Origin of the sequence: Curvibacter microcysteis (assembly GCF_028649455.1) — a bacterium.
Lineage (GTDB): Bacteria > Pseudomonadota > Gammaproteobacteria > Burkholderiales > Burkholderiaceae_C > Curvibacter > Curvibacter microcysteis.
On sequence record NZ_JAQSIO010000004.1, the window covers coordinates 115,107 to 343,830 of the forward strand.

A 228,724-nucleotide genomic window follows, 5' to 3' on the forward strand; every position below is an offset into this window, starting at 1 on the left:
GCTCATCTCGGCACTTTGGTCCGAAACGAGGTGGGCAGAGGACACAATCAGTTGCCGATCGGTGTCGGCCGATGTGGGGGGCTGCGACTTGGCGTTCATCGTTCTCCTGCCTGCTGGCATTGATGTTGCATGTGTCAGATTGTAGGCAGCACAATAACGATTTGCCAACAATTTGTTGACATTAAGTAGAAACCCCCATGAAGCCGCCTGCTGTGAGGCTTACATTCACGTCACACTTTTTTAGCCGGAGTCCCCATGAAGCGTCGTTCTCTCTCCTTTGCCGCAGCCGCCCTGGCCTTGGTGTCGACGGGCACCTTCGCCCAAACCAAGTGGGATCTGCCCACCGCCTACCCGGCGACCAACTTCCACACGGAAAACTTGACGCAGTTCGCGCAGGACGTGGACAAGGCCAGCGCGGGCAAGCTCAAGATCACGGTGCACGCCAACGCCTCCCTGTTCAAGGCCAATGAGATCAAGCGCGCGGTGCAAGGCGGTCAAGCCCAGATTGGCGAGCTGCTGCTGGCCAACTTCGAAAACGAGAACCCGATTTACGGCACCGACGGCATCCCTTTCCTGGCCTCGTCCTACGCCGAGTCCAAGCGCCTGTATGACGCCCAGAAGCCAGTGCTGGAAAAGCTGCTCAACGCCCAAGGCATGAAGCTGCTCTACACGGTGCCATGGCCGCCCCAAGGTGTCTACACCAAGAAGGAAATTGCCTCGGTGGCGGACCTGCGCGGCATCAAGTGGCGCGCATACAGCCCCGCCACGGCCAAGATTGCCGAGTTGATCGGTGCCCAGCCCGTGACCATCCAGGCCGCTGAACTGTCGCAAGCCCTGGCCACCGGCGTGATCGAGAGCTACATGAGCTCGGGCTCCACCGGCTACGACTCCAAGACCTACGAAAGCCTGAAGTACTGGTACGACACCCAAGCCTGGCTGCCCAAGGACGCGGTGATCGTCAACAAGAAGTCGTTTGACGCCCTGGACCCCGCGCTGCAAACCGCGGTGACCAAGGCCGCTGCCGACGCTGAAACCCGCGGCTGGGCCCTGAGCGCCGAAAAGAACGAGTGGTACAAGAAGGCGCTGACCGAGAAGGGCATGAAGATCATGCAACCCTCGGCCAAGCTGAACGCCGACCTGCGCCAAGTGGGCGACATCATGCTGGCCGACTGGCTCAAGAAGGCCGGCCCGGATGGTGAAGCCATCATTGCCGCCTACAAGAAGTCGGCCCCTGCGGCGAAGAAGTGATGCGTCGCTTTCTAGACCGCCTCTACCTGGGCATGGGCGCCTTGGGCGCCGCCTTCATCGCGCTGATCTGCGTGCTGATGGTGGCCCAGAGCGTGCTGCGTGAGTTCGGGGTGCGCACCGGCGCCCTGAACGACGTGGTGGCTTGGTGCTGCGCCGCAGCGGCCTTCTTTGCCATGCCGCACGCCTTCAAGCACGGTGACTTTGTGCGCGTGACCCTGCTGCTGGAAAAAGTCTCCAGCGGCACGCGCCGTGCGCTCGAAATCATCTCGCTGCTGATCGGCACCTTGGCCACAGGCTACCTGGCCTGGTCAGCCTGCCAGTTCACGTACGAGAGCTGGGAATTCAACGACATCGCCCAAGGCCTGCTGCCCATCCCGATGTGGATTCCGCAGATGAGCTTTGCGATCGGCTCGGTCCTGTTGGTGATCGCCTTGCTGGATGAATTGATCATCGTGCTGCGCGGCGGCGTGCCCACTTTTGTGCGCGAAGTCGAAGAGCGCCATGCCCGTGGCGACTTCTCCTCCGACGTTTGACGTCATCCACTCCAGAGAAAGAACAACATGGATGTCTTGATGGTGGGCGGCATTTTGCTGCTGCTCATGATGGTGCTTTTGTCCGGCGGGGTGTGGATTGCCATGACGCTGGCCATTTGCGGCTGGGTCGGTCAGGCCTTCTTCACCAGCACAGCGCCGGGGAAGAACCTCTTCTCCGCCTTCTGGGAAAGCAATGCCAGCTGGGAGCTGGCGGCGCTGCCCCTGTTCATCTGGATGGGTGAAATCCTGTTCCGGACCAAGCTCAGCGAAGAGATGTTCGAGGGCCTGCGCCCTTGGCTCAACCGCGTGCCGGGCCGGCTGATGCACACCACCATCCTGGGATGCGGCATTTTTGGCTCGGTGTCTGGCTCGTCGGCCGCGACCTGCGCCACCATCTCCAAGGTGGCCCTGCCCGAGTTGATGAAGCGCGGCTACGACGAAAAGCTGGCCCTGGGCTCGCTGGCCACGGCCGGCACCCTGGGCATTCTGATCCCGCCCTCGATCACCATGGTGGTCTACGCGGTGGCCGCTGATGCCTCGATCATCCGCATCTTCCTGGCGGGCTTTTTGCCGGGCTTCTTGCTGATGGCGCTGTTCTCTGGCTACATCGGCTGGTGGAGCCTGCGCAACCCAGAAAAAGTACCTGCGGCCGACCCGCCCAGCAGCTTCTTGCAGAAGATCAAACAGTCGGGCAACCTGATCCCCTGTGCGGCCCTGATCGTCTTCATCTGCTGGGTGCTGATCGCCGGTTATGCCACCGCCACCGAGTGCGCGGCCTACGGCGTGGTGGGTTCGTTGGGCCTGGCCCTGTGGAGCCGCTCGCTGACCTGGCAGAACTTCAAAGAAGGCCTGATGGGCACGACGCGCACCAGCTGCATGATCATGTTCATCCTGGCGGGCGCTGCCTTCCTCACCAAGACCATGGCCTTCACCGGCATCCCGCGTGAGCTGGCCGAGTGGGTGGACGCCATGCACCTGTCCCCCCTGGCCTTGATCAGCGTGCTGGTCGTCGTCTACCTGATCCTGGGCACCGCGCTCGACGGCATCAGCATGATCGTGCTGACCAGCGCCGTGGTGCTGCCCATGATCCAGAAGGCGGGCTTTGACCTGGTGTGGTTTGGCATCTTCATCGTGCTGCTGGTGGAAATTGCCGAGGTCACGCCGCCCGTGGGCTTCAACCTGTTCGTGCTGCAAAACATGACCGGCAAGGACAGCAACCTGATCGCCAAGGCGGCCCTGCCCTTCTTTGGCTGCCTGGTGGTCTGCATCTTGCTGATCACGGTGTTCCCGAACATCGTGACCTTCCTGCCTGACCTGGTGATGGGCGTGGACAAGTAAGGGCTGGTCTGGGTGCAGGCGCTTGGGATACGCCGCCCGCACCCAGCCACATCCCAGGTCACGGGCCGGCGCCCACGTCGCGCCTTTTTTTCACAGCCTACTGGCACCGCATGCTCCAACTCACGCACTCTGCGAACCCCACCTCTTCCACCCGGCCCATGCCGAGCGCTGGCCCCCATTTGACGCTGGGCCAAAAGCTCGGCCTGGGCTTTGGTCTGTTGGGACTGGCCGTGGCCTTGCTCGGGGCCACCACCTGGTGGACCGGCCAGGCCACCACGGCCCAGGCCCAGCGACTGGCCCAGGAGCGACTGCCCCTGGAGCGCGCAGTGCGCGACTGGAAGGCCCAGTCCATCAAGATCGGCGAGCTGGCCCTGCGCGCCACGGGCTCGACGGACGTGTTCCCAGTGGCCAATGAGATGCGCACCCAGGCCCAGCAAGACGAGACGCAGGTCAAGAACATCCAGCAATTGATGGCGGCGCAGAGCCAGGTGGACCCGGCGGCCACCCAAGCCTTGGACAGCGCCTTGCAGCAGCGCAGCCGCTACGTGCAGCTGCGCCAGCAGTTGGTGCAAAACGCGCTGGAATCCAAGATCATCAGCCAAAAGGAATTGTCCGAACACGCCAGCGCCCTGCAGCGCTACCTGGCCAGCCTGGACAGCGTGCTGGCCCAGTCCGAAAGCACCGCACAGGAAGACGCCAGCGCCATGATCGCCAACGCCCAGCGCGCCCAGTGGGTCAGCGCCATGGCGGTGGCCTTGGTCGTGGGCCTGGCGGCCTTGTTTGGCTGGCTGCTGCGCCGCTCCATCGTGCACCCGCTGGCCCAGGCCTCCGAAGCCGCCGCGCGGGTGGCCTCGGGGGATTTGACGGTGCACGTGGACAACCAACGCCAGGACGAAATCGGCACCTTGCTGCAGTCGCTCAACCAGATGGTGTCCTCACTGAACCAGGTGGTGGTTGAGGTGCGCGATGCCGGTGAAGCCATCCACACCGCCAGCTCGGAGGTGGCCCTGGGCAACCAGGACCTGAGCCAACGCACCGAACTCACCGCGAGCCGCCTGCAGCAGACCGCCAACAGCATGGACCAGCTGACCGGCATGGTCGCCACCAACGCCAGCAACACCCGCCAAGCCACGCAGCTGGTGCAACAGGCCAGCGAAGTGGCCGAACGCGGCGGCGCCGTGGTGCAGGGCGTGGTCGACACCATGAACGAGATCCAAAGCAGCAGCCAGAAGATTGGTGAGATCGTGGGCCTGATCGATGGCATTGCCTTCCAGACCAACATCCTGGCCTTGAACGCGGCCGTCGAAGCGGCCCGCGCCGGCGAACAAGGCCGCGGCTTTGCGGTGGTGGCCGGTGAGGTGCGCTCGCTGGCCCAACGCAGCGCTGCCGCCGCGCATGAAATCAAACACCTGATTGGCGCCAGCGTCGAGAAGGTGCGTGACGGCACCCAGCGCGTGGATTCGGCCGGTCACACCATGGGCGAGATCGTGCACAGCGTGCAGCAGATCCGAACCATCATGGCCGAGATCAGCGCCGCCACCGAAGAGCAAAGCCAGGAGATCGGCCAGGTCAGCCAGGCCATCTCGGAGCTCGACCAAATGACCCAGCAAAACGCCGCCTTGGTGGAGCAAGGCGCTGCCGCCGCGCAAAGCCTGCAAGACCAGGCCACGCGGCTGAGCTCGACCATGGGCTCTTTTGAGTTGACGCGCCAGGGCTGAGGCCAGGTCCCAGCCTGGGCCCCGCTCACGGTGGCGCCTGTGTGGGGCTGCCGTGCTGGCCCCGGAAGGCCACTCAGAGCGGCCGGGTCAGGTACACCGCCTCGCGCCCGACGATGGGCGCGCGGGTGGGCATCATCACCGTGCAGTCATCGCACAAGGCCCGAATTTCATGCGGGCCGTCCTGGGCAATCAACTCACCTTGGGCAAAGCGCTCAAAACCGACCACAGGCCGGGTGAAGCGGAACTCCGAGGTTTGCACCATCAGCGTGGCCAGCAATTCGAAGCGCCGCTGCGGCACCGGGGGCGTGCGCACTTCCGGTGCCTCAATCAAGCCGTAATGCGCCAGGAAGCCCAGTGCGGCGGCGGTCGCCACATCGGCCGAGGATTGGTGAAAGTGCTGACCGCACTCCACCACCAAGGCCGCACCAGCCGCACTGGCACCATCGCCATGCGCGCCATGCTGGATCAGCGGTACGCCCGAGCCCAAGCCATTGGGCATGACCATGTGCACCGAAGGCTGGCCCAGCGCCAGGGCCACCGAGGCGTTGCGCGCAAAGGCCGGGTAGACCCAAAAGGGCTCCACGTCCTGGCTGGTCGAATGGATGTCGAGGATGTGGTCCGCTGCAGCCACCACCGGGCGCAGGTCGCGGGCGCGGCGCAGCTCGGGGCTGTCTTCGCTGCTGTCGAGCAGCTCGGGGTCCCAGACACGGTTCAGGTTGTGCACCAGCTGCCGGCTCTCAAAGGGCTGGTGGATGTCAAAAGACTCGTAGGCCGCCACATTGGCAAAGGACACGGTCAAGGTACCCTTGAGCGGGCGCACGCCCTGGTCCAGCAAATGGGTGGCGGCCACCATGCCGCAGAGCTCGTTGCCGTGGGTCAGGGCGTTGATCAGCACATGGGGGCCGGGCCGACCGGACTCAAAGCGGTGCACGTAATCGATGCCGACATTGCCTTGCCGGTAAGCGCTCAGGTCACGCGGCAGCACTTCAAAAACAGGTGTGGACGAACTCATGGCTCTGGGGCCTCCCTCAAATGAAAAAGCGGTGCTTGCGCACCGCCCTGCATTCAAGCACTTTTTACAGATCCTTGCATGTGATCCCGGCTCGCCAAGGCCGGAAAGGCTTTGACCCACAGGGCCGCCACCAGCACGGTGCCCACCCCGCCCAGCACCACCGAGCCAATCGGCCCCAGCAAGGCCGCCGTGGCCCCCGACTCAAACTCGCCCAGTTGGTTGCTGGCCCCGATGAAGACCGAGTTGACCGCGCTGACGCGGCCGCGCATGGCGTCCGGCGTCTCCAGCTGCACCAGGGTCTGGCGCACCACCACGCTGACCATGTCGGCCGCACCCGACACCGCCAGCGCGGCCAGCGACAACCACAGGCTGGTCGACACGCCAAACACCAGCGTGGCCAAACCGAACACCGCCACCGCCCACAGCAGCTTGCGCCCGACGTGACGCTCCAGCGGCCAACGGGTGAGCCACACCGACATCAGCAGCGCCCCGGCGGCGGGCGCAGCGCGCAGCAGGCCCAGGCCCCAGGGGCCGACGTGCAGCACATCCTTGGCGTAGATCGGCAGCAAGGCCACCGCCCCGCCCAGCAACACGGCAAACAGGTCCAGCGAGACCGCGCCCAGCACCACTTTGCGGTCCCAGATGAAACGCACGCCCGCCATCAAAGTACCGATGGAGACCGGCTCGCGCGGGGCCGGCTCGTGCGCGTAGTGCACCCCCAGGATCAAACCGATGCCCAAGGCAAACAAGACCGCGCTGGTCGCATAGACCGCGGTGGCCCCCGCGACAAAAATCACCCCGCCCAAAGCCGGCCCGCCAATGATGGCGGCCTGCATGCCCGCCGACGCGAAGGCCATGGCCCGCGGCAGCATGGCGGGCGGCACGAGCACCGGCGTCAGGGCCTGCTGGGCGGGCATCTGAAACGCCCGCGCCGCGCCCAAGACCACCGACAGCCAGAGCAGCCAATCGCGGCTGACCCAGGCCCCTTCCGTGCCCAACACCAAGGTCAGGGCCACCAAGGCCTGGGCCGCCACACAGGCCGCCACGATGCGCGCGCGGTGCACGCGGTCGGCCACATGGCCGGCCACCAAGGTCAGCAGGAGCGCAGGTAAAAATTGGTAAAGACCCACCAAGCCCAGGTCCCAGGCGCTGCCGGTCAGGTCGTACATCTGCCAGCCCACGGCCACCATCAGCATTTGGCTGCCGGTGGTGGCGGCCAGCCGGGTGAACCAGAAACGCATGAAAGCGCGCTGCTGCAAGAGCGCAGCAAAGCCGGGCGCCGCGTGTTCGGACGCCCCAGGAACCGATTGAGTCATGTGACTCAGCATACCAGCCCATGCCGGTGTGGCGCCTACGCAAAAACCGCTGCTGTTCACCTGAAAAGCGAATAAGCAGCGGCACAATGAATCCATGGAAAGCAACACCCAACTCAATGACCGCCGCCTGGCCGATGCCTGGGCTGAACTGCAGGCCCACGCCAATGGCGGGGCCACGCTGGATGCCGACGCTTACCGACTGGCCTTTGCCGATCCCGAATTTTTGATGCGCCGTGAAACGCGTGGCATCCGCTTTCAGCTGGAGATGCTCAAGCCCGACCTGGCCCAGGCCGAGCAAGGCATCGACAACACCGTGGTGGTGTTTGGCAGCGCGCGCTACCTGGCGCCGGAAGACGCCGCCACCGCGCTCAGCCAGGCCCAGGCGGGCACAGACGCCGCCGCCCTGGCCAAGGCCCAGCAGGCTGTGCGCAACGCGCGTTACTACGACCTGGCGCGCCAGTTTGCCCGGCTGGTGGCCACCGAGAGCGAAAAGCGCCCCGTCAACGAACGCCTGTACATCTGCACCGGCGGCGGCCCCGGCATCATGGAGGCGGCCAACCGGGGCGCCCATGAGGTGGGCGCGCTCAATGTGGGCCTGAACATCGCCCTGCCCCACGAGCAAAGCGGCAACCGCTACATCTCGCCCAGCCTGTGCTTCAAGTTCCACTACTTCGCGCTGCGCAAGATGCACTTCATGATGCGTGCCAAAGCGCTGGTGGCCTTCCCCGGGGGCTTCGGCACGCTGGATGAGTTGTTCGAGGTCATGACCCTGGTGCAGACCGGCAAGGCCAAGGCCGTGCCCATCGTGCTGTTTGGTACCGACTACTGGAAGCGGCTGATCAACTTTGACCTGATGGTCGAAGAAGGCACCATCTCGCCGCAAGACCTCAAGCTGTTCCACTTCGCCGACGACCCGACCACGGCCTGGCAGCAGATCCAGGCGTTCTACAGCCTGTGAGGTCCACCCCGCCGCTGGCGCCCCTCAATCCAGGGGCGGGCGCGGCGGGTGGCTGCCAGTGGCCTGGTGCCGCATGCCCCAGGCCAGGCGCGAGCCCAGCCCCACCAGGGCGCCCGAGGCCCAGAACACCGAGCCAATCCCGACCAAGGCGCCCGCCGAGCCAAACAGCATGGGCATGGCCACGCTCGACGCGTTGATGGTCATCAAGCGCAGGCCCAGGGCCTCGCCATGGCGGTCGTGCGGGGTGATCTGGTGCAGGGTGCTCATGATCATGGGCTGCACCGAGCCCAGCGCAAACCCCGCGAGCACCGAGCACAGGCCCATGGCCCAAGGCCCTTGCAGCAGCGGGTAGATGCCAAACAACAAGGCCGTGGCCAGCATGGCGGTCATGATCACGGCCCACTCGCGCACGCGCTCGGCAAACAGGGGCAGCAGCAAGCGCACGCCCGAGGCGGACACCGCAAACGCGCCCAACAGGGTGCCGATGACCGACGCGCTCAGGCCGCGCTCATGGCCCAGGATGGGCACGACAAAAGTGTGCACGTCCCAGCACGAAGACAGGAACCAGTTCAGCAGCAACAAGCGCCGAAAGCCCTCGTCGCGCAGCAGCGACCAGGCTGGGCGGCGCTGGTGCTGCGGCGGCAACTCGACCGCAGGCAAGGCCCGCACCGAGCGCGACCACCACCACGACAGCAGCGGCAACAAGGCCATCAGGGCAAAGGCCGCGCGAAAGCCCACATGGTCGATCATGAGGCCCGCGAAAAACGGCCCCACAAAGTTCGACACCGCGGGGCCCAGCGACAACCAGCTGAACACGCGCTTGAGCTCGGTCGGCCCCTCGGCCAGCCGCCCCACATGGCGCTGCAGCGCAATCACCGCCGCGCCCGCCGCGCCGCCCGTGCACAGCGCGGCCACGCACAAGGTGGCGTAGTGCGGCACCAGCACCGCCAGGCAGCAGCCCGAGCAAGACACCGCCACGCACCAGGCCAGCGGCTTGTGCAGGCCGTGGCGGTCGGCAAACCGGCCCGCCGGCAGCGCCAGAAACACCTGGGTCAGGGCAAACAAAGCCAGCAGCACACCCACCGCCGCCGCGCTGTAGCCCTGCTGCAAAGCCAGCAAAGGCGCGGCCATGCGCATGCCGGCCATGGCGGCGTGGATGCAGACCTGGGCCGTGACCAGGCGCACCAGCTCGGCGTTGAGGTTGCGTGTCATGCAGCGGGGCTCATGTGGCGTCCACGTCACTGTCCGGGGCGTCTGCGAGGCCCGCCACACGGCGCGGCGCGGTCAGTTCGGGGAGCAGGCGCTCGGCCTCGGGGCCTGGCAAGGCCTCGACCTGCTTGAGCGCCCGGTGCATGACGTTGCTGCGCGTCTGCGCCTTGTCCAGGGTGTTGAGCACGGTCTGGGTCTGCTCTTTGACCTTGGCCAGCACCTCGCCAAACTTATTGAACTCGGTCTTGACCGCGCCCAGCACCTGCCAGACCTCGCTGGAGCGGCGCTCCAGGGCCAGGGTGCGAAAGCCCATGTGCAAGGCGTTGAGCATGGCCATCAGCGTGGTCGGGCCAGCCAGGGTGACGCGGTGCTCGCCTTGCAGCAGCTCGATCAGGCCAGGGCGTCGCAGCACCTCGGCGTACAGCCCCTCGGTGGGCAGGAACAGGATGGCGAAGTCGGTGGTGAACGGGGGCTCCACGTACTTCTCGGCAATCGACTTGGCCTCGGCGCGGATGCGCATTTCCAGCGCCTTGCCTGCCAACTCGGCAGCCCCGGCGTCGGCGCGCTGCTGGGCCTCGAGCAGTCGTTCGTAATCTTCGTTCGGGAACTTGGCGTCGATGGGCAGCCACAGCGGACGCCCGTCTTCGGACTTGCCGGGCAGGCGGATGGCGAAGTCGACCGGGTTCTTGCTGCCGGGGCGGGTCACCACCTGCTCGGCGTATTGGTCGGGCGCCAGCACCTGTTCCAGCAAGGCACTCAGTTGCGCCTCGCCGAACATGCCCCGGGTCTTGACGTTGCTCAGCAGGTGCTTCAGGTCGCCCACGCCCTGGGCCAGGGTCTGCATCTCGCCCAGGCCTTTGTGCACCTGGTCCAGCCGGTCGGCCACTTGCTTGAAGCTCTCACCCAAGCGCGTTTCCAGCGTGGCCTGGAGCTTCTCGTCCACGGTCTGGCGCATCTCATCGAGCTTGCTGGCGTTGTTTTGCTGCAGCTGCGCCAGTTGGGCTTCGAGGGTGGCGCGCACCTCGCCCAGGCGGCGCGCATTGGATTCGCTCAGGCCCTGGATTTGCACCGACAAGGTGTCATTGAGGCTTTTCTGCAGCAGGCTCAGCTGCTGGCCAAAGGCGTCGATCTGGCTGTTCTGGGTGCGCGTGGCCTCGGCGCTTTGCAGCACCAGGGTTTGCTGGAAGGTGGCCAGCACCTGGGTCAGCTCCTGGCGCGTGGCGCGGGCCGATTCGGCCAGCTCACGGCGCAGTTCGCGCTCGCTGCGCTCAACCGCCGCCGTCAGCGCGGCCGTGGCGGCCTCTGCCTTGGCAGAAGGCCGGCGCAGCACCAGCACCAGCACCAGCAGCAAAACCAAGAGGAGCGCATACAAGCCGCCCCAAAGCAAGGTGTCCCAAGCTGGCATGCGGGGCTCAGGCCGAGGCCAGGACGGCGGGGTTCAGCGGCGTCACGGGCTGGCCTTGGGTCAGGTAGCCGATCAGGTTGTCGGCCGCCAGTTGGGCCATGGCGCGGCGGGTGCTGAGGGTGGCGCTGGCGATGTGGGGGGTCAGCACCACATTGGGCACGGTCAGCAGGTCGGGGTGGACCGAGGGCTCGCCCTCGAACACGTCCAGACCGGCAGCGGCAATGCGGCGTTCGCGCAAGGCCTGGGCCAGCGCAGCGTCGTCCACGATGCCCCCCCGGGCGATGTTGATCAGCGTCGCGGTCGGCTTCATCATGGCCAGCTCGGCCGCGCCGATGGTGTGGTGCGAGGCGGCGCTGTACGGCACCACCAGCAGCACGTGGTCAGCACTGCGCAGCAGCTCTTCCTTGCCCACGTACTGGGCCTGGCACTGGGCTTCCAATTCGGGCGAGAGGCGCGAGCGGTTGTGGTAGATCACCTTCATGCCAAAGCCCAGGGCACCTCTGCGGGCAATGCCCTGGCCAATGCGGCCCATGCCGATGATGCCCAGGGTGGAGCCGTGCACCTCGGTGCCGGCGAACAGGTCATAGCGCCACTGCGTCCATTCGCCACGGCGCAGGTAGTGCTCGCTCTCGGTCATGCGGCGGGCCGTGGCCATCAGCAGGGCAAAGCCGAAGTCGGCGGTGGTCTCGGTCAACACGTCGGGCGCGTTGGTGGCCAGCACACCGCGGGCGGTCATGGCGTCCACATCAAAGTTGTTGTAGCCCACGGCCATGTTGGCGCAGATTTTGAGCTGCGGGCAAGCCGCCAGCAGCTCGGCGTCGATGCGCTCGCTGCCGGTGGTGAACGCACCTTGCTTGTCGGCCAGGCGGCGCGCCAACTCGGCTTTGGACCACAGCACATCGTCCTGGTTGGACTCGACCTCGAAGTGCTCGCTGAGCAGGGCCAGGGTTTCAGGGAAAACAGCGCGTGCTACCAGGATTTTGGGCTTGGTCATGGGTCAGGCTAGGGGCTAGGGTTCAACAAACAGCGCCGCCCAGCGCAGGCCGGGGCAGGCTCGGACACATCAGGGCGAGGCGATTTCGAACACCTGGCGCAGGTAGGCCAGGTACTTTTCGTCCTCGCACATGTTTTTGCTGGGCGAGTCCGACAGCTTGGCCACCGGCTGGCCATTGCAGCGGGTCATCTTGATGACGATTTGCAGCGGCTCGTAGCCCAGGTCATTGGTCAGGTTGGTGCCAATGCCAAAAGCCAGCAGACAGCGACCTCGGAACTGCTGGTACAGCTCGATGGTGCGTGGAATGGTCAGGCCGTCGCTGAAGATCAAAGTCTTGGTGCGCGGGTCGACGCGGTTGGCGCGGTAGTGCTCAATCAGGCGCTCGCCCCAGGCAAAGGGGTCGCCGCTGTCGTGGCGCGCGCCGTCGAACAGCTTGCAGAAGTACAGGTCAAAGTCGCGCAAGAAGGCGTTGATGCCATAGACATCGCTGAGCGCAATGCCCAGGTCACCCCGGTATTCCTTGGCCCAGGACTCAAAGCCAAACACCTGGCTGTCGCGCAGACGCGGGCCCAGGGCCTGGCAGGCCTGAAGGTACTCGTGGGCCATGGTGCCCAGCGGGGTCAGGCCCAGGCGCATGGCGGCCAGCACATTGCTGGTGCCGGCAAACTGGTCGCCTTGGCCCTTGCCCAGGCGGTTGTTCAGCACACGCAGCACCTCTTCGTGCCAGGCGCGCGAGAAGCGGCGCCGCGTGCCGTAGTCGGCAATCTTGAGGTTGGACAGGCCTTCGCCCTGCAACTGCGCGATCTTCACGTCCAGGCGGCGCCGGCCTTCCGGGAAGTCGGGCACCGACTGGGTGTTGCGGAAGTAGACCTCGTTGACGATGGCCAGCACCGGAATCTCAAACAGAATCGTGTGCAGCCAGGGCCCGCGGATGGTGATGTCGATCTCGTCGCTGGGCAGCGGGGTGATGGTGATGTACTTCTCGTTGAGCCGGAACAGGCCCAGAAAGTCCACAAAGTCGCTCTTGATGAAGCGCATGGAGCGCAGGTAGGCCAGCTCAGCGTCCTGAAAATGCAGGCTGCACAGCGAGCGCACCTCATCACGGATCTCATTGGCATAGGCCGCCAGGTTGACCCCCGGGTTGCGGCAGCGGAAACGGTATTCCACTTGGGCCCCAGGGAACTGGTGCAGCACCACCTGCATCATGGTGAACTTGTACAGGTCGGTGTCGAGAAGGCTGGTAATGATCATGGTGGGCTGCGGCTCAAACGTCCGCGCTGTCGACTGTCGGGGTCGGTGCAGTGTCGGGTCAGAAGCGAACCCAACACCGGCATACCAAAGAAGAACCTGGCCGGTATTGTGGCACCGCCACCCGACCGCATTCGCCAAGCACCTCGGTGACGCCCGCTTGCGCTACGCGATGGATGTGACCCTGTCATGATTGTGCGCCGCCCCAGCCCGGTGCACGGTGCGCACAAACCACATGGGGCACACACCATTGACGAGCCAGGCCATCGCCAAGCCCGAGGGCGGGGCGCCACCCCGCCCTGGTGTCGCCCCACCGAAACCACGGACTTCAGCGCGCCAGGCCTTCCAGCACCGCCCGCAGAGGCGGCGGCACCGGCACCGGCCGGCGGGTTTCGCGGTCCACATAGACGTGCACGAAATGCCCCTTGGCCGCCGTCAGGGGCTCGCCTTCGGCAAACAAGCCCACTTCATAGCGCACGCTGCTGTTGCCCAAACGCGCCACGCGGATGCCGGCCTCGATATTCTGCGGGAACGCCAACGGGGCAAAATAATTGCATTTGGTTTCAATCACCAAACCGATGGTGGCACCCTGATGAATATCCAAAACCCCTTGCTCAATCAAATAAGCATTGACCGCGGTATCGAACCAGCTGTAATAAACGACGTTATTCACATGCCCATAAACATCGTTGTCCATCCAGCGGGTGGTGATGAGGCGAAACGCCGGGTAGGCTCCACGTTCTTCTGGGCCTTGGCGAGAGTGGTCGCTCACCTTGGGGGATTCATTCTGCATTGGAAGAGGCTCCTATCATGAACTCATTCAAAATAAATCGGGCTCATTCAACCCAGCCCTGCCAACGGTTTTGAATTCATCGCCAAACAGGATTCCGGATCTGCCTGGGGTGATCACAATCAAAATCCCCAGCCGGCGCCCAGGTCGGCCACCGGCGGTGCTTCGGATAATATACGCGGCCGTCGCGCCAGCCCTGGACCCAGCGTCACCCGCCGGACAGCGGGCCGTCCGGGCGCGAAACCGGGACCCGTCAGCCACAAGGCGGGCCCGCCCCAGCGCCAGCGCTGGGGCGCATGCCATCCGATCCAGATCAGGGAGTGTTCACCATGAATTTCAAACTCAAAGCGCTGGCTTGGCTCGCGCCGGCCCTCTGCGCCTGCCTGCTGCCCCCGGCCAGCCTGGCCCAGAGCCCAGCCCCCTACCCCAGCCAGCCCATCCACATCGTGGTGGGCTTCCCGCCCGGGGGCGTACCCGACACCCTGGCGCGCATCCTGGCGGAAAAAACCAAGCTGGACCAGCCCATCGTGGTGGACAACAAGCCCGGCGCTGGTGGCAATCTGGGCGGCGAAACCGTGTCCCGGGCCAAACCCGATGGCTACACCGTGATGATGGGCGGCATCGCCACCCACTCCATCAACGGTTCGATCTACCCGAACCTGCCCTTCGACATGGTGAAGGACTTCAGCCCCATCTTGCTGGTGGCCTCGACCCCCAATGTGCTGGTGGTGCACCCGTCGGTGCCCGCCCACAACCTGGCCGAGTTGATCGCCCTGGCCAAAGCCCAACCTGGTCAACTGACCTATGGCACGCCGGGCATTGGCACCTCGCCCCATGTGGCCGGTGAAATGTTCAACAGCCTGGCCGGGGTTCAGCTGCGCCATGTGCCTTACCGAGGCCGCGCCTTGGCCGTGCCGGACCTGCTGGGTGGGCACATCGCCACCATGTTCGACAACCTGCCCTCGGCCCTGCCGGCCATCCGCGAAGGCAAGGTGCGGGCCCTGGGCATCACCAGCCTGAAGCGCTCCGCATCGGCACCCGACATCCCAACCTTGGCCGAGCAAGGCCTGAGCGGCTTCGAGGCCGACTCCTGGCTGGCCATTTTTGGCCCCGGCAAGCTGCCGCCAGAGATCCAAAACAAGCTGGCGGCCGAGGCCCAGCGGGTGTTCAGCCTGCCCGAGGTGCAAACCCGCATGAAGGCGCTGGGCATGGACCCCATCGTGCTCGGCCCCAACGCACTGGCAGCCCACCAGCGCAGTGAGATCGCCAAATGGGCCAAGGTGATCCGCGAGGCAGGCATCAAGGCGGAGTGAAGCCCAGCCCCAGCCACTGGCGCAGCCCGAGGCACCGACCCAGGCGGACTGGCGCACGCCGATAATGGACAAACCCAAAGCCAGGGGCTCGCATTGGCCGGATCCGAAAACGGTCCGGAGCACCTGGGGATCCACCTTCGCTTGACTGATTGACTGCCCATGAGTGCCGCGCCCCGCTCTGACGCCCGATCGACCGAACCTTCGTCCGCAGCCACAGCCGCCCTCGGCGCCGGCCTGGCCTTGCACCGCCAAGGTCGCCTGGACGAAGCCCGCGCCCATTACCACCAGGCCCTGCAAGCCGAGCCCGGGCAGGTTCAGGCGCTTCATTTTTTGGGTGTTTCCTACGCCCAGGCCCAACAGGCCGAACAGGCCCTGCCCTGGCTGCAACAGGCCGTCGCCCTGGCCCCGCAAGACCCGGCACTGCACTACAGCCTGGGCAATGTGCTGAGCGATTTGCGCCAGCATGAGGCCGCCGCACAGGCCTACCAACAAGCCACCACCCTCAAGCCCGACTGGGTGGCGGCCCACAACAACCGGGGCTTGGCCCTGCGCGAGTTGCGCCGCTGGGACGAGGCCTTGCAGGCCTTCGACACCGCCCTGCAGGCGCAGCCCGACTACGCCGTGGGCCACAACAACAAGGGCGTGACCCTGGTGGCCCAAGGCCGTTTGGAACAGGCTTTGAGCAGCTACCAGCAGGCCCTGTCCCTGAACCCCGGCTACCTGGACGCCCACAAGAACTTGGCCAGTGCGCTGGACCAGCAGAACCAGCACGAAGCCGCTCAATCACACTGGCGGCAAGCCGTGCATCTCAAGCCCGAGGACCCTGCCGCTCTGTTGGGCTGGGCCCGCAACAGCCTGGCTAGACGCCAGGCGGCTGAGGCGGTGCAGGCCCTGCAGCGCCTGCTGGGCTTGCAGCCCGAGGACCTGCAGGCACGCCACCTGTTGGGCATGGCCTGGTTGGAGCAAGGCGACTACCCAGCGGCCATCCGCGAATTGGAGACCGTGCGCCAAGCCGACCCGAGCCGTCCCTTCCTGCTGGGCGAGTTGGCCCACGCGCGGCTGCAGGCCGCCGACTGGCAGGGGCTGGATGACTTGCGCCAGCAAATCCGTGCAGGCCTGATGGCGCGCCAGCCCGTGGTGCTGCCCTTCACCGCCCTGGGCCTGTTCGACGACCCCGCCGCCCAGCGCCTGGCCGCCGAGGTGTTTTTGGACCATGAGCACCCAACGCTGGCCAGGAGGGTGGTGCCGCGCCCCAGCCCCCGGGTCAGGTCCCGCCAAGACAAGGTCCGCCTGGCCTACCTGTCGGCCGACTTCCACCAGCACGCCACCACGCACCTGATCGCCGAATTGTTTGAGTTGCACGACCGGCAACGTTTTGAGTTGGTCGCGCTGTCCTATGGCCCCGCCTGGACCGACCCCGCGCGGCGGCGCGTGCAGGCGGCCTTCGACCACTTTGAGGAGGTCGGGGCCCTGAGCGACGCCCAGATCGCCCAGCGCGCACGCGCGCTGGGGGTGGACATCGCCATCGACCTCAAAGGCTTCACCACCTGGGGCCGACCCGGGGTGTTTCTGCACCGCGCCGCGCCCCTGCAAGTGAGCTACCTGGGCTACCCCGGCACCTGGGGCCACCCGGCCATGGACTACCTGATCGCCGACCGCCTGGTCATTCCACCGGAGGCGCAAACGCATTACAGCGAGCAACAGGTCACCCTGCCACACAGCTACCAGGTCAACGACCGCCAGCGTGAGGTGTCGACCCGCTGCTACCAACGCGCCGACTGCCAGTTGCCCGCGCAGGGCGTGGTGTTTTGCTGCTTCAACAACACCTACAAGATCAACCCGGAGACCTTCGCGCTGTGGCTGCGCATCCTGCAACGCTGCCCAGGCAGCGTGCTTTGGTTGCTGGAAGACCCCGGCCCCGCCCCCCAGCAATTGCGCGCAGCAGCCCAGGCCCAGGGCGTGGACCCCTCGCGCCTGGTCTTTGCGCCACGTTGCGCGTCGCCAGAACACCTGGCACGCCACGCCCTGGCCGACTTGGTGCTGGACACCCTGACCTACAACGCCCACACCACGGCCAGCGACGCCCTGCGCAGCGGGGTGCCGGTGCTGACTTGCCCGGGGGCCAGCTTTGCCAGCCGGGTCGCGGCCAGCCTCAACGCGGCGGTGGGGCTGAGTGCCCTCAACATGGCCTCCGCAGAGGCCTATGAGGCCGAGGCGGTGGCCCTGGCCCAGGACCCGCAGCGCCTGCAGGCCTACAAAAACCAATTGCGCCGCCAAGGCCTGGAGGCACCGCTGTTCGACACCCCCCGCTTCACCCGTGATCTCGAAGCCGCTTACCTGGCCATGCTGGCCCGGCAAGCCCAAGGACTGCCCCCGGGCCCCATCGACCTGACGCTGCCCGCATCGCCTTGATCGAACCGCCACGGCGTCCCACAGAGCCGTCTTTTTCAACCGCTAGAATTGAAACCACAGCAATCTGCAGCGCCCGCGCATGGCTCGGTTCTCCAGCGCTGTGCGCTGGCACAGTGCCCCGAACCCCAATCAGGCGCTCAGGCGCACGGACGACTCGTTGAGCTGCGCCGCCCCCCAGACTTTCACCCTCACGCCTCAGCAAGGTAAGCCCCCTCATGAAAATCGCGATCGCCGGAACCGGGTATGTCGGTTTGTCCAACGCCGTGCTGCTGGCGCAGCAGCACGAGGTGGTGGCGCTGGACATCGTGGCCGAGAAAGTGGCACTGATCAACAGCCGCCGCAGCCCGATTGTGGATGTGGAAATCGAAGACTTCCTGGCCCACAAGCCGCTGAACCTGCGCGCCACACAGGACAAACATGACGCCTACCTGGGCGCCGACTATGTGGTGGTGGCCACGCCCACCGACTACGACGTGGACACCAACCGCTTCAACACCCTGTCGGTGGAAGCGGTGATCCGCGACGTCATGGCCATCAACCCGCAAGCGGTGATCGTGATCAAGTCCACCGTGCCGGTGGGCTACACCGCCAAGACGCGGGCCGAACTGAACTGCCCGAACCTGATTTTCTCGCCCGAGTTTCTGCGAGAAGGCCGCGCCCTGCACGACAACCTGCACCCCTCGCGCATTGTGGTGGGCGAGCGCTCGGAACGGGCCCGCATCTTTGCCCACCTGCTCAAGGACTGCGCGGTCAAGAAAGACATCGAGGTGCTGCTGACCGACTCCACCGAGGCGGAGGCGATCAAGCTGTTCTCCAACACCTACCTGGCCATGCGCGTGGCCTACTTCAACGAGCTCGACACCTACGCCGCCACGCATGGCCTGGACTCACGCCAGATCATCGAAGGCGTGGGCCTGGACCCGCGCATTGGCAAGCACTACAACAACCCGTCCTTCGGCTATGGCGGCTATTGCCTGCCCAAGGACACCAAGCAGTTGCTGGCCAATTACAACCAGGTGCCGCAAAACCTGATCCACGCCATCGTGGAGTCCAACACCACGCGCAAGGACTTCATTGCCAACGCCATCCTGGCGAAAAAGCCCAAGGTGGTGGGCGTGTACCGGCTGATCATGAAGGCGGGCTCGGACAACTTCCGCGCCTCCAGCATCCAGGGCATCATGAAGCGCATCAAGGCCAAGGGCATTGAAGTGATCGTGCACGAGCCCGCGATGAAGGAAGACCGCTTCTTCAACTCCCGCGTGGTCAATGACCTGGAGGCTTTCAAGCGCGAGGCGGATGTGATTGTGTCGAACCGCATGACGGATTCTTTGTCGGACGTGCAAGGCAAAGTATTCACACGAGATCTCTTTGGGAGCGATTAATTGAAAGTTCTGGTTACTGGGTGCGCAGGCTTCATTGGCATGCACGTCGCACAACAATTGCTCGCCCGAGGCGACACCGTGGTCGGCATCGACAATCTGAACGACTACTACGATCCGGCGCTCAAGGACGCACGCTTGGCGTTGCTCCAACCGCAGGCTGGCTTTCGTTTTCAGCGCCTTGACATCGCAGACCGCCCTGCGATGGAGGCATTTTTTGCGAAAGAAAGCTTCGACCGGGTCGTGCACCTGGCGGCACAGGCCGGTGTTCGTTATTCCATTCAAAATCCCCATGCCTACGCGGACAGCAATCTGATCGGTTTTGTCAATGTGCTGGAGGGTTGCCGCCAAAACCAAGTACAACATTTGGTTTATGCCAGCAGCTCGAGTATCTACGGCAGTAATACGAAGATGCCGTTTTCAGAAAGCGACCCCATCGCTCACCCAGTCAGCCTTTACGGTGCGACCAAGAAGGCCAATGAGTTGATGGCCCACGCATACAGTCATCTGTATGGCCTGCCCACCACGGGCTTGCGCTTTTTCACCGTATACGGTCCCTGGGGTCGTCCGGACATGGCTTACTTCTTGTTCGTCAAAGCCATCTTGGAAGGACGCCCGATTGATGTCTTCAACGAAGGGCGCATGCAGCGTGATTTCACCTACATCGACGACATCACCGAAGGCATCGTGCGGGTGCTGGACAAACCCGCCAGCGCCAATCCCCACTTCGACCCTGCGCTGCCAGACCCCAGCTCCAGCTACGCGCCCTACCGGCTCTACAACATCGGCAACCACCAACCAGTGGAACTGTTGGAGTTCATCTCAATCATTGAGAAACGCCTGGGCAAGCGTGCTGTCTTGAAGCTCCTTCCGATGAAATCAGGGGACGTTGTCGCCACCTTCGCCAGCACCGAGCAATTACAAAAAGAGATCAATTTCAGTCCAGCCACCCCCTTGGAGAAGGGCATTCACCAATTTGTTGACTGGTTTGTTCGATACCACGCGCATGAGTCAGCGTAACCGCTGGCGTCGCCTGCTTGGGGAAGGAAGCTGGGTTGTGGCGGGGCAGGCAGCCAGCGTTCTGGGCTCGCTGGTGATGATCCGCGTGCTGACTGAACTGCTCAGCCCCAGTGCCTACGGCGAATTGACTTTAGGCCTGACCGTAGCAGCGCTTGCGAATCAAATCATTTTCGGGCCCCTCGCGGGTGGCGTGACACGCTTTTACGCGCCAGCTGCCGAAAAGGCTGCGCTGAGAACCTTTCTGCACAGCAGCCAAGCTCTTTTGCTGCAAGCGACGGGTATGGTGCTGCTGCTTGCGATGGTGACTTGGGCTGTAGCCTGGGCCATTGGACAGGTGCACCTGATGCCGCTGTTGAGTCTGGCCATGATGCTGTCGATTCTGGCGGGCATCAATGCTGTTCTCGGTGGTCTGCAAAGTGCAGCCAGGCAGCGCTTTGTTGTTGCGCTGAGCCAGGGTTTTGAGCCGTGGCTGCGCATCGCTGCCATCAGCGTTCTGGCGGGTGTACTGGGCAGCAGCAGCGAAACAGCCCTGCTCGGCTACGTCCTGTCCATGATGTTCATTGTGCTGTACCAAGGACATTTGCTGCACCGCCTGCGGGAATCAACGATCCGCCCTCCAGTAGAGGCGCAGAATACCTGGCGGCGCGACATTCTCAGCGTGACATTACCCACCAGCCTGTACGGCTTTTTCACCTGGCTCCAGCTCTCGTCAGACCGATGGGCGCTGCAATGGTTCAGTTCGACGGCTGATGTGGGCCTCTACGCCGTGGTGTACCAATTGGGTTATTACCCCATCACCCTGCTGGGTGGCATGCTCGTGCAATTTTTGATGCCCATTGCCTTCCAGCGCGTAGGGGATGCCAGCGATCCGCAGCGCCGACGCGCCATGGAACGCTTGGCTTGGCGAGCCGGCGTGCTCGTCATGCTGCTGACGGCATTGGGTTTTGGAGCCAGCCACTGGTTGCATGCCGAGATTTTGGGGCTTTTTGCACAACGTGATTATGGAAGCGTGTCCTACCTATTGCCTTGGATGGTGATGTCCGGCGGCCTGCTGGCCACCGGACAAACCCTTGCACTGATTCTGCAGTCCAACCTGCGCACAGCTGAGTTAAGTCGAGCGAAAATTGGCAGCTCTATCATCGGTATCGTCGCGAATTTGCTCGCAGCTCACTGGTTTGGGCTGGCTGGCATCGTGGGGGCGGGGGTCTTGTCTGCTGGGCTCTATGCCGGCTGGATGATGCTATTGACCCGCGCCTCCTCCGTCCATCATTCCCAATGACCATGAGCCCTCAGATACCAAAAAACCGCTCAGTCTTGGCATGCACCTTCTGTATCTGCCGCCATCGCGAGCCCGGAGCGATCCATTGAATCCCAAACTGAAATCCAGCCTCGTACGCCTGCAATGGTTCCTCACCGCCCAATTGGGCGTCGATGTGACGAAATTCGCAAAGGCATGGAAAGGTCTGCCTCGTTTTCTCCGTGATTACCGCCAACTCAAACGCCAATACACGGGGGCTCTGGAGCTGGTTCCGTGCCTGCATGACTGGTACGAAGAAGGCGGCTCGACCAAGAACGAGTATTTTTGGCAAGACCTGTTGGTCGCTCGCAAAATTCACCAGGCCCAACCCTCGCGGCATGTGGACATCGGTTCTCGCGTGGACGGCTTCGTCGCCCACGTCGCCAGCTTCCGAACCATCGAAGTGTTTGACATTCGTCCCATCAGCACCCAGATCCCTGGCATCGTTTTTCGCCAAGGTAACCTGATGAGTGACACGCCCCCGGCCGAGAACTACTGTGACTCCATCTCCTGCCTGCACGCCTTAGAGCATTTTGGCTTAGGTCGATATGGTGACCCCGTACAACCCCTGGGTTATCGGGATGGCATCCGCAACCTGTCTCGCATGCTCAAAACAGACGGTGTACTGTATTTGGCGACTCCCATGGGCCAGCCCAGGATCGAGTTCAATGCTCAAAATGTGTTCTCGCCAGCCATGATTTTGGCGGCGGCTGCCACGTACCACCTGCACCCCCTGGAATGGCTGGTGATCCGCAATGGTCACGAGGTCAGCACCCTGGCCATCACCGAAGCCAACTTGGCTCAGGTGGCATCAGAGCGCTATGCACTGGGCTTATTCACCTTCAAGAAGCTCGCACAACCACGCGAGGACCTCGCATGAAAGCAAAAGTGCGTGCCCTGACCACTCGAACGCTACAGCAAGCAGCCGACAGCATCGGGGCAGTCCTGCAGTCGAAGAAGGCGCATGCGGCCTTGGATATACAGCGTCTGCGTGCCGTGCGCGAGTTGGCGACTCTAGAAGACAACCAACTGCATGACGGCTTGACGGGCATCGTATTCAGCAAAGACCGAGCACTTCAATTGCATGCCTTGCTGCACTCATGCGCCGAACTGGCGCAGCACATTCCTGCGCTTCACATCATCTACCGTGCCAGCAGCCCAGCCCACGCCCAATCCTACCTAGAAGCTCAAGAAGAAATTGTTCGTTTTTTGCCCCAGGTCCAGTTCACGGAAGAATCCCAGAAATTCAAACCGGTGCTGCTGGGCGTCCTGAGCCAGATCAAGACCCGCCAGGTATTTTTTCTGGTGGACGACATCGTCTTCATCAAACCCATCGATTTTGACGTTTGCGTCGGCATCAACCCGCAACAGGAGGTGCTGAGCCTGCGCCTCAGCCCACATCTGCGCCGCAGCTATACGGCTCACATGAGCCAAATGCCTGCCGCCCTGCGGCCCAGCGCCCACCATACCGAGCTACTCCGATTTTCTTGGTTCGAGCAAGGCAATGAGTGGTCCTATCCTTGGTCGGTCGACGGCCACATCCTGCCCACCGCAGAAGTCAAAGTCATGACCCGTTTGGGAGACTTCAACGCGCCCAACACCTACGAAGGCATGTTGACCACCTTCAATGGCCTTTGCGCCGAACGCGGAGGCCTGTGCTTTGAAGAGAGCAAGATCCTCAACATTCCCTTCAACCGGGTGCAGACTGAAGTTCATAACCTCAGTGGCGATGTTTCTCCGGAGTTTCTTCTCACTCAATGGCAGCAAGGTCAGATGATTGACACCCGAGGCTGGCGGCAGCACCAGCCACGGTCGCCCCATGAAGAACATGCCGTGTCGTTCATACCCCGCGCACTGCCCAAGAGACCTCGGCCTAGCACCCCCAAGAGCAAAGCCTGAACCATGTGTGGCATTTACGGCAATGTTTCCTTCCACGGCGCGGTGGACCCAGAGCGACTCGTGCGGCAGCGTGATCGGCTGCGCCATCGAGGCCCGGACGACAGCGGGACCTGGTTCAGTACCGACCAGCGCGTCGGCCTGGCCCAACGTCGCCTGGCCATCATTGACTTGACCGCCGGAGGGCACCAGCCCTTCCTCAGCCAGGATGAGCGCTGCGCCATCGTCTTCAATGGAGAAATCTACAACTACCTCTCCCTGCGCGAAGAACTCCAGGACTTGGGACACCGCTTTCGCAGTGACAGCGACACTGAGGTCCTGCTCGCCAGCTACCTCGCTTGGGGCGAGGGCTGCCTGCTGCGACTCAACGGTATGTTCAGCTTCGTTATCTACGACGGACGCTCAGGCTCCGAGGCGGCACGTCTGTTTTTGGCGCGCGACCGGGCTGGAGAGAAGCCCTTGTATTACCGACACGACCGCCATGGCTTTGAATTCGGATCAGAGCTGAAGTCATTGGATCACAGCCGCGAGATCGACCCCCAAGGCCTGAACTTTTACCTCTCGCTAGGCTACGTGCCCAGCGACCTCTGCCTGTTCCGAGGCGTACACAAGCTGCCGCCCGCCCACTGCGGCTGGCTCACAATCAGCTCGGGTGAGTTGAGTCTGCGCCCCTACTGGCAACTGCCCTCCTACCAAGGGGGCATCGCGCCAGAAGACCCCAGTACTCTGTTGGAGCAAGCAGGCCGTTTGCTGGAAGACTCGGTACGCCTGCGCCTGATGGCCGATGTGCCCGTCGGCGTTTTGCTCTCCGGAGGCCTGGACTCCAGCCTGATCACGGCTGCCGCCGCCCGAGTGAGCAGCGGACCGGTGGAGACATTCACCATCGCCTTGCCGGGCTCGTCACTGGACGAAGCGCAGCATGCGCAAAAAGTAGCCAGCCACTTCGGCACACGCCACCATGTCTTGCCCTTGGAGCGTCCCAGTCTGAGCCTGCTCGATGGCCTGGCTCCCTTCATTGATGAACCCATTGCCGACTCCTCCATTTTGCCAGCTTGGCTGGTATTTGGCCTGGCACGCCAACAAGTGACCGTGGCACTTGGCGGGGACGGGGGCGACGAGCTGTTTGGGGGTTACACCGACTACACCACCAGCATGGCCGATGCGCAGCGCTGGGGCTGGGTTCCGAGTGCAGTGCTGAGCCCACTGGCGCAGTTGGCCTCTTACTTGCCCGCCGGAGTGCGAGGTCGCAACCGGCTGGCCTCGCTGCGCCACGGCCCCTACCAACAATTGATATGGGGTCGACCTTATTTTGACTGCCGCCTGCGGCAACGACTGCTCAACCCGGCTCTGTTGCGCGAACTCGGTGCTGATTTGGAGGCCCCAGAGCGCTTTCTGCTGGCGCGATTTGCCGCCGGATCAGGCCCACTGGACAGCATGACGCGGACGCATTTCGGCAGCATATTGCCCGATGATTTTCTCGTCAAAGTGGACCGCGCCAGCATGGCCCACAGCCTGGAAGTCCGAGCTCCCTTTCTGGATCACCGTCTGATCGAGTTCGCCTTTGGCCAGTTGCCAGCCGATTGGAAGGTAAAAGGCGGAGAGTCACGCCGACTACAACGCCGACTGGGCCAACAATGGCTACCTGCTGACTTAGACACCCAACGCAAGCAAGGCTTCTCGATCCCGCTCAACGAATGGCTGCGTCAAGAAGGCGAGTCAGGCCTTTTTGCGAAAATGGAGGGCTTGCCCGACATAATCGACCTCGATGCAGTCAAGGGATTGATACGCGGCCAGATGGCCGGCCGTGCCAACGGTGGGCGTCTTTTTGCCCTGATGATGCTCGCCCTGGCGATGCGCAACGCTGCTTCATGAACACTAGACCTCTTTTCACCGTCTGTATCCCAGCCTACAACCGAGCTTCTTTGCTGCCGGCCCTGCTGGACTCGATCCTGAGTCAGGACTGCAACGACTACGACATCCTGATCTGCGAAGACGGTTCGCCCGAGCGGATCAAGATCACCGAGGTGGTGCAGCGATACCAAGCAAAGCATGCAGGACGCATCCACTGCGAGCTCAACCCTAAAAACCTGGGCTACGACGGCAACATCCGACGCTTGGTCGAGCTTTCTCAGGGGCGCTACTGCCTGTTCATGGGCAATGACGACCTGCTGTGCCCTGGGGCGCTGAAGGCCATTGCAGACGCCATTGCGCGCACCCATGACTGCGGCGTAGTGGTGCGCAGCTACGCCTCCTTCGACACCAGCCCAGAGACCCCGAAGCAGGTGTTTCGCTACTTCCCTCAGGAGCGGGTGATCGCAGGCGGCGCGACGGCGGTCTTCACGGCCTACCGCAGATCGGTGGTTATTTCGGGCATGGTGATCCAGCGAGACGCTGCGCACGCAGTCAGCACCATGGCCTTTGATGGCACCTTGCTGTACCAGCTCTACTTGGTGGGAATGATTCTGGCGCGCCAAAGCGTGGTCTTTGTGCCCGACATCATTGCGCTGCGCCGCGATGGCACGCCGCCTGATTTCGGCAACAGTGATTCCGAGCGCGGCAAGTTCGTCCCCCACGACCAAACCCCTGAATCGTCGATCCACTTCATGCGGGGCATGTTGCAAATCGCACGCCATGTCGAGACGACCCAACAACTGCCGGTGTTCGCCCACATCCGCGCCGACATCGGGCACTATGCCTACCCAATCTTGTCGATTCAGGCCAAGCGTCCGTTCCGGGTGTTTTTGCGCTACGGCCTGAACCTGGGCGGCCTGGGGCTTTGGCGTTCACCCTTGTTTCACCTCTATTTCATCAGCCTGCTGTTACTGGGTGAGGCGCGCTCTGATGCCATCATCCAATTCATCAAGCAGCGGTTGGGGCACACCCCACGCTTTGGCGCCGCCCGTGGAGACCAGGCATGAAAGTGCTGATCGCCGGGGACTGGCACTCCGACCTGCACGAGCAGGAGGTGATGCTCGCCTTGCGCCGTTTGGGCCATGAGGTGGCGGGCTTCAAGTGGCATCACTATTACGCAGGCACTGGTACAGGCTGGCGCTCCGTGTGGCTGCGTGCCCAGAACAAATACGTCATGGGCCCCACCCTGTGGCGCATCAACCGCGACTTCGTGCGACAGGCCTTGGCCGAGCGCCCTGACATGATTTTTGTCTACCGGGGCACGCACATCACAGCGCAGTCATTGCAGCGGGTGCGCCAAGCCCTGCCCGCCTGCGTGCTGGTGGGCTACAACAACGACGATCCGTTCGCCCCCACTCAACCCAAGCCGCTGTGGCGCCACTTCCTGGCGGCGACTGCGCACTACGACTTGATGCTGGCCTACCGACATGCCAATTTGGCGGACTTCCGGGCTGCTGGAGCTAAGCGCGTCGAACTGATGCGATCTTGGTATGTGCCACAGCGCAACCACCCAGTGTCCCTGAACGAAGCGCAAAACCTCGAATACGAGACCGATGTGGTCTTTATTGGCCACTTCGAACCAGATCAGCGCTTGAAGCACCTCGAAGAGATCGTGCGCCAAGGCGTGAGGCTGCGTCTTTTTGGGCCTGACAAATACTGGTCTGGGCCGCTGGCGCGCTCGGCCACTCTGAAGCCATTTGCGCCGACCCGTTTGGTCTGGGGTGAGGACTACAACCGCGCCTTATGCGGAGCCAAAATTGCGCTCTGCTTTCTATCCAAACTGAACCGTGACACCTACACCCGGCGCTGCTTTGAAATACCCGCCACGGGCACCTTGATGCTGTCGGAGTACTCGGACGACCTAGCCTCGATCTTCCAGGAGGGTTCCGAAGTCGAGTTCTTCCGGGACCTCGATGAAATGATGCACAAGATCAAGCTCTATTTGAGCGATGCCCCGCGCCGCGAGCGGGTCGCCGCCGCAGGGAGAGCGCGCGTGGTCCAAGACGGCCATGACATCGACTCCCGAATGGGGGCTTTGCTCAAGACCATCGAAGGTATTCAACGATCAAGCTCAACAACATGAATTTTCCAAGTCAATCCAAGGCGATGACTTTGTTGCGCCGACTGGGGCTGGATCCGCTGGCTTGGGCCCTGCGTCGCTTTCACACGCCAGTTCCCGCCTCGGCCCTGGTGCTTGAGGTAGGCTCGGGGGGCAACCCCTATCCCCGCGCTAACGTGCTGTTGGATGCCTACGAAAACACGCGTGAACGCCACTGGGCGCCGCTGGCGTCCGACCGCCCGACCGTGCTGGGTTTTGTCGAAAACCTGCCCTTCAAGGACCACGCCTTCGATTTCGTCATTGCGGCGCATGTCCTCGAACACTCGAGCGCCCCAGCCCAGTTCCTGTCGGAGCTGCAGCGTGTGGCCAAGGCCGGGTACATCGAGGTTCCGGACGCTCTGATGGAGCGACTGAACCCCTACCGCGACCATCGACTCGAAATCACCTGCCGCGACCAAACCCTGCTCATCCGCAAGAAAGCAGGCTGGCAGCACGACGTGGAAGTCGTCGAGTTGTACGAAGACCGCGTCAAACGGGTCATGACCCAAGACCTCATTCCCCGCCACCCCTTTGAGTTTCACGTCCGCTACTACTGGGACCAACACATCAGTTTCAGCGTACTCAATCCGGAAGTCGATGCGAGCTGGCCAGCCCCGGCCAGCGCTCCGTCCAGGTCACCGCGTGGGCTGGCGGCCCAGTTGAGACCCCTGCTGCGCGACACCTTGCGCGACCTGCTGTCCCAAAAAAGCCGCAATGTGCAAATCGATCTGCTCTCCTTGCTGCGATGCACGCACTGCCACGGGGTGAAACTGCAGGCCCACAACACGCAGGTGGAATGCCAGGACTGTGGTCACCAATTCCCGGTGCGTCAAAAGCTGATTGCGATGAACGAGGGCGTATCGCGCCACACCGCCCCTGCGCAACACGGAGACTGAAGTGCACCTCGGCATCGACGCCTCCAATATCCGCCAAGGAGGTGGGGTCACCCACCTTTCCCAGCTGCTGCAAGCCGGCGACCCCACGGCGCAAGGCATTGAGCGCGTGACCATCTGGGTCGGTGCGGGCACGGCCGCCAAGCTGCCCAATACGCCCTGGCTGCACAAGCGCAGTGCTCCTTGGATGGAGGCCCCACTGCCCCAACGGCTGCTGGGGCAGCAACTGAGCTTGCCAGGCGAATTACGCGCCCAAGGCTGCGACCTGTTGTTTTCGCCCGGCGGCACGCTACCGGCCTGGAGCCCCGTGCCCACGGTGACCATGTCGCAGAACATGTTGCCCTTCGAACCTTTGGAGGCTGCGCGCTTTGGACGCTTCAGCGCCATGCGCCTGAAGATGCGGCTGCTGCGGCAATCCCAGAGCCGCTCCTTCCGGGCCGCCGATGGCCTGATCTTCCTCACCGAGTACGCCCAACAGGCCATCACCCAAGCCTTGGGGCCGCTGCCGGCGGACACCGCCTTGATTCCACATGGCATCGAGCCCCGATTTCTGCAGGCACCGCGCCCAGCACGCCCCCTGAGTGCATGCACGGCGCAGGATCCGTTTCGCTTTCTCTACGTTTCCATCCTGATGCCTTACAAGCACCAGATCCAGGTGGCCTGCGCGGTAAGCCAGCTGCGCGCCCAAGGCTGGCCGGTGGAGATCCGCTTCATCGGCGCGTCCTGGGGACATTACGGCCCACGCTTTCGCGCAGTGCTCGAGGAACTCGACCCGGGTCGATCCTTCCTGCACTGGTCTGGAGCAGAGCCTTTTGAGGCCTTGCACGCGTCTTACCGGGCGTCAGACGCCTTCGTCTTCGCATCCAGCTGCGAGAATCTTCCCAATATCCTGATCGAGGCCATGGCGGCGGGCCTGCCCATTGCCAGCGCCGACCGAGGCCCCATGCCCGAAGCCCTGGGGAACGCGGGGGTGTATTTCGACCCGGAGTCGTTGGAGTCGATCACCAACGCCTTGCAACAACTGGCACAAGACAAGGGCTTGCGCCAGCATCTGGCCCACTTGGGCTGGCAACGCGCGCAACGCTATTCTTGGGTGCGTTGCGCCCAGGAAACCTTTGCCTTCCTAGCCCAGGTCGCCCAACGCCAGCCTCGTACTCGGCGGGTGCCAGCGCCGCTGGGGCGCGAAGAAAGAAAAGACTGATGTTCAAAGACAGAATCCTGCTCATCACCGGCGGCACCGGCTCCTTCGGCAACGCCGTCCTGCGCCGCTTCCTGAACTCCGACCTGCGCGAGATCCGCATCCTCAGCCGCGACGAGAAAAAGCAGGACGACATGCGCAAGCGCTACAACAGCCCCAAGCTGAAGTTCTACATCGGCGATGTGCGCGACCCGCAGTCCGTGCTCAACGCCGTGCGCGGCAGTGACTTCATCTACCATGCGGCCGCCCTCAAGCAGGTGCCCTCGTGCGAGTTCCATCCACTCGAAGCCGTCAAGACCAACATCCTGGGCACGGAGAACGTGCTCGAAGCCGCCATCTCCTGCGGCGTCAAGCGCGTGGTCTGCCTGAGCACCGACAAGGCGGTCTACCCCATCAACGCCATGGGCATCTCCAAGGCCATGATGGAGAAGGTGATCGTCGCCAAGTCGCGTGGCCAGGAGGCCACCGTGATCTGCGCCACCCGCTATGGCAATGTGATGGCCTCGCGCGGCTCGGTGATCCCGCTGTTCGTGGACCAGATCCGCAGCGGCCGCCCCATCACCATCACCGACCCGCACATGACCCGCTTCATGATGACGCTCGACGATGCGGTGGACCTGGTGCTGTTCGCCTTCGAGCATGGCCGCCCCGGCGAGATCTACGTGCAAAAAGCGCCCGCCGCCACCATCGACACCCTGGCACGCGCCCTCACCACCCTCATGCAAGTGCCGGATCACCCGATCCAGGTGATGGGCACGCGCCACGGCGAAAAGCTGTTCGAGGCCCTGCTCAGCCGCGAAGAAATGGCCTGCGCGCAGGACCTGGGCGACTACTACTGCGTGCCGCCCGACCTGCGCGACCTCAACTACGGCAAGTACGTCGAGCAAGGCGAGCCGCGCATCTCCGAAGCGGTGGAATACACCTCGCACAACACCACCCGCCTTGACCAGGCCGGCATGCAGGCGCTGCTGCTCAAGCTCAGCTTCATGCAGGCCACCGTGCGCGGCGAACTGGCCCAGCCGGAGGAATAAGCCATGCGTGTTCTGGTCACCGGCTCGCAAGGCTTCATTGGCAAAAACCTCACGCTGCGGCTGCAAGAGCAGCCCGGCCATGAGGTGCTGCGCTTCGACCGTGGCGACAGCCTGCAAGACCTGGCCGAGCGCGTCGCCCAGTGCGATGCCGTGGTCCACCTGGCCGGTGAAAACCGCCCAGCCGATCCTGCCGAGTTCATGCGCGTCAACGCCGGCCTCACCGAAGCGCTGTGCAGCGCCCTGGCCCAGGCCGGCCGCCCCATCCCGCTGCTGCTGGCCTCGTCCAGCCAAGCCGAGCTGGACAACCCCTACGGCCACAGCAAGCGCGTGGCCGAAGAGGCCGTCACCACCCTCAGCCAGACCCAGGGCATGCCGGTGCGCATCTACCGCTTGCCAGGCGTGTTCGGCAAATGGTGCCGCCCCAGCTACAACTCGGTGGTGGCCACCTTTGCCCACCGCATCGCCCGCGACGAGCCGGTGCAGATCAACGACCCCAGCACGGTGCTGCGCCTGGTCTACATCGACGACTTGGTCAGTGAGTTCCTGCGCGCCCTGGCCCAGCCCGAGCCCGGCCTGCACTGGGGCACCGTGGCGCCCGAGTACCGCATCAGCCTGGGCGAGCTGGCCGCACAGCTGGATGCCTTCAAGAACGTGCGCAGCAGCCTGGTCAGTGAACGCGTGGGCACCGGCCTGACGCGTGCGCTCTACGCCACCTACGTCAGCTACCTGCCCCCCGATCGCTTTGCCTACGACCTGCCGCGCCACGGCGACGCGCGCGGCGTGTTTGTCGAAATGCTCAAGACCCCCGACGCGGGCCAGTTCTCCTACTTCACCGCCCACCCGGGGGTGACCCGCGGCGGCCACTACCACCACAGCAAGACCGAGAAGTTTCTGGTCATCAAGGGCCAGGCCCGCTTTGGCTTTCGCCACATGCTGACGCAGGAAAGGTACGAAATCATCACCTCGGGCGAGCAGCCCCAGGTGGTCGAAACCGTGCCCGGCTGGACCCACGACATCACCAACATCGGCGACACCGAGCTGCTGGTCATGCTGTGGGCCAACGAGATTTTTGACCGCCAACGCCCCGACACCCTGGCCCAGCCGGTCTGAGCCCCCTGCCTTGAATGAACGCCCCCATGAAGAAACTCAAAGTCATGACCGTGGTCGGCACCCGGCCCGAAATCATCCGCCTGGCGCGGGTGATGGCGCGCCTGGACCAGTACTGCGAACACATCCTGGTGCACACCGGCCAGAACTACGACTACGAACTCAACCAGGTCTTTTTTGACGACCTGGGCATCCGCGCGCCCGACCACTTCCTGAACGCGGCAGGCGCCACCGGCGCCGAGACCATTGGCCGCGTGATCATCGCGGTCGACACCGTGCTGGCCGAGGTGCAGCCCGACGCGCTCCTGGTGCTGGGCGACACCAACAGCTGCATGGCGGTGCTGCCCGCCAAGCGCCGCAAGATCCCCACTTTCCACATGGAGGCAGGCAACCGCTGCTTTGACATGCGGGTGCCCGAGGAGATCAACCGCCGCATCGTCGACCACACCGCCGACATCAACATGCCCTACAGCAGCATCGGCCGCGACTACCTGCTGCGCGAAGGCCTGCCACCCGACATGGTGATCAAGACCGGCAGCCCCATTCACGAGGTGCTCACCCACTACGCCCCGGGCATCGCCGCCTCGCGCGTGCACCAGGCCCTGGGCCTGCAAGTGGGCCAGTACTTTGTGGTCAGCGCGCACCGCGAAGAGAACGTGGACTCGCCCGACCACCTGCGCCGCCTGTTCGACATCCTCAACGCCGTGGCCGAAACGCATGTCCTGCCCATCATCGTCTCGACCCACCCGCGCACCCGCAAGCGCATGGAAGAAGCCGGCCTGCAAGCCCATGCCTTGGTGCAGTTCTGCAAGCCCTTTGGCTACTTCGACTACGTGCGCCTGCAGCAGGACGCGCGCTGCGTGCTGTCCGACAGCGGCACCATCACCGAAGAGTCCTCGCTGCTCAACTTCCCGGCGCTCAACCTGCGCGAAGCACACGAGCGCCCTGAAGGTTTTGAAGAGGCCTCGGTCATGATGGTCGGCCTGAGCGTGGAGCGCGTGCTGCAAGGCCTGCACATCCTGCAAGACCAGCCGCGCGGCGCGCAGCGCCTGCTGCACCCGGTGGCCGATTACCGGGTGGACAACGTCTCAGACAAGGTGCTGCGCATCGTCCAGAGCTACACCGACTTCGTGAACCGCAAGGTCTGGCGCAAGCCTGGCGCCTGAGCCCCATCGGCCCCGCCCGCGACATGCGCCTTTTGATCGTCAGCCAGTACTTCTGGCCAGAGAACTTCCGCATCAACGACCTGTGCGCCGAGCTAGTCGCGCGCGGCCACCAGGTCACGGTGCTGACCGGCTGGCCCAACTACCCTGACGGCCAGGTCTTTGAAGCCTACCGCCAGCAGCCGCAGGACTTCCAGCACTACGCCGGCGCCGAGCTGGTGCGCGTGCCCCTGCTGCCGCGCGGTCGGGGTGGGCCGCGCCTGTTCCTCAACTTCATCAGCTTTGCGCTGTCGGCCTCGCTGGTCGGCGCCTGGAAGCTGCGCGGTCGCCATTTTGACGCCCAGCTGGTGTTCGAGCCCTCGCCCGTCACCGTGGGCCTGCCCGCCGTGCTGCAGCGCGCCCTCAAGAAAACACCGCTGGCCTTCTGGGTGCTGGACCTGTGGCCCGAAACCCTGGCGGCCGTGGGCGTGCTGCGCTCGCCCACCCTGCTGCGCGGCGTGGGCCAGTTGGTGCGCTTCATCTACCGGCGTTGTGACCTGCTGCTGGCGTCGTCGCAAAGCTTCATCCCCTCGATCCGGCAGTACACCCGGCCCGAACAGGACGTCCGCTACTTCCCCAACTGGTCCGATCCCTGGCCCAGCGAAGCCGATCTGGTGCCCGCGCCCGAACTGCCCGCGGCGCCCGGCGTCTTCACCGTGCTGTTTGCCGGCAACCTGGGCGAGGCGCAGGACTTCCCTGCCGTGCTGGCCGCCGCCCAGCAAGCGCGCCAGGCCGGCGCGGCCATCCGCTGGGTCATCCTGGGCGACGGCCGCATGGGCGGCTGGATCCGTGACGAGGTCCAACGCCTGGGTTTGAACGACTGCGTGCAGATGCTGGGACGCTTCCCATCCGAGCGCATGCCGTCCTTCTTCATGCAGGCCGACGCCCTGCTGGTCAGCCTCAAGCGCGACCCGATTTTTGCCATGACCGTGCCCGCCAAGCTGCAGGCCTACCTGGCCGCGGGCCGGCCCGTGCTGGCCATGCTGGACGGCGAAGGCGCCGAGCTGGTGCGCAGCACCGGCGTGGGCCTGGCCTGCGCCGCCGGTGACGCCGCGGGCCTGGCCGCCGCCGCCCAACAGCTGGCCGCCCTGCCCTTGGCGCAGCGCCAGGCCATGGGCCAGGCCGGTCAGCGCTTGACCGCCGAGCGCTTTGACCGCGTCAAACTCATCGACCAACTGGAGCAAGCGCTCCAAACCCTGGCTGGGCCCACCGCCCGAGCCCCCTCACCATGATCTTGCTCACCGGTGCCACTGGCTTTGTGGGCCAGGCCCTGCTCGCCCGCCTGGCCCAAGACGGCCGCGCCGTGCGCGCCGTGTCGCGCCGACGCCCCCCAACACCCGCCGGCCCCACCGACTGGGTCGCCATGCCCGACCTGGGCCCGGACAATGACTGGCGCACTGCCCTGGCCGGCGTCGAACAAGTGGTTCACACCGCCGCCCGCGTGCATGTGATGCACGACACCGCAGCCGACCCCTTGGCCGAGTTCCGCCGCGCCAATGTCGAAGGCACCCTGGCCCTGGCCCGACAAGCTGCCGCCGCCGGGGTGCGTCGCTTTGTGTTTGTCAGCTCGGTCAAGGTGCATGGCGAAGCCACCGCGCCCGGCCAGCCCTTCCGCGCCAGCGACACGCCCGCGCCCCAAGACGCCTACGGCCTGTCCAAATGGGAGGCCGAACAAGGCCTGCACGCCATCGCCCAGGCCACCGGCATGGCCGTGGTCATCGTGCGCCCGCCCCTGGTCTATGGCCCGGGGGTGCAGGCCAACTTTGCGGCGCTGATGCGCTGGCTGGCACGAGGCCGCCCCCTGCCGCTGGGCCGGGTGCGCGACAACCGGCGCAGCCTGGTGGCCCTGGGTAACTTGGTCGACCTGCTCTGCGTCTGCCTGGACCACCCCGCCGCCGCCGGCCAGACCTTTTTGGTCAGCGATGGCGAAGACCTCAGCACCCAGGACTTGCTACGCCGCCTGGGCCAGGCCCTGGGCCGCCCAGCTCAGCTCTGGCCCGTGCCGGTGCTTTGGCTGAGACTGGCCGCCGCGGGGCTGGGCCGCGGGGCCGCCATGCAGCGCCTGAGCGGCTCGCTGCAACTCGACATCACACCCACCTGCCAGCGCCTGGGCTGGCGCCCGCCCGTGTCGGTGGACCAAGGCCTGCGCCTGGCGGCCGAGGCCCTGCGCCAGCGGACCCGATCATGATGGCCTGCCGTGGCCCTGCCCCTGTTCCAAAGTTGTTCTATGAAGCGCTTGTTTGACCTGACCCTGGCCCTGATCGCCCTGGCCCTGCTGCTGCTGCCCATCGCCCTGGTGGCCTTGGCCGTGCGACTGAGCTCGGCGGGCCCGGCACTGTACTGGTCCGACCGCGTGGGCCGGCACCAGCGCATCTTCCGCATGCCCAAATTCCGCAGCATGCGCGTGGGCACGCCCGCCGTGGCCACCCATTTGCTGAGCAACCCCGACAGCCATCTGACCCCGATTGGCTCCTTTTTGCGCCGCTCCAGCCTGGACGAGATGCCCCAGCTCTGGAGCATCCTCAAAGGCGACATGAGCCTGGTCGGCCCACGCCCCGCCCTGTTCAACCAACAAGACCTGATCGCCCTGCGCGAGCAGCACGGCGTCAACGACCTGCTGCCAGGCCTCACCGGCTGGGCCCAGGTCAATGGGCGAGACGAGCTGGCCATCGCGCAAAAAGTGGCATTTGACGTCGAATACCTGCAGCGCCAGTCGCTGGCGTTTGACATCCGGATCCTGTGGCTCACCGTGATCAAGGTGCTGCGCCGCGAAGGCGTCACCCACTGAACACCGTCCGCTGACCTGGGGCCACCCCGGCGGCCCCGAGCGCTGGGAGCCACTGGGCGGCCTGTTCAGGCCGGCCGGCTCGTTGCAAGCCCTATGATGGCGGGTTACGCCCCCAGTCCCCCCGACATGCTCAAGGCCTTCACTGAACTGCTGATCGACCTGCCACGCCCGGCCAAGCGGGTGCTGGCCCTGACCGTGGACGCACTGCTGTGCGCCCTCACGGTGTGGATCGCCATGAGCCTGCGCTACGAGACCTGGATCAACCCGCGCGAAGGCCAATGGCTGGCCATCGGCCTGTCGCCCGCGCTGGCCCTGCCGATTTTTGTGGTCAACGGCCTGTACCGCGCCATCTTCCGCTATGCCGGTTGGTCGGCCTTGATGACGGTGATCCGCGCGGTGGCCATTTACGGCCTGCTCTACGCCATGGCCTTCACCCTCATCAGCGTGCCCGGCGTGCCGCGCACCGTGGGCCTGTTGCAGCCCATGCTGCTGCTGCTGGCGGTGGGGGGCTCGCGCCTGGTGGCGCGCTACTGGCTCAGCGGCCTGTACCAAAGCAAATTGCAACGCGCCCAGCTGCCGCGCGTGCTGATCTACGGCGCGGGCGCCGCCGGCCGACAACTGGCCGACGCGCTGACCAGCAGCCATGAAATGCAGGCGGTGGGCTTCCTGGACGACGACGCCCGGCTGCACGGCCAGACCTTGAGCGGCTTGCCCATCCACGACCCCCATCAGCTGGAAAGCTGTGTCCAGAAGCTGCGCATCCACACCATCTTGTTGGCCGTGCCCTCGGCCACCCGGCAGCGGCGCAACGACATCTTGCTACGCGCCAGCCGGGCCCAGGTCTCGGTGCGCACCCTGCCCAACCTGCTGGACCTGGCCCAGGGCCGGGTGCAGGTCAGCGACCTGCGCGAGTTGGACATCGAAGACCTGCTGGGCCGCGACCCCGTGGCACCAGACACCGAACTGCTGCACCGCCATGTGCGCGCCAAGGTGGTGCTGGTCACCGGTGCCGGCGGCTCCATTGGCAGCGAGCTGTGCCGCCAGATCCTGCAAGGCCAGCCCCGCGTGCTGCTGTTGCTGGACCTGAACGAATTTGCGCTCTACCAGATCCACCAAGAGCTACAAGGCTGGCAACAGCTGCAAGCAGGCGGCCCGGAGGCCAGCCCCACCCAGTTGCTGCCCCTGCTGGCCTCGGTGCAGGACGCCGACCGCCTCGGCGAGATCATGGCCACCTGGCGGCCCCACACCATCTACCACGCAGCCGCTTACAAGCATGTGCCCCTGGTCGAGCACAACCCGGCCGAAGGCCTGAAGAACAATGTCTGGGGCACCTGGACTTGCGCGCGCGTGGCACAGCAGCACGGCGTGGAGCGCTTTGTGCTGATCAGCACCGACAAAGCCGTGCGCCCGACCAACATCATGGGCGCCAGCAAGCGGCTGGCCGAAATGGTCTTGCAAGGCCTGGCGGCGGACCTGCCCGAAGCTGCACCGGGCAGCACGCGCAGGGGGGCCCAAGCCGGCCGCACCTGTTTCAGCATGGTGCGCTTTGGCAATGTGCTGGGCTCTTCGGGCTCGGTGGTGCCGCTGTTTCGGCGCCAGATCAAGTCCGGGGGCCCCATCACGCTGACCCACCCCGACATCACGCGCTACTTCATGACCATCCCCGAAGCGGCGCAACTGGTCATCCAGGCCGGTGCCATGGCGCGCGGTGGCGATGTGTTTTTGCTCGACATGGGCCAACCGGTGCGCATCCAGGACCTGGCGCGCAAGATGGTGGAACTGTCCGGTTTGACGATCCGCGACGAACGCACGCCCGACGGCGACATCGAGATCGAAATCACCGGCCTGCGCCCCGGCGAAAAGCTGTACGAAGAACTGCTGATCGGCGAACACCCTGAACCCACCCAGCACCCGCGCATCATGAAGGCGCGTGAAGACTTCCTGCCCTGGCCCGAGCTGCAGCACCGTCTGGCCAGCCTGCGCGAGGCGCTGAACCGCCACGACGCCCTGGCCATCCGCACCCAGATGGTGGCCCTGGTCACCGGCTACGAGCCCAGCGACCCCGTGGTCGACTGGACCCACCTGGCACAGCGGGGGGCGGCCACCCAGCCCGTGACCCGCGCATCACAGGCCTGAACACCCCCGGGCTGTCGCGGGCGCTGAAGCCGTGTCAGCAAAACAAGAACGCGAGGCTGGCGGCGTCTTCGCCCAGGTGCAACAGTGCCCAGCCCGCGAGGCGGTAGCTCCAATACAGCGCGGGCGAAAACGCCGCGTCGACGCCCCACTCATCGCGCCCCGCAGCGTCCCAGGACTCAAGCAAAACGCAGCCCTGGAGCAGCGCCGTTCGCCAGGGCCTGCAGGTCCCCGATCACACGGGCCTGGGCGAACCCATCGTCATGGAAGGCCGCCAGCACCGCAGGGGCCGACTCGGCGGTGCAGCTGACCAGCAGGCCGCCGCTGGTTTGGGGATCCGACACCAAGGCCTGCTGCCACGGCGCAGCCCCGTCCGGCCACACCACGTCCGAGCCATAGGATGCCCAGTTGCGGGCGGACGCCCCAGTGACCACGCCCTGCCGGGCCCAATGGGCCGCGGCCTCAATCACGGGCAGATCCGCCAGCGTGACCTGGGCCGACAGACCCGACCCCCGGCAAACCTCCAGCAGGTGGCCGGTCAGGCCAAAGCCGGTCACATCGGTCATGGCATGCACCCCGGCCAGGCCCCCCAGGCGGCTCCCCACGCGGTTGAGCTGGGTGGTGTGGGCCAGCATCTCAGCGTAGCCCGCAGCGTCCAGCACGCCCTTCTTGAGAGCAGCCGACAGAATGCCGACCCCCAGGGGCTTGCCCAGGATCAGCACGTCGTTGGGCTGGGCGTCCGCGTTGCGGCGCACCCGCTCAGGGTGCACCAGGCCCAGGGCCACCAGGCCGTAGATGGGCTCCAGCAGGTCAATCGAATGGCCGCCCGCGATGGGGATGCCCGCGGCCCGGCAGACCTCGGCACCGCCAGCCAGGACTTCGCCAATGGTCTCGGCCGACAACTTGGCGATCGGCATGCCGACCAGGGCCAGCGCCAAAATCGGTGTGCCGCCCATGGCGTAGATGTCCGACAGGGCGTTGGTGGCCGCGATGCGCCCAAAGTCGCGCGGGTCGTCCACGATGGGGGTGAAAAAATCGGTGGTGGCCACCAGGGCCTGCTCGTCGTTGAGGCGGTAGACCGCCGCGTCATCGCTGGTCTCCAGGCCCACCATGAGCTCGGCAGGCATCAGGCCGCGCGGCGCGCGTGACAAAATCTCACTCAGCAAACCCGGCGCGATCTTGCAACCGCAACCGCCGCCGTGGGAAAACTGGGTCAATGCAGGGAAAGAGGTGCTCATGGCTTATTTTGGCGTCAATTTGAAGCGGCCGGTCCCATGAACCCTTGGCGTGGACCGGTGCCTGTCACCGAACGGCAGCAATTCGACACCTTGATCGACGCGCGCTCGCCTGCCGAGTTCGCCCTCGACCACATCCCCGGCGCCATCAACTGCCCGGCACTGGATGACGAAGAGCGTCGCATCGTCGGCACGATGTACAAACAACAAGGGGCTTTTGAAGCCCGCCGGGTGGGTGGGGCCATGGTGGCCGCCAACCTGGCGCGCCACCTGCGCGATCACTTTGCCGACCGGCCGCCCCACTGGAAGCCGCTGGTGTACTGCTGGCGCGGGGGGCTGCGCAGCGGCTCCATGGTCACCTGGCTGCGCTTGGTGGGTTGGGACGCCCAGCAGGTCGCTGGCGGCTACAAACGCTGGCGCCAACACGTCATCGACACGCTGGCTGAACGCAGCCCAGGTCTGCAGTGGCAGGTGCTGGCCGGCGCCACGGGCAGCGCCAAGACCCGGCTGTTGCAGGCCCTGGCCCGCGAAGGCGCGCAGGTGCTGGACCTGGAACAGCTGGCGCGCCACAAGGGCTCGCTGCTGGGCGCCTGGCCCGGTCAAGCCCAGCCGTCCCAGAAGGCGTTCGAAACCGCTCTGGCCGTCGCCCTGGAGGGCTTTGACCCCGCGCGGCCCGTGTGGGTGGAGGCCGAAAGTCACAGGATTGGCCAGCTCTCAGTGCCCAGCCCCATCCTGGCCAGCCTGCGCTCGGCGCCCTGCCTGGAAATCAGCGCCCCCCGGGACGCACGCCTGGCGTTTTTGCTGGAGGACTACGCCTACCTGGCCGATCAGCCCGACGCCCTGGCTCGCCAACTGGAGCCGCTGCGCGGCCTGCACGGCCACGAGGCCCTCAATCAGTGGCAAGACTGGGCACGCCAAGCCCAGCTACCGCCCTTGTTCGAGCAGCTCATCACCCGCCACTACGACCCCCAATACGCACGCTCCCAAGCCGCCCACCTGTTCCGCTGGGCGCAGCGTCAGACCCTGGTGCTGGAGCAGCTGGACGCGAAGACCCTGGCCGAGCAAGCCCACCACATCAAAGACTGGGTGCTCAGCAAGCCAACAGCCCCCTCAGATGAACGGTAGGGCGTTATCCTGTCGTCTCTTTTTGGCGCATTGCACAAAACTCCCCTCATGGCTGACCGTTCGCCCTATGACATCGCCAAGGAAACGCTCAAGCAGCTTTCCCTGCGCAAGCTGATCCCTTCGCCTGACAACTACCAGGCCCTGTTCCACGAAGTGGCAGGCACCCGCCACGTGGTGAACTTCCCGGAAGAAGCCCTGCGCGGCATCGGCCGGGTGCTGCCTGGCCAGACCCCGGCCCAGCAGCGCCTGCTGGCCCAGTTCGATACTGCCGTCACCCAGCGCAGCTGGGTGGGCGTGCAAGCCGCCTTGGTCGGCCTGGCGACCCAACCCCTGGTCGCCACACCGGCCCACATTCAAGACAAAACCGCCATCAGTGAAGACCTGATGGCCGAGCTGCGCGAGCAAATTGCCCGCCTGGTGGAAAACATCCTGCCCATGGTGGGTGCCGACGACCCCCGCCTGCAGCAACAGGCCGAGCAGCTGATGCACTACGCGCGCCAGCCCGCAGCCGAAGCCGCCACCCTGAAGCTGATGCTGGGCAACCTGAGCTTTCGCCTGTCTTTTGCCTCGGAAGACCAGCTCGCCATCAAGAGCACGCTGCTGGCCTTGCTGCACCTGCTGTTCACCAACATCGGTGAACTGGCGGTGGACGACCGCTGGCTCAAGGGCCAGATCGACGCCCTGGTCAGCGCCAGCACCCCGCCGCTGACCTTGCGCCGCCTGGATGATGTGCAGGCGCGTCTCAAGGACGTGATCTTCAAGCAGTCCGAAGCCAAAGCCCGCGCCATGGAAGCGCAGGACGAGATGAAGCAGATGCTGGCGGCCTTCATCGACAGGCTGTCCACCATGACCGAGCACAGCGGCAGCTACCAGGGCACCATCGAGCACTGCGCGCGCCAACTGGAAAGCGCCGAAACCCTGGCCGACATCACCCCGGTGCTGCAAGAAGCCATCCAGGCCACGCGCTCCATGTCGATCGACACCCTGCACATGCGCGACGAGCTGCGCGAAATGCGCGAACGCACCGAGCAGGCCGACGCTGCCTTGCGTCGCATGCAAGAAGAGCTGGACCGCGCCAGCTCCCAAGCCCGCCACGACCCGCTGACCGGCGCCCTCAACCGCAAGGGCCTAGACGAAACCCTGAAGCGCGAGATCGCTCGCGCCCGGCGCCAGGACACGCCAATGTGCGTGGCCTTGCTGGACCTGGACAACTTCAAAAAGCTCAACGACACCCTGGGCCACGACACCGGCGACGCCGCGCTGCTGCACCTGGTGCAGGTCGCGCGCAGCGCCATCCGCCCGCAAGACAGCCTGGCCCGCTACGGCGGCGAGGAGTTTTTGGTGGTGCTGCCCGACACCGACCAGGACAAGGGTGTGGAGGTGATGAAGCGCCTGCAGCGCGAGTTGACCAAGAAGTACTTCCTCAAAGACAACGAAAAAGTGCTGATCACCTTCAGCGCCGGGGTCGCCCAGGTCGGGGCCGAGGAAGACACGGCCGAAGCCATCAAACGCGCCGACCAGGCCATGTACCTGGCCAAGCGCTCGGGCAAGAACCGTGTCGTGGCGGCCTGACCCAGCCCACCGCCTGAGCCGGCGCCATTGGCTGCAGGCCTTGCTGGCCAGCGCCTCTTTGCAAGCCTGGCAAGCCGGGGCCCACCCGCGCAGCGCACCAGGCCTGGCCGACCTGCCCTTTGCCTTGGGCGTGGCCAGTGGCACGCCCAGCCACCAGGGCGTGGTGCTTTGGACCCGGCTGGCCGTGGTCGACCCGCTGGACCCGCGCGTGCACACCGTGCGCTGGGAGCTGGCCGAGGACGAGGGCTTTCAACGCATCGTGCAGCGCGGCCAGACCGAGACCCAGCAGGCCCTTGGCCACGCAGTGCATGTCGAGTTGCAAGGCCTGCCCGCCGACCGCTGGTTCCACTACCGCTTCATGGTGGGCGATGCCGTCAGCCCCGTGGGCCGCACCCGCACCCTGCCCGCGCCCGACAGCCCGGCGGGTCGGCTGCGCCTGGCCTTCGCCTCCTGCCAGCGCTGGGAGCACGGCTACTACGCGGCCTGGCGCCATGCCGCCGCCCAGTCGCTGGACCTGGTGGTCTTTTTAGGCGATTACATCTACGAATACGCCTCGCCGCGCAGCGGCCTGGCGCCCCAGGCCGCCACGCCCATCCACCGCGTGCATGAGCTGCGCCGCGCCGTCAGCCTGGCCGACTACCGCGACCGCTACGCCCTGCACAAAAGCGACCCCGACCTGCAAGCCGCCCACGCCGCCTGCCCCTGGCTGCTGACCTGGGACGACCACGAGGTCGAGAACGACTACGCCGGCCTGCAAGGCCGCGAGGGCGCCAGCGCCGAATTTATGGCCCAGCGCGCCGCCGCCTACCAAGCGTTTTACGAGAACATGCCCCTGCCCGCCTCGGTGCTGGTGCAGGGCCTGCAAGGCCTGAACCAGGCCGATGCGCTGCGCCTGTACCAGCGCCACGCGTTTGGCCGCCTGGCGCGCTTTCATGTGCTGGACGACCGCCAGTACCGCGCCGTGCAGGCCTGCCGCAACCCCAGCGAGAGCAGCGCCGGCACGGTGCGCCCCAGCCGCTGCGCCGAGCTGCGCGACCCCAGCCGCAGCCTGCTGGGCGCGGCCCAGGAACAATGGCTGGCCCAGGGCCTGGCGCAAGACAGCCGCCCCGGCGGCCCGCGCTGGACCGTGCTGGCCCAGCAAACCCTTTTTTCACCGCGCCACTATGGTGGCGCCAGCGCGGCGGCCCAGGCCGACGAACCCACGCCCACCGACCCCTGGGACGGCTACCCCGGCGCGCGCCAGCGCCTGCTGCACAGCCTGCAGGCCACGCCACCGCGCAACACGGTGTTGATTGGCGGCGACATCCACCAGAACTACGTCTGCCGCGTGCACGCCGACCCGGACCGCCCCGACAGCCCGGTGCTGGCCAGCGAGTTCTGCGGCACCTCGATCAGCTCGCACTCCGGCGCCACCTTGGAGCGGGCCCAGGCCTTGCAAAAGAACAACCCCCATGTGCTGCTGGCCAACCCCGAGCAGCGCGGCTACGCCCTGGTCGAGCTGAACCCGCAGCGCTGGCAGACCACGCTGATGGCGGTGGACCAGCCTGGCCGCGCCGACAGCGCGCTGCGCCCGCTGGCCCGCTTTGTCGTGGAAGACGGGCGCGCCGGCCCGCAGCGCGAGAGCTGAGCCCCCTCAGACGTTGATGGCCGTGGCCGAGCCGGCCTGGCGGCGCAGCTCAAACTTCTGGATCTTGCCGGTGCTGGTCTTGGGCAGCTCGCCAAACACCACGGCGCGCGGCACCTTGAAGCCGGCCAGGTGCTTCTTGCAATGCGCCACGATGTCCTCGGGTGTGGTCTGGGCGCCGGCCTTGAGCTCGACAAAGGCGCAAGGGGTCTCGCCCCAGCGCGCATCGGGCTTGGCCACCACGGCGGCCGCCAGCACGTCGGGGTGGCGGTAGAGCACGTCCTCCACCTCGATGGAGGAGATGTTCTCGCCGCCCGAGATGATGATGTCCTTGCTGCGGTCCTTGATCTTGATGTAGCCGTCCGGGTACTGCACGGCCAAGTCCCCGCTGTGGAACCAGCCGCCGGCAAAGGCCTCGGCCGTGGCCTGGGGGTTCTTCAGGTAGCCCTTCATGGCGATGTTGCCGCGGAACATGATCTCGCCCATGGTCTCGCCATCGTGCGGCACCGGCGTCATCGTGTCCTGGTTGAGCACCTGAACCTCGCGCTGCAGGTGGTAGCGCACGCCCTGGCGCGCGTTGAGCCGGGCCCGCTCACCGATGTCCAGCGCGTCCCAGGCCTCGTCCTTGGCACACACCGTGGCAGGACCATAGACCTCGGTCAGACCGTAGACGTGGGTCAGGTCAAAGCCCAGGGCCTCCATGCCTTCGATCATCGAGGCCGGCGGCGCTGCGCCCGCCACCATGGCCTTGACGCCACTGGGCAGGCCTTCTTTCAGCGCCGCCGGCGCGTTGACCAGCAGGCCGTGCACGATGGGCGCGCCGCAGTAATGGGTCACGCCGTGCTCGCGCATCATGCCGAAAATGGCCTCGGGATCAACCCGGCGCAGGCACACGTTGACGCCCGCCCGCGCGGCCACCGTCCACGGAAAGCACCACCCATTGCAATGGAACATGGGCAGGGTCCACAGGTAGACGGCGTGCTTGGGCATGTCCCACTCCAGCACATTGGAGATGGCGTTCACCGCCGCGCCCCGGTGGTGGTAGACCACGCCCTTGGGGTTGCCGGTGGTGCCGCTGGTGTAGTTCAGGGCGATGGCGTCCCACTCGTCCGCCGGTCCTTCCCAGGCGAAATCGGGGTCGCCACCGGCCAGAAAGTCTTCGTAGGTCAGCGTCCCCAGGCGCACAGGAGCCGGGCCGTACAAGTCGTCCTCGACCTCGATGAGCTGCAGCGGCTGGGGCGACTGGCGCAGCGCCAGCGCCTTTTGCATGACCAGGGCGAACTCGGGGTCGACGATCACGGCCTTGGCTTCGCCGTGGTCCAGCATGAAGGCGATGGTTTCCGCGTCCAGGCGGGTGTTCAGCGCGTTCAGCACCGCACCCGCCATGGGGATGCCAAAGTGCGCTTCGACCATGGGCGGGGTGTTGGGCAGCATGACGGCCACGGTGTCGTTCTTGCCAATGCCGGCCTGGCGCAGGGCGCTGGCGAGTTGGCGGCAACGCGCATAGGTCTGGGCCCAGGTGCGGCGCAGGGCCTGCTCGCCCCGGCCATGCACCACGGCCAGTCGATTCGGGTAGACCTGGGCCGCCCGCTCGATGAAGCCTAAGGGCGACAGCGGGGCGAAGTTGGCATCGTTGCGGGGCAAGTCCTGGTCGTAGATCGAGCTCATGGTGTCTCCTGTCTGAGGGTTCTGAAGCGAGCCTGCCATTGTGCGGACACGGGCTTACAAGGGCATTGCAGGCCCGCACCGGCGACAGAACCCACGCACGGCGCACGCCCCCCCACTCACCTGGGCTCGGTGCCTCAGGAGAAGGAGTAGGTGTTGCGGCCGTTTTGTTTGGCGCGGTACATGCCCACGTCGGCGCGCGCCAGCAGGGCCCGCACCTCGGTGCCGTCGCGCGGGGCCATGGCAATGCCGATGCTGGCCTGCACCTGCACGGGCATGCCCTCGACCAACACGGGCTGCTCAAACTGGGCCTTGAGCTTCAAGGCCAGCTGGGTCGCGTCGTCCTCGCCCGCCAGGTCTTGGCACACGACGACAAACTCATCACCGCCCAGGCGCCCCACCGTGTCGCCCGCCCGCAAGGTTTGACCCAGGCGTTGCGCCACCCCGCGCAGCACGGCGTCGCCCACATCGTGGCCCAGGCCGTCGTTGATGTTCTTGAAGTGGTCCAGGTCGACAAACAGCACGGCACAGGGACGCTGGCTTTGCGCGGTGCGATGCAGGGCCTGCTCCAGACGGGCCTCCACCATGCGGCGGTTGGGCAAGCCGGTGAGGGGGTCGTGGTGGGCCAGGTGGTCCATCGCGTGGTGGCTGGTGCGCAGCTGGGTCATTTGCTGCCAGACCTGCTCTTCCATCAAGCGGAAGCTGCGCGCCAGCTCGCCGATTTCGTCGGTGCGTTCGGTCGGCAGGGTCTGCACCCGCTGCCCCGTGCCCAGCACCCGCGTGGCCTGGGCCAGGGCCTTGAGGGGTTCCGTCACCACGCGCGACACCAGCACGGCCAGCACGAGGGCCGCCACACACAGCAGCAGGAGCACCTGAACAATGCTGCGACCCAGCACCGAAGCCTCCCCCTCGATGGCGCTCAGCGGCTGGGCCAGGCCGAGAATCCAAAAACGGGGCTCCTGCTCGCTCCCAATCGGCAAGCGCACAAAAGCAGCCACCACCGACTCCCCCGTGCCGTCGCGGACCGACGTCACCAACTGCTGGGCTTGGCCCGACAGCAGCCGCGCTGCGTCGGGGAAGCTGTCCTGGATGTAGACCCGCTGGCCACGGTCAAAGCCGAAGGTCTGACTGGCGTCGGGGTGGACCAACCAGTCGCCCCAGCGGTTGCTCATGTAGAGCTGAAAGCCGTCGGGCAAGTCGGCCGACACCCCATGCAAAAATGCTCTCGCTGCCACTTGGACCACCAACACGCCTTGCACACCCCCCGCCGTCACCACCGGCGCGGACAGGGTGTAGCTGGGCATGGCGCTGCCCCCGATCAGGGCATCGTCGCGGCTGGCCGCCAGCTCCGACATGTAGACCTGGCCCGCGGGCAGCGGCAGCGCCTCATAAACGTAAGGGAAGTGGCCTTTTTCCTGCAGATCATCGTCCGCCACCCGCAGCAAACCAGTGGGCTGGCGCTGCACACGCACCCGCTCCAGGCCGTGTGCGCTGGCGCCAATCAGGCGGATTTGCAGGTAATCGGGGTGGGACTCCATCTCGGCCATGAAGGCTTGAGCCAGGGCCTGGCGTGCCGGGGCGGCAGCGGCCCCGGGCTCCAGGGCCCCCTGGGCAGCGGCCAAAGCGGCCAAGGCCACGGTGTCGCGCGAGACCGATTGCAGACTGGCCTGCAAGTGCCGGCCCAGCACTTCGGTGGTCGTCATCAGGTAGTGCTCGGCGCGCTCACGCAACAGACCGCGGCTGGTGACAAAGGTGTAGTGGCTGGCCAAGGCCGCCGCAAACACACTGAAGGCCGCCAACAACAAACTGAGTCGAAAGGCAATGCTGCCTGGCTTCATGCGGCCAGCCTTTCAGGGCGCTCTCCGGCCACGATGCGCTGCCACAAGCGCTCCCGGCGCGATTCGTTCTCCACCGGTTCCAGCCAGACCAGGCGACCCGACGGGGGCACGCCCGGCTGTTCCTCCAAGGTATTGGCCAGGCCATGCCGGCGCGTCAGCAAACGGCTCATGTCCAGCGACAGCAAGTGGTTGACCCAGCGCGCAGCCAGGTCCGGGTTGCGCGCCTGGCGCGTGACGGCCCAGCAATCCAGCCAAGCCAGTGCGCCCTCGCGCGGCAAGGCATAGCCCACGTCCAGCCCCTGGTCCTGCAGCAGCTTGAGTTGCTGGCGACCGTAGTTGGCGAACATCACGGCCACGCGGTGGCGGCGGAACATCTCAGCCGACTCTTCCGGCAAGCTGTAAAAGCCCCGCAAATTGCGCCGCAAATCGACCAAGCGCTGCGTCATCGAGCCCCATTGGGGAGCGCCGATCTGAAATGGGGACAGGCCATGGGCCATCGCCGCCAAGGAAAAACCATGGGTCCCGCTGTCAAACGCCAAGACGCGGCCTTGCAAGGCGGGGTCCCACAGCACGGTCAGCGACTGGGGTGGCGTGCTCAGTTGACGGCGGTCAAAAATCAAACCCATCTCAGCGTAGGTGTAGGGCATGGCATACAAGCGCCCGCCCTCGGTGATGCCGGGAATCGCCTCGCGGCGCAAGAAACGGGGCAACTGAGCCGCCGCATTCGGCAGGCTGTTCAGCGGCAGCGGCGCCAGCATCTGCAGCTCGCGCAGGCGCTGGAGTTCCACCGTGTTGGCCGCCAGCACATCGAACAGCGGCCCGCCCGTCACGGGGTCGACCAAGGCCATGCGCTGGCGCAGCGACTCGTCCGAGCCGACGATGCTCAACTCCACCCGGGCGCCTTCACGGTCTTCAAAGGCTTTGACCACATCCGGGTCGGCGTAGCCTGGCCAGGCCAAAACACGCAAGGTCTTGGCGGGGTCTGTGGTCCGGTGCAGGGCTTGGGCCGACGCGGGCCCCCAGGCCAACAGGCCCCCTGCACAGGCTTGGGCCAGGCCCGCTTGCCAGAGTGATCGCCGCGTTGCGTTGATTGGCATGCCTAGCCGCCCTTCCCAGGCCTGAGTCCTGATTCACCGATTTGAATGTAAATGTAACTAAGAGTTTAAGGGGACAATAGGGCGTGTGACGATTCCCCAGTCTTTTATCCAGGAGCTTCTGGCCCGCGCCGACGTGGTCGACATCGTCGGCCGGTATGTGCCGCTCAAAAAAGCAGGCGCCAACTTCATGGGCCTGTGCCCCTTCCACGGGGAAAAATCGCCCTCGTTCTCGGTCAGCCCCACCAAACAGTTCTACCACTGCTTTGGCTGTGGCAAGAACGGCAATGCCATCGGCTTCTTGATGGACCACGGCGGCATGAGCTTCCTCGAAGCGGTGGACGACCTGGCCCAGCAGTACGGCCTGCAGGTGCCGCAAGACGACCTGTCGCCCCAAGAAAAAGCCCGTGCAGCAGAGCAGCGCCAGCGCCAGTTGAGCCTCAGCGACGTGCTGGAGAAAGCCGGCGAGTCCTACCGCAAACACCTCAAGGTCTCCCCCAAAGCCGTGGCCTACCTCAAGGGCCGGGGCCTGTCGGGCGAAATCGCCAAGCGCTTTGGCCTGGGTTACGCGCCCGAGGGCTGGCGCAGCCTGGCCAGTGTCTTCCCGGAGTACGACAGCCCGCTGTTGGCCGAGTGCGGCTTGGTGATCGTCAACGAGGAAGACGCCAAACGCTACGACCGCTTTCGCGACCGCATCATGTTCCCCATCCGCAACGTCAAAGGCGAGTGCATCGGCTTTGGCGGGCGCGTGCTGGGCGACGAGAAGCCCAAATACCTGAACTCCCCGGAAACCCCGGTGTTCAGCAAGGGGCGTGAGCTGTACGGCCTGTTTGAAGCCCGCACCGCCTTGCGCGAACAAGGCTATGCCCTGGTCACCGAGGGCTACATGGACGTGGTGGCCCTGGCCCAGCTGGGCTTTCCCAACGCCGTGGCCACCTTGGGCACGGCCTGCACCACCGAGCATGTGCACAAGCTGTTCCGCTTCACCGATTCGGTGGTGTTCAGCTTTGACGGCGACTCGGCGGGCCGGCGCGCCGCGCGCAAGGCGCTGGACGGCGCCCTGCCCTACGCCACCGACACGCGCACGGTCAAGTTCCTGTTCCTGCCCGCCGAGCACGACCCCGACAGCTTCATCCGCGAATACGGCGCCGAAGCTTTTTCGCGCCATGTGGCCGAGGCCTTGCCGCTGAGCCGCTTCCTGATCGAGGCCGCACGCGAACAATGCGACCTGGGCACCGCCGAAGGCCGCGCCCACATGGCGGCCAATGCGCGCCCCCTGTGGAGCGCCCTGCCCGAAGGGGTGCTCAAGCGCCAGCTGCTCAGCGAACTGGCCGAGCTGGCCCAGCTGCCCGCCGCCGACCTGGCCGCGCTGTGGCAGCAGGCGGCCGCCACCAGTCCAGGCCGCACGGGCCAACGCGCGGCCCCCGGCGCCGACGAGGCCCCCGACTGGCACAGCGGCCAGCATGGCCATGGCGCGCCCCACGCAGGCGGCTGGCAAGACGGCGGCCCCCCACGCCAGGGCGGCCATGGCCCGGGTGGCGGCCCCGGCGGCGGCTTCAAGCGCTTTGAAAAAGGCAGCTTCAAGGGCGGCGAAGGCGGCTTCAAAGGCAAAGGTGGCGACCGCGACAACTGGCGCGGGGGTAAATGGGGCCAAAAACCCGAAGAAAACGACGACGGCCCGCGCACCCCGCCCGTGACCCGGGCCGACCACGCCGCGCGCCTGTTGCTGTCGCACATGGGGGCGCTCGACCACCTGACGCACGAAGACCACCAGATGCTGTGCGAGCTGCCGCCGCCGCACGGCGCGCTCTTCGTCTGGCTGGAAAGCCAATACCACGAGCATGGCCCGGTGGCCTGGGCGGTGCTGCGCGAAAGCCTGCGCCAGCAGCCCTTTGACGCGCTGGCCACGCGCCTGATGACCGGCTCACACGCCCAGACCGAGGGTGAAATCAAAGAGCTGCGTGCCGAGCTGCGGGGCGTGCTCAACCGCATGCTGGTCGACCGCCTCAAGCAGTTGGAGAACGAGGCCATCGCCGCCGCCCGCAGCGACCCGCTGGCCTTGCAGCGCTACCGCGAGCTGCAAGACCGCCGCAAAACCCTGGAAAAAGAACTGCTGAGCGCCTCTGTGGAGTGAGCCGGGCCTGGGCGCCCCCCGCCCTCGCGCAGGCGTCTGGGGCCACCTTCACCTGGACCCCTAAACCAAGAAACAACAGCGCCCAAGCACAGCAGCCCTTGAAAAGCAAGGCTTTCGGTATAATGTAGGGTTGACATCGGCAAGAGCGACAGCAGCACCTCCGGTCCGGGCCCGCACCGACCCCTCCAACGGGGCACGCGCCCAACATCCGCAAGGACTGCACACCAAATGTTCGCCCAGACATCTTGCCCCTGAGAAACGTGCGGCCTCACCCCTGGTAGGCCACCGATTTCTCGACAGCGAAGTCGCCTTCGGGCCCCTCTTCGCTGAGCCACCCGCGCCGGGAGCCATGGCGCTTGCGTTTTCTTTGTGTCCCATTTTGATTCTGAGGTTGTTTCATGCCCGCTCAAAAGTCCGCGAAGTCTGCTCCGTCAAGCGCCAAATCCGACGCCAAGGCTGCCCCCAAAGCCGCTGCCAAAGCTGCCGCCGCCACGTCCAGCGTGAGCCCATCAGCCAAAGCGACGACCCCGTCTGCCAAGAAAGCCACCACAGTGCCCGCATCGAAATCCAAAGCTGAAGCCACCCCCGAAGAACTGAAGAAGACCGCCAGCGAAGACGCCCCGGTCAAGAAGAAGCCGGGCCGTCCGCCCAAGGCTGCCGCTGACAAAGACGCGGCCCCCAAGGCCCCGGGCGCCAAGCGCGGCCGCAAGCCCAAGGCCGATGCGGCCAAAGACAGCGGTGGGGATGATGACCTGGACCTGTCGGACATCGAAGCCGACCTCGAAGGTGAAGTCGAAGCCACGCCTGCGGCCACGACCGAAAAGGTCAAGCCCCTGCGCATGAAGATCAGCAAGGCCAAAGAGCGCGCGCTGATGAAGGAATTCGGCCTGGACGAAACCGTCCTGTCCGAAGAAGACATGGCCAAGCGCCGCTCGCGCCTGAAGACCCTGATCACCCTGGGCAAGACGCGCGGCTACCTGACCCAGGTCGAAATCTCCGACCACTTGCCCGACAAGCTGGTCGACGCCGAGACCATGGAAGTCGTGGTCACCATGCTCAACGACATGGGCGTGGCGGTGTACGAGCAAACGCCCGACGCCGAAACCCTGTTCCAGAACAACGTGACGCCCACGGCGGCCACGGTCGAGGAAGCCGAAGAAGAAGCCGAAGCCGCCCTGTCCACCGTGGACAGCGAATTCGGCCGCACCACCGACCCGGTCCGCATGTACATGCGCGAAATGGGCACGGTCGAGCTGCTGACCCGCGAAGGCGAAATCGAAATCGCCAAGCGCATCGAAGGCGGTTTGATGGCCATGATGGAGGCCATCTCGGCCTCGCCGGCCACCATCGCCGAGATCCTCAACATGGGTGAGGAAATCCGCGAAGGCAAAATCGTCATCTCCACCATCGTGGACGGCTTCTCCAACGCCAACGAGGCCGACGACTATGTGGCCGAAGAAGACTTCGACGAATTCGACGAAGCCGACGACGACGACGGCAAGGGCGGCTCCAAGGCCCTGACCAAGAAGCTCGAAGAACTCAAGCGTGAAGCCCTGTCGCGTTTCGACAAGCTGCGCGAGCTGTTCGAGAAGATGCACAAGATCTACGACAAGGAAGGCTATGGCGGCGCGGTCTACATGAAGACCCAGCAGCAACTGTCGGCCGAGTTGATGACCATCCGCTTCACCGCCAAGACCATCGAAAAGCTGTGCGATCTGGTGCGCAGCCAGGTGGACGACGTGCGCAAGAAGGAACGCGAACTGCGCCGCATCATCGTCGACAAGTGCGGCATGCCGCAGGAAACCTTCGTCAAGGAGTTCCCGCCCAACCTGCTGAACCTGAAGTGGGTCGAAAAGCAAGCTGCCGCCGGCAAGCCGTGGTCGACCGTGATGGCGCGCAACATCCCGCCGATCCAGGAACTGCAGCAAAAGCTGATGGACCTGCAATCGCGCGTGGTCGTGCCGCTGCCGGGCCTGAAGGACATCAACAAGCGCATGAACGAAGGCGAAGCCGCCTCGCGCGATGCCAAGAAGGAAATGATCGAGGCCAACCTGCGCCTGGTGATCTCGATCGCGAAGAAGTACACCAACCGCGGCCTGCAATTCCTGGACTTGATCCAGGAAGGCAACATCGGCCTGATGAAGGCGGTGGACAAGTTCGAATACCGCCGTGGCTACAAGTTCTCGACCTACGCCACCTGGTGGATTCGCCAGGCCATCACGCGCTCGATCGCCGACCAGGCCCGCACCATCCGCATCCCGGTGCACATGATCGAAACCATCAACAAGATGAACCGCATCAGCCGCCAGCACTTGCAAGAGTTTGGTTTTGAGCCCGATGCGTCCATCCTGGCGGCCAAGATGGAGATCCCGGAAGACAAGATCCGCAAGATCATGAAGATTGCCAAGGAGCCGATCTCGATGGAAACCCCCATCGGTGACGACGACGACAGCCACCTGGGCGACTTCATCGAGGACGGCTCCAACACCGCCCCGATCGACGCCGCCATGCAGGCCGGCCTGCGCGACGTGGTCAAGGACATCCTCGATGGCCTGACCCCGCGCGAAGCCAAGGTGCTGCGCATGCGCTTCGGCATTGAAATGTCCACCGACCACACGCTGGAAGAAGTGGGCAAGCAGTTCGACGTGACCCGCGAGCGCATTCGCCAGATCGAAGCCAAGGCCTTGCGCAAGCTCAAGCACCCGAGTCGCAGCGACAAGCTGCGCAGCTTCATCGACTCGCTGTAAAGCCCTGGCCCTGCCGGGCCTGGCGCGCGCTGAACCTCTCAGCAGCCCCCAACCAAAGCTCCTGCACTTCACGGTGCAGGGGCTTTTTTCATGCGCTCAGCGTGAAAAAGGGTGTGGCGCCAATGGACGCCATGCTCCTCAGGGTGCGCCCACCACCGGTGCAGTCTTGAGCAAGGCCTCGACCGCGCCCTTCCAACGCCGGGCCTGGGCCAGGGTGCCGTGGCCCGAGGTGTCGGGACCGCCAGGCACCAGCAGCAGCTGGCCGTGGGGGATGCGGCGCAGCTCACGCTCCATCAAGCCCAACTCGGGCGGGTTGCGCTCGTCGTCGGCCGAGTTGATGGCCAGCAGGCGGGCGCGGATGCGCTCCAGGCCGGGCGACGGGTCAAAGTCGCCCGAAGCCTCCCACTGGTAGAGGTGGTCGTTGGCGTCGCCCCTGAACGGCGCTTGCAAGCGCTGGTTGAGCAACTGGTCAGCCTTCTCGCGCGTGGGCGCGAGTTGGTACAGGCCCTGGTTGCCCCCATTGGTGGCCAGGTTGAAGTAGACCGAAGCAAAGGCCAGGCTGGGCGGCTGCTGGGTGTACTGGCCGCCTTGCCAGGCCGGATCATTGCGGATGGAGTCGATGACCAGGCGGCGCAGCATCCAGTTGCGCCCGGACATGGGCACGGGCAATGAGGCCATGGGCACGGCGATGTCCATGAAGTCGGGGTACTGCTGGGCCCACAACCAGGTGTGCATGCCGCCCATCGAGTAGCCCAACACCATGCGCAGGTGGCGCACGCCCAGGTGTTGCGTCAACAACTGGTGCTGGGCACGCACCATGTCCTCGTAGTTGTAGCGCGGGAAGCGCGTGCGCAAGCCCTCGGAGGGGCGCGAGGACTGGCCCGTGCCAATGCCGTCGGGCAGGATGATGAAGTAGCGGCTGGCGTCCAGCGGCTGGCCGGGGCCGAACAGCTCGCCGCCAAAGGCCGGGTTCAGCAGCGCCGCCCCCGAGCCATTGGTGCCGTGCAGGATCAGCACGGCCGGCTTGTCGGGCGAACCCAGCGTGGTGTAGTGCAGGCGCAGCTCGGGCAGCACCTCACCGGTGTGGAAGCGGAAGTCGCGCAGCACGGCCTGGCCGTGCTGGGCTGCAGGCGCCTGGGCCTGGGCAGGTGCCTGGGCCTGGGCAGGCGTCTGGGTCTGGGTTGGGGTCTGGGCCAAAGCGTCGGGGACGCTGGCCAGGGTGGCGGCGAGGGTCAGGGCCATGGTCGGCAGCAGTTGGAACAGGCGAAACACGGAAGGCCGCGCGGGCGCGGCCGATGAAAGCAACATGGGGAGGTCTCCAAGGAGGGCGCCCCGCGCGTCGGCGCGGGTTCACCAGAGCCACAAAATTTACACCCCGAGCGCGCCCCCGCCCGCCCAGCCCAGGGTAATCCCGATGGGCACATACCCGCAGCGACGCCGGGCCCTCAGTGGAAGTTGCGGCTGCGCGGCGCCAAGGCGCCCAGCTCGGCGTGCAGCAGCGGGCTCAGGTTTTTCAGGCGGCGCGCGATCAGGTGGCCGACCTCACCCTCGCGCTGCCACTGGCCGTCCACCGCCAGCAGGGTGGATTCCAACAAGGCCGCGCGCTGCTGCTCGGCCACCCGGGGCCAGACGATCACGTTGATGCAGCCGGTCTCGTCCTCCAGCGTGACAAACACCGTACCCTTGGCCGTGCCGGGGCGCTGGCGCACGGTGACCAGGCCGCAGGCCTGCACGAGGTGGCCGCTGCGCACGCCTTGCAACTGGGCGGCGGTGAACAGGCGCTGGCGGTCCAGCCGCGGGCGCAGCAAGGCCAAGGGGTGGCGGCGCAGGCTCAGGCCGGTGGCGGCATAGTCAAACAACACGTCCTCGGCCTCGCCGGGCGCGGGCAAGGTCCATTCGGCCTCGTGCACCGGGGCCTCGCGCAACAAGGCCGGGGCGCGCTGCAAGGCGCTGCCCTCCCAGACCTGCTGACGGCGGTGGCCCGCCAGGCTGGCCAGGGCGTCGGCGCTGGCCAGGGCGGCCAGGTCCCCGGCGTCCAGGGCCGCGCCCAAAGCCAGGCCCTGCACGGTCAACGGTCGGCCCTGACGGCGCAGGCGCACGATGCGCCGTGCCACCTCTTCGCCCAGGCCCTTGACCCGGTGCAGCCCCAGGCGCACGGCGGGTGGGCCCAGTGGCGCGGGCCCTGGGGGTGCGGCCAGGTCCAGGGGCTCGAGCGTGCTCAGCCAGTCGCTGTGCAGCACGTCGACGGGCCGCACCGTCACACCGTGGCGCTGCGCGTCCTGCACCAACTGAGCCGGACCATAAAAGCCCATCGGTTGCGAGTTCAGCAAAGCGGCCAAAAAACAGGCCGGGTGGTGCTGCTTGACCCAGGCACTGGCATAGGCCAGCAAGGCAAAGCTGGCGGCGTGGCTCTCCGGAAAGCCGTACTCGCCAAAGCCCTCCATCTGGCGAAAAATGCCCGCCGCGAACTCGGCCGTGTAGCCGCGTGCGCTCATGCCTTGCAGCAGCCGGTCCTGAAAATGCTGCAAGCCCCCCTTGCGCTTCCAGGCTGCCATGCCACGGCGCAGTTGGTCGGCCTCGTCGGCGCTGAAGCCGGCCGCGTCCATGGCGATCTGCATCACCTGCTCCTGGAAGATCGGCACGCCCAGGGTGCGGCCCAGCGCGGCCTCCAGGCCGGGTGGGCAGTCGGCCACCTCCTGGCGCTGGCGGCGGCGCAGGTAGGGGTGGACCATGCCGCCCTGGATGGGCCCAGGCCGCACGATGGCGACCTGCACCACCAGGTCGTAAAAGCAGCGTGGGCGCAGGCGCGGCAACATGCTTTGCTGGGCCCGCGACTCGACCTGGAACACGCCCACGGTGTCGGCGCGGCACAGCATGTCGTAGGTGGGGTCATCGCCTTCGGGGATCTCGCTGAGCGCCATCGGCCGGCCGCGCCACTGGCCGATCAGCATGAAAGCGCGTTGCAAAGCGCTCAACATGCCCAGGGCCAGCACATCGACCTTGAGCAGGCCGACGGCGTCGATGTCGTCCTTGTCCCATTCAATGCAGGTGCGGCCTTCCATGCTGGCATGCACCACGGGGACGGTGGCGTCGAGCCGGTCGCCGGTCAGCACAAAGCCGCCCGGGTGCTGCGACAGGTGACGCGGAAAACCCAGCAACTGCCCGACCAACTCGCGCCACAACAACAGGCGGGGCGCGGCCTCGGGCCAGCCCAAGTCGCTCAAGCGCTGGCCCAGGGTGTCGGGCTCGGCCCACCAATGCGGGTGGGTGGCGGCGGCCTCCACCGCGGCCGGGGCCAGGCCCAGGGCAAAACCGACATCGCGGATGGCGCTGCGCAGCCGGTAGCGGATGACCACCGCCACCAGGGCGGCGCGGGCGCGGCCGTACCGGGTGTAGAGGTACTGGATCACCTCCTCGCGGCGCTGGTGCTCGAAGTCCACGTCGATGTCGGGTGGCTCGCGGCGCGCTCGGCTGATGAAGCGCTCAAACAGCAGGCTGCTGCGCGCCGGGTCGACCTCGGTGATGCCCAGGCAGTAGCAGACCGCTGAATTGGCGGCCGAGCCCCGGCCTTGGCACAGGATGTGGCGGCGACGCGCAAACCACACCACGTCGTAGACGGTCAAAAAATACTTCTCGAACTGCAGCTCGGCGATCAGCGCCAGTTCGTGCGCCAACTGGCGCTGCACCCCTTCGGGCGTGCCCTCGGGGTAGCGCCGCCGCTCGCCTTCGGCCACGCACTGGCGCAGGTAGGCTGTGGGGCTCAGCCCCGCGGGCACCACCTCTTGCGGGTATTCGTAACGCAGCTCGTCCAGGCTGAAGCGGCAGCGCTGCGCGACGCGCACGCTTTCTTCGAGCAGCTCGGCCGGCAGCAGGCGCGCCAGGCGGGCGCGTGAGCGCAGGTGGGCCTCGGCATTGGGCTGCAGGGCCAGGCCGCAGTCGGCCACCGGCCGGCGCAGGCGGATGCTGGTCAGCACGTCCTGCAAAGGCTTGCGCGAACGCCGGTGCATCAGCACATCACCACAGGCCACCAGGGGCAGACCGGCTTGGGCTGCGGCCTGACGCAAGGCGTCCAGCCAGCGCGCATCGTCCATGTGCAGGGTCTGGGTGACGGCCAGCCAGGCGCGCTGGGCAAAGGCCTGGTCCAGGCACTGGGCGGCCCGGGTCAGGGATGCCAGATCGGGGGCGCCCGCGCGCAGGGGGTTCCACAAGGCCAGGCAGCCGTCGAGCCGGCTGGGGTCGGCCAGCAAGTCGGCCCAGGCCAGCTGGTAAACGCCCTTGGGGTGGCCGGCGCGCACCCGGGTGATGAAGCTGCACAGCTGGGCATAGCCGCGCCGGTGCTGGGCCAGCAGCACCAGGCTGCCTGCCCCCACCTCGCCGGCCGCCGCCGCCCCGGCCAGGGTCTCGGCCGCCATGCGGAACTGGGCCCCGATCAGCAAGGGCAGGCCGCACTGGCGGGCCTGGGCATGGGCTTGCACCACGCCAGCCAGCGAGCACTCGTCGGTCACGGCCAGGGCGCTGTAGCCCAGGGCCTGGGCACGGTCCACCAGCTCGGCCGGGGTGGAGGCGCCGCGTAAAAAGCTGAAGTTGGAACAGGCCTGCAGCTCGGCATAAGCAGGCAGGCCCAGGGGCAGCGCCGGCCTCATCCAAACACCCCATGCAGGAACCAACGCGCGGCGCTGGGCTCCGCCGCCGTGCCCGTGCCGGTTCGCACGCGAAACACCCACAGCAGGCCGGCCTGAGCACTGCGCGCGATGAAGTAGTCGCGCAAGGTGAGGTCGGCGTCGGCCGTGGCGCTGGCGTCCCACCAGCCGGTTTCGATGCGCTCGGGCCCAGCCAACAAGGCCAGGGCGCCGTGGTAGTGCGGGCGCTCGCCCACGCAGCGCAAGGCCTGGGGTTGGGGCAGCAGCCAGGCCGGCTGGCCCCAGCCCAGCGCCTGGCCGAGTTCAGCACTGGGGGTCGGGGGCCGAGCGGCCGGCAGGGGCGTGGCCGCGGGCCACCAGCGCTGCCGGTGCTGAGGCCGGTGATCCGCCTGCAAGGCGCCTTGCAGCACGCGCTGCGGGCCCAAGCGGGCGGCCAGTCGCTCCAGGCACTGGGCCAAGGGTTCGCCCGCGTGCTGGTCTTGCGGCAGCAGGCTGTGGGTGTCGGGTGACCAGGCCTGCACGCCCAGGGCCCGCAGCGACAAGGCCTGCACCGGCGCCTCCCAGGCCACACGGGCCAGGTGCTCGCTCAGCAAGCGCAGCCAGTGGGCGCCGTCGCGGCTGGGCTGGGCGCTGTGCACGCTCAACTCGCCCCGGGGGGCGCAACCCCGGCGCGGGTCGTGCTGCCAACTCAGGCACACGCCGGTGGCACCGGCCTGGCGTACGGCCAGCCAGTCCTGCAGCTGCTGCAGCAAGCCCTGCAGCGGAGGCCCCAGGGCGGCGCTGTGGGCTTCGGGCTCGGGCAACTGGCAGCTGGGCTCGAACTGCTCAGGCAGGCTTTCCCAGGCGAACAACTCACTTTGCTGGCCATAGGCTTGGTCCAGTGCGCGCAGCAAACTGGCGCCAAAGCGCCGCGCCACTCCGCCCCGGGGCAGGGCCCGCAACTGGCCCAGGCTGCGGCAACCCAGGCGCGACAGCAGGGCCGCCTGGGCGCCCGCCTCGCTGAGGCAGTCCAGGGGCAAGGGGTCCAGGGTGGCCGCCAAGGTGTCTGTGCGGCAACGGCGTGCGCGCCGGCTGCCCACCGGCAGGGAGCGCGCCAGCGCCAGCGCCGCGCGCCCAGTGGGGGCCAGGCCCAGGCGGTCCACCCCCAAGGCCTGCAACTCGCCCAGGACCCGGCGCAGCAAGGCGCGGTCGCCGCCAAACAGGCGCAGGCTGGCCTGCAGCTCCATCAGCACGGCCCCGTCCACGCAGGCCACGCGCGGGGTGTAACGCAAGGCCCACCAGACGCGGCGGCGCTGGGCCTGCTCGGCGCTGAGCACGGACTCGCCGGGCGCCGCCCCTGCGTGGGGCGCCAGCCGCTCGGCAGCCAGCGGCACGGCCTCAGGCTGGGGGGCGGGCAAGAGCGCGATCCACCACATGGGCGACTCGATTCAAGGTGAGCCCTGGCGCAGAACGCCCCAAGGCAGGGGTCCGCCCAGGCGAGGACAAGACCCGGCCCAAGCCTGGTGCCACGGGCGTGACAGGGGGGGTCGGCAGACCTGGCCTCCCCACCGCCGGGCGCAGGGCCGGTGGCCGGGCCGCGGCCAAGCACAAGGGCTGGGTCAGCAACTGCCCGCGGCGCTTGAACACGCTCACGCTCAAGCCATCGGCGGCGCCCGCACTCAGGCCCAGGCGCAAGGGCGCGGGCGAAGACTGGTGCTGGGCGTTCCAGGGGCGCAGCGCCCACAGCGCGGGCGGCTGGGGCTGGGCCCCGGCCTGGGCGGCCAGGTGCAGGCGGCGCAGGCTGCTGGCCTGGCACTGGGGCAGCCAGACCAGCAAGGCCGCCAGGTCGCGGCAGCGCAAGGCCTGCTCGGCCGCCCACAGGCGCTCGGCCGGGGTCTGGGCCTGCACCCAACGCAGGGCTGACACGCGCAAACCCTGGCTGGCCAGGGCGGGCAAATAAGGGACCCAGGGCGGCCCCACCAGCAACACCGTGCCTTGCTGTGACAACGGCGCCAAGGCCGGGGCCAGCAAACGCCATTCACGCCAGCCGGCCTCGGGCTGCAACAGCTCGGTCAGCTGCCCGGCCGGCCAACCGCCCCCCGGCAGCTCGGCATCCAGCGCGGCAAAGCCCGTGCTGAACACCGGCGCCTGCGGCCCGCCCAGCTCGCTGGCGCGCCACAGGGCCGGGATGCTTTGCAGCAAGCGGTGGGAGGAAGAGGACGAAGAACTGGACACGGGCGGTTCCGGGCGAGGGGCGTTGGGATCTCTAGAAAACTGTTTATTTATACAGTATTTTGAAGCGACTCCGACCGCTTGTACAGCCCAAGCCCTGCGCTGACCCGGAGAATCTGTGACGCCCACCACGCGCAAATCAGGCGAGTCGCTGGAATCCCCCGGGTGACCGTGTTACAAACCGTTCATCCCGTCTTGACCCTCAGAAGGTCGGTCTCGCCCCCGGCGATGACCCCCAGCCACCGGCTGGGCGCGCCAGCCAACCCATATGCCCATGAAAAATTCGACCCGAAAATTGAGTCTGGCCCTCGCCTTGTGCAGCAGCGTGCTGCTGGCGTCCTGCGGCGGTGGTGGCGGAGGCGGCAGCAGCAGCAGCAGCAGCAGCAGCAGCAACACCGTCAGCACGGCCATGGTGGACAGCTACGGCATCGCCCAGCCCAGCAGCTTTGACGGCGGCCTGGCCAGTGCCGCAGGCATCAACGGCACGGCCGCAGACGGCGCCGTGCTGGCCAATGCAGCGGTCACGGTGATCGACAACGCAGGCCGCAGCGTGAGCACCCGCACCGACAGCCAAGGCATTTACCGCGCCCGCATCGACGGCTTTGTGCCCCCGCTGCTGGGCGTGGTCACCAAGCCCGATGGCTCGCGCTGGTGGGCGCCCTCGCTGAGCACACCGGTGGCGCGCGGCTTTGTGCTGCTCAACCTGACCGGCCTGACCGACAAGCTGGCCTCCGACGTGGCCAGCGCCGCCGGCAAGACCGGCTCGGCCCAACTCACCCCGGCCCTGCTGGCCGCCAACAGCGCCGCCCTGGCCACCGCCAAGACAGCCTTGAACAGCCAATTGAGCACCCAACTCAGCGCCGCCGGCCTGAGCGCCAGCAACTTTGACCCGGTGAGCACCTTGCTGACCAACAGCAACACCGGCCATGACCAGCTGCTCAATGGCCTGGCCATCAGCAACAGCGCCACCACCGCCACCGTGATCGGCACCCGCTACAGCCTGGGCGGCAGCGTCAACGGCCTGGGCAGTGCCACCGGCCTGAGCCTGCTCAACGGCAGCGAGACCCTGAGCATCGCAGGCGGCGCCAGCAGCTTCAGCTTCGTGCGCAAGATCGCCCCCGGCAGCGCCTACAACATCAGCGTGGCCAGCCAGCCCAGCGGCCTGACCTGCGCTGTCAACAACGGCAGCGGTGTGATGGGCAACGCCGCCCTGACCGATGTGGCCGTGGTCTGCAACACCAGCACCTTCAGCCTGGGCGGCAGCGTCAGCGGTCTGAGCAGCGCCGGCCTGGTGCTGGCCAACGGCAGCCAGACCCTGGCGGTGCCAGCCAACGCCAGCAGCTTCAGCTTTGCCAGCCCCCTGCCCCTGGGCGCCAGCTACTGGGTGACGGTGCAAAGCCAGCCCAGCGGCGCCACCTGCAGCGTGCAAAACGGCGGCGGCAGCATCGCCAGCGCGGTCAGCTCGGTCAAGGTGCTGTGCCTGGTCAACACCTACCCCCTGGGCGGCAGCGTCACGGGCTTGAGCAGCAACGGCCTGGTGCTGGGCATCACGGCCCAAAGCGTCAGCGTGCCGGCGGGTGCGGCCAGCTGGACTTTCCCGGCCGGCGTGGCCGTGGGCGTGAACTACAGCGTCAGCGTGCGCGCCCAGCCCGTGGGCGCCAACTGCAGCGTGAGCAATGGCAGCGGCACCATGGGGGCGGCCGCCGTCAACTCCGTGCAGGTCAGCTGCCAAACCGGCGGCTTCAGCCTGGGCGGCAACATCAGCGGCCTGAGCAGCGCCGGCCTGGTGCTCAGCGCGGCGGGCCAGACCCTCAGCGTGCCGGCCAACAGCAGCAGCTTCAGCTTCAGTGACTTGGTGAGCGCAGGCAGCAGCTACAACGTGCAGGTGAGCAGCCAACCCACGGGCCTGACCTGCAGCGTGAGCAATGGCAGCGGCAGCATGACGGCCGCCGTCAACTCGGTGGGCGTGACCTGCAGCAGCAGCGCCTCGACCCTGGGCGGCAGCATCACGGGCCTGACGGGCACCGGCCTGGTGCTGGCCAGCAACGGCCAGACCCTGAGCCTGAGCCCGCCGCTGAACAACTTCACCTTCCCGAGCGCCCTGGCCAACGGCACGCCTTACAACGTGACGGTGCAGACCCAGCCCACCCTGCAGTACTGCACCGTGGGCAACGGCAGCGGCACGGTGGGGGGCAAGGCCATCACCTCGGTGGCGATCAGCTGTGGCCAGAACACCTTCACCCTGAGCGGCACGGCCGTGGGCCTGACCGGGGCACTGACCCTGACCTCCACCACCGGCACCGACACGGTGGCGGTGAGCGCCGCCGCCCCGGGCTTCAGCTTCCCCACCCCGGTGGCCACGGGCACGGCCTACCGCGTCTACACGCCCTTCCCGGCCCTGCTGCCTTATGGCTGCAATGCCGCCTCGGGGGCCATGCCGCCTGGGGGCGTCAGCGTGCGCATGGCCTGCTTTGACCAGTACCCGCACACCCTCAGCACCACCGGTCTGGCCAGTGGCGAAAGCATGAACTTCACGCTGACCTACAGCTACCCCACAGGCCAGTCGCCCGACCTGACCGACACCGTCACGCGCACCGTCACCAGCCGGGGCGGCACGCTGAACTACTACCTGCCGGTGGGCGCCACCTACAGCTACACCGTCAGCAGCCAACCGGCCACGGGCAGCTGTGCGCTGGCCAACAACACCGGCCAGGGCAGCCAGACCACGGGGGGCAGCCGTGTCCAGTTTGTCTGCCAATGAGCGAGGTGCCCGCCGCGTGCGGGCCGCCCCTCAGTCCGTGGACTCGCCGGGGGCGGCTTGGCCGCCGTTTTGGCGCCGGATGTCGCGCAGCATGAACAGGTACAGGCTCTCCACCTTCTCGCGCGCCCAGGGCGTCTTGCGCAAGAACTTCAGGCTGGAGGCCACGCTGGGCTCGAACGTGAAGCAACGGATCGGGATGCGCTGGCCCAGCTCCTCCCAACCAAAATGGTCGGCCAGGGCGGTGACAATGCGCTCCAGCGTCAGGCCGTGCAGCGGGTTTCGGGCCTGTGAAGGCGGCGGGGGCGTGTTTTGCATGCCGCTATTTTCCCTGACCCTGCGAGCCCTGAGCCCCTGAGGCGCCCCCACCCATGTCGCTGTCTGCCATGCCCTCCACCCCAGCCCCGCTGACCCCGGCCCCCGCAAACGCCCCGGTGCGCCTGCTGGAAACCACCGAACTGGCCCAGGACTGGACCCGGCTGAGCAAGACCCGCTTCGAATTGCGCGCACGCGACCAGCGCCTGCTGGTCACCACGCGCGAGATCTACCACCTGGGTGACGGCGCCGCCGTGCTGCTCTACCACCCCCGCCGTGGCACCGTGCTGCTGACGCGCCAGTTCCGCCTGCCCGCCTTCCTGACCGGTTGCGCCGACGGCCTGCTGATCGAGACCTGCGCCGGCCTGCTCGACGGCGAAGACCCCGCCGACTGCGTGCGCCGCGAAGCCCAGGAAGAAGTCGGTCTGCGGGTGCAGCGCCCGCAGGCCGTGTTCCAGGCCTACATGAGCCCGGGCTCGGTCACCCAAAAGCTGCATTGCTTTTGCGCCGAATACGAGGACGGCCCCCTGCCCGTTGGGGGCGGCCTGGCCGACGAGGGCGAGGACATCGAGGTGTTGGAAATGCCCTTGAGCGAGGCCCTGGCCAGCGTCTACGACGGCCGCATCCAGGACGGCAAAACCATCATGCTGCTGCTGCATGCGGCCCTGGTCGGCCTGGAGGGCCTGAGCGCTCAGCGCCTGCCCTCGCTGGCCCACCCGGCACCAGCCGAGCCACCAGCCCCGGTGGGCTGAGTCCCCGCCCTGCCCCGCCCACGCCGACCATGCACAGCCCACCCGCCGCCGCCCAGCGCCCTCCACAGCGGGTCCCCGCCACCAGCAGCCGAGCCGCCTGGGTGATCGTGCTGCTAATCCTGGCCTTCACCAGCCTCTACACCTGGCACACCTGGCGTCAGGTGTACGACAACACCGTGGCCGAACTGGACACCGTGACCGAGCTGGGCGAAAAATCCATCGACCATTACCTGGGCCTGCTGCACACCAGCCTGCACGGGCTGGCCGAAGAACTGCAAGAGAACGCCCCCCGGGCCGACCGCTACGACCTGGGCAAGGTGCGCCGCTACGGCGTGCGCCACCCGGAGTTGGTGGACGTCAGCCTGATCGACCCCCAGGGTCACATCCTGGTGTCCAGCAGCGGCCCCGCTGCGGGCCCCCTGCCCACCGAGGGGCCATCCAGCAGCTTCACCGAAGCGCGTGACAGCATGACCTTGGGCCGCGATTTCGTGCTGGGCCGCCCGGTTCAAGGCCTGCGCAGCGGCCGCTGGGTGCTGCCGCTGCGCCATGCCGTGCGCGACCCGCAAGGCCGCTTGCAGGCCGTCGTCTCGGCCTACCTGCCGGTGGAGTTGATGCAGACCTTCTGGCAAGACGCCCCGATCATGAAACGCGCCGCCATCGGCCTGCTGGGCGACGACGGCTACCTGCGCAGCCGCTACCCGGTGCCCGACGACCAGACCCTGGGCATGGTCTACGCCGAGCCACGCCGGGGCGCGCTGTACCAACACCTGCAAACCCAGCACTTTCCCACACGGGGCAAGCTGGAAGGGCGCAACCAAATCGGCGGCAGCCAGAACCTGAATGTCTACCGGCGGCTGACCCATTACCCCATCACCTTGTTCGTCACCCTGCCCATGCAGGACCTGTACCGGCTCTGGTGGCATTCGGCGCGCACCTCGTACTTTTTGCTCGCCCTGCTGCTGGGCGGCCTGCTGCTGGTGCAGCGCATCACGCGGCGGCGCCAGCAGGAACTGCAGCTCCAGCAGCAACAGGCGCACCGCGCCCAGACCCGACTGGCCGCCATCGTGGAGTCCTCGGACGACGCCATCATCAGCCACAGCCTGGACGGACGCCTGCAGTCCTGGAACCCTGGCGCCAGCCGCCTGCTGGGCTTCACCGAGGCCCAGGCCCTGGGGCAGTTGCAAAGCCTGATCGTGCCCGCCGACCTGGCCGCCGATGAAGAACGCTACCTGAGCCGGGTGCGTCAAGGCGAGCGCGTGGAACGCATCGAAACCCAGCGCCTGCACCGCGATGGCCGGCGCATCGACGTGGAGCTGAGCATCTCACCGCTGAACGACGACAGCGGCCAGGTGCAAGGCATCTCCAACATCCTGCGGGACATCAGCGCGCGCAAGGCGGCCGAACAAGCCATCCATGTGCTGGCCTACTTCGACCCCCTGACCGGCCTGCCCAACCGCCGCCAACTGATGGACCGGCTCTCCCTGGCCCTGGCCGAAGCGCAGCGCGTGCAGGCCGTGGGGGCGCTGATGTTCATCGACCTGGACCACTTCAAGGACGTCAACGACGCGCGCGGTCACGCGGTGGGCGATGCCGTGCTGTGCCACGCCGCCAGCGTGCTCAGGCGGCTGCTGGGCGAAGGCCAGTCCGTGGCCCGGCTGGGCGGCGATGAGTTCGTGATCCTGGCCCCGTCGCTGGGCGCAGACCTGGCGCGTGGTGCCCACGCCGCACTGGACCTGGCCGAGCAGGTGCGCGCCCAGCTGGCCCAACCCTTTGAACTGGACGGCCTGCCCTATGCCCACAGCGGCAGCCTGGGCCTGAGCCTGTTCCCCTTTGGCCAACAAACCCCGGCCGACCTGCTGCGCGAAGCCGACACCGCCATGTACCGGGCCAAGTCCGCCGGGCGCAACCGCATCGCCTTCTTTGAAGTGGGCATGCAGGCCGACATCGAAGACCGACTGGCGCTGGAAAACGACCTGGCCCAGGCCATCCCCCAGCAGCAGCTGCAAATCCACCTGCAAGCCCAGTTCGATGCCCAGGGCCAACTCGATGGCGCCGAGCTGCTGCTGCGCTGGCAGCACCCCGAGCGCGGCCTGGTGCCGCCGGACCGCTTCATCCCGGTGGCCGAGAAAACCGGTCTGATCCTGGCGCTGGGCGACTGGGTGCTGGAGCAGGCCTGTGCCCTGCTGGTGGGCTTGCGCGCCAAAGGCCTGAACACGCCGCTGTCCGTCAACGTCAGCCCGCGCCAATTCCGCCAGCCCGATTTTGTGCAGCGCGTGCAGGCCCTGCTGGCCCAAACGGGGGCGCCGGCCAGCAGCCTGGTGTTTGAGGTGACCGAGGGCTTGCTGATCGACGACCTGCAAGAAACCGTGGCCCGCATGCACGCCCTGGCTCAGCTGGGCATCCGCTTCTCCATCGACGACTTCGGCACCGGCTATTCCAGCCTGGCCTACCTGAAGCGGCTGCCCTTGTACGAGCTGAAGATCGACCGCAGCTTTGTGCAAGACACGCCCAACGACCCCAATGGCACGGCCATCGTGCGCATGGTGCTGTCCATGGCCAAGCACCTGGGCCTGCGCGTGGTGGCCGAGGGGGTGGAGACCCAAGCCCAGGTGGACTTTCTGGTCAGCAGCGGCTGTGATGCCTTGCAAGGCTATCTGTACGCCCGGCCCACCCCGGCCTGGGCTTGGCTGGAAGCCCAGGGGGCGACCCAGCCGCTCAGTCCAGCTTCACACCCACTTGCTTGATGACGCGGCCCCATTTTTCGCGTTCGGCCTTGGCAAACGTGGCCATCTGAGCTGGCGTGCCCGGCAGGGGCTCCACGCCCAGGGCCTGCAAGCGGGCCTTCACACCCGTGGCGTTGAGCGCGCTTTGCAATGCCTTGCTCAGCTGCGTCACCACCTCGGGCGAGGTGCCGGTGGGCACCACCAGGCCCTGCCAGGCATAGCCTTCAAAGCCCTTCAGGCCTTGTTCATTGAGGGTGGGCACCTCGGGCTGGGTGGCCACGCGCTGCGGGCTGGCCACGCCCAGGGCCTTGACCTTGCCCGCATTCAGGAACGGGGCCACGGTGGCGCTGTCCACCCACATGGCGGGCACCTGGCCACCAATCACGTCCTGGATGGCGGGCGCGGCGCCCCGGTACGGCACATGGGTGAGCTTGAGGCCGCTTTGCTCGCGGAAGAGCTCGCCCACCAGGTGGTGCGGGCTGCCCGGGCCGGCGGAGGCCCAGTTCACGCCCTCAGGCTGGGCCTGAGCCCAGGCCACGAACTCCTTGTAGCTGCTGACCGGCACCTTGGTGGAGACCACCAGGAACATCGGAAAACGCACCAGCAGGCCCACGGGTTGAAAGTCTTTTTCGGCGTTGTAGCTGAGCTTGCTGAACAGGAAGGGATTGGCCGCCAGGGTGGCGAAGTCGGCCGAGAAGATCAGGTTGCCGAAGTCCTTGGAGCGGGCCACGTACTCGGCGGCGATGTTGGTGCCTGCGCCGGGCTTGTTGTTGATGATGAGGTTGCGGCCCAGGCTGCTGCCCATGGCCTCGGCGATGGTGCGGGCCACCACGTCAGAGCCGCCGCCGGCGGCGTAGCCGACCACCCACTCCAGGGGCTTGTCGTTGTTGGCCAGGGCCAGGGGGGCGGTGGCCGCCAATGCCAGGGCCGCGAGGGTGCTCAGGAAGGATTTGCGCAACATGGGAAAGGTCTCCGTTGTAGGGTCTGGTGGGTGGGTGTGAAATTCAGGGCGCAGGCCGCCCCCCACCGGGCACAGCCCGGTGTCAGGCGATCGGCGCGGGCGCGCCTGAGGGCGCTGCCGGAAGAGGCGCTCAGGCCTCGGCGTGGACCGGGGCCACCGGCGTGATGGCCGCGCGCTCGGCGGCCGTGGCCTCCGAGGCGGCTGGCGCCGAGCCGCGGGCCAGTTGCAAGGCCTGCTGCAGCACGGCGGTGTCGCCGATGTGGTTGGCCAGCAGCAGCACCAGGCGGGCGTTCATGGCATGGCTTTGCGCGGTGGACAGGCCATGGTGGGCCTGGATCAGGCTCTCGTAGAAGTCGTCACAAGCGATCAGGTTGGCTTGGGTGTTGAGCATGCTCTGGGTCTCCGGTTCAGGCCGCCACAGGGGCGTCTTGACGCGCCGTGGCGCGGGCCAGCGCGGCGAGCACGCTGGCTTCGGTGGGGTGGCGCCAGCGCGCGCACACATGTTGGTCGGGGCGGACCAGGTAGGCACTGCCGGGGCGGCCGTCCAGGCGCTGGGTGACCAGGCCTTGGGCGTCCACCAGCTCACCGCCCACCGACAGGGCCTGCACATGGGGCAGCCCTGCCGCCCAGGCGGGCACCGGGCCGAAGCACAACAGGGTGAAGTCAGGCCCCAGCTCGCGCAGCAGCCAGCCCGGCTGGCCGGCGCGCTGCACCGGGGCGTCGAGCAACACGGCCCCGGGCACCTGGCGCGGCGCGTCAAAGGCGTCCGTGCCGTGGTCGGCGTCGGGCGTGTTGAGCGCCGATTCATGCAAGGTGGCCGGCACCGACAGGCGCCCGCTGTTGACGATGCGGCGCGCAAAGTCGTGCTCGCGCGCCAGGTCCAGGGCGGCGTCGCGGAACAGGCGGCTGATCTCGCTCTTGGGCGTGATGAAGTCGGTGGCGCGGGTCGAGTTGCGGATGTTCTCGTCCGCCGCGTACTCGCGCTCCGGGCCGTAGCTGGCCAGCAGCTCGGCGCCGGCGCGGCCCTTGAGCACCCAGTCCAGCTTCCAGGCCAGGTTCTCGCTGTCTTGCACGCCGCTGTTGGCGCCGCGCGCACCGAACGGCGACACGCCGTGCGCGCTGTCGCCGGCAAACACCACGCGGCCGTGCACAAAGCGGTCCATGCGCAGGCAGGCGAAGGTGTAGACGCTGGCCCACTCCAACTCGAACTCGGCGTCATGCCCCAGCAAGGCCTTGACGCGGGGCAGGATGTTTTCAGGCCGCTTCTCGACCTCGGGGTCGGCGTCCCAGCCGAGCTGGAAGTCGATGCGCCAGACGTTGTCGGGCTGACGGTGCAGCAGCACGCTCTGGTTGGGGTGGAAGGGCGGATCGAACCAGAACCAGCGCTCGGTCGGGAAGTCGGCCTGCATCTTCACGTCGGCGATCAGGAAGCGGTCCTGGAAGATGCGGCCCTTGCTCTCCAGGCCCAGCATGGCGCGAACTGGCGAGCGCGAGCCGTCGCAGGCGATCAGCCAGTCCGCTTCCAGCGGGTAGGGGCCGTCGGGGGTGTCGACCTCGACCAGGGCGCCGTCGGCGCGCGGCGTGACGGCCTTGACCTGGCTGTGCCAGCGGATGTCGATCAGCGGCAGTTGCAGGGCGCGCTCAACCAAGTAGGCCTCGGCGTAGTACTGCTGCAGGTTGATGAAAGCCGGGCGCTCGTGCCCGTCCTCGGGCAGCAGGTTGAACTGGTAGACCTGCTGGTCATGGAAGAAGACCTTGCCCAGGTTCCAGGACACGCCCTTGTCCACCATGCGCTGGCCCACGCCCAGGCGGTCCCAGATCTCCAGGGTGCGCTTGGCAAAGCAGATGGCGCGCGAGCCGATGGACAAGCGGTAATCGTTGTCCAGCACCACCACGGGCTGGCCGCGCTGGGCCAGGTCGATGGCCAGGCTCAGACCTGCCGGGCCGGCGCCCACCACCACCACGGGGTGGCGCGCTGGCGTGGCCTGGTCCTGGTCGGCGCTGCGCCGGTAGGGGAACTGGATGGCCTGCACCTCAGGCCCGGTGCCGCGCAGGGCATCGAAGGGAATGTCTTGGGGTTTCATGGGGCGTGTCTCCTCACCTCGAACGGGCTCAGCCTTCCAGGGCCTTCCACATCTGGATGTCGCGCTCGGCGGTCCAGATGCGCGGGTCGGTGTATTGGGTGGCTTCGTCGTAGGCCCGCGTCACGTCAAAGGGCATGCAGTGGTTGAAGATGACCCAGTGACCGTACTTGGGGCTGAGCTTGGCAAAGGTCTCTTCATAGACCTTGCGCAGGTCCTGGCCTGCGGCGGCACCAGCCTTGACGCTTTCGTACACGTCGCTGATGAAGGCACGCGTGCCCGCCAGGCCGGCTTGCACCTGCTCCGGGGTTTGCAGGGCCGCGCCCCGGCCGGGCACCAGTTTTTCAGGCTTCAGGGCGGCCAGGTTGTCCAGGGTTTGCGGCCAGTCCTTGAAGTAGGCGTCGCCCGCATACGGGGTGGCGTCGAACTCGACCAGGTCGCCCGAGAACAGGATTTTTTCTTGCGGCAGCCAGGCGACGGTGTCGCCCTTGGTGTGGCCGCGGCCCAGTTGCAGGATCTGCACTTCGACACTGCCCAGCCACAGGGTCATCTTCTTGTTGAAGGTCATGGTGGGCCAGGTCAGGCCTTCGGGCACGCTCTCCACGTTCTGGAACAGGCGCGGGAAGCGGCCGATCTCGCTGTCCTTGTCGAACTGGCCGCGCTCCACGATCAGGTCGCGCGTGTCTTCGCTGGCGATGATGTGCTCAGCCCCGTAAGCGCTGGCGCCCAGCACGCGCACCGCGTGGTAGTGGCTCAGCAGCACGTACTTGATGGGCTTGTCGGTGACTTCGCGGATGCGGCGGATCACGTCCTGCGCCATCACCGGCGTGGCCTGGGTGTCGATGACCATCACCGCGTCGTCGCCAATGATGATGCCGGTGTTGGGGTCGCCCTCGGCGGTGTAGGCGTAGGCGTGCTCGGACAGCTTGTCGAAGCTGACTTTCTTGACTTCCAGGTCGGCGGCGGAGGCAAAGGTCTTGGTGCTCATGGTGGGCTCGCAGTGGGTTGGTTGTTCAACATAGGCGAATGAATTCACCTAAACGGAATTCTTTGATGTTAGGCAAAAAATTCGTCTATGTCGAACTCATTTGATTAGGTAAAAACCCTAAACCCACCCCCAGCCCGGCGCGCAGAGCAGGGACAATCGGGCCCATGAGCAAAGCAGAAGACAGCGCCGCGCGCGCCCCGCGCGGCATCCAGAGCGTGGAGGTGGGCGGCCAGTTGCTGAAGGCGCTGGCCCACACCGGCCGCCCCATGGCGCTGAAAGACCTGGCCCGCGAGGCTGACATGACGCCCGCCAAGGCCCACCCCTACCTGGTGAGCTTTGGCAAGCTGGGCCTGATCGAGCAAGACCCCGTCAGCGGCCACTACGGCCTGGGCCCGCTGGCCCTGCAGCTGGGCCTGATCAGCCTGCAGCAGGTGGACCCGGTGCGGCTGGCGATTGCCGAGTTGCCGGCCCTGGCCCTGCGCCTGGGCCACACCGTGTCGGCCTCGGTCTGGGGCACGCGCGGGCCGACCATCATCCGGGTCGAAGAAGCACCCACGCCCGTGCATGTGGCCATGCGCCACGGCACCACGGCCTCGGTGCGGCACACCGCCTCAGGCAAGGTGTTTGCGGCCTTTCACCCGGCCGAGCCGGTGGCCGAGGCCCTGCGCCTGGACGGCCACGCGGGGGCCTTGGAAGACCCGGTGTTCCAGGCCGAGTTGGCCGAAGTGAGGGCCCAGCAGTTGGCGGTGGTGGACCGGCAGTTGATTGAAGGCGTCAGCGCCCTGGCCGTGCCGGTGTTCGACGGCTTTGGCCAGTTGGTGCTGGCCCTGGCCGCCATCGGCCCCAGCGCCACCCTGGACCTGCGCCCGGACGGCCCCAGCGCCAGCCTGCTGCGCGACTGCGGCCGCCAGCTGTCCCAGCGCCTGGGGGCGCCGCGCGCCAAGACTCACCAATAACCCAGCACCTGCCCCGCTGTGGCGGCACTGGCAGAGTCTGCTGGGCGCGTGGGGGCCGTGCAGGGGCAAGGGCAGCGCCCCCGTGCGTCCCCCTCTCCCCCCCCTCACCCGCCCTCACGGACCCTCAAAGCCAGGGGCTGCGCACCTTGGAGAACCCACCCACCTGGTCATAGGCGTGGCCCAGCTGCAGCACAGCCAGGTCGGCCTGGGTGGGACCGATGAGTTGCAGCCCCACAGGCCAGCGGCCTTCGGGGCCGCCCAGACCGGCGGGCACGCTGAGCGCGGGCAGGCCCGCCAGGGTGGCGGCGATCACCACCTCCATCCAGCGGTGGTAGGTGTCCATGGCGCGCCCGCCCACCTCGGCCGGCCAGTGCTGCTCGGCCTCGAAGGGGAAGACCTGGGCCGTGGGCAGCACCAGGTAGTCGACCTGCTCGAACAGGCTGCGCAGCGCCTGGTACCAGTGGCTGCGCACGCTGGCAGCGCGGAACACGTCCTGGCCACTGAGGGCCAGGCCGCGCTCGATCTCCCACACCGCCTCGGGCTTGAGTTGGGCGCGGCGTGCCGGGTCGTGGTAGAGCACGGCGTAGTTGCCCGCCATCTGAAAGGCGCGCAGGTCCAGCCAGGCCATCCAGACGCGCTCCAGGTCGGCCTGTGGGCGCACCGCTTCGACCGTGCAGCCCAGGCTGTCAAAGTGGCGCAGCGCCTGCTCGCACAGCGGCAGCACGCCGGGCTCGGTGGCCAGGTGGCCACCCAAGTCGCCCAGCCAGCCGATGCGCGTGCCCTGGAAGTCGCGTCCCAAGGGGCCGGCGTAGACGCGGGGGTCTTGCTGGCGGGTCAGCGGCTGGCGCGCATCAAAGCCGGCTTGCACCGACAGCAAGAGGCCCAGGTCGGGCACGTTGCGGGCCATGGGCCCGCTGACGCCGAACTGCTGGAAAAACACTTCGTCGGCCGGGCCTTGCGGCACGCAGCCCACCGAGGGCCGAAACCCAAACACATGGTTGAACGCCGCGGGCGTGCGCAGCGAGCCCATCATGTCCGAGCCATCGGCCAGCGGCAGCATGTTCAAGGCCACGGCCACGCCGGCGCCGCCGCTGCTGCCCCCCGCCGAGCGGCTGGGGTCGAAGGCATTGCGGGTGATGCCGTAGACCGGGTTGTAGGTGTGGCCACCCAGGCCAAATTCGGGCGAGTTGCTGCGCCCAATGAACAAGGCGCCCGCAGCGCGCATGCGCTCGAACACCTGTGCGTCGAGGCGCGTGCGCTGGCCTTTGAACAGCGGCGAGCCACGCGTGGTGATCAGGCCCTCGACCGGGGCAATGTCCTTGGGCGCCTGCGGAAAGCCGTGCAGCACGCCCAGGCTCTGGCCGCGGGCCAGTTGGGCATCGCGCTCGCGCGCCAGGTCGCGCAGCGGCTCCGGGTCGGCCAGCGCCACCAAGGCGTTGACGCGGGGGTTGTGGTGTGCGATCTGAGCCTGAAAGGCGTCCAGCACCTCCAGGCATGAGACCTCACGCTGGTGAATGGCCCGCGACAGGGCGACAGCGTTGAGCTGCACCAGGTCATTGAGGGGGGAAGAAGCGGGGGATGGCGCCGACGCGGCGCGCTCAACAGGCGAAGAACTCATGGGGGCAGCTTAATCAAAGACCCAGGCCCGGGCAGCCGGGCCAACCCGGGGGCCAGGGCCGTGCCGCCCGGTCCGCGCAGCGCCATCGGACCCGCCGCACCGAGCGCCCCCCAAGCGGGGGAACCCAGGTGCCAGGCCCTGAGGCCCGGCCACCCTGGTTCAGCGCCCTCAGGCGGTTTCGGCCAGCGCGTCGCCCAGGGCGTTGATCAGGCGGTCGATCTCGGCAGGCTCGGAGATGAAGGGCGGCGCCAGCTGGATGGTGTCGCCACCGTAGCGCACGTAGAAGCCCTTCTTCCAGCACGCCATGGCCACTTCGTAGGGGCGCTTGGCGGGCTCGCCGGGCACGGGGGCCAGGGTGATGCCGGCGGCCAGGCCGTAGTTGCGGATGTCCAGCACATGCTTGGCGCCACGCAGGCTGTGCACGGCGGTCTCGAAGTACGGGGCCAGCGCGCGCACGCGGCCGATCATGTCTTCCTTTTGCAGCACATCGAGTGCAGCCAGGCCGGCGGCGCAAGCCACCGGGTGGGCCGAGTAGGTGTAGCCGTGCGGGAACTCCAGCATGTAGTCGGGACCGCCGACCGACATGAAGGTGTCGTAGATCTCTTTGCTGGCCAGCACCGCGCCCAAGGGCTGCACGCCGTTGGTGATTTGCTTGGCGCAGTTGAGGATGTCGGGCGTGACGCCAAAGGCCTCGGCGCCGGTGAAGGCCCCGGCACGGCCAAAGCCGGTGATGACCTCGTCAAAAATCAACAGGATGTTGTGCGCGGTGCAGATGTCACGCAGGCGCTTCAGGTAGCCCACGGGCGGGATCACCACGCCAGCCGAGCCCGAGAAGGGTTCGACGATGACGGCGGCGATGTTGGACGCGTCGTGCAGCGTGATCAGGTCCAGCAGGCGGTCGGCCAGTTCGGCGCCGGTCGGCGGCATGCCCTTGTAGAACGAGCCCGCCGGGGGCTGGGTGTGCGGCAGGTGGTCGGCTTCCACGCCTTGGCCAAACAACTTGCGGTTGGCGCCAATGCCGCCCACCGAGATGCCACCGAAGTTCACGCCGTGGTAGCCCTTTTCACGCCCGATCAGGCGCGTCTTGCTGGCCTGGCCCTTGGCACGCCAGTAGGCGCGCGCCATCTTCAGCGAGGTGTCGGCCGACTCGGAACCCGAACCCGTGAAGAACACGTAGTCCAGGCCGGCGGGGGTCAGCTCTTTGAGGCGGTTGGCCAGTGCGAAGCTGCCCGGGTGGCCGTGTTGGAAGGCCGGAGCGTAGTCGAGCTTGGCGATCTGGCGGCTGACCGCCTCGTTGATGGCGGGGTGGCTGTGGCCCAGGCCGGTGCACCACAGGCCCGACAGACCGTCAAAAATTTTGCGCCCATCGGCGTCGGTGAAGTAAGCCCCCTTGGCCTCCACGATCATGCGCGGGTTGGCCTTGAAGTTGCGGTTGCCGGTGTAAGGCATCCAGTGCGCGTCCAGCCAAGCGGCGTCGGTGCGCACCCCAGATTCAGAGGCCGGAGCCGGCGCGGCAGTGTCAGCGGTGAGGAGGGTCATGGCGGTCAGGCTGCGCGACAAACGCAGCGATCAGGTGAAAGAACTTGTTCATTCTTCATGCGCTGGTTATTCTTGAAAATAGCTCAATATCAATACTTACTTCGCACTTTATGCAAGTAACACCTTCCCCCACCCGCCCTGCCAAAAACCGCGCCATCCTGGGCCAACTCAGCGACATGGACATGCGCCTGCTGCAGGTCTTCAAGACCGTGGTGGAGTGCGGCGGCATGTCCGCTGCCGAGCTGGAGCTGAACATCGGCAGCTCCACCGTGAGCCGCCACGTCAAAGACCTGGAAACCCGCCTGGGCTTGGTGCTGTGCCGGCGCGGCCGGGCTGGTTTTGCGCTGACCGGCGAAGGCCAGCGCGTGTACGAAGAAACGCTGCGCCTGCTGGCCGCCGTGGACGGCTTTCGCGCCAGTGTGGACGACATCCACCAGCGCATGGGCGGCCAGTTGGAGCTGGCCTTGTTCGACAAAACCGCCAGCAACCCGCGCGCGCGCATCCACGAAGCGATTGCGCTGTTTGCCGAGCAAGCGCCCGAGGTCAAACTGGTGCTGCATGTGGCCTCGATCAACACGATTGAACGCGGCATCATCGACGGGCGCTGGCAGGTGGGCGTGATCCCGGCACACCGCAACTCACCCAGCCTGCTCTACGCCGACCTGTTTGGCGAAACCATGCAGCTCTACTGCGGCCAGCGCCACCCCTTGTTTGGCCAGCCACACCACGAACTGGACTGGGACGCGCTGCGCCAATGGCCGTTTGCCGGCCTGGGCTACCACTCGCCCAACATGGCACTGAGCCACCAGGCCCAGCTCACGCGCAGCGCCACCGGCTTTGACCAGGAGGCCATCGCCACCTTGATCCTGTCGGGCCGCTACCTGGGCTTTTTGCCCGACCACTACGCCGAGGCCTTCGAGCGGCGCGGCCTGATGCAGGCCCTGGCGCCCGAACGCCTGCAGTACAGCTGCCAGTTCGTCAGCCTGCTGCGGCGCTCGCCGCAACCGGGGCGGGCTGCGCAGTGTTTTTATGAGTGTCTGGTGAAGGCGCACCAAAGGGTGAGCTGACATCCCTGGGCCTCTCGGCGAGTCGCCTGAACACGGCCCTGCACGCCGCTGTGCCGCGAGGCTTGGCGCACGCCCATGGGTTGCGCCCACGGCCGCGCTTTGCCGCCCACCCACCGAGCCGGGCCAGTTAACCTCGCCAGCTCCGCCGCAGGTTGTGGACGCTGCGCCTGCACTGCTAAAAACGGCAACCCAACGGGTTTTCAACCCTTGTTTTGCGCCGTTTTCGAACAGGAGCCCGCATGCCCCGCAACCTCAGCTACTGGTCGGCCGTCTCCCTGAACCTCAAAGGCAGCCCCGCTTTCGAAGTCAAAAGCGTGCACGGCCACGAAGCCCTGGGCGAGCTCTTCCTCTACACCGTCACCCTCCAAACCCCCGACTCCCCCGACCTCACCGCCTTCGTCTCCGCCAACCTCCCCTACAAACAAATGGTCGGCAAAGAAGCCGGCCTCACCCTCGAAGTCGACGGTGGCGGCACCCGCCAGATCAACGCCCTCGTCACCAGCGCCCGCTTCCTGCACGCCGAAAACCGCCGCAGCCTCTACCAAGTCACCCTGCAGCCCTGGCTGGTCCTGGCCACCCGCACCAGCGACCACAAAATCTTCCAGCACAAAACCGTCGTCGACATCACCCAAGAAGTGTTGGCCGACTACCCCTACCTCCTGGAACTGCGCCTGAGCCAAAGCTACCCCCCGCGCACCTTCCAGGTCCAGTACGGCGAAACCGACTTCGCCTTCCTCAGCCGGCTCTGGCAGGAATGGGGCATTTACTACTTCTGGGAGCACGAAGGCGGCAAGCACAAACTCATCCTCGTGGACGACGCCGGCGCCCACCTGCCCTGCCCAGGCGTCTACGCCCACATCAACTACTACGGCCCCAGCGCCAAGATCGACGAAGAGTACTGCAGCCAGTTCCAAACCCACGAAGGCCTGCAAAGCGGTGTCTGGGTCACCGACGACTTTGACTTCGAGAAGCCCCGCGCTCGGCTGCAGCAAAAAATCAAAATGCCGCGCCAAACCGGCCACGAAGACTTGGAGCGCTACCACTGGCCCGGCGACTACGTGGTGGCCGACGAAGGCCGCGACCTGGCCCGCACCCGCCTGGAAGAAGCCGGCGCTCCCGGCCAACGCGCCAGCGGCATGGGCAACCTGCGCGGCGTCGCCTGCGGCCACACCTTCACCCTGGACAAGCACCCCCACCAGGCCGCCAACCAAAGCTACCTCGTCATCGCCAGCACCCTGTCGCTGCGCGAGAACAGCCACGCCGCCGGCGAAGAAGGCTGGAGCTGCCACTGCCAGTTCGAACTGCAACCCGCACGCAACACCTTCCGCAGCCCGCAAACCCAGCCCAAGCCCCTGACCACCGGCCCCCAGACGGCCATCGTCACCGGCCCCCCGGGTGAGGAAATCTTCACTGATCCATACAGTCGGGTGAAGCTGAGCTTCCACTGGAACCGCTACTGCAGCAAAGACCAAAACAGCTCCTGCTGGGTGCGGGTCTCCAGCCCCTGGGCGGGCAACCAGTTTGGCGGCATCGCCATCCCGCGCGTGGGCCAAGAGGTGATTGTGGACTTTGAGAACGGAGACCCCGACAAGCCCATCGTCACCGGGCGGGTCTACAACGCGCTGAACATGCCGCCGTGGGAGCTGCCGGCCAACATGACGCAAAGCGGCGTGAAGACCAAGAGCACCGTGGGCGGCACGCCGGGCCCAGGCCTCAAAGACGGCGTGGGCGAGTGCAACGTGCTGCGCTTTGAAGACAAGAAGGGCCAGGAACAACTGTGGGTGCACGCGCAAAAAGACCAACTCACCGAGGTTGAACACGACGAGGACAAGTGGGTGGGCAATGACCGGCGCAAAACAGTGGATGGCAACGAGACCAGCACCATCCACAAGAACCGCACCGAGACCGTTGACATCGACGAAACCATCACCGTGCACGGCAAGCGCACGGAGACCGTGGACCTGGACCAGAGCGAAACGGTGCACCAGAACGACACCCAAACCATCGATCTGGACCAAACCCTGACAGTTCACAAAAGCCGCACGCGCACCGTTGGCCTGAACGAAAGCGTGAGCATTGGCGTGAACCGCAGCAAGCAAGTGGGGGTGAATGAAAGCGACACCATCGGCGCCAACTGGAGCGTCACCACCGGCAAGATGAAAACCGAGAACGTGGGCCTGGGCTACACGCAGACCACGGGGGTGTGCAAGATGGTCAACATCGGTGTGGCCTACAACCTCAACGTGGGGGCCGTCATGATGAGCAACGTCGGCATGCTCCGCATGGACACCGTGGGCATGAACTGGACGCGCAACACCGGGGTCGACGAGACCACCCAAGTCGGAGCCAATCAAAGCGTCACGGTAGGGGCGGACCACAGCCTCAAAGTGGCCGCCAACAGCAAGACAGATGTAGGCACCAACGCCGAAACCAAGGCCGGGGCCAAGATCAAAGGCGAAGCGCCCGAGATCGAACTGGTCGCCGCAGGCACTTTAAAACTCACTTGCGGCGGCTCCACCATCGTCATGACGCCGGGCTCGATTGAGCTCAAGTCGCCCCTCATTCAGATCAACCCCTGATGGTGGCCGCCCATGAACACCGCACACCACCTGGCCCCCTTGCTCCCAACGAGTTGGTTGCAGCACTTGGGCCAACTCAGCACCGCAACGCAACTGAGCCAAGCACTGTGGCGCAGCGCGCCCAAGCTCTTCAGCCGTGACGCAAAGGACCTGCTCCAGCAAATGCAAAACGCCGCAGGTGATGAGCTCAGGCTCCATCCCCATGGGGCGCAACTGATCCTGCAAGCCCAGCGCCAAGACCATGTCGACAGCGCCGGCGTGCACAGCAGCCGCAAACACTGGGGCCTGCACGCCATCCACCTGATTGCCCAGCACCCATCCTCAGCGGTCTGGTGCGGTCCTTGGCCCGGCAAGGTGGCCCCGGCCCAGCTCACCCCAGAAAAGCTGCTGCTTGCGCTGGGCGCAGACACCAGCCAATCCATGCTGAGCCCCTGCATGGCCTGCTTCTCCCTGCAAGCCGACGCCCAGCAGCAATGGGGCGTCACAGGCGTGTTTGAGCAAGGCTTGCTCAGCCTGCACATCGTTCGCATTTCGCCTTGGCAGCACCTGCAAGCCACGCCGGCCTGAACCACGCCGGCACCCGTCGCCCACCAGCCCCAGCACCACACCCCGTCCACGCCAAGGAGCGCCCCCATGGCCCAACCCGCCGCCCGCCAAGGCGACATCGCCAAGCACAAGGGCGAGGCGCCCGCGCCCATCCTGGAGGGCAGCCCCAACGTGCTCATCAACGGCCTGCCGGCCGCGCGCATGGGCGACAAGTCCAAACACAGGAAGACCCCCGAGGCCATCATCGAAGGCTCTGGCTCCGTCAAGATCAACGGCCAAGCCGCCGCGCGCGTGGATGACAAAGTCGCTTGCGGCCAAGTCATCATCTCGGGCAGCGGCAACGTCTTCATTGGCGACGGCTCAGACGGCAAAGCCTGCTCGGTCTGCCCGGGGGGCGTGGCGGTGGGCAAGCCCGTCAACCCCTTGTTGGGGGCCAAAGTCTTGTTCGGCCCCGAGGACCTGGACTTTGCCCTGCCCGGTGCCCACAGCGTGGCCTGGCAACGGCACTACAGCTCCTACGTCGGCCCCGCAGGCCAGGTCGCGGGCCTCCTGGGCTACGGCTGGCGACTGCCCTTTGAGATGCACCTCACGCTGGACGCCCAGCACACGCGCCTGTTTGACAGCAAAAACCGCGTCATCACCTTTGCCGCACTGGCGCCTGGCGCGCAAATCCACTCGCTGAGTGAAGGCTTCACACTCATGCGCGGGGGGGGGCTGGTTGATGCTGCCACCACCACCACCACCACCACCACCCCCAAGCCGGGCAGCTCCGCCCAATCCCAAGCCAAGGCCAGCCCCCAAGCCAAGACCCAGCCCCTCCCTTGGGCCCAGCAAGACCAGTGGAGCCACATCCCAGCGCAGTGGAAAACCGACCCCCACTACCTGCTCGCTGCCACCGAAGACCGCACCGTCTTCCTCTTCGCCGCCTTGGACTTGGAGCCCCACGACAACACCGCCTGGCGGCTGATCGCCATCCGCGACATCTTGGGCCGCCAGCAGACCTACCACCGCTACATCCAACGCGTCTTCACCGACAAAAGCATCCCCAAAGACCTGCCCCACGGCAGCTTGCTGCGCATCGAAGACCCGCACGACCGCTGCTGCGAGTTGGTCTACACCCAGCTCCCCTGGCTCGCCAAAAAGCCCACCCCCGACGACAACTGCTGGCGGCTGAGCGCCGTCCAACTCAACGCCACCACCCTGGTCAGCTACCAATACCAAGGGGGAGACCTGTGCCAAGTCACCGACCGCCATGGCCGAAGCACCCGCACCTTTGAATACGACGCACAGCACCGCATCACCCGCCACCGCGTGCTGGGCGGGCCCTGGGCCCGCTACACCTATGCCAGTGCCGACCCGGCAGCCAAAGTGGTGCACCACGCCATCGAAGACGGCTTGAGCTTCCAGTTTGACTACCAAGCCAGCCAAACCGTGGTGACCGACAGCCTGGGGCGCCGCACCACCTACGGCTTCACCGGCAGCGGTGGACGCCAAAGACTGACCCACCTGATCGACGCACTGGGCCAGCGCACCGACTATGCCTACACGCTGGACGGGCACTTGGTGCAAGAGCGCAACCCCTTGGGCCAATACAGCCGCTACCAACGCGACGCCCAAGGCAAGGTCACCCAAGTCACGGCCCCGGACGGCAGCCAAACCCACATGCGCTGGCAAGGCAACAACTTGATCAGCCTGAGCGGCCCCGACGGGCAAACCACCCGCTTTGAATACGACCGCTACGGGCGCCAGACCCGCGTCACCGACCCCTTGGGCCACAGCACGACGTACAGCTACCCCGACCCCCGTGCCACGGACCCTCAGGCAAACCACCCGGCCAACCCACAGGCCCTGATCGCCGAACACCCCATCCGCATCACCGACGCCAAAGGCGGCGTCAAGACCCTGGCCTGGACCGCCTACGGGCAGCTGCAAAGTGACACCGACTGCTCCCGGCAAACCACCCGCTACGCCTACAACGCCTGGGGCGAAGTCACGGCCGTGACCAACGCTCTGGGCCAGACGCTGCGCTACACCCGAGATGCGCTGGGCCGGGTCACCACCATCACCTACCCCGACCACAGCCCTCCCCAGCGCGGCCAGCCCAGCCAACACAGCCAGGCCAACCAGCCCAGTCAGCCCACCCAGCTGCACTGTGGCTACAACGCCCAAGACCAGCTGTGCTGGATCAAAGACGCCCAGGGCCAAGTCACCGAGTTCGAGCGCGACCGCCATGGGCGCGTCACCCGCAGCACCACCCGAGGTGCCAGCGTGCAAAACGGCGTGCGCTTCACGCCGCCACCGCACACCCTGGGCTACCAATACGACGTGGCGGGGCGGCTGACCCAGCTCACCAACGAAAACGGTGCCCACACGCGCTTTGGCTACGACAAGCTGGACCGCCTGATCGAAGAAACAGGCTTTGACGGGCGCACCCAGCGCTACGAATACAACGCCATTGGCCTGCTGCTCCAAGCCCATGACAGCGCCAGCGCCCACCCAGACGCGCCCACCCTGAGCACCGAATACACCTACACCCCGGGCAACCGCCTGCACACCCGCACCGTGGCTGCCGTGCCCCTGGGCAAGCCGCCAGGCCGACAAGCCGCGCAGCTTGGCGGCACCGAAGCCAAGCACCTGTTTGAGCGCGTGCAACACCACTTTGCCTATGACGAGGCCGGCCAACTCATCGAAGCCAACACCCCCAGCGCCAGCGTCCGCCTCCAGCGCGACGCACTGGGCCGCATCACCGGTGAGAGCCTCCACATCGCAGGGCGAAGTGCGGACAGCCCTGCGCTGCACACCCACAGCGTGCAACACCGCTACGACGAACTGGGCCAGCGCAGCGCCAGCCACTACCCCTTGGCCGGGGAGGTGGACTACCTGAGCTACGGCAGCGGGCACGTGCACCAGATCCTGCTCAACAAAGAGCCCCTGATCGACATCGAGCGCAACGCCGTGCACCGGGAGATCAGCAGGAAACTCCTCAGCGCAGCCGGCCCAACCCAGGCCGTTCAGGTGCACCAACGCCACGACGCCATGGGCCGGCTGGTGCGTGCGGAAGTCTTTGGCGGGCCTGGTTCAAACCTGCACGGCAACCCCTCCCCCCACACCGCCGAACCCACCGGCGGCGGCCTGAGCCGGTCCTACGAATACGACGCCATCGGCCAGCTCAGCGCCATCGAACAACCCGGCCGACTCAAAACCCATTACACCTACGACCTGGCCCACCGCCTGGTGCATGCGCAAGACCGCCAGCACCGAGAAGCCCCCGGCCTTGAACTCTTTGGCATCCCACCCCACTCCAGCACCCCCGTGCCGGGCTCAGCGCAAGCGTGGCACTTTGATGCGGCAGGCAACCGACTGCCCGAGCCCCGCGTCAACACGCCAAGCGTGCCCAACAACCGCATCACCCGAGACGAACAAGGCCACTGCTACGAGTACGACGCCTGGGGCAACATGGCCCGCATCAGCCACGCCAACGGCCAAGAAACCCTGCTGCGCTACGACGGCCTGCACAAACTGCGCGCCAGCCGAAGCTACAACCCCCAAGCCCCCGAGCACGAGCAGTACACCGAGGTGTATTACGAATACGACGCCCTGGGCAGGCGCTACAACAAGCGCAGCGTGCGGCCAACGCCAGACGGGCCAAGCCAAATCTTGAAAGCCACCTGGTACGGCTGGGATGGGGACCGACTGGTCACGACCCAGTCAACGACCACCACCACGACCCAAACAAGCACCCAAACCGACGAACGGACCAGCAGCACGCTGTACGAGCCCGACAGCTTCGTGCCGATGATCAGAATCGACACCACCCACCAAAGAACCAGCAACGCAGACGGCAGCCAGCAGCAAAAGACCCACCAGGCCAAGGCCTTCTACCACTGCAACCACCTGGGCACGCCGCTGGCATTGATCGATGTCGAGACCGCCAAGATCATCTGGCATGCCGAGTTCGACCCCTGGGGTTTGATGAAGAGTGAATACAACCCGTACAACATCGACCAGCCCATCAGGATGCAAGGCCAGCAGCGGGATCAGGAGACGGGATTGTTTTACAACCGGTATCGGTATTACATACCTCGGGTGGGGAGGTATGTGACGCAGGATCCGGTGGGGCTTCAGGGCGGGGTGCATTTATACCAATATGCCTCAACCAATCCTTTGCAGTGGACAGATCCACTGGGACTAGATGCTGTGGGGAATGGAGCCGGAAATGCATTGGTTTATACCAACATGACTGACGGATACACGATCATGCTGGATTCGAATGGCCGATCAATTATTGAAATGGAAACGAGCAGTCTTGTGACAAAAAATGCAGCAAGTGGAGTTACGGGGCCATTTTCAGGGAGTTTCACATATTGCGAATATCCGAATTCCAATAAGGCATTTGGTCCAGCAAAATGGAGGACGACTGATGAAAGATCACGCTGGATTCATGGTGGGGGAACCGGTCTAAAGGATCCTTTTGCTGCCCGCCAAGGTTGGAATCCTACTCTTGGATGTACACGCGCTCAAAATGAAGATGTGATCAAACTGTGTGAGAAGTCTGAAGATTTTTTAAAATCAAACCCCAAAGCCAGCATTGGTTATATTAGAAATGGATCCATGCCAAATGGTGGGCGAACAGGGGCAATGAGGCAATAGGCTGGCATGTTGAATATTAAAATTAGAGCTTTGATTCAAGCATGCTTGATTGCGTGTGCAGACACCTTGTTTGCAAAATGTAGCCTTCCGGTCCCAGACATGGAGACGAAGGTTCCAAAAAGAAATGCAGCAGGGTACTTCCTTGAAGTAAAGAATAATAATTTATTTTTATACAACATAGATGAGCGCAAGATTGCAATTATTGATGTCGAGGGTGTTGAAGTTGCTTATTCCGCTGCCGGCGGAGATATAAGTATATTCACCCTCAGAAAGGGGGTTCAGTTGAGGATTTGGTACGTCGGATGTCGCGCCCCCAGGAATGGGCTTCCTAAAGCTGCATATGTTGAATTTTTTTCGAATGATCCATTTGATTATCCAGATAATATGTATTTAAAGAAGGGTGGGCGGTGACAACTTGGTGGGCCTGCTTTTTGAATCTCCTGTGCAAATTGTATTTTTGCTTTTATTGCCCTTGAAAATATCATGGATTCTTTCGAGGAATGGAGAACTACCCAAAGCTCAGGCCATGCCCAATCACAGAAGAAACGAAAGCTCATCGAGCAAGGCATTTTGGGGTCAAGGCAGTGGGTTTGATGCTTGAGGTGACGTGCAACGCGTGTGCCAAATGTTTGTGTTGACGATGGCGGCCTACCACTTGGTGCGCATGCGAACCTTGGGGCAAATCCGTCGGCAGGGGCGAATTAAACGAATGAGCATGAAAATGACGTGCCCCTCATAGCCGTACCAGCCAATTCGGATGCAAGGCCAGCAACGGGATCAGGAGACGGGCTTGTTTTACAACTAGTATCGGTATTACGTGCCGCAGGTGGGGAGGTATGTCCAATCCGATCCTATTGGACTCGCGGGAGGGGGCAATACATATGGCTACGTTGCTGGCAACCCGGTCAGCTTGACTGATCCAAGAGGCTTAGACAATCCTGGTAGGGGGTCCTATGGTCCATACTGGAGTCCACTCAGTATTAGACAAGACACACCTGCAGATTCGTGCAGCTGCAAGTTTGGAGGGGAAACATTTGCTGTTCCAAGAGGTACAGACTTCAACGCGATCAAAGCTGCTGGGGATGGTCATTGGCTTGACCCCACTGAAATAAACCGAAAAATTGGTCAAGGCGGCATATATGATTTGCAACGTGACGGTACACACAACCAATTCTTCACTGCATATACACCGGCGGCCAACTTTGCGGTAGGTGTATATATGCAAGGTGCTGGACATAGCCTTCCTGCCACATCCTTCCTTGGCGTTGTTTACGCGGCGATAAAGTCTAACAACTTTAGCGTAGCACAGACAGGGGTTTGGCTGAAGTGGTGGGGTATGGGATGGGCGTCTGCTGCGTATGGAGTAGTGCCAGCATGCAAATAAGGAGAAAGGGCCTTCGTCCAATCATAACTACTGCAATGGTTATTTGCATTGGCCTTATAATCTCACTTGCTTTCTCTATAAGTAATCTTCAAGGTGATGAGAATTCCGTCTGCATTTATGCTGACAAGTTCTTTAGCCCGGGCCCTGCGGGGATGAGTGCATCTGGGCATACAACCGTTTGCTCACCGCCAGCAGCCTCAATAGCCACATATATTTACGTGCATCCAACAGGGCTGTTGCCTGCGTCAAGAAATTTAGTTTTTCGTTATTCTCAAAGAGCGACAGCCAAAACTCCTAAGATTAGCTGGATAGATAATAAAAAAATACTGGTAGATGCGACATATGTGGAGTCCATTTCAAAGCAAGAGAAGAAATTCGACTCCGTATTAATCACGTACAAAATTAGCGCAGGATTTGAATAAACCCCACCGAGGCATTTCGGCAGCCAGCCCAGTAGGCTTCCGACTGACACGGCTCTGTTGCACAAATCAATTCGAGGACGGCATAACCCCTACCCCAGACGGATTTATGCCACGGCAGCTACCGGCACGGTTTGAGGGCGGCCGATCTGGCTGAAGCGATTGAGCAAGGCCACGCGCGCATGCAACTCCACAACCTGGCGCTCGAACGTGCGCGCAGTCACCCGTTCGCCCAACCGCTTGAAGCAGTGCATCTTCGTCTCCACAAGGCTGCGCCGGTGATAGCCGCTCCACTTCTTCCAGATGCTGAGCCCCAAGCGCTTGCACGCCCGAATGGCCTCGTTGCGCTGCGCCGAGCCTGGACTGGACTTCTTCCAGTGGCTGGCGTTCTTGCGCGGCGGGATCACCGCCGTCGCCTGGCGTTGGGCGATGGCGTCCAGGCAGCCTCGCGTGTCGTAGGCTCCATCAGCGCAGACGCTTTCAATGGGCTCGTCGAGCGGAATTTGGGCCAGCAGCTCGGGCAGCATCGGTGCATCTCCGATGGCGTTGGTGCTCACCTCGATGGCGCGTATTTCCAGCGTCTGCGCGTCGATGCCCAGATGGACCTTGCGCCCTTCACGCCGGTACTCGACTCCATGCTACTTGCGTTTCCACTCGCCTTCGCCCAGGAACTTGATGCCTGTGCTGTCCACCAGCAACTGCAACGGCGACTAGCTCGGTTTGTAGCTCAGCTCGACCTGCAAGGTCTTCTGGCGTCGGCAGACCGTGCTGAAGTCCGGTACCGGCCAGACCAGCTTGGCCAACTGCAGCAGGCTATGCACCATGCCCGGCGCTTGGCGCAAGGGCTGGCCGAACAGGCACTTGATGCTCAAGCAGAACTGGATGGCGGCGTCCGAGAAGGTTGGGCTGCGTCCGCGCTTGCCGCTCGGCGTGCCAAGCCACTGCATGCACTGATCTAACCACATCGTTAACGATCTTCGCGCCTTCAGCGCCGCGTTGGAGGCTTTCCAGTTCGTCGTGCGGTACTTGCTCCGCTGCCTGTTCTTCGTATCTGTCACGCCGTCAGTCTACGGGCGTCGGCGAGGCGATTTGTGCAACAAAGCCGATCCAGCCCAAACACGGCAGCGGCTGTGAAAACGCCGCCCCCTGGCCCAACGTAGCCCGCATCAGCCACGCCGTGCGTAATACCCCAGCAGCGCCTGGGTGCCCGGGATGCCAGCCTTCTGCGCCCATTCACGGCCAAAGCGTTCGCCGAGTTGGTCCAGGGTGCGGCGCAGCTCGGCGGTGGGCATCAGAACACGGATTTTTTGCTCGGTCAGCAGCTTCTTGGCGCCTTCATCGGCATCGCGGGCCATTTGCCAGCCTTGCAGTTCGGCCTGGTGCGCCGCCTGCAGCAGCTCTTTTTGCTGGCTGGGGCTGAAGCCCTGCCAAACCTTCTCACTGACGCAAACCATGTTCTTAGGGATCCAGGCGCGCAGGTCGACAAAGTACTTCATCGCCTTCCAGGCCTGGCTGTCCACCCCAGTGGTGCTCGAGGTCATCATGGCGTCGACCTGGCCGGCCTCCAGGGCCTTGGACAAGTCCTGGGCCGCGATGGTGGTGGGCACGGCGCCCGACAGCTCGGCCAGGCGCTTGGTGGTGTCGTTGTAGACCCGAAAGCGCAGGCCCTTGAGGTCGCTCAGCAAGGTCACCGGCGTGCGGCTGTACAGGCCCTGGCCAGGCCAGGGCACGGCGTAGAGCAGGCGCACGCCCCGGCTCAGCAAGTCGTCGCTGATGACCTGGCGCGAGCTTTCCCACATGTGGGATGCGTCTTCGAAACCGCGCACGATGAAGGGCAGCGAATCCATGGCCAGCAAGGGGTACTTGCTGCCGTAGGACGACATCAAGACCTCGCCAAAAGCCAGCTCACCGCTGGCCAGAGCGGGCAGCACCTCGGCCATGGGCTTGAGCTGGGCGTTGACCGACAGCTCGATGGGCCGCGCCAGCAGCTCGCTGGCACGGCGCGCAAACTGACGCAGGTTCTGGGTGTGGAACACCGCGTCACCGTACGCGCCCGAGAAGCGCAAAGCGGGCGCCTGAGCCCAAACAGGCCCTGCCGCGCTCAGCGCCAGCGCCCCCCAACCCAAAGAAGCGAGCGCCTGTCGGCGCGCAAGGCAATCAGACACGGGAAAACCCTTGGTTGTTGAAGCTGGCAAATGATAAGGACAGCCAGCCCGGCGCCCCCAAAGCACACACGCGATCAAGGTCAAAAAGATGACATTCGCACCCAAGTGTCAGCGCCGGGCCACACCCAGCAGCTGTTCCAGCCGCTCGGGCCGGGCGCGCAAGGTGTCGGCGCGCTCGCTGTGCACCACCCGCCCCTGGTCCAGCACGACGGCGGTGTCGGCAATGGCCAAGATGGCCTGCGGGTGTTGCTCAACCAGGATCGCACTCAGCCCCTCCTCGCGCGTCAGGCGGCGAATGGCGCGCAGCAACTCCTCCACGATGATGGGCGCCAGGCCCTCCAGCGGCTCGTCCAGCAGCAGCAAGCGCGGGTTTAGCACCAGGGCGCGCGCCATGGCCAGCATCTGCTGCTCGCCGCCCGACAACTGCGTGCCCAGGTTGCCCCGGCGCTCGGCCAGGCGCGGGAACAGCTGGTAAGCGCGCTCGGGCGTCCACGGGCCAGGCCGGGCCACCGCCGTGAGGTTTTCGTGCACGCTCAGTGACTTGAAGATGTTGCGCTCCTGCGGCACCCAGCCCAGGCCCAGCGCAGCCCGCTGGTGGGACGGCAGCCGGTCCAGCGCCTGGCCATCCAATTCAATGCGCCCGCCGTGCTGGCGCGTCGCCCCAACCAGCGTGTTGATCAAGGTGGTCTTGCCAGTGCCATTGCGGCCCAGCAAGGCCAGGGTCTGGCCAGCCTGCAGGGTCAGCGAGACCTCGTGCAACACCACCGCCTCGCCATAGCCCGCACTCAAGTGATCCAGTCGCAGCAGATCAGTCATGGCCTTCTCCGTGGCCCAGGTAGACCGCCTTGACCCGGGGGTCGCTGGCGATGGTGGCGGGGTCGCCGTCGGTGAGCACCGCCCCGTTGACCAGCACGGTCATGCGCTGGGCGAAGCGGAACACCAGGTCCATGTCGTGCTCGATCAGCAGCACGGTGACCTCGGCGGGCAGGTCGGCCACGGTTTGCAGCAGCTCGTCGCGCTCCCCGGCGGGCACGCCGGCCACGGGCTCGTCGAGCAGCAACACCCGCGGCTCGCAGGCCAGGGCGATGGCCATCTCCAGCAGGCGCCGCTTGCCATAGGCCAGCACGCGCGTGGGCTGCTCGGCCACGTCCAGCAGGTGGAACTGCGCCAGCAAGGCCTCGACCCGGGACAGCACCGCGCGGTCGCGGCCCAGCACCTGCCACCAGCGACCGCCTTGGCCGCGCTGCTGCGACACCACCAGGCTCAGGGTCTGCAGCGGGCTCATGCTGTCAAACAACTGGTTGATCTGGAAGGTGCGCACCAGGCCGCGCTGCACGCGCCGGTGCGGCGCCAGCTGGGTGATATCCTGGCCGTCCAGCCAGACGCTGCCCTCGGAGGGCGTCAACACCCCGGTGAGCAGGTTGATCAAGGTGGTCTTGCCCGCGCCGTTGGGGCCGATCAGCGCGTGGCGCTCGCCCTGGCGCAAGGCCAGCGAGACCTGCTGGGTGGCCAGCAAACCGCCAAAGCGCATCACCAGCGAGCGGGTTTCCAGCACCACGGGGGCCTGATCCCGGGTCGCCTCGGCGATGGCCTGGTCGTAGGCTGCCGTCATGGGCGCTCCTGCGCACCGGCGCGGCGAAACCAGGTCCAGGGGCGCAGCAAGCGCTCGCGCCCCACCAGCACCAGAAGCACCAGCAGCAAGCCGATCCAGAACATCCAATACTGCGGCGTGATGCTGGACAGGCTGTCTTGCAGCAGCTTGAAGACGATGGCCCCCACGATGCCGCCGTACAACCAGCCCACGCCGCCAATGACCAACATCAGCAGCACATCGGCCGAGCGCTCAAAGGCCAGCACGTCCAGCGACACAAAACCCGTGGTCTGAGCCAACAAAGCGCCCGCCGCACCAGCCACCCCGGCGGACAACGCATAGACCTGGACCACGCGCGCCCGCACCGGGATGCCGATGGCCATGGCGCGCAGGCGGTTGTCGCGGATCGCCATCAGCGTGGCCCCCCAGGGCGAATGCACCAGGCGGCGCAGCAGGACAAAAAACAGCAAGGCCACCCCCAGCGAGTACCAGGCGGCGACCTGGCCGGTCAAGTCAAACTCAAAGCGCCCCAGCAGCGGCCCCATGAGCACCCCCTGCAAACCGTCTGCTCCGCCGGTGAGCCAGTCCAGGCGGTTGGCCAGTTCCAGCAGGATCAGGGCCGTGCCCAGGGTCACCATCAGCCGGGTCAGGTCGCTGCCGCGCAACACGGTGAAGCTGCACAGCGCGCCCAGGGCCGTGCAGAGCACTGTGGCCACCAACAGGCCCACGACCGGGTCGGGCCAGGCCAGTTTGGCGACCAGCCCGGCGGCGTAGGCGCCAAAGCCGAAGAAGGCGGCATGGCCCAGCGAGACGATGCCGGTGTAGCCCAGCACCAGGTCCAGCGAGAGCGCGAACAGCGCCACGATGGCGATCTCATTGACCATCAGCGCGTGCGACGGCAGCAGCGCGGGCGACGCCAGGGCCAGGGCCCAGGCGGCGAACTCCCAGGCGCGTGGGCGGGCGCGCCGCAGCAAAGCGGTCTGCCAGACAGGCGGGCCAGGGGCGGTGGTCGAGCTGGGGCGAGGCAGGCTCATCCCCGGCCTCCGCGTCGCGTGAACAGGCCTTGCGGGCGCCACAGCAAAATCAGAATCATGAGCGTGTAGACGATGAACGCCCCCAGCTTGGGAATGAAGTATTTACCCGCCACATCGGCCACGCCCAACAGCAGCGCGGCCAGCAGCGGCCCGGTGATGGACGAGGTGCCCCCCACCGAGACCACGATCAAGAAGTAAATCATGTACTTGAGTGGGAAGGTGGGGTCCAAGCCCAGCACCTCGGCCCCCAGCGCTCCGCCCAAACCGGCCAGGCCCGAGCCCACTGAGAAAGTCAGCAAGAACACCGCGTTGACGTTGATGCCCAGGCCGGCGGCCACGCGCGGGTCGTCCACCGCGGCGCGCAACCGGCTGCCAAAGCGGGTGCGGGTCAGCACCGCCTGCAGCACCAGGGTCAACAGCCCACACACCGTGATGATGAACAGGCGGTAGTGACCCATCCCCAGTTGCCAGGCCCCCTCGCCCCACTCGCTGCGCCCGCGCAGCCAGGCCGGCAGCTGGATGTTTTGCTGACTGGAGCCCACAAAGTAGTCCACCCCGGCCACGGCCATGAAGACCAGGCCAATCGAGAACAGCACCTGGTCCAGGTGCGGCTTGTTGTACAGCGGGCGGTACAGCGTGCGCTCCAGCACAGCACCCAGCAGGGCCGCGCCGACAAAGGCCAGCGGCAGGCAGGCCAGGAACGGCAGGCCCAGGCGCTGCATGGCCAGCACGGTGATGTAGCCCCCGGCCATGGCAAACGCACCATGGGCCAGGTTGATGAAGTTCATCAGCCCCAGCGTCACGGCCAAACCCACGGCCAGCACAAACAGCAGCATGCCGTAGGCCAGACCATCAAACAGAATCGTCAACACGGTGTGCCAAGTGCCTCATGCAGAGAACCAAAAGACGCGCGGGGCCTGGCCCCTGAAGGTCAGCGCCGGCCGCGTCGGACGCGCCCTGGCAGCCAGGCCCGGGGCGGGACTCAGCGCTGCTTGCCCGGGTCCTTGACGTCCTTGAGCACGTCAAACTCCACGTTGTAGAGCTGCCCCTTCTTGCGCTCGACCTTGCGCAGGTAGACGTTTTGCACGATGTCACGGGTCTGGGCATCGATGAAGACCGGGCCGCGTGGGCTCTCGAAAATCTGGCCTTTCATGGCGGCCAGCAAGGCCGTGCCATCGCCCTTGCCCTGGGTGGCGCGCAGCGCTTCATAAATCACGCGCATGCCGTCGTAGCCCCCCACCGCCATGAAGTTGGGGCGCATGCTGGGGTTGGCTTTTTGGAAGGCCTCAACAAACTTTTGGTTGGCCGGCGAGTTGTGGTCGGCCGAATAGTGGTGCGAAGTGACCACGCCCAGGGCGCCATCACCCATGTCGTTGAGCTGGTCGTCATCGGTCACGTCGCCGGTGGCGATGAGGCGGATGCCCGCCTTGTCCAGACCTCGCTCGAGAAACTGCTTCATGACCGCTGCGCCTGCGCCCGAGGGCACGAAGACGAACAAGGCGTCGGGCTTCTCGTCACGCACTTTTTGCAGGAAGGGTGCAAAGTCGGGGTTGCGCAAGGGCACGCGCAAGGCGTCCACCACCTGGCCACCGTTGAAGCTGAAGCGCTCTTTGAAGAACTTCTCGGCGTCAATGCCCGGGCCGTAGTCGCTGACCAGGGTGACCACTTTCTTGATGCCGTTCTTGGGCGCCCAGTCGGCCATGGACACCGTGACCTGCGGCAGCGTGAAGCTGGAGCGCACGATGAAGGGCGAGGCCTGGGTGATGCTGGAGGTGGCCGCGGCCATCACCACCTGCGGGGTCTTGGACTGGGTGGCGATGGGCGCTGTGGCCAGGGCCAGCGGGGTCAACCCAAAGCCGGCGAGGACGCCCACCTTGTCATTGACCACCAGCTCTTGGGCCAGGCGCTTGGTGACATCGGGCAGGCCGGTGTCGTCCTTGACGATGAGCTCGATCTTGCGGCCGGCCACGGTGTCGCCGTTTTGCGCCATGTAGAGCCGCGCGGCGGCCTCGATCTGGCGCCCGGTGGAAGCGGACTGCCCGGTCATGGGCAAGATCAGGCCGATCTTGAACTTGTTGTCCTGGGCCTGGGCGGGGAGGATGGCCGACATCGCGGCCGAGCAGGCCACCAGATGGAGGAAATGGCGTTTCTTCAAGGGTGTGTCTCCTGTGCGCTGTACTGGCCCACACACCGTCCGCGCAGGCCGCCTTGATGCGCAGTCACCCGAGTCGTTGGCGGCAGGAGGCCGAGGCTTGTTGTGCCGCCAATGTAGCGAGAATCCCCCCAAAACCCCGTCGCTTTTGACTCAGATCAGGGTAAGTCCCTGAGGCGCAAGGGCAACAGCGCCCAAGGCCGCCCTCAAGCCCCACTCTGCCGCTTGGCCGCGCGTTCGGCGACAAAGCGAAAGCCGAAGGCCAGGGCCTCGTCCATGGCTTTTTCGATGCCGTGGCGCTCTTTTTCGGTCAGGTAAAACATCAGGTCCACGTCGTGGCGCACGTAGCGCGCGGGCAGGCGGTTCAGGGCCACGCAGGCCACATCGGCCAGCATGTCGTGGGTGAATTCGGGGTGGGCGTCGGCCCGGTGGCTGACTTCTTCAAACACCAGCCGTTCGTAAAAATTGTGGATTTGCTCGAAGTCGCTGATGGCCATGGGGTTTGCTCCTGAAGGGGGTGGCGGACCTCAGGCCCGCTTTGACACTTCTTGAAACCTTAACAGCCCGCCGGGCCGCGAGCAAGCGCCGGGCGGGCGGGCCGTGACGGGCTGGATCCGCCTGCTCAGGCCGCCGAGACCAGGGTCTGGTCGCGGAAGAAGCTCGCCAGGTTGGCCAGCACGCGGTCGGCCATGGCCTGGCGGGTTTCGTGGGTGGCGCTGGCCACATGGGGCAGCAGCACCACGTTGTCCAGCGCGCGCAGGGCCGCGGGGACATGGGGCTCATCCTCGAACACGTCCAGGCCCGCACCGGCAATGCTGCGGTGAGACAAGGCCTGGATCAGGGCGGCTTCATCGATGACGCTGCCACGGGCCACGTTGACGATGAAGCCCTGCGGGCCCAGGGCGCTCAAGACCTCGGCATTGACCAGGTGCTGGGTGCTCGGGCCGCCCGCAGCGGCGATGACCAAAAAGTCGCTCCAACGCGCCAACGCCAGCAGGGAAGGCTCAAAACCGTAGGCCACGCCCTCGACGGGTCGGCGGTTGGTGTAGCGCACGGTCATGTCAAAGCCCGAGGCGCGGCGCGCGATCGTGCTGCCGATGCGGCCCAAGCCAAAAATGCCCAGCTTCTTGCCGCTGACGCGGGTGCTCATGGGGAACTTGCTGCTTTCCCAATCGCCCCGGCGCACAAAGCGGTCGGCCGCGCTCAAGCCACGCGCGGCGTCGATCAGCAGGCCAAACGCCAGGTCGGCCACGCAGTCGGTCAGCACCTCGGGGGTGTAGCCCACGGCCACGCCCTGGGCCTTGGCGGCGGCCACGTCGATTTTGTCCAGGCCCACGCCAAAGCTGGAGATCACGCGCAGCCGGGGCAAGGCCTGCACCACGGCGTGCTCAACGCCGATGGCAGCCGACGTGACCAGGGCCTCGAACTCGGCGCCGTGGGCAGCCAAAAAGGCTTGGGGATCGGCCTCGTCAGCCAGGCGGTGCACCTGGTACTGCGCAGCCAGGGCCGCCTCCAAGGCGGGCATCTGGCGCCCAATTTGCAGCAGGCGAATGGGGGAAGAAGACATGGGTCAGAACCTTCAGGAATGAATCGATCGAACAGCCGTCATCCGATGGCGGGCGAGCGCGCGCGCTCAATCCACCTGGATGTTTTTCTCGGCAATGATTTGAGCGTAGCGCTTGCGGTCGCTGGCGATCAGCTTGGCAAACGCGTCGGGGGTGTTGCCCACGGGCAGCGCGCCCAGCTCGGCCAGGCGGGCCTTGACCTCGTCCTGGGCCAGCACCTGGCGCACATCGGCCGCGATCTTCTCCACCAGGTCCTTGGGCGTGCCGGCGGGGGCCAGCAGGCCAATCCAGGAGATGGAGTTGAAGTCAGGAATGGCGCTCTCCGCGAGCGTGGGCACGTTGGGCAAGGCCGGCACCCGGGTCTTGCCGGTGACGGCCAGGGCGCGCACCTTGCCCGACTTGAGGTGGCCGCTGGACTCCAGCACGGTGGCAAAACTCAGCTGCACATGGCCCGCCAGCAGGTCGCCCACGGCGGGGCCGCCACCGCGGTAAGGCACATGCAGCACCGAGGTACCAGTGCCGCTTTTGAACATCTCGGCGGCCAGGTGCATGGAGCTGCCCGCGCCCGAGGTGCTGTAGCTCATGCCGTCGGGCTTGGCCTTGGCCAGGGCGACAAACTCGTCCACCGTTTTCGCGGGGACATTGGCGTTGACCATCATCACCAGGGGCAGTTCGGCCACCAGCGTGATGGGCGCAAAAGCCGTGTCCGCGGCATAGGGCAGGTTTTTGTAGAGCGAGGGGTTGATGGCCTGGGTGCCGATGTTGCCGAACAGCAAGGTGTAGCCGTCGGCCTTGGCCTTGGCCACGAAGTCAGCGCCAATGGCACCGGCGGCACCGGCCTTGTTCTCGACGATCACCGACTTGCCCCATTTCTGGCCCAGCCGCTGGGCGATGAGGCGGGCCCCGGTGTCAGTGCCGCCACCAGGCGGAAAAGGCACGACCAGGGTGACGGGGCGTTCAGGGTAGCTGGCAGCGCCTTGGGCGCTGGCCAGGCCAGGCAGCAGGCACAGCGCAGCGGCAGCCGCACAGGCCAGGCGGCGCGCTGGGGTCCAGGCTGTGAAGGGGTGGCGGATGGGGGTCATGGATTCGTCTCCTGTGGTGGTCATCGCATGGGCCGCGCAGCCGGGGGGGCTGCGTGGCGCCCTCCCCTGGCCGCGCTGCTGGGGTGTCAGGCCAGGGTGTAGGCCGTCTTCACCGTGGTGTAGAACTCTTGCGCGTAGCGGCCTTGCTCGCGCGGGCCGTAGCTGGAGCCCTTGCGGCCACCAAACGGGACGTGGTAGTCGACCCCGGCGGTGGGCAGGTTGACCATCACCATGCCGGCCTGGGCGTGGCGCTTGAAGTGGGTGGCGTGCTTCAGGCTGGTGGTGGCGATGCCGGCCGACAGGCCGAACTCGGTGTCGTTGGCCACGGCCAGCGCTTCTTCGTAGTTCTTCACCCGGATCACGCTGGCCACGGGGCCGAACACTTCTTCGCGGTTGATGCGCTGCTCGGGCGTGGTGTCGGTGATCAAGGCCGGGGCCATGAAGAAGCCGTCATGGCCGCTGCCGGTGTGGCAGGCCACGCGTTGGCCGCCAGCGGCCACGGTGGCGCCTTGCGACTTGGCGATCTCGACATAGCTCAGGTCTTGCTCCAGCTGGGCTTGCGACACGACCGGGCCGATGTCGGTGCCGGCAGTCAGCGCGTCGCCAATCTTCAGGCCGGCCAGGCGGGCCGTGACGCCCGCGATGAACTGCTCGTAAATGCCTTCGGTGACGATCAGGCGGCTGCTGGCGGTGCAGCGCTGGCCGGTCGAGAAGAAGGCGGACTGCACGCTCAGCTCCACGGCCTGCTTGAGGTCGGCGTCGTCCAGGATGACTTGCGGGTTCTTGCCGCCCATTTCGAGCTGCACCTTCTTGCCGCTTTGCACGCAGGTCTCGGCAATGCGGCGGCCCACGCCCACCGAGCCGGTGAAGCTGATGGCATGGATGCCCGGGTGCTTGACCAGGGCGTCACCGATCACGCTGCCCCGACCCATGACCAGGTTGAACACACCAGCGGGGATGCCGCTGCGGCTGATGATCTCCGCCAGCGCCCAGGCGCTGCCCGGCACCAGGTCGGCGGGCTTGAGCACCACGCAGTTGCCAAAGGCCAGGGCCGGCGCGATCTTCCAGGCCGGGATGGCGATGGGGAAGTTCCAGGGGGTGATCAGGCCGACCACGCCCACGGGTTCGCGGGTGATCTCCACCCCAATGCCGGGGCGCACCGAGGGCAGGGTCTCGCCGCTCAAACGCAGGCATTCACCGGCGAAGAACTTGAAGATCTGGCCGGCACGGGTGGCCTCGCCAATGCCTTCCGCGCGGGTCTTGCCTTCTTCGCGCGACAGCAAGGTGCCCAGCTCTTCCCGGCGCGCCAAGATTTCGGTGCCGATCTTGTCCAGCGCGTCCGAGCGCGCTTGCACGCTGCCCGTGGACCAGGCCGGGAAGGCGGCGGTGGCGGCGGCCACGGCCAGGTCGACCTGGGCGGCGTCGCCCTGGGTGTACTCGCCGATCACGTCGGCCAGATTGGACGGGTTCAGGTTGGGGGCCAGGGTGTGGCCAGCCACCCATTCGCCATGGATAAGGTTCAGGTGTTGGGTCATGTCAGTGCTTTCAGGTCAGAAATGGAAGAAGCCGGCACAGGCCGGCTTGGGAGAAAAAGCGAACTCAATCGGCGGTGATCTTGCGCTCGTCGATCACCTTCTTCCAGCGCGCAAACTCGCGCGCCTGGAAGGCCGTGAACTGCTCGGGCGTGTTGGCCACGATGTCAAAGCCGATGTCGGTCAGGCGGGTCTTGACCTGGGGGTCGGCCAGCGCGAACACCAGGGCCTCGTGCAGGCGCTTCTTGACATCGGCCGGCAAGCCTTTGGGCGCGGCCACGCCTTGCCAGGAATAGACCTCCGCGTCCTTGACGCCAGACTCGGACAGGGTCGGGGTCTGCGGCAGCAAGGCCACGCGCTTGTCACCGGCCACGGCCAGCACGCGCAGCTTGTCGGCCTTGATGTGTGAGATCACATTGTTGATGTTCTGGAAGGACGCATCCACATTGCCCCCCAGCAAATCGGTGATGGCCGGGCCGCCGCCCTTGTAAGGCACATGCAGGCCGCTGGTGCCGGTTTGCTGCCAGAACAGCACGGCGCTCAAGTGGTCCGAGGAGCCATTGCCCGAGGAGGCAAAGGTCACGCGCTCCGGCGTCTTGCGTTGGGCGGCGATCAGGTCGGCCACCGTCTTGAAGGGCGAGTTGGCCGGCACCACCAGCACATTGGGCGACTGGGCCGCCACGGTGAGGTAGTCGAAGTCGCGGGTCGCGTCGTAGGACACGCCCTTGATCAGGTGCGGCACGATCACATACGGGCCCAAGGACGCCACCAGCAAGGTGTAGCCATCGGCCGGCGCCCGCTTCACAAAGGTCGCGCCAATGCTGCCGGTGGCACCGGCCTTGTTGTCGACGATGACGCTTTGGCCCAGCTTCTCGCCCATCTTGGTGGCCAACAAACGGGCCACCATGTCGGTCGAGCCGCCTGGGGGGAAGGGCACCACCATCGTGATGGTCTTGTCTGGGAAAGCGGCCCAGGCGGGCACGCTCAGGCAGGCCAGGGCGGCGCCCATCCAGGCGCGGCGGCCCAGCTTGGAAAGAAATGGCATGGCAGTGTTGTCTCGGTTCGAAGGAAAAGGCGCTGGCGCGCAAACGCCAGCGCTCGCGGGGTCAGCTGGGCACGCGCACGGCCTGGCGGGCCAGCAGCTTCCAGGCCCCACCCTGCTTTTGCCAAACCAGCAAAATCTTCAGGTCCACCTGGCCGGGCTTGCCCGCATCCAAGGTGCCGCCGGTGAGGCGATGCCGCACCACGGCCACATCGCCCGACAAGCGCACGGTCTGCTCGCTCAGCTCGATGTGGGTGAAATCGGAGCGCGCCGCCAGCAGGTCGGCAACAAAGCTCTCGCGGGTGTCCAGGCGGCCTGCCGAATGGCCATAGCTCAGCGAATCACTGAGCAAGGCCTCCAGGCGGTTGCGCTCGGGGTCGACCATCAGCACACGCAGTTGCTCGACGGCCTGGGCCACGGCTTGTTCGTCGGGGCTGATCTGGGTCCAGCCAGCGACGGGGGCCAGCAGCGCGGCCCCCCACAGGCCGAGGACGGCCACACGTTGACGGATGTTCATGAGAATCGTCTCCTGTCAGTGAAGGGGGGCCGGACCTGGGCCTCAGAGGGCTTGCGAGCCCAGCTTGCGGATCAGCACATCCAAGGCTTCCATTTCGTTGGCCTTGAGGTCGGTCAGGGGCGTGCGCACCGGGCCGGCGTCGTGGCCAACCAGCTTGGCGCCGGCCTTGACGATGCTGACGGCGTAGCCTTGGCCCCGGTTGCGCAGCTCCAGGTAAGGCAGGAAGAAGTCCTTCAGCAGACGGTGCTGGGTGGCGTGGTCGTCGGTGCGCACGGCTTCATAGAAGTCCATCGCCGTCTTGGGGATGAAGTTGAAGACAGCAGAGGAGTACACCGGTGTGCCCAGCGCCTTGTAGGCGGCGGCATAGACCTCAGCGGTCGGCAGGCCACCCAGGTAGGCAAATCGGTCACCCATGGTTTGGTAGATGGACATCATCAGTTCGATGTCGCCAATGCCGTCCTTGAAGCCCACCAGGTTGGGGCAACGGTCGGCCAGGATTTGCAGCGAGGCCGGGGTCAGCTTGGCTTGGCCACGGTTGTAGACGATGACGCCGAACTTCACGCTCTTGCACACCGCTTCGACGTGGGCGATCAGGCCTTCCTGGCCCGCTTCGGTCAGGTAGTGCGGCAGCAGCAGCACGCCGTGCGCGCCAGCCTTTTCAGCGGCTTGGGCGCACTGGATGGCAAAGCGGGTCGGGCCACCAGCGCCGGCGATGATGGGGACCACGCCACGGCAGGTGTCGACGGCGGTCTGGATGATGCCGGGGTACTCGTCCGCGGTCAGCGAGAAGAACTCACCCGTGCCGCCCGCCGCGAACAGGGCGCTGGCGCCGTAGGGGGCCAGCCACTCCAGGCGTTCGATGTATCCCTTTTGGTTGAAGTTGCCTTCCGCGTCGAAGTCGGTCAGCGGGAAAGACAGCAGGCCGGAGCCCATGATGGTCTTGAGTTCTTGAGGCGTCATGTGAGTGCTCTTCAGTGGGTTGAGATGAAAAAGAAAATGAAAGCGAAAAAAAGGGGACCGCGCGGCGGCTCAGTCGAGCTTGACGTTGGCGGCTTGCACCACCTTGGCCCAGCGCGCGCGCTCTTGGTTGAAGAACTGTTCTTCTTCGGTCGGCGTCATGGTCACGACCTCGGCGCCCTGGCCGGCCAGGCGCGAGCGGATCTCGGGGCTGCGGATGATGCGGATCAGCTCGGCGTTGAGCCGGGCCACCACGGCGTCCGGTGTGCCGCGTGCCATGCGCACGCCTTGCCAGGTGCCAGATTCAAAACCGGTCACGCCCTGCTCGGCCAGCGTGGGCACCTGGCCCACCAGGGGCATGCGCGTGCCCTTGGACACGGCCAGCAGCTTGAGCTTGCCGGCCTGCACCTGGGGCAGCGTGGCCAGCATGCCGTTCATGAGCACCTGGGTTTGACCCGCCACGGTGTCGCCAATGGCCTGCACGCCGCCCTTGTAAGGCACGTACTCCCAGCGCGCACCTGAGGCGCGCTGCACCGCCACGGCGGCCAAATGGGCGGCGCTGCCGGTGGCGGGGATGGCGAAGTTGAGGTCGCTCTTCTTGGACAAGGCCACCAGCTCGGCAAAGTTGTTGACCGGCAGCGAGGGGTGGACCACCAGCAGGTGCGGCGAATACGCCAGCATGGTCACGCCACGCAGGTCCTTGGAGGGGTCAAAAGCCAGCTTGGTGTAGACCGAGGGGCTGATGGCCAGCGCGCCCACATCGCACAGCAGCAGGGTGTAGCCGTCGGCCGCGCCGCGGGCCACCAATTCGGCACCCAGGTTGCCATTGGCGCCGGCCCGGTTTTCCACCACCACCGGCTGCTTCAGCGCCTCTGACAAAGGCTGGCTGATGGCGCGGGCAATGATGTCCGACGAACCGCCCGGCGGGTACGGCACCACGATGCGCAGGGGGCGCGTGGGCCAGCTGTCGGCCCAGGCCAGGCCGGACGTGGCCATCAAAGCGGCGGCGGCCAGCAGGCTGCTGCGTCGGGAAAAGGTCATGCTTGTCTCCTGGGCTGGGTCCGCCGCCGTCAACCAGGCTCAGAGGCCTCAGGTTGCGACTGAAAACGAACCTTGTTTTTCAATGTCGTCAGTCATCGTACAACTAAACTTTGAAAAAATCCAGCACGACGCTGGATTGACCTGACACCGCAGTCGAAAAAGCTCAGGCGGCCGGTGGCGAGGTGCCCTCGGCGGCGTCCGTGCCGGCAGCCTGTCCCGCTTGGGCCAGGGCCTGGGCTCGGCGCAGGCGCTCGCGGCTGTTGGTCAGGTGGATGCGCATGGCCGCCCGGGCGGACTCGGCATCCTGGCGCGCGATGGCATCAAAAATTTCTTCGTGCTCGCGGTTCACTTTTTGCAGGTACTGGGCCCGCAATTCAGGCGCCATGCGCATGGCCGAGGAGATGCGGGTGCGCGGGATGATGGTGGTGCCCAGGTGGCTCATGATGTCGCCAAAGTAGCGGTTGCCCGTGGCATGGGCGATCTCCAGGTGGAAGCGGAAATCCGGTGACACGGTGTCGCCGCCCTCCCCCACATTGGCCGCAAAGTCACGCAGGGCCTCGCGCATGGCCTGCAGTTGCGCGTCGGTGCGGCGCACGGCGGCCAGGCCAGCGGACTCGGTCTCCAGGCTGACACGCAACTCCAGCACCGCCAGCACGTCCACCGAGGTGGCCATGTCCGACGGGTCGATGCGGAACATGCCCGTGCTGCGCGCCTCCAGCACAAAGGTGCCAATGCCATGCCGGGTCTCGACCAGGCCACCGGCCTGCAAGCGCGACAAGGCCTCGCGCACCACGGTGCGGCTGACGCCAAAAGCCCGCATCAACTCCGACTCGGTGGGCAGCTTGTCCCCCGGGCGCAGCACTTGCGCCTGGATGCGGCTGCTGAAGTCGTCCACCAAATCATGGGCCAAACCCCGAGGGCGGCGTCGCGCGGGTGACGCGGCAAGCGGCATTTCGGCCTCCGACAGCGATGACTTGGGAAAACCCGGGGTGTGGACCGTTGACAACTTTGACATGGCCTGATGATAATCCGCCACCACGTTGTACGACAACCGATAACACACCTCATCAACCCGCCGTGTACGCCCCTGGGGCGACACGCTCACTGAGACAAACCATGCAAAAACTCTTGCTCACCGGCGCCGCTGGCGGCCTGGGTCAGGTGCTGCGCCAGACCCTCAAGCCCTTCACCCACACCTTGCGCCTGTCCGACATCGCCGCCTTGGCGCCTGCCGCCGACGCCAGCGAAGAAGTGCAGTGCTGCGACCTGTCCGACAAACAGGCGGTGGACGCCCTGGTGCAGGGCTGCGACGCCATCGTGCACCTGGGCGGGGTGTCGGTGGAGCGGCCGTTTGAAGAGATTCTGGAAGCCAACATCCGCGGTGTGTTCCACGTCTACGAGGCCGCACGCCGCCATGGCGTCCAGCGCGTGGTGTTTGCCAGCTCCAACCACGTGATTGGCTTTTACAAGCAGACCGAGACCCTGGACACCGCCGTCGAGCACCGCCCCGACGGCTACTACGGCCTGTCCAAGGCCTACGGCGAAGACCTGTCGCGCTTTTACTTTGACCGCTATGGCATCGAGACCGTGTGCATCCGCATCGGCTCGTCCTTCCCCGAGCCACGCGACCGCCGCATGATGTGCACCTGGCTGAGCTACCGCGACCTGACCGAGCTGATCCGCTGCAGCCTGTTCACCCCGGATGTGGGCCACCTGGTGGTCTATGGCGTGTCGGACAACGCCAAGGTCTGGTGGGACAACAGCGCCGCGGCCCGCCTGGGCTTTGTGCCGCAAGACAGCTCGGAGGTGTTCCGCGCCCAGATCGAACAGCAGCCCCTGCCCGCCGCGGACGCGCCGGTGTCGGTCTACCAAGGTGGCAACTTCTGCGTTGCCGGCCCTTTCGAAGGCTGATCCCCCATGGCAACCACCGCCGAACTGGTGCTGGACGCGCGTTGCGCCACCGGGGAAAGCCCGGTCTGGAGCGTGGCCGAGCAAGCGCTGTACTGGGCCGACATCCCGGCCGGCCGCCTGTACCGACTGAACCCCAGCACGGGCGCGCTGAAGCAATGGCAGGCGCCCCAAATGCTGGCCTGCCTGGCCTTGAACGCCCAAGGCGATGGCCTGGTGGCGGGGCTGGAAGATGGCCTGTACCACCTGCAACTGCCTCCCATGGGCGACACCCTGAGCGCCGAACGCCTGGCCAGCGTGGCGCATGCCGCCCCAGGCATGCGTTTCAACGACGGCCGTTGCGACCGCCAAGGCCGCTTCTGGGCGGGCACCATGGTGATGGACATGGCCGCCGGCGTGCCCGCCGGCGCCCTGTACCGCCACGACGCGCGCGATGCCATCACGGGCCAACTGCAAGCGCAGCTGAGCGGCCTGTTGGTGCCCAACGGCCTGGGCTTCAGCCCCGATGGCCGCACCCTCTACCTGTCGGACTCGCACCCCAGCAGCCAACGCATCTGGGCCTTTGACTACGACACCGACACCGGCACGCCCTCACGCCAGCGTCTGTTCGTGGACATGCAGTCCCTGCCAGGCCGCCCCGATGGCGCCGCCGTCGACGCCGACGGCGGCTACTGGATCTGTGCCAACGACGCCGGCCTGGTGCACCGCTTCACACCTGAGGGCCGGCTCGACCGCTCCTTGGCCGTGCCGGTCAAGAAGCCCGCCATGTGCGCGTTTGGCGGCGCCGACCTGCGCACCCTGTTTGTGACCAGCATCCGCCCCAGCGGCGTGGACCTGAGCGACCAGCCCCTGGCCGGCGGCGTGTTCGCGCTGCAGCCCGGCGTGGCAGGCCTGCCCGAGCCGGGCTTCCAGGGCTGAGCCCCTCCCTTTTTCACCCCATCCATCAAAACCACCAAGAGGACGACAAATGAGACTGAAAACCACCCTGCTGGCCCTGGCCACTGCCTTGAGCCTGAGCGCCCAGGCCACCGAGTTCCGCTCGGCCGACATCCACCCCGACGGCTACCCGACGGTGGACGCGGTCAAGTTCATGAGCGATCGCGTCAAGCAACTCACCAACGGCAAGCACAGCATCAAGGTGTTCAACAACAGCGCCCTGGGCAATGAAAAAGACACCATCGAGCAAACCAAGATCGGTGCCCTGGCCATGGTGCGCGTGAACATCGCGCCGATGAACAACATCTGCGCGGCCACCCAGGTGCCGACCATGCCCTTCCTGTTCCGCAGCAAGGAGCACATGCGCGCCGTGCTGGACGGCCCCATTGGCGAAGAGATCCTCAAGTCCTGCGAGCCGCAGGGCTTCATCGGCCTGGCCTATTACGACAGCGGCGCGCGCAGCCTCTACACCGCCAAGAAGCCGGTCCGCACCCTGGCCGACGCCAAGGGCCTGAAGATCCGCGTGCAGCAGTCGGACCTGTGGGTGTCTTTGCTGGAAGCCATGGGCGCCAATGCCACGCCCATGCCTTTTGGCGAGGTCTACACCGCGCTCAAGACCGGCCTGGTCGACGGCGCCGAGAACAACTACCCCTCGTTCGAGAGCTCGCGTCACTTTGAAGTGGCCAAGTACTTCTCGCTGACCGAGCACTCGATGGCGCCCGAAATGCTGCTGTTCTCCAAGCGCGTGTGGGACAAGCTCAGCGCTGAAGAACAAGCGGCGCTGCGCCAGGCTGCCAAAGAGTCCGTGCCCTACATGCGCCGCCTGTGGGACGAGCGCGAAGCCAAGTCCCTGGCCACGGTGAAGGCCGGTGGCGCCGAGATCATCACCGTGGACAAGGCCTCCTTCCAGGCGGCCATGAAGCCGGTGTATGACAAGTTCATCACCGACGCCAAGCTCAAGGACCTGGTCAAGCGGGTCCAGGACACCAAGTAAGGCCCCGCAGGCCCCCTGGCCTGCCCCTCCCCTGACAGACCGCCCTGCCCCGAAGCCCCGGCTTCAGGGGCCAGGGACTGGCTCGCCCTTTTTTCCCCTTCCAAGCGATTTTTCAACCATGTACTCCCAAATCTGTCGCAGGCTCGCCCGCGCCTGCATGTGGCTGGGCATTGCCGGCATCGTGGCCCTGATTGGCGCCGTGAGCTGGCAGGTCATCGGCCGCTATGTGCTCAACAACACCCCCACCTGGGCCGAAAGCCTGTCCCTGCTGCTGGTGCTTTACGTGACCATGCTGGGCACCGCCGTGGGCGTGCGCGACGCCGGCCACATCGGCCTGGAGTCCTTCCTGGTGCTGGCCCCTGAAAAAGTGCGCCTGAAGATGGAAATGCTGATCCATGTGCTGGTCGCCCTGTTTGGCGCGGCCATGGCCTGGAGCTGCGCCGAACTGGCCATCTCGGTGTGGGAGTACCGCCTGCCCACGCTGTGGATTTCCGAAGGCTGGAAGTACGTGCCCGCCACCGTGGCCGGCGCGCTCATCGTGCTGTTTTCCATTGAACACCTGATCGCCCTGGCCCAGGGGCGCGAACTCGAACCCTCCTGGGGCTGATCACCATGGCACTCACCATCCTGTGTATTTCTTTTGCGCTGTTCCTGCTGCTGGGCGTGCCCGTGGCCTTTTCGATCGGCCTGTCCGCCCTGGCCACCTTGCTGTATGAAGGCCTGCCGCTGGCGGTGGGCTTCCAGCAGATGACCTCGGGCATGAGCATCTTCTCTTTCCTGGCCATTCCGTTCTTCATCTTTGCCGGTGAGCTGATGCTGTACGGCGGCATTGCCGACCGCATCGTGGACCTGGCCCGCAACCTGGTCGGCCATGTGCGTGGCGGCCTGGGCATGTCCAACGTGGTGGCCTGCACCTTGTTCGGCGGCGTCTCGGGCTCGCCAGTTGCGGACGTGTCGGCCATGGGCGCCGTGATGATCCCCATGATGAAGAAAGAGGGTTACCACGCGGACTACGCTGTCAACGTGACCACCCACGCAGCCCTGGTGGGCGCGCTGATGCCCACCAGCCACAACCTGATCATTTACTCGCTGGCCGCCGGCGGCAAGGTGTCGATTGCCTCGCTGATCCTGGCCGCGCTGCTGCCCGCCGTGATCCTGACCCTGTGCAACCTGGCCGCCGCCTACCTGGTGGCCATCCGCCGCGGCTACCCGGCCGGCAGCTTCCCGGGTTGGGCCATCGTGGCGCGCTCGCTGGCAGCCGCCCTGCCGGGCCTGATGATCGTGGTGCTGATCCTGGGCGGCATTCTGTCGGGCGTCTTCACCGCCACCGAATCCGCTGCCGTGGCCGTGCTCTACGCGCTGGGCCTGACGGTGCTGGTGTACCGCTCGATCCAGCGCGAGCACTTCATCAAGGCCGCAGCCAAAGCCGTCAAGACCACGGGCGTGGTGCTGATGCTGATTGGCATCTCCAGCACCTTCGGCTACCTGATCAGCCTGTACAGCGTGGCCGAGCTGACCGGTGCCATGCTGTCGCAACTGACCACCCAGCCCTGGCTGATCTTCCTGCTGGTCAACGTGCTGCTGTTCGTGCTGGGCACCTTCCTGGACATGGCCGCCACGATCTTGCTGTGCACCCCGATCTTCTTGCCGATCTGCCAGCAGTACGGCATGAGCTCGGTGCAGTTCGGCATCATGCTGCTGATCAACTGCGCGCTGGGCCTGAACACCCCGCCCGTGGGCACCACCCAGTTCGTGGGCTGCGCCATCGGCGGCGTCTCCGTGGGCACGGTGATGCGCACCATCTGGCCCTTCTATGGCGCCCTGATCTTCGCCCTGCTGCTGGTCACCTATGTGCCCGGCTTCTCGATGTGGCTGCCCAGCCTGGTGACAGGCCGCCCCGTGCTCTGAGGCTGGCGCCCCACCCCTCTGATCTGCCCTCCTGGGCCCCCGATGGCGGGGGCCGTCCCCACCCACAGCACCGGCTGCGGGGCGGGCCGGCCTGCGCCTGATTCCCCCCCAACCACCACAACGGAGAACCTCGCTATGAAAAAATCCCTCGTCGCCCTGGCCGCCTTCAGCGCCTGCGGCCTGAGCCTGGCCCAGTCCTCGGTCACCCTCTTTGGCGTGCTCGACCTGGCCTATGAAAACGTCAAGACCAACACCGGCCGCATCTCCGGCGTCTCCCCCTCGGGCAACGCCGCCAGCCGGCTGGGCTTTCGCGGCGTGGAAGACCTGGGCGGTGGCCTGGCGGCCACCTTCTGGCTCGAAGCCGCCATCAACCCCGCCAGCGGCATCGGCAGCAGCGGCACCACCACCAACAACCAGCGCAGCGACGTGGCCGCCGGTGGCCTGACCTTCAACCGCCGCGCCACCGTCGGCCTGACGGGCGCCTTTGGCGAAGTGCGCCTGGGCCGCGACACCACCCCGAGCTGGCAGAACTACCTCAACGCCGACCCCTTTGCCGCCGCGGGCGTGGGCACGCTGATCCTGGACTACACCGGCTCGGCCGCGGCCAACACCTTTGTGCGCGCCTCCAATTCGGTGGGCTACATCCTGCCCTCGGGCCTGGGCGGTGTCTACGGTCAGGCCATGTACGCGTTTGGCAACCAGGCCAGCAACGCCACCATCAACAACATCAACACCGCCAGCAACGGCCGCTACGTGGGCGCGCGCCTGGGCTACAAGCAAGACGCGCTGGATGTGGCGGCGGCCTACACGCGCACCACCTTCGCTGGCCTGACCCAGAACCTGGGCAACGGTGGCCTGGCGGGCCCGGGCACCTCGGGGGCGGCAGCGCCTTTGGCTGGTGACATGGCCGACACCAGCGTCTACGGCTCGTACAACTTTGGCGTGGCCAAGGTGATGGGGATCGTGGCGCAGCAAAAGCTGTCGGACGTGAGCAAGCTGGGCAATGCACAAAGCACCAAGGGCTGGTCGCTGGGCGTGAACGCGCCGGTGGGCGCGGCCAATGTGTTGGCCTCGGTGGGCCAGGTGAAGCTGGGCAACGCGAAGGCGCAGAAGTTGGCGGTGGGCGGTGTGTACAACCTGTCCAAGCGCACGGCGCTGTACGGTACGCTGGCGCGGGTGAGCAACTCGGGTGGCGCGTCGATGGCGGCGGGCTCGTATGGTTCTGGCGCGCTGGGCCCGGTGGCGGGTGCGGCCAATGTGAACAGCAACTCCACGGGCATCGACTTCGGTGTGCGCGTGAGCTTCTGAACCCAACGCGCAAGGCCTCTTGTCAGCTCCGCTGGCTGATCCCCAGATGGCCTCAGCGCACCTCTGCCAGGGTGCGCGGGTGAGGTCGGGGCGTCCGTGGGCGAGCGGCTGAAGAGGGGCCTCGGTTTCGGTCCAAGGTTGGAGGGTGCTCGTTGAACCGAGCACCCTCTTTTTTTGGGGGGAGGGCTGGCGCAGCCACGCCCTCCAAGCGTGGCGCCGGGCCTGCGCAGGTGCGAGGCCTCAGGCGGGGTCGGTCTTGTCCAGCCCCAGCAGGCGCACCGCGTTGTCCTTCAAGATGCCCGGCATGACTTCAGGCTTGAAGCCGGCGACCTCAAAGTCCTTCATCCAGCGCTCGGGGGTGATCAGCGGGTAGTCGCTGCCGAACAGGATGCGGTCCTTGAGCAAGGTGTTGGCGTACTGGATGAGCTGCTTCGGGAAGTACTTCGGGCTCCAGCCCGACAGGTCGATCCAGACATTGGGCTTGTGCGTGGCCACCGACAAGGCCTCGTCCTGCCAGGGGAAGCTGGGGTGAGCCATGACGATTTGCATGTCCGGGAAGTCGATCGCCACATCATCCAGGTGCATGGGGTTGCTGTACTCCAGGCGCAGGCCGCCGCCGCAGCGCATGCCGCTGCCAATGCCGCTGTGGCCGGTGTGGAAGATGGCGGGCAGCTTATAGTGGTTGATCACCTCGTAGATGGGCCAGGCCATCTTGTCGTAGGGGTGGTAGCCCTGCACCGTGGGGTGGAACTTGAAGCCCCGCACGCCGTGCTCGGTGATCAGCTTCTCGGCCTCGCGCGCCCCCATCTTGCCCTTGTGCGGGTCGATGCTGCCGAAGGCCATCATCATGTCGCTGTTCTTCTTGGCGGCTTCCGCGATCTCTTCGTTCGGGATGCGGCGGCGGCCCAGCTTGGACTCGCTGTCCACGGTGAACATGATCAAACCGATCTTGCGCTCGCGGTAGTACGCCACCGTCTCGTCGATGGTGGGGCGCAGGTTGCTGCCGAAGTACTTGTCGGCGGCGCGGTCGTATTCCTCGCCGTAGCTGTCAAAAGGGTTCCAGCAACTCACTTCCGCATGGGTGTGGATGTCGATGGCAATGAGGTTCTTGTAGTCCATGAAGTCTCCTAGGGGTGGATCGGGGCCCGGGTAAATACTAGGTAAAAAACGCGCTGGCCTTGCTTGATTTGATTATGTTTCATAACCATAATCGATTCAACAACGGAACGCAATCATGAACCAGACACCAGCCAACCCCGATCTCAAAATTGAATTCCACGGCGCCTCCAATGAAGTAGCCGTGATCCGCCTGACCCGCCCGACCAAGCGCAACGCGCTCAGCGACGGCCTGATTCTGGCCATCCGCGACGCCTTTGAGAACCTGCCCGCCACCGTGCGCGCCGCCGTCATCGATGGCGAAGGCCCGCACTTCTGCGCTGGCCTGGACCTGAGCGAACTCAAAGAGCGCGACGCCGGCCAGGGCCTGTACCACTCGCGCATGTGGCATGCGGCCCTGGAGCGCGTCCAGCACGGCCCGGTGCCGGTGATTGCCGCGCTGCACGGCGCGGTGGTGGGCGGCGGCCTGGAGCTGGCCAGCGCCTGCCACATCCGGGTGGCAGACGAAACCACCTTCTACGCCCTGCCCGAAGGCTCGCGCGGCATCTTCGTGGGCGGTGGCGGCGCGGTGCGCATCCCGCGCCTGATCGGTGCTGCCCGCATGACCGACATGATGCTGACAGGCCGCGTCTACAACGCCGCCGACGGCGAACGCATCGGCATGGCCCAGTACCTGGTGCCCCAAGGCACGGCCTTTGACAAGGCCCTGGAGCTGGCCAAGCGCGTGGCTGAAAACGCCCCGCTGACCAATTACGCGCTGATGCACGCCCTGCCGCGCATTGCCGAGCAACCGGCTGACCAGGGCTTCTTCACCGAAGCGTTGATGGCCGCCATCGCCCAAAGCGCGCCCGACGCCAAGGAGCGCGTGCGCGCCTTCCTGGAAGGCCGCGCCGACAAGGTGCGCAAGGACTGATCGCACGGCGCCCTGCGGGGCGCCTGCGCCACGCGCGCCCGGTGTGCGCCCAGAACCCAACCCACAGCCCAGCAGAACAAACATGACAGAGACAACACAGCCCTCTGGCGCTCAAGCGCCGCGTTACCGCCCGCTGACTTTTGGCGTGACCCGCGTCGCGCTGCAAGATGGCGCTCCCGGCACCCGCTACCTGCGGGCAGACCAAGACCTGGCCGAGCATGCCCCCCGCATGACCGACCGCCTGCTGCACTGGGCCCGCACCGAACCCACCCGCACCTTTTTGGCCCAGCGCGAACGCCTGGCCGACGGCAGCACGGGCGACTGGCGCCGCATCAGCTACGCCCAGGCACTGGCCACAGCACGGCGCATCGCCCAGGCCTTGATCGACCGCGGCCTGAACACCGAGCGCCCGGTGGTGATCCTGAGTGAAAACGGACTGGAGCACGCCCTGCTGGCCCTGGGCTGCCTGCTGGCGGGCGTCCCGCACTGCCCGGCCTCACCGGCCTATTCCACCATCAGCCAGGACTACGACAAGCTGCGCCATGTGCTCAACACCTTGACGCCGGGCCTGGTCTTTGCCACCGAAGGCAGCCGCTACGGCCGGGCCATCGCCGCCGCCGTGGCCGCCGACACCGAGGTGGTGCTGGTCCATGGCAGCGTCGAAGGCCGCGCGCACACCGACTGGCAAGCCCTGCTGGACACCCCGGACACCGAAGCCGTGGATGCCGCGATACAAGCCACGGGTCCGGACACCATCACCAAGTTCTTGTTCACCTCGGGCTCGACCAAGCTGCCCAAGGCCGTGATCAACACCCACCGCATGTGGTGCGCCAACCAGCAGCAGATGCGTCAGTCCATGCCCGTGCTGGCCGACCCCGACCTGCCCCCGGTGCTGATCGACTGGCTGCCCTGGAACCACACTTTTGGCGGCAACCACAACGTGGGCTTGACGATTTACAACGGCGGCACGCTCTACATCGACGACGGCAAGCCCACGCCGGCCCTGATGCACGAGACCCTGCGCAACCTGCGTGAGATTGCACCCACCGTGTACTTCAACGTGCCCACCGGTTTCGAGGCCATCGCCAACGCGATGAAAACCGACACCGTGCTGCGTCAGCAACTTTTGTCGCGCGTTCGCATGTTCTTCTACGCTGGCGCGGCCTTGGCGCAATCGGTGTGGGACGACCTGCACCAATTGCAAGAAGCCGAGCTGGGCGAGCGCATTGTCATGGGCACCGGCCTGGGCATGACCGAATCCGGCCCCTTTGCCATCTTCGTGACCGGCCCGCAGGTCAAGTCGGGCGACCTGGGTGTGCCCACGCCCGGCCTGACCCTGAAGCTGGTGGACACCGACGGCAAGACCGAGGTGCGCTACCGGGGCCCCAACATCACCCCGGGCTACTGGCGCGCCCCGCAAGAGACCGCCGAGCACTTCGACGAAGAAGGCTTCTTCTGCAGCGGCGACGCCGTGCAGTGGATCGACCCCGAGAATGTGCACCTGGGTCTGCGCTTTGATGGCCGCATCGCCGAAGACTTCAAGCTCGCCACGGGCACCTTTGTCAGCGTGGGCCCGCTGCGCGCCAAGATCACCGCCGCCGGCGCTCCCTACGTGCAAGACGCGGTGCTGACCGGCATCAACCTGAAGGAAGTCGGCGCACTGATCTTCCCAACCCAGGCCTGCCGCGCTTTGAGCGGACTGCCGGCCGGCACCCCCTGGGCCGAGGTGCTGCAAAGCGCCCCGGTGCTGGCGAAGTTCCAGCAAGTCATCAACGAATTGGCCAGCCACGCCACGGGCAGCGCCAACCGCATCGCCCGCGCCGCCTTGCTGGCCGAGCCACCCTCGATCGACAAGGGCGAGGTCACCGACAAGGGTTCGATCAACCAACGCGCCGTGCTCAAGCACCGCGACGCCCTGGTGCAAGCGCTGCACCAAGGCACCCTGCCCCACACCTTCCAACCGCAAGGAAACTGACATGGACATCCAAGGACAAGCCGCACTGGTCACCGGGGGCGCATCGGGCCTGGGCGAAGCCACGGCGCGCGAACTCGCCCGCCTGGGCGCCAAGGTCGCCGTGCTCGACGTCAACGCCACGCTGGCTGCCCAGGTGGCCGCCGACCTCAACGCGCAATACGGCGAGGGCCGCGCCGTGGCCTGCGTGTGCGACATCACCAACACCGAGAGCGTGCAAGCCGCCCTGGCCCAAGCCAGCGCAGCCCATGGCCCGGCGCGCATCTTGATGAACATCGCCGGCATCGGTACCGCCAAACGTGTGGTGCAAAGAGACGGCAGTGCCGCGCCGCTGGAAGACTTCAGCCGCGTGGTCACCGTCAACCTGATTGGTGCTTACAACATCAGCCGCCTGTTCGCCGCCGAGTGCGCCAAGCAAGCCCCGCTGGAAGACGGCGAGCGCGGCGTGATGATGTTCACCGCCTCGGTCGCAGCCTTTGACGGCCAGGTGGGCCAACAGGCTTACAGCGCTTCCAAGGGCGGCCTGGTCGGCATGACCTTGCCCATGGCGCGCGACCTGGCCCAGCACGGCATCCGCGTGTGCACCGTGGCACCCGGCCTGTTCGCCACCCCGCTGATGAAGCAGCTGCCCGAGCCCGTGCAGGCCTCGCTGGCCGCGTCCATCCCCTTCCCCTCGCGCTTGGGCAAGCCCGACGAGTTCGCCCAACTGGCCTGCCACATCGTGACCAACGGCCACCTCAATGGCGAGGTGATCCGCCTCGACGGCGCGCTGCGCATGGCGCCACGCTGAAGCGGGCCTACCGACCCACACCACAACAACATCGGAGACAAACCATGAACAACCGCCGTCAATTCGTCCAACGCCTGGGCAGCGTCGCCGCCCTGGGCGCCTTAGGCTCCAGCGCCAGCCTGCTGCCGCTCAACGCCTTTGCCCAACTGGTGGAACAGGTCAAGATTTACTACGGCTTCCCGGCTGGCAGCTCGGGCGACAGCGTGTCGCGCCGCGTAGGCGAAAAGATGATGGGCAGCGCCTTCACCAAGAACCCGGGCGTGGTCGAGAACAAGCCCGGCGCCGGTGGCCGCATCGCGCTGGAGTCGCTCAAGCCTTCGCCCGCGGACGGCAGCGTGCTGGCCGTGTCGCCCTTCTCGGCACTGGCCATCTACCCGCACATCTACAGCAAGATGAACTACGAGGCCAAGGACTTCGCGGCCGTGTCGATCGCGGCCGTCATGCACCACGGCCTGGCCGTGGGCCCGCTGGTACCCGCCAGCGTGAAGAACCTGAAGGACTTCCTGGCCTGGGCCAAGGCCAACCCCAAGGACGCCAGCTACGGCTCGCCAGGTGCGGGCTCGACTCCCCACTTCATTGGGGCCCTGCTGGGCTTGAACGCCGGCGTGGAACTGCGCCACGTGCCCTACCGCGGCTCCATCCCCGGTGTGACCGACCTGGTCGGCGGCCAGATCGCCGCCATGCTGACGCCCAGCGGTGACTTCATCGCCAACGCCAAGGCTGGCAAGCTGCGCATTCTGGCCACCTCGGGTGAGAAGCGCTCGCCCTTCCTGCCCGATGTGGCCACCTTTGCCGAACAGGGCTTTGGCGAGCTGACCACCGAAGAGTGGTTTGGCTTCTACGCCCCGGCCAAGACCCCCGCCCCGGTGATTGCTGCGGCCAACGCGGCCATCAACGCAGCGCTGAAAGACAAGTCCGTGATCGACAGCCTGGCCATCGTGGGCCTGATCGCCCAGGGCTCCACGGCCGAAGAAATGGCCCGCTCGCAAAAGCACGAGTTCGAGCGCTGGGGCCCGCTGGTCAAGCGCATCGGCTTCACGGCCGAGTCCTGAGCCCCCTGCGGCACGCGGCGCCACCCGCGTGCCTGATTTCCCTCTGTTGCCTTGCCCTTCCCCCTCCTCTGCCATGTCGTCCTCCTACCAGCCCCGCCCCGCCGACAACGGCTTTTTGTTGTTCAACGTGCTCCAAGCCCCGGCCCAGCTCGCGGCCTTGTCAGACCTCACCGAAGCGGATCAAGGCTTGATGGAGCAGGTGCTGGACGAGGCTGGCAAATTTGTGGGCGAAGTGGTGGCGCCGCTGTCGCGCACGGGCGACGAGATCGGCTGCCGCTGGAACGCGGGCAGCGTGACCACCCCCCCGGGCTTTCGGGACGCCTACCAGGCCTTCTGGCAGGCCGGCTGGCCCGCCCTGTCCTGCGCTGAAGAAGACGGCGGTCAAGGCCTGCCCTGGGTGCTGGAGGGCGTGCTCTATGAATGGCTGAGCGCGGCCAACCATGGCTGGACCATGGCGCCCGGCTTGCTGCATGGCGCCTACGAATGCCTCAAGCACCACGGCCACGCCGAGCTGAAAGCCGCCTACCTGAGCAAGATCGCCAGTGGCGAATGGCTGGCCACCATGTGCCTGACCGAGGCCCATGCGGGCAGCGACCTGGGCATGGTGCGCACCCAGGCCATTGCGCAAGCGGGCGGTCAGTTCCCGGGCGAGCACCGGATCAGTGGCAGCAAGATTTTCATCTCGGGCGGCGAGCACGACCTGAGCGACAACATCGTCCACCTGGTGCTGGCCCGCCTGCCCGGTGCGGCGCCTGGGCCCAAGGGCTTGTCGCTGTTCCTGGCGCCCAAGTTCTTGCCCGATGGCACGCGCAACGGCGCCCACTGCGAACGCATCGAAGAAAAAATGGGCCTGCACGGCAGCCCCACCTGCGTGATGCGCTTTGAAGACGCCACGGGTTGGCTGGTCGGCCAGCCTGGCGCAGGCCTCAACGCCATGTTCATCATGATGAATGCAGCGCGCGTGCACGTGGCCTTGCAAGGCATTGGCCTGCTCGACGCGGCCTGGCAAAAGGCCGACGCCTACGCCCACGAGCGCCGCCAAATGCGCGCGCCCGGCCCTCGCCCGGCCTCGCGCGGCGAAGGCGACAGCGCCGACCTGCTGGTGGAACACCCTGCCATGCGCCGCATCCTGGACGTGCAACGCGCCTGGATCGATGCGGGCCGCCTGCTGGCCTACCGCACCGGCCTGGCCTTGGACCAGGCACGCCACCACCCTGAGGCCACCGAACGCGAACAAGCCCAGCGCTGGTGCAGCCTGGTGACCCCGGTGCTGAAAGCAGCCTGGACACACCAGGCTTTTTACGGCGCCAGCGAATGCCTGCAGGTCTTTGGCGGCCACGGCTATGTGCGTGAATGGGGCATTGAGCAAATCGTGCGCGACTCGCGGGTCAGCATGATTTACGAGGGCACCAACGAGATCCAGGCGGTCGACCTGTTGCTGCGCAAAGTGCTGCCCGATGGCGGTGCGGCCCTGGGCCAGGTGCTGCTGTCGCTGCGGGGTTCCTTGGATGCGTCGCGCGACTTCGACGCCGAAGTGCTGCGCCGCCTGGCCGAACTGCGTTACCTGACCACCACCCTGGCCGCGGCTTGTGGAAGCGACGCCGTGCTGGCCAGCCAAGTGGCCGACGACTACCTGCGCGCCGTGGCGCTGGTGCTGATGGGCTGGGCCTGGGCCCAGATTGCGCAGACCCCGGGGGCCGACCAGGCACGCTGGCAAACACCTTTCAAGGCCTTCCGGGAGCGTGTGCTGCCTGAGTTGGACCTGCGCTTGAAGCTCATCAAGCTACAACTGCCCCAAGCCAGCGTCGCCCACACGGCCTGAGGCCCCAGGCTGGAAACGGGGGTGCCCACGCGGGCGATGCCCCGGCCCCCCTCAAGCGGGGACGGACTTGGTGCTCAGGTCTTCAGCGGCCCGCTCGATGCGGTTGCGCCCCGTTCGTTTGGCGCGGTAGAGCGCGCTGTCGGCCGCCGCCATGAGCTCGCTGGGCCCTTTGCCGTGGACCGGGTAACAGGCCACCCCGGCTGAGAGCGTGCAACGCATGCGCTTGCCTTCGATCAACATCACCGAGGATTCGAGCATGGAGCGGTAACGCTCAGCGCGCGCCATGGCCACGGCCAGGGGCATGTGCGGCAGCATCAGCAAGAACTCCTCCCCACCATGCCGACACACCACATCACTGGAACGTGCATCGGTGCTGAGCAGAAAGGCCAGTCGGCGCAAAACCTCATCCCCCGCCGCATGGCCAAAGGTGTCGTTGATGTTTTTGAAGTGGTCGATGTCGATGAGGATCAAGGACAGGGGTTCGGCCATGCGCTGGCAGCGGGCCAGTTCGCGGTCCATGGTCGCGTCCAGAAAGCGGCGGTTGAACAAACCCGTGAGGGCGTCCCGGTTGGCCTGCTCACGCAACTGGGACTGCAAGGCACTGATCTCCAGCAGTTGCTGCTGCAAGGCCCGCTCACTGTCCTTGAGCTGCCATCGGATGCGGTTGAGCCGGTGGGTGCGGACATTGACGGCGTGAGCGAAGATCCACAAATAGGTGGTCAATGAAGCCATGCTCAAGGCCGTGGACGCGGGGCCCATGTCGGGACGGAACTCAAAGCCCCACAGCAACACCCCACACAAGGCGCCAGAGGCCTGGGCCAGCACCGCCTGGTACAGCCCACCCATGCCCCTGAAAGCGGCCAGGGTCATGGCACCACAGGCGCACAAAGCATAGGCCAACCACAGGGGAGCGCCCATCCAGCTCATCCACAGGCCAAAACAGAAGGAGTCCAGGGTGAGGATGCGCAGTTCGCTGCGCACCGGTTCGGCGCTGTGCCGCGCCAACAGGTAACTCAACTGGGGGTAGGCGACGAACTGAAGCACCAGCGCCACCCAATGGCCCCAGGACCAGGCTCGCTCCTGGCCCAGCAGCACACACACCGCGAAGATCATGCCCCAGGAGACGGTGCGGCCTCGGTAGTTCATGCGAACGACCCAATGGACCTCTCTCATGGAGGCGACGGCGGGGTGTGTTTGAAGTGCCATGCGGGGCGAGACCTGAACCAGGGTGAGGTGGCTGGCCAATTTAGCAAGGCACCGCCCGCCCCGCGCATCGAACGGAAATGCTAGCGATGGTCGGTCATGTACAAGCGCTCAAATGCACGCCAAACGGTCGAAAACCTCAGATGGAGCGCAAAAAGTGCTGCGTCAACAGCACCCAGTAAGCGGCACCGCGCGCGACATTGCTGTCGTGGAAGTCGTAGTTCGGGTTGTGCACCATGCAGGCGCTGTGACCGGCAAACGGGCTGTCGTCCTGGCCATCACCATTGCCAATCAGCAAGTAGCTGCCCGGCACTTTCTCCAGCATGAAGGCGAAGTCTTCACTGCCCGGCAGGGCCGGCGCTTGCAGGGTGACGCGTTCAGGGCCATTGAGCGCCAACGCCACTTCGCGCGCCAAGGCCGTCTCGGCGGGGGTGTTGACCAGCACCGTGTAGCCGGCCTTGTAGTCCACCGTGGCCTCACAGCCAAAGCTGCGCGCTTGCGCTTGGGCCAGGTCGGTGATGCGCTCGCGCAGCAGCTGGCGCACACCTCGGTCCAGGGACCGCACGCTGAGCTTGAGCGTGGCGCAGTCGGGGATCACGTTGTTGGCCTCGCCGGCATGGAAGGCGCCCACCGTGACCACCGCCATGGCCAGTGGATCGACATTGCGCGACACCACGGTCTGCAAAGCCATCACCAGGCTGCTGGCCGCCACCACCGGGTCGGCGGCCTTGTGCGGCATGGCCCCATGACCGCCCACGCCACGCACGGTGATCACCACCTGGTCAGACGAGGCCATGGCTGCGCCCTCGCGCAGCGCCAGGTGGCCCTGGGGGTAGCCAGGCATGTTGTGCATGGCGAAGATGGCGTCACAGGGGTAGCGATCGAACAGGCCGTCTTCCATCATCTTGAGCGCGCCGCCCAGGCCCTCTTCGGCCGGCTGGAAGATCAGGTTCAAGGTGCCGTCAAATTCACCCTGCTCGGCCAGTTGGCGCGCCGCGGCCAACAGCATGGCGGTGTGGCCATCATGGCCGCAGGCGTGCATCACGCCATGGTGCTGGCTGGCATGGGGCACGCCGGTGGCTTCAACAATGGGCAAGGCATCCATGTCGGCGCGCAGGCCCAGGCGACGCGGGCCTGTGCCTCGGCGCAGCTGCGCCACCACGCCTGTGCCGCCCACGCCGCGCTCCACGCTGTAGCCATAGCTTTGCAGGTGCTCGGCCACGCGCTCGCTGGTGCGGTGTTCCTGGAAGCCCAACTCGGGATGTTGGTGGATGTCGCGCCGAAAGGCCACGAACTCGGCAGCGCTGGCCTGGGACTGGGCCAGCACGTTTTGGATGGAAATGTCAGACATGGGGCCTCACTGCGGTTGCAGCTGAATGGACTTGGCGATGGCGCGGAACTGGGCCGAGCCCTCGCTGTAGTAGCGGGCGGCCTCGGCCAGGGACAAGGGTTTGGAGACAAACTGGCTTTGCGCCTCCAGGCTGGCGCGCATGGCGGCGTCGCCCAAGGTCTCGGACAAGGCCTTGTGCAGGGCTTGCACCACGGGCTCGGGGGTGTCCTTCTTCACAAAGTAGCCGGTCCAGATGTTGAAGACAAAACCCTTCAAGGCCTTGCTTTCATTGAGCGTGGGCACGTTCTTCAGGTGGTCCAGACGCTCGGGCGACAAGGTGGCGACGAACTTGAGGCGCCCTTGCTGGGCCATCTCGAGTTGGGGCTTGCCAAAGGGGGTGATGAAGATGTCCACCTGCGAGCCCATCAGGTCTTGCAAGGCGGGAGCCGCCCCTTTGTAAGGCACATGGGTCATGGGCACGCCGACCAACTTGGACAAGTGCTCGCCCATCAGGTGGTAGAAGGAGCCCGGGCCCACGCTGGCATAGGTGAGCGGCTTTTGCTCACGGGCGGCCTGGCTCGCGTAGGCCACCAGCTCATCGCCGTTGCTCACGGGCAAATCGCCCCGTGCCAGCACCGCCATGGGTGCCACGGCCACCAGCTGCACCAGGCGAAAGTCCTCGCTCTTGAACTTGACCGCGGAATTGGCCAGCGGCGAGAGGATCAGCTCGTTGGGCGAACCCTGGAAAATTTGGTAGCCATCGGCCGGCGCATTAAGCACCTTCTGGGCCGCCAAGGCACCGCTCACGCCCCCCAGGTTCTCGACCACCACCGGCTGACCCAGGTGCTTGGCCAGGGCCGTGTTGACGGTGCGCGCGATCACGTCCGACAAGCCCCCGGCCGGGTAAGGCACCATCAAAGTCACCGGCTTGCTGGGATAGGTCTGGGCCAGCACGCCCCCGGCGAAACCCAGACCGGCCAGAAGCAAGGAAAGACCAAGGAAGCGACGTTTGGGGAGGGAGGTCATGGGGGTGTTCGCCTTGAGATGAATGAGATGGGGTCATGCTAGAACACGGTTTACCCATGTGTCTAATGCATTATTTTCCTGATAATGATTCACATCACTCATTCATAAGCCCATGGAACTGCGCCAGCTCAAACACCTGATCTGCCTGGCCGAGTGTGGCTCTTTCAGCCGCGCCGCCGAACAGTTGCACCTGACGCAGTCGGCCCTGAGCCGCAGCATCCAGGCCCTGGAAGCCAGCTTGGGCGTGCCCTTGGTGGACCGCCTGGGCAAGCGCAACGAACTCACCCCGCTGGGCCGCTGGGTGACCGAGCGCGCTCGGCGCGTGCTGTTCGAAGCCAACGATTTGCAAGAAGGACTTCAGCACCTGAGCCAGGCCGATCTGGGCACCCTGCGGGTGGGTTTGGGCTCAGGCCCAGGGGCCTTGTTGATGACCCCTTTGCTGCAGCACATGGCGCGCCACCATCCGGGGGTCAAGGTCAGCGTCTCGCGGGGCTCGACCGAGTTGCAGCTTCAGTTGCTGCGCGAACGCCAGCTGGACGCGCTGGTGGTCGACTTGCGCCGCGTGGCCCCAGCGGAAGACCTGCGCATCCAGGTCTTGGCCGAGTTGCAGGCAGCGTTCATCGCCCGCAGCGGCCACCCGCTGCTGGCCAGTGCCCAGGTCCAGCCCTTTGCCGCTTTGCTGGCCTACCCCTTGGCCACCACGCCGCTGAGCGATGAGGTCGCCCGCCTGCTGGTCGATTTGTATGGCGAGTCGGCCAACCCCGAGCAGATGGCCTCGCTGCGCTGTGAAGACGTGGGCGCCCTGCTCGACACCGTGGCTCAGACCGACGCGGTGTTTCTGGGCATTCGGGCGGCGGCGCGCCAGGGCATGGTCGCAGGCACCCTGGCCGAAGTGCCCGTCAGCCCCGCCTTGCAGGCCTCGGCCCGGTTCGGACTGGTGACCCTGCGCGGTCGCACCGAATCCCCTCTGATGGGCCTGCTGCGGGACTTTGTGCGCAGGCACTTGCACGACTGAGCGGCCGCGCCAAGCAGCGGAAGCCAGAACAGCACCGTGGATACCCGGTAAACCTCGTGCGCTGAGGAAACAACCTGCCACATAATCAGCGCCAGCCATGAAATTAGCCCCTGTCAGCTTCAGCAACATCCCGCTGGGTCGCCCCTTGCCGTTCTCGCTCCACAACGCTGAAGGCACGCTGCTGGCCAGCCGTGGCTATGTGTTCAATGAGCGTGAAGCGCTGGACACCCTGGCCGCCCACGGCACCTTGTTTGTCGACCCCCAGGAAGTGCGTCAGTACCGACGCGCCATGGAGGCGCAGGTGAACGCGATGGTGAACTCACAGAACACCACCCTGGGCCAGATCGCCGACACCCAGATCATGGCCCCCGAGATGGCCCCGACCGGCCTGGGACGCTTGCCCGACGAACTGGACGACCCGGACGCGCCGATCGACTGGCTGGACATGCAAAGCCGGGCCAACACCTTGCTGCGCGACACCAAAAGCCTGCGCTTCATGTTCCGGCTGGACCGTCTGCAACGTGACCTGGGACGGGTGCTGGCACGCAACCCGGACTCGGCCCTGTTTGCCCTGATCCACCTCACGGCCAGTGAAACCCGCTACTACAGCGCCACGCACGCCATGTTGGTGTGTGCCATGTGCTCACTGGCTGCACGCGATGTGCTGAACTGGTCCCCGGAGCTGGAGACCACCATGGTGCGGGCCTGCCTGACCATGAACATCGGCATGACCGAGTTGCAAGACCAGTTGACCCTGCAGCGCGAGCCCGTGTCACCGAAACAGCGCGCGCACATCGATGCCCATGCCGAACGCTCGGTTCACCTGCTGCGCGACCGCGGCGTGCGCGACCCGATCTGGCTGGAAGCGGTGCAGCAACACCACCACGTGAGCGCAGGCCCCTTGGGCGGACGCACACCCGCAGACCAAATTGCCCGCCTGATCCACCGGGCCGATGGCTTTGCCGCACGCCTGTCGCCACGCGCCACGCGCCCGCCCATGGCACCGTCGGCGGCCATGCACGCCACCTACTTTGACGAAGCCAAAAAAGTGGACGAAGCCGGGGCCTCGCTGATCAAGGCCGTGGGCATTTACCCGCCAGGCTCGTTTGTCAAACTGGCCAGCAACGAGATCGCCACCGTGGTGCGCCGAGGGGCCAACACCCTGACGCCCCGCGTGGCCGTGCTGGTCAACCGAGAAGGCATGCCCATGCTGGAGCCGGCCATCCGAGACACCCGGCTGAACGACCACCGCATCCTGTCCAGCGTCAATTACAAAGACATCCGCGTGCGCCCCGACTTGGTTCGCCTGCTGGCCCTCACCTGACCTGACCCCATAAGCCCAGGCCGTCAGTTCGCGGCCAAGCAGACGCAGCGGTTGCGCCCCTCGTTCTTGGCCTGATAAAGGCTGGTATCGGCGCGGGCCAGCACGTCATCCAGGCGGTCGCGGGCGTGCACATGGGTGATGCCGGCGGACAGCGTGATCGGCAGATCGGTCACCAGGTCCTGCCAGGACTGGTGGGCCACCGCCAGCCGCACCCGCTCCAGCACCACCAGCGCCTCCTCCAAGGTGGTGGCTGGCATGAGCAACAAGAACTCTTCGCCGCCATAACGGGCCAGTTTGTCGCTGGGCCGCAAGGTGGCATTCATGGTGTCCACCACCCGACACAAGACCTGGTCCCCCACCAAATGCCCATGGCCATCATTGACGCGCTTGAAGTGGTCCAGATCAATCAAAGCCAATGCGCAGGCTTGACGCCCGCGTTGGACCAGATGAATTTGCTCCTCCAGCATGGGCAAGATGGCGTGGCGGTTCAGGGCGCCAGTCAACAAATCGTGCGTGGCCAGGCGGTGAACCGCCACCACCTCGTCAGCCAACTTGCGCTGACGCTGTACCAAACGCACCCGCAAAACGGTGCCGTAATGGTTCAGCAACAGACAGCGCAGCAGGATCGATGCGTAGGCCAGCCCCACCAGCACGGCCTCGCGGGCATTGTCCGGAATGGTGACCGCGGCGTTGTGCTGGGAGGGCAGGTACTGCAAGGTGATGGCCGTCATCGCACAGGTGCTCAGCCACATCAGCAAGGCCTGCCGTATCGTCAGGCTCAGGGTGCCGAACGCGAAGACGACGAAGATGATGCAGAGGAAGTACGCCTTGATCCACGGGGCCAGGAGCACGGCCCCCAGTTGCACCGCGATGGCCGTCACCATTTGCCATTCCGTGAGGTAAGGGTCGCGTCCCTGCCGACCCCACCCGAGCCGGAAAACCCCTGCGAACACGGCGATGTGGGCCAGCCCCGCCGCGGCGTACAGCAGGGGCAAGCCCAAACTCACGCGATCCAGCCACCAGAAACAGGCCAGGAACAGGGCATCCACTGCATAGCTGACGCCCACCGCCATCAGCATCCGAGTCCGCATGCGGACGTTGAAGCGGTTATCGACTGACGCAGCATCGGACCTTGGGTCCATGGGACCGTGCTGAAGAACCGGAGTCATCGCTGGCGTCCCCCCAGGTCAACGGAGTTTTACTTTGGAAGGTCGAAATTGCGTTACGACGTCATGGTAACAACTGTACGGTGTCGAACAATGAAAATTGATTCGAGGGAGGGGGCGGTCGAAGCGTTAAAACGCAAAAAATACCGAACTGGCCAAGCTTGAGCGCCAGGAAGGAGTCGACGCCCCCCCGGCCCAGCCCCGGCGGTCAGTAGTGGGGCGGCAACTCGTCGCGCGGGCCCGACGCACCGCCACTGTTCTCGGGCTGCTGGCGGCGCAATTCGCGCACTTCGCGGATCAAGGCGTCGATCTGTTCCTGCTGGCGAAACACGATCTGGTTGAGTTGCTCCAGCAAGTCTTCGTTGAAACTGGTTTTGATTTCCAGTTCGGTGAGGCGGTGGTCGATGAGCTCAGGGTTTTCCATGCCGCCATTGGACCTGAAAAATCAGGCCCAGAAAAAAGCCCCGCTCAGGGGCGGGGCTCGACCAGGGTCTGGACGCGGGCAGCGTCGCGCTCGATCAGGCTCGGATCAGGTGGTCAAACGCCCCCAACGCCGCCTTGGCCCCTTCACCTGCCGCGATGATGATCTGCTTGAACGGCACGGTGGTCACGTCACCGGCGGCAAACACCCCCGGCACCGAGGTGCGGGCATGGGTATCGACCACGATCTCACCGTGCTTGGACAGCTCCAGCGTGCCCTTGAGGAAGTCGGTGTTGGGCAGCAGGCCAATCTGCACAAAGATGCCTTCCAGCGCCAGCAGGTGCTCGGCGCCGCTGACGCGGTCCTTGTAGCTCAGGCCGGTAACCTTGCTGCCATCGCCCTGCACTTGCGTGGTCTGGGCGTTGGTGATCACGGTCACATTGGGCAGGCTGGCCAGCTTTTTTTGCAGCACGGCATCGGCCTTGAGCTCAGGGGCGAACTCCAGCAGCGTCACATGGGACACCAAGCCAGCCAAGTCAATGGCCGCTTCCACACCCGAGTTACCGCCACCGATCACGGCCGTGCGCTTGCCCTTGAACAAGGGGCCATCGCAGTGCGGGCAGTAGGTCACGCCCTTGGTGCGGTACTCGTTTTCGCCGGGCACGTTCATGTTGCGCCAACGCGCGCCGGTGCTCAGGATCACGGTCTTGGCCTTCAGCGTGCCGCCATTGGCCAGCTTGACCAGGATGGGCTCACCTGGCTGGGCCGAGGGAATCAGCTGCTCGGCGCGCTGGGCGTTCATGATGTCCACGTCGTAGGCACGCACATGCTCTTCGAGCGCAGCGGCGAACTTCGGGCCTTCAGTCTCCTTGACCGAAATGAAGTTCTCAATGCCCAGGGTGTCCAGGGTTTGGCCACCAAAACGCTCGGTCACCACGCCGGTGCGGATGCCCTTGCGTGCCGAGTACACGGCGGCGGCGGCACCTGCGGGGCCGCCACCGACGATCAGCACGTCGTAGGGGGCCTTGGCGTCGAACTTGACCGCGTCACGAGCCGCTGCGCCGGTGTCGAGCTTGGCCACGATCTCTTCGACCGTCATGCGGCCCGAAGCAAACACCTCGCCATTGAGGTAGACCATGGGCACGGCCAGGATGCCACGGCGCGTGACTTCGTCCTGGAAGGCACCGCCTTCAATGATGGTGGTCTTGACGCGTGGGTTGAGCACGGCCATGAGCGACGCCGCCTGCACCACGTCGGGGCAGTTGTGACAGCTCAGGCTCATGTAGACCTCGAAGTTGTAGTCCCCGTCCAGGGCCTGGATCTGCTCGATCACGTCCTGCTCCACCTTGGGCGGGTGGCCACCGGTCCACAACAGGGCCAGCACCAGCGAGGTGAACTCATGACCCAGCGGCAGGCCGGCAAAACGCAATTGGTTGCTGCTGCCCAGGCGCTGCAGGCTGAACGAGGGCTTGCGCTCGTCGGTGCCGTCGGTGCGCAGCGAAATCTTGTCGGCGCGCAGGGACTGGATGGTCTGCAGCAGTTGCAGCATGTCGCGCGCGGTTTCGCTGTCGTCCAGCGAAGCCACCAGCTCAAACGGCTGCGTCACGCGCTCCAGGTACGCAGAGAGTTGGGTCTTGAGTTGGTCGTCGAGCATGTTCAGGTCCTTCAGGGGTCAATTGGGGGGCGCTGCGGGCGCTTGTGGCGGCCCGGGCGCCGAAATTCGGGCGAAAAAAAGCCGGACGGCATGGCACGAGGCCATGACGCTGTCCGGCGGGGGAGCGCCGAAGCGCTCTGCCGTGTGCCGGCGATTTAGATCTTGCCGACCAGGTCGATCGAGGGGGCCAGGGTCTTGGCGCCTTCGTTCCACTTGGCGGGGCAGACTTCACCGGGGTGAGCGGCGGTGTACTGAGCAGCCTTCAGCTTGCGCACGGTTTCCTTGACATCGCGAGCGATTTCGTTGGAGTGGATTTCGGCGGTCTTGATGACCAGGTCCGGGTTGATGATGAAGGTGCCGCGCAGCGCCAGGCCTTCTTCGGGGATGTGCACGCCAAAAGCGTTGGTCAGCACATGGGTCGGGTCGCCGACCAGGGGGAACTTGGCCTTGCCCACGGCGGGCGAAGTTTCGTGCCACACCTTGTGCGAGAAGTGGGTGTCGGTGGTGACGATGTAAACCTCAGCACCGGCCTTTTGGAATTCAGCGTAGTTGTCAGCAGCGTCTTCGATTTCGGTCGGGCAGTTGAAGGTGAAAGCCGCCGGCATGAAAATCAGAACAGACCACTTGCCCTTCAGGCTTTGGTCGCTGACTTCAACGAACTTGCCGTTGTGGAAAGCTTGGGTCTTGAAAGGCTGGACTTGGGTGTTGATCAAGGACATTCGTGTTTTCCTCTGTTACTTTGGTTAACGACAGCCGCAACTCTATCCGAGGCTGAACCATTGAACCAATTGATTGGAGATATTCATTCGATTGTTTTTTACTATCAAAATTCACCCAAGGCCCTTCTCGCTGTCACGCGGGGTTCACACCGACCCGGCTGGACGGCGGCAGAAAAGGTGACAATTCCCGCATGGTCACCCAGCGCAAAACCAGCCCTTCTCCAGCCGTCGAGGCCGTGGACACCCGCTACCTGGAAACCCTCATGGGTTACAACGCCCGCCGGGCCGCCCTGAGCATCATTGAGGTGTTCATGGAGCGCATGTCCGTCTATGGGCTCAAGGTGGTGGACTTCTCCGTGCTGTCCCTGGTCACCCACAACCCAGGCATCACCTCACGCCAGTTGTGCAGCACGCTCAACATCCTGCCGCCCAACCTGGTGGGCATCATCGCGTCCATGGACCGCCGCGGCCTGATCGAGCGCCGCCCCCACCCCAGCGACGGCCGGGCCATGGGCTTGCACCTGACCGAAGCTGGCCTGGCGTTGATGAAGGACGCTGAGCAAACCGCAGCCGACCTCGAAAGCGACGCCACCAGCCGCCTGAGCGCCACCGAGCGCAAGACCTTGATCCGGCTGCTGCAAAAAATCTACTTGTGAGTCACTGGTGTGCCGCGCCCCCTGAACCAGCCGCACTGAGCGTCAGTTGAGGCCCATTGCCCAAGGCTGGGCAGCTATGAAACCGGTAGCAAAGCACTGATTTGGGCTATAGTCGCGCCGCACAGGCCAGCCCTTCGGCCACCCGTGCTGGCTCGTTTGCGAACATGTTGCGTCACGAGGAGACCCCACCCATGAGTGCCAAGGAAACCCCTGCCATCAGCCAACTGTTCGACCTGCTGGAGTCCCGCTACGCGCTGCGCGTGCTGTGGGCACTGCGTGACGAACACGCCCAAACCTTCCGTTTGTTACAAGACAGCGTGGGGGGCATCACCCCCAACACACTGAACACCCGTATCAAAGAGCTGCGTGAAGCCGGCCTGCTGGACCACGGCCCTTCGGGCTACCTGGTCACCGACAGCGGCAAAGACCTGCTCAAACGCCTCAGCGACGTGCAAGCTTTCGCCGCCAAATGGGCTGCGAACCGCGCCAAAAAGAAGTGAGCCCCCTCTGCCCTCTGGCCTGCAGAGGCGGCCCGGGCTCGGGTTCGACACAGCCGTTTCAGGGATAATCCGGGCTCTTCAACCGGGCCCGCCGGCGTTCAAGCGCCGCACCCAGCCCTCTTTTCTGACAGCACACACCCAAGGACTTTCATGCCCACCACCGAATCCGGCCTGCAATACGAAGACACCACCGTTGGCGAAGGCAGCGAAGCCCGTGCCGGCGCCGAGGTCACCGTCCACTACACGGGCTGGTTGTACGAGAACGGCGTGCAAGGCGCCAAGTTCGACTCCAGCGTGGACCGCAATGACCCCTTCGAGTTCTCGCTGGGTGCAGGCATGGTCATCAAGGGCTGGGACCTGGGCGTGCAAGGCATGAAGGTGGGCGGCAAGCGCACCCTGATCATTCCGCCGCAGCTGGGCTACGGCGCACGCGGTGCCGGCGGCGTGATCCCGCCCAACGCCACGCTGAAGTTCGATGTGGAATTGCTGGGCGTGCAGTCCGCCGACACCGGTGGTGAACTGGAAGTCGTGGACACCGTGGTCGGCGCGGGCGACGAAGCCGTGGCCGGCCGCAAGGTGCGCGTGCATTACACCGGCTGGCTGTACAAGAACGGCGCCCAAGGCCCCAAGTTCGACTCCAGCCTGGACCGCAACTCGCCGTTTGAATTCGGCCTGGGGGCCGGCATGGTCATCAAGGGCTGGGACCAAGGCGTGCAAGGCATGAAGGTGGGCGGCAAGCGCACCCTGATCATCCCCGCCCACCTGGGTTACGGTGCACGCGGCGCCGGTGGCGTGATCCCGGGCAATGCCACGCTGAAGTTCGACGTCGAGCTGCTGGCAGTTCTGTGATTCCACGGGCCCCGCAGGGCCCGATCAGAGGGTCTTGAGCGCGCGACTCAGCCCTGGAGCGCGCGCTCCAGGGGCGCAAATGCGGCAGGGCCCACTGCCTCCCGAATGCGGGGCGCAACCGCCCGCAACTCTTCCAGGTTGCCCGCCCCCTCCACGGCCAAATTCAGCCTGAACCCCCGCAAACCCAAAGACGCCGTCAACGCCACGGCGATGGGGTAGGCATCGGTGTAGCGCTGACGCGGGCTGCGCGCTTGAGCCTCGTCCAAGCCGGGAAGCGGCAAGTCAATGACCACCTCCTGCGCCTCAGTGGGGGCCGGCTCAAGGCGGGTCTCAGGCACCGGCGCCGACACGGGCGCCAGCACCCCCGAGGCCACCAAATGCTGCACATCGCTCAAGGTGATGCCCAAAGCAGCGGTGGAACGCAGCACCTCCTCCAGGTTTCGACGCCCATCAAAAAGAATGAACGCAGACCGCTGTCGAGGCGACAGGATGGGGTCACGCTGCTTGAAAAGCTGCTGCCCGACTTCAGTCTTGGCGTAAATCATGGGCTTGACCGGAAAAAAGGAAACCAACTCGCCCGCCCGCAAAGCAAGCGGACGGCGACGTGAATTTCAGCTTGTCACGCAGACAGGCCTTTTTGAATTGGGGTTTATCCATAAACACCCGAGCGCACGGCCGGCCCCGAACGGGCCAGGCGGGACGCCGCTCCCAAGTCAAGCGTGGACATCGAGCACGGGCGCCGTCTCGCGCGGCCCCAGCAAACTGACCAGCCAGGTGACGGCAAAACCCACTGGCACCCCGAAGACACCCGCCGACACGGGCTGAATGCCCAGCCACAGGCTCTGACCCGGGGCCAGCGCCAGCACCGAGCGCAGCAATGGCGAGTTGGACAGCAGGTAATACACCGTCACCCCCAGCCCAGCCAGCATGCCGACAATGGCCCCCTGGCGGCTGGTACGCCGCCAAAAAATACCCAGCACCATGGCGGGAACCAACGCCGAGGCCGCCAGTGAGAAGGACGCTGACACGAGGGGCAGAATTTCCGAGGGTTTGAGGGCCGCCACAAAAGCCGCCAACATGGCCACGGCCAGCAACACGAATTTGGACAGGATCACCCGCCGCTCCTCCAGCCCCGCCTTGGGTGGCGCCCGGAACAAACGCAGGTCACGCACCAGCGAATTGCTGATGGTCAGCAACAGGCCATCAGCGGTGGACAGGGCCGCGGCCAAGCCCCCCGCAGCCACCAAGCCGGACAGCACATAGGGCAGACCGCCGAGCTCCGGCATGGCCAGCATCACAATGTCGGCGCCTAGGCGAAGTTCGCCAAACTGGAGCAGGCCATCGCCGTTGACGTCACTGACCGACACCAGCGCCGGGTCCACCTTGGACCATTGCACGATCCAGGTGGGCAAGGACTCGAAGGTGCTGCCCACCAGGTTGTTCATGACCTCGAACTTGACCAGCACCGCCAGCGCTGGCGCGCTCACATAGAGCAATGCAATGAAGACCAGGGACCACGCCACGGAGGTGCGGGCCTCGGCCACCGAAGGGGTGGTGTAGTAACGGGTCAGCAGGTGGGGCAGGCCGGCCGTGCCCATCATCAAACAGAACATCAGGGCCAGGAAGTTAAGTCGCGAATGCTCGTAAGCCTGCTGCTCGGCAGGTGTGCCGTCGGGGTCGCCCGCAAAGGGACGGCTGTGGGGTGGCATGCCGCCCAAGGGCAAGGCGCGCTCGCGGCTTTCTTGAATGGCGCGCGTCCACTGCTCTCGCGCCGAGGCCGCGTCATGCGGCACGTTGGCCACATCCCGGCTGGCCGCCACGATCAAGGAGACATCGGCGTTCTGGGCCCGCAACTGGCGCAAGCGGTCCTGGGCGGCCTTGCGCTCCTTGATCAGGGCCGCGTCGATGTTCTCCAGATAGGACTCGTACTCCCGGGCACGGCGCAAGTAGATGGCAGACACCTCTTGCTCGGCCGGCGAGGCCATGAGCTGCTTTTCCAAGGCTTCAATCTTGACCAGTTGCTGGCCATAGACCCAAGGCGCCAGCGGATTGCCCACTTGCTTGTAGGCCAACCAAGACACTGGAATCAGGAAGGCAAGCAGCAAGATGATGTACTGCGCCACCTGGGTCCAGGTGATGGCCCGCATGCCGCCCAGAAACGAGCACAGCAAGACCCCGCCCAGGCCCAGCATGATGCCGATCTCGAACTGCACCCCGGTCAGGCGCGATGCGATCAGGCCCACACCATAAATCTGCGCCACCACATAGGTGAAAGAGCAGACCACAGCCGCCAGAGCGGCGATGACGCGGGGCCAGCGCCCGCCGAACCGGCGGTCAAAAAAGTCCGGCAAGGTGTAGAGCTGGATGCGCCGGAGGTAAGGCGCGATCAGCATCGCCACCAGGCAAAAGCCGCCCGTCCAACCCAGCACATAGGCCAGACCACCGGGCTGGGCTTCGGAGCCCGAAAACCCCTGCAGGTAAAGCGCTCCGGCCAGGCTGATGAAGGAGGCCGCGCTCATCCAGTCGGCGGCCGCCGCCATGCCGTTGAAAAAAGCCGGGATGCGGCGCCCGGCCACGTAATAGTCCTCCGAGTCGGTGGTGCGGCAATAGATGCCGATGCCGGCGCACACCATCACGCTGGAGAACAAAAAGATCGGGCCAATCCAGCGCCGCGACAGGCCTTGCTGTTCGGCCCAGCCCATGAGCAGCAAGAAGCCCAGCAAGCCCACCACGTAGGCCGCCAGGATTTTGAACAGTCTGGTTTCGTAAGCCCGCCGCTCGCCCAGCGTGCGGGCCGCACGCAAGGACTCAGGCATCCGGCGCTCCGCGCGCTCGGAGGCGGTCACTGCGGTTCATGACCAAGGCGTACAACACCACAATGCCAATGAAGACCAACACCGCCCCTTGTGACGCCACCCAATAGCCCAGCGAGCCACCCCAGCCGGGCAGGGTCACCCGCGCCAGGTCACGGGCCCAGAAGCAGGCACCGAAGGAGACAGCCGCCCACAGCAGCAGCAACGTAGCGCGCAGGGCCCAGTGGCGATTGGTGTTGTGGGGAGCGGGTGGCACGCCCTCAGGGCGCACCAATGGGGCGGAGTCGGACATGCGACGATCATCGCACCAAGTGGGCCGCCGCCGGCCTAGGTCTTACCCAGGCGGCGGTGGCCCAGACCACCGGCCGAGCCCGGCGGGTGGTCGTGAAGCGGGGCGTCAAACGCCAGCCAGACGCTTCCAGGTTTCAATCACGCTGTCCGGGTTCAGCGAGATGGAGGCAATGCCTTCATCGGCCAGCCATTGTGCGAAGTCAGGGTGGTCGCTGGGGCCTTGGCCGCAGATGCCCACGTACTTGCCTTGCGCCTTGCAGGCGTTGATGGCCCGGCTCAGCATGGCCTTGACCGCGGGGTCACGCTCGTCGAAGTCAGCCGCCAGCAGCTCAAGGCCGGAGTCGCGGTCCAGGCCCAGGGTGAGCTGGGTCAGGTCGTTGGAGCCGATCGAGAAGCCGTCGAAGAACTGCAGGAACTCATCGGCCAGGATGGCGTTGCTGGGTACTTCGCACATCATGATGATCTTCAGCTCGTTCTCGCCGCGCTTGAGGCCATGGGCCGCCAGCAACTGGGTGACACGGTCGGCCTGACCCAGGGTGCGCACAAAAGGCACCATGACCTGCACATTGGTCAGCCCCATGTCGTTGCGCACGCGCTTGAGGGCTTCGCACTCCATGGCAAAGGCTTCGCCGAACTCGGCGCTGATGTAGCGTGCCGCGCCGCGGAAGCCCAGCATCGGGTTTTCTTCTTCCGGCTCGTAGCGGCTGCCGCCGATCAGCTTGCGGTACTCGTTGCTCTTGAAGTCAGACAGGCGAACGATCACCGGCTTGGGCCAGAAGGCGGCCGCGATGGTGGCCACGCCTTCGGCCACCTTGTCGACATAGAAGGCGCGCGGCGAGGCATGGCCGCGGGCCACCGACTCGACGGCCTTCTTCAGGTCGGCATCGATGTTCGGGTAGTCCAGGATGGCCTTGGGGTGCACGCCAATGTTGTTGTTGATGATGAACTCAAGGCGGGCCAGGCCGACGCCTTCGTTGGGCAGCTGGCAGAAGTCAAACGCCAGTTGCGGGTTGCCCACGTTCATCATGATCTTGGTGGCGATCTTCGGCATCTGGCCGCGTTCCACTTCGGTCACTTCGGTTTCGAGCAGGCCGTCGTAGATGTGGCCGGTGTCGCCTTCAGCGCAGCTGACGGTGACCAGGGTGCCGTCCTTGAGCAAGTCGGTGGCATTGCCGCAACCGACCACGGCGGGGATGCCCAGCTCGCGCGCAATGATGGCGGCGTGGCAGGTGCGGCCACCGCGGTTGGTGACGATGGCGCTGGCGCGCTTCATCACCGGTTCCCAGTTGGGGTCGGTCATGTCGGTGACCAGCACATCGCCGGGCTGGACTTTGTCCATCTCGCTGATGTGGTGCACCAGGCGCACCGGGCCGGTGCCGATCTTCTGGCCAATGGCGCGGCCTTCGGCCAACACGGCGCCTTGACCCTTGAGCTTGTAGCGCAGCTCGGCCTTGCCTTGCTGCTGGCTCTTCACGGTTTCCGGGCGGGCCTGCAGGATGTAGAGCTGGCCGTCGGTGCCGTCCTTGCCCCATTCGATGTCCATCGGGCGGCCATAGTGCTGCTCGATCACCAGCGCGTACTGGGCCAGTTGTTCAACGTCGGCGTCCGTCAGCGAGTAGCGGTTGCGCTGCTCGGTGGGCACGTCGGTGGTCTTGACCAGCTTGCCGCTGGCCGCCTTTTCTTCGGCCGAGGCAAACACCATCTGGATCAGCTTGGAGCCCAGGTTGCGGCGGATCACGGCGCGCTTGCCAGCCTTGAGCATGGGCTTGTGCACATAGAACTCGTCGGGGTTGACGGCGCCTTGCACCACGGTTTCACCGAGGCCATAGCTGGAGGTAATGAACACCACGTCTTCAAAGCCGGACTCGGTGTCGATGGTGAACATCACGCCAGCGGCGCCCAGGTCCGAGCGCACCATGCGTTGCACACCGGCCGACAGGGCCACATCGGCGTGGGCAAAGCCCTTGTGCACGCGGTAGCTGATGGCGCGGTCGTTGTAGAGGCTGGCAAACACCTCTTTCATCTTGTGCAGCACGTCTTCGAGGCCGACCACGTTGAGGAAGGTCTCTTGCTGACCGGCGAACGAGGCGTCGGGCAGGTCTTCGGCGGTGGCCGAAGAACGCACGGCGAAGGATGCGGCCGCATTGCCCGCGCTCAGCGTCGCGAAAGCGCTGCCAATGGCTTCTTGCAGGTCGGCCGGGAAAGGCTGGGCCTCGACCATGGCGCGGATTTCAGCACCGGCCTTGGCCAGCGCGTTGACGTCTTCCGTGTCCAGCGTGGACAGGCGGGCGTTGATCTTGTCGGCCAGGCCGTCGTGGGCCAGGAACTGGCGGAAGGCGTGGGCCGTGGTGGCAAAGCCCGTGGGCACCCGCACGCCTTGCGGCAGCTGCGAGATCATTTCGCCGAGGCTGGCGTTCTTACCGCCAACGGCCTCGACATCGCTCATTCTCAGGTTTTCAAACGGAACGACCAGGGCGGTCGGGCTGAAAAGTGCAGACATGGGAAAGCTCCAGAAGTTGAAACCGGGTCTGCGGTGCCGTCCTCCGGGGACAGGCCACCAGCGCCCATGCACAGCCGGCGACTTTTTAGTTCTGCTTGTAGGTCAGAGCGGTGCATGGTGAGAATTTGGATAATGGCTGGATTGTAGGCGCGCGCGGCGCCCGAGGTCTGGCGACAGGCTGACACCCTCTTCAGGAGTCTCTTTTTATGCACACTCGCACCGTCTTCTTCATTTCGGACGGCACCGGCATCACCGCCGAAACCTTCGGCAACGCCATCCTGGCCCAGTTCGACATGAAGCCGCGTCATGTGCGCCTGCCTTTCATCGACACCGTGGACAAGGCGCACCAGGTGGTGCGCCAGATCAACCACACCGGCGACATCGAAGGCCGCAAGCCCATCGTCTTCACCACCCTGGTGAACATGGAGGTGCTGGCCGTGATCCAGGAAGGCTGCCAAGGCATGCTGCTGGACATGTTCGGCACCTTCGTCCACCCGCTGGAAAAGGAACTGGGCATCAAGTCGCACCACCGCGTGGGGCGTTTCTCGGACGTCAGCAAGAGCCAGGAATACCACGACCGCATCGAAGCCATCAACTTCAGCCTGGCCCACGACGACGGCCAGTCCAACCGCGACCTGGAAGGCGCCGATGTGATCCTGGTCGGCGTGAGCCGCAGCGGCAAGACCCCGACGAGCCTGTACCTGGCCATGCAGCACGGCCTGAAGGCGGCCAACTACCCGCTGATCCCCGAGGACTTTGAGCGCCGCCAGCTGCCCCCGGCTCTGATGCCGCACCGCAAAAAGCTGTTCGGCCTGACCATCCACCCCGAACGCCTGTCCGAGATCCGCAACGAGCGCCGCCCCAACTCGCGCTACGCCAGCTTGGAGAACTGCCGCGCGGAGGTCAACGAGGCCGAGGCCATGATGCGGCGCAGCGGCATCCGCTGGCTCAGCAGCACCACCAAGTCGATCGAAGAGATCGCCACCACGATCTTGCAGGAAGTCCGGCCCGAGCGCCTGGTGTATTGACGCGGCCCCGTCCGCCGGGACCGAGGCCGGGCCAGGGTCTCAGGCCGGCCCGATCAAGAGTTGCCGACAGCAGGGCATCGGGCTCTTCAGCTGAGTCTCCTGCACCGCCACCTTCCAGACCTGGCGCACCCGCTCGGGGGTCAGCACTTCATCGACCGTGCCGAACCAGGCCTGCGACGACGTCCCGTCAGCGCCGGGCAGCAGCAGCGCATCATCGGCATAGCGCAACGCCAGGTTGAGGTCATGCAAGACCACCACCACGCCCACCGACTGGGCCCGCGCCCAGGCCTGCAGCCAGCCCAGGCACGCGTGTTGGTGGGCCAGGTCCAGGGCCGCCGTGGGCTCATCCAACAACAGCCAGCGCGCCGCACCGGGTGCGGGAGGCTCCCAGATCTGGGCCAAGGCGCGAGCCCACTGCACACGGGCTTTCTCGCCGCCCGACAGGCTGGCATAGGCGCGCGCGCTCAAGTGCGCGACCCCCATCACCTGCAATGCCGCGGGCACGATGGCGCCCTCCTGCGCGCTGGGTTGCGCCTGGTGGGCAAACCGGCCCAAGGCCACCACCTCGTGCACCGAGAAGTCAAAAGCCACGGCGCTGTCCTGGAGCATGACCGCGCGGTGCCGGGCCAAGGCCGGTTCCGCCCATTGCGCCAGCGCGCGCTGGCCCAGACACACCCGCCCCTGCCACGGTCGCTGCAAACCGGACAACACCGCCAGCAGGCTGGACTTGCCCGCGCCGTTGGGCCCGAGCACCGCCGTCACCCGACCCGCTTGCAGCACCGCATGACACCGCACCAAGACCTGCGGCGGGCGCACCGACACGGCCACATCTTGCAGATCCATCATCCCAAGCCCCTCTTGGCCCGGCGCAGCAGCGTCAGGAACACCGGCACGCCCACATAGGCCGTCAACACCCCCAAGGGCAGCTCGGCAGGCTGCACCAGCACCCGGGCCAACGCATCGGCGCCGACCACCAAGACCGCGCCCAACAAGGCCGATCCCGGCAGCAAGTACCGGTGATCCGACCCCGCCAGCAAGCGCACGGCATGGGGGGCGATCAGCCCCACAAAGCCAATCACCCCGGTGAAGGCCGTGATGGCGCCCACCAACAAGGCGGTCAAGGCCACAGCCTGGCGCTTGAGCGACTCCAGCCGCAAGCCCGACAACACGGCCTGGGCCTCGCCCAAGGCCAGCACATTCAAGCCCCGCGCCAGCCGACAGGCCAGGCCCCCAGCCAGCCCCACCACGCCGACCAGCAAGGTCACAGAGGCCCAGCGCGCCCCGCCCAGGCTGCCCATCAGCCAAAACTGCAGGTTGCGCAACTGCTCATCGGTGGCCAGAAAACTCAGGGTGCCCAAACCCGCCCCAGCCAAAGCATTGACCCCCACGCCGGCCAGCAGCATGGACTCCACGCGCAGCCCGCCGGGCGAGCGCGCCAGGCCATAAATCAAGGCGCACACCAGCAGGCCGCCCCCAAACGCGCCAAGGACCAGGGCGGCACCACCCAGGCTGCGTGACAGGCCAGGCCACCACCAGGTGCCCAGCACGATGGTGCTGGCCGCCGCCAGCGCCGCGCCGCTGCTGACCCCGATCAAGCCGGGGTCGGCCAGCGGATTGCGAAACAAGCCTTGCATCAACGCCCCCGCCAGGCCCAGGCCTGCGCCTGCGGCCAGCCCCAGCACCAAACGCGGCAGTCGAATGTGCAGAAACACCAGGCCATCCGCGCTGGCCCGGGCCTCTGGCGACCACAAGAGCGCGCCCAGTCGCAGCACATCGAGTTGGTACGCCCCGGTGAGCGCGGCCAGCCCGGTGGCTGCCAGCAACAGGCTGGACAAGCCCCACAACAAGCCGGGGTGACGCCCCGCACCCAGCGCCGTGCTCATGCGCCGAACAGGCCCTGGTGCAAGGCCAGGACCGCGCCGGGCAGGCGCGGCCCAAAGCCCAGCAAGTGGCTGGCCTCCAAGGTGACCAAGCGGCGACGGGCAAACGCCGGTGTGAGCGCCCATTCGGGACGCTGCCAGAAGCGCTCGGCACCGCCCTGCGCCTCCAGGCCCTGGTGGGTCGTGACCAGCACCTCGGGCGCGGCCGCCGCCAAGGCCTCGGCGTTCAAGGGCCGGTAGCCTTCAAACCCCGTCATGGCATTGACCGCCCCTGCGTAGGCCAGCACCGCATCCGCCGCTGTCCCCCGCCCCGCCACCTGGGGTGCTCCGGCATGGGCCAGGACGAACAAGGCCCGTGGCGCGGGCTGGCCACGCCGGCCAGCCACCTTGGCGCCAAGCTGAGCCCATTGCGCCTCCAAGGCCTGCCCCAGCGCCCGGGCCGCGGCCACGCGGCCCGTGACCTGCCCCACCAACTCAACTTTGCTTTGCACCTCACGCCACTGGTGAGACACCGGAACCAGCGCCACCCGCACGCCGGCCTGACGCACCTGGTCCAACACCGCCTGGGGACCGGCTTCGCTGGTGCCCAGCACCACCTCGGGCCGCAAGGACAGCAGCCCCTCGGCCGACAGCTGCCTCACATAGCCCACCTTGGCGGTGCGCTGTGCTGCCTCGGGGTAGGTGCTGGTGGTGTCGGACCCCACCAGCTGGTCCTGCGCCCCCAAGGCATAGACCACTTCCGTCAACGCCCCACCCAAAGTCACCAGGCGCGCCGGGGCCGCCAGGGCGCCCCCGGCGAGGCCACTGGCCGCCAGTCCGGCCCCCCAGGCCAGACAACGACGCCGATCGAGGGCCTGGCCCGAAGTCATCACGGTTGGCCAGGCGCTCATGCGGCCTCCGACAACGGGGTCACCAGCGTCTGCACCAGCTCGCGCCAGGCCGGGTCCTGCGGCTGGCCTGGCTTGCGTTCGCCAAACACCATCAGCATGAGTTCACCGTCGGCGTCAAAAGCCTCGACCGAGCTGACCGTGCCGTCCTCACTGGGCTTGTGCACCGCCCACACCTGGGCCACGCGGTCGGACCGCAGGTGCAGGTTGAAGCCGGGGTCCATCACATTGAGCCACTGGGCCGTCGCGGTCTGCAGCGGCACGATGCGCTGCACCGGTCCGCTGTGGATCTGGATGCAAGCCGCGTTGCCCACAAACACCATCAAGCCCAGGCCCGAGGCGGCTGCCAAGTGCAGCAAGCGGGCGATGGCGTCGGACGCCAGGCGCGTGGTGAAGAGTCCTTCGGTCAGCCGAAAGCTCTGCTGCCGGTCCAGGCGGTGGCGCTTGAGCAGCGAGAAAAACTCGTGCGTGTCACGCAAGGCCGCCCAGTCGGCGCGCAATGCCTGCACATCGATGTGGGCATCGGCCAGCCGCTCGGGCTTGGGCGCCTGCCCCAGCGCGAACTGGGGGCGCGCCTCGGGCGCCGCAAAGCGCGCCATCACCGCCTCGAGCGCGGCGCGGTCGCTCGCCTCGCGCACAAACACCTTGTGCACGGCATGGCCCCAGGCATCAAAGAACTGCAGGCTCAAGGCCTCGAACTCGCCTTCGCGCAGGGGGGCCTCGCGCACGGCAAAGCCCGCATGCCAGTGGGACAGGAACAAGCGCAGGTCAATGTCGCGGTCCAGCACCAGGCCCACCTCGCCCTGCGCCGAAACGCGGCGGTAGACCCCGGTTTTTTCGTGCACCACGCTGTGGTTGCGGGTCAGCGCCATCAAGGGGCCGCAGGGCTCCAGGGCCTTGAGCAGGTCCACCCAATGGCCGTTGAGGGGCACGGTGCGCAAACGGGCCGGTGCGCCCTCGCTGTGGGCCGCCAACACGGCGCCCTCGCTCAAGCCCAGACGCTCGGCCGCGTCCCGGGCTCGCAAGCCCGACTGGCGCAAAGCCTCAAAAGCCGTTCGCACGGCACCGCCTGACGTGGCGGCGGGATGAAGCCCCCCGGCCCCAGGGGGGATGGCGGCAGCGTCGGGCACCAGGGCCGCAGACAACACGGATGACATGGCAGTACTCCTATTCACGGATCAACAAGCAAGCAAAAGACAAAAAGCAGGACAGAAGGGCGAGGCCGACCGGGCTCAGAAGTCGGCCACCAAGGCCACCCGCAGCGAGCGGCCCGGCTGGGTATAGGCGTCCTTGACGGTGGAGGCGGAGGACAAACCACGCACATCCGACCAGTACCAGACACGCTGGTTGCTGAGGTTGTTCAGCGCCACGTTCAGGCGCAGGTCCCGGCGCAGCCGCCACTGACCCGACAGGTCCAGCGTGGTGGAGGACGGCGGCAGGAACTGTGCAGACAACTGGGTCGAGTCCACGTCCGAGGCCTTCTTGGCGCTGCGGTGCTGCAGGTCCAGGCGGGCGCTCCAGTCAGAGCGCTCGTAGCGCAGGCCGGCGGCGAAGCGCTGAGGGTCGATCGAGTTGATCGGTCGGTTCGTCAAGGTGTCCTTGCCCGTGACCCGGCTGTAGCCAAAGGGGCTGGCCAGTCGCCCGCCGGCCCAAACGCCCCAGTCCTTCTCGCCCTTGAACTCCAGGCCCGATAGGCGCACCCGACCGATGTTGACGGACTGGTAGATCAGCGGGTCGGCTGCGGTCATGCGACCTCCCACCAGGTGCTGGTCCTCAATGAAGTCCTTGTAGATGCCGGTGAAGAGGGCCGCATCCAAGCGCCAGTCGGCCAGCCGCCCCCGCAGGCCCAACTCCAGGTTCTGGCTGGTCTCGGGCTTCAGGTTCGGGTTGGGGATGGACTTGTAGTACTGGGTCAGGTTCTCGAAATAGGCGTTGACCTGGCCCGCGTTGGGCGCCCGAAAGCCCGCGGCGTAATGGCCAAACAGGCTCCACTGCGGGGACAACTGGCGCATCAGACCGAGCTTGGGCGACGTGGCCGAGCCCGACAGCGAGGCGGCTGGCGTGGACGAGGGTGGCGAAAAGCCGGCCTGCTCCGCCTGCAGGCGGAAATGTTCGGCGCGCAGTGCGGCGGTCAAGCTCCAGGGGCCTTGAATGACCTCGTCTTGCAAGTACAGCGCCTGACTGGTTTCCACCGTGTCGGGGAAGCGTTTGAGCGGAAAGGTCTCGCCGGCCGCCGGTGTGACCCCGGTCTGCAGGTTCAGCACCGAGGTCCGCACCCAGTCCACGCCATAAGTGAAGCGGTGCGATCGCTCGCCCTCGGTGTAGACGCGCGAGGCCTGCAGCCCGGCTTGCCAGGTGCGCTCGGTGTAACGCACATCGCGCTCACGGTCGGCTGCGGTGTAGCGGTCCTCAAAAGCAAATTCGCGCGAGCGGGCCTCCTGGAAGCTCAGTAAGGTGCGCAGGTCCTGCGCCCAGGCCCAGCCGGGCTGCCAGCGCGCGTCCCAGCTGAGGCGGTCGCGCTGCAACTCGGTCCAAGAACTGGCGTAGACCGTCGAGGTGCTGCTGGTCGGCGTCTTGGCCACGGCCGACAGCAAGGTGTAGTCCGCCTGCTTGCGCACATGCTCGAGGCTCACGGCATGGCGCTGGCCGCCGCCAGGGGTGAGCACCGCCTTGAGCAGCAGGCCTTCGCCCTTTTGTTGCTCGGGATTGGGCTCGGTGCGCTCCACGTTGGCCGACGCGTTGCGGCCCATGTTCTGCAAAGCCCTGGCGCCCGAGGTGTTGACGCCCAGCAGCCACTGCAGCACCTCATTGGGGCGCCCCGCCAGGGTGACACCAGCGCGCCAACCCCGGTCCTCGCTGGCATAGGCCAGGCTGGCTCGCCCGCCCAGGGTCTGGCCATCGCGCAACAAGGCCGAAGGGTCGAGGGTGATGAAATTCACCAGGCCGGCCAGGCCGTCAGAGCCATACAGGGCCGACGTGGGCCCCTTGAGCACCTCCACCCGCTCGATCAGACCCAACTCCATGTAGTCACGGCCGAACGCATTGGCGCTGAACACATAGCTGCGGGGCTGACGGATGCCATCCACCATCATCAAGACCCGGTTACCGTCCAGGCCTCGGATGTTGAATCCTGCGTTTTGGTCCCGCCCGGTGCTGCTGGAGGCCAAGGTGAATCGGGCCGGTGCCCGCGACACCGACAGGCCCGGCACCTCGCGCGCCACATCGCGGATGTCACGCACCTGGCGGCGCTCCAGGTCCTGAGAGCCGAGCACGTCCAGGCTCATGGGCAGTTCATCAGGGTCTTGCTCATGGCGCGAGCCGCTGATGACGACCTCGGGCAACGCAGCCAGGAGCTGGGCCGCCGGTCGCTCGGGCAAGCCCTGGGCATTGAGGCTGCAGGCCGACACACCGAGCACGCAGCCACCGGCCAGCCGGGACCAAGTGCCGCCGCTGGGAGACAGCGAGGGAAGAAGCGGAGAAAAACAAAGACCAGACAAAGCGACCTCTCGAGAACACGTTGAAGTTGACGTGCTGGCGGTGGCGCTGAGACCTCTTGGAGGCTCATTCCTTGGCTGGCGTTTTCCGAATTATATGAGAATGATTCTCATTTGTAAAAATTCACCCTGCAATTTCACGTCAAATACCGGTCAACCCAGGGACATCGGTTGGATGAGCAGGCCGGATACACCACAATCCGTCCATCGACTGTCTGAACAAAGGAATTGCCATGAAAGGCGACGCTCAAGTCATTGCCCACCTGCAGGCCCAGCTCAAAAACGAGCTGACCGCGATCAACCAGTACTTCCTGCACTACCGCATGCTCAAGCACTGGGGATTCGACAAGCTGGCCAAGAAGGAATACGCCGAGTCGATCGGCGAAATGAAACATGCGGACTGGCTGATGGACCGCATCTTCACGCTCGACGGTCTGCCCAATCTGCAGGACCTGGGCAAGCTCTCGGTCGGTGAAGACGTGCCCGAGATCCTGAGCTGCGACCTGGGTGCCGAGCAAGGCGCCCAAGCCACCATCAAGGCCGGCATCGCCCACTGCGAATCGGTGCGCGACTACGTCTCGCGCGACCTGCTGCAAAAAATCCTCGACGACACCGAAGAACACATCGACTTCCTGGAAACCCAGATCGATCTGATCGGCAAAGTCGGCCTGCCCAACTACCTGCAATCGCAGATGGGCGACATCGAATAAGCAGCGCTGCTGCCACACCACATCAGGGCCTTCGGGCCCTTTTTTGGGCCTTCGGGCCCTTTTTTGGGCCTTCGGGCCCTTTTTTCATGGTGGCAACGGCGCCGCGCCTGGCGTGGGCGGACAGAGGGGGCGCCGCCCGCCCTCCGCCCGGCTTCAGGGCAGGCGCGCCAGGCTTCAGGGCAGGCGCGCCAGGCTTGGCGCCCCCGGGGCGGTCGCCTGGGGCTGGGCCTCAGCCCCGTCCCAGCCGCCGCCCAAGGCGCGCACCAGGGACACGGTCGCCAAGGCCTGGCTGGTGCGCACCTGCAGCTCGGCACGGCGATTGCGCAACTCGGCCCGGCGCGCGTCCAGCCACTCGATCTGGCTGACCAGCCCATGGCGGTAACGCGTCGCCGACAGCGCGGTAGCACGCCGGGCCGCAGCCACGGCCCGGCCCTGGGCCTCGGACTGGGCCTCCAGCCACTGCAAGCTGCGCAGCTGGTCCTCCACCTCGCTGAAGGCCGTCAGCACCTGGCCACGGTACGCCGCCAAGGCGGCATCGAGCCGGGCCTGGGCGCCCTGCTGGGCCGCCTCGCGCCGGCCGCCGTCGAACAGCGGCAGGGACAGCAAAGCACCCGCGCTCCAGGCGCGTGCCGACCACTTGAACAGGTCGCCCAGCTCGGGCGAGGCCTGGCCGGCCGCGCCGGTCAGGGTCACGGCGGGGAACCAGGCCGTCTGTGCCACGCCCAGCCGGGCCTGGGCCGCCAGCACGGCGGCCTGGGCAGCGCTGACATCGGGGCGGCGTGCCAGCACCGTGCCAGGCAGACCGGGTGGAATCACCGGCACGCTGAAGGACGCGCCCGACTCGGGCAGGCTGAAGCCGGTTGCCACCTCGCCCACCAACAGCGCCAGCGCGTGGGTCAGCAAGGCTTGCTGGCGTTGCAGGGCCAGGGACTCGGCCTCGGTGGCGGCGGCCTCGGCGCGCACGCGCGCCAGGTCCAGCTCGGCCACGTCGCCGGCGCGCTCCCGCCGAAGGGTGAGCTGCAGGATGTCGCGCAAAGCCTGCAGGCTCTCGTCCACCAGGGCCTGCTCGGACTGCACCGAGCGCAGTTGCAAATAGGTCTGGGCCACATCGGCCTGCACCATCAGGCGCGTGCTTTGCAGCAGCGCAGCCTGGGCCCGGGCGTCCTGGCGCGCGGCCTGGCTGGCCTGGCTCAGGCGGCCCATGACGTCGACTTCATAGGACGCGCCCAGCCCCAGGCTGGCCGTGGTGCTGGGCTGCTCCCCGCCCAGGGTGCCGCGTCCGGCCTGGCGCTGCAGACCGGCATTGGCGCCGACTTGCGGGCGGCGCGCGGCCTCGGCCGTGCCCAACAGGGCACGGGCCTCGGCCAGGCGGGCCGCCGCTTCTTGCAGGCGCGTGTTGCCCAGGTCAGCCCGCATGACCAGGTCACTGAGCACCGGGTCCATGAAGGGACGCCACCAGGCGCCCCGGGCCTGGGCCTCGGCACCGGGGGCCAGCGTCCATTGCCCTTCGGCCGGGGTGGGCGCCGCCGGTGCCGACACGGCGCTGGCCTGGGTCGCGCTGAAGTGGGCCGGCAACGGAGGCCAAGCCCGCTCAGGCACGGCCTCGGGCGCGCTGGCACAGCCCGCCAGCCACAAGGCCAGGGCCAAGGGCGTGAGCACACGCCCCGAGATCACAGAGGAAAGTTGTCGCATGGGAGATGTCTCTTTCAATCGTGGGCCGCTTGTGCGGTGGCCAAGGCCGCAGCGCCAGGCGCCCCAGCGGCAGGACTGGCGGGCACGGCATGACCGGCCTCGGACGCGGTGATGGGGGCCACGAAGTCACCGTGCTGCACCAGCGGCCGGTTGCCCGCCAGGCGGCGCAGCAGCACATAGAACACCGGGGTGAGGAACAGGCCAAAAGCCGTCACACCAATCATCCCGGCGAACACCGCCACGCCCATGGCGCGGCGCATTTCGGCGCCCGCCCCGGTGGACAGCACCAGGGGCAGCACGCCCATCACAAAGGCCAGGGAGGTCATCAAGATGGGGCGCAGGCGCAGGCGGCTGGCTTCGATGGCAGCCTGCAGCGGGCTGCGGCCGGCAAACTCCAGCTCGCGGGCGAACTCGACGATCAAGATCGCGTTCTTGGCCGACAGCCCGACCAGCACCATCAGCCCGATCTGGGTGAAGACGTTGTTGTCCCCACCCGAGAGCCAGACGCCCGTCATGGCCGCCAGCAGGCCCATGGGCACGATCAGGATGATGGCCAGGGGCAAAGTCAGGCTCTCATACTGCGCGGCCAGCACCAGGAAGACCAGCAGGATGGCGAGCGGGAACACCCACACCGCCGAGTTGCCGGCCAGGATCTCCTGGTAGGTCAGTTCGGTCCACTCGTAGCTGAAGCCGGCGGGCAAGGTTTCCGCCGCGATGCGCGCCACCGCCGCCTGGGCCTGGCCGCTGGAGTACCCCGGCGCCGGCCCGCCATTGATGTCGGCCGACAGGTAGCCGTTGTAGCGCATGGCGCGCTCGGGACCAAAGCTCGGCGCCATCTTCAGCACCGCCGACAGCGGCACCATCTCACCGCTGTTGGAGCGCACCTTGAGCAGGCCCACGTCCTCGGCGCGCGCGCGGTAGGCCGCGTCGGCCTGCACGCGCACGCTGTAGGTGCGGCCAAAGCGGTTGAAGTCGTTGGCGTACAGACTGCCCAGGTAGATCTGCAGCGTGTCGAACACCTCGGTCACCGGCACGCCCAACTGGCGCGCGCGGGTGCGGTCGATGTCGGCATAGAGCTGCGGCACATTGACCTGGAAGCTGGTGAACAGCCCGGCCAATTCAGGCGTCTGGTAAGCCTTGGCCATGAAGGCCTTGACCGCGCCGTCCAACGCGGCGTAACCCTGCGAGCCCCGGTCCTCGATCTGCAACTTGAAGCCGCCCGTGGTGCCCAGGCCTGCCACCGGCGGCGGCGGGAACATGGCGATGAAAGCGTCTTGCAGACCGGCGTACTTCTGGTTGAGCTGGCCGGCGATGGCGCCCGCGCTCAGGCTGGGGTCGCGGCGCTCCTCGAAAGGTTTCAGGGTGGCGAACACGATGCCCGAGTTCGAGCTGTTGGTGAAGCCATTGATGGACAAGCCGGGGAAGGCCACCGCGTGCTCCACGCCGGGCTGGGCCAGGGCGATGTCACTCATGCGGCGGATCACCTGCTCGGTGCGGTCCAGCGTGGCGCCATCCGGCAGTTGGGCAAAGCCGATCAGGTACTGCTTGTCCTGCGCGGGCACAAAACCGCCAGGCACGGTCTTGAACAGGCCCAGGGTCAGCAGACCCAGCACCAGGTACAGGCCCATCATGGCGCCCTTGCGCGCGATGGCCCGGGTCACGCCGCCGCTGTAGGCGGCAGCACCTCGGCCAAACAGGCGGTTGAAGCCTGCAAAGAAGCGCCCCAGCACGCGGTCCATGCCGCGCGTGAGGGCGTCCTTGGGCGCGTCATGGCCCTTGAGCAGCAAGGCGGCCAGCGCTGGCGACAAGGTCAGCGAGTTGATGGCCGAGATGATGGTCGAGATGGCAATGGTCAGCGCAAACTGGCGGTAGAACTGCCCGGTCAGGCCGCTGATGAAGGCCAGCGGCACGAAGACCGCGCACAGCACCAGGGCGATGGCGATGATCGGACCTGAGACCTCGCGCATGGCGCGGTAGGTGGCCTCGCGCGGCGTCAGGCCGGCTTCGATGTTGCGCTCCACGTTCTCCACCACCACGATGGCGTCGTCCACCACGATGCCGATGGCCAGCACCAGGCCAAACAGGCTCAGCGCGTTGACCGAGAAGCCCGACAACTGCATCACCGCAAACGTGCCCACCACCGACACCGGCACGGCCAGCAGCGGGATGATGGAGGCGCGCCAGGTCTGCAGGAACAGGATCACCACCAGCACCACCAGGGCCACGGCTTCGAGCAGGGTGTGCACCACCGAATCGATCGAGGCGCGCACGAACTGCGTCGGGTCGTAGACGATCTGGTAGTCCACGCCGTCGGGCATGTTCTTCTTCAACTCGGCCATGGCGGCGTGCACGTCGTCCGAGATCTGGATCGCGTTCGAGCCCGGGGCCGCGAAGATGGGCACCGCCACCGCGTCCTGGTTGTCCAGCAGCGAGCGCAGCGCGTACGAAGCCGCGCCCAGCTCCAGCCGCGCCACGTCGCGCAGGCGGGTCACAGCGCCGTCGGCCCCGGTCTTGACGATGATGTCGCCGAATTCCTCTTCGTTCTGCAAACGCCCTTGGGCGTTGATCGACAGCTGAAGGTCCGCCCCCGGCAGCCCTGGCGAAGCCCCCACCACGCCGGCGGCGGCCTGCACGTTTTGCTCGCGGATGGCGCGCACCACGTCGCTGGCGGACAGGCCGCGCTGGGCGACTTTTTGCGGGTCCAGCCAGACGCGCATCGAGTAATCACCCGAGCCGAACAGCTGCACCTCGCCCACGCCCTTCACGCGGGCCAGGCGGTCCTTGACGTTGAGCACCGCGTAGTTGCGCAGGTAGGTCATGTCGTAGCGCCCATTGGGCGACAGCACGTGCACCACCAAGGTCAGGTCGGGCGAGCTTTTGACGGTAGCCAGACCCAGCCGGCGCACCTCTTCAGGCAGGCGCGGCTCGGCCTGGGCCACCCGGTTTTGCACCAGCTGCTGGGCCTTGTCGGGGTCGGTGCCCAAGCGGAAGGTCACGGTCAGGGTCATCAGGCCATCGGTGGTGGCCTGGCTGCCCATGTAGAGCATGCCTTCGACGCCGTTGATGGCCTCCTCCAGCGGGGTGGCCACGGTCTCGGCGATCACCTTGGGGTTGGCGCCCGGGTAGTTGGCGCGCACCACCACCTGGGGCGGCACCACCTCGGGGTACTCGGACACCGGCAGCACGCGCAGCGCCAGCAAGCCGGCGATCAGCATGAGCACCGACAGCACCCCCGCGAAGATGGGCCGGTCAATAAAGAATTTGGACAGGTTCATAAATCAGTTTCTGTGGGGCCTGGGGACGCGCCTCAGGCGGCGGGGGCCTTGGCGGCGGCCGGCTGCTCGGCAGCGGCGCTGTCGCCGCTCATGGGCACGCTCTGCGGCGTGACACGGGCGCCGGGGCGGATGTGCTGCAGGCCATTGATGACCACGCGCTCACCGGCCTTCAGGCCTGACTTGACGACGCGCAGCCCGGCCACGGGCGCACCCAGGCTGACCTCGCGGTACTGCGCGGTCTGGTCCTCGCCCACCACCAGAACAAACTTCTTGTTCTGGTCAGTGCCCACGGCGCGCTCGTTGATCAGCAGGGCCTGGCGGGTCTGGGCCTGGCCCATGCGCAGGCGGGCAAACTGGCCCGGCATCAGCTGGCCGTCGGGGTTGTCGAACACGGCGCGCACGCGCACCGTGCCGCTCTTGGCATCGACCTGGTTGTCGACCAGTTGCAGGTGGCCTTGGTAAGGCGTGTTGCCGCCCTCGGCCGTGCCCATTTGCACGGGAATGCGCTCGATGCGGGCGCGGGCGGCCGCACCCCGCCCCAGGCCTTGCAGGGCCTGGGCAATGACTTGCTCGTCGGCGTCAAAGCTGGCGTAGATGGGGTTCACCGACACCAGGCTGGTCAGCACAGGGGCCCCCGCGCCGGCAGCGACCAGGTTGCCCGCGGTGACTTCGATGCGACCGATGCGGCCACTGACCGGGGCGCGCACCTGGGCATAACCCAGGTTCAGGCGGGCGCTTTGCAGCGCGGCCTGCGCCGCGCGCAGGTTGGCGTCGGCCTCGCGCTGGGCGTTCTGGCGCTCGTCGTATTCGCGCTGGGCGATGGCGCGCTCCTCCCACAGGCGGCTGGCGCGTTCCAGCTCGCTTTGGCTGTAGGCCAGTCGGGCCTGGGCAGCGGCGACCTGGGCCTGGGCCCGGTCCACCTCGGCGGCAAAAGGCGCCGGGTCCAGGCTGAACAGCAAGTCCCCCGCCTGCACCAGCGCCCCCTCACGGAAGTGCACCGACTGCACGGCCCCCGCCACGCGCGGGCGCAGGTCCACGCGCTGCACGGCTTCGAGCCGGCCCGAGAACTCATCCCACAAGGAAATGGGCTGTTCGGCCACGGTCGCCACCGACACCGGGGTGGCGGCCGGGGCCTGGGCCGCCGGGGCATCGGCGTGCGAGCTGGGCGAGCCCAGGAAGGCCGCGCCCGTGGTGGCCAGCACAGCCAGGGCCACAGCCGACAGCCAGAGCGGGCGGCGCGAGCGCGCGGCGGGCGGCGTCGCGGCGTCCGTCGGGGAGGGGGACCCGGCCGAGGCCGAGGTGTCAGGGGTGGGATTCGAGTTCATGGGATTCCTCCAAGGCAAAAACAAAGGCGAACAGCGCCCCACGGCCCGCCCTCCCAGGCCGGTCGCAGGAACAAAAAACAGGGACTTGGAAAGCAGGCGGCAACAGCGCGCCCGCACCGGCCGCAGCCGGTGATCAGAGCAACAGAGTCAAAGGGGGGACCGGCGCGGGGCCGGTCAGGCTATGAAGGCACAGCGCTGGGCACGGCAGGCACCAGGGTGTCGGCAAAAAAGCGCTGCAGTTGCGCCTGCACGGCGGGCGCACAGGGGCAGACCTGGGGCTGGGCCGTGAGCAAGGCCTCAGGCCAGTGCTGGGCAGCGCTCAGCACCTCGCCGCGGGCTTGCAGGCCAGCGGCCTGCAGGCGGGTCACATAGGCCATGGCCTCGTCGCGCATGGGGTCGTCCGGGCCCACCAGCACCAGCGTGGGCGGCAGGCCTTGCAAGCGCAGCGAGCTGGCGGGCACCGCATAGGGGTGCTCGGCATCGCGCGGGCTGCGCAGGTAGCTGAGCCAACCCTCCACCCATTTGCAGCAGGTGGCCGAACCCGTGGCCTCACGCAGCGAGGCCGTGCCCACGCAGGGGTCGAGCATGGGCGACAACAGCACCTGGCCGGCCAGCGGGGGGTGCGACTGGTCGCGCGCCATCAGGCTGACAGCGGCGGCCACATTGCCACCGGCCTCTTCACCCGCCAAGTAGATGCGGGCCTGGGCGCCCCCCAGGCGCTTGCGCTGGCGGTGCACCCACTGCAGCACCTGGTAGCCCACCTCGGCCGCATTCGGGAACGGGTGTTGCGGCGCCAGCGGGTAGGCCACCGACACCACCACCGCGCCGGCTGCCACCAGCAAACCGGCCACCGTGGCGCCACTGTCCAGGCAGCCCGACACAAAGGCGCCGCCGTGGAAGTGCACGACCAGGGGCTGGGGCTGACCGGCTTTTTTTCGGCCATAGACCCGCACCGGCACGTTTTGGCCGTCGCTCAAAGCCACTTCGCTGTCCGTGCCATGGGGGGCCGTCCAGGCGCCAGCCAGGGCCGCGCTGGCCGGGTCGGGCCGTTCGGAATCAAGGGGGTGGTCAGGGGTGGACATGGCGGTGCAACAAAAAGGGATGGTGCAACTGTAGTGGCGGATGGGCGCCACATAAACACCTCAATGGCCACAGCAGTGTTTCCAAACGCCCAACAATGGCGAGGCCGCAACATGTGAGAATTTGCTACAGCCCGAACCCGGGCACGACCACAGGAGAGCCCATGGACCCGATCCAGGCCATGCGCATATTCACGCGCGTGGTGGAAGCCGGCACGTTCACCCGCGCCGCCGATTCACTGGGCCTGCCCAAGGCCACCGTCACCAAGCAAATCCAGGCCTTGGAGGCTCGGCTGCGCGTGAAACTGCTCAACCGCACCACCCGCCGCGTCACCGTGACCGCCGACGGCGCGGCCTACTACGAGCGCACGCTGCGCCTGCTGACCGACTTTGACGACATCGAGGCCAGCATGGGCCAGGCCCGCGCCAGCCCGCGCGGGCGGCTGCGCGTGGATGTGGGCACCTCGCTGGCGCGCATGCTGATCATCCCCAACCTGCCCGGCTTCCACGAGCGCTACCCCGACATCCAGCTGGACCTGGGCGTGAGCGACCGCATCGTGGACATGATTTCGGACAACGTGGACTGCGTGATCCGAGGCGGCAACCTGATTGAGCAGTCCCTGGTGGCGCGCCGCATCGGCAACCTCGAGTTCATCACCGTGGCCTCGCCCACCTACCTGCGCCGCCACGGCACCCCCGCCCACCCGCTGGACATCGAGCGCGAGCACAGCACGGTGGTGTACTTTGGCGCGCACAACGGGCGCCAGTACCCGCTGGAGTTCCACCAGGGCGAAGAAGTGATCGAAATCCCGGGCCCTTACAAGCTCAGCGTCAACGAATCGGCCGCCTACCTGGAGGCCGTGCTCGGTGGCCTGGGCATTGGCCAGATCACCAGCTACCAGGCCCAGCCCTACCTGGCGCGAGGCGAGTTGCTGCGCCTGCTGCCCGAGTGGGGCCACCCGCTGCTGCCGGTGTACGTGGTCTACCCGCCCAACCGCCACCTGAGCGCCAAGGTGCGCGCATTTGTGGACTGGGCGGCCGAGCTGTTCACCCAGCAGCCACTGTTGCAAGGCCAGCCGCTGCCGCCCCAGCCCGAGGCGCCCGGCGCGTGACAGCGGGCGGTCCACACCGCACAGCCCTCAGCGTTGGAGCGCGGCGTCGCGGATGGCGCTCAGCGTGGCGCGCGTGGTGATCACTTCGGGGCTGAGCGGGATCTCGATCAGCGTGCCGCCCTCGCTGCTCAAGGCGCGCAGCAAGGCGGCCTCGAAGTCTTCGGTGCGCGTCACCTGCTCGGCCGCATAGCCATAGGCCCGGGCCAGCGCGCAAAAGTCGGGGTTGCTCAGGCTGGAGCCGCTGACATGGCTGGGGTATTCGCGCTCCTGGTGCATGCGGATGGTGCCGTACATGCCGTTGTTGAGCAGCACGATGATGCTTTTGCCGCCGTGCTGCACGGCCGTGGCCAGCTCTTGCCCGTTCATGAGGAAGTCGCCGTCGCCCGCGATGGTGAAGGCCACCCGCCCACTCACCAGGTTGGCTGCGATGCCCGCCGGCACGCCGTAGCCCATGGCGCCCACGGTGGGCGCCAGCTGCGTCTTGTGGCCGCGCGCCAGGCCAAAGTGGCGGAAGTAGCGGTGCACCCAGCTGGCGAAATTGCCCGCGCCATTGGTCAGCACGGCGTCGGCGGGCAGGTGTTTTTGCAGCAGCGCGACCACCGCCGGCAGGTCGATCACGCCGGGTTGGCTGGGGTCCAGACCGGCCAGGGCCTGGGGCTGCAAATTGGCTTCATAGTCGGCGTGGGCGGCGGCCGCCCAATCGGCCCAGGGCAGGCTGGGCGGCGCGCTGAGCACCTCCAGGCTGCGCGCGGCGGCATTCATGCTCGACTGGATGGCCAGGTCGGCCTGGTAGACCCGGTTCAGCTCCTCGGCGCTGGCGTGGATGTGCACCAGCTTTTGGCGTGGGCGCGGCGCCTCCAGCAGGGTGTAGCCGCTGGTGGTCATCTCGCCCAGGCGCGGGCCGATGGCCAGCACCAGGTCGGCCTCGCGGATGCGCGCGGCCAGGCGCGGGTTGATGCCGATGCCCACGTCACCCGCGTACAGCGGGTGGTGGTTGTCAAAGGTGTCCTGGAAGCGGAAGGCATTGCCCACGGGCAGCTGCCAGTTCTCGGCAAAACGCTGCAGGGCCTGGGCCGCCTGGGGTGTCCACCCGCCGCCGCCCGCGATCACGAAGGGGCGCTGCGACTGCAGCAGCAGCTGGCGCAGGTCGCGCAGCGCGCCGGGGTCGCTCCAGGCCTGCACGGCCTCCACACGCGGCAGCGGCTCGGCGTCCACGGTCTGGGTCAGCATGTCCTCGGGCAGCACCAGCACCACCGGGCCGGGGCGGCCGTTCATCGCGGTGGCGAAGGCGCGTGCGATGTACTCGGGGATGCGGCGCGCGTCGTCGATGCGCTCCACCCGCTTGGCCATGGCCTTGGTGCTGGGGCCGAAAAAGCTCTGGAAATCGACCTCTTGGAAGGCCTCTCGGTCGCGGAAGTCGCTGCCCACGTCGCCCACCAGCAACACCATCGGGGTCGAATCCTGGAACGCGGTGTGCACGCCTATCGACGCATTGGTGGCGCCCGGCCCCCGCGTCACCAGGCACACGCCGGGGCGGCCGCTGAGCTTGCCATGGGCCTCGGCCATGAAGGCCGCGCCACCTTCCTGGCGGCAAGTGATGAAACGGATCTGCTCCCGGTACTGGTGAAAACCGTCCAACACCGCGAGGTAGCTCTCCCCGGGCACGCCGAAGGCGACTTCCACGCCTTGGGCGATCAAACATTCGACGATCAGATGTCCTGCGTTGCGCTGTGCCATGTGCTGCCTTGATCAAAAATTGCCGCGTTCCGTGGCGGCCCGCCCGCATCCTACTGCGTGCCAGCGCAGCCCGGCGCGACGGCCGCTCAGGCCGCTCAGGCCGCGGCCAGCGTCGCGGTGCGCCGCACCCGGCGCACATTGAAGGCGCTGGCGATCAGCACCCCCTGCACGATGGCCAGGCCGACCAGCACACTGGTGTACTGGCCGTGGTCCATGAGGCGCCCAAAAATCAGCGGCGACACAGCCTGGCCGATGTCCAGCCCGGCGTAGACCACGCCGTAGACGCGGCCGGTGGCGTTTTCGGGCGTGGAGCGCTTGACCAGCAAATCGCGCGAGGGCCCGGCAATGCCGTTGGCAAACCCCATCACGCCGAACAAGACCGGCACCCAGATGCCCGACACCGGCGCCAGCGCCAAACTCAGCGCCACCAGGGCCGCGATGCCAATGCCCAAGGCCACGATGCGTTCACAGCGCGTCGGGTCGGCTGCCAGAAAGCCGCCCAGCACCATGCCGCTGGCGCTGGCCACCATGTAGATGGTCAGGCAGGCAGCGATCAGGGCCACCGGCACGTCATGCAAGTGGCGCGCTGCCTCAGGCGCGAAGGTCTGCACCACGCTCAAGGCCATGGCGTAGAACAAGAAGAAGGCGAAGCACATCCACACGGCCGGGATGCGCAAGAAGTCAAAGCCCCCCGCCGCGGCCGCGCTGCCCGCAGGGGCCGACGCGGGCTTGGGCGCGGCGGCCGGCAGGCTCAGCACCTCGCGCTGCAAGTACAGCACGGCCAACACCGCCAAGGCCAAGGCACCCGACACCCCCAGCGCCACACGCCAGGAGAACGCCAGGGCCAGTGGCACCACCAGGGCCGGCGCCAGCGCCCAGCCCAGGCTGCCCGTGATGCCGTGCACACTGTAGGCATGGCCCAGCCGGGTGCTGCTGACCTTGCGGTTGAACAAGGTGTAGTCCACCGGATGGAACACGCCGTTGCCCATGCCGGCCAGCACCGCGCACAGCAGCAGCGTGGGGTAGTTGGGCGCCAGCGCATAGCCGATCAAGGCCACGCCCAGCAAACCCAGACCGGCGAACAGCACCGGGCGCGGGCTGTAGCGGTCCACCACAAACCCCGACAGGGCCTGCACCGCGCAGGACACGACAAAAAACACCGTCAACACCAGGCCCAGTTCGGTGTAGCTGACGTCAAAAGCTTCTTTGAGCCAGGGGAACAGCGGCGCCAGCACCAGCTGGCTGAAGTGGCTGATGCCGTGGGCCAGGCCCACCAGGCCGATCAGGCGGGCGTCCTGCTTGAACGTGGGCGCGGGCAGAGCGTGCGCAGTCGACATGGGAAAGGCCTCCAAAAACTTGACGAGGCCCATCCTACGACCCAGACTCGCGTCTTGTTGGCGATGAAAAGACAAATATCGTCGGCAATCAGACAAGACCCGCTGCCCATGCCCTCCACCGCCTCGCCCACCCGTCCAGCCACCGGTCCCAACAAGGGCCCAGCCCCTGCGGCAGCCTCCCTCAGCCCTCGGGCCCGAGGTCGGGCGCGCAGCGCCCCCCGCGCCAAAGCCCCGGCCGACTTGGTGGGCAGCCTGACCCCACACCTTTACCAGCCCACGGCCCAGCGCCCACTGCGCGCCAAGATGCGCCACCTGCTGGCCGAAACCGAGGTGCTGCCCCACGCCCACGCCTGGGCCCAACTCACGTTTTCACTCAATGGGGTGTGCCGGCTCAGCACCGAAGACGGCACCTTCATCGTGCCGCCGTCGCGGGCGGTGTGGGTGCCGGCCGGCATGGCCCACTCGATCACCGTGGTGGAAGACGCCAACCTGCACACCCTGTACCTGCACCAACTGATCGCGCCAGCCAGTGCCCCCTGGCAGCGTTGCGTGGTGATCGAGGTCAGCGAACTCATGCGTGCCCTGGTGCGCCAGCTCGACACCCTGCCCGACCCGCTGCCCCCCAGCGCGGCGGATTCCGCCCGGTTGACCGGTGCGCCGGAAGAAGGGACGGCCAGCGCGCGCGAGGCCTTGATCACCCCGCTGCTGTGCGACGAGCTGCAGCGAGCGCCGCAAATCCGCATGGGCGTGCCCCTGCCCGTGGCGGGCCAGGGCGACAAACGCCTGCGCGCCTTGTGTGAAGCCGTGCTGCGCAGCCCGGGCGAGCGGGCCACGCTGGCGCAGTGGTCGGCCTCGGTGGGCGCGAGTGAGCGCACGGTGGCGCGGCTGTTTCGCGATGAACTGGGGCTGAGTTACCAGCAGTGGCGCCAGCAGGTGACGCTGGCCCACGCCCTGCCCTTGCTGGCGCGCGGCCTGCCCGTGAGCCAGGTGGCCAGCGCCAGCGGCTACGCCAGCGAGAGCGCGTTTTCGGCCATGTTCCGCGCCGCCATGGGGCAGGCGCCCCGGCATTTTTCAGGCAAGCACCGGCCAAGCGCCTGAGCCCAAGGCCCCGCCCTCAATCACTCACTCGGCGCGCGAGAACACCGACAGCAGGCCCCCCGCCATCACGAACAGCGAGCCAAACAAGCGGTTGAGCGCGCGCATGTGGGCCGCCGATTTGAGCGAACTGAGCACCTGGGCGGCCAGCAAGGTGTAGCCGGCCATGACCACGAAGTCGGTGAAGCTCAGGGTCAGGCCAATCACCAGGTACTGCCAGACCAGAGGCTGGTGCAGGTCCAGGAACTGCGGCACCACGGCCAACAGGAACACCGTGCCCTTGGGGTTGATGGCGTTGATCATCCAGCCGCGCCGCACCATGGCGTGCCAGGGCACTTCCGAGGCCTGGGCCTGCAGCGCGGCCAGCGGCCGGGCCGGGGCTCGCCATTGCTGGATGCCCAGCCACACCAGGTAGGCCACGCCGCCCCACTTGACCAGGGCGAAGGCGGTGGCCGAGGCCGCCACCAGGGCGCCCAGGCCCACCCCCACCACGATCAGCTGGGTCCAGATGCCCAGCACCAGGCCGACGGTGGTCACATAGCCTTTGCGAAAGCCGTGGTTCAGGCCCGCGCTCATGGCCGCCAGAGCGCCCGCGCCGGGAGAAATGCTGATGGCCCACGCCGCCGCGAAAAAGGCCAGCCAAGTCGAGAATTGCATGGAGAAGGTCCGCACCCAAAAACAAGAAGGGGGCGATTCTGACACGGCCACCCTCACTCAGAAGGCCCCACCCGGACTCACTCGGCGCTCATGTGGGCGGCACGCGCGATGCGCCCCAGGCGCTCGTACTCGCTGGCCGACAAAGCGGCCAGCGCCTCGGGGCTGGAGCTGCGCGGCAAAAAGCCCGCCTGCTGCAGCTTGTCGCGCACCGCGGCCTGGCCCAGGGCCTCAACCAAGGCCTGGCTCAACGCCTGCAAGGTGGTGGCAGGCAGACCGGCCGGCGCGTACACCCCGAACCACGGGTCCACCTCGTAGCCCGCGATGCCAGCCTCGGCCAACGTGGGCACGTCGGGCAGGGACGGCGAGCGCGCCTTGCCGGCCACCGCCAGCGCGCGCAGGCGCCCGGCCTGGATGTGGGGCAGCGAGGCCGGCAGGTTGTCAAACATCAGGGGCAGGTGCCCGCCCAGCAAGTCGTTGATGCCCGGCACGCTGCCCTTGTAAGCCACATGGTTGAGCTCGGTCTGGGTGAGCTGGGCGAACAGCGCGCCGGCCAGGTGCATGGAGGTGCCCGCCCCCGCCGTGCCAAAACTCAGGCCCGGGTTCTTGCGCGCCCAGGCCAGCAGCTCGGCCACGTTGCGCACGGGCAAGGCGGGACCGGCTTCGAGCACGATGGTCGAATAGCCCAGCAAGCCCACCGCCGTGAAGTCCTTGCGCGGGTCAAAGGCCATGCTCTTGTAGACGTGGGGGTTGAGCGCATTGGTCGAGATCGCGCCCAGCCCCAGAGTCAGGCCATCGGGCGCGGCCTTGGCCACCGCGTCCATGCCCACGTTGCCGCCCGCACCGGGCCGGTTCTCGATGACCACGGGCTGGCCCAGGGTCTCGGCCATGCGCTGGCCCACCACCCGGGCCACCAGGTCGGTGGTGCCGCCCGCGGCATAGGGCACGACAAAACGGATGGGCCGGCCCCCCGCCACGGCGGCGCGGGCCGGCCGCGCGGCGCCCATCAGGGCCGCCGCCCCCAAGCCCAGGCCAGCGCCCAAGAGTTGACGCCGGGCCGCATCCGGGCAGGACGCAGGCGCTGGGGCGGATCGAATGAATGGCATGGCAGGTCTCCTGATTTTTGGTATGGAAAGGGGGGCGTGCGTCCAGCGACTGGACTGGCCAGCCCACCGGGTCCATTGTGCCGTCCAGACCCTTTTTTTGCCCGACTACCTCATGGCGCCGCCAGGTGCTGCCCCCACAATAGCGCCCGGGTTGGCGGACCAGCCCTGGCGCCCCCCCTGGCGCCCTCCTTTTTCAGTGAAGCCTTTTGCCATGAGCAACCCCAGCACCTTGCAGTGGATCGGCGCGGCCTTGTTTGCCATCGCCCTGCTGCACACGTTTTCGACCAAGTTCTTTGAACACCTGGCCCACACCCGGCCGCGGCATGCGGGCCTGTGGCACTTGCTCGGCGAGGTGGAGGTGGTGTTTGGCTTTTGGGCCATGGTGCTGATGGTCTTGATGTTCGCGCTGCAGGGCCAGGAGGCCGCCACCCAGTACCTCAACAGCCGCAACTTCACCGAGCCGCTGTTTGTCTTCGCCATCATGGTGATTGCAGGCACGCGCCCCATCTTGCAGGTGGCGGCCCGGCTGGTGCATGGCGTGGCGCAGCGGCTGCCCCTGCCCTGGGCCATGGCGACGTGTTTTGTGCTGCTGTCCTTGGTGCCCTTGCTGGGCTCGTTCATCACTGAACCGGCGGCCATGACCCTGGCCGCGCTGATGCTGCGCGACAGCTTGTTCAGCCAGGGCCTGTCCACGCGCTTGCGCTACGCGGTCCTGGGCGTGCTCTTTGTCAATGTCTCGATTGGCGGCACGCTGACGCCCTTTGCCGCCCCCCCGATCCTGATGGTGGCCCACACCTGGCAATGGGACCTGGCCTTTGTGCTGACCACCCTCGGCTGGAAGGCCGCCGTGGCGGTGCTGGTCAATGCCGCCGGCCTGGTGGCCTTGTTCCAGCGCGAGTTGCGCGCCCTGCCGCCCCAGCCGCGCCGCCGCGAGGCGCATCCCCCCGTGCCCGCCGCCCTGGTGCTGGTGCACCTGCTGTTCCTGTTGGGCGTGGTGGTGTTTGCCCACCACCTCACGGTGTTCCTGGGCCTGTTCCTGTTTTTCCTGGGTTTGGCCACCGCCTACCAAAGCCATCAGAACCCCTTGATCCTGCGCGAAGCCTTGCTGGTGGCCTTCTTCCTGGCCGGCCTGGTGGTGCTGGGCGGGCAGCAGCAGTGGTGGCTGCAACCCCTGCTGCTGTCCCTGGACAGCGACAGCGTCTACCTGGGCGCCACCGCCCTGACGGCCATCACGGACAACGCAGCGCTGACCTACCTGGGCTCACTGGTGCCCGGGCTGAGCGATGACTTCAAGGTGGCCCTGGTGGCCGGTGCCGTCACCGGTGGCGGCCTGACCGTGATCGCCAACGCGCCCAACCCGGCCGGGGTGGCGATTTTGCGCGGGCACTTCGAGGAGCAGTCCATCCACCCGCTGGGCCTCTTGCTGGCCGCCCTGCCCGCCACGGGCGTGGCCATGCTGGCGCTGCGCGGGCTCTGAGGCGCCACGCCCGGCAGGACGGCCCGCTCAGACCGGCCACGGCGGGCGCGGTATGCTGAGGCGTCGCCGGCCTGCGGGCCGACTGCCTTGTTTGACCCTGTTGCCGCCCCTGTTGCCCATGCTGCCCCTGTCGCCCCTGAACTGGCTCTTCCGCATCCCTGCCCATGTGCTCAACGGCCTCAGTGTGGCCCTGGGCATCGGGCTGATCCAATGGTGGTTTGGCAGCCAGGCCAGCCTGCATGTGGCCCAGCTGGTCAGCAGCGGCGCGGTGTTTGCCAGCCTGGCCGATGTGCCCACCACGCCCGGGCGGTCCTGGCCCCGGGTGCTGATGGCCGCCGTGCTGGGCTCGCTGAGCGCGGCTGTGGTGGCTTTTCTCGACCCCTACCCCCGGGTGCTGGGCCTGGCCATCATGGGCCTGGTGTTCATCTCGATGATGACGCTGGCCTGGGGGCCCCGCGCCGGCCCGGTCTCGTTTGCGGCGATCCTGTCCATCGTCTTTACCATGGGCGTGCCCGATGGCACCTCCCCCTGGGTGCTGACCGGTTGGAACCTGGTGGGGGCCGCGCTCTACCTGGGCTGGTCCCAGCTGACCATCCGGGTGCTGCAAAAGCGCTACCGCAGCCTGGCCCTGGCCACGGCCTTGCAAGCCACCGCGCGGCTGCTGCGCTCGCGCGCCGACGCCATGCTGGACGAAGGCCAGACCGCCACCGCCGCCCAGGCCCTGCACACCTGGGTGCGCGACGAAGCCCAGCTGGCCGAACGCCTGCAAGCTGCGCGTGACCTGCTGTTTGCCGCGCCCCCCAGCGCGCGCGCCCAGCGTGAAACCGCGGTGTTGCTGCGCGCCATCGACCTGCGCGACATCCTGCTGGCCAGCCGCCTGGACCTGGACTTGCTGGGCACGGACGAACTGGCGACCCAGGTCCGCGCGCGCCTGGCCCAACGCCTGCGGGCCATGGCCGACGAACTGGCGCTGGCCCAGGCCCGGCTGCGCGGCGTGCGCGTTCCTCGCCCGGAGGCACAGGCGCCCCTGTCCGACCTGCTGGACAGCCTGCAAAACAGCCCTCTGCTGGCGCCCGAGGACCTGCGCGCCCGCCTGCTGCCAGCCCTGATCAACCGGGTGCGCCACCTGCAAGACGATGTGCAGGCCATCCACCGCCTGCTGGACCAGGGCCCCAGCGAACAGCCCCTGAGCGCGGCCGAGCTGCAATTGTTCGTGGCCCCCGAGGGTTGGCCGCTGTCCGCCTTCGAGGCCCACCGCACCCTGGCCTCGCCCGTGCTGCGCCATGCCCTGCGCGCGTCACTGGCGCTGGGCGCGGCCTACTACATCGGCCTGGCCCTGCCTTGGTCCTCGCACCCGCAGTGGATGGTGCTGAGCGTGGCGGTGGTGCTGCGCGGCAACATCGAACAAACCCTGTCGCGGCGCAACCTGCGCGTGCTGGGCACCTTGCTGGGCTGCGTGATCGTGGTGGGCCTGGCCCATGTGTCCTCGCCCTTGCTGATGATGCTGGTGTTCCTGCTGGCGGTGGGCCTGGCCCACAGCTTTGCCATCGAGCGCTACCTGATCACCGCCGTGGCCGCCACGGTGATGGCCTTGCTGCAAGCCCACATGGCCCACCCGAGCACGGGCTTTCCGATCGCCGAGCGCGTGGCCGACACCTTGCTGGGCGCGGCCATGGCCTGGGCGTTTTGCTATGTGCTGCCTTCTTGGGAACGGCGCAGCCTGCCGCGCAGCCTGCCCCGGGTGCTGGCGGCACTGCGCCACTACGCGGCCGAGTCCTTGCGCCCCCACGACCCGGCCGACCCCGGCATGGCCGTGCGCCAGCGCCTGGCCCGCCGCCAGGCCTATGACGCGCTGGGGGCCCTGGCCGCCGGCCTGCAACGCAGCAGCTACGAGCCGCGCCAGGTGCAACTGCCCTGGGTGCCGCTGACCGCCTTGCTTGACCATGGCCAACGCCTGATGGCCCACCTGTCCATGCTGCGCTTGATGCGTTTGCGCGACGGCCCGGAAATGCACCAGGCCGAGGCCTTGACCGCGCTGGGCCAGGCGCAGCAATCGCTGCAGGACTTGCTGGACCCGGCCAGCCAGGGGGCGGGTGAAGCCGAGATCGAAGCCCGTGCACTGGACACCAAACAAACCCTGCTGCCCAGCGAGCCACCCACCGACAAGGTGCTGCCGTGGCTGCACCGGCGTCTGCAGGTCACCCAGTTGGATGCGGCCCGCACAGCCGCCGCGGCCCGCGCCGCGCTGGCCGAGCTGAAACGCCCGCCAGCGCGCTGATCACGGCCCCCGCCCGCCCCAGCCCCAGCCCCAGCGGGCCTTGAGGGCGGACCAGGCGCCACGCGCTCAGGCCGCGGCCAGCGCCTGCTCCACCGCCAGGGCCACCGTGGCCAGGCGGGCATCGTCGTCGCGCACCGAGGCCAGCATCAGGCCCACCGGCAGCTCGCCCTCGGCGTGGCAAGGCAGGCTGAAGGCGCAGCCATCCAGGTAATTGAAGGCAAAAGTGTTGCGCAGCAAGAGGCCATTGGCCTTGAAGAAGGCCTCGTCCGAGGCCTGCAGCGCCTCGATCTCCGGCGCCACGATGGGCACCGTGGGGCTGAGCACGGCGTCAAAGCCATCCAGGGCCTGGGTGACGCGGGCGATCCAGTCGGCGCGGTGGTCCAGCATGTCGAGGTACTCGCGGGCCAGCACCGGCGCGCCCAAGGCCATGCGGGCGGCCACACGCGGGTCGAACTGGTCGCGCGCACGGGCCAGGCGCTCGTGGTGCACGGCAAAGGCCTCGACGGGCGAGAAGCCGCCAGGTGCGTTCAGGCGCGGGATCTCGGCCAGCTCGGCCAAGGGGATCTCGATCAGCTGCGCGCCCGCCGCCGACAGGCGCGACAGGGTGCGTTGGTAAGCGCGGGCCACGGTCTCGTCCAGGCTGTCGAGCAGCACGGTCTGCGGCAAGGCCAGGCGCAGGCCGGCCAAGGGGCGCTTGGCCACGGCCAGGGGCGCATCCGACAGCACCGTGTCGACCGTCAGGCAGTCGCTCACGCTGCGCGTCATGGCACACACCGTGTCCAGGCTGCGCGACAGCTCCAGCGCGCCGCGGCGCGGCACCCGGCCCTGGCTGCTCTTGAAGCCGACCAGGCCGCACAGCGCGGCCGGGATGCGGATGGAGCCCCCGGTGTCCGAGCCCAGGCCGGCCACGGCCAGGCCCAACGCCACCGACACCGCCGCCCCCGAGGAGGAACCCCCGGGAATGCGCGCCACAGCGGCATCGGCCGGGTTGCGCGGCGTGCCGTAGTGGGGGTTGATGCCGACGCCGGAGAAGGCGAACTCGGTCATGTTGGTCTTGCCGATCAGGGCTGCGCCGCTGCCCCGCAGGCGGGCCACCACCGGCGCATCGGCCTGGGCGGCGGGCTCGCCACGGCAGACCACCGAGCCGGCCAGCGTGGTCTCGCCCGCCACGTCGTACAGGTCTTTGATGCTCACCGGCAGGCCCGCCAGCGGCCCCTGCGGCACGCCCGCGGCGCGCTGGGCGTCGGCGTGGCGGGCGGCAGCCAGCGCGGCCTCGGGGTACAGGCGGGTGAAGACATGGGCCGCTGCCGGGCCGGAGGCGCCGGCCAAGGCCTGTTCGACCACGGCTTCGCAGGTGGTCTGGCCTTGTTGCAGGCGCGACTGCAGGGACTCAAGAGTAGATGTCATGGCGTCAAAGGTGAGAGGAAAGAAGGGGCGTCGGGCCGGCGTGCATCAGGCCACCACGGGCAGGGTCTGCACCTGGTAGCGGTGCACGATGCTGCGTTGGCGACGCGGGTCGCGCAGCTCGATCTCCATCTGCGCGGCCGGGCGGATGCCCACGCCTTGTGCATTATGAATCGCCCCCAGGGTGCCGCAGGACAGGAAGCAGCCGTCCTGCGCGGAAGTGCCCAGGGGGCTGTCGGCGCACAGCGAAGCCAGCGGGCGGATCGAGCTCAGCGTGCCCTGCTGGTAGTCCACCCACTGGCCGTCTTCGAAGATGCGCGAGCGCAATTGCAGCTCGTCCTGGTAGGGTGCGACCTCGGCCCAGCGCCAGGCGGCGGCGGCGATGGGCTTGGGGCACATCTGCTTGGACACGGCCACCGAATAGGTCTCGACCTTGCGGTCGGTGTGGTCCGAGGCCACGGTCAGCCACCACTCGCCTTCGGCCCAGAACAGCAGGGGCTCGGCCTCGCCCGAGCTGTCCTCGCCCAGGGTTTCGATCAGCGGGGCCTGGGTCAGCAGGCTGGCGCTGGCGCGGTAGAACAAGGGCACCGAGGACGGGGCGGGCACGCCCAGCAGCTCCAACTCTTGGATGTGGTGGGCAATGGCCGCGCTGTCGCGCCCGGTCCAGCCAGCAATGATGAATTGACGCGGGAACACGGCGCGCACTTCGGTGCGCGGCAGGGCGGTGTCGAGGGCGCTTTCGCAGGCAAAAAGCAAAGGAGTGGACATGGCTAGGGCTCTCGTCTCAAAGAAGAGGATGAAAAAAAGGGGGGAAGTGAGCGCTCGGCCGCCCCGGCGGCGCGACCGAGCGCAGGGGCCCACAGCGGGCCCGTGGCGGGCTACATGAGCGCCGCCGGCAGCCACAGGGCAATGGCGGGGAACAGCATCAGCACGATGATGGCCAGCATGTAAACGAACATGAAGGGCATGACACCGGAGAACACATCGGTGATCGGCCCGGGCTGGCGCCGCATGCCTTGCAGCACATAGAGCACCGTGCCGTCGGGCGGGCTGATCATGGCGATCTCGACCAGCATGGTGATGACCACGCCAAACCAGATCGGGTCGTAGCCCAGGGCCTTGACCACCGGGAACAGCAGGGGGATGGTGGTGATCACCATCGACATGCCTTCCATGAAGGTGCCCAGCGCCAGGTAAAAGCCAATGATGACCAGCATGATGGCCCAGCCCGGCAAGGGCAGCGAAGTCAGGAACTTGGCCAGCATCTGCGGGATGCCCAGCGAGGACAGGATGTAGTTCAGGAAGTACGCGCCGAACAGGATGAGCGCGATCATCGAGGTGGTGCGCGCCGTGGAGCGCATGGACTCGCTCATCATCTTCCAGCTCAGTTTGCGGTCCACCAGCGACAGCACAATCGCCCCGGCCACGCCCAGCGCGGCGGACTCGGTGGGCGTGGCCCAGCCCGCGTAGATGGTGCCCAGCACCAGGCCGATCAGCAGCGCGGTCGGCACCAGGTCCGACAGGCTGGCCAGGCGCTGGGCCCAGCCCACCGAGGCGCCACCTGCGTCACCGTGCAGCTTGAGGCGGTAGCTGTAGAACAGGATGGTGAGCGTGAACAACAGCACCACCAGCACGCTGGGGCCAACGGCCGCCAGGTACAGCGCGCCCACCGAGGTCTCGGTGATCAGGCCATAGATGATGAAGGTGATGCCTGGCGGGATCAGGTTGCCCAGGGCACCGCCTGCCGCCAGTGACCCCAGTACGAGGCGCGGTGGGTAGTGGCTCTTCTCAAAGTAAGGCAAGGCCACCGAGCCCATGGTCGCCGCCGTCGCCACGCTGGAGCCGGCCACCGCCGAGAACACGCCGCAGGCCATGATGTTGGTGTGCAACAGGCCGCCGGGCAGGCGCCCCATCCACACGTTCAGGGCCCGGTACAGGCGCTCCGACAGACCGGCGCGCAGCATGATCTCGCCCATCAGCAGGAACAGCGGCACCGAGACCAGCACGAAGTTGGTCGAAGGGCCCCAGATCATCTCGCCGATGAAGTTCCAGAACGGTCGGTCCGACAGGCCAAAACCCGCCAGCAAAGACAGCATGGCCAGGGCCGCGCCGACGTAGATGCCGCCCGCGAAGAAGCCGACAAAGGCCACCAGCACGGCGGCCAGGGCCCACCAGGGCACGCTGGCGGCCGAAGCCGCGGCCGCGCCGCTGGCCGGGCCAAACAGCGAGGCCAGGCCGACCACGGCGCCCATGACCAGGATGAAGACGATGGCGATCATTTCTGCGCTCCCAAAGCGGGGGTGGGGGTGGGCACGGGTGGGCTCATGTGGGCTTGCGCCTCGGACACCGCCTCCAGGGTTTCGGCGGCCTCGTCTTCATAGGTTCGGGCCATCAACATGCGGTCCATCTGGTCGGCCTGGCCGGTGGCCAGTTGACGCAGCGAGCGCGCCAGCAAGGCCACGCCCGTCAACAGCAGCAGCACCAGGCCAGCGGCCCACAAGCCCTGTGGGATGACCATGGGCGTGCGCAGCGTGGAGAGGTCGGTGGCACCGAAGTCCCAGGAGTCTTTGGCCAGCGACAGCGCGCCATAGACAAAGAACAGGGACGCCACCAGCAAGGCGCTCAGCGACAGCAGGTGCAGCCAGACGCGGACCTTCAGCGGCAGCTTCTGCACCAGCACGTCGATGCGCACATGGCCGCGCTCGAACAAGGTGCCGGCCAGGCCCCAGCTCATGCCCACGGCCATCAGGTAGCCTGTGAGCTCGGTCGTGGCCTCGGTCGAGAAGCCCAGAAAGCGCCGCGCGGCAATGTCAAAACAGATCAGCACGGTGATCAGCAGATAGCACCAGCCCGCCACGGTCATCGCGTGGCGGCTGAGGGACTCCAACAGCCGGTACATGTCACTTGCCTGCGTACTTGATGCCAGTGATCGGGGCGATCACCTCGTTGTAGACCGCCGCGCAGCGGTCACCACAGCGCTTGATCCAGCCCGGCAGCACGTCTTCGCTCAGCTCTTTTTGCAGGGTGGCCAGCACATTGGCGTCGGGCTTGACCTCGACCATGGGCTTCTTCACCAGGGTGTGCAGCTTGCAGGCGTCGGCATGGCCCACGTTGCAGGCCACGCCGTCGTTGGTGGCGTCCACGCCGAGCTTCCACTGCGCTTCCTGCACCTCCGCCAGGGTCTTCTCCAGTTGGGCCCGCACCACCGGGTCGAGCTTGTTCCACCACGACAGGTTCACGAAGTAGCCCGAGGTCGACCAGGACAGGGGCATGGTGAACAAGTGGGTCGACACCTCGGTCCACTTGACGCCATTGCCCGAGCCAGCGCCGGTGATGCCGCAGTCCACCGTGCCGCGCTCCAGCGCGGTGTAGACCTCACCAAAGGCCAGCGACACGGGCTGGCCGCCCAAGGCCTTGACCAAGTCGGCGGCCGAGGGGCCGTTGGTGCGGACCTTCAGGCCCTTGAGGTCGGCCAGGCTGGTGATGGGCTTGCGGCAAAACAGCATCTGGCCCGAGAAGGGGTAGGTGGCGATCAGCTTGATGCCCAGGCGCTCCAGCTCCTTGTTGGCCACCGGCACCATGGCGTCGGCCACCTTGCGGGCCTGGCGGATGTCCGGGTTCATGCCGGCCAGGTCCACGCCGTCGAGCATGGGCACATCGCCCGACACGGTGGTCAGCGGGGCGGCGGCAATGTCCACCTGGCCCGAGCGCACCAGGCGCAGGACTTCAGGGCCGTTGACGTTGCGCTCAGGCCAGGACGAGAGGGTCACTTCCACACGGCCACCGGTGGCCTTGCTCAGGCCGTCACGCAGCAAGGGCTGGTCGACCCGGGTGTATTGCGGCAGGTTCGGCGCCACCTGGGTGATGGCCTGGATGGCGACCTTGGGGCCGGCCGGAAAGGCCTGGGCCGAGGCCAGCGAGGGCAGCAGGGTCGAGGCGGCCAGGATCACGGCCAAGGTGGTTGGTTTGAGTTTCATGGGAGCTCCAAGAGGACGGGGGGGTGAGGGGTCAATCTGTCAAAGAGGCCGGGGCGGCGGGGCCGCTAGCCGGTGGCCAGCTGGTGGTTCAACCAATCGGTCACCAACATGCAGCCCGGGGAGTGGGTGATGCACAAAGGGGGCCGGGTCGCCATGGCCACCGATTGCGGCGTCACGCCACAGGCCCAGAACACGGGGATCTCATCGGGCCCGATGTCCACCGGGTCGCCAAAGTCGGGCTGGGCCAGGTCGGCGATGCCAATCAGGTCGGGCCGCCCCAGGTGCACTGGCGCGCCATGCACCTGGGCAAAACGCGAAGTCACCTGCACCGCGCGGATCGCGTCGGCCGGCGTCATGGGCCGCATGGACACCACCATCGGGCCGGCAAACGGGCCGGCCGATTGGGTGGGCACGTTGGTGCGGTACATCGCCACGTTGCGGCCTTGCTGCACATGGCGCAGCGGGATGCCGGCCTCGATCAGGGCCTGCTCGAACGAGAAGGAGCAGCCCAGCACGAAGGTCACGAAGTCGTCCTGCCACAGCGCGGTCAGGTCCGAGGGCTGGTGCACCAGCATGCCGTCGCGCCAGACGCGGTAGCTCGGCACGTCACTGCGGATGTCGATGTCCTGCCCCAGGGTGGGCAGAAAAGGGTCGCCCGGTTCGGACACCGCCAGCAAAGGGCAGGACTTGGGATTGCGTTGGCAGAACAGCAAAAAATCGGCCGCCAGGGCCTGCGGCAGGATCATGAGATTGCCCTGCACCAAGCCTGGCGCCAGGCCTGAGGTGTGGCCTTGGTGTTCGCCCCGGCGAATCGGCTGGCGCGCCTGCCAGCCCAGGCTGGGCGCAGTGGTCAGCGCGCTCATGGCGTCACCTCGTGGTACTGGATCTCCAGCATCAGGCAGCCGCCGCGCGACAGAAAGGGCCCGTGCACGGCGCCCGGGGGGCGGCAGGCGTAGGTGGGTGCGCTGAAGGTCTCACCGCCCTGCCCTTGCGCATCGCAGCCCACAACCAAGTCGCCTTGCAGCAGGTAGACCTCTTCGCAGAAGTCGTGCACCACGGCACGGTCCAGCCAGGCCCCTGGCGACCAGCGCGCCAGCAGGGTGCGCGAGCCAGTGCGGCGCTCGGCGTCAAAGCTGTCGCGCAGCGTCAGTTCTTCGATGCGGCCGCTGCGCGAGGGCACGACCTGCCAGTCAGCGCTGGCCAGCAGCGGCTGCAGATCAAAGAATTCACGGTGCGGTAATGGCTTTGTGTCAGGGGCTGAACTGAAGGTCATGCGCCCAGTGTTGACGCGGGGCGATGCGGGGTCAAACGAGAAATTCTGGTGTCAACCGATAGGGATTTTTGATGCACCGCTGTGGCCCGCGCCGTGCACCACATCGGCCCGGGACCGCACTGAAACAGCGCGGCACGGCGGGTCGCACAAGGCGGGCTCAGGCGTCGAGCACGGGCAGGCTGCAGCGCGCCGTGAAGGCCTCGCTGGCCTCGCGCGCCATCATCACCAAGGCCTCGGCCACCGGCGAGGCCGGGTCCATGCGGACGCTGGCCACCAGCGGCAAGGGCGAGGGCGTGGGCTCCAGGTCCAACAGCACCAGGCGGCCTTCGAGCACGTCACGCTCGATCACGGGCAGCGGCAGCGGCGCGATGCCAAAGCCGGATCGGGTCAGGTCCACCATGGCCGCCAGCGACGAGAAGTAGCTCACCCGCAGGTCCGGGCAATCGGCCGCACTCTGAGCGATGTTGCGGTACACGCTGGACTCGCGGTGGAAGGAAATGATGGGATGGCGCGCGATGTCCTGGAAGCGCAGCCGCCCCGGCGGCAACTGGCTGGCCAGGCCCGGGCTGGTGGCCCAGCGCATGGCGTAGGTGGCGATGCGCCGGTTCTCGATGAAGCCGGGCGTGATCTCCTCGGACAGCAGGGCGCAGTCCAGGCTGCCGCGCAGCAGGTCGTCGCGCAGGCGCGGCGTGATGTCGGAGATCAGCTCCAGCGTGACCTTGGGGTAGCGCGCCACAAAACGCGACAGCAGATCAGGCAGCCAGGTGTGCACCACGGTCTCGATGGCGCCGATGCGCAACATGCCGGAAAACGCATCGGTCTGCCCCACGGCGGCCACCATGCGGGTCTGCAGCTCGATCATGCGCAGCGCGTACGGCATCAGCTCCGAGCCCTGGTAGGTCAGGGTGATGGCGCGGCGCTCACGCTCGAACAGGCGCACGCCAAACTGCTCTTCCAGCGTGGCGATGCGGCTGGAAATGCCCGCTTGGGTGGTGTGCAGTTTGTCGGCAGCGGCCTTGAAGCTGCCCAGCTTGGCGACCCACACAAAGGCTTCGAGAAAACGCACGTTCATGCGCGCAGTCTAACCACCCGCGGGCCACGCCAAAGCCGGGTGGAACCAGGGGGTCTCAGGGCCCCAAGGTCTCGGTCGGTTGCCGTGATCGCCAAACGCTTGGCCGCCCTGGGGCGACCGCAGGTCAAAAAAGCCCGGGCAAGGGGATCGCAAGGCTCCGCACAGACCTGCCTGCCTGTACGGGGGCAGTTCCCTGCGCCAGCCCTGCCTGGGCTCGGCCATTCTGTGGCGTTGGCGTCAAGCGCTGTTATAGGGCGGGTAAACCGCCTGTACCAAAACCGGGGCCAGCGGGCCGCCACGCAGCGCCGCTGCGGCGCCGCCTCAACGCTGCGGCAGGCGCGGCGCGTGGGGATCGTTGGCCGCCGGTGTGTCGTGGACCTCGCGCACCTCGACATCGGTGATGTCGGTGGCGGCCGGGCGGTGAACCGCGGCCCCGGGGGCCCGGCGCATCACGTTGCCAAACTGCTGACCCAGGTCAAAGCGGTTGACCCAGGGGGTGACAGGGCGGCCCGTGAGGCGAGCCCAGGCGGCGCGCAAGGCCCAGCCCAGGGCCAGCAAAGCCAGGGCCGCGATCAGGCTGGCCACCAACACCAGAGCGGCTGCGACCAGCACCAGGCGCAACAGGAGTCGGGAGAGGGCGGACAGGGCTTGGGGAAGTCCGGTCATGAAGTCCTTTCAAAGTGGCAGAGCCCAGGGCGCGGCAGCGCACCGGGCTCAACACCCCTCAGATGGGGCGGCACCGAGAAAGTTCAAGCCAGGGGCTCAATGCACCGTGGGCCCGAAGCGGAACACCCCGGGCGCGACCACCGGGTCGACCTCGACCGGGATCACGTCCTTGGGCAGGAAGCGCCCTTCCAGCAGCAGCTTGGACAGCGGGTTCTCGATGCGCTGCTGGATGGCGCGCTTGAGCGGCCGGGCCCCGAACACCGGATCGAAACCGACCTTGGCCAATTCGGCCAGCGCTGCCGCCGAGACCTGCAGCGTCAGGTCCATGCGGGCCAGGCGCGCCTGCAGGATCTGCAGCTGGATCTTGGCGATGGACTCGATGTTCTTGGCATCCAGCGGGTGGAACACCACGGTCTCGTCGATGCGGTTCAGGAACTCGGGGCGGAAGTGGTTCTTCAGCTCGTCCCACACCGCATCCTTGATGTCCTCGTAGTCCTGCCCCACCATGGCCTGGATGTGGTGCGAGCCGATGTTGCTGGTCATCACGATGACGGTGTTCTTGAAGTCCACGGTGCGGCCCTGGCCGTCGGTGAGGCGACCATCGTCGAGCACCTGCAGCAGCACGTTGAACACATCGGGGTGGGCTTTTTCGACCTCGTCGAGCAGCACCACGCTGTAGGGCTTGCGGCGCACCGCCTCGGTCAGGTAGCCGCCTTCTTCGTAGCCCACATAGCCCGGGGGCGCGCCAATCAGGCGGGCCACCGAATGCTTCTCCATGAACTCGCTCATGTCGATGCGTATCAGGTGCTCCTCGGAGTCGAACAGGAAGCCTGCCAGCGCCTTGCACAGCTCGGTCTTGCCCACGCCCGTGGGGCCCAGGAACAAAAACGAGCCGGTCGGCCGGTTCGGGTCGGACAGGCCCGAGCGCGAGCGCCGGATGGCGTTGGCCACCGCGCCAATCGCCTCGTCCTGGCCCACCACGCGCTCGTGCAGCTTGTCTTCCATCTGCAGCAGCTTGTCTTTTTCGCCCTGCATCATCTTGGACACCGGGATGCCCGTGGCGCGGCTCACCACCTCGGCGATTTCTTCGGCGCCCACCTGGGTGCGCAGCAGGCGCGGGGCGTTGCTGCCGTCGGGCTTGACGCCCTTGCCGCTTTCCTTGGCCTGGGCTTCCTTGAGCTGCTTTTCCAGCACCGGCAGTTGGCCGTACTGCAACTCGGCCACCTTGTTGAAGTCGCCTTTGCGGGTCAGCTCTTCGATTTGCTGGCGCAGCTTGTCAATGGCTTCGCGCACCTGCTGGCTGCCCTGAGCCTGGGCTTTTTCGGCCTGCCAGATTTCCTCCAGGTCGGCGCTTTCGCGCTGGAGTTTTTCAATCTCCTCGGCAATCAGGTCCAGGCGCTTTTGCGAGGCCTCGTCGGTCTCTTTCTTCATCGCCTCGCGCTCGATCTGCAGCTGGATCAGGCGTCGGTCGAGCTTGTCCAGCACCTCGGGCTTGGAGTCGATTTCGATCTTGATCTTGGCCGCGGCCTCGTCGATCAGGTCGATGGCCTTGTCGGGCAGGAAGCGGTCGGTGATGTAGCGGTGGCTCAGTTCGGCCGCGGCCACGATGGCCGGGTCGGTGATGTCCACGCCATGGTGGACTTCGTACTTTTCTTGCAGGCCGCGCAGGATGGCGATGGTGGCCTCCACGGTGGGCTCGCCGACCAGGATCTTCTGGAAGCGGCGCTCCAGGGCGGCGTCTTTTTCGATGTACTTGCGGTACTCGTCCAGGGTGGTGGCGCCCACGCAGTGCAGCTCGCCACGCGCCAGCGCGGGCTTGAGCATGTTGCCGGCGTCCATCGCGCCTTCGGCTTTGCCGGCGCCCACCATGGTGTGCAGTTCGTCGATGAAGACGATGGTCTGGCCCTCGTCCTTGGCCAGTTCACTCAGCACGGTCTTGAGGCGCTCTTCAAAGTCGCCCCGGTACTTGGCGCCCGCCAGCAGCGAGGCCATGTCCAGCGACAGCACGCGCTTGCCCTTGAGCGAATCGGGCACCTCGCCGGCCACGATGCGTTGGGCCAGGCCTTCGACGATGGCGGTCTTGCCCACGCCGGGCTCGCCGATCAACACCGGGTTGTTCTTGCTGCGGCGCTGCAACACCTGGATGGCGCGGCGGATCTCATCGTCGCGGCCAATCACCGGGTCGAGCTTGCCCTGGCGGGCGCGCTCGGTGAGGTCCAGGCAGTATTTCTTGAGCGCCTCGCGCTGGCCCTCGGCCTCGGGGCTGTTGACACCCTGGCCACCGCGCACGACTTCGATGGTGGTCTCCAAGCTCTTGCGGCCCAGGCCGTGGCTGCGCGCCACATCGGCCAGGTCGATCTTGCTGTCGCACAGGGCCAGCAGGAACAGTTCGCTGGCGATGTACTGGTCGCCCCGCTTGATGGCTTCTTTTTCAGTCGCCTGGAACAGGTTGGCCAGGTCGCGGCTGACCTGCACCTGCTCCTGGCCCTGCACCTGGGGCAGGCGCTTGACGGCGGCCTCAGCGGCGCTTTGCAGGGCGCCCACGTTGACACCTGCGCGCTGCAGCAAGGCCTTGGGGCCCTCGTCCTGACGCAGCAAGGCCACCAGCAGGTGAGCGGGTTCGATGTAGGCGTGGTCGTTGCCCAAGGCCAGGCTTTGGGCCTCGCCCAGGGCTTCTTGGAACTTGGTGGTGAATTTGTCGATGCGCATGGGTGTGATCTCCAGATGCACAGGCAGCTTGTGGCCCTCGGAGGGTATTTCAAGGCCCCGCCCGGCGCCAGAGCCTGACTAAAATCAAAGCATGGACATCCACCAGCTGTCAGCGCAGTACCAGAAGGACCAGGACCGCATCCTGATGCGCTTCAACACCACCTCGCACGAAGAGTTGCGCGTGTGGCTGACCCGGGTGCTGCTGCGCGGCTGGTGGCCCCACCTGCGCGCCGCCGTGGCCAGCCTGGAGACGCGCGACCAACCCGACACCCCGCGCCACGAACGCGAACAGCAAAGTCGGCAACGCCGCGCCGAAGTCCTGGCCCAGGCCGACTTGGCCAGCCCCTTTGAAGAACGCGAGGCCACCTTGCCCCTGGGCAGCGCCCCGCTGCTGTTGACCGAGGTCAGCCAACAGCAGCACGACAACAAGCTATCGCTGTCCTTTGCCGAAAAGCTCGAGAACCCCAGCCAGCCGCCACGCGCTTTTGACCTGGAACTGGAGCTGCCCCTGCTGCACGGCCTGGTGCACTTGCTGGAGATGGCCCTGAGCCAAACCGACTGGGGCCTGCTGTCCGAAGGGGACGCCGAGCCCCTGGGGGCCGAGGTGGAAATCGAATCGGAAGGCGAAGCCAGCGCCCTGCCCCCGGTCAAGCCACGCTACCTGCACTGAGCCCGCCGCACGCCGGCCGGCCGCTGCGCCTCAGGCGTTGCGCGCTTCGATGCCCCAGCGCGCCAGCGCCGCGTCGTCACTGACACGGGCGTCGACCCAGCGGGCGCCTTGCGGGGTCGCCTCTTTCTTCCAGAACGGCGCCTGCGTCTTGAGGTAGTCCATCAAGAATTCACAAGCCTGAAAACTCTGGCCGCGGTGCGCCGAGCTGACCGCCACCAGCACGATCTGGTCGCCGGGTTGCAGCAGGCCCACCCGGTGCACCACGCGCGCGGCGAAGATGTCAAAGCGGCGCCGCGCCTCGTCAATCATGGCCTCGATGGCCTTCTCGGTCATGCCGGGGTAATGCTCCAGCTCCATCGACAACACGGGGGCGCCGTTGTTGCCTTCATAGCCCCCCCGCACCGTGCCGACAAAACTGCACACCGCGCCCACGCGGCGGTCATGCTGGCGCAGCGCGGCCAGTTCGGCGGAGACATCGAAGTCGGCGGTTTGGATGGCGGTACGGAGCAGGCTCATGGGCTGCATTTTGGCACTGCCCCCGCGGGTTTGCCGGCACAACGGGCCCGCGTGTTGGCCCGAGGGCCGCCGAGCCCGTCATGATGGAATCAAACAGCTTGCTCAGATTTTGATGAACTGGGTGGCAGACAAAGCGCCAAATGGCAGCTCCGACAAGCGCCCCCCGACCGCCAGCGTGCCAAGATCAACCGGAAAGTAACCGATGGCCTCCAGGAGCTGGCGAACTTCCGCTTTGGCTGGGGCATCGTCGCCGGCGTAGAACATGGCGCGCTGGCCGCCGGCGACTTGGGGCTGCCCCAATGCGTTCACGTCCAGGTGATTGAACGCCTTGACCACCCGGGCACCGGGCACCATTTCGCTGAAGACTTCGCTGGACGAGCGCCCGCCCAAGTCGATGGCCTTGATGCCATAGGCCGCCAGTGGATTGGTGGGGTCCTGGGCGTCTGGCGAATGGGGGTCCAGGAACGCCACGGGATTGGTGCCGTCAATCACGATGCGCCCCTTCCAGGCGGGCAGACTGCCCAAAGCCTGACTCAGGTCTGTCCAACGCACGGCGATGAGCACGATGTCTGCAGCGGCGGCCTCGGCCACGGTACCCGCCTGAATGGTGGGGCCCAGTTCCGCCACCAGTGTGGCCAGGGATTCAGGCCCGCGCCGGGTGGAAATGATGGCCGACAGGCCCTTGTTGGCCAATGCGCGAGCGACGTTGGAGCCCAAACCGCCAGAGCCAATGATGCCGAAGTTCATGATGATTGCCTTTGTGAATTGAAGTGGGTGAAAAGAAAGTGAGGGGAACGTGTGTCGTTTGAAGGTCGGGAATCCAGCTCAGCGCATTGGCAGACCAAGGCGACGAATTTCTGCTTCGCCCTTCGCCAGCGTGGCGCGGCTGGTGTGCACCGAGTAGCGTCCCGTCACCAAGTCGTGCGGGTGTGGGACGGCTGAGCCCAGCACAAAACTGGTGGTGTGGGTGGCCACAAAGTCGATGCTTTGACCGCTGGGCTCAAAAGCCACGAGCTCGCCTGCCGCAATGGCTTCGCTGGCCACCAGCGCGCCCTTGGCCACAGCCACCCAAGCCACGGTATGGCCCAGCGGCGGGGTGTAGGTCCAGCGCTGGCCTGCGTCCAGACGCACCGACAGATAGGTCATGCCCTCGGGTGCCGCCAGAGGGCTTTGTGCGGCGCCGTCAGTGCCCATCAGCACCCGCACAGGTCCTGCCTGGGGTACCTGTTCGGGCGCGAGGTACTGGCTGTGAGCTGGGGCGTTCTCCAGCACTTCGGGCAGGGCCACCCAGAGCTGAAAGCCCAGGCCAGGCGTGTGACCCACAGGTTCGCCGGCATGCCACACGCCATTGCCAGCACACATCCATTCGACGCCGCCAGCCCGCAGCAAGCCCGCTTGCCCCGTGCTGTCTTGGTAACGCACATCCCCTTCGTACAAGAACGTGAGGGTGGCGATGCCCGAGTGGGGATGCATGCCAAAACCCTGTCCCGCCATGCTCGGCTCGAAATGAAACAGATCCAGAAAGACAAAAGGCTTGAGCACCTGGCCCAGGTCGCCAGGGCTCATGAGCCGGGTGATGGGGCCGCGTGTGGTGCCAACGTGGCGGTGAGTGATCGCGCGTGGCACTGAAGCAGAAGCAGACATCACGAGAACCTTGGAGGTGTTGAACTGATGCCTGTAGCTTAAAAATGGATTGATTAATTGAATAGATGGTTCAATATGATTTCACTCGTCCAAAAATGCAACCAATGGAGCCCACCATGCTAGACCTGAACGACGTGGCCATCTTTGTGCAGGTGGTCCGATTTGGCAGCTTTGCCGAGGCCTCGCGCCGCCTGGGTGTGCCCCGAAACACGCTGAGCCGCCGGCTCCAGCAGCTTGAAGCTCAATTGGGAACCCGACTGATGCAGCGCTCCACCCGCCAGCTCACGCTCACCAGCGCGGGACAGGTGTTTCTGGAGCGCTGCAGCGGCGCAGTCGAAGGATTGATGGATGCAGGCGAGGAACTGTTGGCGGTGAACCAGGAGCCCGCTGGGCTGGTGCGGGTTGCGGCACCCGCTGATTTTTTTGATTTTTTCTCGATGGAATGGCTGAACGAGTTCCTGATCGCGCATCCCAAAGTGAGGGTGGAGTTTGTGTTGAGTGACGGGCGCGCCGACCTGATTGCGGAGAGGATTGATGTCGCCTTTCGGGGCGGCATCCTGGAGGACTCGGGCTTGTTTGCCCGCAAGGTGCTGGACGCCGGCACCGACGGTCTGGTGGCCAGCCCCGCTTACATCACCCGCCGGGGTGCTCCGACGACACTGCAAGACTTGCCCAACCACGATTGCCTCGTGTTCGGGCACCCCAGCGGCAAGGCCACCTGGCGTGTGGTGGGGCCAGGTGCAGAGTCGGCTGAAGTGCAGGTGGCGGGCCGGTTCAGCGGCAACACGGCGCAGGCCTTGCGCAAGGCCGCACTGGCGGGCCTGGGCATTGCGCTTTTACCCTCGACGCTGACACATCGGGACCTGCGCGCGGGTCGACTTGTGCCTGTGCTCCCTCAGTACCACCGGCAGGGCCACGGCGTGCACATGGTCTATCCCAGCAAGCACTACCTGCCACGAGCAGTGGCTGCCTTCATCGATCTGGTGATCCAAAAAATGGGGTCACTTCAAGAGCTTCCGCCGGAGCCCAACGGCTGAGCGGACATGGGCCGTCTGACCAAGTGGGGAGCACATGTGCGGCCCTGAAAGCGAGCGCCATGTTCGGCGAATTCACACAGCTTCACCCGATCGACACAGTGCCAGCCCGGGGTTCACAAAACCTCACCAGGAGGACATTCGCTTGTGACGGGGCGCGCTGAAGATCGGCGCACTGCCTGCGTCGGGCCTCTTGGCGCAGGCCCTGTGACACCTCTTCAGAAACCACCGCATGAAACGCCCTTCCAGCCTTGCCCACGACACCGCCGCCCTGAGCCGCCGCCACTGCCTGCTGGCCCTGACCAGCCTGGGCGCCAGCCCCTGGTTGACGGCCTGCGGGGCCAGTGACGGCAGCGCCAAAATCCGCCTGGTCAACGCCACCCAAGGCGTGACGCAGCTCAGCGCCTACCTGGACACCGACACCTTGGCCAGCGCCGTGACGGCCGCCGCGGCCAGCAGTTACCACGGCGCCGACCCCGACACCTACACCCTGGGCGTGCGCAGCACCGGCAGCGCGGTCAACAGCGTGGAAGCCTCGCTGACACTGGCCAAGGACAGCTACACCACCGTGGTGACCATGGGCACGCAGAGCTCCCTCACCACGACCGTCTACACCGAAAGCGAAAGCAGCCCCTCCAGCGGCTACGCCAAGCTGCGCCTGATCAACGGCCTGCAGATTGGCGACGCGGTCGACGTCTACGTGACCAGCACCACCACCACCGCACTGAGCAGCGAGACCGCCGCCATCAGCAACGTGACCGAGAGCAGCACCAGCGCCTTCCGCAGCATCACCAAAGGCACCTACAGCCTGTGGGTGACGGGCTATGGCGACAAAACCGACCTGCGCGCCTACGTGGCCAGCATCACCTTGGCCGACCAGGGCATTGAGACCCTGGTGCTGGCCCCCACGCACAGCGCCAAGCTGGCCGACATCGTGCGCCTGCCGCAGCAAAACACCGCCACCACGCTGGCCAACACGCTGACGCGGGTGCGCTTTGTCAACGCGGCGGCCTCGGGCACGGCCGCCACCCCGGCGGTGGACGGCAGCGCCGCCACCAGCTCGGCCATCGGCGGCTATGGCGTGTCGTCGTATGTGCAGTTGACCGCGGGCACGCGCACAGTGGCGTTCACCGCCGGGGGCAGTTCGGTGAGCAGCTCACTGACCTTGAGCGCGGGCTACGACATGACCTGCGCCTTGGTGCTGGACAGCGCCGGCAACCTGGCCATCGTCAGCCTGACCGATGACAACTTCCCGGCCACCAGCAGCACCAAGTCCAAGATCCGCCTGGTCAATCTGGCCTCGGCGGCGGGCAGCGCGCAGCTGACCTACAACGGGGGCTCACTGCTGAGTGACTACACGGCCGCGCGCAGCGCCTCCAGCTACACCAGCTTCACGGCGGGCGAGTACGACTTTGTGGTCAGCGCCAGCGGCGGCAGCAGCCTGACCCAGGCCAGCTACACCAGCGCCGCGCAGGCGGTGTATTCGGCCTTTGCCTTTGGCTCGTCCGCGATCAGCAAGTTCACCCTGCTGCAGGACCAGTGAGTCCGTGAGACGCCTCAGCCCAGGCGCTGCAGGGCCTGGGCCCAGCGCCCGGCCATGGCCGGTGAATTGAGGCAACTGCAGCGGTGGCCTGCGCTCCACACGGCACGCTCCATGAGTTGGATGTCTGCCTCGTGTTGGCGCGCCACATGCGGGTCCTCAAAGAAGACCACCTTCTCACAGGCCCCGTCCAGCACCAGCTCGGCGATCTGCGCGTCGCCCCCCAGCGGGCCGCTTTGGTAGCGTGTCACCCAGGCTTGGCTGGCGGGCCAGCCGCGCGACCAGGCCAGCTCGTTGAGCAAGCCCCCCGTGGTGCCGGTGGCCACCCGGGCCTCGTAGCGCGACAGCAAGTCAAAGTGCGCGTCGGCAAAAGCCACCATCTCGCGCTTGCGCGCGTCGTGGGCGATCAAGGCCACGGTCTGCTCTTCCAAGGCCAATGCCGGGGCCAGGCCGGCCACCTGCTCGGGCGGCAGGCCGGCGTTCAAGGCCTCGACCGCCACCCATTCCAGGGCGCCAGCCAGGGTCGGTACAAAAGGCTTGCCATGGGTCACGCACTGGCGCTTCAAGGCCTGGGCCTCGGGGAAGGTGGAGGACGGGTCCACCGGGTCCATCAGGAACACCACGCCGTCGAGTGCGTCACCGGGCAGCAAGCCTCCAGCCACCCGCGACACCACACGCATCAAGCCCCCTTCGCGCCCATTGGGCAGGCGATGCAGGCCGGGGTAGTCCAGCAGTTGCTCGTCGCGCAGCAAGGCGTCAAATGCGCCGCCCACCACGTACAGCTCCAGCTTCAAGGCGCGCAGCAAGGGCTCGCAGGCTTGCGCCCACTGGGTCAGGGCACTGCTCGCATGGTGGCGGTGCAGGCGATGCGCGATCAGGCCAAAGCGACGCGGGGCCAGGGGAAGGTCGGAGGAGGAGGACGCGGTCATGGAGGTCAAGAGGTGAGTAGCAAGCGGGCAAAGGCCCAGGCAGGCCCCGCAGGGGTCACAACGCCAAGGCGGCGGGCCGGCTCAAGGCGAGCGGTGCAGGCGCGGGGCCGACAGCGCGACGATCTGGTCGGCCACCACCTCGTCCACATTCTTCAGGCGCGGCGCACCCGGCGCCAGCAAGGCCGCTTGCAGGCGGCGCAAGTCGCCCACAGTGGGCGCGACCTTGATCTGGCCGATGGCGGCCTGGGCATTGCCTGCCTTGAGCAAGGCCATCACCTTGAGCGTCCATTCGTTGTTGTTTTTCGCCATGATTTCCTTTCAATCAGCCACCCCGCCAATGCGGGTAGCATTCGGCAGCACTTTAACGCCCCCAGCACCATGGCCACGCAAACCATCACCATCGACGGCTACAAGCTGTTCCCCTCGCCCCGCAACGAACACCGGGTGGTGTTTGAACACCAGCTCTTCCTGCCCTACCCCTATGCCCTGATCGATCTGCCCAGCTACAACCTGGGCGGCAAGTACAGCCTGTTTGCGGCCTGCCGCCTCAGCGACATGAAGATGGGGCAGATGGTGACCTTTGAGCAGCCCGAGGACGAGGCCCGCTTCAAAAGCCGTTTCGTCCCGGACTGAGCGCACCATGAGCCTGTCCATGGAAGACGAGAACCAGATCTGGGTGCCGCCCAGCTTCATCGCCGTGTTCAGCGACGCGCGCCAGCGCCTGCGCGAGCCCAGCGAGGTGGTTCGCCAGCGCTATGAGCTGTGTGAGGACCTGGCCAATCAGTTGGTGGAACATGCCCAGTTGCTCTACCACGCCCAGGCCCCGTCGGAGTCGGGCATCTTGCTGAGCCTGCACGCGGGCCTGCGCAGCCCGGACGCCGGCGTCAGCCCGGGCGAAGCCGACTGGGTGGTGAGCCGCCTGGCCGAGCTGTTGAACTGGGACTGCCCGGCCCTGCCGGCCGCCACCGATCCCGGCGCCACGGAAGTCGCGCCGGACAGCCCAGCGGGCTGAACGCCAAAGCCGCCAGCCGCAGCGCAGCGCGGCCTCAGCCGCCGGTGACTGGCGGAAAAAACGCGACTTCCGCGCCTGGCACCAGGGCCGCGCTTTCATCGCTCAAATCCTGGTTCAGCGCCAGGCGCACCGGGCGCTGGCGCGACAAGGCCTCGGCATAGGCACCGCCGCGCGCGATCAACTCGTCGCGCAGCGCGCCCAGGGTGGGCGCCTCGGTGGTCCAGGGCTCCGAGCCTTGGCCCAGGGCCTCGCGGATGGAGGCGAAATAGCGCAGGGTCAACGTCAAAGAGGTGTTCATGCCAGCAGCTCCGCAAACGAAATGAAGGGCACCAGATCGCCGTGCGCGATGCGCGTGCCGGGGGCGTTGTCGACCACACCGTCGCCCCAGACCGCCGAGGTCAGCACGCCCGAGCCTTGGTTGGCAAACAGGTCCAGGCCACCTTGCGGGTTGCGCCAGACGCGCAAGAACTCGCGGCGCTTGTCGGCCTTGCCCCACACAAAATGGGCTGGCAGCGCCACCGGTTTCGGTGCCACGTCCTGCACCCCCTGCAAGCGCAGCAAGAAGGGCCGCACCAGCAGCAAGAAGGTGATGAAGCTCGACACCGGGTTGCCCGGCAGGCCGACGAAATGGCTTTGCGCCACGCGGCCATAGGCAAAGGGCTTGCCCGGCTTGATGGCCAGCTGCCACAGGTGCAGCTCGCCCAGGGCCTGCACTGCGGGCTTGACGTGGTCTTCTTCGCCCACGCTGACGCCGCCGCTGGTGAGGATCAGGTCATGGCCTTGCGCGGCCTCGGCCAGGGTGCGCTGGGTGGCGGCCAGGTCGTCAGGCACGATGCCCAGGTCGCTGACCTCGCAGCCCATGCGCAGCAACAAGGCGCGCAAGAAAAAGCGGTTGGAGTTGTAGATGGCACCTGCGGGCAGCTGCTCGGGGGCGACTTCGCCGGGCATGACCAGCTCATCGCCGGTGGAGAACAAAGCCACGCGGGGCCGCCGCGCCACCGACAAGGTGGCACGCCCCACGCTGGCGGCCAAACCCAGCGAGGCGGGGTGCAAGCGCTGGCCCGCGCTCAGCACGGCCCGGCCCAGGGCCACGTCCTCGCCCGCACGACGGATGGCCAGGCCCGGGCGCGGCAGCACCTTCAAACGCACCAGGGGGGTGCCGGCGGCGTCGCTCAAGGCTTCGCAATCTTCTTGCATCAGCACCGCGTCGGCCCCGGGCGGGATCGGCGCGCCGGTGAAGATGCGCGCGGCCGTGCCAGGCTGCAGGGGCTGGGGCACGGCACCCGCTGCGATGCGCTGGGATACCGGCAGCACCGCGCCTTCGGCGGCCACGTCGGCGCAGCGCAGGGCATAGCCGTCCATGGCACTGTTGTCGTGCGGCGGTACTTGCAAGGGGGACAGCACCTCTTCAGCCAACACGCGACCATCGGCCTCGAAGGTGGACACCGACTCGCTGGCCCAGGGCAGACCGTCCAGCGGTCGCGCATAAGCCAGCAGCTCGCTGAGCACCTCATCCAGGGGGCGCAGGGGTTTGAAAGCAGGGACGGCAGGGGCGTTCATGTGCGGTTCTCAAACGTGTATTCGAATCGGTCGCCCTGGTCGACCAGCCAGGCGGCCACGGCCTCGGGCTGGTTCAGGTCGAGCACGGGGCGGCCGGTGGGCACGGGCAGTTGCTCGGGCGCGTCGGTGGCGATGGCCACGATGAAGTCGTCGTCGGGGTAGCGCGCCGGGTGGCCGGCGAAGTCAGCGGTCGGGGCGCGCCAGACCTCGACCTTGAGCAGGTCGCTTTCCTTGAAGCCCTCGACCAGCACCCAGTCCACGCCCTCGTACAGCTCGGCCAGCATCTGGTGCACGGTCAGGCGGTAGGGTTGCTCGTACTCGCGCATCAGGGCCAGGCGGTGCTCGCTGGCCACCACCACCTCGAAGGCACCGGCCTGGCGGTGGCGCCAGGTGTCCTTGCCCGGGTGGTCGATGTCAAAACGGTGGTGTGCGTGCTTGACCACGGACACGCGCAGCCCGCGTTGGCGCAAGGCGGGGATCACTTGCTCCAGCAAAGTGGTCTTGCCCGAGCCTGAATAACCTGCAAAGCCTACGACCTTCATGTTTGTCTCCGGTGTGCGTTCGGGGCCCGGGTCGCGGGCGCGCCAACGCAGGGGTTGTTGTGGTCACGGCGGTCGCCGCTGCGGGCCCGGGCCAGGATGGCAAAAAGCCAGCGCAGGCGCTGGCTTGGCGGGTCCACGCGGGCGGCACCTCCGGTGCCGGGGTTCAGGGGCAGTGCGACTCGATGTAGGCCTTGACCACCGCCACGTCGGCCGGGATCACCTTGACCTTCTTGGGCAGGGCCTCGATGCCTTCAAAGCGGGCCGGGCGCTCGGGCTCGTGGCCCAGGGCTTCGGCGATGGTGGCGGCAAACTTGATGGGCAAGGCCGTTTCGAGCACGATCATCGGCACGTCGGCCGGGCCGCGCTGCTCGCGGGCCACCTTGACCCCATCGGCCGTGTGGGTGTCGACGGTCACGCCATGGCGGCTGAAGTTGTCGCGGATGGTGGCCAGTCGGTCGGCATGGGTGCTGCGGCCGCTGGCAAAGCCATAGCGGCTGGCGGCCTGGGCGAACAAGGGGTCGGCGCTGAGGTCAAAGCGACCCTGGCTGGACAGCTGCTCGCCGAACAGGCGCTTGGTGCGCGCCGCGTCACGGCCCAGCAGGTCGAACACAAAGCGCTCGAAGTTGCTGGCCTTGGAGATGTCCATCGAAGGGCTGGAGGTCTCGTGCGTGTCGGCGCTGCCGCGCACGCGGTAGACACCGGTGCGGAAGAACTCGTCGAGCACGTCGTTTTCGTTGGTGGCCACCACCAGGCGCTCGATGGGCAGGCCCATCATGCGCGCCACATGGCCGGCGCAGACATTGCCGAAGTTGCCCGAGGGCACAGTGAAGCTGACCTTTTGCGCATTGCGCTCGGTGGCCTGGATGTAGCCGGCAAAGTAATACACCACCTGGGCCAGCAGGCGGGCCCAGTTGATGGAGTTGACGGTGCCAATCTTGTACTTGCGCTTGAACTCGAGGTCGTTGGAGACCGCCTTGACGAGGTCCTGGCAGTCGTCGAACACGCCTTCCACGGCCAGGTTGTGGATGTTCTCGTCCTGCAGGCTGAACATCTGTGCCTGCTGGAACGGGCTCATGCGGCCATTCGGGCTGGTCATGAAGACGCGCACGCCCTTCTTGCCGCGCATGGCGTATTCCGCCGCGCTGCCGGTGTCACCCGAGGTGGCACCAAAGATATTCAGCTCTTCGCCGCGGCGTGCGAGTTCGTATTCGAACAGGTTGCCCAGCAACTGCATGGCCATGTCCTTGAAGGCCAGCGTCGGGCCGTTGGACAGGGCTTCGAGCCACAGGCCATCTTCGAGGTGGCGCAGCGGCACGATCTCACCGGTGCCAAACACCTCGGCGGTGTAGGTCTTGTGGCAAAGGGCCTGGAGGTCGGCGGCTGGGATGTCGTCGATGTAGAGCGACAGGATCTCAAACGCCAGCTCGGCATAGCCTTGCTCGTGGTACACCGAGCGCCAGCGCGTCAGCGTGGCGTCGTCCACTTGCGGGTAGTGCTCGGGCAGGTAAAGGCCGCCATCGGGCGCCAGACCTTCGAGCAGGATTTCACAAAAACGCTTGCGGTCGGCATGACCTCGGGTGCTCAGGTACTTCACGGTCTGTTCCTGTTCCAACAATTCAGGGGCGACCTGCCGCGGACACGGTCAGATCGCCATTTTGACGCAGCCGCCGGGCCCGGGTCCGGGCACTTGCGGCGCGGGGCCTCAGGCCAGTTCTTCCTTGCGGATGCGGGTGATGGGCGCCAGCACGGTGGGCAGGGCTTGCATCTCGGCGATCGCGCGGTCCATCGTGCCTTCGACGGTGTCGTGGGTCAGGATGATCAGGTCGGTGTGGGTCGAGCCTTCGCCGCCCACCTCGTCGGCTTCTCGCTGCAGCACCGCGTCGATGCTGATGCCGGCGCCGGCCAGGATGCCGGTCACTCGGGCCAGCACGCCAGCTTCATCGGACACGCTCAAGCGCAGGTAGTAGCTGGTGACGACCTGGCTCATCGGCAGCACGGGCACGTCGCTCATCTCATCGGGCTGGAAGGCCAGGTGGGGCACGCGCTGAGCCGCGTCGGCGGTGTGCAGGCGGGCGATGTCGACCAGGTCCGCAATCACGGCACTCGCGGTCGGCTCGGAGCCTGCGCCCTTGCCGTAGTACAGGGTGGTGCCCACGGCATCGCCTTGCACCATGACGGCGTTCATCGCGCCTTCGACGTTGGCGATCAGGCGCTTGGCCGGCACCAGGGCCGGGTGCACACGCAGTTCAATGCCATTGGCAGCGCGCTTGGTGATGCCCAGCAGCTTGATGCGGTAGCCCAGTTGCTCGGCGTAGCGGATGTCCGCCGCCGACAGCTTGGTGATGCCTTCCACGTAAGCCTTGTCGAACTGCACCGGGATGCCGAAAGCGATGGCGCTCATCAGGGTGGCCTTGTGGGCGGCATCCACGCCTTCGATGTCAAAGGTCGGATCGGCTTCGGCGTAGCCCAGGCGCTGCGCTTCCTTGAGCACCACCTCAAAGTCCAGACCCTTGTCACGCATTTCGGACAGGATGAAGTTGGTGGTGCCATTGATGATGCCGGCAATCCACTGGATGGCGTTGGCGGTCAGGCCTTCGCGCAGCGCCTTGATGATCGGTATGCCCCCGGCCACAGCGGCTTCGAAAGCCACCATCACGCCCTTGGCCGACGCGGCGGCAAAGATCTCGGTGCCGTGCACGGCCAGCAGCGCCTTGTTGGCGGTGACCACGTGCTTGCCTGCGGCGATGGCTTCGAGCACCAGGGCCTTGGCCACGCCGTAGCCACCGATGAGTTCGATGACGATGTCGATGTCCGGGTTGGCAATCACGGCACGGGCGTCGTTGACGACCTGCACCTGGTCACCGACAACGGAGCGGGCGCGCTCCACGTCGAGGTCGGCCACCATGGTGATCTCAATGCCCCGGCCAGCGCGGCGACGAATTTCTTCCTGGTTGCGCTGCAGAACGTGGAAGGTACCGCTGCCGACGGTGCCAATGCCCAAAAGGCCGACTTGGATGGGTTTCATGGAGTTCACTTCAGGTTTCAAAAATAGAAATAGGTCGCGCAGGGTCAGCGGGTCAGGTAAGACGGCAGGTCCCAGGCCCCGCCCGGAAAACCACGGCATTCACCCGTGCTGGACTCCCGCGCCAGGACAAAGCCTTGGCCATCGAACTGCCAGGCCTGTTGCGACCAACAGTCGCCCAGGCCCCGGCCCTTCATGCTGTTGAGGACCTGGCCCGTCTTCGGGTCGAAGTCCCCATTGGCCTCCTGCAACTGCAGCTCATAGGGCGGCCGGTCATTGGCCAGCCACAGCAAACTGGTGCCGTTGTAGGCGCCTTGCGGGCAAGGCGTGGCCAGAAGCACCTGGCGCTCGGTCAGACGCACCACCTGGCTTTGCGTGCGGTACATGTCTGACTCGTTGCATTCGTCGGCCATCACCTTGGCCGGCAGCGCCGCCAGCAGAGGCCGCAGCAGGCTGGCGTCTGCAGCGCGGGTCGGCACCGGCTTGACTGCTTTGAGTTGGGGCAGCGGCAGCGCGGGCAGCACCGTCGATTCAGGCTTCTTGCCCCGGCGCACCAAGGCACCCGGTGTGTCGACCCGACCCTGGGCATCGTCCATCTTGAGCAACACGGCATTCAGGCCGACCAGAGACAGGCGCCAGGGGCCGGTGGAGGCCTGGCTGCTGCGCACGGTGGCGGCGTCGCTTTTGAGCAGCTCACGCAGCAAGGCCACCACCTGGGCGGGTGGCACGCTCTGCACGCCTTCGCCCTGACCGGTGAGGGTGAGCGAGCCCACGCTCAGTCGGAGAGCGCCTTGGACGGACGGTTCGCTGTACACCTGCCATTCGACCTTGACCGGCGCGTCGGGGCCCGCCGCGCGGGTGAGCAACATGGACACCGGCTTGGATTCGGTGCCGTCGGCCTCGTCAGCCTGGTAGCCCTCAGCGCGGCAGGTGCGGCTGTTGTCGCACTGCAGGTTCCACTGGCCATGGCTGAAGCGCACCGGTTCCGGCGCGGGCGCTGCCCCGGCCCAGGCCGAGGTCGCACACAGAATGGCCAGGAGAAAGCGCTTCATGCTCGGCAGGTCAATCGGACAGCGGCCTCAGACCGCTGCTTGAACGCGTTTGCGGTACTGCTCCAGGAAGCGCGCGATGCGGCCAATGGCCTCGCGCAAATCATCTTCATGGGGCAGGAACACGATGCGGAAGTGGTCGGTATCGGGCCAGTTGAAGCCCGTGCCTTGGACCAGCATGACGCGGGTTTCTTCCAGCAACTCGAGGAAGAACTGCTGGTCGTTCTCGATCGGGTAGACGGCCGGGTCCAGGCGCGGGAACATATAGAGCGCCGCGGTGGGCTTGACGCAGCTGACGCCCGGGATGGCGGTGATCAGCTCGTAAGCCAGGTCGCGCTGGCGGCGCAGGCGGCCGCCTTCGTTGACCAGGTCGTTGATGCTTTGGTAGCCGCCCAGCGCGGTCTGGATCGCGTACTGGCCCGGCACGTTGGAGCACAAGCGCATGTTGGAGAGCATGTTCAGGCCCTCGATGTAGTCACGCGCGGGCTTCTTGTCACCCGACACCACCATCCAGCCGGCCCGGTAGCCGCAGCTGCGGTAGCTCTTGGACAGGGAGTTGAAGGTGAGGGTCAGCACGTCTTCGCTGAGCGAGCCGATGGCGGTGTGCTTGACGCCGTCGTACAGCACCTTGTCGTAAACCTCGTCGGCAAAAATCACCAGACCGTGCTCACGCGCAATGGCAACGATGGACTTGAGGAGGTCGTCCGAGTACAGCGCGCCGGTCGGGTTGTTCGGGTTGATCACCACGATGCCCTTGGTGCGCGGCGTGATCTTGGCGCGGATGTCGTCGAGGTTGGGCATCCAGCCGTTGTCCTCGTCGCATCGGTAATGCACCGGGCGCGCGCCAGAGAGGCTGACGGCGGCGGTCCACAGCGGGTAATCGGGCGAGGGCAGCAGCAACTCGTCGCCGTTGTCCAGCAAGGCGTTGGTGGCCATGACGATCAGCTCGCTGGCGCCATTGCCCAGGTAGATGTCGTCCAGGGTGACGTTCTTGATGCCCTGCTGCTGGGTGTAGTGCATCACCGCTTTGCGGGCGGCAAAAATGCCCTTGCTGTCCGAATAGCCTGCTGAATTGGGCAGGTTGCGGACCATGTCCTGCTGAATTTCTTCGGGGGAATCGAAACCAAACACCGCCAGATTGCCAATGTTGAGCTTGATGATCTTCTGACCTTCGTCTTCCATCTGACGCGCTCGGTCCATGATGGGGCCGCGGATGTCGTAGCAGACGTTGGCAAGCTTGGCAGATTTCTGGACGGTTTTCATAGTGTCGGGAATGTCCCCTCCGGAGTTAAGTCATCAGAAGCGAAACCTATAATTTGACCACAGTTCTGCGCCAATTCAGTGCAGGGCCTCTTGACCGGCCACACGCACCATGAAACTCCAACCCGACAAATACGACGTTCCCTCCATCAACGGCTATGGCCCGGGCTGGATTGCCATCAACGGCGAAAAACACCAAGGCAGCGTGGTCGTGAGCAGCCAGGGCGAGCAGTTCGCCTGGCAAGCCGAGCGCTTTGAAGACCTCAACGAAAGCCACTTCGCCCAGTTGGCAGCCCTGGACTGCGAGGTGGTGGTGTTCGGCAGCGGCCTGCGCAACCGCTTCCCGCCTGCAGCCTGGCTGCGCCCCTTGATAGAGCGCCGCATCGGCCTGGAAACCATGGACACCCATGCCGCCTGCCGCACCTACAACATCCTCGCCGGCGAGGGTCGCAAAGTGGCCGCAGCCCTGTTACTGGAGCCCGCGCAAGACCAAACACCCTGATGCAACTGTTTTCAGGGTAAAATCTCGAGTTGCGGATGGGGGGACGAAGAGAGAGGTGCAATGCCTCCAAACCCGACCATCTTAGGTCACACCTGTCACACGAGATTGAAGTTCTATGGCGATCGTTGTCAACAAGTCCATTCCCGAATTCGAAGCGAACGCAACGGGTGGGATCAAGGTGTCGAACACGTCCCACCACGGCCACATCGTGGTGCTGTATTTTTACCCCAAGGACAACACCCCGGGCTGCACCACCGAAGCGATGCAGTTCCGCGACAAGTACAAAGACTTCGTCAAGGCGGGTGCCACCGTGTTCGGCGTGTCGCGTGACAACATGAAGTCGCACGATGAATTCAAGCTCAAACTCGAACTGCCGTTCGAGCTGATCGCTGACACCGAAGAAAAAATGTGCCACATGTTCGGCGTGGTCAAGAACAAGATCATGTACGGCAAAAAGGTCAAGGGCATCGAGCGCAGCACCTTCCTGATCGGCCCCGATGGCGTGCTGGTCGAAGAATGGCGCGGCCTCAAGGTGCCAGGCCACGTGGACGAAGTTCTGAAGTCGGTCAAGAACCTCAAGGCCCTCAAAAAGGCCGCCTGAAACACGGCGCCGGCCACGCCGGCAGCGTCATCAGACTCATGCATAATGGGTCGCATATGTTGCTGGTTTCGCACCGCCACCCCGCTCAAAAAGCCGCCCAGGCCTCCTGGCGGCTTTTTTGCTTTGGGGTCTGCTGAAACCCGCACACATCCCCGCGCTTTAAATTTTGTCTGCGCTTTTCAGGAGTTCGTTCATCCATGCCTCTGCCGCCCGCCCCGTCTAAAAAAGCCACCATCCTGCCCGGCAGCGCCTACGACAGCAGCGCCAGCCGCAGCAGCCGCAAACCTTCTTCCCGCAACCAAGCTGAAGACGCCACCGAGCCCGAAGTCCACGCCCAGGCACGCCAAGCGCCTGTCGCGCAAGCCGCGCCCAGCCCAGCACCCGCGCCCGCCCGAAGCCGTCGCAAAACATCGACCCAGGTGTCGTCTTTGCTGACCGCCCCTGCCGTGGCGCCCGCGGCAAGCCCCAGCGCCGCCGTCAGCGAAACCGTGGCACCCAGCACCGCACGCCGCAGCACCTCGGCCAAGAGCCGCCCCAGCCCAGCCCCCGCGCCGGTGGCCGTGGCCGCGCCAGCTCCCACACCCGAAGTGGTGGCCGAGGTGGCTCCGGCGCCTGCCGTGCGCGCCCGCAAGCCGCGCAGCACCGGTCCGACCAAGCTGTTCGTGCTCGACACCAATGTGCTCATGCACGACCCGATGTGCCTGTTCCGCTTCGAGGAGCACGACATCTTCCTGCCCATGATCGTGCTGGAAGAGCTCGATGGTCACAAAAAGGGCATGACCGAAGTGGCGCGCAATGCTCGCCAGACCAGTCGCTCGCTCGACGCCCTGGCGGGCGCCCAAGGCGCCGACATCGGGGCCGGCCTGAAGCTCGACACCACGGGCCACCGGGAAGCCGGCGGCAAGCTGTTCTTCCAGACCCGTCCGCTGGACTACAGCCTGCCAACCAGCCTGCCGCAAGGCAAGGCGGACAACCAGATCCTGGGGGTCGTCGAGGCCTTGCGCAAACTTTACAGCCCCGAAGGCCAAGAAGGACAAAGCCCGCGCGAAGTGGTGTTGGTGTCCAAGGACATCAACATGCGGGTGAAGGCCCGCGCCCTGGGTCTGGCCGCCGAGGACTACCAAAACGACAAGACACTGGAAGACGGCGATCTGCTGTATTCCGGCGCCCTGCCCTTGCCAGCCGATTTCTGGACCAAGAACGGCAAGTCGGTGGAAAGCTGGCAAACCGGCGCCCACACCTACTACCGCATCGCAGGCCCCATCGTGCCCAACCTGCTGATCAACCAGTTTGTGTACTTTGAAGCGCCGGGCGAGCCCAGCCTGTACGCCCGGGTGACCGAAATCCGCGGCAAAACCGCCGTGCTGCAAACCCTCAAGGACTACGCGCACGCCAAGAACTCGATCTGGGGCGTGACCACGCGCAACCGCGAGCAAAACTTCGCGATGAACCTGCTGATGGACCCGGAAGTCGATTTCGTCACCCTGGCCGGCACGGCCGGCACCGGCAAGACCTTGATGGCCCTGGCTGCAGGCCTGACCCAGGTGCTGGACGATCGCCGCTACACCGAGATCATCATGACCCGCGCCACCGTCAGCGTGGGCGAGGACATCGGCTTCCTGCCCGGCACCGAAGAAGAAAAAATGGGCCCCTGGATGGGTGCGCTGGACGACAACCTGGAGTTTCTGGCCAAGGGCGACGGCGGCAACGCCGGCGAATGGGGCCGGGCTGCCACCAACGAGTTGATCCGCAGCCGCATCAAGATCAAGAGCATGAACTTCATGCGCGGCCGCACCTTCTTGAACAAGTACGTGATCATTGACGAGGCGCAAAACCTGACGCCCAAGCAAATGAAGACACTGATCACGCGGGCCGGCCCAGGGACCAAGATCGTCTGCATGGGCAACCTCGCGCAGATCGATACCCCCTACCTCACCGAAGGCTCTTCGGGCCTGACCTTCGCAGTCGACAAGTTCAAGGGCTGGCCGCACAGCGGCCACATCACCCTGGCCCGAGGCGAACGCTCGCGTTTGGCCGACTTCGCCAGCGAAGTGCTCTGACGCACAGCGGCCCCACCAGCCCACCCCAAGCCCGCCCAGGTGGCGGGCTTTTTTACGTCTGCTTGAGGCCTCCACGCGGTCGCGGCCTGCCCCCTATCCGCCCTTGGGCGCCTCGAGCAAGCCCCGGCTGAAAAAGTCGACCACCTGCTCGTGCAGGTCGACACCGCCCAGGCGCTCGTAATCCACATGGGTGGCGCCTGGGATCAAGCGCCACTGCTTGGGTTCGCGCGCCGCCTCGTACACCGCACGCGTAACGGTCATGGGCGCGTCATGGTCATCGTCGCCCGCGACCACCAGCAGCGGCCGGGGCGCAATGGCGGCCACCAAGTCGCCGGGGTGCACGCGGTCCAACCTCACGCCCGCCCAACTGAACTCCTGGCCCAGCAGCCAGGCATTGAAACGCCCCGTGGGGCCGGCCATGAACAGCAACTCATCAGGCAGGGAGGTCCACACCGCCTTGAGCACCACCGCCCGGATGCGAGGGTCCTGCGCGGCCACCATGGCCACGGTGTAGGCGCCAATCGAAAAGCCCGTCGCCCCCAGGCGCTGCGGGTCGACATCGGGCTGGGCTTGCAGGAAATCCAAACCCCCTCGCAAATCATCTTGCTCGTGGTCGCCCCAGGACTGGGTGTCGCCATCGCTTTCGCCATTGGCTCGGTTGTCGTAGAGCAACACCCCCATGCCACGCTGCGACAAGGCCACGGCCTCATCCAGAAACCAGGTACGGTTCGCCCCTGCACCATGCACCATGACCACTGCAGCGCGGTTGCGCGAGGGCACGTACCAGCCACGCAAGGTCAGACCATCGGCCGCCTGAAAACTCACCTCACGCAAGCCCGGCAGACGCTGCCGGGCAAGGGCCCGCTCCTGATCCGTGATGGCTTGGCGCTCCGGGTGCAGCATGTGGTGGACCACCTGTTCGTGGCGCCAGACCCGCCAACCCAACACCCCCAAACACACCAAGCCCAAGCAGAGCACCCCCCCCATCCACCAGCGCCGTCTGCGGACACCCGAAGCAGGCGTGAGGGAGGGGGTGTGCTGAGCAGACATGACAGGTTCCGGATGATGAAGGGATCAAAAGTCGTCGGAAGTACCCATCGCCAAGGTTTCAAAGCGCGTCTGCGCCTTGTGAAAGTACAGCTTCACCGTGCCAGTCGGACCGTTACGCTGCTTGCCGATGATGACCTCGGCCAGATTTTGATCCTTGCTTTCCTTGTTGTAGTAGTCGTCGCGGTAAATGAACATGATGATGTCCGCATCCTGCTCAATGGCGCCGGACTCACGCAAGTCACTCATCATGGGGCGCTTGTCCGTGCGCTGCTCCACGCTTCGGTTGAGCTGCGACAGCGCAATCACCGGGCATTGCAGCTCCTTGGCCAGCATCTTCAAGCCCCGTGAAATTTCACCGAGTTCGGTCGCGCGGTTGTCAGCGCTGGCCGCCGAACCCGAGCCGCTCATGAGCTGCAGGTAGTCGACCACGATCAAGCCCATCTTGCCGCACTGGCGCGCCAGGCGACGCGAGTTGGCGCGCAGCTCACCCGGCGACAGGCCCGGAGTTTCATCAATGTGCAGCGACACCGTGCGCAAGCGCTCGATGGCCTCGGTCAGGCGGGGCCACTCGTCATCGGTCAGCTTGCCGGTGCGCAAATTACCCTGGTTGATGCGCCCGATCGAGCCCACGATACGCACGGCCAACTGGGCGGCGCCCATTTCCATCGAGAACACCGCCACCGGCAGCCCCTCATTCACGGCCACGTGTTCGGCGATGTTGATGGCAAAGGCCGTCTTGCCCATCGAGGGACGCGCCGCCAACACCACCAAGTCGCCAGCCTGTAGACCCGAGGTCATGCGGTCCAGGTCGTGGAAGCCCGTGGGCACGCCCGTGATGTCGTTGGTGTTGTCGGCCATCTCCTGGACCCGGTCCAGCAAGTCGACCACCAGCGAGTCCATCGACTGAAAGCCTTGCTTGTTGCGCGAACCTTCTTCACCAATGTTGAAGATCTTTTGCTCAGCCTCGTCGAGGATCTTCTCCACCGGCCGCCCCTTGGGGTTGAAGGCCGCCGTGGCAATTTCATCACTGGCGGTGACCAGCTTGCGCAGCACCGAGCGCTCACGCACGATTTCGGCGTAGCGGCGAATGTTGCTGGCACTGGGCACATACTGGGCCAGGTTGTTCAGGTAGGTCAGCCCCCCCACCTCTTCGGACTTGCCCAGGTTCTGCAGTCGCTCGTAGACCGTGATCACATCGGCCGGCTTGGACGCGTTGATCAAGCCCCCCAGCACGCCGAAGATCACGCGGTGCTCATAGCGGTAGAAGTCGCCCTCGGCAAGCACGTCACCCACCCGGTCCCAGGCGCTGTTGTCCAGCAACAAACCGCCCAGCACACTGGACTCAGCCTCGATGGAGTGCGGCGGTACGCGCAGCTGCGCCACCTCGCGGTCGACCTCGGACGAGGCTGCGGCCGGGGCGGCTGACTGCAAAGGCGGAATCGACTCCACCGGCGGCAGGTCATGCAGCATGTCGTCGGGCGACAGCGGGTGGAATTCAGGTTCGAAATCCGGATCCATGGGGGGAAATACGGCGGACATGGCTTTCCTTGACAACCTTTGATCGTACGCGCTTCAGCCCCAGCCGTCTGGGATAAGGCTGTGGAAAAGCTGTGACTCCGACGTGGACAAACCGGGCACAAGCCCAGAGGCAGCACACGCCGAGGCACCCACCAAAAAGAAAAGCCGCCCGAAGGCGGCTTCTCAGAAGCGCGAGGTGCGCGTGATCAGGCGGTTTCGCCGTACACGGACACGTTGACTTCCACCACCACGTCGGTGTGCAGAGCCACGCTGATGGTGCTGTCGCCGACGGTCTTCAGGGGACCATTGGGCAGGCGGATCTGGGCCTTGACGACCTTGTAGCCTTGCTTGTTCAGCTCTTCGGCGATGTCGTGGTTGGTCACAGAACCAAACAGACGACCGTCAACGCCAGCCTTTTGCGTCAGCTTGACGGTGGTACCGCCGAGCTTTTCGCCTTGGGCTTGGGCTTCAGCCAGCTTGGCTGCAGCAGCCTTTTCGAGTTCGGCGCGCTTGGCTTCGAACTCAGCCTTGGCGGCTTCCGTGGCGCGGCGAGCGCGACCCGACGGGATCAGGAAGTTGCGGGCGTAGCCGTCCTTGACCTTGACGATTTCGCCGAGGTTACCCAGGTTCACAACCTTGTCGAGCAGGATGATTTGCATGGTTGTTCTCCTTAGATCTTGTGCTGGTCGCTGTACGGCACCAGAGCCAGGAAGCGAGCGCGCTTGATGGCGGTGTTCAGCTGACGCTGGTAGATGGCGCGCGTGCCGGTCAGGCGAGCGGGGATGATCTTGCCGTTTTCAGCGATGAAATCGCGCAGGGTGTCAACGTCCTTGTAGTCGATTTCTTCGACGCCAGCGACGGTGAAGCGGCAGAAGCGCTTGCGCTTGAACAGCAGGGACTGGGTGTTGCGCTTCGGGCGCTTGTCTTTGTTGAACTTCTTGAACGTGGCCATGTTGGCCTCCTGAAATTTAATCTTGCTGGAATTCTTGAATGTGAAACACAACCGTCTTGACGTTGCGCGGGGTGGCGAGAAATCCGGTGAATTTCAAGACCGAGCCCAGCGACTGTCTAGCCAGCCGCTCAGCTTGAGCCCCCAGGGCAATCGCCCGTATGGCCACCTGCACCTGGCGTTTTTGACCTGCTTCCTGGACTTGCGACTCGGCTTCGAGTCGAACGTCCAGCGCAGGCAAACCAGCTGGTGTGAATCGCAGCGGCTTGGCCTCCACGATCACGGCGGTCAGAACAACGTGGTTCACATTCCCTATGAATCAGTCAGTCGAATCGCGCAGGCCAGATCAGTTGGCAGCGGCGAATTCAGCTTGCTGGGCCTTGCGGGCCTCTTCACGCTCGACGGTCTTCATCATCGAAGACGCGCCGGTGTCGGCCTTCTTCTTGACGACGGTCAGGTGACGCAGCACGGCATCGTTGAACTTGAACGCGTGTTCCAGTTCAGCCATCACAGCCTGGTCGGCTTCGATGTTGACGCACAGGTAGTGGGCCTTGGCCAGCTTGTTGATCAGGTACGCCAGTTGACGACGGCCCCAGTCTTCCACGCGGTGGATCTTGCCGCCGCCGGCGGTGATCATGCCCTTGTAGCGCTCCAGCATGGCCGGAACCTGTTCGCTCTGATCCGGGTGAATCAGCAAAACGATTTCATAATGACGCATTGAGTACTCCTTCTGGGTGAAGCCGTCCGCTGCGCCTGTAGCAGTACGGCAAGGCAAAGCCCACGAGTATACCAGCGACTTTGCAAATGATGCAAGCATTGGCACTCCGTGGCGGCGAAATGAAAGCAGTGGACAATCCACGCCTTGAAAAGTTCCGGGCTGCCCCAAGATGCCCGGCAACCCATTTCGTCAACTGATCGACTCCAAGCACAATGTCTGATTCCAAAGAAAACCAACAGCAAGCCATGGCCGGCGGACCGATGAGCCCCGAAGAACTGGAAGCGGCCCAGGCCGCCAACGACGCTGAAGCCCTGGCCCAAGCCCAGGCCGAACTCGCCGCCCTGAAGGCCAAGAGCGCCGACTTGGCTGACCAGTTCCTGCGCGCCAAGGCCGAAGCGGAGAACGCCCGCCGCCGCGCCGAAGACGAAGTTTCCAAGGCACGCAAGTTCGGCATCGAGAGTTTTGCCGAAAGCCTGTTGCCCGTGGCCGACAGCCTGGAAGCGGGCCTGGCGATCAAAGACGCCACGCCCGAGCAAATCCGCGAAGGCGCTGAAGCCACACTGCGCCAACTGAGCGCGGCCCTGGAGCGCAACAAAGTGCTGGCCATCAACCCGCCCGCTGGCAGCAAGTTTGACCCGCACCTGCACCAGGCCATCAGCATGGTGCCCGCCGACCAAGAGGCCAACACCGTGGTCAGCGTGCTGCAAAAAGGCTACTCCATCGCCGACCGCACGCTGCGTCCGGCCCTGGTGACGGTGGCCGCCCCCAAATAAAAATGAGCTCACGGACCCTTGCCAGGGCTTGAAACCCAGCAAGTTATCCACACCTCATCAACAGATTCAATTCACATCCAAGCCGCGGGTCCAGCCTGCTGGCAAGCCAAAATACAGGAGTAAATCATGGGAAAAATCATCGGTATCGACTTGGGCACCACCAACAGCTGCGTGTCCATCATGGAAGGCAACACCACAAAGGTGATCGAAAACTCGGAAGGTGCCCGCACCACGCCGTCGATCGTGGCCTACCAAGAAGACGGTGAAGTGCTGGTCGGCGCCTCGGCCAAGCGCCAGGCCGTGACCAACCCCAAGAACACGCTGTACGCTATCAAGCGCCTGATCGGTCGCAAGTTCACCGAAAAAGAAGTGCAAAAGGACATCAACCTGATGCCCTACTCCATCGTGGCCGCCGACAACGGCGACGCCTGGGTGGAAGTGCGCGGCAAGCAGATTTCCGCCCAACAAGTGTCGGCCGACATCCTGCGCAAGATGAAGAAGACCGCCGAGGACTACCTGGGCGAAGCCGTGACCGAAGCCGTGATCACCGTACCGGCCTACTTCAACGACGCCCAGCGCCAAGCCACCAAGGACGCTGGCCGCATTGCCGGCCTGGACGTGAAGCGCATCATCAACGAGCCGACCGCAGCCGCACTGGCCTTCGGCCTGGACAAGACCGAAAAGGGCGACCGCAAGATCGCCGTGTATGACCTGGGCGGCGGTACCTTCGACGTCTCGATCATCGAAATTGCCGACGTCGACGGCGAGAAGCAATTCGAAGTGCTGTCCACCAACGGCGACACCTTCCTGGGTGGCGAAGACTTCGACCAACGCATCATTGACTACATCATCACCGAGTTCAAGAAAGAACAAGGCGTTGACCTGTCCAAGGACGTGCTGGCCCTGCAACGCCTGAAGGAAGCCGCCGAAAAGGCCAAGATCGAGCTGTCGTCCTCGGCCGCCACCGACCTGAACCTGCCCTACATCACCGCCGACGCTTCGGGCCCCAAGCACCTGAGCATCAAGCTGACCCGCGCCAAGCTGGAGCAACTGGTTGAAGAACTGATCGAGCGCACCATCGCCCCTTGCCGCATGGCCATCAAGGACGCTGGCGTGTCGGTCGGTGAGATCGACGACGTGATCCTGGTCGGCGGCATGACCCGCATGCCCAAGGTGCAAGAGAAGGTCAAGGAATTCTTCGGCAAGGACCCGCGCAAGGACGTGAACCCCGATGAAGCCGTGGCCGTCGGCGCCGCCATCCAAGGCCAAGTGCTGTCGGGCGACCGCAAGGACGTGCTGCTGCTGGACGTCACCCCCCTGTCCCTGGGCATCGAAACCCTGGGCGGCGTGATGACCAAGATGATCCAGAAGAACACCACCATCCCGACCAAGTTTGCCCAGACCTACTCCACCGCCGACGACAACCAGCCGGCCGTGACCATCAAGGTCTTCCAAGGTGAACGCGAAATGGCCTCGGGCAACAAGCTGCTGGGCGAGTTCAACCTCGAAGGCATCCCGCCCGCACCGCGTGGCGTGCCCCAGATCGAAGTGTCTTTCGACATCGACGCCAACGGCATCCTGCACGTCGGCGCCAAGGACAAGGGCACGGGCAAGGAAAACAAGATCACCATCAAGGCCAACTCCGGCCTGTCGGAAGAAGAAATCCAAAAGATGGTGAAGGACGCCGAACTCAACGCGGCCGACGACAAGAAAAAGCTCGAACTGGTGCAAGCCCGCAACCAGGCCGAAGCCACCGTGCACAGCGTCAAGAAGAGCCTGGGCGAGCATGGCGACAAGCTCGACGCCGGTGACAAGGACAAGATCGAAGCCGCCATCAAGGACCTGGAAGAAGCCCTCAAGGGTGACGACAAGGCCGCGATCGACGACAAGAGCAACGCCCTGATGACCGCCAGCCAAAAGCTGGGCGAAAAGGTCTACGCCGCTGAACAAGCCGCTCAAGCCGCTGCCGCAGGTGGCGCCGAAGCTGCTGGCGCCGCTGGCGCGGAATCTGCTTCCAAGCCCGCTGACGACAACGTGGTGGACGCCGAAGTCAAGGAAGTGAAGAAGGGCTGATCGCCCCTCGCCTTTCTGCATGGCCCGCCGCGCTGTGCCCCTTCCGGGGCCCTGCGCGGCGTTTGTGTTGAAACCGGCTCGGAAAACCAATGGCTAAACGAGACTTTTACGAAATCCTGGGCGTCGGCAAGACGGCCTCGGATGAAGAAATCAAAAAGGCTTATCGCAAGCTCGCGATGAAGCACCACCCTGACCGCAACCAGGGTGATGCAGCCAAAGCTGCCGAGGAGAAATTCAAGGAAGCCAAGGAAGCCTACGAAATGCTCAGCGACCCGCAAAAGCGGGCCGCTTATGACCAGCACGGCCACGCCGGCGTGGACCCGAACATGCGCGGCCCCGGCGGCGAAGCCTATGGCGGCTTTGCCGAGGCCTTCGGCGACATCTTTGGCGACATGTTCGGCCAGCAACGCGGTGGTGGCCGCGCCGGGGGCCGCCAGGTCTACCGTGGCGGCGACCTGAGCTACGCCATGGAAGTCACCCTGGAAGAAGCGGCACGCGGCAAGGATGCCCAAATCCGCATCCCCAGCTGGGACAGCTGCGACACCTGCCACGGCTCGGGCGCCAAGCCCGGCACCAGCGCCAAGACCTGCGGCACCTGCAACGGCCAAGGCAGCGTGCAAATGCGCCAGGGCTTTTTCAGCGTGCAGCAAACCTGCCCGACCTGCCGCGGCAGTGGCAAGGTCATTCCTGAACCTTGCACGGTCTGCCACGGCCAAGGCAAGATCAAGAAGCAAAAGACGCTGGAAGTCAAAATCCCTGCCGGCATTGACGACGGCATGCGCATCCGCAGCGTGGGCAATGGCGAACCCGGCACCAATGGCGGACCGCCGGGCGACCTGTACATCGAAATCCGCCTGAAGAAGCATGACATCTTCGAGCGGGACGGCGACGACCTGCACTGCTCGGTGCCGGTGAGCTTCATCACCGCCGCCCTGGGTGGCGAGATCGAAGTGCCGACCCTGCAAGGCAAGGCCGCCATCGACATCCCCGAAGGCACCCAGGCCGGCAAGCAGTTCCGACTGCGCGGCAAGGGCATCAAGGGCGTGCGCGCCAGCTACCCTGGCGACCTCTACTGCCACATCGCGGTCGAAACGCCGGTCAAGCTGACCGAGCACCAGCGCAAGCTGCTGCGCGAACTCGAAGAGTCGCTCAAAAAAGGCGGCGGTAAACATTCGCCCAGCGGCGACAGCTGGACCGATCGCCTGAAGAATTTCTTCAGCTGATCACCGCGCCGAGCCGCCACCCCCAAGCCCGCCTTGCGCGGGCTTTTTCACGCCTGCCGCCCGGCTTTTGCCGCCCGCTGCGGAGATGGCAAAGAAGGCAGCCATCGTCGATGGAGAATTCAGAAGGCCAAAAACCCAGAGAAAATAGATAATTCATCTTCAACCGAGATGAATCAAAGCCCCCCATGAAAAGCTCAGAGCGCAACTTTGCCCGCCGGATCGACCTCACCTCGCTGCAACTCTTTGTCGCCGTGTGCGAGCTGGGCAGCATCGGCAAGGCGGCCGAGCGCGAGTTCATTGCCGCCTCGGCGGTGAGCAAACGCCTGAGCGACCTGGAGGCCACGGTCGACACCCAGCTGCTGTACCGCCACAGCCGGGGCGTGCGCCTGACGCCCGCCGGCGAGAGCCTGCTGCACCATGCCCGCACCGTGCTGTATGGCCTGGAAAAAATGCAGGGCGAGCTCAGCGAGTACGCCGATGGCGTGCGCGGCCATGTGCGCATCCACGCCAACATCTCGGCCATCGTGCAATTCTTGCCCGAAGACCTGGGCGCCTTCACGCGCGAGCACGAGCAGATCAAGATCGACCTGGAAGAACACCTCAGCCCCGACGTGATGCAGGCCGTCAGCGAGGGTGCCGCCGACCTGGGGATCTGCCATGTGCGCGACAGCGCCAGCATCGGCACCCCCTTGCAGACCTTGCCCTACCGTGAAGACCGCCTGGTGCTGGTACTGCCGCACGAGCACCCGCTGGCCGGCCAGACCGAAGCCAGTTTTGCCGATGTGCTGGACCACGACATCGTGGGCTTGCACGCCAACAGCAGCATCAGCCTGGCCATGCAGCAGGCCGCAGCGGCGGCCGGCCGGCCCCTCAAGCTGCGCATCCAAGTCACCGGCCTGGACGCCATGTACCGCATGATCGATAACGGCCTGGGCGTGGGCGTGCTGCCCGACCGCGCCTTCGCATTGATGCAGGGCGTGGGCCAGTTGCAAGCCGTGCGCCTGACGGACGAGTGGGCACACCGTGAACTGCGCATCGTGGCGCGCGACTTCCAAGCCCTGCCCATGACGGCCCGCCTGTTGGCCGAGCACCTGCGCGCCAGCCAGCCACCGCGCCAGCCCGAGCCCCTGCAGCGCGCCACGGCCATCACCGACACCGCCGCGGCCAGTGCACCGCCCAACGTGGCCCCCAACAACGCCCCGGCCAGGGCGCAGGCCCTGCCCGCCTAAAATTCAATTCCTCACGAAAGACCAGAGAAAACACCATGGGACGCACCCTTTACGACAAGATCTGGGACGAACACGTCGTTCACACCGAAGAAGACGGCACGTCCATCCTCTACATCGACCGCCACCTGGTGCACGAAGTCACCAGCCCGCAAGCCTTTGAAGGCCTGCGCGAGGCCGGCCGCAAGGTCTGGCGCGTGAGCTCCATCGTCGCCACCGCCGACCACAACACCCCGACCACGGGCTGGGAGCTGGGCTACGACGGCATCACCGACCCCATCAGCAAAGAACAGATCACCACGCTGGACAGCAACATCAAGGAATTCGGCGCGGCCGCCTTCTTCCCCTTCATGTCCAAGCGCCAAGGCATCGTGCACGTCATCGGCCCGGAAAACGGCGCCACCCTGCCCGGCATGACCGTGGTCTGCGGTGACTCGCACACCTCCACCCACGGCGCTTTCGGCGCACTGGCCCACGGCATCGGCACCAGCGAAGTCGAGCACGTCATGGCCACGCAAACCCTGCTGGCCAAAAAGGCCAAGAACCTGCTGATCAAGGTCGAAGGCACGGTCGCCAAGGGCGTCACGGCCAAGGACATCGTGCTGGCCATCATTGGCAAGATCGGTACCGCGGGCGGCACCGGCTACACCATCGAATTCGCCGGCTCGGCCATCCGCGCCCTGTCCATGGAAGGCCGCATGACGGTCTGCAACATGGCCATCGAAGGCGGCGCCCGCGCCGGCCTGGTGGCCGTGGATGACAAGACCATCGAGTACGTGAAGGGCCGCCCCCTGGCGCCGACCGGCGTCGAGCTGGAACAAGCCATCGCTTATTGGAAGACCCTGCACTCGGACGCGGATGCCGTGTTCGATGCCGTGGTCGAACTGGACGCTGCAGAGATCGTGCCGCAAGTCACCTGGGGCACCTCGCCCGAAATGGTGCTGGGCATTGACGCCCGTGTGCCAGATCCCGACAAGGAAAAGGACGCCAACAAGCGCGGCGCCATCGAACGCGCCCTGACCTACATGAACCTCGAACCCGGCAAGGCCCTGAACGACATCTTCGTCGACAAGGTGTTCATTGGTTCCTGCACCAACAGCCGCATCGAAGACATGCGCGAGGCCGCAGCCGTGGTCAAGCGCCTGGGCCAGAAAGTGGCCAAGAACATCAAGGTGGCGATGGTCGTGCCGGGCTCGGGCCTGGTCAAGGAACAGGCCGAACGCGAAGGCCTGGACCAGATCTTCAAGGCCGCCGGCTTTGAATGGCGCGAACCCGGCTGCTCGATGTGCCTGGCCATGAACGCCGATCGCCTGGAACCCGGCGAACGCTGCGCCTCCACCAGCAACCGCAACTTTGAAGGCCGCCAAGGCGCCGGGGGCCGCACCCACCTGGTCAGCCCGGCCATGGCCGCCGCTGCGGCGGTGCACGGCCACTTTGTCGACGTCCGTCAATTCGCCTGAAGGAGCCCGCCATGAACCGCCTCACCACCGTCCTGACCCTCACCGCCCTGGTTGCCCTGATGGGTTGCAACACCGTCAAGGGCCTGGGCACCGACGTCCAAAAAGCCGGCACGGCGATTGAAAACGCGGCCAAGAAGTAAGAGAAGAACACCATGCAGAAATTCACCGTGCACAAGGGCCTGGTGGCCCCGATGGACCGCGAGAACGTCGACACCGACGCCATCATTCCCAAGCAGTTCCTGAAGTCGATCCGCAAGACCGGCTTCGGCCCCAACCTGTTTGACGAATGGCGTTACCTGGACCACGGCGAGCCGGGTCAGGACCCGGCCAGCCGCAAACCCAACCCCGACTTCGTGCTCAACCAGCCGCGCTACCAAGGCGCCTCCATCCTGCTGGCGCGCAAGAACTTTGGCTGCGGCTCCTCGCGCGAACACGCCCCCTGGGCGCTGGACCAGTTTGGCTTCCGCTCGATCATTGCGCCCAGCTTTGCCGACATCTTCTTCAACAACAGCTTCAAGAACGGCCTGTTGCCCATCCAGCTGCCCGAGGCCACCGTGGCCCAGCTGTTCGACGAAGTGCTGGCCTTCCCGGGCTACCAGCTCACGGTGGACCTGGAGCGCCAGGTCATCGTGCGCCCGCAAGGCGAGGAAATCCCCTTCGAGGTCAACGCCTTCCGCAAGTACTGCCTGCTCAACGGTTTTGACGACATTGGCCTGACCCTGCGCCAGTCCGACAAGATCAAGGCCTTCGAAGCCGAACGCCTGGCCAAGAAGCCCTGGCTGGCCCAGACCATGGTCGGCTGAGCTGCCCTCCCCCTGTTCTGTTTTCGCTGTTTTGTTTATCGGCTGGCACCGCCAGCCCTTTGAAAGTGCTCTCTCATGAAAATCGCCATCCTGCCCGGTGACGGCATCGGCACCGAAATCGTGGCCGAAGCGGTCAAGGTCCTGAACGTTCTGGACCTGAAGTTTGAAACCGAAACCGCCCTCGTCGGCGGCGCGGCCTACGAAGCCCATGGCCACCCGCTGCCCGAGTCGACCCTGAAGCTGGCCAAAGAATCTGACGCCATCCTGTTCGGCGCCGTCGGCGACTGGAAATACGACAAACTCGACCGCCCGCTGCGCCCCGAGCAAGCCATCCTGGGCCTGCGCAAGAACCTGGGTCTGTTCGCCAATTTCCGTCCCGCCATTTGCTACGAGCAACTGGTGGGCGCCTCCAGCCTGAAGCCCGAGCTGATCGCTGGCCTGGACATCCTGATCATCCGCGAGCTGACTGGCGACATCTACTTCGGTCAACCGCGCGGCCGCCGCACCGCCGTTGATGGCCACTTCCCAGGCGCCGAAGAAGCCTTCGACACCATGCGCTATTCGCGCCCCGAGGTGGAGCGCATCGCCCACGTGGCCTTCCAGGCCGCCCGCAAGCGCAGCAAGCGCGTGACCAGCGTGGACAAGGCCAACGTGCTCGAGACCTTCCAATTCTGGAAGGACATCATGATCGAAGTGGGCCAGCAGTACCCCGACGTCGAACTCGACCACATGTACGTGGACAACGCGGCCATGCAACTGGTCAAGGCGCCCAAGAAGTTCGACGTGGTCGTGACCGGCAACATGTTCGGCGACATCCTGTCTGACGAGGCAGCGATGCTGACCGGCTCCATCGGCATGCTGCCTTCGGCCAGCCTGAATTCGAGCAACCAAGGCCTGTACGAACCGAGCCATGGCAGCGCCCCCGACATCGCCGGCAAGGGCATCGCCAATCCTTTGGCTACAATACTGTCCGCTGCCATGATGCTCCGCTTCTCCCTCAACCAAGCCGAAGCCGCCGACCGAATCGAGTCTGCGGTGCAATCGGTGCTGGCTGCTGGCCTCAGAACCGTTGACATCTACTCGGAAGGCACCACCAAGGTCAGCACCCGCGAGATGGGTGATGCCGTGGTGGCTGCCATTACCAAGACGACCATTAAAGGCTAAGCAGTAGCCCGGTTCGTCACGCCCTCCCCGGCCCGACGAGCCGGGGACAAGAAGATTTCGTTTTTCTGAAAGGGCAATGTGATGAAGGTAGGTAATCTCGTAGGTTTGGTGGGTTGGCGCGGCATGGTCGGCTCGGTGCTGATCGACCGCATGACGGCGGAAGGCGACTTCGGCCTGATCGAACCCATTTTCTTTTCGACTTCCAACGCTGGCGGCCAAGCCCCGGCGCAAGCGAAGAACGAAACCGTCCTGCAGGACGCCTACAACATCGACGCGCTCAAGCGCTGCGACATCATCCTCACCGCCCAAGGCGGTGACTACACCACCGAAGTCTTCCCCAAGCTGCGCGCTGCGGGCTGGAACGGCCACTGGATCGATGCCGCCTCCACCCTGCGCATGAAGGACGATGCGGTCATCATCCTGGACCCGGTCAACCTGCCGGTGATCAAGGACGCCTTGGCCAAGGGCGGCAACAACTGGGTCGGTGGCAACTGCACCGTGAGCTGCATGCTGATGGGCGTGGGCGCGCTGTACAAGGCCGGTCTGGTCGAGTGGATGTCCACCCAGACCTACCAAGCCGCATCGGGTGGCGGCGCCCAGCACATGCGCGAACTGCTGACCCAGTTCGGCACCCTGAACGCCGAAGTCAAGCACCTGCTCGACGACCCCAAGAGCGCCATCCTGGAAATCGATCGCCAGATCATCGCCAAGCAACGCAGCTTGAGCGCCTCGGAAACCGCCAACTTTGGCGTCCCCCTGGGCGGCTCGCTGATCCCCTGGATCGACAAGGACCTGGGCAACGGCGTCAGCCGTGAAGAGTGGAAGGGCATGGCCGAGACCAACAAGATCCTGGGCATTGGCGAAGGCTTCAGCGCCCCGGCCATCCCGGTCGACGGTTTCTGCGTGCGCGTGGGCGCGATGCGCTGCCACAGCCAAGCCCTGACCTTCAAGCTCAAGAAGGATGTGCCCGTGGCCGACATCGAAGCCATGATCGCCGCCGACAACCCTTGGGCCAAGGTCGTTCCCAACACCCGCGAAGCCACCATCCAGGACCTGACCCCGGTGGCCGTGACCGGCACCCTGACCATCCCGGTCGGCCGCGTGCGCAAGCTCGCCATGGGCCCAGAGTACGTGGGTGCGTTCACCATCGGTGACCAGCTGCTGTGGGGCGCGGCCGAACCGCTGCGCCGCATGCTGCGCATCCTGCTCGACGCCTAAGAAGCGCTGTTACAAGACGGGCGCTTGGGGCGGCTGGACGTTGTGATTTGACAACGTCCAGCCGTTTCGTTCTGGCTCGTGCATCGCCGCGAAGCAGCTAAGAGGCCACCTCAGCTTGTCTGAATAAGGCCTTGATGCTATGGTGCTTTTTCATTATTTGAGTCCGGGCCAAGTTACACATGTGGAATAGAGACCTGACGTTCGACCTGCACCCGGGCATCCAAGCATGAAACCATCTGCATCAACGAACCGGTGGAAGAGCACCGCACTGGCCGCCCTGCTGGCCAGCACAGCAGGGCTGTGGGGTGCAGACGCTCACGCCCTGGCCCTGGGCCGGCTGACGGTCCAATCCGCCCTGGGCGAACCACTGCGGGCCGAAATCGACCTGCCCGACATCACCCCCGCCGAGTTCGACAGCCTGCGCGCCACTCCCGCGTCGCCGGCCAGTTTCCGCACGGCGGGCTTTGAATACAACAGCGCCCTGTCAGGCCTGAACATCGATGTGGTGCGCCGCGCTGACGGCCGTGCCGTGCTGCAAATCAAGAGTGACCGCATCGTCAGCGACCCCTTTGTCGACCTGATTCTGGAGGCCAATTGGTCCTCGGGACGCATCGTCCGCGACTACACCTTGCTGTTCGACCCGCCCTCGGCGCGTCAGACACCGCCCCCCGTGAACCCGGCCCAAAGCGCTGCAGCGCCGTCCAGCCCCAGTGCAGCGGTGCGCTCCGCCCCCCCCGTGGTGTTGGCCCCGCCCCCTGCAGCGGCAGCCACGCCGGCACCGGTGCGACCGGTGGTCAAGGCCCCCACGGTAGCCACGCCCACGCCCGCGCCAGCGCCGAGTGGCAACACGGTGGTGGTCAAACAAGGCGACACCGCAGGCCGCATTGCCGCCCAAGTGAAGCCCAATCAGGTCTCTTTGGACCAGATGCTGGTGGCGCTGATGCGCGCCAACCCCGATGCCTTCCTGCGCGGCAACGTGAACCGGCTCAAAGCGGGCGCCGTGCTGGACATCCCCGAAGCATCCGTCGCGGAAGCCGTGCCCGCCGCCGAGGCACGCCAGCTGATCCAGGCCCAAAGCCGAGACTTCAACGACTTCCGGCGCAAGCTGGCCACCCAAGCCCCCTCGGTCGAGGTGGCGCCGGCTGAGCGCAGCGCCAGCGGCAAGGTGCAAACCCAGGTTGACGAGAAGAAATCCAATGCAGCGGCCCCTGACAAACTGACCCTGTCCAAGGGCGCACTGGCCGACAAGAAGGACAGCGCTGCAGCCGAGCAGAAGATCGCCGAGGACAAGCAGGCCAAAGCCCAGTCCGAGCGACTGGCTGAGCTCAACAAGAACCTCAGCGATCTGAACAAGATCAGCAGCAGCGTCACCCCGACCATCGCGGCGGCCAGCACGCCCAAGGCGACCGACACGCCCAGCACCGCCACGCCCCCCGCGGCCGCTGTCGAGGCCCCCAGCGCACCCGCCAGTGCGCCCGAAGCCACGCCCAGTGTGGTCGTGCCCGTGGCAGCACCCGTGGTGGAGCCCGCGCCGCCCAAGGCCCCACCCGCGCCCGCGACACCCACCACCGCAGAGCCCGAGGCCGAAACCAGCGTGCTCAGCTACCTGGGCGAAGACCCCCTCGTGCCCATGGCGGCCGGCGGCGGCATCCTGGCCTTGCTCGCGGGCCTGGGTCTGTACCGCTGGCTCAAGCGCCGCCGTGCTGGCCATGTGGACAGCTCCTTCCTGGAAAGCCGCCTCCAGCCCGATTCATTCTTCGGTGCCAGCGGCGGCCAGCGCGTGGACACCCGTGACTCCACCACCGGCTCGTCCTCGATGGCCTACTCGCCCAGCCAGCTCGATGCCGGTGACGTGGACCCTGTGGCAGAAGCCGACGTCTACCTGGCTTACGGCCGCGACCTGCAGGCCGAGGAAATCCTCAAGGAAGCCCTCAAGACCAACCCGACCCGCGCGGCCATCCATGCCAAGCTGGCCGAAATCTACGCCAAGCGCCGCGACCTGGTGGCCTTCAACGCCTTGGCGCTGGAAGCCTACAAAATCACCCAGGGCCAAGGGCCGGAATGGGACCGCATCCGTGATCTGGGCCGTGAACTGGACCCCAGCAACACCCTGTTCTCCGATGGGGAACCCGCTCCCGTCGCGCTTGAAGAATCGCACTCGATCCCCTTCAGTTCGCCCACCATGCCCTCCCCGGTCTCAGGCGACTTGGACCTGGACCTCGACCTGGACCTGCCGCTGGACGACGACCCGCCCAGCGCCTCGCCGCCGCCGCCCCCGAATGACCCCTTTGGTGATTTGAGCCTGGACCTCGAACCGCCTGCACCAAGCTTCGCCGACAGCCTGAACCAGGCCACCCAGGCCGCGGCCCTGGAGGCTCAACCTGCGCTGGAAAGCCCGGGCATCGACCTCACCGAAGAGCTGGACTTCCCCAGCAGCAATGCCACGGAACCGGCTCGCTTGGTGCCTGAACCCGAGGCCCCGGCCACCGATGCCGGCATGATCGAATTCGACCTGGATTCGCTGTCGCTGGAGCTGGAAAACTCCACCCCAGCCCAGGAGCCGCCCGCCGCGGCCGAAGCCACCCCCGAGGCCCCGACGCTCGATGACTTCGACGACGACCAGGACCTGCAGCCGGAAGATCCGCTGGCCACCAAGCTGGCGCTGGCTGAAGAATTCAACGCCATTGGCGACGCCGATGGTGCCCGCGCCCTGGTCGAGGAAGTCATTGCCGAAGCCACGGGCAGCCTGAAGACCAAAGCCGAGCGTCTGCTCGAGCAACTGGCTTGAAAGGGCCCTGGACCGAGCTCCGCCCCCCCGTGCGGATGGCCCTCGGCGTCAGTTACCGGGGCAGCGCTTACGCGGGCTGGCAAAGCCAGGCCACCGTGCCGACCGTGCAGGACGCGCTGGAAAAAGCGCTGTCCAAGTTCGTCGACCAGCCCATCAGCACCTTGTGCGCGGGCCGCACCGACACGGGCGTGCACGGCCTGATGCAGGTCGTGCACTTTGACACCTACGCGCAACGCCCCGATGCCTCCTGGGTGCGCGGCACCAATGCTTTTTTGCCGCGTGACATCGCCGTGCAATGGGCGCGTCAGGTGCCACAGGCCTTCCATTCGCGCGCCTGTGCATTGCGCCGGCGCTATGTGTATGTGCTGCTGCAGTCGCCGGTGCGTCCCAGTTTGGAGGCCCAGTCCGTGGGCTGGGTGTTTCGCAAGCTCAACCACCAGGCCATGCAAGAAGCCGCAGCCCTGTTGATTGGCGAGCATGACTTCAGCTCCTTCCGGGCCTCGGCTTGCCAAGCGCTGACACCCGTCAAGACGCTGTACCAAATTCAAATTCACCGCCGGCCTGCGCGGCCCAAGTACGACGCGCAAGACGACACCGCCCACCAATTCGAGGCCTGCTACTGGCGTTTTGAATTCGAGGGCAATGCCTTCTTGCACCACATGATCCGCAACATCATGGGCTGCCTCTTGCAAGTGGGCCAGGGCCTCAAGCCGCCCCATTGGATGGCCGACGTGCTGGCCGCACGTTCGCGCGACGCGGCCGCGCCCACTTTTGCCCCCGATGGCCTGTACTTCTCCGGCCCGGTCTATGGCCCAGAATGGGGCCTGCCTGAACGCACCCCCGCTTTTGACTGGCTGCCATGACCACGCTCCCCGCCCCTACCCTGCCCCGCACCCGCATCAAAATCTGCGGCCTGACCCGTGAAGAAGACCTGGACGCCGTCGTCGCCAGCGGTGCCGACGCGGTGGGCTTTGTGCTCTATCCCCCCAGCCCGCGCTACGTCAGCCCCGCACGCGCGGCTGAATTGGCCCGCCGCCTGCCGGCCTTTGTCAGCCCGGTGCTGCTGTTCGTGAACAGCCCCGCCGCCGAGGTTGAGGCCGCCTGCGCGCAGGTGCCGGGTGCGGTGATCCAATTCCACGGTGACGAAAGCCCAGCCCAATGCGCGCAAACTGCCGCTTTGGGTCAACGCCCTTGGCTGCGGGCCGCCCGAATTCCCCTCGGTTCGGATGCCCCGGCCTTTGACCTCGTAAAATACGCAGCTGATTACAAGGAAGCCCGCGCCATCCTGCTAGACGCCCATGTGGACGGCTACGGAGGCGGCGGCAAAACATTCAATTGGTCACTCCTGCCTCCAAGCGTCAACTCTCACCTCGTTTTGTCTGGTGGACTCACGCCTGCAAACGTGACCGATGGCATTTTGCAAGTGCGGCCCCGGGGCTGGTCCCTGGCCGTTGACGTGAGCTCGGGGGTCGAGGTGTCCAAGGGCATCAAGTCTCCCGAAAAGATCTTCCAGTTCGTCGCCGCCGTGCGTGCCGCGGACGAACAGCTTGCTAAGGCTTCTTCCCATGTTCAGTTACCAACAACCTGACCCCAGCGGTCACTTCGGCATTTACGGCGGCAGTTTTGCCAGCGAAACCCTGACCCATGCGCTGGTCGAGTTGCGCGAGGCGTATGCCAAATACCAGCACGACCCGGCCTTCCAAGAAGAATTCCGCTATGAGCTGGCCCACTTCGTGGGTCGCCCCTCACCGGTCTACCACGCGGCCCGCATGAGCCGTGAAATGGGCGGCGCGCAGATCTTCTTGAAGCGCGAGGACCTCAACCACACCGGTGCCCACAAGGTCAACAACACCATCGGCCAGGCCATGTTGGCCAAACGCATGGGCAAGCCCCGTGTGATCGCCGAAACCGGCGCTGGCCAGCACGGCGTGGCCACGGCCACGATCTGCGCACGCTATGGCCTGGAATGCGTGGTGTACATGGGCAGCGAAGACGTCAAGCGCCAAAGCCCCAACGTCTACCGCATGCACCTGTTGGGCGCCAAGGTGGTGCCGGTGGATTCGGGCAGCAAGACGCTCAAAGACGCGCTCAACGAAGCCATGCGCGACTGGGTCACCAACGTCGAAAACACCTTCTACATCATCGGCACCGTGGCGGGCCCACACCCGTATCCGATGATGGTGCGCGACTTCCAGAGCGTGATCGGCGAAGAGTGCCTGACCCAAATGCCCTCGCTGTTCAAAGAACTGCACATGGCGGCGGAGCAGCCCGACGCGGTGATCGCCTGTGTGGGCGGTGGCAGCAATGCCATGGGCATCTTCCACCCCTACATCCCGCACGAGAAGACCCGCCTGATCGGCGTCGAAGCTGCGGGCGAAGGCCTGGACAGCGGCAAGCACTCGGCTTCGCTGCAGAAAGGCAGCCCGGGTGTGCTGCACGGCAACCGCACCTACATCCTGCAAAACGAGCACGGCCAGATCACCGAGACGCACAGCGTCAGCGCCGGCCTGGACTACCCCGGTGTGGGCCCCGAGCACGCCTACCTGAAGGACATTGGCCGCGCCGAGTACGTGGGCGTGACCGACAGCGAAGCCCTGCAGGCCTTCCACTACCTGTGCCGCACCGAAGGCATCATCCCTGCGCTCGAATCGAGCCATGCTGTGGCCTACGCCATGAAGCTGGCCAAGACCATGCGGGCGGATCAGTCGATCCTGGTCAACCTCTCGGGCCGTGGCGACAAGGACATCGGCACCGTGGCCGACCTGAGCCAAGCTGAATTCTTCTGCCGCCCCAGCTGCCGCGGCCAATCCGTCAAAGGCGCCGAACACGCCATGCAGGTGATCCGATGAGCCGCATTCAATCCACCCTGGCTGCCCTGCAAGCACGCGGCCACAAGGCCTTGATTCCTTACGTCACGGCCGGCTTTCCGCAGGCCGACATCACGCCCGACCTGATGCACACCATGGTGGCCTCGGGCGCGGACATCATCGAGCTGGGGGTCCCGTTTTCGGACCCCATGGCCGATGGTCCGGTGATCCAGCGTGCGGGCGAAAAAGCCCTGACCTACGGCATTAGCACCTCGCATGTGCTGGCCATGGTCAAGACCTTCCGCGAACGCGACAACAACACCCCCGTGGTGCTGATGGGCTACGCCAACCCGGTCGAATGCTATGACCTGAAGCATGGCGCCAACGCCTTCATCCGCGATGCCGCGGCGGCGGGCGTGGACGGTGTGCTGATCGTCGACTACCCGCCTGAGGAATGCCGTGATTTCGCGGCCCGCCTCAAGGACGCAGGCCTGGACCTGATCTTCCTGCTGGCCCCCACCAGCACGGACGAGCGCATTGCCCAAGTGGCCGAAGTGGCCACCGGCTACGTTTACTACGTTTCGCTCAAGGGCGTGACGGGTGCAGGCCACCTGGACACCGACGCAGTCGAGGCCGCGCTGCCCCGCATCCGCCGGCATGTCAAAATCCCGGTGGGCGTGGGCTTCGGCATCCGCGATGCCCAAACCGCTGTGGCCGTGTCCCGCGTCGCTGACGCGGTGGTCATTGGCAGCAAGATCATCCAGCTGATCGAAGATCTCCCGCGCGAACAAGCGCTGGCCGCCTGCGGCGCTTTCCTGAGCGAGATCCGATCGGCATTGAACCAAAGCCAGGCCTGACCCGGCCTGGCACCAAGGAGAAAAGCATGAGCTGGCTCGAAAAACTGCTTCCGGCAAAGATCCAACACACCGACCCCAGCGAGCGCCGCAGCGTGCCCGAAGGCCTGTGGATCAAATGCCCCAGCTGTGAGAACGTTCTCTACAAAACCGATCTGGAGCACAACCAGAACGTCTGCCCCACCTGCGGCCACCACCACCGCATCGGGGCCCGAGCCCGCTTGAATGCCTTCCTGGACGCCGAAGGCCGCTACGAAATCGGCCAGGAAGTCATCCCGGTCGACGCCCTGAAGTTCAAGGACAGCCGCAAGTACCCCGAGCGCCTCAAAGAAGCGCTTGAGAACACCGGCGAGACCGATGCCCTGGTCGTCATGGGCGGTGCTGTGCACAGCATCAACCTGGTGGCCGCCTGCTTTGAGTTCGATTTCATGGGGGGGTCGATGGGCTCCGTGGTCGGCGAGCGCTTTGTGCGCGGCGTCGAAAACGCCATTGAGCAAAAAGTGCCTTTTGTCTGCTTCACCGCCACCGGCGGCGCGCGCATGCAAGAAGGCCTGCTGTCCCTGATGCAGATGGCCAAGACCAATGCGGCCCTGACCCGCCTGGCCAAGAAGGGCCTGCCCTACATCAGCGTGCTGACCGATCCGACCATGGGCGGCGTCAGCGCGGGCTTTGCCTTCGTGGGTGACATCGTGATCGCTGAACCCAAGGCCTTGATTGGCTTTGCGGGCCCGCGCGTGATCGAATCCACCGTGCGCGTGACGCTGCCGGAGGGTTTCCAACGCGCCGAGTTCCTGCAAACCAAGGGGGCCGTCGACTTCATTTGCGACCGCCGTGAGCTGCGCAAGACCGTGGCCAGCGCCCTGGCCATGCTGCAGCGCCAGCCCGCTGACGCCGTGCTCTGAAGCAACAGAGCCCCACAACAAAGGCCTTTCGGGGCCTTTTCTTTTGGGCGTCACGGCCCCAGCAGTGACCTCCCCACGGGGCCCCCACCATGACACCCACTCAGCCCAACGCATGCGCGGACGCCGCGCCGCTCGCCCCCACTTTTTGGCAAGCACTGCGGTACTGGCTCAAGCTGGGCTGCGTCAGCTTTGGCGGGCCGGCCGGACAGATCGCGCTGATGCATGAGGAACTGGTGGAGCGGCGGCGCTGGATCTCAGAGAAGCGCTTCCTGCATGCCCTCAACTACTGCATGTTGCTGCCCGGCCCCGAGGCGCAGCAACTGGCCACCTACATGGGCTGGCTGCTGCACAAGCGTTGGGGCGGGCTGGTCGCGGGCGGCCTGTTCGTGCTGCCCTCCTTGCTGCTGCTGATCGTGTTGTCGGCGCTGTACATGCGCTTTGGTGACCTGCCTGCGGTCAGTGGGCTGCTGTACGGCATCAAGCCTGCGGTGATCGCCATCGTGCTGGCAGCCGCCTGGCGCATCGGCAGCCGCACCCTGAAGAACCGCCTGCTGCAAGGCATGGCAGTGCTGGCCTTTGTGGCGATTTTTGCACTGCAAGTGCCCTTCCCGGCCATCGTGCTGGTGGCCGCCGCGCTCGGTTGGCTGGGGGGCCGCTACGCACCGGGCGCCTTTGCCGTGGGCGGCGGACATGGCAGCGCCGCCAAGGCGCCGCCACGACGCGCACTGATCGATGACGACACGCCCACACCGCCCCACGCACGCTTCGGTTGGGCCGGCTTTGGCCGGGTGTTGCTGGCGGGGCTGGCCTTGTGGAGCCTGGGCCTGGGCGCCTTGGTCGCGCTGCTGGGCTGGGAGGCCACGCTGACCCAAATGGGCTGGTTTTTCACCAAGGCGGCCTGGCTGACTTTTGGTGGCGCTTACGCGGTGCTGCCCTATGTGTTCCAGGGGGCGGTGGAGCACTACCAATGGCTGTCGCCGGCCCAAATGATGGACGGCCTGGCCCTCGGTGAAAGCACCCCAGGACCGCTGATCATCGTGGTGTCCTACGTCGGCTTTGTCGGGGCCTGGAACCAGGCGCTGTATGGCCCCGAGGCTTTGCTGCTGGCCGGGGTGGCCGGGGCTTGCGTGGTGACCTTTTTCACCTTCCTGCCCTCTTTCATCTTCATCTTCCTGGGCGGACCGTTCATTGAATCCACCCACGGCAAGCTGGGCTTCACCGCACCCCTGACCGGCATCACGGCGGCGGTGGTGGGGGTGATCCTGAACCTGGCCTTGTTCTTTGCCTGGCATGCCCTCTGGCCTCAGGGCTGGGCGGGACCCTTCGAGTGGCCTGCCGCCTTGATCGCGGTGCTGGCACTGGTGGCCCTGGTGCGACTCAAAAGCCATGTGATGGCCGTGGTGGCCGGCGCAGCACTGGCCGGCTTGGCCGTCTGGGCGCTGCGCTGAAGCGCCCCAGGGGTGTCAGAACCCCGGGCCTTGAAACCCCATCAACACCGCGCTCTGCACATTGGCCAAGACCATCAAACCAATATTGAGCGCCACCAGCAAGGCCAGCGGCGCCAGGTCCACCCCACCCACCAGCGGAATCAAGCGCCGGAACGGCCGCAGCAAGGGGTCGCACAGACGCGCCAGCAGGTCGTACACCGGGCTGTGCGTCTGCACCCAGGACATGATGGAAAAAACAATCACCAGCCCGGTCAGCCCCGTCAGCGTCAGGCGCAGCAGGCCAAACAAGGCCAAGACCAGCACGCTCACGGGGCTGGTGTGCATGCCCAACAGCAGCCACAGCAGCAGGTACTGCAGCAGCTCGACCAAAAAGGCCCCCAGCACGCTGGACAGGTCCCAACGCCCCACGGCAGGCACCACCCGGCGCAGCGGCATCACCAGCCAGTCCGACAAGGCAAACACCAGTCGGCCAATGGGGTTGCCAAAGGGCACACGCTGGCGTTGCATGTAGCAGCGCAGCAAACAGGCGCCGCCCACCAGGCCGGCCAGGACGTCGAGCAAAAACGAGGCAATTTGGTAAAGCATGATCCGGGCACCCTCCATCGCGGCGAGCAGTGCCACGTCGGCGCCATTATCGGGCGGATGGCCCTGGCCACAGCCCAGCCCTGAGGCCTCTTCTGCGGACTTTCTGCGCCTCATCAGCACCGGGACGCCCCAGGGGCGCGGCAAAAAACTAAAATAGGCGGTTTGGCCACGCTGTGGCCCCACTTCCCGGACCTTTCCAGAGCCGGTCACCGACCCTTTTGCCCATGTCTGACAACCAACACGCCACGCCAGCCCACGCAGCCTCCGCCCAGGACGACAACCAGTTGATCGCCGAACGCCGCGAAAAGCTCAAAGCGCTGCGCGAAGCCCAGGCACGCGGCGAAGGCGTGGCCTTCCCGAACGACTTCAAGCCCGGCCACCACGCCGATGCCCTGCACGCCGCCTACGGCCACTCCGAGGCCGAAGGCCTGGAAGCCCAACCCGTCACCGTCAGCGTGGCCGGCCGCATGATGCTCAAGCGCGTCATGGGCAAGGCCAGCTTTGCCACCGTGCAAGACAGCACTGGCCGCATCCAGCTCTACGTGACGCGCGACGCCATGGGCGACGAGGCCTATGCCGCTTTCAAGCACTGGGACCTGGGTGACATCGTGGGCGCTGTGGGCACGCTGTTCAAGACCAAGACGGGCGAGTTGTCGATCAAGATCACGCAGCTGCGCCTGCTGACCAAGAGCCTGCGCCCGCTGCCGGACAAGTTCCACGGCATGAGCGACCAGGAACAAAAGTACCGCCAACGCTACGTCGACCTGATCACCGACGAACACGCCCGCAAGCGTTTTGCAGCGCGCAGCAAGGCGGTCAGCGGCATCCGTGAATTCATGGTGCAGCACGGCTTCCTGGAAGTCGAAACCCCCATGTTGCACCCCATCCCGGGCGGCGCCAATGCCAAGCCGTTTGTGACCCACCACAACGCGCTGGACCAAGAGATGTACCTGCGCATCGCGCCGGAGCTCTACCTCAAGCGCCTGGTGGTCGGTGGCTTCGAGCGCGTGTTCGAAATCAACCGCAATTTCCGCAACGAAGGCATCTCGGTGCGCCACAACCCCGAGTTCACGATGATGGAGTTCTATGCGGCCTACTGGAACTACCAGGACCTCATGGGCTTCACCGAAGCCCTCATCCGCGACGCTGCCCAAAAGGCCGTGGGCACGCTGCAGCTGACCTACCAAGGCAAGCCGGTGGACCTGGCCCAGCCCTTCGAGCACCTGACCATCCGCGAAGCCATCATCAAGCACACGGCGGACGCTCAAGTGGACGACGCGGCCTGGCTGATCCAGAACCTCAAGAAGCTGGGCATGAACGAGGAGAAGAACAAGCTCTCCACGCGCAGCCTGGCCAGCCTGCAGGTGCTGTTCTTTGAAGAAACCGTGGAAGAAAAGCTGTGGCAGCCCACCTTCATCATGGAGCACCCGACCGAAATCTCCCCGCTGGCCCGCGCCAACGACGCCCGCCCCGAAGTGACAGAGCGCTTTGAGCTCTACATCACCGGCCGCGAATTCGGCAACGGCTTCTCCGAGCTGAACGACGCCGAAGAGCAAGCTGCGCGCTTCCACGCCCAGGTGGCCGCCAAGGACAGCGGCGACGACGAAGCCATGTTCTACGACCACGACTTCGTTCGCGCCCTGGAATACGGCCTGCCGCCCACCGGTGGCTGCGGCATCGGCATCGACCGTTTCATGATGCTGCTGACCGACAGCCCCAGCATCCGCGACGTGATCTTGTTCCCGGCCTTGCGCCGCGAGGGCTGAGCCCCCAGCCCCCACACGAGCATGTCCGGTAAAAAAGACAGGCTCGTGTGAAAAGCACGGGGTTCACCTCGGAATTTGACGTGACAAGCCGGGAATTCAGCCTAGCATTGCGTTCTTTGAACGATTGCTTGAAGCGAGATCGACCATGCCCCTCTCCTACGGAAGCCCGTTCACCGTGCTGGTCGTGGATGACCAAGAAGCCATTCGCTCGGCCTTGACCCTGGAGTTGCGCCAAGTCGGTGTGCAAACCGTGTGGCAAGCCGGTTCGGCCGAAGAAGCGTTGGCGGTGTTTGCCAGCAAGCGCCCGGACCTGGTGCTGTTGGATATCCGCATGCCGGGCCACGATGGCTACTGGACGGCGCAAAAGATCCGCGATCTGGAACCGGGCAACTGGACGCCCATCATTTTTCTGTCCGGCATGGACCGCGACGAAGACCTTTGGCGCGGCATCGAAGCCGGCGGTGATGACTACCTGGTCAAACCCGTGACGCCGACCGTGCTGGCCGCCAAGCTGCGCGCCATGCAGCGCCTGCTGGGCATGCAGCGCCGCCTGGTGGCAGTGACCGAAGAGCTGAACCTGGCCAACCAAAAGCTCAACGAGCTGGTCGAGCGCGATCCCTTGACTGGCCTGGTGAACCGGCGCGGCCTAGACCGCTTGCTCTACACCGAGATCCGCCAGGCCAAACGCGACCACAAGCCACTGACCCTGATGCTGTGCGACATTGATCACTTCAAGCGCTACAACGACAGCCTGGGCCACGTGGAAGGCGATGTGTGCCTGCAAAAAATCTCGTCGATGCTGAACCATATCTGCAAGCGCCCCTCCGACGTGGCCGCCCGCTACGGCGGCGAGGAGTTTGCGCTGATCCTGCCCGACACGCCCAAATCCGGCGCGATGACGTTCGCGCGCGCCCTGACCCAAATGCTGCGCAGCCTCGATCTGGCGCACCCGGATTCACCCACCGCCCCCTTGGTGACACTGTCTGGCGGCATCACCACCTGCCTGCCCGATGAGGGCACCAGCCCGGAGACCATGATCATGCGGGCCGACGAGGCGCTCTACGCCGCCAAGGCCCAGGGCCGCAACCGCTTTTTCAGCTTCGAGTTCCAGCTCGACAGCATCGAGCAACTGCAAGGCTGAGGCCCAGCGGCCGGGCTGGCAGAGGCGCCCTGTGCGTTTCAGTCGGTGAAGCGGGCACGGACCTGGCCCAGCACACCGAAATCGGCCAGCACTTCGTCGCCAGCCACAATCTCCAGCGGCGGCATGCACGTGCCGGTGGTGACGAATTGCCCCGCCGCCAGGGGCACCCCCAGGCTGGACAGCTCTTGCACCAACCAAGTCAGGGCACGCCGAGGGTCGCCCAGCACATTGGCCCCCAGGCCCGCGCGTTCATAACGGCGTGACGCGCCCACCACCTGTGCCTGCACCGCGTGCTGAGACAGGTCCAGGGCGCGCCAATCGGCGCTCACCTGCGGGCCCAGGACAAACTCATGGGCGCAGGCGTTGTCGGCAATGAGCTTCGCTTCACCCGCGTGCACAAAGTCAGCCCAGCGCGAGTTGGGCACTTCCAGGCCCAGGAACAAGGCGTCCACTGCGGCCATCACCTCGTCTTGGGCATAGGCCGTCGCCCGCGGGGGCAAGTCCCCCCCCAGGCGGAAGACAAACTCAGGCTCGGCCACGGCCATGCGGTTCGCCTGCATCGACAGGCTGGCGCCGTCCGGGTGAACCCGCTCGGCGAGCAAGCGTCCCGCCATAGGGCCGCTGACACCAATGTGGCGCTGGCCGGCCTCGCTGGTCGCAGCGATCTTCCAGCCTGCAACAGACTTCGGGCTGGCCTGCCGCGCCAAAGCAGCCTGCACGGCATAGCCCTGCACGCGGTCGACCGGAGCACCCGAAGCCTGAAGCTCAGCAGGCCAGGCCATCAGCGGCTGACCGCTGTGCCAATGGGCCAGCAAAACCTGGGCGGCTTGTTCGCTGCGGACAGAACTGGGCATGGGGCACCTCCAAAAATCAAGGACCTTTGACGGGAGCGCCGGCGCAGCCCCCAAAAACAAGGCTCAGGGCAGCAAGGCCAGGGCCTGCTGGTAAGCGGGCTGCAACATCAGCTCGTCCCAGGTTTGCGGCAGGGTTTGCGGCAGCAGCGCCAGGCGACGCGATTCACTGTCCAGGCTGGGCTGCCATTGACCGGCGGCGCGCGTGGCCTCCAGGCCCGCCAGGAGCTCGTCAACGGCCTCGCCTTGGCCCAGGCTCTGGTTGCACAGCAGCACCAGGTCACAGCCGGCATTCAAGGCCGCCACACCCGCCTCGGTGTAGCTGACCGCACGGCCGTCCAGGCGGCGCGCGCCTTCCATGCTGAGGTCATCGCTGAAGATGGCGCCGTCAAAGCGCAGTTGGCGGCGCAGGATGTCTTGCAGCCAGCGGCTGGAAAAGCCGGCCGGGCGCGCATCCACCTTGGGGTAGATGACGTGGGCCGGCATGACGCTGGTCAGCGTGCTGGACAACCAGGGGTAAGGCGCGGCGTCATCGGCCAGGATGGCCTTGAGACTGCGCTTGTCGACCGGGATCTCGGTGTGCGAATCGGCCTTCACAAAACCGTGGCCCGGGAAGTGTTTGCCGCAGTTGGCCATGCCGGCTTGCAGCAGGCCTTGCATCAGGCTCTTGGCCAGCAAGGTGACGATGCGCGGGTCGCGGTGGAAGGCACGGTCGCCAATCACGCCGCTCTCGCCCCAGTCCAGGTCCAGCACCGGGGTGAAGCTGAAATCCACGCCACAGGCGCGCAGCTCGCTGCCCAGGACATAACCGGCCGCCGTGGCCGCGTTGGTGGCCGCCATGGCCCCTGCGCCGGAGCCGCCCTTTCCGTCGTGCATCCACAGCTCGCCAAAGGCGCGCATGGGCGGCAGGTGGGTGAAACCATCGGTGCGAAAGCGCTGCACGCGGCCGCCTTCGTGGTCGACGCAGATCAGCAAATCGTCGCGCACCGACTTGATGGCGCTGGCCAGGGACAACAGTTGGGCCCGGTTCTGCCAGTTGCGCGCGAACAGGATCACCCCGCCGGTGAGCGGGTGGGCCAGGCGGCGGCGGTCGGCGGCGCTCAGTTCGGTGCCGGCCACATCGAGGATCAGGGGGGCGTGTTCAGTCATGGTCTGAAGAAAATTCGAGGTCAATGAAGAAGGTGCTGCACTCAGGACGCACTGGGCGACGACGCAGCGGGGTCATGCTCGACCACCACAAAGCTGGCGGCGTAGTCGGTCTCGTCGGTCACGGTGACATGGGCGCGCAGGCCCCGCGCTTCGAACCAGGTTTTCAGTTCGCCGTGCAGCACGATCACAGGCTGGCCGCTGGGCAGCTTGGCGATCTCACACGAGCGCCAGGTCATGGGCATGCGCATGCCCATGCCAATGGCCTTGCTGAAGGCTTCCTTGGCCGAAAACCGCGTGGCCAGGTAGCGCACGCCCCGCGCGGGCCAGCGCTCGGTGCGTTCACGCCAGGCCTGCAACTCGGCCACCGACAGCACGCGCTCGGCAAAGCGGTCGCCGTGCTGGGCCAGACTGGCCTCGATGCGGCGCACATCGCAAATGTCGGTTCCGATGCCGAAAATCATGGTTTGCCGGGCTCGACTCAGGCGGGCTGGGCCGCGCGGATGCAACGCAGATAGTCCGGCACCGTGGCGCTGTAGCCCAGCTCCAGCGCGTCGGCGATCAGAGCGTGGCCAATCGACACCTCTTGCACCCCAGGGACGCCGCGCAAGAAGGTGGTGAGGTTGTCGCGCGACAGGTCATGCCCAGCATTGATGCCCAAGCCCACCGCCAGCGCTGCTTTCGCGGTGGCCGCAAACTGGGCCAGCACGGCGGCTTCGTCGGGCGTGCCATGGGCGCGGGCCCAGGACTCGGTGTAGAGCTCCACGCGGTCGGCCCCCAGGGCGCGAGCCGCGGCCATGGCCTCGGGCACGGGGTCCATGAACAGGCTGACGCGCACGCCCAAGGCACGGGTCTCGGCGATCAGGGGGCGCAGTCGCTCGGCGTCCTGCGGAAAGGTCCACCCGTGGTCGCTGGTGAACTGGCCTTCGGTGTCGGGCACAAACGTGGCCTGGTGGGGGCGCAGGGTGCGAACAAAGTCCATCAGGTTGTGGAAGGGGTTGCCTTCGATGTTGAACTCGGCCTGCGGCCATTGCTTCAGCAACTCGGACAGCTCGTGCACATCACCGGCACGCACATGGCGCTCGTCTGGACGCGGGTGCACGGTGATGCCCGCTGCCCCGGCCTGCAGGCACTGGGTGGCCGCCCGACTGAGGCTGGGAATGCCCAGGTGGCGGGTGTTGCGCACCAGGGCCACCTTGTTGAGGTTGACCGACAGCGCGGTGAGCGGTGAGGTGGCGGAGGTCGCTTGGTTCATAGATTTTGCAGATCGATCATGAGTTGCCGCGTGCGCAGCGAACCGCAATGGTAGTGGAGCAAGGCGCGCAATTGCGGCTTGAGCTCAGCCGAGCGCTCGGCCGTGGCGACCAAGGTGGCGGCAAGCGGTGGTTCTTGCTCCAAAGCGGACTGCAAACTTTGCCACCAGATGCCAGGCAAGGCACCCCGGTCCTGGGCCCGGGCCTCGCGCAAACCACCTTCGGCGACCAGCACATAGTGCGCCTCGTCACGCAGAGGGGCCAAGGTGGCGGTCTGGGTGTTGAGCTCGGGCAGCAGGCCCACGTCGCGCAACAGCACCAGTTCGAAGGCCCGCAGCACGGGTTGCAAGGCCTCGCCATGCTCGGAGGCCAGCACACGCACCACGGCGGCGTAGGCATCGAACAAGCCAGGGTGGGGATCGTCGCGCGCCAGCAGGCGCATCAGCAGCTCGTTGAGGTAGTAGCCCGACAGCAGGGCGTCGCCCACAGGCATGATGTGCCCGCCCACCCAGTCAGCCCCCTTGAGGGTGTGGATTTCGGCGTTCTCGTCGGGCGACAGGCTGTAGTTCAGGCGCAGAGGCTGCAGCGGCAACAACACCGGTCGGAAGTTGGAGCTCGGGCGCTTGGCCCCTTTGGCCACCAGCGCCTGACGACCGTGGCGGCGTGTGAACACCTCCAGAATCAGACTGGATTCACTCCAGTCGTAGCGGTGCAGGACAAAGGCCGGTTCATCGGCAATGCGCTTGGTGGCCATGGTTCAGGCCACCTGCCAGGGTGACTGGCAGGCAGAACCCCGCTGGGGGGCTTCACTCGTAGCCAAAGCTCCGCACCCGGGCTTCATCATCGGCCCAGCCGGAACGCACCTTGACCCACAGTTCCAGGAAGACCTTGGCGTCCATGAGCTTTTCCAGCTCTTGGCGCGCCTCGGTGCCGATGCGCTTGAGGCGCTCGCCCTTGTCACCGATCACCATGGCCTTGTGGCCATCGCGTTCGACCACGATGGTGGCGGAGATGCGCACCATGCGGCCGTGGTTCTTGCTCTTTTCCTCGTCGAACTTGTCGATCACCACGGTCGAGGTGTAGGGCAACTCGTCGCCGGTGAAACGGAACAACTTTTCGCGCACGGTTTCAGAGGCCAGGAACTTCTCGCTGCGGTCGGTCAGTTCGTCTTCCGCGTAGAACCAGGCTTGTTCGGGCAGGTACTTTTCGCAGATGCCGAACAGGCGCTCGATGTCGCCCTTGTTCTTGGCCGACATGGGCACGAACTCGTTGAAGGGGTGACGCTCCTGCATGCTCTTGAGCCACGGGGCCAGCTCGGCACGGCGGTTCACGGTGTCGAGCTTGTTGGCCACCAACAAGGCGGGAATGCCCGGCTTGAGCAGGGACAGCACCTTGGCATCGGCCAGGGTGAAGTTGCCGGCCTCGACCACAAACAACACCAGGTCCACGTCGCCGATGGCACCCATGACCGTCTTGTTCAGCGACTTGTTGAGGGCCGTGCTGTGCCGGGTCTGGAAGCCGGGCGTATCAACAAACACATACTGGGTTTGGTGCAGTGTGCGGATGCCGGTGATGCGGTGGCGCGTGGTCTGGGCCTTGCGCGAGGTGATGCTGATCTTTTGGCCGACCAAGGCATTGAGCAAGGTGGATTTGCCCACGTTGGGCTTGCCCACGATGGCGATGACGCCACAGCGCTGGCCATCCACGGCAGGCGCGACGGCCGGCTTGGCGGCGGCCAACATGGCCTCCAGATCGAGGTCGTTACCCGCTACAGGCTTGCTTGCGTCGTTCATTTTTGTGTCGCTTTCAGGGTGAGCAGCATGGCTGCAGCAGCGGCCTGTTCACCGGCGCGCCGGGAACCCCCAATGCCTCGCTCAGTCAGGCCCAATTCGGGGATTTCGCACTCAACGTCGAAGGTTTGGCGGTGCGCCGCGCCTGTGGTGGCCACCACGCGGTAAGTCGGCACTTTCATTTTGCGGCCCTGCAACCACTCCTGCAAGCCGGTTTTGGGGTCTTTGCCCATGGCCTGCATTTGCGGGTTGATCTCCACGCCCTGGAACAGGCGGTGGACCAAAGCCTCGGCCGGGCCGTAACCGGCATCGACAAAGACGGCGCCCAGCAAAGCTTCCAGCGCATCGGCCAGGATGGAGGGGCGTTGTTGCCCGCCCGAGCGGGTTTCCCCCTCACCCAAACGCAAAACGTTGGGCAGGTCCAGCCCCAAGGCCAACTGGTGCAAGGTGTCTTGCTTGACCAAGTTGGCCCGGGTGCGCGAGAGGTCGCCCTCAGCCAGCGCGCCCAGGCGCTGGTACAGCAAGCCGGCGACCGCCAGGTTGAGCACCGAGTCGCCGAGGAATTCGAGGCGTTCGTTGTGATCGGCCGAAAAGCTGCGGTGCGTGACAGCCCGCTGCAAAAGTTTCGGATCGGAAAAGACGTGTTGCAGCCGTTGCTGCAAACTTTGAAGTCGAGGGTCCACCTAGTTGGTCTGTGCGCTGTATTTCATGACCAGGTACGCTGGTCCAACGAGGTGGATTTCACGGGTGTAGGCAAAACCCACCACCACTTTGTCACCCACCTTGCGAATGTCCAGGTCCTTGCCAGAGATCGAGCTGATGTCGTCAATGGCTGCAGCCCGGTCAAAAATTTGCTGGACTTCCAGCACGGTCGAACCCACCTTGGCGCGCTCGATGGCCTTTTTGGCCGCCACGTACTCGATGCCCGTGGGCACGACCTGGGCCGTGACCACCATGGTCGACACGATCAGGGCCGCCACCAGCACCAGGCTGATGAAGGACAGGCCGCGTTGCTGCGAGCGCGGGGCCCGGTTCGACTGTTTCATGGATGCACTCTTCCTGCCCTTTGGCACTTGATCAATCAATTGAAGGATCCGATGCGTTTGAGGTTGCCGAAGTTCATCCAGACAAAGAAGGCCTTGCCCACGATGTTGCTGTCGGGCACAAAGCCCCAATAGCGCGAATCGAGGGAATTATCACGGTTATCCCCCATCATGAAATAGTGACCTTCCGGTACTTTGCAACGAACTCCTTCAATGGAGTAGTGGCAGTTGTCCTTGAACGGGAAGTTGTCCACGCCAGGCACAAAAGCCGGGCGATCCGGGTCGTTGAGCAGGCGATGGGGGTGGGTGCCCAGTTGCTCTTCAAACTGCTTGAAGTAGCGCACGGCGTCTTCATCAAAGAAGTCCGGAAGGGCCTTGGTCTCGATGGCCTGGCCATTGATGGTCAGGCGCTTGTTGAGGTAGGCCACCTCGTCACCCGGCACACCGACCACGCGCTTGATGTAGTCCAGCGAGGGCTTGGGCGGGTAGCGAAACACCATCACGTCACCACGCTGCGGTGCATTGCCTTCGGTGATCTTCTTGTTGATCACGGGCAGGCGGATGCCGTAGGTGAACTTGTTGACCAAGATGAGGTCGCCCACCAGCAGGGTCGGGATCATGGAGCCGGAGGGAATTTTGAAGGGCTCGAACAAAAACGAGCGCAACACAAACACGGCTGCGATGACCGGGAACAGGCCGGCGGTCCAGTCCAACCACCAGGGCTGCATCAAGAGTTTGACCTTGGCGTCTTCCACGTCGCCATCCACCTGCTGAATGCCCATGCGGGTCAGCTCTTCGCGGCGCTGCACTTGCGCGGCCTCAATGGCTTGCGCGGCCTGCCGGCGACGCGGCAAGAAGTACAGGCGCTCGGCCAACCAATAAGCCCCCGTCACCGAAGTGGCCAAGAACAGGAGGAGCGCGAAGTTGCCCTCGATGCCGCCAATGTTGAGGTACCAAGCCCCCACATAAGCGGCGAAACCGGCCAGGATCAGGGCGGTGATGGTGGACATGATGCTCATCATTCCTCCACCTGCAAAATGGCCAGAAAGGCTTCTTGCGGCACTTCGACCGAGCCGATTTGCTTCATGCGCTTCTTACCTGCCTTCTGCTTCTCGAGGAGCTTGCGCTTGCGGGTGATGTCACCGCCGTAGCACTTGGCCAGCACGTTCTTGCGCAAGGCCTTGATGGTTTCACGGGCAATGATGTTGGCGCCGATGGCGGCCTGGATGGCCACATCGAACATCTGGCGGCTGATGATTTCGCGCATCTTGGCGGCCACGGCACGGCCCCGGTACTGAGCTTGGGTGCGGTGAACGATGATGGACAAGGCATCGACCTTCTCGCCATTGAGCAAGATGTCGACCTTCACCACGTCAGAGGCGCGGTACTCCTTGAACTCATAGTCCATGGAGGCATAGCCCCGGCTGACCGACTTGAGCTTGTCGAAGAAGTCCAGCACGATTTCGCCCAACGGCATTTCATAGGTCAGCATGACCTGGCGACCGTGGTAGGCCATGTTCATCTGAACGCCGCGCTTTTGGTTGGCCAGCGTCATCACCGCGCCCACGTAATCTTGCGGCATGTAGAGGTGCACGGTCACGATGGGCTCGCGGATCTCCTGCATGCGGCCCTGGTCGGGCATCTTGGCGGGGTTCTCGACCATGATGACTTCGCCATCGCCCTTGACCACTTCGTAGACCACGCTGGGTGCGGTGGTGATCAGGTCTTGGTCGAATTCGCGTTCCAGGCGCTCTTGCACGATTTCCATGTGCAGCAAACCCAGGAAGCCACAACGGAAACCAAAGCCCAGGGCCTGCGAGACTTCGGGCTCGAAGTGCAGCGAAGAGTCGTTGAGCTTGAGTTTTTCCAGGCTGTCGCGCAGCGAGTCGTACTGGTTGGCTTCGGTCGGGTACAGACCGGCAAACACCTGGGGCTGGATTTCCTTGAAACCTGGCAAGGCCGAACTGGCAGGGCCCAGGTTGTTGGGCAGCTTTTTCTCAAGCGTGATGGTGTCGCCGACCTTGGCGGCCTGCAACTCCTTGATGCCCGCAATGATGTAACCCACCTCACCGGCCTCGAGCGAGTCGCGCGGCACGTTGGTCGGCGTGAACACACCGAGGTTGTCGGCGTTGTAGACCGTGCCGGTGGCCATCATCTTGAAGCGCTCGCCCTTGCCCAGGCGGCCGTCGACCACGCGCACCAGCATCACCACACCCACGTAGGTGTCGAACCAGCTGTCCACGATCATGGCGCGCAGCGGCGCGTTCGGGTTGCCCTTGGGAGCGGGGATGCGGGCCACCACGGCTTCCAGGATGTCCTCAATGCCCATGCCGCTCTTGGCCGAGCAAGGAATGGCATCGGTCGCATCGATGCCGATCACGTCTTCAATTTCGGCCTTGGCATTGTCTGGATCGGCCTGCGGCAAATCCATCTTGTTGAGCACCGGCACCACCTCAACACCCAGGTCGAGCGCGGTGTAGCAGTTGGCCACGGTCTGGGCTTCCACGCCTTGCGAGGCGTCGACCACCAACAGCGCGCCTTCGCAAGCAGAGAGGGAGCGGCTGACCTCATAGGAGAAGTCGACGTGGCCGGGCGTGTCGATCAAATTGAGGTTGTAAACCTGGCCGTCCTTGGCCTTGTAGTGCAGCGCAGCGGTCTGCGCCTTGATGGTTATCCCACGCTCTTTTTCGATGTCCATCGAGTCGAGCACCTGGGCCTCCATCTCGCGCTCTTCCAGGCCGCCGCAGCGCTGGATCAAGCGGTCTGCCAGCGTTGACTTGCCGTGGTCGATGTGGGCAATGATCGAGAAATTTCTGATGTGATTCATCAACGGGAACGCTTAAGTAATTGAATTATCTGGGGGAGACCCAATAAAAAAGGGCGCGTCTGGTAGCGACGCGCCCTGAACCAACAATCTATGGCAACTGCGATAGTTGGAGCTTCATTGTAGGCAAAAAGCCTGGGACGTACAGCCCGAGAAGGGCCAGAGCCACGGCGTTGCAGCGCTGCAACAGGCAGTTTATACACATCTTATCAACAGGTTCGGTTGATGAGTTTCTGGACAACTTGTGGGTGATCTGTGGATCACCTGTGCCCAGCTGGTCGGTATCCCGCATCGTGGTTTTTGGTCTTCTCGATATGCCAAAGCGCATCGGTCAACAAGCTGCATTCTACCCAAACAAGGAATTAACCCCAAAATTTGTGAGCGAGCGCAAACTTACAAAAAAAAGGTATCCGGCTTGAAAAAAATTTGCAAAATGCCAAACAAACCTGACTGAACAGACCATCAATTCCGACTGTCGCCAGGGGGCACAGCGGGAGGCGCCCCCCCCCCGCTGCGGCTCAGATCATCGACTGGGTCGGATGGCGGCAAACTGAGTCCACTCACCGCGGCGGAACAGCACGCTGATGGTTTTGCTGCGATCCGCCCTGGCCAGCGCCGCCTCGAACTCCTTCACACTGCCAACCTCTGAATTGGCAATGCCCAGGATGACGTCGCCTTCACGCAGGCCGGCTCTCGCGGCCGCATCGCTGACCGCATCGACACGAACCCCGCCCTTGAGCTTGAGCTCCTTCTTCTGTGCCGCGGTCAATTCGCTGACCACCAAACCCAGAGATTGACCAGCAGAAGAACCCTTTGGTTTTTCCTCGCGCTCAGCGCCTTTGCGCGCACTGGCTTCAGGCTCGATCTCGGCGATGGTGATGGCCAGATCCTTGTTGGCACCGCGGCGGAACACCGTCACCGTGCTGCGAGAGCCCGGTTTGGTGTTGCCCACCAGTCGGGGCAGGTCTGCGCTCTTTTCAATGGTCTTGCCATCAAAGCGCACGATGATGTCTCCTGGCTCGACACCCGCCTTGTCCGCAGGTGAACCGGTTTCAACCCCGCGCACCAAAGCGCCCTGGGCTTTGGGCAAGCCCAGGGACTCAGCCACCTCTTTGCTGACTTGATCGATCTGCACGCCAATGCGACCGCGCGAGACACGCCCAGTGGCACGCAGCTGCTCGCTGACACGCACGGCCTCGTCGATGGGAATGGCAAACGAGATGCCCATGAAGCCCCCCGAGCGCGAGTAGATCTGGCTGTTGATGCCCACCACCTCACCACGCATATTGATCAGCGGTCCACCCGAATTGCCAGGGTTGATCGCCACATCGGTCTGGATGAAGGGCAGGTAGTCCCCTGTGTCTCGCTGCTTGGCACTCACAATGCCAGCCGTCACGGTGTTCTCGAGGCCGAAGGGCGAGCCAATCGCCATGACCCATTCGCCGACCTTCAGACGGCCGGTATCGCCCAACTTCACCGCAGGCAGGCCAGTGGCCTCGATCTTGACCACGGCCACGTCGGTGCGCTTGTCGGCGCCGACAATGCGCGCCTTGAATTCACGCTTGTCGGTCAGGGTGACCACCACTTCATCAGCGTCCTCCACCACATGGGCATTGGTCATGATGAAGCCATCAGAAGTCAGCACAAAACCCGAGCCCACGCCTCGCGGCTGGGCTTCTTCATCCTGCTGGGGTTTTTGTTGCCGCGGCCCCTGGCGCGGCACATTGGGAACGGGCAGACCAAAGCGCCGGAAAAACTCCAACATCTCCTCATCAACACCCCCACCATTGGCGGCACGGCTAGAGGCTTTCTCGAGGGTTCGGATATTGACCACCGAGGGGCCCACCTGCTCGACCAGATCGGTGAAGTCAGGCAGGGCGCGCACGGTGGCGGCAGACTGCGCCTGGGCCGCTTGCACCGGAAGCAAAGAAACAGCCGAGGTGCCAGCCATGGCGGCGGCCAGTGCCACAAGGCGCAGGCGCTTCCAATAGATGTTGTGCATCATGGACCTTTCAAGGATCGAATTGTCAAAAGCAAGGAAACAAGAACCAGCGCGGCCCGAGCTTGGGCCGCGTCGGGTAAAGATAGGGACTTACTTGCGCCGCTCAAGGTTTTGAGCGAACAACTTGAGGGTGGCCAAAGGAACCTCCCCCACCAGGGTCAGCCACCAGTCGCCCGACCAGCGACGGGCCAGGGTCTGGGTGGCGCCCATGGACACCAGCACCTCGTCTTGCGGGTGGGGCTGCCGGCCATAAGGTTCGACAAACAAGGACACCGTGGCCAGGCCATCGGAGAAAGTCCATTGCAAAGTAGGTGCCAGCGCCGCACCGGGCCCTGCCACAGGCGCCGCACCGTTGCTGCGCTGGTAGCAACTCACCGACTGAAAGCCTGCCACGGGACTCTTCAGACCCCAGCCTTCTTGCTGGGGCGTGGTCTTGACCAATTCAGCGTGCTCGACGCGGTAGCCGCTGGTGTTGTTCATCATCTGAGCCAGCTTGTCCATCTTGACATTGGCATCCAAGTCAAGTTCGGAGAACGCAGCCTGCTCCAGCACCTTGCCGTCGACATCCAGGGTTTGGATTTTGATGGCCAAGCCAGACTTCTTCTCGCTCCAGATGCGGTAACCGTAGCGCAAGCCATCCTTGGGTTGGATCTGCACCACGTCGGCGTCAAAGCCTGCGACCCGGTCCAGACCTGTCGATTGGGCTTGGTAGAGCGCCGCCAAGGCAGGGTCACCCGCTCGTTTCAAATTGGGAAACAGCCCCAGCGATTCGCGCTTTTCCGAGCGCGCAACGCGGGCGTCGGGCAAAAAGGTGATGACCTGGTCATTGCGCCGCAGGGTGGAGCGCGGCGGCCCCGTGAGGGCATCAACCCGCTCCATCTGCAAGTCACCATCACAGACATGCCAAATGCGCGAGCTGTACATGCCGCCCGCAGCAGACATCACGACAAAGGTGCCGACATAGGCACGGCGACTGGAGGCGTTGTGCAAACGGAGAAGCCACTGGTTCAAATCTCGCTCGGCACCAGCGTTGGTGGCCGCCGCAGGCGTGGCGCCCGCCATGGAAAAAGCAGGGCCTGCAGCAGCAGCAGCAGGAGCCGTGCTGCCCGCGATGGCAAAAGGTGCCGTCTGCACCGGCCCGGCACTCCAGGCCGCCAAAGGCCAGGCGAGCGTGGCCACACCCAACCGTCCCGCGTCACACCAAGCTCTCGCTTTCATCACCTGCCTGAGCATCACCGACCGTCTCCCTCAAAGGTGGCGTTGCGCAAAAAGCCTGCCGGCATCTGCAGCGCCGAACTTCCGCCCGCCTGCTTGTGCGCAGCCAGGAGCTCGTCAAGCCGGGGGTCACGCAACATCACGGCACGCTCACCACTGGACAAGGCCACGGTTTGCATCGCACCCGTGCGGCTGTCTTGGGCCAGTTGGGGAGAGGAAAGCATCGGCGACTGGCTCGCCAACAAGGCCCAGCCCACAGCGGCCACCGCGGTCACCGTGGCCAGACCCGCGACCAAACGCCAACGGAAGACCGGCTGATTGGCTGCTTCCAGGCGCTGAGGTTGAGGGGGCAATGGTTCCGCCATGGGCAAGACAGGGGCTTCGGGCGGCGCAATGACCTCATCCTGCAGGCGCGTACGCAGTCGGCTTAAAAAATCAGGCGCCAAGTCGGCGGCCGGATCAGCCGCCTCATCCCACTCGCCGCGCAACACGTCTCGGCTCAGGTGGTAGGCCTCCCAAGACAGCAAGGCGTCTTCATCGCCATCGATCCGAGCCATGGCACGGGTCAACTCGACGGCATCCAACCTGCCGTCAGCCAGATCGGAGATCAGTTCGCGGTTTTCAATCTGTCTGTCCATTTGCAATCCCATGATTCATCACCAACGTTTGCCGCTTTGATTGGTCAGCAGGGGCTTGACCTTGGCCGATATGGCTTCGCGAGCCCGAAAAATTCGGGAACGCACCGTACCGATGGGGCAATTCATGACCTCGGCGATGTCTTCGTAACTCAGCCCCTCGATCTCTCGCAAGGTCACTGCATGCCTCAAATCCTCAGGCAAGGCCTCCATGGCTGCGTTCACCGCCGCCCCGATTTCCTTGGCTGCCAGCACCGTCTCCGGCGTCTCATCGGAACTTAGTTCGTTTTCCACGCGGGAAGTTTCATCATCTTCATCCCGGCCACGCAAAGCGCTTTCGTTCATCACCGGATTGCGGCGCAAATCAACCAGGGCTTTTTTGGCGGTGTTGACCGCAATGCGGTACAGCCAGGTGTAGAACTGAGCGTCGCCACGGAACTGGTGCAGGGCGCGGTAGGCCCGGATGAAGGTTTCTTGCACCACATCGTCAACCAGATCACTGTCGCGCACCATGCGCGCCACCAAACGGGCCACACGGCGCTGGTACTTGATGACCAGCAACTCAAAAGCGCGCTGGTCTCCCGCCACGGCGCGCTGCACCAGCAACAGGTCGCTGCCCTCAGGGGCCGTGCTGGTTTCAGAAAGGGAGGTGGTCATGACGTCAAAAAGAATACCCAGGGCTCAGGAGAGCGGCGGGCGATCAAGCGGCCCGAGGGCAGCGCGCGAATATACCGCACAGCGCAGTCCATGCCAGCGCTCAGGCGCCCAAGCGCGTTGCACCCACAACCACACCCCAGCCGACCGGCCGCTGGCTGCAGGCCAGCGCAAGAGCAAGGCCCACTGAAGGTCCAGCACCACCGTCAGCGCGGCTGCGCTGTCCTCGGACCCGTCAGCTTGGCGGTTCAGCTGCCAGAGCCCACCGTCCCAGACCAAGTCCCCCACCGGCAGGCGCCGGGCTTGCACCCAGGCCAGACCCGCCGCGAGCAAGCTGAATACCGCGCCCAGAACAGGTCCCCAGACCGCCCCACCTGACCGCTGCCACCACAGCAGCTGGACACCCCAAGCCAGCAGCAGCCACAACAGCAACAAACGCTGCGGCCATGGTGATGGCTTCAAACAAAAAGAAACGGCAGGGGGAGCATGCATCAACACGCTCCGCCTGCCGCAATGCGAGAGACCCGTGGATTCATCGGGCACTCCCTCGAATGGACATCAAACCAGGCGCTTGAACACCAGGGTTCCGTTGGTGCCGCCAAAGCCGAAGTTGTTCTTCACCGCCACGTCGATCTTCAGATCCCGAGCCTCATTGGCGCAGTAGTCCAAATCACAATCCGGGTCTTGGTTGAAGATGTTGATGGTCGGCGGGCTCTTCTGGTGGTAGACCGCCAGGGCCGTGAACACGCTCTCGATGCCACCCGCACCACCCAGCAAGTGGCCGGTCATGGACTTGGTGGAATTGACCACCGTCTTGTAGGCGTGATCGCCCAACGCCGCCTTGATGGCGTTGGACTCGTTCGCATCCCCCAGCGGCGTGGAGGTTCCGTGAGCGTTGAGGTAGTTGACTTGGTCAGCGTTGACGCCCGCATTGCGCAGCGCCATCTCCATGGAGCGGCGGGGACCGTCCACGTTGGGTGCCGTCATGTGGTACGCGTCGGCCGACAGACCAAAGCCGCTCACCTCCGCGTAAATGCGAGCACCACGGGCCTTGGCATGCTCGTACTCTTCGAGCACCACCACGCCAGAGCCTTCGCCCAGCACAAAGCCGTCACGGTCTTTGTCCCAAGGACGGGAAGCGGTTTTGGGGTCGTCATTGCGCGTGGACAGTGCACGGGCTGCGGCAAAGCCACCAATGCCCAGCGGAGACACGGTGGACTCCGAGCCCCCCGCCACCATCACATCGCAATCGCCGTACTCAATCATGCGGGCCGACAAGCCAATGGCGTGCAGGCCGGTGGTGCATGCGGTGACCACGGCGATGTTGGGGCCCTTGAATCCATACTTGATGGACACATGGCCAGAAATCATGTTAATGATCGACGCCGGCACGAAGAAAGGCGAAATGCGGCGCGGGCCGCGGTTCGTCAGTTCAGCGTGGGTTTGTTCGATCATGGGCAAGCCACCGATGCCCGCACCGATGTTGCAACCGATGCGAACCGCCTGCTCATCGCTCAGGGCGTCGCCTGTGGGCAAGCCGGAATCAGCCACTGCTTGGATGGCTGCTGCCATGCCCAGATGAATGAAACGGTCCATGTGACGCGCTTCTTTTTCGGGCATGTACTGGGTGACATCAAAGCCTTTGACCTCACCGGCGAACTTGCAGGCATAGGCGCTTGCATCGAAGGCGGTGATGAGATCAATGCCAGACTGGCCAGCCAGCAGGTTGTTCCAGGACTCGGCAACCGTATTGCCTACCGGGCTGACACAGCCCAGCCCAGTGACGACGACGCGACGACGGGACATATGAAAATCTCAGTTTGGCCGGACGTCAAACGCCGGCGATCCGTGACAGGTCAGGACCAGCCCGAAGGACCGCTCCTGCCCGCACATGAAAAGGTTTCAGACCTGTCCGGAAGGACTTCAGGCCTTGTGGTGCGTGTTCGCGTAGTCGATCGCGTTTTGCACCGTGGTGATCTTCTCGGCGTCTTCGTCCGGGATCTCGATGCCGAACTCGTCTTCCAGCGCCATCACCAGCTCCACCGTGTCCAGAGAGTCAGCGCCCAGGTCGGCCACGAAAGCCTTTTCGTTGGTGACTTGAGACT

General features: G+C 65.8%; 196 protein-coding genes and 3 pseudogenes (2 of these 199 only partly in view). 89 read left to right on the forward strand and 110 right to left on the reverse strand.

Translation table 11 applies throughout. From position 1 onward, the window contains the following. Positions 1–99, reverse strand: the 5' portion of a protein-coding gene (locus tag PSQ39_RS12115) for a winged helix DNA-binding protein (RefSeq protein ID WP_273927071.1). It extends 444 nt beyond the left edge of the window; only the first 99 of its 543 coding nucleotides appear in the window; its start codon is at positions 97–99; its stop codon lies beyond the left edge, outside the window. A 156-nt stretch (positions 100–255) separates the two neighbouring features. Here PSQ39_RS12115 and PSQ39_RS12120 point away from each other — a divergent pair, with 156 nt between their 5' ends. From PSQ39_RS12120 to PSQ39_RS12135, 4 genes are all read left to right on the forward strand, one after another. Next, the gene (locus tag PSQ39_RS12120; RefSeq protein ID WP_273927072.1) at positions 256–1,248 is read left to right on the forward strand and encodes a TRAP transporter substrate-binding protein; all 993 of its coding nucleotides are present in this window, start codon (positions 256–258) and stop codon (positions 1,246–1,248) included. Further along, positions 1,248–1,781 (forward strand): TRAP transporter small permease, encoded by a 534-nt coding sequence (locus PSQ39_RS12125; protein ID WP_273927073.1) that lies wholly within the window; start codon positions 1,248–1,250, stop codon positions 1,779–1,781. Before PSQ39_RS12120 ends, PSQ39_RS12125 begins: the two co-directional genes overlap by 1 nt. 27 nt (positions 1,782–1,808) lie before the next feature. Then, a complete protein-coding gene (locus PSQ39_RS12130) occupies positions 1,809–3,119 on the forward strand; it encodes a TRAP transporter large permease (RefSeq protein WP_273927074.1) in 1,311 nt (436 codons plus the stop codon). Between the two features lie 110 nt (positions 3,120–3,229). Then, positions 3,230–4,837 (forward strand): methyl-accepting chemotaxis protein, encoded by a 1,608-nt coding sequence (locus tag PSQ39_RS12135; RefSeq protein WP_273927075.1) that lies wholly within the window; start codon positions 3,230–3,232, stop codon positions 4,835–4,837. A gap of 73 nt (positions 4,838–4,910) precedes the next feature. Here PSQ39_RS12135 and PSQ39_RS12140 read toward each other — a convergent pair whose 3' ends face one another. Then, complete coding sequence (locus PSQ39_RS12140) at positions 4,911–5,849, reverse strand: M14 family metallopeptidase (RefSeq protein ID WP_273927076.1); 939 nt, start codon at positions 5,847–5,849, stop codon at positions 4,911–4,913. 53 nt (positions 5,850–5,902) lie between these two features. After that, positions 5,903–7,165: an MFS transporter gene (locus PSQ39_RS12145; RefSeq protein ID WP_273927077.1), complete on the reverse strand. Its 1,263-nt coding sequence runs from the start codon at positions 7,163–7,165 to the stop codon at positions 5,903–5,905. A gap of 94 nt (positions 7,166–7,259) precedes the next feature. On the opposite strand from PSQ39_RS12145, the gene PSQ39_RS12150 reads away from it, so the two are divergent. Beyond that, on the forward strand, positions 7,260–8,123 hold the full coding sequence (locus PSQ39_RS12150; protein ID WP_273927078.1) for an LOG family protein: 864 nt from the start codon (positions 7,260–7,262) through the stop codon (positions 8,121–8,123). Between the two features lie 24 nt (positions 8,124–8,147). Here the strand turns inward: PSQ39_RS12150 and PSQ39_RS12155 are convergent, their stop codons facing one another. The 5 genes from PSQ39_RS12155 to PSQ39_RS12175 all read right to left on the reverse strand — a co-directional run bounded on the left by PSQ39_RS12155 (position 8,148) and on the right by PSQ39_RS12175 (position 13,772). Beyond that, on the reverse strand, positions 8,148–9,335 hold the full coding sequence (locus PSQ39_RS12155) for an MFS transporter (RefSeq protein WP_273927079.1): 1,188 nt from the start codon (positions 9,333–9,335) through the stop codon (positions 8,148–8,150). 10 nt (positions 9,336–9,345) lie between these two features. Next, the gene (locus PSQ39_RS12160; protein WP_273927080.1) at positions 9,346–10,737 is read right to left on the reverse strand and encodes a DNA recombination protein RmuC; all 1,392 of its coding nucleotides are present in this window, start codon (positions 10,735–10,737) and stop codon (positions 9,346–9,348) included. Between the two features lie 7 nt (positions 10,738–10,744). Next, entirely contained in the window at positions 10,745–11,731 is a 987-nt protein-coding gene (locus PSQ39_RS12165) for a 2-hydroxyacid dehydrogenase (RefSeq protein WP_273927081.1), read from the reverse strand. Positions 11,732–11,800: 69 nt separating this feature from the next. Further along, positions 11,801–12,982, reverse strand: coding sequence for a nicotinate phosphoribosyltransferase (gene pncB / locus PSQ39_RS12170; RefSeq protein WP_273927082.1), 1,182 nt, complete (start codon positions 12,980–12,982; stop codon positions 11,801–11,803). Between the two features lie 325 nt (positions 12,983–13,307). Further along, a complete protein-coding gene (locus tag PSQ39_RS12175; protein ID WP_273927083.1) occupies positions 13,308–13,772 on the reverse strand; it encodes an acyl-CoA thioesterase in 465 nt (154 codons plus the stop codon). Positions 13,773–14,098: 326 nt separating this feature from the next. On the opposite strand from PSQ39_RS12175, the gene PSQ39_RS12180 reads away from it, so the two are divergent. The 19 genes from PSQ39_RS12180 (at position 14,099) to PSQ39_RS12270 (ending at position 37,450) form a co-directional block, all read left to right on the forward strand. Then, complete coding sequence (locus tag PSQ39_RS12180; RefSeq protein WP_273927084.1) at positions 14,099–15,082, forward strand: Bug family tripartite tricarboxylate transporter substrate binding protein; 984 nt, start codon at positions 14,099–14,101, stop codon at positions 15,080–15,082. A gap of 159 nt (positions 15,083–15,241) precedes the next feature. Next, positions 15,242–17,494 (forward strand): tetratricopeptide repeat protein, encoded by a 2,253-nt coding sequence (locus PSQ39_RS12185; protein WP_273927085.1) that lies wholly within the window; start codon positions 15,242–15,244, stop codon positions 17,492–17,494. Positions 17,495–17,709: 215 nt separating this feature from the next. Then, positions 17,710–18,876, forward strand: coding sequence for a nucleotide sugar dehydrogenase (locus PSQ39_RS12190; RefSeq protein ID WP_273927086.1), 1,167 nt, complete (start codon positions 17,710–17,712; stop codon positions 18,874–18,876). After that, entirely contained in the window at positions 18,877–19,893 is a 1,017-nt protein-coding gene (locus PSQ39_RS12195; protein WP_273927087.1) for an NAD-dependent epimerase, read from the forward strand. Next, a complete protein-coding gene (locus PSQ39_RS12200) occupies positions 19,880–21,172 on the forward strand; it encodes a lipopolysaccharide biosynthesis protein (protein WP_273927088.1) in 1,293 nt (430 codons plus the stop codon). Before PSQ39_RS12195 ends, PSQ39_RS12200 begins: the two co-directional genes overlap by 14 nt. A gap of 85 nt (positions 21,173–21,257) precedes the next feature. Further along, on the forward strand, positions 21,258–22,070 hold the full coding sequence (locus PSQ39_RS12205; RefSeq protein ID WP_273927089.1) for a DUF268 domain-containing protein: 813 nt from the start codon (positions 21,258–21,260) through the stop codon (positions 22,068–22,070). Further along, a complete protein-coding gene (locus PSQ39_RS12210) occupies positions 22,067–23,089 on the forward strand; it encodes a hypothetical protein (RefSeq protein WP_273927090.1) in 1,023 nt (340 codons plus the stop codon). The genes PSQ39_RS12205 and PSQ39_RS12210 overlap by 4 nt, the downstream gene beginning before the upstream one ends. A gap of 3 nt (positions 23,090–23,092) precedes the next feature. Further along, positions 23,093–24,958 carry an asparagine synthase (glutamine-hydrolyzing) gene (asnB, locus tag PSQ39_RS12215; RefSeq protein WP_273927091.1) on the forward strand — a complete coding sequence of 622 codons (1,866 nt, stop codon included), beginning with the start codon at positions 23,093–23,095 and terminating at the stop codon, positions 24,956–24,958. After that, complete coding sequence (locus PSQ39_RS12220; RefSeq protein ID WP_273927092.1) at positions 24,955–26,004, forward strand: glycosyltransferase family 2 protein; 1,050 nt, start codon at positions 24,955–24,957, stop codon at positions 26,002–26,004. The genes asnB and PSQ39_RS12220 overlap by 4 nt, the downstream gene beginning before the upstream one ends. Then, the gene (locus tag PSQ39_RS12225) at positions 26,001–27,080 is read left to right on the forward strand and encodes a CgeB family protein (protein WP_273927093.1); all 1,080 of its coding nucleotides are present in this window, start codon (positions 26,001–26,003) and stop codon (positions 27,078–27,080) included. The genes PSQ39_RS12220 and PSQ39_RS12225 overlap by 4 nt, the downstream gene beginning before the upstream one ends. Further along, the gene (locus PSQ39_RS12230) at positions 27,077–27,991 is read left to right on the forward strand and encodes a methyltransferase domain-containing protein (RefSeq protein WP_273927094.1); all 915 of its coding nucleotides are present in this window, start codon (positions 27,077–27,079) and stop codon (positions 27,989–27,991) included. Before PSQ39_RS12225 ends, PSQ39_RS12230 begins: the two co-directional genes overlap by 4 nt. 1 nt (position 27,992) lies before the next feature. Further along, positions 27,993–29,189, forward strand: a complete 1,197-nt coding sequence (locus PSQ39_RS12235) for a glycosyltransferase family 4 protein (RefSeq protein WP_273927095.1) — start codon at positions 27,993–27,995, stop codon at positions 29,187–29,189. Next, positions 29,189–30,217: a polysaccharide biosynthesis protein gene (locus PSQ39_RS12240; RefSeq protein WP_273927096.1), complete on the forward strand. Its 1,029-nt coding sequence runs from the start codon at positions 29,189–29,191 to the stop codon at positions 30,215–30,217. The genes PSQ39_RS12235 and PSQ39_RS12240 overlap by 1 nt, the downstream gene beginning before the upstream one ends. Before the next feature lie 3 nt (positions 30,218–30,220). Further along, positions 30,221–31,327, forward strand: coding sequence for a UDP-2-acetamido-2,6-beta-L-arabino-hexul-4-ose reductase (gene wbjC, locus PSQ39_RS12245; RefSeq protein WP_273927097.1), 1,107 nt, complete (start codon positions 30,221–30,223; stop codon positions 31,325–31,327). Positions 31,328–31,353: 26 nt separating this feature from the next. Then, the gene (wecB, locus tag PSQ39_RS12250) at positions 31,354–32,490 is read left to right on the forward strand and encodes a non-hydrolyzing UDP-N-acetylglucosamine 2-epimerase (RefSeq protein WP_273927098.1); all 1,137 of its coding nucleotides are present in this window, start codon (positions 31,354–31,356) and stop codon (positions 32,488–32,490) included. A gap of 23 nt (positions 32,491–32,513) precedes the next feature. Further along, complete coding sequence (locus PSQ39_RS12255; protein ID WP_273927099.1) at positions 32,514–33,758, forward strand: glycosyltransferase family 4 protein; 1,245 nt, start codon at positions 32,514–32,516, stop codon at positions 33,756–33,758. Further along, positions 33,755–34,714: a UDP-glucose 4-epimerase family protein gene (locus PSQ39_RS12260; RefSeq protein ID WP_273927100.1), complete on the forward strand. Its 960-nt coding sequence runs from the start codon at positions 33,755–33,757 to the stop codon at positions 34,712–34,714. Before PSQ39_RS12255 ends, PSQ39_RS12260 begins: the two co-directional genes overlap by 4 nt. A gap of 39 nt (positions 34,715–34,753) precedes the next feature. Continuing rightward, positions 34,754–35,314: a sugar transferase gene (locus tag PSQ39_RS12265; RefSeq protein ID WP_273927101.1), complete on the forward strand. Its 561-nt coding sequence runs from the start codon at positions 34,754–34,756 to the stop codon at positions 35,312–35,314. Positions 35,315–35,440: 126 nt separating this feature from the next. Next, positions 35,441–37,450, forward strand: coding sequence for a polysaccharide biosynthesis protein (locus tag PSQ39_RS12270; RefSeq protein WP_273927478.1), 2,010 nt, complete (start codon positions 35,441–35,443; stop codon positions 37,448–37,450). A gap of 34 nt (positions 37,451–37,484) precedes the next feature. On the opposite strand, the gene PSQ39_RS12275 is transcribed toward PSQ39_RS12270, so the two are convergent. Next, positions 37,485–37,634, reverse strand: a complete 150-nt coding sequence (locus tag PSQ39_RS12275) for a hypothetical protein (RefSeq protein WP_273927102.1) — start codon at positions 37,632–37,634, stop codon at positions 37,485–37,487. Continuing rightward, positions 37,627–38,685, reverse strand: coding sequence for a selenide, water dikinase SelD (selD, locus tag PSQ39_RS12280; RefSeq protein ID WP_273927103.1), 1,059 nt, complete (start codon positions 38,683–38,685; stop codon positions 37,627–37,629). The genes PSQ39_RS12275 and selD overlap by 8 nt, the downstream gene beginning before the upstream one ends. A 36-nt stretch (positions 38,686–38,721) precedes the next feature. Between selD and mnmH the strand changes: the two genes are divergently transcribed. The 3 genes from mnmH to PSQ39_RS12295 are packed head-to-tail and all read left to right on the forward strand — an operon-like array spanning position 38,722 to position 43,006. Beyond that, the gene (gene mnmH, locus PSQ39_RS12285) at positions 38,722–39,807 is read left to right on the forward strand and encodes a tRNA 2-selenouridine(34) synthase MnmH (protein ID WP_273927104.1); all 1,086 of its coding nucleotides are present in this window, start codon (positions 38,722–38,724) and stop codon (positions 39,805–39,807) included. A 48-nt stretch (positions 39,808–39,855) separates the two neighbouring features. Next, complete coding sequence (locus PSQ39_RS12290) at positions 39,856–41,379, forward strand: GGDEF domain-containing protein (RefSeq protein ID WP_273927105.1); 1,524 nt, start codon at positions 39,856–39,858, stop codon at positions 41,377–41,379. Next, complete coding sequence (locus tag PSQ39_RS12295; RefSeq protein ID WP_409242027.1) at positions 41,363–43,006, forward strand: alkaline phosphatase D family protein; 1,644 nt, start codon at positions 41,363–41,365, stop codon at positions 43,004–43,006. The genes PSQ39_RS12290 and PSQ39_RS12295 overlap by 17 nt, the downstream gene beginning before the upstream one ends. A 6-nt stretch (positions 43,007–43,012) precedes the next feature. On the opposite strand, the gene PSQ39_RS12300 is transcribed toward PSQ39_RS12295, so the two are convergent. The 3 genes from PSQ39_RS12300 to PSQ39_RS12310 all read right to left on the reverse strand — a co-directional run bounded on the left by PSQ39_RS12300 (position 43,013) and on the right by PSQ39_RS12310 (position 47,603). After that, complete coding sequence (locus PSQ39_RS12300; protein WP_273927106.1) at positions 43,013–44,671, reverse strand: acyl-CoA synthetase; 1,659 nt, start codon at positions 44,669–44,671, stop codon at positions 43,013–43,015. A 134-nt stretch (positions 44,672–44,805) separates the two neighbouring features. Next, the gene (locus tag PSQ39_RS12305; protein WP_273927107.1) at positions 44,806–46,506 is read right to left on the reverse strand and encodes a GGDEF domain-containing protein; all 1,701 of its coding nucleotides are present in this window, start codon (positions 46,504–46,506) and stop codon (positions 44,806–44,808) included. Further along, on the reverse strand, positions 46,503–47,603 hold the full coding sequence (locus PSQ39_RS12310; RefSeq protein ID WP_273927108.1) for an ABC transporter substrate-binding protein: 1,101 nt from the start codon (positions 47,601–47,603) through the stop codon (positions 46,503–46,505). The genes PSQ39_RS12305 and PSQ39_RS12310 overlap by 4 nt, the downstream gene beginning before the upstream one ends. Before the next feature lie 85 nt (positions 47,604–47,688). On the opposite strand from PSQ39_RS12310, the gene dnaG reads away from it, so the two are divergent. After that, positions 47,689–49,734, forward strand: coding sequence for a DNA primase (dnaG, locus tag PSQ39_RS12315; protein ID WP_273927109.1), 2,046 nt, complete (start codon positions 47,689–47,691; stop codon positions 49,732–49,734). Between the two features lie 398 nt (positions 49,735–50,132). Beyond that, positions 50,133–52,481 (forward strand): RNA polymerase sigma factor RpoD, encoded by a 2,349-nt coding sequence (gene rpoD, locus PSQ39_RS12320; protein WP_273927110.1) that lies wholly within the window; start codon positions 50,133–50,135, stop codon positions 52,479–52,481. Between the two features lie 138 nt (positions 52,482–52,619). On the opposite strand, the gene PSQ39_RS12325 is transcribed toward rpoD, so the two are convergent. The 4 genes from PSQ39_RS12325 to imuA form a co-directional block, all read right to left on the reverse strand. After that, complete coding sequence (locus tag PSQ39_RS12325; RefSeq protein WP_273927111.1) at positions 52,620–53,789, reverse strand: alpha/beta fold hydrolase; 1,170 nt, start codon at positions 53,787–53,789, stop codon at positions 52,620–52,622. Between the two features lie 137 nt (positions 53,790–53,926). After that, entirely contained in the window at positions 53,927–57,124 is a 3,198-nt protein-coding gene (locus PSQ39_RS12330) for an error-prone DNA polymerase (protein ID WP_273927112.1), read from the reverse strand. Next, the gene (locus PSQ39_RS12335; protein WP_273927113.1) at positions 57,121–58,536 is read right to left on the reverse strand and encodes a Y-family DNA polymerase; all 1,416 of its coding nucleotides are present in this window, start codon (positions 58,534–58,536) and stop codon (positions 57,121–57,123) included. Before PSQ39_RS12335 ends, PSQ39_RS12330 begins: the two co-directional genes overlap by 4 nt. After that, positions 58,499–59,335: a translesion DNA synthesis-associated protein ImuA gene (gene imuA / locus PSQ39_RS12340; RefSeq protein WP_273927114.1), complete on the reverse strand. Its 837-nt coding sequence runs from the start codon at positions 59,333–59,335 to the stop codon at positions 58,499–58,501. Before imuA ends, PSQ39_RS12335 begins: the two co-directional genes overlap by 38 nt. Before the next feature lie 271 nt (positions 59,336–59,606). Here imuA and PSQ39_RS12345 point away from each other — a divergent pair, with 271 nt between their 5' ends. Then, on the forward strand, positions 59,607–62,093 hold the full coding sequence (locus tag PSQ39_RS12345) for a hypothetical protein (protein WP_273927115.1): 2,487 nt from the start codon (positions 59,607–59,609) through the stop codon (positions 62,091–62,093). 30 nt (positions 62,094–62,123) lie between these two features. Here PSQ39_RS12345 and PSQ39_RS12350 read toward each other — a convergent pair whose 3' ends face one another. Continuing rightward, entirely contained in the window at positions 62,124–62,408 is a 285-nt protein-coding gene (locus PSQ39_RS12350) for a VF530 family protein (RefSeq protein WP_273927116.1), read from the reverse strand. A 68-nt stretch (positions 62,409–62,476) separates the two neighbouring features. Between PSQ39_RS12350 and PSQ39_RS12355 the strand changes: the two genes are divergently transcribed. Both PSQ39_RS12355 and PSQ39_RS12360 read left to right on the forward strand, forming a co-directional pair. Beyond that, positions 62,477–63,157, forward strand: a complete 681-nt coding sequence (locus PSQ39_RS12355; protein WP_273927480.1) for an NUDIX domain-containing protein — start codon at positions 62,477–62,479, stop codon at positions 63,155–63,157. A 29-nt stretch (positions 63,158–63,186) separates the two neighbouring features. Further along, positions 63,187–65,901: a bifunctional diguanylate cyclase/phosphodiesterase gene (locus PSQ39_RS12360; protein ID WP_273927117.1), complete on the forward strand. Its 2,715-nt coding sequence runs from the start codon at positions 63,187–63,189 to the stop codon at positions 65,899–65,901. Here the strand turns inward: PSQ39_RS12360 and PSQ39_RS12365 are convergent. The 4 genes from PSQ39_RS12365 to PSQ39_RS12380 form a co-directional block, all read right to left on the reverse strand. Continuing rightward, positions 65,873–66,841 (reverse strand): Bug family tripartite tricarboxylate transporter substrate binding protein, encoded by a 969-nt coding sequence (locus tag PSQ39_RS12365; protein WP_273927118.1) that lies wholly within the window; start codon positions 66,839–66,841, stop codon positions 65,873–65,875. The genes PSQ39_RS12360 and PSQ39_RS12365 overlap by 29 nt on opposite strands. A 130-nt stretch (positions 66,842–66,971) precedes the next feature. Further along, the gene (locus tag PSQ39_RS12370) at positions 66,972–67,232 is read right to left on the reverse strand and encodes a DUF2783 domain-containing protein (RefSeq protein WP_273927119.1); all 261 of its coding nucleotides are present in this window, start codon (positions 67,230–67,232) and stop codon (positions 66,972–66,974) included. Between the two features lie 16 nt (positions 67,233–67,248). Further along, positions 67,249–68,925 carry an FAD-dependent oxidoreductase gene (locus tag PSQ39_RS12375; RefSeq protein WP_273927120.1) on the reverse strand — a complete coding sequence of 559 codons (1,677 nt, stop codon included), beginning with the start codon at positions 68,923–68,925 and terminating at the stop codon, positions 67,249–67,251. Positions 68,926–68,953: 28 nt separating this feature from the next. Then, the gene (locus PSQ39_RS12380) at positions 68,954–69,910 is read right to left on the reverse strand and encodes an MBL fold metallo-hydrolase (RefSeq protein ID WP_273927121.1); all 957 of its coding nucleotides are present in this window, start codon (positions 69,908–69,910) and stop codon (positions 68,954–68,956) included. 164 nt (positions 69,911–70,074) lie between these two features. Here PSQ39_RS12380 and PSQ39_RS12385 point away from each other — a divergent pair, with 164 nt between their 5' ends. Further along, a complete protein-coding gene (locus PSQ39_RS12385; RefSeq protein WP_273927122.1) occupies positions 70,075–70,866 on the forward strand; it encodes an IclR family transcriptional regulator in 792 nt (263 codons plus the stop codon). Between the two features lie 124 nt (positions 70,867–70,990). Here the strand turns inward: PSQ39_RS12385 and PSQ39_RS12390 are convergent, their stop codons facing one another. Together PSQ39_RS12390 and PSQ39_RS12395 are read right to left on the reverse strand one after the other, a co-directional pair. Then, entirely contained in the window at positions 70,991–72,484 is a 1,494-nt protein-coding gene (locus tag PSQ39_RS12390) for an amidase (protein ID WP_273927123.1), read from the reverse strand. 168 nt (positions 72,485–72,652) lie between these two features. Then, the gene (locus tag PSQ39_RS12395) at positions 72,653–74,023 is read right to left on the reverse strand and encodes an aspartate aminotransferase family protein (RefSeq protein WP_273927124.1); all 1,371 of its coding nucleotides are present in this window, start codon (positions 74,021–74,023) and stop codon (positions 72,653–72,655) included. Between the two features lie 110 nt (positions 74,024–74,133). Between PSQ39_RS12395 and PSQ39_RS12400 the strand changes: the two genes are divergently transcribed. The 7 genes and pseudogenes from PSQ39_RS12400 (at position 74,134) to PSQ39_RS12435 (ending at position 84,249) form a co-directional block, all read left to right on the forward strand. Continuing rightward, entirely contained in the window at positions 74,134–75,090 is a 957-nt protein-coding gene (locus tag PSQ39_RS12400; RefSeq protein ID WP_273927125.1) for a LysR family transcriptional regulator, read from the forward strand. Positions 75,091–75,329: 239 nt separating this feature from the next. Continuing rightward, positions 75,330–77,669: a type VI secretion system Vgr family protein gene (locus tag PSQ39_RS12405; RefSeq protein ID WP_273927126.1), complete on the forward strand. Its 2,340-nt coding sequence runs from the start codon at positions 75,330–75,332 to the stop codon at positions 77,667–77,669. Between the two features lie 12 nt (positions 77,670–77,681). Then, positions 77,682–78,236: a hypothetical protein gene (locus PSQ39_RS12410; RefSeq protein WP_273927127.1), complete on the forward strand. Its 555-nt coding sequence runs from the start codon at positions 77,682–77,684 to the stop codon at positions 78,234–78,236. 66 nt (positions 78,237–78,302) lie between these two features. Further along, a complete protein-coding gene (locus PSQ39_RS21735; RefSeq protein ID WP_337961938.1) occupies positions 78,303–82,865 on the forward strand; it encodes an RHS repeat-associated core domain-containing protein in 4,563 nt (1,520 codons plus the stop codon). Between the two features lie 6 nt (positions 82,866–82,871). Then, positions 82,872–83,276 (forward strand): hypothetical protein, encoded by a 405-nt coding sequence (locus PSQ39_RS12425; protein WP_273927128.1) that lies wholly within the window; start codon positions 82,872–82,874, stop codon positions 83,274–83,276. A 105-nt stretch (positions 83,277–83,381) separates the two neighbouring features. Continuing rightward, a pseudogene (locus PSQ39_RS12430) lies at positions 83,382–83,604 on the forward strand (hypothetical protein); the annotation flags it as partial. Positions 83,605–83,682: 78 nt separating this feature from the next. After that, positions 83,683–84,249 carry an RHS repeat-associated core domain-containing protein gene (locus PSQ39_RS12435; RefSeq protein ID WP_273927129.1) on the forward strand — a complete coding sequence of 189 codons (567 nt, stop codon included), beginning with the start codon at positions 83,683–83,685 and terminating at the stop codon, positions 84,247–84,249. A 526-nt stretch (positions 84,250–84,775) separates the two neighbouring features. On the opposite strand, the pseudogene PSQ39_RS12440 reads toward PSQ39_RS12435, so the two are convergent. From PSQ39_RS12440 to PSQ39_RS12515, 16 genes and pseudogenes are all read right to left on the reverse strand, one after another. Beyond that, positions 84,776–85,726, reverse strand: a pseudogene (locus PSQ39_RS12440) (IS5 family transposase). 108 nt (positions 85,727–85,834) lie between these two features. Continuing rightward, the gene (locus tag PSQ39_RS12445; protein ID WP_273927130.1) at positions 85,835–86,833 is read right to left on the reverse strand and encodes a TRAP transporter substrate-binding protein; all 999 of its coding nucleotides are present in this window, start codon (positions 86,831–86,833) and stop codon (positions 85,835–85,837) included. Positions 86,834–86,941: 108 nt separating this feature from the next. Beyond that, positions 86,942–87,649, reverse strand: coding sequence for an ABC transporter ATP-binding protein (locus PSQ39_RS12450; protein WP_273927131.1), 708 nt, complete (start codon positions 87,647–87,649; stop codon positions 86,942–86,944). Beyond that, positions 87,642–88,445: an ABC transporter ATP-binding protein gene (locus tag PSQ39_RS12455; protein WP_273927132.1), complete on the reverse strand. Its 804-nt coding sequence runs from the start codon at positions 88,443–88,445 to the stop codon at positions 87,642–87,644. The genes PSQ39_RS12450 and PSQ39_RS12455 overlap by 8 nt, the downstream gene beginning before the upstream one ends. Next, complete coding sequence (locus tag PSQ39_RS12460) at positions 88,442–89,458, reverse strand: branched-chain amino acid ABC transporter permease (protein WP_273927133.1); 1,017 nt, start codon at positions 89,456–89,458, stop codon at positions 88,442–88,444. The genes PSQ39_RS12455 and PSQ39_RS12460 overlap by 4 nt, the downstream gene beginning before the upstream one ends. Beyond that, positions 89,455–90,330, reverse strand: a complete 876-nt coding sequence (locus PSQ39_RS12465) for a branched-chain amino acid ABC transporter permease (RefSeq protein ID WP_273927134.1) — start codon at positions 90,328–90,330, stop codon at positions 89,455–89,457. The genes PSQ39_RS12460 and PSQ39_RS12465 overlap by 4 nt, the downstream gene beginning before the upstream one ends. 110 nt (positions 90,331–90,440) lie before the next feature. After that, positions 90,441–91,613, reverse strand: coding sequence for an ABC transporter substrate-binding protein (locus tag PSQ39_RS12470; RefSeq protein WP_273927135.1), 1,173 nt, complete (start codon positions 91,611–91,613; stop codon positions 90,441–90,443). A 203-nt stretch (positions 91,614–91,816) separates the two neighbouring features. After that, positions 91,817–92,107, reverse strand: a complete 291-nt coding sequence (locus PSQ39_RS12475) for a late competence development ComFB family protein (RefSeq protein WP_273927136.1) — start codon at positions 92,105–92,107, stop codon at positions 91,817–91,819. A gap of 125 nt (positions 92,108–92,232) precedes the next feature. Further along, the gene (locus PSQ39_RS12480) at positions 92,233–93,177 is read right to left on the reverse strand and encodes a 2-hydroxyacid dehydrogenase (RefSeq protein WP_273927137.1); all 945 of its coding nucleotides are present in this window, start codon (positions 93,175–93,177) and stop codon (positions 92,233–92,235) included. 66 nt (positions 93,178–93,243) lie between these two features. Beyond that, a complete protein-coding gene (locus tag PSQ39_RS12485) occupies positions 93,244–94,257 on the reverse strand; it encodes a Bug family tripartite tricarboxylate transporter substrate binding protein (protein ID WP_273927138.1) in 1,014 nt (337 codons plus the stop codon). Positions 94,258–94,343: 86 nt separating this feature from the next. Next, positions 94,344–95,792 (reverse strand): aldehyde dehydrogenase family protein, encoded by a 1,449-nt coding sequence (locus tag PSQ39_RS12490; RefSeq protein WP_273927139.1) that lies wholly within the window; start codon positions 95,790–95,792, stop codon positions 94,344–94,346. Between the two features lie 64 nt (positions 95,793–95,856). Continuing rightward, a complete protein-coding gene (locus tag PSQ39_RS12495) occupies positions 95,857–96,834 on the reverse strand; it encodes a Bug family tripartite tricarboxylate transporter substrate binding protein (protein ID WP_409242028.1) in 978 nt (325 codons plus the stop codon). A gap of 61 nt (positions 96,835–96,895) precedes the next feature. After that, positions 96,896–97,348 (reverse strand): nuclear transport factor 2 family protein, encoded by a 453-nt coding sequence (locus PSQ39_RS12500; protein ID WP_273927140.1) that lies wholly within the window; start codon positions 97,346–97,348, stop codon positions 96,896–96,898. A 42-nt stretch (positions 97,349–97,390) separates the two neighbouring features. Further along, entirely contained in the window at positions 97,391–98,308 is a 918-nt protein-coding gene (gene kdgD, locus PSQ39_RS12505) for a 5-dehydro-4-deoxyglucarate dehydratase (RefSeq protein WP_273927141.1), read from the reverse strand. Between the two features lie 69 nt (positions 98,309–98,377). Next, a complete protein-coding gene (locus tag PSQ39_RS12510; protein ID WP_273927142.1) occupies positions 98,378–99,346 on the reverse strand; it encodes a Bug family tripartite tricarboxylate transporter substrate binding protein in 969 nt (322 codons plus the stop codon). A gap of 163 nt (positions 99,347–99,509) precedes the next feature. Further along, complete coding sequence (locus PSQ39_RS12515) at positions 99,510–100,361, reverse strand: FadR/GntR family transcriptional regulator (protein ID WP_409242029.1); 852 nt, start codon at positions 100,359–100,361, stop codon at positions 99,510–99,512. A gap of 101 nt (positions 100,362–100,462) precedes the next feature. Between PSQ39_RS12515 and PSQ39_RS12520 the strand changes: the two genes are divergently transcribed. The 6 genes from PSQ39_RS12520 to PSQ39_RS12545 all read left to right on the forward strand — a co-directional run bounded on the left by PSQ39_RS12520 (position 100,463) and on the right by PSQ39_RS12545 (position 106,400). Continuing rightward, positions 100,463–101,257, forward strand: a complete 795-nt coding sequence (locus PSQ39_RS12520) for an NAD-dependent epimerase/dehydratase family protein (protein WP_273927143.1) — start codon at positions 100,463–100,465, stop codon at positions 101,255–101,257. Positions 101,258–101,263: 6 nt separating this feature from the next. Next, positions 101,264–102,172 carry an SMP-30/gluconolactonase/LRE family protein gene (locus PSQ39_RS12525; RefSeq protein ID WP_273927144.1) on the forward strand — a complete coding sequence of 303 codons (909 nt, stop codon included), beginning with the start codon at positions 101,264–101,266 and terminating at the stop codon, positions 102,170–102,172. A gap of 49 nt (positions 102,173–102,221) precedes the next feature. Next, positions 102,222–103,184 (forward strand): TRAP transporter substrate-binding protein, encoded by a 963-nt coding sequence (locus PSQ39_RS12530; protein ID WP_273927145.1) that lies wholly within the window; start codon positions 102,222–102,224, stop codon positions 103,182–103,184. Between the two features lie 118 nt (positions 103,185–103,302). Next, positions 103,303–103,791 (forward strand): TRAP transporter small permease, encoded by a 489-nt coding sequence (locus PSQ39_RS12535; protein ID WP_273927146.1) that lies wholly within the window; start codon positions 103,303–103,305, stop codon positions 103,789–103,791. A gap of 5 nt (positions 103,792–103,796) precedes the next feature. Next, complete coding sequence (locus PSQ39_RS12540) at positions 103,797–105,092, forward strand: TRAP transporter large permease (RefSeq protein WP_273927147.1); 1,296 nt, start codon at positions 103,797–103,799, stop codon at positions 105,090–105,092. A 135-nt stretch (positions 105,093–105,227) separates the two neighbouring features. Next, on the forward strand, positions 105,228–106,400 hold the full coding sequence (locus PSQ39_RS12545) for a porin (protein ID WP_273927148.1): 1,173 nt from the start codon (positions 105,228–105,230) through the stop codon (positions 106,398–106,400). Positions 106,401–106,640: 240 nt separating this feature from the next. Here the strand turns inward: PSQ39_RS12545 and PSQ39_RS12550 are convergent, their stop codons facing one another. Next, entirely contained in the window at positions 106,641–107,519 is an 879-nt protein-coding gene (locus tag PSQ39_RS12550; protein WP_273927149.1) for an amidohydrolase family protein, read from the reverse strand. Positions 107,520–107,634: 115 nt separating this feature from the next. Here PSQ39_RS12550 and PSQ39_RS12555 point away from each other — a divergent pair, with 115 nt between their 5' ends. From PSQ39_RS12555 to PSQ39_RS12575, 5 genes are all read left to right on the forward strand, one after another. Next, the gene (locus PSQ39_RS12555; protein ID WP_273927150.1) at positions 107,635–108,429 is read left to right on the forward strand and encodes a crotonase/enoyl-CoA hydratase family protein; all 795 of its coding nucleotides are present in this window, start codon (positions 107,635–107,637) and stop codon (positions 108,427–108,429) included. 82 nt (positions 108,430–108,511) lie between these two features. Then, entirely contained in the window at positions 108,512–110,404 is a 1,893-nt protein-coding gene (locus PSQ39_RS12560) for a feruloyl-CoA synthase (protein WP_273927151.1), read from the forward strand. 1 nt (position 110,405) lies between these two features. Further along, entirely contained in the window at positions 110,406–111,191 is a 786-nt protein-coding gene (locus PSQ39_RS12565; RefSeq protein WP_273927152.1) for an SDR family NAD(P)-dependent oxidoreductase, read from the forward strand. A 44-nt stretch (positions 111,192–111,235) separates the two neighbouring features. Beyond that, on the forward strand, positions 111,236–112,243 hold the full coding sequence (locus tag PSQ39_RS12570; RefSeq protein WP_273927153.1) for a Bug family tripartite tricarboxylate transporter substrate binding protein: 1,008 nt from the start codon (positions 111,236–111,238) through the stop codon (positions 112,241–112,243). A 73-nt stretch (positions 112,244–112,316) separates the two neighbouring features. Continuing rightward, positions 112,317–114,065, forward strand: a complete 1,749-nt coding sequence (locus PSQ39_RS12575) for an acyl-CoA dehydrogenase family protein (protein WP_273927154.1) — start codon at positions 112,317–112,319, stop codon at positions 114,063–114,065. 51 nt (positions 114,066–114,116) lie between these two features. Here the strand turns inward: PSQ39_RS12575 and PSQ39_RS12580 are convergent, their stop codons facing one another. The 3 genes from PSQ39_RS12580 to PSQ39_RS12590 form a co-directional block, all read right to left on the reverse strand. Continuing rightward, entirely contained in the window at positions 114,117–115,271 is a 1,155-nt protein-coding gene (locus PSQ39_RS12580; RefSeq protein ID WP_273927155.1) for a sensor domain-containing diguanylate cyclase, read from the reverse strand. A gap of 136 nt (positions 115,272–115,407) precedes the next feature. Next, positions 115,408–116,619 carry a M20 aminoacylase family protein gene (locus PSQ39_RS12585; protein WP_273927156.1) on the reverse strand — a complete coding sequence of 404 codons (1,212 nt, stop codon included), beginning with the start codon at positions 116,617–116,619 and terminating at the stop codon, positions 115,408–115,410. Positions 116,620–116,625: 6 nt separating this feature from the next. Next, on the reverse strand, positions 116,626–117,624 hold the full coding sequence (locus PSQ39_RS12590; protein ID WP_273927157.1) for a tripartite tricarboxylate transporter substrate binding protein: 999 nt from the start codon (positions 117,622–117,624) through the stop codon (positions 116,626–116,628). 112 nt (positions 117,625–117,736) lie between these two features. On the opposite strand from PSQ39_RS12590, the gene PSQ39_RS12595 reads away from it, so the two are divergent. Further along, the gene (locus tag PSQ39_RS12595) at positions 117,737–118,639 is read left to right on the forward strand and encodes a LysR family transcriptional regulator (RefSeq protein WP_273927158.1); all 903 of its coding nucleotides are present in this window, start codon (positions 117,737–117,739) and stop codon (positions 118,637–118,639) included. A 97-nt stretch (positions 118,640–118,736) separates the two neighbouring features. Beyond that, complete coding sequence (locus PSQ39_RS12600; protein WP_273927159.1) at positions 118,737–119,963, forward strand: HD-GYP domain-containing protein; 1,227 nt, start codon at positions 118,737–118,739, stop codon at positions 119,961–119,963. A 23-nt stretch (positions 119,964–119,986) separates the two neighbouring features. Here PSQ39_RS12600 and PSQ39_RS12605 read toward each other — a convergent pair whose 3' ends face one another. The 4 genes from PSQ39_RS12605 to ahpC form a co-directional block, all read right to left on the reverse strand. Then, on the reverse strand, positions 119,987–121,054 hold the full coding sequence (locus PSQ39_RS12605; RefSeq protein ID WP_273927160.1) for a GGDEF domain-containing protein: 1,068 nt from the start codon (positions 121,052–121,054) through the stop codon (positions 119,987–119,989). A 283-nt stretch (positions 121,055–121,337) separates the two neighbouring features. Beyond that, positions 121,338–121,553, reverse strand: coding sequence for a SlyX family protein (locus PSQ39_RS12610; protein WP_273927161.1), 216 nt, complete (start codon positions 121,551–121,553; stop codon positions 121,338–121,340). 94 nt (positions 121,554–121,647) lie between these two features. Beyond that, positions 121,648–123,204: an alkyl hydroperoxide reductase subunit F gene (ahpF, locus tag PSQ39_RS12615; protein ID WP_273927162.1), complete on the reverse strand. Its 1,557-nt coding sequence runs from the start codon at positions 123,202–123,204 to the stop codon at positions 121,648–121,650. 155 nt (positions 123,205–123,359) lie between these two features. Next, positions 123,360–123,923: an alkyl hydroperoxide reductase subunit C gene (gene ahpC / locus PSQ39_RS12620; protein WP_273927163.1), complete on the reverse strand. Its 564-nt coding sequence runs from the start codon at positions 123,921–123,923 to the stop codon at positions 123,360–123,362. Positions 123,924–124,114: 191 nt separating this feature from the next. Here ahpC and PSQ39_RS12625 point away from each other — a divergent pair, with 191 nt between their 5' ends. The 4 genes and pseudogenes from PSQ39_RS12625 (at position 124,115) to PSQ39_RS12640 (ending at position 125,928) form a co-directional block, all read left to right on the forward strand. Beyond that, a complete protein-coding gene (locus PSQ39_RS12625) occupies positions 124,115–124,579 on the forward strand; it encodes a MarR family winged helix-turn-helix transcriptional regulator (RefSeq protein WP_273927164.1) in 465 nt (154 codons plus the stop codon). Positions 124,580–124,770: 191 nt separating this feature from the next. Further along, entirely contained in the window at positions 124,771–125,079 is a 309-nt protein-coding gene (locus PSQ39_RS12630) for a winged helix-turn-helix transcriptional regulator (protein WP_273927165.1), read from the forward strand. Positions 125,080–125,229: 150 nt separating this feature from the next. Beyond that, positions 125,230–125,574: pseudogene (locus tag PSQ39_RS12635) on the forward strand (FKBP-type peptidyl-prolyl cis-trans isomerase); the annotation flags it as partial. Further along, positions 125,572–125,928, forward strand: coding sequence for an FKBP-type peptidyl-prolyl cis-trans isomerase (locus PSQ39_RS12640; RefSeq protein ID WP_273927484.1), 357 nt, complete (start codon positions 125,572–125,574; stop codon positions 125,926–125,928). The pseudogene PSQ39_RS12635 and the gene PSQ39_RS12640, both read left to right, overlap by 3 nt. A gap of 47 nt (positions 125,929–125,975) precedes the next feature. Here the strand turns inward: PSQ39_RS12640 and PSQ39_RS12645 are convergent, their stop codons facing one another. The 4 genes from PSQ39_RS12645 to ppsA all read right to left on the reverse strand — a co-directional run bounded on the left by PSQ39_RS12645 (position 125,976) and on the right by ppsA (position 131,532). After that, entirely contained in the window at positions 125,976–126,473 is a 498-nt protein-coding gene (locus PSQ39_RS12645) for a hypothetical protein (protein WP_273927166.1), read from the reverse strand. 168 nt (positions 126,474–126,641) lie between these two features. Further along, a complete protein-coding gene (locus PSQ39_RS12650; protein WP_273927167.1) occupies positions 126,642–128,744 on the reverse strand; it encodes a VC_2705 family sodium/solute symporter in 2,103 nt (700 codons plus the stop codon). Then, a complete protein-coding gene (locus PSQ39_RS12655; RefSeq protein WP_273927168.1) occupies positions 128,737–129,033 on the reverse strand; it encodes a DUF4212 domain-containing protein in 297 nt (98 codons plus the stop codon). The genes PSQ39_RS12650 and PSQ39_RS12655 overlap by 8 nt, the downstream gene beginning before the upstream one ends. A 105-nt stretch (positions 129,034–129,138) precedes the next feature. Next, a complete protein-coding gene (gene ppsA / locus PSQ39_RS12660; protein ID WP_273927169.1) occupies positions 129,139–131,532 on the reverse strand; it encodes a phosphoenolpyruvate synthase in 2,394 nt (797 codons plus the stop codon). A 206-nt stretch (positions 131,533–131,738) separates the two neighbouring features. Here ppsA and ppsR point away from each other — a divergent pair, with 206 nt between their 5' ends. Further along, on the forward strand, positions 131,739–132,560 hold the full coding sequence (gene ppsR / locus PSQ39_RS12665; protein ID WP_273927170.1) for a posphoenolpyruvate synthetase regulatory kinase/phosphorylase PpsR: 822 nt from the start codon (positions 131,739–131,741) through the stop codon (positions 132,558–132,560). Between the two features lie 39 nt (positions 132,561–132,599). Here ppsR and PSQ39_RS12670 read toward each other — a convergent pair whose 3' ends face one another. The 5 genes from PSQ39_RS12670 to PSQ39_RS12690 all read right to left on the reverse strand — a co-directional run bounded on the left by PSQ39_RS12670 (position 132,600) and on the right by PSQ39_RS12690 (position 138,824). Beyond that, positions 132,600–133,403 carry an ATP-binding cassette domain-containing protein gene (locus PSQ39_RS12670; protein WP_273927171.1) on the reverse strand — a complete coding sequence of 268 codons (804 nt, stop codon included), beginning with the start codon at positions 133,401–133,403 and terminating at the stop codon, positions 132,600–132,602. After that, positions 133,403–134,443, reverse strand: coding sequence for a FecCD family ABC transporter permease (locus PSQ39_RS12675; RefSeq protein WP_273927172.1), 1,041 nt, complete (start codon positions 134,441–134,443; stop codon positions 133,403–133,405). Before PSQ39_RS12675 ends, PSQ39_RS12670 begins: the two co-directional genes overlap by 1 nt. Further along, the gene (locus tag PSQ39_RS12680; protein WP_273927173.1) at positions 134,440–135,330 is read right to left on the reverse strand and encodes a heme/hemin ABC transporter substrate-binding protein; all 891 of its coding nucleotides are present in this window, start codon (positions 135,328–135,330) and stop codon (positions 134,440–134,442) included. Before PSQ39_RS12680 ends, PSQ39_RS12675 begins: the two co-directional genes overlap by 4 nt. Next, positions 135,327–136,484: a hemin-degrading factor gene (locus PSQ39_RS12685; protein ID WP_273927174.1), complete on the reverse strand. Its 1,158-nt coding sequence runs from the start codon at positions 136,482–136,484 to the stop codon at positions 135,327–135,329. Before PSQ39_RS12685 ends, PSQ39_RS12680 begins: the two co-directional genes overlap by 4 nt. 75 nt (positions 136,485–136,559) lie before the next feature. After that, positions 136,560–138,824: a TonB-dependent hemoglobin/transferrin/lactoferrin family receptor gene (locus tag PSQ39_RS12690; RefSeq protein ID WP_273927175.1), complete on the reverse strand. Its 2,265-nt coding sequence runs from the start codon at positions 138,822–138,824 to the stop codon at positions 136,560–136,562. Positions 138,825–139,054: 230 nt separating this feature from the next. Here PSQ39_RS12690 and bfr point away from each other — a divergent pair, with 230 nt between their 5' ends. Continuing rightward, positions 139,055–139,531 (forward strand): bacterioferritin, encoded by a 477-nt coding sequence (bfr, locus tag PSQ39_RS12695; protein ID WP_273927176.1) that lies wholly within the window; start codon positions 139,055–139,057, stop codon positions 139,529–139,531. 174 nt (positions 139,532–139,705) lie between these two features. On the opposite strand, the gene PSQ39_RS12700 is transcribed toward bfr, so the two are convergent. The 4 genes from PSQ39_RS12700 to PSQ39_RS12715 all read right to left on the reverse strand — a co-directional run bounded on the left by PSQ39_RS12700 (position 139,706) and on the right by PSQ39_RS12715 (position 146,905). Continuing rightward, the gene (locus PSQ39_RS12700) at positions 139,706–141,223 is read right to left on the reverse strand and encodes an efflux transporter outer membrane subunit (protein ID WP_273927177.1); all 1,518 of its coding nucleotides are present in this window, start codon (positions 141,221–141,223) and stop codon (positions 139,706–139,708) included. Between the two features lie 14 nt (positions 141,224–141,237). Further along, complete coding sequence (locus tag PSQ39_RS12705) at positions 141,238–144,498, reverse strand: efflux RND transporter permease subunit (RefSeq protein ID WP_273927178.1); 3,261 nt, start codon at positions 144,496–144,498, stop codon at positions 141,238–141,240. 32 nt (positions 144,499–144,530) lie between these two features. Continuing rightward, positions 144,531–145,823: an efflux RND transporter periplasmic adaptor subunit gene (locus PSQ39_RS12710; RefSeq protein WP_273927179.1), complete on the reverse strand. Its 1,293-nt coding sequence runs from the start codon at positions 145,821–145,823 to the stop codon at positions 144,531–144,533. Positions 145,824–146,002: 179 nt separating this feature from the next. Continuing rightward, the gene (locus PSQ39_RS12715) at positions 146,003–146,905 is read right to left on the reverse strand and encodes an alpha/beta hydrolase fold domain-containing protein (protein WP_273927180.1); all 903 of its coding nucleotides are present in this window, start codon (positions 146,903–146,905) and stop codon (positions 146,003–146,005) included. Between the two features lie 161 nt (positions 146,906–147,066). On the opposite strand from PSQ39_RS12715, the gene PSQ39_RS12720 reads away from it, so the two are divergent. Next, the gene (locus PSQ39_RS12720; RefSeq protein WP_273927181.1) at positions 147,067–148,014 is read left to right on the forward strand and encodes a LysR family transcriptional regulator; all 948 of its coding nucleotides are present in this window, start codon (positions 147,067–147,069) and stop codon (positions 148,012–148,014) included. Positions 148,015–148,041: 27 nt separating this feature from the next. On the opposite strand, the gene PSQ39_RS12725 is transcribed toward PSQ39_RS12720, so the two are convergent. Together PSQ39_RS12725 and PSQ39_RS12730 are read right to left on the reverse strand one after the other, a co-directional pair. Beyond that, a complete protein-coding gene (locus PSQ39_RS12725) occupies positions 148,042–149,751 on the reverse strand; it encodes a thiamine pyrophosphate-binding protein (protein WP_273927182.1) in 1,710 nt (569 codons plus the stop codon). A gap of 95 nt (positions 149,752–149,846) precedes the next feature. Further along, complete coding sequence (locus PSQ39_RS12730; RefSeq protein WP_273927183.1) at positions 149,847–151,088, reverse strand: MFS transporter; 1,242 nt, start codon at positions 151,086–151,088, stop codon at positions 149,847–149,849. A 108-nt stretch (positions 151,089–151,196) separates the two neighbouring features. On the opposite strand from PSQ39_RS12730, the gene PSQ39_RS12735 reads away from it, so the two are divergent. Further along, entirely contained in the window at positions 151,197–152,186 is a 990-nt protein-coding gene (locus PSQ39_RS12735) for an AraC family transcriptional regulator (protein WP_273927184.1), read from the forward strand. Positions 152,187–152,210: 24 nt separating this feature from the next. On the opposite strand, the gene PSQ39_RS12740 is transcribed toward PSQ39_RS12735, so the two are convergent. Together PSQ39_RS12740 and PSQ39_RS12745 are read right to left on the reverse strand one after the other, a co-directional pair. After that, entirely contained in the window at positions 152,211–152,840 is a 630-nt protein-coding gene (locus PSQ39_RS12740) for a LysE family transporter (protein WP_273927185.1), read from the reverse strand. 77 nt (positions 152,841–152,917) lie between these two features. After that, positions 152,918–153,943 carry a Bug family tripartite tricarboxylate transporter substrate binding protein gene (locus PSQ39_RS12745; RefSeq protein ID WP_409242030.1) on the reverse strand — a complete coding sequence of 342 codons (1,026 nt, stop codon included), beginning with the start codon at positions 153,941–153,943 and terminating at the stop codon, positions 152,918–152,920. 211 nt (positions 153,944–154,154) lie between these two features. Here PSQ39_RS12745 and PSQ39_RS12750 point away from each other — a divergent pair, with 211 nt between their 5' ends. Both PSQ39_RS12750 and PSQ39_RS12755 read left to right on the forward strand, forming a co-directional pair. Further along, positions 154,155–155,420, forward strand: coding sequence for a putative Na+/H+ antiporter (locus PSQ39_RS12750; protein ID WP_273927186.1), 1,266 nt, complete (start codon positions 154,155–154,157; stop codon positions 155,418–155,420). A 118-nt stretch (positions 155,421–155,538) separates the two neighbouring features. Beyond that, positions 155,539–157,698, forward strand: coding sequence for an FUSC family protein (locus tag PSQ39_RS12755; protein WP_273927187.1), 2,160 nt, complete (start codon positions 155,539–155,541; stop codon positions 157,696–157,698). A 66-nt stretch (positions 157,699–157,764) separates the two neighbouring features. Here the strand turns inward: PSQ39_RS12755 and PSQ39_RS12760 are convergent, their stop codons facing one another. The 10 genes from PSQ39_RS12760 to clpB all read right to left on the reverse strand — a co-directional run bounded on the left by PSQ39_RS12760 (position 157,765) and on the right by clpB (position 168,799). Further along, positions 157,765–159,105, reverse strand: coding sequence for an amidase (locus PSQ39_RS12760; protein ID WP_273927188.1), 1,341 nt, complete (start codon positions 159,103–159,105; stop codon positions 157,765–157,767). A 45-nt stretch (positions 159,106–159,150) separates the two neighbouring features. Beyond that, a complete protein-coding gene (locus PSQ39_RS12765; protein WP_273927189.1) occupies positions 159,151–159,870 on the reverse strand; it encodes a DUF2848 domain-containing protein in 720 nt (239 codons plus the stop codon). 110 nt (positions 159,871–159,980) lie between these two features. Further along, complete coding sequence (locus PSQ39_RS12770) at positions 159,981–161,381, reverse strand: TRAP transporter large permease (RefSeq protein ID WP_273927190.1); 1,401 nt, start codon at positions 161,379–161,381, stop codon at positions 159,981–159,983. Further along, positions 161,378–162,001: a TRAP transporter small permease subunit gene (locus PSQ39_RS12775; RefSeq protein ID WP_273927191.1), complete on the reverse strand. Its 624-nt coding sequence runs from the start codon at positions 161,999–162,001 to the stop codon at positions 161,378–161,380. Before PSQ39_RS12775 ends, PSQ39_RS12770 begins: the two co-directional genes overlap by 4 nt. A 1-nt stretch (position 162,002) precedes the next feature. Further along, entirely contained in the window at positions 162,003–163,079 is a 1,077-nt protein-coding gene (locus PSQ39_RS12780; RefSeq protein ID WP_273927192.1) for a TRAP transporter substrate-binding protein, read from the reverse strand. Positions 163,080–163,144: 65 nt separating this feature from the next. Further along, positions 163,145–163,942, reverse strand: coding sequence for a putative hydro-lyase (locus tag PSQ39_RS12785; protein ID WP_273927193.1), 798 nt, complete (start codon positions 163,940–163,942; stop codon positions 163,145–163,147). Then, entirely contained in the window at positions 163,939–164,352 is a 414-nt protein-coding gene (locus PSQ39_RS12790; protein ID WP_273927194.1) for a cupin domain-containing protein, read from the reverse strand. Before PSQ39_RS12790 ends, PSQ39_RS12785 begins: the two co-directional genes overlap by 4 nt. 157 nt (positions 164,353–164,509) lie before the next feature. Next, complete coding sequence (locus PSQ39_RS12795) at positions 164,510–165,424, reverse strand: LysR family transcriptional regulator (RefSeq protein WP_273927195.1); 915 nt, start codon at positions 165,422–165,424, stop codon at positions 164,510–164,512. Positions 165,425–165,745: 321 nt separating this feature from the next. After that, positions 165,746–166,090 carry a hypothetical protein gene (locus PSQ39_RS12800; protein WP_273927196.1) on the reverse strand — a complete coding sequence of 115 codons (345 nt, stop codon included), beginning with the start codon at positions 166,088–166,090 and terminating at the stop codon, positions 165,746–165,748. A 96-nt stretch (positions 166,091–166,186) separates the two neighbouring features. Further along, positions 166,187–168,799 (reverse strand): ATP-dependent chaperone ClpB, encoded by a 2,613-nt coding sequence (gene clpB, locus PSQ39_RS12805; RefSeq protein ID WP_273927197.1) that lies wholly within the window; start codon positions 168,797–168,799, stop codon positions 166,187–166,189. 91 nt (positions 168,800–168,890) lie between these two features. Between clpB and PSQ39_RS12810 the strand changes: the two genes are divergently transcribed. After that, positions 168,891–169,469: a hypothetical protein gene (locus PSQ39_RS12810; RefSeq protein ID WP_273927198.1), complete on the forward strand. Its 579-nt coding sequence runs from the start codon at positions 168,891–168,893 to the stop codon at positions 169,467–169,469. 30 nt (positions 169,470–169,499) lie between these two features. Here the strand turns inward: PSQ39_RS12810 and PSQ39_RS12815 are convergent, their stop codons facing one another. The 3 genes from PSQ39_RS12815 to PSQ39_RS12825 form a co-directional block, all read right to left on the reverse strand. Beyond that, on the reverse strand, positions 169,500–169,985 hold the full coding sequence (locus PSQ39_RS12815) for a molybdenum cofactor biosynthesis protein MoaE (protein WP_273927199.1): 486 nt from the start codon (positions 169,983–169,985) through the stop codon (positions 169,500–169,502). Between the two features lie 102 nt (positions 169,986–170,087). Continuing rightward, complete coding sequence (locus tag PSQ39_RS12820; RefSeq protein WP_273927200.1) at positions 170,088–170,732, reverse strand: NADPH-dependent F420 reductase; 645 nt, start codon at positions 170,730–170,732, stop codon at positions 170,088–170,090. A gap of 78 nt (positions 170,733–170,810) precedes the next feature. Beyond that, on the reverse strand, positions 170,811–171,629 hold the full coding sequence (locus PSQ39_RS12825) for a pirin family protein (protein ID WP_273927201.1): 819 nt from the start codon (positions 171,627–171,629) through the stop codon (positions 170,811–170,813). Positions 171,630–171,745: 116 nt separating this feature from the next. On the opposite strand from PSQ39_RS12825, the gene PSQ39_RS12830 reads away from it, so the two are divergent. Together PSQ39_RS12830 and PSQ39_RS12835 are read left to right on the forward strand one after the other, a co-directional pair. Continuing rightward, positions 171,746–172,666: a LysR family transcriptional regulator gene (locus PSQ39_RS12830; RefSeq protein WP_273927202.1), complete on the forward strand. Its 921-nt coding sequence runs from the start codon at positions 171,746–171,748 to the stop codon at positions 172,664–172,666. 229 nt (positions 172,667–172,895) lie between these two features. Beyond that, positions 172,896–174,206 carry a DUF4397 domain-containing protein gene (locus PSQ39_RS12835; protein WP_273927203.1) on the forward strand — a complete coding sequence of 437 codons (1,311 nt, stop codon included), beginning with the start codon at positions 172,896–172,898 and terminating at the stop codon, positions 174,204–174,206. A gap of 14 nt (positions 174,207–174,220) precedes the next feature. Here PSQ39_RS12835 and PSQ39_RS12840 read toward each other — a convergent pair whose 3' ends face one another. Beyond that, complete coding sequence (locus tag PSQ39_RS12840) at positions 174,221–175,132, reverse strand: methylglyoxal synthase (RefSeq protein ID WP_273927204.1); 912 nt, start codon at positions 175,130–175,132, stop codon at positions 174,221–174,223. An 81-nt stretch (positions 175,133–175,213) separates the two neighbouring features. Then, positions 175,214–175,441 carry a hypothetical protein gene (locus tag PSQ39_RS12845; RefSeq protein ID WP_273927205.1) on the reverse strand — a complete coding sequence of 76 codons (228 nt, stop codon included), beginning with the start codon at positions 175,439–175,441 and terminating at the stop codon, positions 175,214–175,216. A 69-nt stretch (positions 175,442–175,510) separates the two neighbouring features. Here PSQ39_RS12845 and PSQ39_RS12850 point away from each other — a divergent pair, with 69 nt between their 5' ends. Together PSQ39_RS12850 and PSQ39_RS12855 are read left to right on the forward strand one after the other, a co-directional pair. Then, entirely contained in the window at positions 175,511–175,765 is a 255-nt protein-coding gene (locus PSQ39_RS12850; RefSeq protein WP_273927206.1) for a hypothetical protein, read from the forward strand. 19 nt (positions 175,766–175,784) lie between these two features. After that, positions 175,785–176,144 carry a hypothetical protein gene (locus PSQ39_RS12855; RefSeq protein ID WP_273927486.1) on the forward strand — a complete coding sequence of 120 codons (360 nt, stop codon included), beginning with the start codon at positions 175,785–175,787 and terminating at the stop codon, positions 176,142–176,144. Between the two features lie 34 nt (positions 176,145–176,178). On the opposite strand, the gene PSQ39_RS12860 is transcribed toward PSQ39_RS12855, so the two are convergent. The 7 genes from PSQ39_RS12860 to PSQ39_RS12890 all read right to left on the reverse strand — a co-directional run bounded on the left by PSQ39_RS12860 (position 176,179) and on the right by PSQ39_RS12890 (position 183,580). Further along, positions 176,179–176,442 (reverse strand): MoaD/ThiS family protein, encoded by a 264-nt coding sequence (locus PSQ39_RS12860; RefSeq protein ID WP_273927207.1) that lies wholly within the window; start codon positions 176,440–176,442, stop codon positions 176,179–176,181. After that, positions 176,439–177,704 (reverse strand): molybdopterin molybdotransferase MoeA, encoded by a 1,266-nt coding sequence (locus PSQ39_RS12865; protein WP_273927208.1) that lies wholly within the window; start codon positions 177,702–177,704, stop codon positions 176,439–176,441. The genes PSQ39_RS12860 and PSQ39_RS12865 overlap by 4 nt, the downstream gene beginning before the upstream one ends. After that, a complete protein-coding gene (gene mobB, locus PSQ39_RS12870) occupies positions 177,701–178,246 on the reverse strand; it encodes a molybdopterin-guanine dinucleotide biosynthesis protein B (protein ID WP_273927209.1) in 546 nt (181 codons plus the stop codon). The genes PSQ39_RS12865 and mobB overlap by 4 nt, the downstream gene beginning before the upstream one ends. A 163-nt stretch (positions 178,247–178,409) precedes the next feature. After that, complete coding sequence (gene thrC, locus PSQ39_RS12875; RefSeq protein WP_273927210.1) at positions 178,410–179,840, reverse strand: threonine synthase; 1,431 nt, start codon at positions 179,838–179,840, stop codon at positions 178,410–178,412. Between the two features lie 108 nt (positions 179,841–179,948). Beyond that, a complete protein-coding gene (locus tag PSQ39_RS12880) occupies positions 179,949–181,271 on the reverse strand; it encodes a homoserine dehydrogenase (RefSeq protein ID WP_273927211.1) in 1,323 nt (440 codons plus the stop codon). 44 nt (positions 181,272–181,315) lie between these two features. Then, positions 181,316–182,320: a DUF1176 domain-containing protein gene (locus PSQ39_RS12885; protein ID WP_273927212.1), complete on the reverse strand. Its 1,005-nt coding sequence runs from the start codon at positions 182,318–182,320 to the stop codon at positions 181,316–181,318. Positions 182,321–182,347: 27 nt separating this feature from the next. Further along, positions 182,348–183,580, reverse strand: a complete 1,233-nt coding sequence (locus PSQ39_RS12890; protein WP_273927213.1) for a pyridoxal phosphate-dependent aminotransferase — start codon at positions 183,578–183,580, stop codon at positions 182,348–182,350. Positions 183,581–183,689: 109 nt separating this feature from the next. Here PSQ39_RS12890 and PSQ39_RS12895 point away from each other — a divergent pair, with 109 nt between their 5' ends. From PSQ39_RS12895 to PSQ39_RS12905, 3 genes are all read left to right on the forward strand, one after another. Next, on the forward strand, positions 183,690–184,079 hold the full coding sequence (locus PSQ39_RS12895; RefSeq protein WP_273927214.1) for an Mth938-like domain-containing protein: 390 nt from the start codon (positions 183,690–183,692) through the stop codon (positions 184,077–184,079). A 115-nt stretch (positions 184,080–184,194) separates the two neighbouring features. Further along, a complete protein-coding gene (locus PSQ39_RS12900) occupies positions 184,195–184,680 on the forward strand; it encodes a peroxiredoxin (RefSeq protein WP_273927215.1) in 486 nt (161 codons plus the stop codon). Positions 184,681–184,877: 197 nt separating this feature from the next. Next, positions 184,878–186,740, forward strand: coding sequence for a PhoH family protein (locus PSQ39_RS12905; RefSeq protein ID WP_273927216.1), 1,863 nt, complete (start codon positions 184,878–184,880; stop codon positions 186,738–186,740). Positions 186,741–186,833: 93 nt separating this feature from the next. Here the strand turns inward: PSQ39_RS12905 and PSQ39_RS12910 are convergent, their stop codons facing one another. The 6 genes from PSQ39_RS12910 to rpsF form a co-directional block, all read right to left on the reverse strand. Beyond that, positions 186,834–187,790 (reverse strand): alpha/beta hydrolase, encoded by a 957-nt coding sequence (locus tag PSQ39_RS12910; protein ID WP_273927217.1) that lies wholly within the window; start codon positions 187,788–187,790, stop codon positions 186,834–186,836. 24 nt (positions 187,791–187,814) lie between these two features. Then, on the reverse strand, positions 187,815–189,329 hold the full coding sequence (gene dnaB / locus PSQ39_RS12915; RefSeq protein WP_273927218.1) for a replicative DNA helicase: 1,515 nt from the start codon (positions 189,327–189,329) through the stop codon (positions 187,815–187,817). A 185-nt stretch (positions 189,330–189,514) separates the two neighbouring features. Then, positions 189,515–189,967, reverse strand: coding sequence for a 50S ribosomal protein L9 (gene rplI, locus PSQ39_RS12920; protein WP_273927219.1), 453 nt, complete (start codon positions 189,965–189,967; stop codon positions 189,515–189,517). An 11-nt stretch (positions 189,968–189,978) separates the two neighbouring features. After that, positions 189,979–190,260, reverse strand: a complete 282-nt coding sequence (gene rpsR / locus PSQ39_RS12925) for a 30S ribosomal protein S18 (protein ID WP_011794373.1) — start codon at positions 190,258–190,260, stop codon at positions 189,979–189,981. Between the two features lie 16 nt (positions 190,261–190,276). Beyond that, a complete protein-coding gene (gene priB, locus PSQ39_RS12930) occupies positions 190,277–190,564 on the reverse strand; it encodes a primosomal replication protein N (RefSeq protein WP_273927220.1) in 288 nt (95 codons plus the stop codon). A 39-nt stretch (positions 190,565–190,603) separates the two neighbouring features. After that, positions 190,604–190,975 carry a 30S ribosomal protein S6 gene (gene rpsF, locus PSQ39_RS12935; protein ID WP_273927221.1) on the reverse strand — a complete coding sequence of 124 codons (372 nt, stop codon included), beginning with the start codon at positions 190,973–190,975 and terminating at the stop codon, positions 190,604–190,606. A 212-nt stretch (positions 190,976–191,187) separates the two neighbouring features. Here rpsF and grpE point away from each other — a divergent pair, with 212 nt between their 5' ends. From grpE to chrA, 16 genes are all read left to right on the forward strand, one after another. Further along, positions 191,188–191,748: a nucleotide exchange factor GrpE gene (gene grpE / locus PSQ39_RS12940; RefSeq protein WP_273927222.1), complete on the forward strand. Its 561-nt coding sequence runs from the start codon at positions 191,188–191,190 to the stop codon at positions 191,746–191,748. 126 nt (positions 191,749–191,874) lie between these two features. Further along, a complete protein-coding gene (gene dnaK, locus PSQ39_RS12945) occupies positions 191,875–193,821 on the forward strand; it encodes a molecular chaperone DnaK (RefSeq protein ID WP_273927223.1) in 1,947 nt (648 codons plus the stop codon). A gap of 89 nt (positions 193,822–193,910) precedes the next feature. Continuing rightward, on the forward strand, positions 193,911–195,044 hold the full coding sequence (gene dnaJ, locus PSQ39_RS12950) for a molecular chaperone DnaJ (RefSeq protein ID WP_273927224.1): 1,134 nt from the start codon (positions 193,911–193,913) through the stop codon (positions 195,042–195,044). A 185-nt stretch (positions 195,045–195,229) separates the two neighbouring features. Next, entirely contained in the window at positions 195,230–196,273 is a 1,044-nt protein-coding gene (locus PSQ39_RS12955) for a LysR family transcriptional regulator (RefSeq protein WP_273927225.1), read from the forward strand. A 35-nt stretch (positions 196,274–196,308) separates the two neighbouring features. Next, the gene (gene leuC / locus PSQ39_RS12960) at positions 196,309–197,730 is read left to right on the forward strand and encodes a 3-isopropylmalate dehydratase large subunit (protein WP_273927226.1); all 1,422 of its coding nucleotides are present in this window, start codon (positions 196,309–196,311) and stop codon (positions 197,728–197,730) included. 11 nt (positions 197,731–197,741) lie between these two features. Continuing rightward, complete coding sequence (locus tag PSQ39_RS12965) at positions 197,742–197,870, forward strand: entericidin A/B family lipoprotein (protein ID WP_273927227.1); 129 nt, start codon at positions 197,742–197,744, stop codon at positions 197,868–197,870. 12 nt (positions 197,871–197,882) lie between these two features. Further along, entirely contained in the window at positions 197,883–198,533 is a 651-nt protein-coding gene (gene leuD, locus PSQ39_RS12970; RefSeq protein WP_273927228.1) for a 3-isopropylmalate dehydratase small subunit, read from the forward strand. Between the two features lie 75 nt (positions 198,534–198,608). Then, entirely contained in the window at positions 198,609–199,697 is a 1,089-nt protein-coding gene (gene leuB, locus PSQ39_RS12975; RefSeq protein ID WP_273927229.1) for a 3-isopropylmalate dehydrogenase, read from the forward strand. Between the two features lie 81 nt (positions 199,698–199,778). After that, positions 199,779–200,915: an aspartate-semialdehyde dehydrogenase gene (gene asd, locus PSQ39_RS12980; RefSeq protein ID WP_273927230.1), complete on the forward strand. Its 1,137-nt coding sequence runs from the start codon at positions 199,779–199,781 to the stop codon at positions 200,913–200,915. A 226-nt stretch (positions 200,916–201,141) separates the two neighbouring features. Further along, on the forward strand, positions 201,142–203,703 hold the full coding sequence (locus PSQ39_RS12985) for a FimV/HubP family polar landmark protein (protein WP_273927231.1): 2,562 nt from the start codon (positions 201,142–201,144) through the stop codon (positions 203,701–203,703). Between the two features lie 29 nt (positions 203,704–203,732). After that, positions 203,733–204,566 carry a tRNA pseudouridine(38-40) synthase TruA gene (gene truA, locus PSQ39_RS12990; protein WP_273927232.1) on the forward strand — a complete coding sequence of 278 codons (834 nt, stop codon included), beginning with the start codon at positions 203,733–203,735 and terminating at the stop codon, positions 204,564–204,566. Further along, positions 204,563–205,291 carry a phosphoribosylanthranilate isomerase gene (locus PSQ39_RS12995; RefSeq protein ID WP_273927233.1) on the forward strand — a complete coding sequence of 243 codons (729 nt, stop codon included), beginning with the start codon at positions 204,563–204,565 and terminating at the stop codon, positions 205,289–205,291. Before truA ends, PSQ39_RS12995 begins: the two co-directional genes overlap by 4 nt. Beyond that, a complete protein-coding gene (gene trpB / locus PSQ39_RS13000; RefSeq protein WP_273927234.1) occupies positions 205,269–206,552 on the forward strand; it encodes a tryptophan synthase subunit beta in 1,284 nt (427 codons plus the stop codon). The genes PSQ39_RS12995 and trpB overlap by 23 nt, the downstream gene beginning before the upstream one ends. After that, positions 206,549–207,367 carry a tryptophan synthase subunit alpha gene (gene trpA, locus PSQ39_RS13005; protein ID WP_273927235.1) on the forward strand — a complete coding sequence of 273 codons (819 nt, stop codon included), beginning with the start codon at positions 206,549–206,551 and terminating at the stop codon, positions 207,365–207,367. The genes trpB and trpA overlap by 4 nt, the downstream gene beginning before the upstream one ends. A gap of 26 nt (positions 207,368–207,393) precedes the next feature. Further along, a complete protein-coding gene (gene accD, locus PSQ39_RS13010) occupies positions 207,394–208,266 on the forward strand; it encodes an acetyl-CoA carboxylase, carboxyltransferase subunit beta (protein ID WP_273927236.1) in 873 nt (290 codons plus the stop codon). 89 nt (positions 208,267–208,355) lie between these two features. Beyond that, positions 208,356–209,714: a chromate efflux transporter gene (chrA, locus tag PSQ39_RS13015; RefSeq protein ID WP_273927237.1), complete on the forward strand. Its 1,359-nt coding sequence runs from the start codon at positions 208,356–208,358 to the stop codon at positions 209,712–209,714. Positions 209,715–209,729: 15 nt separating this feature from the next. On the opposite strand, the gene PSQ39_RS13020 is transcribed toward chrA, so the two are convergent. After that, complete coding sequence (locus PSQ39_RS13020) at positions 209,730–210,299, reverse strand: YggT family protein (RefSeq protein WP_273927238.1); 570 nt, start codon at positions 210,297–210,299, stop codon at positions 209,730–209,732. 224 nt (positions 210,300–210,523) lie between these two features. Here PSQ39_RS13020 and lysS point away from each other — a divergent pair, with 224 nt between their 5' ends. Both lysS and PSQ39_RS13030 read left to right on the forward strand, forming a co-directional pair. Beyond that, positions 210,524–212,065 (forward strand): lysine--tRNA ligase, encoded by a 1,542-nt coding sequence (gene lysS / locus PSQ39_RS13025; protein WP_273927239.1) that lies wholly within the window; start codon positions 210,524–210,526, stop codon positions 212,063–212,065. A gap of 145 nt (positions 212,066–212,210) precedes the next feature. Next, positions 212,211–213,206, forward strand: coding sequence for a GGDEF domain-containing response regulator (locus PSQ39_RS13030; protein WP_273927240.1), 996 nt, complete (start codon positions 212,211–212,213; stop codon positions 213,204–213,206). Positions 213,207–213,244: 38 nt separating this feature from the next. Here PSQ39_RS13030 and PSQ39_RS13035 read toward each other — a convergent pair whose 3' ends face one another. The 16 genes from PSQ39_RS13035 to acpP form a co-directional block, all read right to left on the reverse strand. Beyond that, the gene (locus PSQ39_RS13035; RefSeq protein ID WP_273927241.1) at positions 213,245–214,060 is read right to left on the reverse strand and encodes a 2-keto-4-pentenoate hydratase; all 816 of its coding nucleotides are present in this window, start codon (positions 214,058–214,060) and stop codon (positions 213,245–213,247) included. A 63-nt stretch (positions 214,061–214,123) separates the two neighbouring features. Further along, complete coding sequence (gene nagZ, locus PSQ39_RS13040; protein WP_273927242.1) at positions 214,124–215,206, reverse strand: beta-N-acetylhexosaminidase; 1,083 nt, start codon at positions 215,204–215,206, stop codon at positions 214,124–214,126. 41 nt (positions 215,207–215,247) lie between these two features. Beyond that, positions 215,248–215,667, reverse strand: coding sequence for a holo-ACP synthase (gene acpS, locus PSQ39_RS13045; protein ID WP_273927243.1), 420 nt, complete (start codon positions 215,665–215,667; stop codon positions 215,248–215,250). A 17-nt stretch (positions 215,668–215,684) separates the two neighbouring features. Beyond that, positions 215,685–216,458, reverse strand: coding sequence for a pyridoxine 5'-phosphate synthase (locus PSQ39_RS13050; RefSeq protein ID WP_273927244.1), 774 nt, complete (start codon positions 216,456–216,458; stop codon positions 215,685–215,687). Continuing rightward, positions 216,455–217,210 carry a DNA repair protein RecO gene (gene recO, locus PSQ39_RS13055; protein WP_273927245.1) on the reverse strand — a complete coding sequence of 252 codons (756 nt, stop codon included), beginning with the start codon at positions 217,208–217,210 and terminating at the stop codon, positions 216,455–216,457. The genes PSQ39_RS13050 and recO overlap by 4 nt, the downstream gene beginning before the upstream one ends. A gap of 52 nt (positions 217,211–217,262) precedes the next feature. After that, entirely contained in the window at positions 217,263–218,249 is a 987-nt protein-coding gene (gene era / locus PSQ39_RS13060; RefSeq protein ID WP_273927246.1) for a GTPase Era, read from the reverse strand. Further along, complete coding sequence (rnc, locus tag PSQ39_RS13065; RefSeq protein WP_273927247.1) at positions 218,246–218,929, reverse strand: ribonuclease III; 684 nt, start codon at positions 218,927–218,929, stop codon at positions 218,246–218,248. Before rnc ends, era begins: the two co-directional genes overlap by 4 nt. Then, on the reverse strand, positions 218,930–219,292 hold the full coding sequence (locus PSQ39_RS13070) for a DUF4845 domain-containing protein (protein WP_273927248.1): 363 nt from the start codon (positions 219,290–219,292) through the stop codon (positions 218,930–218,932). Between the two features lie 35 nt (positions 219,293–219,327). Then, positions 219,328–220,308, reverse strand: coding sequence for a signal peptidase I (gene lepB / locus PSQ39_RS13075; RefSeq protein ID WP_273927249.1), 981 nt, complete (start codon positions 220,306–220,308; stop codon positions 219,328–219,330). Then, a complete protein-coding gene (gene lepA / locus PSQ39_RS13080) occupies positions 220,308–222,116 on the reverse strand; it encodes a translation elongation factor 4 (RefSeq protein ID WP_273927250.1) in 1,809 nt (602 codons plus the stop codon). Before lepA ends, lepB begins: the two co-directional genes overlap by 1 nt. 520 nt (positions 222,117–222,636) lie before the next feature. Continuing rightward, positions 222,637–224,118 carry a DegQ family serine endoprotease gene (locus PSQ39_RS13085; protein WP_273927251.1) on the reverse strand — a complete coding sequence of 494 codons (1,482 nt, stop codon included), beginning with the start codon at positions 224,116–224,118 and terminating at the stop codon, positions 222,637–222,639. An 87-nt stretch (positions 224,119–224,205) separates the two neighbouring features. After that, entirely contained in the window at positions 224,206–225,294 is a 1,089-nt protein-coding gene (locus tag PSQ39_RS13090) for a MucB/RseB C-terminal domain-containing protein (RefSeq protein ID WP_273927252.1), read from the reverse strand. 53 nt (positions 225,295–225,347) lie between these two features. Next, positions 225,348–225,968 (reverse strand): sigma-E factor negative regulatory protein, encoded by a 621-nt coding sequence (locus tag PSQ39_RS13095; RefSeq protein ID WP_273927253.1) that lies wholly within the window; start codon positions 225,966–225,968, stop codon positions 225,348–225,350. A gap of 18 nt (positions 225,969–225,986) precedes the next feature. Then, positions 225,987–226,622 carry an RNA polymerase sigma factor RpoE gene (gene rpoE / locus PSQ39_RS13100; protein ID WP_273927254.1) on the reverse strand — a complete coding sequence of 212 codons (636 nt, stop codon included), beginning with the start codon at positions 226,620–226,622 and terminating at the stop codon, positions 225,987–225,989. A 555-nt stretch (positions 226,623–227,177) separates the two neighbouring features. Continuing rightward, on the reverse strand, positions 227,178–228,425 hold the full coding sequence (fabF, locus tag PSQ39_RS13105) for a beta-ketoacyl-ACP synthase II (protein ID WP_273927255.1): 1,248 nt from the start codon (positions 228,423–228,425) through the stop codon (positions 227,178–227,180). A gap of 117 nt (positions 228,426–228,542) precedes the next feature. Beyond that, positions 228,543–228,724 carry the 3' portion of an acyl carrier protein gene (gene acpP, locus PSQ39_RS13110; RefSeq protein WP_019575021.1) on the reverse strand. 58 nt of this gene lie beyond the right edge of the window, so only the last 182 of its 240 coding nucleotides appear in the window; its start codon lies beyond the right edge, outside the window; the stop codon is at positions 228,543–228,545.

Excerpts from the sequence above, each read along its gene's own strand:
- PSQ39_RS12120 (WP_273927072.1), top strand. The coding sequence starts at position 256 with ATGAAGCGTCGTTCTCTCTCCTTTGCCGCAGCCGCCCTGGCCTTGGTG.
- PSQ39_RS12125 (WP_273927073.1), top strand. The coding sequence starts at position 1,248 with ATGCGTCGCTTTCTAGACCGCCTCTACCTGGGCATGGGCGCCTTGGGC.
- PSQ39_RS12130 (WP_273927074.1), top strand. The coding sequence starts at position 1,809 with ATGGATGTCTTGATGGTGGGCGGCATTTTGCTGCTGCTCATGATGGTG.
- PSQ39_RS12135 (WP_273927075.1), top strand. The coding sequence starts at position 3,230 with ATGCTCCAACTCACGCACTCTGCGAACCCCACCTCTTCCACCCGGCCC.
- PSQ39_RS12140 (WP_273927076.1), bottom strand. The coding sequence starts at position 5,849 with ATGAGTTCGTCCACACCTGTTTTTGAAGTGCTGCCGCGTGACCTGAGC.
- PSQ39_RS12145 (WP_273927077.1), bottom strand. The coding sequence starts at position 7,165 with ATGACTCAATCGGTTCCTGGGGCGTCCGAACACGCGGCGCCCGGCTTT.
- PSQ39_RS12150 (WP_273927078.1), top strand. The coding sequence starts at position 7,260 with ATGGAAAGCAACACCCAACTCAATGACCGCCGCCTGGCCGATGCCTGG.
- PSQ39_RS12155 (WP_273927079.1), bottom strand. The coding sequence starts at position 9,335 with ATGACACGCAACCTCAACGCCGAGCTGGTGCGCCTGGTCACGGCCCAG.
- PSQ39_RS12160 (WP_273927080.1), bottom strand. The coding sequence starts at position 10,737 with ATGCCAGCTTGGGACACCTTGCTTTGGGGCGGCTTGTATGCGCTCCTC.
- PSQ39_RS12165 (WP_273927081.1), bottom strand. The coding sequence starts at position 11,731 with ATGACCAAGCCCAAAATCCTGGTAGCACGCGCTGTTTTCCCTGAAACC.
- pncB (WP_273927082.1), bottom strand. The coding sequence starts at position 12,982 with ATGATCATTACCAGCCTTCTCGACACCGACCTGTACAAGTTCACCATG.
- PSQ39_RS12175 (WP_273927083.1), bottom strand. The coding sequence starts at position 13,772 with ATGCAGAATGAATCCCCCAAGGTGAGCGACCACTCTCGCCAAGGCCCA.
- PSQ39_RS12180 (WP_273927084.1), top strand. The coding sequence starts at position 14,099 with ATGAATTTCAAACTCAAAGCGCTGGCTTGGCTCGCGCCGGCCCTCTGC.
- PSQ39_RS12185 (WP_273927085.1), top strand. The coding sequence starts at position 15,242 with ATGAGTGCCGCGCCCCGCTCTGACGCCCGATCGACCGAACCTTCGTCC.
- PSQ39_RS12190 (WP_273927086.1), top strand. The coding sequence starts at position 17,710 with ATGAAAATCGCGATCGCCGGAACCGGGTATGTCGGTTTGTCCAACGCC.
- PSQ39_RS12200 (WP_273927088.1), top strand. The coding sequence starts at position 19,880 with ATGAGTCAGCGTAACCGCTGGCGTCGCCTGCTTGGGGAAGGAAGCTGG.
- PSQ39_RS12210 (WP_273927090.1), top strand. The coding sequence starts at position 22,067 with ATGAAAGCAAAAGTGCGTGCCCTGACCACTCGAACGCTACAGCAAGCA.
- asnB (WP_273927091.1), top strand. The coding sequence starts at position 23,093 with ATGTGTGGCATTTACGGCAATGTTTCCTTCCACGGCGCGGTGGACCCA.
- PSQ39_RS12220 (WP_273927092.1), top strand. The coding sequence starts at position 24,955 with ATGAACACTAGACCTCTTTTCACCGTCTGTATCCCAGCCTACAACCGA.
- PSQ39_RS12225 (WP_273927093.1), top strand. The coding sequence starts at position 26,001 with ATGAAAGTGCTGATCGCCGGGGACTGGCACTCCGACCTGCACGAGCAG.
- PSQ39_RS12230 (WP_273927094.1), top strand. The coding sequence starts at position 27,077 with ATGAATTTTCCAAGTCAATCCAAGGCGATGACTTTGTTGCGCCGACTG.
- PSQ39_RS12240 (WP_273927096.1), top strand. The coding sequence starts at position 29,189 with ATGTTCAAAGACAGAATCCTGCTCATCACCGGCGGCACCGGCTCCTTC.
- wbjC (WP_273927097.1), top strand. The coding sequence starts at position 30,221 with ATGCGTGTTCTGGTCACCGGCTCGCAAGGCTTCATTGGCAAAAACCTC.
- wecB (WP_273927098.1), top strand. The coding sequence starts at position 31,354 with ATGAAGAAACTCAAAGTCATGACCGTGGTCGGCACCCGGCCCGAAATC.
- PSQ39_RS12255 (WP_273927099.1), top strand. The coding sequence starts at position 32,514 with ATGCGCCTTTTGATCGTCAGCCAGTACTTCTGGCCAGAGAACTTCCGC.
- PSQ39_RS12260 (WP_273927100.1), top strand. The coding sequence starts at position 33,755 with ATGATCTTGCTCACCGGTGCCACTGGCTTTGTGGGCCAGGCCCTGCTC.
- PSQ39_RS12265 (WP_273927101.1), top strand. The coding sequence starts at position 34,754 with ATGAAGCGCTTGTTTGACCTGACCCTGGCCCTGATCGCCCTGGCCCTG.
- PSQ39_RS12270 (WP_273927478.1), top strand. The coding sequence starts at position 35,441 with ATGCTCAAGGCCTTCACTGAACTGCTGATCGACCTGCCACGCCCGGCC.
- selD (WP_273927103.1), bottom strand. The coding sequence starts at position 38,685 with ATGAGCACCTCTTTCCCTGCATTGACCCAGTTTTCCCACGGCGGCGGT.
- mnmH (WP_273927104.1), top strand. The coding sequence starts at position 38,722 with ATGAACCCTTGGCGTGGACCGGTGCCTGTCACCGAACGGCAGCAATTC.
- PSQ39_RS12290 (WP_273927105.1), top strand. The coding sequence starts at position 39,856 with ATGGCTGACCGTTCGCCCTATGACATCGCCAAGGAAACGCTCAAGCAG.
- PSQ39_RS12300 (WP_273927106.1), bottom strand. The coding sequence starts at position 44,671 with ATGAGCTCGATCTACGACCAGGACTTGCCCCGCAACGATGCCAACTTC.
- PSQ39_RS12305 (WP_273927107.1), bottom strand. The coding sequence starts at position 46,506 with ATGAAGCCAGGCAGCATTGCCTTTCGACTCAGTTTGTTGTTGGCGGCC.
- PSQ39_RS12310 (WP_273927108.1), bottom strand. The coding sequence starts at position 47,603 with ATGCCAATCAACGCAACGCGGCGATCACTCTGGCAAGCGGGCCTGGCC.
- rpoD (WP_273927110.1), top strand. The coding sequence starts at position 50,133 with ATGCCCGCTCAAAAGTCCGCGAAGTCTGCTCCGTCAAGCGCCAAATCC.
- PSQ39_RS12325 (WP_273927111.1), bottom strand. The coding sequence starts at position 53,789 with ATGTTGCTTTCATCGGCCGCGCCCGCGCGGCCTTCCGTGTTTCGCCTG.
- PSQ39_RS12330 (WP_273927112.1), bottom strand. The coding sequence starts at position 57,124 with ATGAGGCCGGCGCTGCCCCTGGGCCTGCCTGCTTATGCCGAGCTGCAG.
- PSQ39_RS12335 (WP_273927113.1), bottom strand. The coding sequence starts at position 58,536 with ATGTGGTGGATCGCGCTCTTGCCCGCCCCCCAGCCTGAGGCCGTGCCG.
- PSQ39_RS12345 (WP_273927115.1), top strand. The coding sequence starts at position 59,607 with ATGAAAAATTCGACCCGAAAATTGAGTCTGGCCCTCGCCTTGTGCAGC.
- PSQ39_RS12350 (WP_273927116.1), bottom strand. The coding sequence starts at position 62,408 with ATGCAAAACACGCCCCCGCCGCCTTCACAGGCCCGAAACCCGCTGCAC.
- PSQ39_RS12355 (WP_273927480.1), top strand. The coding sequence starts at position 62,477 with ATGCCCTCCACCCCAGCCCCGCTGACCCCGGCCCCCGCAAACGCCCCG.
- PSQ39_RS12360 (WP_273927117.1), top strand. The coding sequence starts at position 63,187 with ATGCACAGCCCACCCGCCGCCGCCCAGCGCCCTCCACAGCGGGTCCCC.
- PSQ39_RS12365 (WP_273927118.1), bottom strand. The coding sequence starts at position 66,841 with ATGTTGCGCAAATCCTTCCTGAGCACCCTCGCGGCCCTGGCATTGGCG.
- PSQ39_RS12370 (WP_273927119.1), bottom strand. The coding sequence starts at position 67,232 with ATGCTCAACACCCAAGCCAACCTGATCGCTTGTGACGACTTCTACGAG.
- PSQ39_RS12375 (WP_273927120.1), bottom strand. The coding sequence starts at position 68,925 with ATGAAACCCCAAGACATTCCCTTCGATGCCCTGCGCGGCACCGGGCCT.
- PSQ39_RS12380 (WP_273927121.1), bottom strand. The coding sequence starts at position 69,910 with ATGAGCACCAAGACCTTTGCCTCCGCCGCCGACCTGGAAGTCAAGAAA.
- PSQ39_RS12385 (WP_273927122.1), top strand. The coding sequence starts at position 70,075 with ATGAGCAAAGCAGAAGACAGCGCCGCGCGCGCCCCGCGCGGCATCCAG.
- PSQ39_RS12390 (WP_273927123.1), bottom strand. The coding sequence starts at position 72,484 with ATGAGTTCTTCGCCTGTTGAGCGCGCCGCGTCGGCGCCATCCCCCGCT.
- PSQ39_RS12395 (WP_273927124.1), bottom strand. The coding sequence starts at position 74,023 with ATGACCCTCCTCACCGCTGACACTGCCGCGCCGGCTCCGGCCTCTGAA.
- PSQ39_RS12400 (WP_273927125.1), top strand. The coding sequence starts at position 74,134 with ATGCAAGTAACACCTTCCCCCACCCGCCCTGCCAAAAACCGCGCCATC.
- PSQ39_RS12405 (WP_273927126.1), top strand. The coding sequence starts at position 75,330 with ATGCCCCGCAACCTCAGCTACTGGTCGGCCGTCTCCCTGAACCTCAAA.
- PSQ39_RS12410 (WP_273927127.1), top strand. The coding sequence starts at position 77,682 with ATGAACACCGCACACCACCTGGCCCCCTTGCTCCCAACGAGTTGGTTG.
- PSQ39_RS21735 (WP_337961938.1), top strand. The coding sequence starts at position 78,303 with ATGGCCCAACCCGCCGCCCGCCAAGGCGACATCGCCAAGCACAAGGGC.
- PSQ39_RS12425 (WP_273927128.1), top strand. The coding sequence starts at position 82,872 with ATGTTGAATATTAAAATTAGAGCTTTGATTCAAGCATGCTTGATTGCG.
- PSQ39_RS12450 (WP_273927131.1), bottom strand. The coding sequence starts at position 87,649 with ATGACTGATCTGCTGCGACTGGATCACTTGAGTGCGGGCTATGGCGAG.
- PSQ39_RS12455 (WP_273927132.1), bottom strand. The coding sequence starts at position 88,445 with ATGACGGCAGCCTACGACCAGGCCATCGCCGAGGCGACCCGGGATCAG.
- PSQ39_RS12460 (WP_273927133.1), bottom strand. The coding sequence starts at position 89,458 with ATGAGCCTGCCTCGCCCCAGCTCGACCACCGCCCCTGGCCCGCCTGTC.
- PSQ39_RS12475 (WP_273927136.1), bottom strand. The coding sequence starts at position 92,107 with ATGGCCATCAGCGACTTCGAGCAAATCCACAATTTTTACGAACGGCTG.
- PSQ39_RS12480 (WP_273927137.1), bottom strand. The coding sequence starts at position 93,177 with ATGTCTTCTTCCCCCATTCGCCTGCTGCAAATTGGGCGCCAGATGCCC.
- PSQ39_RS12485 (WP_273927138.1), bottom strand. The coding sequence starts at position 94,257 with ATGACCCCCATCCGCCACCCCTTCACAGCCTGGACCCCAGCGCGCCGC.
- PSQ39_RS12490 (WP_273927139.1), bottom strand. The coding sequence starts at position 95,792 with ATGACCCAACACCTGAACCTTATCCATGGCGAATGGGTGGCTGGCCAC.
- PSQ39_RS12495 (WP_409242028.1), bottom strand. The coding sequence starts at position 96,834 with ATGCCATTTCTTTCCAAGCTGGGCCGCCGCGCCTGGATGGGCGCCGCC.
- PSQ39_RS12500 (WP_273927140.1), bottom strand. The coding sequence starts at position 97,348 with ATGAACATCCGTCAACGTGTGGCCGTCCTCGGCCTGTGGGGGGCCGCG.
- kdgD (WP_273927141.1), bottom strand. The coding sequence starts at position 98,308 with ATGACGCCTCAAGAACTCAAGACCATCATGGGCTCCGGCCTGCTGTCT.
- PSQ39_RS12510 (WP_273927142.1), bottom strand. The coding sequence starts at position 99,346 with ATGACCTTTTCCCGACGCAGCAGCCTGCTGGCCGCCGCCGCTTTGATG.
- PSQ39_RS12515 (WP_409242029.1), bottom strand. The coding sequence starts at position 100,361 with ATGTCAAAGTTGTCAACGGTCCACACCCCGGGTTTTCCCAAGTCATCG.
- PSQ39_RS12520 (WP_273927143.1), top strand. The coding sequence starts at position 100,463 with ATGCAAAAACTCTTGCTCACCGGCGCCGCTGGCGGCCTGGGTCAGGTG.
- PSQ39_RS12525 (WP_273927144.1), top strand. The coding sequence starts at position 101,264 with ATGGCAACCACCGCCGAACTGGTGCTGGACGCGCGTTGCGCCACCGGG.
- PSQ39_RS12530 (WP_273927145.1), top strand. The coding sequence starts at position 102,222 with ATGAGACTGAAAACCACCCTGCTGGCCCTGGCCACTGCCTTGAGCCTG.
- PSQ39_RS12535 (WP_273927146.1), top strand. The coding sequence starts at position 103,303 with ATGTACTCCCAAATCTGTCGCAGGCTCGCCCGCGCCTGCATGTGGCTG.
- PSQ39_RS12540 (WP_273927147.1), top strand. The coding sequence starts at position 103,797 with ATGGCACTCACCATCCTGTGTATTTCTTTTGCGCTGTTCCTGCTGCTG.
- PSQ39_RS12545 (WP_273927148.1), top strand. The coding sequence starts at position 105,228 with ATGAAAAAATCCCTCGTCGCCCTGGCCGCCTTCAGCGCCTGCGGCCTG.
- PSQ39_RS12550 (WP_273927149.1), bottom strand. The coding sequence starts at position 107,519 with ATGGACTACAAGAACCTCATTGCCATCGACATCCACACCCATGCGGAA.
- PSQ39_RS12555 (WP_273927150.1), top strand. The coding sequence starts at position 107,635 with ATGAACCAGACACCAGCCAACCCCGATCTCAAAATTGAATTCCACGGC.
- PSQ39_RS12560 (WP_273927151.1), top strand. The coding sequence starts at position 108,512 with ATGACAGAGACAACACAGCCCTCTGGCGCTCAAGCGCCGCGTTACCGC.
- PSQ39_RS12565 (WP_273927152.1), top strand. The coding sequence starts at position 110,406 with ATGGACATCCAAGGACAAGCCGCACTGGTCACCGGGGGCGCATCGGGC.
- PSQ39_RS12570 (WP_273927153.1), top strand. The coding sequence starts at position 111,236 with ATGAACAACCGCCGTCAATTCGTCCAACGCCTGGGCAGCGTCGCCGCC.
- PSQ39_RS12575 (WP_273927154.1), top strand. The coding sequence starts at position 112,317 with ATGTCGTCCTCCTACCAGCCCCGCCCCGCCGACAACGGCTTTTTGTTG.
- PSQ39_RS12580 (WP_273927155.1), bottom strand. The coding sequence starts at position 115,271 with ATGGCACTTCAAACACACCCCGCCGTCGCCTCCATGAGAGAGGTCCAT.
- PSQ39_RS12585 (WP_273927156.1), bottom strand. The coding sequence starts at position 116,619 with ATGTCTGACATTTCCATCCAAAACGTGCTGGCCCAGTCCCAGGCCAGC.
- PSQ39_RS12590 (WP_273927157.1), bottom strand. The coding sequence starts at position 117,624 with ATGACCTCCCTCCCCAAACGTCGCTTCCTTGGTCTTTCCTTGCTTCTG.
- PSQ39_RS12595 (WP_273927158.1), top strand. The coding sequence starts at position 117,737 with ATGGAACTGCGCCAGCTCAAACACCTGATCTGCCTGGCCGAGTGTGGC.
- PSQ39_RS12600 (WP_273927159.1), top strand. The coding sequence starts at position 118,737 with ATGAAATTAGCCCCTGTCAGCTTCAGCAACATCCCGCTGGGTCGCCCC.
- PSQ39_RS12605 (WP_273927160.1), bottom strand. The coding sequence starts at position 121,054 with ATGCGGACTCGGATGCTGATGGCGGTGGGCGTCAGCTATGCAGTGGAT.
- PSQ39_RS12610 (WP_273927161.1), bottom strand. The coding sequence starts at position 121,553 with ATGGAAAACCCTGAGCTCATCGACCACCGCCTCACCGAACTGGAAATC.
- ahpF (WP_273927162.1), bottom strand. The coding sequence starts at position 123,204 with ATGCTCGACGACCAACTCAAGACCCAACTCTCTGCGTACCTGGAGCGC.
- ahpC (WP_273927163.1), bottom strand. The coding sequence starts at position 123,923 with ATGTCCTTGATCAACACCCAAGTCCAGCCTTTCAAGACCCAAGCTTTC.
- PSQ39_RS12625 (WP_273927164.1), top strand. The coding sequence starts at position 124,115 with ATGGTCACCCAGCGCAAAACCAGCCCTTCTCCAGCCGTCGAGGCCGTG.
- PSQ39_RS12630 (WP_273927165.1), top strand. The coding sequence starts at position 124,771 with ATGAGTGCCAAGGAAACCCCTGCCATCAGCCAACTGTTCGACCTGCTG.
- PSQ39_RS12645 (WP_273927166.1), bottom strand. The coding sequence starts at position 126,473 with ATGATTTACGCCAAGACTGAAGTCGGGCAGCAGCTTTTCAAGCAGCGT.
- PSQ39_RS12650 (WP_273927167.1), bottom strand. The coding sequence starts at position 128,744 with ATGCCTGAGTCCTTGCGTGCGGCCCGCACGCTGGGCGAGCGGCGGGCT.
- PSQ39_RS12655 (WP_273927168.1), bottom strand. The coding sequence starts at position 129,033 with ATGTCCGACTCCGCCCCATTGGTGCGCCCTGAGGGCGTGCCACCCGCT.
- ppsA (WP_273927169.1), bottom strand. The coding sequence starts at position 131,532 with ATGTCTGCACTTTTCAGCCCGACCGCCCTGGTCGTTCCGTTTGAAAAC.
- ppsR (WP_273927170.1), top strand. The coding sequence starts at position 131,739 with ATGCACACTCGCACCGTCTTCTTCATTTCGGACGGCACCGGCATCACC.
- PSQ39_RS12670 (WP_273927171.1), bottom strand. The coding sequence starts at position 133,403 with ATGGATCTGCAAGATGTGGCCGTGTCGGTGCGCCCGCCGCAGGTCTTG.
- PSQ39_RS12675 (WP_273927172.1), bottom strand. The coding sequence starts at position 134,443 with ATGAGCACGGCGCTGGGTGCGGGGCGTCACCCCGGCTTGTTGTGGGGC.
- PSQ39_RS12680 (WP_273927173.1), bottom strand. The coding sequence starts at position 135,330 with ATGAGCGCCTGGCCAACCGTGATGACTTCGGGCCAGGCCCTCGATCGG.
- PSQ39_RS12685 (WP_273927174.1), bottom strand. The coding sequence starts at position 136,484 with ATGTCATCCGTGTTGTCTGCGGCCCTGGTGCCCGACGCTGCCGCCATC.
- bfr (WP_273927176.1), top strand. The coding sequence starts at position 139,055 with ATGAAAGGCGACGCTCAAGTCATTGCCCACCTGCAGGCCCAGCTCAAA.
- PSQ39_RS12700 (WP_273927177.1), bottom strand. The coding sequence starts at position 141,223 with ATGCGACAACTTTCCTCTGTGATCTCGGGGCGTGTGCTCACGCCCTTG.
- PSQ39_RS12705 (WP_273927178.1), bottom strand. The coding sequence starts at position 144,498 with ATGAACCTGTCCAAATTCTTTATTGACCGGCCCATCTTCGCGGGGGTG.
- PSQ39_RS12710 (WP_273927179.1), bottom strand. The coding sequence starts at position 145,823 with ATGAACTCGAATCCCACCCCTGACACCTCGGCCTCGGCCGGGTCCCCC.
- PSQ39_RS12715 (WP_273927180.1), bottom strand. The coding sequence starts at position 146,905 with ATGTCCACCCCTGACCACCCCCTTGATTCCGAACGGCCCGACCCGGCC.
- PSQ39_RS12720 (WP_273927181.1), top strand. The coding sequence starts at position 147,067 with ATGGACCCGATCCAGGCCATGCGCATATTCACGCGCGTGGTGGAAGCC.
- PSQ39_RS12725 (WP_273927182.1), bottom strand. The coding sequence starts at position 149,751 with ATGGCACAGCGCAACGCAGGACATCTGATCGTCGAATGTTTGATCGCC.
- PSQ39_RS12730 (WP_273927183.1), bottom strand. The coding sequence starts at position 151,088 with ATGTCGACTGCGCACGCTCTGCCCGCGCCCACGTTCAAGCAGGACGCC.
- PSQ39_RS12735 (WP_273927184.1), top strand. The coding sequence starts at position 151,197 with ATGCCCTCCACCGCCTCGCCCACCCGTCCAGCCACCGGTCCCAACAAG.
- PSQ39_RS12740 (WP_273927185.1), bottom strand. The coding sequence starts at position 152,840 with ATGCAATTCTCGACTTGGCTGGCCTTTTTCGCGGCGGCGTGGGCCATC.
- PSQ39_RS12745 (WP_409242030.1), bottom strand. The coding sequence starts at position 153,943 with ATGCCATTCATTCGATCCGCCCCAGCGCCTGCGTCCTGCCCGGATGCG.
- PSQ39_RS12750 (WP_273927186.1), top strand. The coding sequence starts at position 154,155 with ATGAGCAACCCCAGCACCTTGCAGTGGATCGGCGCGGCCTTGTTTGCC.
- PSQ39_RS12755 (WP_273927187.1), top strand. The coding sequence starts at position 155,539 with ATGCTGCCCCTGTCGCCCCTGAACTGGCTCTTCCGCATCCCTGCCCAT.
- PSQ39_RS12760 (WP_273927188.1), bottom strand. The coding sequence starts at position 159,105 with ATGACATCTACTCTTGAGTCCCTGCAGTCGCGCCTGCAACAAGGCCAG.
- PSQ39_RS12765 (WP_273927189.1), bottom strand. The coding sequence starts at position 159,870 with ATGTCCACTCCTTTGCTTTTTGCCTGCGAAAGCGCCCTCGACACCGCC.
- PSQ39_RS12770 (WP_273927190.1), bottom strand. The coding sequence starts at position 161,381 with ATGATCGCCATCGTCTTCATCCTGGTCATGGGCGCCGTGGTCGGCCTG.
- PSQ39_RS12775 (WP_273927191.1), bottom strand. The coding sequence starts at position 162,001 with ATGTACCGGCTGTTGGAGTCCCTCAGCCGCCACGCGATGACCGTGGCG.
- PSQ39_RS12780 (WP_273927192.1), bottom strand. The coding sequence starts at position 163,079 with ATGAAACTCAAACCAACCACCTTGGCCGTGATCCTGGCCGCCTCGACC.
- PSQ39_RS12785 (WP_273927193.1), bottom strand. The coding sequence starts at position 163,942 with ATGAGCGCGCTGACCACTGCGCCCAGCCTGGGCTGGCAGGCGCGCCAG.
- PSQ39_RS12790 (WP_273927194.1), bottom strand. The coding sequence starts at position 164,352 with ATGACCTTCAGTTCAGCCCCTGACACAAAGCCATTACCGCACCGTGAA.
- PSQ39_RS12795 (WP_273927195.1), bottom strand. The coding sequence starts at position 165,424 with ATGAACGTGCGTTTTCTCGAAGCCTTTGTGTGGGTCGCCAAGCTGGGC.
- PSQ39_RS12800 (WP_273927196.1), bottom strand. The coding sequence starts at position 166,090 with ATGACCGGACTTCCCCAAGCCCTGTCCGCCCTCTCCCGACTCCTGTTG.
- clpB (WP_273927197.1), bottom strand. The coding sequence starts at position 168,799 with ATGCGCATCGACAAATTCACCACCAAGTTCCAAGAAGCCCTGGGCGAG.
- PSQ39_RS12810 (WP_273927198.1), top strand. The coding sequence starts at position 168,891 with ATGGACATCCACCAGCTGTCAGCGCAGTACCAGAAGGACCAGGACCGC.
- PSQ39_RS12815 (WP_273927199.1), bottom strand. The coding sequence starts at position 169,985 with ATGAGCCTGCTCCGTACCGCCATCCAAACCGCCGACTTCGATGTCTCC.
- PSQ39_RS12820 (WP_273927200.1), bottom strand. The coding sequence starts at position 170,732 with ATGAACTTCGGCATCATTGGCTCTGGCGGTTTGGGCTCCAACGTCGCT.
- PSQ39_RS12825 (WP_273927201.1), bottom strand. The coding sequence starts at position 171,629 with ATGTCTGCTTCTGCTTCAGTGCCACGCGCGATCACTCACCGCCACGTT.
- PSQ39_RS12830 (WP_273927202.1), top strand. The coding sequence starts at position 171,746 with ATGCTAGACCTGAACGACGTGGCCATCTTTGTGCAGGTGGTCCGATTT.
- PSQ39_RS12835 (WP_273927203.1), top strand. The coding sequence starts at position 172,896 with ATGAAACGCCCTTCCAGCCTTGCCCACGACACCGCCGCCCTGAGCCGC.
- PSQ39_RS12840 (WP_273927204.1), bottom strand. The coding sequence starts at position 175,132 with ATGACCGCGTCCTCCTCCTCCGACCTTCCCCTGGCCCCGCGTCGCTTT.
- PSQ39_RS12845 (WP_273927205.1), bottom strand. The coding sequence starts at position 175,441 with ATGGCGAAAAACAACAACGAATGGACGCTCAAGGTGATGGCCTTGCTC.
- PSQ39_RS12850 (WP_273927206.1), top strand. The coding sequence starts at position 175,511 with ATGGCCACGCAAACCATCACCATCGACGGCTACAAGCTGTTCCCCTCG.
- PSQ39_RS12855 (WP_273927486.1), top strand. The coding sequence starts at position 175,785 with ATGGAAGACGAGAACCAGATCTGGGTGCCGCCCAGCTTCATCGCCGTG.
- PSQ39_RS12860 (WP_273927207.1), bottom strand. The coding sequence starts at position 176,442 with ATGAACACCTCTTTGACGTTGACCCTGCGCTATTTCGCCTCCATCCGC.
- PSQ39_RS12865 (WP_273927208.1), bottom strand. The coding sequence starts at position 177,704 with ATGAACGCCCCTGCCGTCCCTGCTTTCAAACCCCTGCGCCCCCTGGAT.
- mobB (WP_273927209.1), bottom strand. The coding sequence starts at position 178,246 with ATGAAGGTCGTAGGCTTTGCAGGTTATTCAGGCTCGGGCAAGACCACT.
- PSQ39_RS12880 (WP_273927211.1), bottom strand. The coding sequence starts at position 181,271 with ATGAAACCCATCCAAGTCGGCCTTTTGGGCATTGGCACCGTCGGCAGC.
- PSQ39_RS12885 (WP_273927212.1), bottom strand. The coding sequence starts at position 182,320 with ATGAAGCGCTTTCTCCTGGCCATTCTGTGTGCGACCTCGGCCTGGGCC.
- PSQ39_RS12890 (WP_273927213.1), bottom strand. The coding sequence starts at position 183,580 with ATGAAAACCGTCCAGAAATCTGCCAAGCTTGCCAACGTCTGCTACGAC.
- PSQ39_RS12895 (WP_273927214.1), top strand. The coding sequence starts at position 183,690 with ATGAAACTCCAACCCGACAAATACGACGTTCCCTCCATCAACGGCTAT.
- PSQ39_RS12900 (WP_273927215.1), top strand. The coding sequence starts at position 184,195 with ATGGCGATCGTTGTCAACAAGTCCATTCCCGAATTCGAAGCGAACGCA.
- PSQ39_RS12905 (WP_273927216.1), top strand. The coding sequence starts at position 184,878 with ATGCCTCTGCCGCCCGCCCCGTCTAAAAAAGCCACCATCCTGCCCGGC.
- PSQ39_RS12910 (WP_273927217.1), bottom strand. The coding sequence starts at position 187,790 with ATGTCTGCTCAGCACACCCCCTCCCTCACGCCTGCTTCGGGTGTCCGC.
- dnaB (WP_273927218.1), bottom strand. The coding sequence starts at position 189,329 with ATGTCCGCCGTATTTCCCCCCATGGATCCGGATTTCGAACCTGAATTC.
- rplI (WP_273927219.1), bottom strand. The coding sequence starts at position 189,967 with ATGCAAATCATCCTGCTCGACAAGGTTGTGAACCTGGGTAACCTCGGC.
- rpsR (WP_011794373.1), bottom strand. The coding sequence starts at position 190,260 with ATGGCCACGTTCAAGAAGTTCAACAAAGACAAGCGCCCGAAGCGCAAC.
- rpsF (WP_273927221.1), bottom strand. The coding sequence starts at position 190,975 with ATGCGTCATTATGAAATCGTTTTGCTGATTCACCCGGATCAGAGCGAA.
- grpE (WP_273927222.1), top strand. The coding sequence starts at position 191,188 with ATGTCTGATTCCAAAGAAAACCAACAGCAAGCCATGGCCGGCGGACCG.
- dnaK (WP_273927223.1), top strand. The coding sequence starts at position 191,875 with ATGGGAAAAATCATCGGTATCGACTTGGGCACCACCAACAGCTGCGTG.
- dnaJ (WP_273927224.1), top strand. The coding sequence starts at position 193,911 with ATGGCTAAACGAGACTTTTACGAAATCCTGGGCGTCGGCAAGACGGCC.
- PSQ39_RS12955 (WP_273927225.1), top strand. The coding sequence starts at position 195,230 with ATGAAAAGCTCAGAGCGCAACTTTGCCCGCCGGATCGACCTCACCTCG.
- leuC (WP_273927226.1), top strand. The coding sequence starts at position 196,309 with ATGGGACGCACCCTTTACGACAAGATCTGGGACGAACACGTCGTTCAC.
- PSQ39_RS12965 (WP_273927227.1), top strand. The coding sequence starts at position 197,742 with ATGAACCGCCTCACCACCGTCCTGACCCTCACCGCCCTGGTTGCCCTG.
- leuD (WP_273927228.1), top strand. The coding sequence starts at position 197,883 with ATGCAGAAATTCACCGTGCACAAGGGCCTGGTGGCCCCGATGGACCGC.
- leuB (WP_273927229.1), top strand. The coding sequence starts at position 198,609 with ATGAAAATCGCCATCCTGCCCGGTGACGGCATCGGCACCGAAATCGTG.
- asd (WP_273927230.1), top strand. The coding sequence starts at position 199,779 with ATGAAGGTAGGTAATCTCGTAGGTTTGGTGGGTTGGCGCGGCATGGTC.
- PSQ39_RS12985 (WP_273927231.1), top strand. The coding sequence starts at position 201,142 with ATGAAACCATCTGCATCAACGAACCGGTGGAAGAGCACCGCACTGGCC.
- PSQ39_RS12995 (WP_273927233.1), top strand. The coding sequence starts at position 204,563 with ATGACCACGCTCCCCGCCCCTACCCTGCCCCGCACCCGCATCAAAATC.
- trpB (WP_273927234.1), top strand. The coding sequence starts at position 205,269 with ATGTTCAGTTACCAACAACCTGACCCCAGCGGTCACTTCGGCATTTAC.
- trpA (WP_273927235.1), top strand. The coding sequence starts at position 206,549 with ATGAGCCGCATTCAATCCACCCTGGCTGCCCTGCAAGCACGCGGCCAC.
- accD (WP_273927236.1), top strand. The coding sequence starts at position 207,394 with ATGAGCTGGCTCGAAAAACTGCTTCCGGCAAAGATCCAACACACCGAC.
- chrA (WP_273927237.1), top strand. The coding sequence starts at position 208,356 with ATGACACCCACTCAGCCCAACGCATGCGCGGACGCCGCGCCGCTCGCC.
- PSQ39_RS13020 (WP_273927238.1), bottom strand. The coding sequence starts at position 210,299 with ATGCTTTACCAAATTGCCTCGTTTTTGCTCGACGTCCTGGCCGGCCTG.
- lysS (WP_273927239.1), top strand. The coding sequence starts at position 210,524 with ATGTCTGACAACCAACACGCCACGCCAGCCCACGCAGCCTCCGCCCAG.
- PSQ39_RS13030 (WP_273927240.1), top strand. The coding sequence starts at position 212,211 with ATGCCCCTCTCCTACGGAAGCCCGTTCACCGTGCTGGTCGTGGATGAC.
- PSQ39_RS13035 (WP_273927241.1), bottom strand. The coding sequence starts at position 214,060 with ATGCCCAGTTCTGTCCGCAGCGAACAAGCCGCCCAGGTTTTGCTGGCC.
- nagZ (WP_273927242.1), bottom strand. The coding sequence starts at position 215,206 with ATGACTGAACACGCCCCCCTGATCCTCGATGTGGCCGGCACCGAACTG.
- acpS (WP_273927243.1), bottom strand. The coding sequence starts at position 215,667 with ATGATTTTCGGCATCGGAACCGACATTTGCGATGTGCGCCGCATCGAG.
- PSQ39_RS13050 (WP_273927244.1), bottom strand. The coding sequence starts at position 216,458 with ATGAACCAAGCGACCTCCGCCACCTCACCGCTCACCGCGCTGTCGGTC.
- recO (WP_273927245.1), bottom strand. The coding sequence starts at position 217,210 with ATGGCCACCAAGCGCATTGCCGATGAACCGGCCTTTGTCCTGCACCGC.
- era (WP_273927246.1), bottom strand. The coding sequence starts at position 218,249 with ATGAACGACGCAAGCAAGCCTGTAGCGGGTAACGACCTCGATCTGGAG.
- PSQ39_RS13070 (WP_273927248.1), bottom strand. The coding sequence starts at position 219,292 with ATGAAACAGTCGAACCGGGCCCCGCGCTCGCAGCAACGCGGCCTGTCC.
- lepB (WP_273927249.1), bottom strand. The coding sequence starts at position 220,308 with ATGAGCATCATGTCCACCATCACCGCCCTGATCCTGGCCGGTTTCGCC.
- lepA (WP_273927250.1), bottom strand. The coding sequence starts at position 222,116 with ATGAATCACATCAGAAATTTCTCGATCATTGCCCACATCGACCACGGC.
- PSQ39_RS13085 (WP_273927251.1), bottom strand. The coding sequence starts at position 224,118 with ATGATGCACAACATCTATTGGAAGCGCCTGCGCCTTGTGGCACTGGCC.
- PSQ39_RS13095 (WP_273927253.1), bottom strand. The coding sequence starts at position 225,968 with ATGGACAGACAGATTGAAAACCGCGAACTGATCTCCGATCTGGCTGAC.
- rpoE (WP_273927254.1), bottom strand. The coding sequence starts at position 226,622 with ATGACCACCTCCCTTTCTGAAACCAGCACGGCCCCTGAGGGCAGCGAC.
- fabF (WP_273927255.1), bottom strand. The coding sequence starts at position 228,425 with ATGTCCCGTCGTCGCGTCGTCGTCACTGGGCTGGGCTGTGTCAGCCCG.